The sequence below is a fragment of the Burkholderia sp. AU39826 genome (assembly GCF_020419965.1).
GTDB classification, from domain to species: domain Bacteria; phylum Pseudomonadota; class Gammaproteobacteria; order Burkholderiales; family Burkholderiaceae; genus Burkholderia; species Burkholderia semiarida.
The window spans coordinates 1-180302 of the sequence record NZ_JAIZQG010000014.1 but is presented as its reverse complement, the minus strand read 5'-3'; the positions used below and the strand labels follow the sequence as shown (position 1 = coordinate 180302).

Genomic DNA, 180302 nt, shown 5'->3' with positions numbered 1-180302 from the left:
CCTGCGAGATGCCGACGCGGCCGCTGATCGGCGACACGACATCCGTATAGCCGAGGTTGATCTGCGCGGTGTCGACCGCCGCCTTGCCGGCCGCGACGTCCGCCGCGGCCTGGCCTTGCGTGGCCACCGCGTTGTCGTAGTCCTGCTTGCTGACCGCGTTCGCGGCGACCAGCACCTTGTAGCGCGCGACCAGCGCGTTCTGCGTGACGAGGTTCGCCTGCGCCTTCGCGAGCGTCGCCTTCGCGCTGTTCAGCGCCGCGATGTACGGCGCCGGATCGATCTTGTAGAGGCGCTGACCGGCCTTGACGTCGGTGCCTTCGGTGAATTCACGGCGCAGCACGATGCCGTCGACCCGTGCACGCACTTGCGCGACGAGGAATGCGCTGGTGCGGCCCGGCAGGTCGGTGAAGACCGGTACGGCTTGCGGCTGGACGGTGACGACGCCGACTTCCGGTGTTTGCGGCGGCGGTGCCGATTCTTTTTTTCCGCAGGCAGCCAGGAAAACGGCAGCCATTGCGGCAGTGATTAAGCGGTATGGAACCCGTTCGACGCGCATGGAGCGACCTCTCACAATTAGACGACCTTCAATGGGAATCATCAGATCTCCTCATGGCCCTGACGCGCGGCGGACCTGCAGCTTCCTGCCCGCCGCGGATGCGGACGCGTGATGCGGGTGTGCGTTGCACCCTGCGGAGCGTTCGTGTGCCGAACTGCTTCCGAAAAAGAACGGCGAGCCCGCGCCTCCGGCGGGATCGCGTTGCCATGGATTCGGCCAGACCGCTAGCGCGTGGGTCGAAATGCGGCGCCGGCGAATTCGATGAACGCGCGCGCGGCAGCCGGCAGACGCGCGGCACGCGCATGCGCGAGCTTCAGCGTGACGGGCGCGAGCGGGTGGACCGGGGCCACGCGCACCAGCGTGCCGGCCGCCAGATCGGCATCGACGAGATACGCGGGCAGCACCGCCGCGCCCATGCCGGCGACGGCGAGTCGCCGCACCATCTCGAGATGGCCGACGCCCGTATTGCCCGGTGCTACGCCGGATCGAATCCCGGCCGCGCGGTCGTCGTCGGCCGCCGCCCGCTCCAGCCGCACGGCCGCGATGTCCGGCCAGTCGCCCGACGCAGCCGCGCCGCCGTGCGCGGCGACGTAAGCCGGCGCCGCGACGCGCACGGATTCGTACGCAGCCAGCGTATGCAACGCGTGCGCGCCGGACACCGGCATGCCATCCGTCAGGAACGCGACGTCGATGTCCTCGGCGGTCAGGTCGACATGGGCATCGGTCAGCGTCACGGTCGGCCGCACGTCCGGAAACCGGTGCACGAAACGATCGAGCAACGCGCTCAACTGGCTGAGCCCGAACGCAACCGGTGCGGCCACGCGCAATACGCCTTCCGGCTTGCTGCCCATCGCGACGAAACGGCCGTCGATCTCGTCGATCGCACCGAGGATCCGCTCGACGCGCGCGAGATACAGCTTGCCGATTTCGGTCAGCGACTGATGGCTCGTGCTGCGTTGAAGCAAACGCGCGCCGAGGCGCGTCTCGAGCGCTTCGACGAGCCGGCTCGCCATCGCCGTCGACACGCGCAAGCGCGTCGCCGCCCGACGAAACCCGCCTTCCCTTGCCACCGTCACGAATGCCCGAATCGATTGAAGTTGGTCCATTTCTCCGGATTCCCCTGCGCGCACGACTGCCCGTATACCTGCACCGGACGCCGCGCCGCGCGCCGGCCCGCATCGAGCCGGCCAATGCGGCGGCCCCGACGCCGGCTCATCCGGATCGGTCGGCCCGTGCGCGACAGACGCGGTCCGGCTTGCAACGGACGCAAACCGGCCTCGGCAAGCCCGATGCACGATCATTCAATAGCAGTCCTGAGTCTTTCCCGGCGATTCGCCGCGGCGACGCACGCGACACGGCCGGCGGCGACCGCGCATCACGCGCACGGTATTGCCCGCGCCATCCGGGCACGCTGAATCGCATTTCTTCAGCAGGTGCAATGGTAGGGAAATCGCCGGGAAATGGCTTGCCCGATCCTGCGATTGTTTTGCCTTAATTTCCGAATTTGTGCGCCGCACACCGTGCAACGGCGCGTGACGCATCCGTCGAGCATGCAGGTCCGGATGATCGGGCTAATTTCGGACAGGTTTAGGCAATCCCGCGCACGCAACTTCACAGTACGATTGATCGCCGTGCCAGCACCTCGACAGGGGACGGCAGCCGCGCATCGCATCGCCCACTCCGTCAACCGCTCATGCAACATGGAAATCGACGCCCGAACGCCACCGCAACCGCGCACGCCGCCGGATCATGATGGTTGGTCGCCAGCCCGGTCGCCCGCGGCCCGGCTCGCGGCGCTGATCGCCGCGTACGCGCCGCACGACGGCATGTTCGACCTCCCGCTGCGCGGCATGCGCATCGCGCGTGCTTGCGCGCCGCCGGCGCAGTGGAGCCACGGCGTGCACCACGCGTGCCTGAGCATCGTCGGGCAAGGCGCGAAGTCGATGCGGGTCGGCGACGATACCTACACGATCGACGCATCGCGGATGCTGGTCGCAACCGCCGACCTGCCCGTGACCGGACGTGTGACACGCGCGAACCCGGCCGAGCCGTTCCTTTACGTGCAGCTCGCACTCGATCCGCATCGCATCGCGGCGCTCACGCCGCGCGTGTTTCCGCGCGGGCTGCCGAAAGCCGTCGACTGCCGGGCACTCGCGACGCACGACGCGACGCCGGAAATCGTCGACGCCGTGGCCCGGCTGATGCACCTGATCGCGCAACCGGACGACCTCGATCTGCTCGCGCCGCTGATCGTCGACGAAATCCTGATCCGGCTGCTGCGCGGCCCGTCGGGCGCGCGCGTCGCGCAGATCGGCGACGCCGGTTCGACCACCCAGCGCATTTCGCGCGCCGTCGCCTGGATTCGCGACCATTACCTCGACCCGATGGCGGTCGACTCGCTCGCGCGGCAGGTGGGGATGAGCCCGTCGACGTTCCACCATCACTTTCGTGCGGTCACGTCGATGAGCCCGTTGCAATGCCAGAAGGTGCTGCGGCTGCAGGAAGCGCGCCATCTGATGTGCCTCGCGGCAATGGACGCGCGGCAGGCGTGCCGAAGTGTCGGCTACGTGAGCGCGTCGCAGTTCAGTCGCGAATACGCGCGGCTGTTCGGCGACGCGCCAGGCCGCGACGTCGCGAGGCTGCGCGGCGAAGCGGTGCCGCTGTCGCGCGTCATACCGTGAATGGATATCGCGTGCGAGGCGGCGCTTCGTCATCTGCTCGATCGTCGGGCGGCTGCGCCCTCACGCGAATCAGGCATGACGGGACGCGCAGCAAGCATTCGATGCAGCCTCGTCGGCGGCCAGCATCTCCGGCACGCATTCCCGCAGGAAATCGACGAACGTGCGGATCTTCGCATCGAGATACTGACGCGATGCATATAACGTATAAACCGTCAGCTTCTGCAGCCGGTAATCGGGCAGCACGCGCACCAGTGCGCCGCTCGCGAGCGCGGGCAGCGCCGCGGACATCGGCAGCGAGCCGATCCCGAGCCCCGCGCGCAGCGCGGCGCCGAGCGCATCGGCGATATTCACTTCGAAATCCGGCACCGGCAGCTCGAACGTTTCGCGGCCGTTCGGGCCGTCGAGATGCCAGCGGTCGCGCGGAAAGAGCGGCGTGACGAGCCGCAGGCACGCATGCCCGGCGAGATCGCTGACCGTGCGCGGTGTGCCGCGCGCCTTCAGGTAGGCAGGCGACGCGCACAGCACGCTGCCCACGTCGCCGAGCCGCTGCGATACCAGCCCGGAATCGGGTAGCTCCGTCGTGCTCAACTGCAGCGACACGTCGTAGCCTTCGTCGATGATGTCGGGCACGTGCTGCGACAGCGTCAGCTCGACCGCGACGGACGGATAGCGCTCGCGGTAGCGCACGACCGCAGGCACCACGTAGGACTGGCCGAAACTCGTCGTCGCATGAACGCGCAGTCGTCCGGACGGCTTCGCCTGTGCATCGGCCGCCTCGGCTTCCGCTTCGTCGATATAGCCGAGGATGCGCTGGCAGCGGTCGAGATAGCGCTGCCCGGCGTCGGTCAGCGCGATGCGGCGCGTGCTGCGGTTGAGCAGGCGCGTGCGCAGATGCGTTTCGAGTTGCGCGACCGAGCGCGACGCGTAGGCCGTCGTGATGTCCAGACGCTGGGCCGCGCTCGTGAAGCTGCCCTCCTCCGCGACCCGGACGAAAATGCGCATCATCTGTAACGTGTCCATCGACCTGTTCCCGGGGATTGTCACGTCGCACCGCCGTGCAGCCACGGTGCCGACGACGCCGGCACACGCCGGTCAGGCGCGAATTGTGCGGAACAGTACAGCAGCGTCGCAGGCGTGTCCAGTTCGTCGTAGGCGGCGTGATCCGGCTGCCGAATCGTGCTGCCGGGCGGCTCGCCGGACGGCATCGGGACCGTGCATACACGCGTATCGGACGTACCGACGGGCCAACGGCATCGGCCGCCGAAAACGACCCGCAAACCGTCATGCCGCCAGCCGCTCGATTGACGCCGTTCGCATCTCGCGCGTTACGCAGCGCCCGCCGCATCGAACGGATTGCGCAACACGATCGTGTCGTCGCGCTCCGCGCCGGTCGTGATCATCGACACCGGCGCACCCGCCACGGCCTCGATGCGCGCGACGAAATCCCGCGCGGCCCGCGGCAGCGCCGCACGCTCGCGCACACCCTTCACGGAGCCTTGCCAGCCTTCGATCCGTTCGTAGAGCGGCTTCGCGCGCGACTGCGCATCGAGGCTCGCGGGCAGATGGTCGACGCGCGCGCCGTCGAATTCGTAACCGACGCACAGCTCGATCGATTCGAAACCGTCGAGCACGTCGAGCTTGGTGAGCGCCAGCGAATCGATGCCCGAAATCCTGACGGCCTGGCGCAGTTGCGCGGCGTCGAGCCATCCGCAGCGGCGCGGCCGACCCGTGTTGACGCCGAACTCCTGTCCACGCGCGCGCAGCGTTTCGCCGGTGGCGTCGGTCAGCTCGGTGAGGAACGGGCCGCCGCCGACCCGCGTCGCATACGCCTTCGTGACACCCAGCACGTGGCCGAGCTTCGCCGCACCGAGCCCGGTGCCCGCCGCCGCGGCCGACGCCACGGTGCCCGACGACGTCACGAACGGATACGTGCCCCAGTCGATGTCCAGCATCACGGCCTGCGAACCCTCGAACAGAATGCGCTCGCCGCGGTCAGTCGCGTCGTTGAGGTCGGCCCAGACCGGACGCACGAACGGCAAGATCTTCGGTGCGAGCGCAACGAGTGTCGCCAGCATCGCGTCGCGATCGTACTCGTCGAGCCCCAGGCCGCGGAACCACGCGTTGTGATGATCGACCAGCACGTCGAGCTTGGCGGCGAGCCCGTGCGGTTCCGCGAGATCGCCGACGCGCAGCCCGCGACGCCCGACCTTGTCCTCGTAGGCCGGCCCGATTCCGCGCAACGTGGTGCCGATGGGCGCGCGGCGCAGCCGCTCCTGCGCCTGGTCGATCGCGCGGTGAATCGGCAGCACCAGCGTCGCGTTCTCCGCGATCGACAGGTTCTCCGGCGTCACCGGCAGCCCGAGCGCGGCCATCCGCCCGATTTCCGCGAGCAGCGCTTCGGGGTCGAGCGCCACGCCGTTGCCGATCACGCCGCGCTTGCCGCGCACGATACCGCTCGGCAGCAGCGCGAGCTTGTACGTGTTGCCGTCGACGACGAGCGTGTGCCCCGCGTTGTGGCCGCCGTTGTAGCGTGCGACGAGATCGGCCTGTGCCGCCAACCAGTCCACGACGCGCCCCTTGCCTTCGTCACCCCATTGGGCGCCCACGACCACCACGTTCGGCATGCTCCGCACTCCATGTGAGAAATTCAGACACTCGTTCGGCCGAATCGGCCGGTTGTGTGCCATATTGACGGAGCAGGATCACACGATCAAACGATTAAACCTGAACCATCGTGTGAGTAAATCTCACACGAAACGATGCAATGGCCCGACGACTCCCTCCGTTGAATTCGCTGCGCGCGTTCGAGGCCGCCGCGCGGCTCGGCAGCTTCACCCAGGCTGCCGACGAGCTGTGCGTGACGCACGGCGCGATCAGCCGGCACGTGCAGCAACTTGAAGCGTGGCTCGGGCGGCCGCTGTTCGAACGCCACAACCGGCGCGTCGAACTGACTGCGTCCGGACGCGCGTACCTCGCCGAGGTCGGCGCATCGTTCGACCGGATCGCGCTCGCCACCGCGCAGCATTTCGGCCACGCGCAGCAGCGCGTGTTGCGCGTCAGCGCGCCTGCGACGTTCTCGCTGCGCTGGCTCGTCCCGAAGCTGTCGTCGTTCCAGGTCGCGCATCCGGCCATCGAGGTGCGGCTGTCGACGTCGAACGAGCCGATCGAAAAGTTGCGCGACAAGGTCGATCTGATCGTTCGCGGCGGCCCGCAGGCCGTCGACGGATACGTCGCGGAGGAATTCCTGTCCGAAGTCCGGCTGCCGGTGTGTGCACCGAAGCTGCTGGAGGGCCGGTCGCTGGATACGCCCGCCGATCTCGCCGGCTTCACGCTGCTGCACGCGGCGACCTATCCGGGCATGTGGCCGGAATGGTTCGCGGCCGCGGGGCATCCGAATCTCGTCCCGCGGCACTCGCTCACGCTCGAGCATTTCTACCTGACGTTGCAAGGCGCGCTCGACGGGCTCGGCGTCGCGATGGGACCGATCGCGCTCGTCGCCGACGACATCGCCGAAGGCCGGCTCGTGCAGCCGTTCAGCGAACCTGCGCTGCCGCCGTGGCGCTACTTCACGTATGTGGCGTCCGCGCGAGCGGATGACGACGCCGTACGCGCGTTCAAGGACTGGCTGAAGGTGGCGGGAAGCGCGACTGCGTCGGACGGGCAGGATTGATCGCACCCACCCGCGGGGCGTGCATCGTCACGACATACAGGATTCCGAATTAAATGGAATAAACCTGCCGAACGTTCTTGCCTTCACGCATCGCGTGATCGCGATGCACGCGGCAAGCCGCGGATCGAACCGCGGCTTGCCGCCGAACGACGCTTACTGGCTTGCCGCACCTGCGGCCTTCTTCTCCGCGTTCTGCAGGTTCTGCGGATAGTTCGGATCATTGGCCGCCGGCTTGTAGCCGGCGTCTTCGAGTTTCTTCAGTTCGGCGTTGTTCTTCGCACGCGCGGCCTTGCGCTCGGCTTTGCGTTTGGCCCTGGCCGCCTTGCGGGCTTCGCTCTTCGCTGCCTTCGCGTCCTGTGCAGCCGGCGCGCTGGCGGCATCGGTCTGCGCAAACGCAGGAACCGCCGAGCCGAACAGGAAAGCAGCTGTAGTAGCAGCCAACGTGAGTTTTCTGATCTGGATTCGCATCGCTGAACTCTCTTTTTTGATAACTATCACGGTTTGAAAGACCATCGAGATACCGCCCCCGCCCTGATCGATCGTCATGTCGCGATCAGGACCTGTGCATCATAACCGTGTCGCAAAAAATGTGGCGCGAACGTGACGACGGAATCGGGATACACGTATGGGAGACAACACGGTTTCCGCGGTCGGTGACGGGAGGAGTCGTATGCGATACGGCGCGACGCGCCGACGGCCGTTTCACCGGTGGTGATATCGATGCGCGCATGCGCGACGTGAAGATCGTCGTGCTTGCTCGATCACCGCAACAGCAGTCGATCCGTACGTCGCATCAGCGGGCGATGCGGCTCGAGCGGCGGTTTCTCCCATAAACGACCACGATTCGGTTCGTGGGCGATCGAGACGACTACATTGCGTCATTGTGGCGGGCGGCAATGGGTGCCGCACGCTTCGCGGCATCGTGATGCAGAAAGTACCTGTGGAGGTAAGACGCTTCGTCGATCGGCAGGTCTGACGGGAAAGGTGGGGTTGCGTGAACGGCGAAGACGTCGGTCCGACTGATATGAACGAGCTGCGCTGGTCGGCTAAATGCGCGCATGGCGGTGGAGACTTGTCCGTTCGGGCGACCGTGCGTGTCGACGCGTCGGGCGCAGCGCATGGATGTCGATCGTTTCTGATTGCTCCCATCAATGGTTCCTTATCTGCACGGAGCAGCGATCCGCACAGCCTGCTTATACCTGTGCTCCGCCCGATCGGTGAGCTTTTACGGGATTCCAGGTTCTTTGGAAGGTGAGCAGGTTCGGGAGCAGTGGGCCAATTCGATTGCGGTGAGCTTCCGCATCGATGAAGTGTTCACATTCGCTCGGGTGCTCTCGATGAATCCCGTCAAGATCGTCCCAGGCACGGGGAATCCGTGCGCGGCATTTTGGCGCCGGGCCCGGGTTCATGCCGTGGCACGAGTCTTTCCCTGCCCGTGACGGGTCCCGCACGGTGCCCGGCTCCAAAGGTAGAAAAACGGACGGGACGCACGGAAGAAAAGCGGTCCGGCGCCGGTCCCTCCCGCACAGTCCACAGGCTAAATTTGGCGAGTGATGTCCCATGCGCGCGACAAAAAACTTGTCCACGGACGAGGCAGCACGAGGACAAAAAACCACGCGCGTGGCGGTGCAGGATGATTTCGAACTGCTGTGGGGAAAAGTGACGGCATCCGTTCCGGCGGTCCAGCGCAGATGGCGGGCTGCCACGGGACAGGTTTCGGGGTCCCATAAACGGGAACCTCTCTGCCGAATCCGAGGACTTCTTCCCATAAGTTTCTACGTTTCGAGGTTTGTGAGTGGGCGCTTACCTCCTCGGAATGCATTGTCAGGCCTGGAGCCTCCCAGAAACGGCGCCTTGAACAGGACCGAGCGGCGTGGACCGAGTGGTTGAAGGGCCTCGCGTCCCACAGACGGCTCCCATTGGTAGCGGTTTATGGGGTTCGTTTTTTTGTGCAAGCACACGTGTGTTTACATCTTTGGTAAACCACGTTTACTTCTTTAACTACTTTTAGAGGGCTCACAGCCTTATCTGGCAAGGGTTTGAGCCGTGTTCGGTACCCATTTATGGGAGCACAGGTGGAAGGGTTTGGGGTTTCAGGTCTGTGGATTTGGGGTTTGGGGTACCGCGTTGTGGGGAATCAGGGTTGTGGATATGGGGCGAACGTATCCGGTTATGGGAAATCGACCATCCATCTCGTTGGGTAGCCGTCTATGGGAACACATGAAGGTAGCTTTTTATGGGGTTCTTTTCTCGGCCGGCAGTCGGATATGTGCACGGCGATTTCCTTTGGGTAGCCGGTTATGGGGAATCGCGAAGGTACCCGTTTATGGGAGCCCTTCGGAGTCAATTCGCTGTCTAGCGCCCGCAGGTTCCACGAAGCCTTCCCATAGACAGGACCGATACCGTACACAGGTTACCTTTTATGGGGAAACGGAATGGTTGCCATTTATGGGAGCGATTTCCACCTTCGGGACAAACAGCAAGACTATCGAGGATGCTGATAGGTACCCTCCTATGGGAATCGATGAAGGTAGCAAGTTATGGGAGAAAACAGCGGCGGTGCTGCGGGGCACCACGAATTCTCCCGACGATCTCGATTCCGCTCATTTGCCCCCATGGATGGCTACCTTCGTCGTGGCAAATCTTGTGCCGGGTTTGCCGGTGCCGACAGGAAAGGTAGCGGCTTTTGGGAGGAATTTTGATCAAAAGGTAGACGGGTATGGGGCTCTGCACAAGTCTATCAATTAAAATTTTTCCTTTGTTATCTGATGCTTAAGAAGGATAGTGAAAGTGATGCTGGAGCAAGGGCGTTGCTCCGTCGCGCGAAAAGGTATAAAGTCCGCTCTCAATAAGGCAACCTTAACCGGACACCACGATGCCGCGCAAGCCCGCAAGCAAAGGCTCAGACAAACAGGTTTCGCTGTTTCAGACACCCGAGCCACCCGACTTGCTGCGCAAGGCGGTCCAGGCGATTCATATCGCGCCGAAGTCGGGAAAGATCGGCCTGCAGCAGCGCAAGATGTTCAGCTCGCTGATCAAGAACGCGCTTCGGCAGGAGGCATTCGAGCCGGGCCGGACGAGTTTCTCGATCTCGATCGCGTCGCTGTCGCACGAGAGCGGGCTGAACAGCAACAACACCAAGTACGTGAAGGACACGGTCAACTCGCTGATCAGCACCGTCGTCAACTGGGACTACCTGGCCGCGGACCGTTCGACGGTCTGGAAAGCGTCAGGCCTGCTCGCCGGCGCCGAACTCGAGCAATCGGTGCTGAAGTACAGCTTCTCCGACCAGATTCGCAGCGAACTGCTCAACCCCGAGATCTACGCGCTGATCGATATGCGGATCGCTCGCGAGTTCCGGCGGTCGCACTCGCTTGCGCTATGGGAAAACACGGTGCGCTACGAAGGGATCGGCATCACCGCGAAGATCCCTCTGCCGAAATTCCGTGACCTGATTCTCGGCCAGGACAAGGCGTCTCAGTCGTACAAGGAGTACAAGCTGTTCAAGAGCAAGGTGCTGGTGCCGTGCATTCAGGAGGTGAACGAAGTATCGGATCACACGCTCGAGCTGATCGAACACAAATCCGGCCGCAGCGTGGAAGCCGTGCAGTTCAAGGTAACGCGCAAGCAGAGCACCGATACGGTCGAAGAAGGCGACGTCAAGAATGAAGCGCTGGTCGAGGAAGTCGCGAAGTTCGGCATTCCGCGCTCGGAAGCGCGCCGGCTGATCACGCAATACGGCGTGCAGCGCATCAAGGCGGCGATCGCCTATACGCTCAATCGAACCACGAAGAAGAATGCGGCGCCGGTCGACAACGTCGCCGCGTATTTCCGCAAGGCGCTGACGCACGGTTACACGCTGGCCGACGGGCAGGGAACCGAAGCGGCCGCACCGGCGAAGGAATCCGCGCAGAGCAAGCAGGAACAGATTCGCGACAAGTATCTGGCGGCGAAGGTCGAGGAAGCCGGCGCGTATTTCCGCGAGCTGGAGATCGACGACCAGACCAAGCTGATCGAGCGTTACAACGAGACGGTGGCGGGTTCGAAGGACCTGACGCTGTCGCCGAAGAAGAAGGCGAGCAAGCTCGCGCAGACGAGCTTCTTCCGATGGCTGGCGCTCGATACGTGGGGCGAGCCTACCTCGGACGACCTGCTGGAATTCCTGCTGAAAAGCAGCCTCGCGGGCAACTGAACGAGGCCCCGCCGTCGTGCGCGCCGTGCACCGGACCATGTTGCGGTCCGGCTTCGCGACGCAGCGCGCGGAGCGAGGCCTTTTGCCGGGGGCGCGTTACTTTGGCGTGGCCGCCGCCAGATCGGCGACGTACGCGTCGATGACGGTCTTGAGCTTGTCGGCGAGCGCTTCCTGGTGGGATGCGTCGACGCCCTTGAGCTGCAGATCCAGGCGCCCGTCCGGATAAGTCTTCAACTGGCCGATCGCGCGCGATTCGAGCGCAAAGTCATGACGAACGCTGTAGCGCGTGCGGCCGGCCTTCTTGGCGCCGTCGCTCTGCGCACGCAGGAAATTCTCGAGATCGCGGACGGATTTCTTCCGCTCGATCACGGCCGTCAGCAGCCGGTCGGCCGTCGCCTCGCCCAGGCGTTCGAAGATCAGCTTCAGGAAGTACGCGGCCTGCAGGCCGACCACGTCGTTGGCACTGGCCATCCGCTCCAGCAGCGTGTTCGGCAGCGCGTTCAGCGACAGCGTCTTGCTGATCGACGCCTTGTCCTTGCCGATTTTCTCCGCCAGCGTGTTCTGGTCGGCAAAGACCTTCTCGTCGAGGAGACGTTTCCACGCGACCGCATCGTCGAAGATCGTCTGGCGTTCGTGGTCGTGGTTCGCCCGATACGCGATCGTATAGAGCTGCTCGGGCGTGTGATCCGTGCGGAACGTCGCATTGATCGTCTCGTCGCCGTTGATGCTCGTCGCGCGCAGCCGGCGTTGCCCGTCGATCACGACGAGCTTGCCGGGAAACTCGGGGAGCCGAGTGACCTTGATCGGCTCGATCTGCCCTTCCCGTTTCAAGGTCAAGGCAAGCTCGTGCAGGCTCGATTCCGAGTAGAACACGCGCGGGTTGAACGGGTTCGGGATGCAGTCCTTCACCAGCACCTTCTGCGGCGCGCCCAGATCGGTCGTACCGGCGGGCGTGGTCGCGGCCGGGGTACCGGCGGGCGCGGCCTCGGCGACGGCAACCGGTGCGGCCGCCGGCTCGGGCAGCCGCGTCTCGAGCGCCGCATTTTCCTGCGCGAGTCCGCGCAACAGGCCGGCCGCCAGATGCAGGTTGCCGGTCGGCTTCTTGTCTTTCGAGGTGTCCTTAGCCATGGGCGGCTCCGGTAGCGCGCGTCGACGCGATGTATTGGGCCATTTCCGTGACCAGCTTTTCGATTTCCGCGCGGGCTTCCTTCAGGCCCTTCAGGTATCGATTGTGGTGATGGATCGTGGTGCCGAGCGCGAACGTCTGACGATAGACCTCGCGTTGCGCGATCTGGCTGTCGAGCAGATGCTCCCCTATTTCTTCTGCTCTTAAAATTTTTAAAATTTCTTCACGCATTTTAGTTTTTCCATTAACGCTATTCAGCATTAATGCGGAAGAAAGTTGAGGATTTCGAACGGCGCGCATCGACTCGATCATGCGGATCATCGCGACGGTGCTGTACAGATCGGCCGGTGACGGCGAAAGCGGCACCAGGCAGAAATCCGCCACTTCGAGGACGGAGGCGATACGAGGGTCTTCGAGGTTGCCGGGACAGTCGACGACGATCACGTCGAAGTTCGCGTCCTGCTTCTTGATCTCGCCGCCGATGCCGCGGCCGGCGGGGGCCAGCGAAAGCACCGTCATCGGCAGCGTGTTCTCGCCGCTCGTGACCCACCGGACGGAAGTGCCCTGAGGGTCGGCATCGATCAACGCAACCTTGTTGCCGCCGGCTTCGAACGCAGCCGCGATGTTGACGGAGATGGTCGTCTTTCCCGTCCCACCTTTTTGATTACTGACGGCGATCTTGAAAGCCATTAAATTCCTCCAAGGAGTTTTGCGTAATATATGCAGTTATTTGCAGAATGTCCAGAAATGCGTTCGATAGCATGAACGTTTTATTGATCGCTGTGGTTGTTACGTGACAAATAGGCCGAACGGCCAAGCGTTGGTAAACCATCGATTCGTAAAAAACACGCCATTACGGTTGCAAAAAAGAACGCCGAAGTGAAAAGCTGGATTTCTTTGGCGCCATAACGAACCCGGTTGAGCGAAGGCCGGGTGCCTCATCGTGCGTTGGTTTCACTCGAAACTTGATACGACTTCGTGCCGTTGATAGACGCTGACCGGCGCGGTCGCGCGGGCGTCGTCATCGGCATCGCGAAAACAGCCGGTTGTCACGTGACAAGTTGCCGGATATCGACCTTCTCGGCATGTACGGTGCGCGGAGGCCTTCGATGCGATTACGACGTTGGCCGCGACGAAATCACTTCAATACATCTACTGATGCGCAGCCTGTAGTTACGCATGCTTATGCGGTAGCGGGGTGAGTTGTCACGTGACAAACAGCGCAAAACGGCCTGAAGATACCTTGACATCGTCAAGGGACAGTTGACATTGGACGATGCTACGCGGCCTAAGAGACATATTGCTCGGGAAGACAGGCGTGGACCATAGATTTCGGTGCGTCAACGAAACCGTGAAGCGGAAGGTGAGTTGTCACGTGACAACCGGAAGCAGAGCCCGGAAGTTCGAGCCACAGGAAACCGTGGGAAGTAGAGAGTCCCGTTGCCATTTCAACGGGACAGTTGGAGGTGGCGCCCCCGACTTGATCGCCTAGCCTCCCGCCTCCTTATGTCGCCCACATGCGCACGTACTGGCACAATACCGGCGAGCGACTGCTGAGGCGTACCCAGATATCGTAGCGAGATTGATGTGTCCCCATTTATCAAGAGACATGCAGCTTTGCATGGCCTCTGGTAGTCGCCGATAGGGCGGGGCGTGCTTCGAGGCATGCGCCCCCACTGAAGGGCTCAACCCATCTGGAATCACCGGGCGTATGCACCGCAATTCATGCCGAATTCGTGCGTCGAATGCCTGGGACGAGTCCAAACGGGTCAGGCCGTGAAACATTTTGCGAAAATCGACGCTGGCTGGAAACCCTTACGTGGCAACGACTTGCGCTACCTTCTTCACGTTGTTTCACGAAAAATGAGTGCGTTGATCCTCGGAAATAGGGGCGCATACCTTTTTCGAGCACCCATCGCGAACGCAGCGAAGATCACCGTCAAATTCGTCATCATTTATACGTAATTTGTAGTGTTTGATACGAACCGAAATGAGCTATGCACCGTAGGTCCTCGCTATGCGGGCGAGTCCGCGCCTGCTGAGTCACGTGCCGCCCATTCGGCGCAAGGTACACCGACATTTTGCGTCAGTTGTCACGTGACAACGCATGTGTGGGGCGCCTATTTACGGAGTCACGGAGCATTACGAGAAGAAGCCGGCGTCGGAATGTGCTGGAGGAGTCCCGAGCATGGTCGGTGCAACGTAGTCTTCGGAACAGCGTGAGCCCAATCGACGTCGTGTGCGAGAACCTAATCCCGCACGTTATGAATGCCGTCAAAGTCGGCACATATCGACCGCCACCCCTCGCGCTCAGTAACTCGCGACGATAGACAAAGCGACATCCGCTCTACCTCGCAGGCTGTCGATATCCCTTCGGGGAGAATTACCGAACAGCCGACTATATTCGCGGTTGAATTGAGTCGGGCTCGCATACCCGACCCTGAATGCTGCCGACGCAGCATCGAGCCGCTCCGCCAGCATCAGCCGGCGAGCCTCGTTCAGCCGTATCCATTTCTGATACTGCAGCGGACTCATGCCGGTGAGTTGACGGAAGTGGTGATGGAAGGTCGAACTGCTCATCTGGACCTGTGCCGCGAGATCATCGACGCGCAACGACTCGTCATAGTGAGCACGCAACCACCGGATCGCGCGTGACACGCGGTTGCACTGGCTGCCGGTGGAGGCGATCTGGCGCAGGCGGGCGCCTTGGTCACTCGTCAGCAGCCGATAATAGATTTCCCGCTCGATATACGGTGCGAGAACGGCAATGGCGTTCGGGTCGTCCAGCAGCGCGACTAACCGGTTGAGCGCGTCGTACAGCGGTTCAGTCATGTCGCCGACGACGAGTCCGCGGCCTGCTGGTACATCGTCGTGAACCGGCGCGACTTGCATCATCAGTTCGGCCATCACGCGGAAATCCAGCTTCAGGCCGAGCCCCAGAAACGGTTTGCCGGGGCTGGCCTCGATGATTTGCGTCGAACCGGGCAGATCGAGAGATGTAATCAGAAAGCGATCGGCGTCGTAGAGGTACGCATCCCCGCACTGCATGACCCGCTTCGCGCCCTGAACGACGAGGCCGAAGCTCGGCTCGACCATGCACTCCATCGGCTGCGTCGGCGCTTCCCGTCGATGAAAGCTCAGATTGGGAATGGCCGTGTTGAGATGATCGACACCATCGGTCCATCTCGCGACGCGCTCCGCGAGCATCTGTCGCAGTTCGTTCTCGCGGCCGCGGCCGGTTGAACGGTGGCTTGCCTGGTCGAGCGCCGCGATGGTGGCGGCGTCGTCTCGTTGGGCGGGCAGGTATCGGAGGGGTACCGGATGCATCTTCTCTATTGAGGTAATCGGGTCGACGGGCTGGCAGTCGACGTGCAGGGGCGGCTGGCAACGAGTGCACCGCCCGGAATCGCGGATAGGTCCGACGGCCGGCTTCCGGAAGGCACGTGCCGGGACTGGCGAACTACTTCGTCGCCTCCGATGCGCAAAGCTGCCAGCGTCGAGATTTCGCCGCCGGCGCTGCCGCGCGCTCGTCGACCGTGCGCCACCAGCGTTCGCCACGATGCGGGGCATCGAGATCGACGCGTTCGCCCATCCTCGGTGTCGACAGCTCGATGCCGCGCACGAGCGCCAGCGCCGTGACGCGCTCGAACGGTTCCTGCCAGCGATGCATCGCGAGGTCGAACGTGCCGTTGTGGATCGGGATCAGCCAGCGTCCGCGCAAATCGATGTGCGCCTGCACGGTTTCTTCCGGTTGCATGTGCACGTACGGCCATTGCGCATCATAGGCGCCCGTTTCGATCAGCGTGACGTCGAACGGCCCCAGGCGCTCGCCGATCTCGCGGAAGCCGTCGAAATAGCCGGTATCGCCGCTGAAGAACAGGCGCAGATCGTCGTCGACGATCACCCACGACGCCCACAGCGTACTGTTGCCGTCGAACAGGCTGCGCCCGGAGAAGTGCTGGGCGGGGGCCGCCGTCAGCGTCAGCCCCGCTACGTCGATGCTTTGCCACCAGTCGAGCTGGCGGACCTTGGTCGCGTCGATACCCCATTCGATCAGCCGATCGCCGACACCGAGCGTCGTCACGAACACGCCGGTGGTTGCGGCTAGCGCGAGCACCGTGTCGCGGTCGAGGTGATCGTAGTGATCGTGCGACAGGATCACGCCGCGCAGCGGCGGAAGATCTTCCAGCGCGATCGGCGGCGCATGAAAGCGCTTGGGGCCGATGCGCCGGAACGGCGATGCGCGCTCCGCAAACACCGGATCGGTCAGCCAGAATTCGCCGCGCAGCTTCAGCAACAGCGTCGAATGGCCGAGGCGGTACAGGCTGCGATCGGGCGCCGCGTCGAGTTCCGCGCGGGTCAGCGAATCGACGGGCAGCGCGCCGGCGGGCACGGTGTGGCGCGGCTTGTTGACCAGCATGTTCCACGCGATCCCCAGCGTCTTGCCCAATCCTTCGGCAGGGCGCGGTGCGACATTGGCAAAGCGCTCGCCATCGTGCTGCGGCGAACCGCCGGACAGCGTCCGGCCACGCCGGGCGGCCGCGAAACCCAGCACGCGGTGAATCAAAACGAGAGGCGATGCCATGTCGGTTCATCCGGAGAATAAAGTACACCGAGCAGTGTAGTTTATTTTCGAGATAAGTAAACTGCCCGGTGTAAAATTTCCGTATGGATACCAGTACTCCTCCTCAGCGTCTGACCGACCGCAAGCGCGCGGCGATCGTCGATGCGGCAATCGAGGAATTTCTTGCGGCGGGCTACGATGCGACGAGCATGGATCGCATCGCTGCACGCGCGGGCGTGTCGAAACGCACCGTCTACAACCACTTTCCGGGCAAGGAGACGCTGTTCGCTGCGATCCTGAACAAGCTGTGGGATGCGACCCGGACCGGCAAGTCGCCGACCTATCGCGCCGACGTGCCGTTGCGCGCGCAACTGCTTGCGCTGCTCGACCGCAAATTGCGATTGATGAACGACGAGGCCTTTCTCGCGCTCGCGCGCGTCGCGATCGGCGCGGCCATCCATTCGCCGGAACGGGCCCGCGACATGGTCGAACGCCTCGGCGAGCGTGAGGAAGACGTCACGGTGTGGGTGCGGGCGGCGGCGGCGGCCGGCCGCCTGGCGGTGACCGATCCGGTGTTCGCCGCGCATCAGTTGCATGGCGCCGTGAAGGCGTTCGCGTTCTGGCCGCAGATCACGATGGGGCAGCCGCCGCTGACGGCGCAGGAGCAACAGAAAGTCGCGGAGTCGGCCGCCGACATGTTCCTCGCGCACTACGCGCGACCGGACGACGGCGCCGTGTCGCGTCGCACGCGAGACTGAACGCGCATCCGAAAGCATCCGCAGGCGCGGTCAAATCGACATCGTGGCCGATGCACGCGCCGACGGGGCGTCGGCCGACCCGCCGATCCGGGCAACCGACGCAACATGGCGCCCGCATGTGACGGCCGCGCGGCCGGCCGAAACAGCGATATCGTCGACGCATCCGAAGCCGAACGTGAGCATCTATCCATGAAGACGCTGTTGATCGTCTATCACACGATGACCGGGGGCACGCAGCAGATGGCCGAAGCGGCTGCCGATGCGGCTCGCGCTCAGCCTGGCGTCGACGTCAGGTTGCAGCGCGCGGACGCGACGAGCGCAGACGACGTGCTGGCCGCCGACGCGTACCTGTTCGCGACGCCCGAGAATCTTGCGGCGATGTCCGGGCTGATGAAGGACTTTTTCGATCGCTGCTATTACGCGGCGCTCGATCGCGTGAATGGCCGTCCGTATGCGGCGATGATCTGCGCCGGAAGCGATGGGCAGAACGCATTGCGCCAGATCGACCGGATCGCGACCGGGTGGCGGCTGAAGAGCGTCGCGCCCGGCCTGATCGTCTGCACGCATGCGCAGACGCCGGAGCGTATTCTCGCGATGAAGACGATCGGCGGCGACGAGCTTGCGCGCTGCGCCGAACTGGGTGCGGGGCTTGCCGCGGGGCTCGCGCTGGGTGTTTTCTGATGACGGATGCGACGGTGCCGATTTGCCGTATCGGCACAGGTCGGATCCGCTCCATTCGCGCAATACCGATTCCGCAAACAACGCCGAATCGGCCGAATGCCAAGGCTTCAACTGTCCTTTGTGGTTGCCGCGGATCGATGGTATTCGGGCCACAGACGTTTCACGAGATCGCGCGACGCGCCGTATGCGTAGCAACTGTCGATCTTGAGCGGCTTTCCTTCACTGTCACGGTAATCGAGCGACGAGCGCCGCATGCCGACCATCGTCTGATAGGCCGTCGTGGCGATCGGCCCGAGCAATTCCTTCAGGTGCGTGCACGTGTCGCAGGACGGCAGGCGCTTGCGCACCTCGCTGTTCCAGCCGGCGCCGATGTTCAACCCGATGAGCGCTTGCAGCGAGTCGCCGCCGCCCGGACACTGCGCATACGGATGCGAACGGATGAACGTCGATACGGCGCGTACGACCATGTCGATGTCGAAGACCAGTGTCACGCCCAGATCATGGAGCGGCGTCAGCGCCGCGACCGTCCGTGCGCCGCCGGGCGGCGTGAAATCGTTGGTCTTGCGGTCCGCGAGGCACGCCGTCACTTCGAACAGGCCATCGCTGCGCCGATATCCGCGCATGTCGATCTGCCGATGGTGAATCTCCTCGCGCGTGATGCCGTCGTGCGGCGTGTCGTCTTGGGAAACCATGCATTCGCTCCATCTCGTGTCACCGGGCCTTTTCGCAGGCGACGGGATCGCGCCCGGCCGATCGGGCGCGCGGTGAAAAGCACGCGCGCCCTGCCGCCAACGAAGTTGCCTTGGCCATACTACGCACTTTCCGATATCTTCGTCCGCGCCACGATCGATGCGGACGCAACGAGTCGTACAGCGATGCCGGCGCAAACGAGGCGCGGCGTGCGGCGCGATGTCCGAAGGCGACGCAACGCGCCGCGGTTCGACATCCGTCACGCGGAACACCGTTCATCGCATGTCGCCCCGGCCCCGATTTCCGGTAGTGGCCTCTAATGGCGTGACATCCGGAAACGTATCCATATAATGCGCAACACGACCGCGCGGACGCATTTCCGGCACCCTGGATCGGGCAAATGCGGACCGCCGAGTCAGCCGGCTGTCCCGCGTACCGGTATACTTCCACTCCTGCCTTGTCCGGCATCGAGGCCGGGTGCCTGAAAACAGAGTGACGTGCGCGATGCGGCCCCGTAGTGTTCCGCACCGGCGGCAGACCGGCCGCACGCATGGCGGCGAAGCTTGCAAGCCGCGCGGCAGGGCCGCACGAACCACACCTTATATTCCTGGTGGATTGAATTTATGGGTTTTGAACAACTTGCCGAATTGCGGGCGCAGCTCGCAGCGAAGGCCAAGCAGGAGCGCAACGCGAAGCGGCCGGCAGCGCCGACGGACGCCGGCGCGAAGCCGAAGTCCGGCGACCGGCCGTCTCGCGGCGCCAAGCCGGGCGCCGCCGCCCAGGCGCAGCATCGGGCGAAGCCTGCTTCGGCGAAGCCGTCGGCGCCGGTCGATCCGGTCATCGTCGCAATCGGCAAACTGCAGCGGAAGTTTCCGCGCGCATTCCCGAAGAATCCGGCCCCCAAAGTACCGCTCAAGGTCGGCATCTGGGACGATCTCGCACGCGAGGCGCAGGCCATCGGTCTCAACGAAGCCGAACTGCGCGAAGCGATGTCGACGTGGTGCCGCGGCAACCGCTACTGGTCGTGCCTTGTCGAGGACGCGGTGCGCGTCGACCTGCAGGGCAACGAAGCCGGGCGCGTGACGCACGACGACGCGGCGCGCGCGCGCCGGCTGAAGGCTCGCCGTCCGGGCAAGGGCGCGGCACAATCGGCCAAGGGTGCGCCGCAGCAGCCGAAGGCCGAGCAGCAGGCCGAGGGCGCTGCCGCGCCGCAGCCGGCGCAAGCCGAAGTGGAAGCGGAAGCGAAGGTGCAGAACGACGCCGCGCCGCAGGTCGAACAGCAAACGGCCAGCAACGACTAATCGGCATCGCGCCGCGGCTCGTTGCACCGCACATGCCAACATGCCCGTCGCATGCGGCGCATGACACGACAGACCGGCCTGCCTCGACCGAGGCAGGCCGGGACTCCCTCCTCCGGCGTCCGATCTGCCGGTACGCACTCCCTCTCACGTTGAACGAGCCACACGACCGGACAACGAACGTCCGTCGAACGTCGCCGCATGCGCGATGCTCCGCTTTTTTCATATCCTCGCGTAGACGGTTTGCATAGCCGAGCAAATTGCAGCTTCAGTTATATATTTCGGCTTCCGAATTGATCGGCGGGAATCGCCGATTTCCGTGCGTGCGATCCCATCCGGCCGTCGTGACATGATGGCGCGCGATAATTGCGATTGGATCGTCCGCTTACGGCCGCTCGGCGCGTGCATGCGGCTTGCATGCCGAACGATAACCGATGCCGGCGGATGCCAAGCCGGGCTCTTCAACGTCAATTCAAACCGGATCATGAACCCGAGACATTCCGCGATTTTCGTCGCGCTCGCCGCCGCCACGCTGTTCGGCGCCGCGACTCCGCTCGCCAAGGCGCTGATCGGCGCGATGTCGCCGTTCATGGTCGCAGGCCTTTTCTATCTGGGCAGTGGCGTCGGGCTCGGCATCGGGATCCTGTTGCGCGGCTGGTACGGCCGTCGCGCGCCAACCGCGGATGCCGCACCGCTGCAGCGCGCGGACCTGCATTGGCTGGCCGGGGCGATCGCGGCGGGCGGCGTGGCCGGCCCGGCTTTGCTGATGCTCGGGCTGTCGACCACGCCGGCGGCGACGAGCGCGTTGCTGCTCAATCTCGAAGGCGTGCTGACGGCTGTGATCGCCTGGGTCGTGTTCCGCGAGAACGTGGATACGCAGGTGTTCGTCGGCATGGTGGCGATCGTCGCCGGCGGTGCGCTGTTGTCGTGGACACCGGGCCGCGCCGGTGTGCCGGTCGGTGCGCTGCTGATCGTCGGCGCATGCCTGTGCTGGGCGATCGACAACAACCTGACCCGCAAGGTGGCCGCGAACGACGCGATGGTGATCGCGTGCCTGAAAGGGCTGATCGCGGGGCCGGTGAACATCGGCATCGCGCTGGCGACCGGCGCGACGCTGCCCGCGATACCGGTCACGGCCGCGGCGATGCTGACGGGGCTCGGCGGCTACGGGATCAGCCTCGGGCTATTCGTCGTCGCGCTGCGTCATCTCGGCAGCGCGCGCACCGGCGCGTACTTTTCGATCGCACCGCTGTTCGGGGTCGTGCTGTCGCTGCTGATCTGGCCGGCACTGCCGCCCGCGACGTTCTGGATCGCGGCCGCGCTGATGGCGCTCGGCATCTGGCTGCATGTGCGCGAACGGCACGAACACACGCATGCGCACGAGCGGCTCGAGCATACGCATCGGCATCGGCACGACGACCATCACCAACACGCGCACGACTTCCCGTATGACGGCGACGAACCGCACACACGTCCGCACGTGCATCTGCCGATCACGCACAGCCACGCGCATTTTCCGGACATTCATCACCGGCATCGGCATTGACCGTGTCGTGAGCGACGCGCGCCGGGGGGCGCAAGGTGACCGTTTATGGGAGACGCGGAAAGCCGGTCATTGGTCCGGCCATGGCGGTTGCCGACATGTTGCAGAAGGATGCGCCGGCATGCGCGAGCCGCGTGCCGTGCGCGGCCGGATCAGGTTGGAAGCGCGGAACGCGCGCCGGCAACCCGCCCGCGGTTTGACGGGCATGCGCGGCGCACAATGAATCGCCATCGCGATCGTCACGCGATCACTCGACGCCGACGATCACGCTCGATGCCTTGAAGATCGCGGATGCGGCGGCGCCGCTCGCGAGGCCGAGACGATCGACGCTGTCGTTGGTGACGATCGCGATGATCTCCGCGCCGCTCGCGGCCTTGATCACGACCTCCGAATTGACCGCGCCCTTCGCGACCGACGCGACGGTGCCCGCGACGCAATTGCGGGCCGACACCTTGCTGCTGTCGACGCCGACCATCACGATGACCGACGACGCCTTGACGAGTGCGAACGCGTTCGTGCCGACCGCGAGGCCCAGCGACGCCGCGCTGCCGTGGGTGATCACGGCGACGATCTCGAGGCCGTCCTGCGTGCGCAGCGTGATTTCGTCGTTGACGGCGCCGGGTTTGACGGCGCCGATCTGGCCGGCGAATTGGTTGCGGGCGCTGGTTCGCATGATGACTCTCCGGGTGGGTGCCGCGGCCGGGCCGGCAGCGGCGGCAGATGAATGGAAGTGCATCGGCGAGTGTACCGTCAACGCCGGTGCGCGGCGCGCTGTGGATACCACGGCGCGAACCGGCGAAAATTCGCCGCCACCGCGTGTTCCGTCATACCTGCGTGATGGGGCCGACGGCGCTGGCGCTACGGCGCTGACGGGCCGCTCGCAGGTGTCGCGGCGCGGGAGCCGGTGCCTGTCGCGCCGTCGCTCTCCCAACCTCCGCCGAGCGCGAGGAAGAGCCGCACCTGGTCGGCCGCGACCTGACCTTCGGCCGCCGCGACCTGCGCCCGCACGCTCGTCAACGTGCGCGTCGCGTCGAGATCGGAGAGGAACGACTCGCGGCCCGCCGCATAGAGACGATGGGTTTCGTCGGCGGAATTGCGGGCCGATTCGTACGCTGTGCGCAGCGCATCGGTGCGCTGCACGTCGGCCGCGTAGGTCGCGAGGCTCGACTGCGTTTCGCGCAGCGCATTCAGCACGACGCCGTCGAAGTGCGCGAGCGCGCCGCCCGTCGCGGCTTCGGCTTCGCGCACGCGCGCACGCTGGCCGTTGACGGGGAACGACCAGCTGATCAGCGGTCCGAACGACCAGCGATTCGTGGTGGACGAAAACAGGTCGGCGGCGACGCCGACCGAGCCGGCCGATGCACCGATGCTGACCGACGGGTACAGTGCGGCGGTCGCCACGCCGATCCGCGCGGTCGCGGCGGCGAGTTGCCGCTCGGCTTCGCGTACGTCGGGGCGGCGGCGCAGCAACGCGGCGCCGTCGCCGATCGGAATCGGCTGACGCAGCTTCGGCAGGCGCTCGCATTCGGTGACGGCTTTCGGCAGGTCGGCCGGCGCGCGCGCGAGCAGCGCGGCGAGCTGGTACTGCGCGATCTTGCGGCGGCCTTCGAAGCGCGGGATGTCGGCGGCGAGCGTGCGTACCTGCGTCACGCCGCGCGTCACGTCGGTCTGGTTGCCGCGTCCTGCATCTCGCAGCCGCTGCGACAGCGCGACGCGTTGCTGCTGCAGCGCGAGCGACCGCTTCGCGATCGCCAGTTCGTCGCCGGCCGAGCATGCTTCGACGTAGGCGCGCACGACGTCGGCCACGACCGTGATGCGCGCGAGGTCGCCGGCCGCCTTGACGGCCTCGCTGTCCGCGCGCGCGGCTTCGACACCGCGCCGCAGCTTGCCGAACAGGTCGAGCTCGTACGACACGTTGATGCCGACCGTGCCTTCGTTGACGACCGGCAGCTTGTTTTCGAGCAGGTACTGCTCGGCCGATTCCTGCGCGCGCTGCACGGCCGCTTCCGCCCCGCCCGAGAATCCGCCCTGTTCATTCGCGGCCACCAGGGCCGCGCGCGAGCGCGCGAGGTTCGCGGCGGCGACGCGCAGGTCGGTGTTCGACTTCAGCGCATCGCGCACGAGCCCGTCGAGCACCGGGTCGTCGTACAGTTGCCACCAGTTGCCGGGCACCGCGTCGCGCGACACCAGCGCGCCGTTCGCGTCGTCGAGCGCGTGATTCGCGAGCGGCGCATTGACGTACGCCTGCTGCGGCAGCGTGTAGTCGGGGCCGACCGACTTGCATGCACCGAGTGCAAGCGCCAGGGGCGCGAGCGTCGCCGCGACGCGCAGGGCATGCCGCTTCATTGCGATGCTCCCGCCGCGCCGGATGCCGCCGGCGCCGTGCCGGCACCGACCACCGGCTTCGCGTCGGCGTTGCGGCGCGCGTCGGCGCCGCGCATCGACACGGTCGCGGTGCGGCCCGCGATCATCCGGAAATCGTCCGGCACCTCGTCGAGCACGACGCGCACCGGCACGCGCTGCGCGAGCCGCACCCAGCTGAATGCCGGGTTCACGTTCGGCAGCAGGTTCGCGCCCTGCGTGCGGTCGCGATCCTCGATCGCGGCGACGATGCTCTGCACGTGGCCGCGCAGCGCATGCGGCTCGCCCATCACGATGATGTCGACCGGCTGGCCGATATGGATGCCGCGCAGCTTGGTTTCCTCGAAGTAGCCGTCGACGCGGAACGAATGGCGATCGACGACCGACAGCACCGCGCGGCCGGCCGGCACGTATTCGCCGACGCGCGGCGCGCGGTCGTTCAGGTAGCCGTCCACGGGACTGACGATCGTCGTGCGCTGCAGGTTCAGCTTCGCGGTGTCGAGCGACACCTGCGCATCGGCGACGCCGGCTTCGCCCTGCTCGACGCGCGTGCGGCTTTCCTCGACCTGTTCGCTCGCGACCAGGTTGCCGAGCTGCAGGTTGCGCGCGTATTCGCGCTTCGCCTGCGCCAGCGTCGCGCGGCGCTGCGCGAGCGTCGCTTCGGCGAGCCGCTCCGCGAGCGCGTAGCGCGCCTGGTCGATCACGAACAGCACCTGGCCGCGCTTGACCTCCTGGTTGTCGGCAACCTGCACCGACGTGATGAGGCCGGACACGTCCGGCGCGACCTGGATCACGTCGGCGCGCACGTGCCCGTCGCGCGTCCACGGCGAGAACATGTAGTAGTTGATGATGCGCCACAGCACGAGGCCGGCCACGACGACGACGATCAGGGTGAGCAGGACTTGCCCTGCCGAGAGCCAGGATTTTTTCACGTTAGGTAGCCACGAGTTGGTGGGACACGATCACGACGGCGGCCAGCACGAACACGTAGATGCCGAGGTCGAAGATCGAACGATGCCAGACGAGGCGGTAGAAGCCGACGCGCTCGAGCACCGCGCGCACGACGATGTTGATCAGGTAGGCGATCAGCATCAGCACGAGCGGGGCCGGCACGAACACGCCGAAGATGTCGATTTCGCCGATCATGATCGCGCTCGGAAGGACAAGGTGGAAAGCCGGTTCATGCGCGCGCTCCGTCCGGCGCCTGCGGCGGTTGTGCGGCCGCGGCCGGATACAGCGACAGGCGCAGCCCGACGAGCGCGTGCAGCGTGTCGCGCAGCCGGCGGTGCGCGGCTGGTACGGCGGGCGAGGCGGCGCCGTCGGCCGGCGCGGCGCCCGGCAGGGTGCTGCCGGCCACGCGCCGCAGCGCGTCGTCGATCGTCGCGAGCAGCGCGGGCGGCACGGGCTGGCGCGCGTTCGCGGCCGCGCAGCGCGCGTAGTGATCGGTGACGCCGGCCAGCACGCGATCGATCGCGTCGGGTACGTCGCCCGACAGCCGGCGGCGCGAGCGGCGCAGGTCGAGCGCGTTCAGCGCGATGCGCAGGTCGCGGAAGCTTTCGATCGACGGGTGGCGGTGATCGTCGGACGCGCCGAGGCGCGGCAGCAGTTGCGTGACGCGATCGAGCATCCGCGACGCGTGGTTGCGCTGGTCGTCGAGCGGTTGCGTCGACGCGGAGCGCGCGACGTCCTCCCAGCCCGAGCGCAGCAGGCGCCGCACCGCGAGTTCCGCGCCGAACGGGCGCGTCGCGCGCGTCCACACGTACGCGAACAGCAGCCCGGCGACGCCCGCGAGGTTGCTGTTCAGGAACACGAAGAAATCGGCTTCGTACGCGCTCTGGATGCTGATGAAGGTAGCCGTGTTCACCGCGACGAGCATCGTCACCATGTTGAACTGCGGGCGCGGCAGTAGCGTGCCGATCAGGATGAACGGGCCCGCGAACATCAGCACGAGCATCGCGAAATCGTGCACGTGCGGCAGCACGACGAACAGGTACAGGCCGGCGAACACGACGCTCGCGGCGGTCGACAGGAAGAACTTGAACACCAGCGGCGCCGGCTCGTCGAGCGCGGCGAAGAAACTGCACGACACGGCCACGAGCGTGACGGCGGCCGCGCCGTCGTGCCAGCCGGACGAGATCCACAGCCAGCACGCGAACACGATCGCGAACACGACGGTCAGCGTCGAGAACAGCATCATCCCGCGATCGAAGAAGCGCTCGGTGCCGCCGAGCCGCCAGTGCCGGTAGCGCGGCTGCCACACGCCCGACTCGTTCGCGATCAGCGCGCGCAGCGAGCGGCAGTCCTGCCAGATGTCGATGACCTGGCGCAGCCGCCACAGCGCATTCGACAGCAGCGCGCCGTCCCAGCTCGCGAGCGCGCTGGCGGGCGGCTGCAGCGCGGCGATGCGCGCGCGCAGGTCGTCCGCGACCGGATCGTGCGCCATGTCGCCGTCGGTGCCGGTCTTCACGGCCGGCAGCGGCGCGTCGAACCACTTCGCGGCGTCGGCCAGCAGCGCGTCGAGCGCGGGCGGGCGCACGTGCAGGTCGCGCATCAGCGCAACCAGCGGATCGGCGAGCGACGACATCAGCGGCAGGAACAGCTGCATCCGGCCCGCGAGCGCCTGCGCCCGCGCGAGCAGGCGCGGATGCGCATGGTCGTAGCCCAGCTGGCTCAGCAGGAACTCGAGGCCGGTGATGGTCGCGGCGAGCCGCTGCCGGCACGCGGACAGCGCCTTGCCGGCCAGATGGCCGGACAGCGTTTCGCGGCCGTAGAACGCGGCGTCCTTGAACCACGCGTCGGTGCGCTCGATCAGCGTCGGCGCGAGCCGGTTCGGAAACACGGTGCTGCCGACCACGCTCGCGCAGACGATGCCGAGCACGATTTCCTCGGTGCGCGCGATCGCGACGTCGAATATCGTGGACGGGTCGGTGACGGTCGGCAGCGCGACCAGCGGCATCGTATAGCCGGCGAGCATGAAGACGTAGCTGCGCGCGGTGCGATCGGAGATCGCGAGGTACAGCAGCGTGCCGCACCAGGTCGCGACGATGACGCTGAACAGGAGCGGCGTCTCGACGAACGGCGGCACGAAGAAAATCGCGGCGGCCGCGCCGAGCGCGGTGCCGAGCGCGCGGTACAGCGCTTTCGAGCGCGTCGCGCCGACGAACGGGTTCGACACGATGTACACGCTCGCCATCGCCCAGTACGGGCGCGGCAACTGGAAATACAGGCCGAGGTACAGCGCCAGCATCGATGCGGCGAACGTCTTGCCCGAGAACAGCCAGTCGCGGAGGCTCGGATAGGTCATGACGCGGAATCGGCGGAGTGGGACGGGGGCGAAGCCGCAGGGGGCGCGTCGGCTGCGTTGAATGCGTTCAGTACGCGCAGCGTGGCTTCGAGATCGGCGCGCGACACGCCCTTGAGCACTTGTGCGCGCAGCGCGCGCAGGTCTTCCTCCATCTTCGCGGTGACCGCGCGGCCGGCGGCCGTCAGCGAGATCGTCTTCGCGCGGCGGTCGTGCGGATCCTCGTCGCGGCGCGCGAGGCCGGCCGCGCACAGCTGGTCGAGCAGGCGCACGAGCGACGGCCCTTCGATGCCGACGTGTTCGGCGAGCGTGCCCTGCCGCACGCCTTCGCCGAGGCGCCCGGCGATCAGGAGCGGCGTCGCGCAGGCCTCGGACACGTTGTACGCGGTCAGCACGCCGTCGCTGGTGCGGCGCCACTTGCGCGCGGTGAGCACGAGCAGGCTGCTGACGGCGAGGCGGAGGTCGTGCAGATTGGTCATGGGCGAGATGATAGGGGCAAAAAGATTCGATAGCAAACTATCGTTTTTGCCGACCGGATGACACATCTCAGGCGGCACGGCCGGCCCTTGTGAAGCAATCCAGACGGCGTGCCGGCCGTGGTCAAGCTGCAAGGCTGGCGCCCGCGAACCGCGCATGTCGGGCGCGGCGACCATATCGAATAGTCGGAACGAGAACTGTCCGGCAACGCGAAGTACGCCCGCGCGTGCCGCATTCCGCGCAGCCGACCCGACATTCGTCCGATCAATTGAAGAGCCGGGCGCGTACGCATGCCGGGCACGTCGCTTGCGCGACCCGCTTCGACCCGCAACGTCCTGCTTTCGCGCGCGATTGCACTAGGACAATATTTTCAGGGTGTCTTTCTGAGCGACCATGCGGAAGCCATGACGGAGACATCGAGATGGGACGGACCGAGGTATCGGCAGGCTGGCGCGACGCGATCGGCGCCGTGCACGGCATCGAGTCGAAATACAAGCGGCTCGTGAAGGCGATCGCCAGCGACATCGAAACCGGCGCGCTCGCGCCGGGCGCACGGCTCGCGCCGCAGCGCGACGTCGCGTCGAGCCTCGGCGTCAGCGTGCAGACCGTCACCAACGCGTACAAGGAGCTGGAGCGCCAGGGGCTGATCCGCTGCGAGGTCGGCCGCGGCAGCTTCGTGGCCGCGCGCGTGACCGAATCGATGTCGAACTACATCCTCGATACGACCGAGCGCGAACTGGTCGACTTCTCGATCGCCCGCATCGTCCACACGCCGGAGCACGATGCCGCGTGGCGCAGCGTGTGCGCGGCGCTGGCGGGCACCGACGATCAGCCGTGGATCCGCTCGTTCCGGCCGATCGCCGGCCTCGATGCGCATCGCGACGCCGGCGCCGCGTGGCTCGCGTCGCTGAACATGCCCGTGCACCGCGAATCGCTGCTGGTCACGAACGGCGCGGCGCACGGGATCTTTCTCGCGCTCGCGTCGATCGTCGGGCCGGGCGATACCGTGTTGTGCGAGAGCCTGACCGATCACGGCGTGATCGGCTCCGCGAACGTGCTCGGCTTTACGCTGAAAGGGCTCGAGATGGACGAGCACGGCATCCGTCCCGAACATTTCGAGGAGATGTGCGACGGCGAGCGTATCAGCGCGCTCGTCTGCACGCCGACCCTCAATAACCCGACCGTGTCGATGATGACCGAGTCGCGGCGGCGGTCGATCGCGCGCATCGCGACGCGCTACGGCGTGTACGTGATCGAGGACGACGTGTATGGTCCGCTGCCCGAGAAGACGGCCACGCCGATCGCCAGCCTGATTCCGGAGCTCGGCTTCTACTGCACGAGCATGACGAAATCGGTGCTGACGGGCTTGCGCACCGGCTATCTCGCGATGCCGCGGCGGCTCGCGTTGCGCGTCGAGAGCGTGCTGCGCGTGAGCAGCTGGATGGCGACGTCGCCGATCGCGGAAATCGCGACGCGCTGGATCGCCGACGGCACCGCGCGGCGGCTCGTCGAACTGCAGCGCCAGCGGCTCGCCGTGCGTCAGGCGATGGTGAGGGCCGCGCTGGGGCCGTATGTGCTGGGCGCGCATCCCAATGCGGTTTCGGCATGGCTGCGCGTGCCCGACTACTGGCAGGCCGAGCGGATCGTGCGCGAATTGCGCACGCGCAAGATCGCGGTGACGTCGCCCGATCCGTTTCTGGTTGGCGGCACGGAGCGGCCGAACGCGGTGCGCGTGTGCATCGGCGCCGAAACCACCGATGCCGCGTGCAACGCTGCGCTCGAGACGATCGCGGGCGTGTTCGAGCAGTATCCGCACCTGAACGATTTCCACTGAACCGGCGGCGCCGCCGCAACGTCGCGCGCAATGTATCAGGACATTCGAAAGCGCGATTTGGAACATTAGACTGGATCGCATCACATTCGTCGCGAGGCGTGCGTTCCATGTCCTTCCTGTCGCTGTCCGACGTCTACCGCGCGCGCCGCCGCCTCGCCGGGCGCGCAGATGGTACGCCGCTCGTTGCATCCGCCGCGCTGTCCGCGCGCGTTGGCGCACCGGTCTACCTGAAGCTCGAAACGCTGCAGCCGACCGGCAGCTTCAAGCTGCGCGGCGCGACCAACGCGCTCGCGGAACTCGCGGCGCAGCGCGTGACGCGCGTGGTCACCGCGTCGACGGGCAATCACGGTCGCGCGCTCGCGTACGCGGCGCGCGCGCTCGGCATCGACGCGGCCGTCTGCATGTCGTCGCGCGTGCCGGCCAACAAGGTCGAAGCGGTCGCGGCGCTCGGCGCGCGCGTGGTGATCGTCGGCGACAGCCAGGACGACGCGCAGGCGGAAGCAAGGCGCCTGGTATGCGACGAAGGCTATGCGTACATGCCGCCGTTCGACGATCCGCGCATCATCGCGGGCCAGGCGACGATCGGCGTCGAGATTCTCGAGGCGCTGCCCGATACGGCGACGCTCGTCGTGCCGCTGTCGGGCGGCGGCCTGTTCAGCGGCGTCGCGTTTGCCGCGAAGGCGATCCGGCCGGCGGTCGAGGCGATCGGCGTATCGATGGCGCGCGGCGCCGCGATGCATGCGAGCCTCGCGGCCGGCCGCCCGGTCGACGTCGCCGAGCAGCCGACGCTGGCCGATTCGCTCGGCGGCGGCATCGGCCTCGACAACCGCTACACGTTCGACCTGACGCGCGCGCTGGCCGACGACGTCGTGCTGCTCGACGAGCCGTCGATCGCGCGCGGCATCGCGCATGCGTATCGGGAAGAACGGCTCGTCGTCGAAGGCGCCGGCGCGGTCGGCCTCGCCGCGTTGCTGGATGAACGGATCGCGCGCCGCGATCGCGGCGGCCCGATCGTGGTCGTCGTGAGCGGCGCGAACATCGACATGGCCGCCCATCGCCGGCTCGTTTCGGAGAACTGACATGACCCGTCCCGTCACGTTGCTTGGCCAGGCGCAACTGCGTGCGCTGGTGCCGCTCGATCTCGCCGCGATCGACCAGATCGAGGCCGCGTTCGCGTCGCTGGCGACGGACGCCGTCGTGATGCCGCCGATCCTGAATCTCGCGCTGCCGGAGCGCCACGCCGAAGTGGACGTCAAGACCGCTTACCTGCCACGCTTCGACAGCTTCGCGATCAAGGTCAGCCCCGGCTTCTTCGACAACCCGTCGATCGGGCTGCCGAGCCTGAACGGGCTGATGCTCGTGCTGTCCGCGCGCACCGGCCTGACCGAGGCCGTGCTGCTCGACAACGGCTACCTGACGGCCGTGCGCACCGCGGCGGCCGGCGCCGTGGCCGCGCGCCGGCTCGCGCGCGCCGATGCGCGCCGCGCGGCGATCGTCGGCGCGGGCGAGCAGGCCCGGTTGCAGCTCGACGCGCTGATGCTCGTGCGCGACATCACGCACGTGACGGTGTGGGCGCGCGATGCCGAGCGTGCCACGCGATTCGCGGCCGACGTGCGCGCCGCATACGGGATCGACGCGATCGTCGCGCGCTCGGTGCACGCGGCGCTCGCCGACGCCGACATCGCGGTGACGACCACGCCGAGCCGCGCGCCGCTCGTGCACGCGGAGGATCTGCATCCCGGGCTGCACGTGACGGCGATGGGTTCGGACGCCGACTACAAGACCGAACTCGCGCCGTCGGTGTTCGGCGCCGCGCACTACTTCTGCGACCGGTTGCAGCAGACCCGCGTAGCCGGCGAGCTCGCGCATGCGATCGCGGCCGGCGTGGTGCCGGCCGATGCCGTGTTCCCCGAACTCGGCGAAGTGATCGCCGGCCGCCGCGACGGCCGCACGCATCGCGACGACATCACGATCTGCGATCTGACCGGCACCGGCGCGCAGGACACCGCCATTGCCGTGCTTGCGCTGGAGCGCGCCCGCGCGGCGGAAGTCGGCACGATTTTCCACAACGACCTCACGACCTGAGAGGAGACAGATGGCCGCAGTCATCGAAACCTACGAAGCCGCGCCGCGTCTCGCGTTCGATCGCAGCGAATATGCCGCGCGGATCGCGAAGACGCGCGCGGCGATGGAGCGGGCCGGCATCGACCTGCTGATCGTCACCGACCCGACCAACATGGGCTGGCTCACCGGCTATGACGGCTGGTCGTTCTACGTGCACCAGTGCGTGCTGCTGGCGCTGGACGGCGAACCCGTGTGGTTCGGCCGCGGCCAGGACGCGAACGGCGCGAAGCGCACCGCGTTCATGGCGCACGAAAACATCGTCGGGTATCCCGATCATTACGTGCAGTCGACGGCCCGTCATCCGATGGACTACCTTTCCGCCGAAGTGATCGCGGCGCGCGGCTGGAGCACGCTGCGCATCGGCGTCGAGCTCGACAACTACTACTTCAGCGCGGCGGCGTACGCGTCGCTGCAGCGGCATCTGCCGGCCGCGCGCTGGGTCGATGCGACCACGCTCGTGAACTGGCAGCGCGCGGTGAAGTCGCCGCGCGAGATCGAGTACATGCGCGTGGCCGCGCGCATCGTCGAGCGGATGCATGCGCACATCGTCGAGACGATCGAGCCCGGCATGAAGAAAAGCGACCTGGTCGCGCAGATCTATGCGACCGGCATCGGCGGCGCGGACGGCTTCGGCGGCGACTATCCGGCGATCGTGCCGCTGCTGCCGACCGGCGCGGATGCCGCCGCGCCGCACCTGACGTGGGACGATTCGACGTTCGCGCGCGGTGCCGGCACGTTCTTCGAGATCGCCGGTTGCTACCGCCGCTATCACTGCCCGCTGTCGCGCACGGTCTACCTCGGCAAGCCGCCCGCGCACTTCATCGAAGGCGAGCGCGCGGTGGTCGAAGGGATCGAGGCCGGGCTCGCGGCCGCGAAGCCGGGCAACGTGTGCGAGGACGTCGCGAATGCGTTCTTCGCGGTGCTGCGCCGTGCGGGCATCGAGAAGGACAGCCGCTGCGGCTACCCGATCGGCGCGAGCTATCCGCCCGACTGGGGCGAGCGCACGATGAGCCTGCGTCCGGGCGACCGGACGGTGCTCGAACCCGGCATGACGTTCCATTTCATGCCGGGGCTGTGGCTCGACGACTGGGGGCTCGAGATCACGGAAAGCATCCTGATCACCGAGACCGGCGTCGAGACGTTCTGCAACGTGCCGCGCAAGCTGTTCGTGAAGGAGTAGGGCGATGCGTGCTTCCCCGATTACGCCGACCGTCGATTTCGACGCGGACGGCGAACAGCACGGCTTCCTGAAGCTGCCGTACTCGCGCGACGATTCCGCGTGGGGCGCGATCATGATTCCGGTGACCGTCGTGAAGCGCGGCGACGGGCCGACGGTGTTGCTGACCGGCGGCAATCACGGCGACGAATACGAAGGGCCGGTCGCGCTGTCGAAGCTGGCCGGTTCGCTGAAGGCGGCCGACGTGGCCGGCCGCGTGATCGTCGTGCCGTTCATGAACTACCCGGCGTTTCGCGCCGGTTGCCGCACGTCGCCGATCGACGCGGGCAACCTGAACCGCAGCTTCCCGGGCCGGCCGGACGGCACCGTGACCGAGAAGATCGCCGATTACTTCCAGCGTCACCTGCTGCCGCTCGCGACGCACGTGCTCGACATTCACGCGGGCGGCCGCACACTCGACTTCGTGCCGTTTGCGGCGATTCACGTGCTGGCGGACCGCGACCAGGAAGCGCGCTGCGAGCGCGCGATGCGCGCGTTCGGCGCGCCGTATTCGATGCGCATGCTGGAACTCGACAGCGTCGGCCTCTACGACAGCGCGGCCGAGGAAGCCGGCAAGGTGTTCGTGTCGACCGAGCTGGGCGGCGGCGGCACGTCGACGGCCGCGAGCGTCGCGATCGCCGAGCGCGGCGTGTATGGATTCCTCGCGCATGCGGGCGTGATCACGAAGGACGTGATCGACGGCAACGCGCCGCGTACGACGACGCTGCTCGACATGCCGGACGGTTCGTGCTTCACGACGAGCGAGCATCACGGGCTGCTCGAGATGTGCCGCGATCTCGGCACCGAGGTCGACGCCGGCGACGTGCTCGCGCGCGTGCACGACATCGATCGCACGGGCGTCACGCCGATCGAATACGTCGCGCGGCGGCGCGGGCTGCTCGCGGCCCGGCACTTCCCCGGCATCGTGCAACCCGGCGACACGATCGCGGTGGTGGCCGACATCGTCGAGCGCAACATTCCGGTGGCCGTATGAGGACGCGCACGACGTGATCAAGCTCGACCGATACGACCTCGCGATCCTGCGCCTGCTCGAGCGCGACGGGCGCATCACGAAGTCGAAACTCGCGGAAGCCGTGAACCTGTCGATTTCGCCGGCATGGGAGCGCGTGCGCAAGCTCGAGGAAAGCGGCGTGATCCGCGGCTATCGCGCGGACGTCGACTGGATCGGCGCGTGCACCGGTAGCCGCATCGTCGTCGAGGTCACGCTGTCGCGGCATACCGCGCCCGACATGCGGCGCTTCGAGGATCGCGTGGCCGCGGCGCCCGAGGTCGCGCAGTGCTACGCGACGGGCGGCGGCGTCGATTACGTGCTGCACGTGGTCGCGCGCGACATCGACCATTACCAGCGCTTCATCGATGCGTTGCTGATGGAAGATCTCGGCATCGAGCGCTACTTCACGTACATCGTGACGAAGGTCGTGAAGTGCACCTCCGGCGGCGTGCCGGACTGGTTGTGAAAGTTCGCGCCGGCGCGCGGCAATACGGAAAAAACCGGCATTTCCAGCCGTGCAAACCGAAATTTCCGCATGCGCCGGCGCGACACAATGAAGTCCGTGCCCACCAACGAGGAGACGCAGCATGCTGCCCGGACACCCCGTTCTGTTCAAGTCGACCTGCTACGTCGACGGTCGCTGGATCCACAGCGACAGTGCCGCGACGGTCGCCGTCGTGAACCCGGCCGATCAGGCCGTGATCGGTCACGTGCCGATGCTCGATCGCGCGCAGATCGTCGCGGCCGTCGATGCCGCGCAGCGCGCGTACGGCACCTGGCGCTGGACATCGCAAGCGGCGCGCAGCGCGGCATTGCTGCGCTGGCATGCGTTGATCCTGCGTCACGTCGACGATCTGGCCGCGCTGCTGTCGCTGGAACAGGGCAAGCCGCTGGCCGAAGCGCGCGGCGAGATCCGCTATGCGGCGAGCTTCGTCGAATGGTTCGCGAACGAGGCCAAACGCGTCGCGGGCCGCACGATTCCGACGCATATCGACGGTGCGCATCTCGGCACCGTGATGGAGCCGGTCGGCGTCGCGGCGCTGATCACGCCGTGGAATTTCCCGGCCGCGATGATCACGCGCAAGGCGGCGGCCGCGATCGCGGTCGGTTGCACCGTGGTCGTGAAGCCCGCGCACGAAACGCCGTTCTCGGCGCTCGCGCTCGCGCAGCTCGCCGACGAGGCCGGCTTCCCGGCCGGCGTGTTCAACGTCGTGCTCGGCGAGCCGCAGATGGCGATGGAAACGCTGGTCGGCGACGCGCGCGTGCGTGCGGTGAGCTTCACCGGCTCGACGCGCGTCGGGCGGCTCGTGACCGAAGCCGCCGCGAAGGCCGGCATTCGCAAGATCGCGCTCGAACTGGGCGGCAACGCGCCGTTCATCGTGACCGAGGACGCGGATCTCGACCAGGCGGTGCCGATCGCCGTCGGCGCGAAGTTCCAGACGTCCGGCCAGGACTGCTGCGCGGCGAACCGGATTCTCGTCGCGCGCCCGCTGTACGACGCGTTCGTCGAACGGTATGCGAACGCGGTGCGCGCGCTGAAGACGGGGCCCGCGTTCGAGCAGTGCGTCGACGTCGGCCCGCTGATGCATCAGGCCGCGTTCGACGCGACCGTGGCGCGCGTCGAGGATGCGCGGGCGCGCGGTGCGCGCATCGTCGCGGGCGGCCGGCCGCATGCGCTCGGCGGCTGGTTCTACGAGCCGACCGTGATCGCGGATGCCGCACCCGGCATGCGCGTGGTCGACGAGGAAAACTTCGCGCCGATCTCGGCCGTCGGCGCGTTCGACACGCTCGACGAGGCAATCGAAACGGCCAACGACACCGAATACGGCCTCGCCGCCTACGTGTGCGCGACGCGCGTCGACACGATCTTCCAGCTCGTGCGGCGGCTCGATTTCGCGATGGTGTCGGTCAACGGCGTGAAATTCACCGGCGCGCCGATCCCGTTCGGCGGGATGAAGGCGTCGGGCCTCGGGCGCGAAGGCGGCGCCGAAGGCTTTGAGCCATTCACCGAAACCAAGTACTTCTGCCTCGGCAATCTCGGCCTGCCCGTCGCGGCGACGGCCTGACCCATTCAAAGGAGCACATCATGCAAAAATCGATCGACGCACTGCTGCGCGAGGACCGCGCCCACTTCATGCACCCGTCGACGCACGCGTACGACCACGAGACCGGCGCGCTGCCGGGCAAGATCGTGCGCGGCGGCGAAGGCATCCGCATCGAGGATCACCAGGGCAAGCGCTATATCGACGCGTTCGCCGGCCTCTACTGCGTGAACATCGGCTACGGCCGCACCGAAGTGGCCGACGCGATGCACGAACAGGCGAAGCAGCTCGCCTATTACCACACGTACGTCGGTCACGCGTCGGACGCGATCATCGAGCTGTCGTCGCGCATCATCGACTGGTCGCCGGCGGGGATGAAGAAGGTCTACTACGGGATGTCGGGTTCCGACGCGAACGAGACGCAGGTCAAGATCGTCTGGTATTACAACAACGTGCTCGGCCGCCCGAACAAGAAGAAGATCATCTCGCGCGAGCGCGGCTATCACGGCTCGGGCATCGTGACGGGCAGCCTCACGGGCCTGCCGAGCTTCCACCAGCATTTCGACCTGCCGATCGACCGCGTGAAGCATACGGTGTGTCCGCACTGGTACCGCAAGGCGCCGGCCGGCATGAATGAAGCGCAGTTCGTCGCGTACTGCGTCGACGAACTCGAGAAGCTGATCGCGCGCGAGGGCGCCGACACGGTCGCCGCGTTCATCGCGGAGCCGGTGATGGGCACGGGCGGCATCATCGAACCGCCGGCCGGCTACTGGCCCGCGATCCAGGCCGTGCTGCGCAAGCACGACATCCTGCTGATTTCCGATGAAGTCGTGTGCGGGTTCGGGCGTCTCGGCTCGAAGATGGGCGCGCAGCACTTCGGGATCGAGCCCGACCTGATTACCGTCGCGAAGGGGCTGACGAGCGCGTATGCGCCGCTGTCGGGCGTGATCGTCGGCGAGAAGGTGTGGGACGTGATCGCGCGCGGCTCGCAGGAACACGGGCCGATGGGGCACGGCTGGACGTATTCGGGCCATCCGGTATGCGCGGCCGCGGCGCTCGCGAACCTCGCGATTCTGGAGCGCGAGAACCTCGTTGGCAACGCGGCCGAGGTCGGCGCGTATTTCGGCGCGAAGCTGCGCGACGCATTCGACGCGCATCCGCTCGTCGGCGAAGTGCGCAGCGTCGGGATGCTGGCCGCGCTCGAGTTCATGGCCGACAAGGACGCACGTACGCCGTTCGATCCCGCGCTGAAGATCGGCGCGCAGGTGTCGGCTGCGGCGTTGCAGCGCGGCGTGATCGCGCGGGCGATGCCGCACGGCGACATTCTCGGCTTTGCGCCGCCGCTCGTGATGACGCGTGGGGAAGCCGACGAGATCGTCGCGATCGTGAAGGATGCGGTGGACGAGGTCGCGGAGCGGAATACTTCGGCCGTCGCGTGAGTTGTCAGCGGTCCTGATGCGCGTTCCGGCGCGCGAGGCGACGCCGCCGCATGCAAGTGCGGCGGCGTGTTTTTGGGGGCTGTTCGCGAGTTTGGCTAGCCGCCTGGCTATCAGCGTGCAAAGGAAGCAAGTCGGCGGATGTTTTCTTCACTATTGATCCCCGCCGGTCATCCAGCTCCTATCGGCATCACTATCCATGAATGCCAGTGCGGGCATTTTTTCTTGTGCGAACGCTTCGATGTTCCTTAGCGCTGAAGCGAGTCGAACAACTTGTTGAACGGATCAACCTGTGCCATCAGACCTTCGTTGAGGCCGTCGATTGCATGTTGAAGATCGCTTTCCAGCGATTCGATCGACGGATAGCTATATGGGTCGTTGGACTGCTTCCAACTGACATGTTGTCGGAGAATGGCATCGTATGTGTCGCTCTTGAACATGACAATGTCGCCGATCACTCTGCGCGTGTACGCGTGACGAGCGCCGGGCGTTACATAGCCTGTTCCGACACGAATGTACAGAACGGCATCGCTTCCTTGATAGGGCGAGCCGCTTGCCTGCCAGAGGCGGTGCTCGTCCGGTTTGACCGTGGGGAGGCCCGGTGATGACGCATCAACCTCCTTTACGGTGAAGCCATGGTTTCGCAGAACCGTTTCGATACTGTCGGTGAAGCGCCGGTTCAACCCAGTGTCGCCCAATTTGGCCGTCACGAGGTCGTTGAGTGACGTCGGCGAGTTGTTTTCGCTCTTGTTGAGCCCGGCGTTGACAGCGCCCGCGATGGCTCCCGTTGCGAGCGCTCCGACTACGCCGGCACCTGGAATTGGAATCGGGATGTGAATGGGACCAGACGGCCCGAATGCGATGTACACCGCTTTACCGGGATAGACGACCGTCACGGTCTTGACCGCACCCAGTTTTTCACTATCGATCTCGGGCGTCGCATCGCTAGCATGGCCTGAGATGGAAATCAGGAGCGCTAGGGCGGCGAAGCTTTTTTTGTTCAGTAACATGTGCGTCCGATCTCCATGGCTGTTCGTTGGCAAAATACTTGCTGGACGCACGGGTTATCGGATCTTTGGGGAAAAGCTTGAGCGTGGGCGAGCGGACCAAGTATGAGCCGGAAGACGGGCGCGCAGCACGTCGGGATCAAGCCCGATCTGATTACCGTCGCGAAGGGGCTGACGAGTGCGTATGCGCCGCCGTGGGGCGTGATCGTAGGCGAGAAGGTGTGGGATGTGATCGCGCGGGCGATGCCGCACGGCGACATTCTCGGCTTTGCGCCGCCGCTCGTGATGACGCGTGGGGAAGCCGACGAGATCGTCGCGATCGTGAAGGATGCGGTGGACGAGGTCGCGGAGCGGAATACTTCGGCCGTCGCGTGAGTTGTCAGCGGTCCTGATGCGCGTTCCGGCGCGCGAGGCGCCGCCGCCGCATGCAAGTGCGGCGGCGCTTTTTCTTGCCGGTACGGGCGCGAGTACGGTTCAGGAAAACCGTCGTCGCATCGCCTACGGCGCGCGTCGGCTATTGCCCGTCACTCAATAATCCCACACGACCGGGACGAACCGGAAACCGTCGCCGTCCCGGGCAACATGGCCGATGGACGGGAACGCGACGTGCGCGGCAGCCAGCATCGAGCCGGTGTCCGCGGCTTCGTTGAACAGCGCGAGACGCACGTCGACCGCCGCTTCGGGATCGTGTTCGAAGCCGTTTTGCCAGTCGGGATTGTCGAAGTTGACTTCGAAAATCGCATCGCCCGCGAACGTCAGCTTTTCTCCGTTCGATGCGATGTCGACCACGCAGTGCCCCGGCGTATGCCCGCCCGTCACCCGCGCCGACACGCCCGAGGCGACTTCCACGGTGCGATCGAACTGCACGACGTGTTCGCCGTAGAGTTCCATGAACCTCGCTGCCGCCTTGCGCAGCGCGGGCGGAACGGTTTCCGGCATCACCGTCTTGCTGAAGTCCGGATGCTTCCAGAACGCCACTTCCGCGGCCGACACGTGAATGCGTACGTCGGGGCGCAGCTTCGCCTTGACGCCGTCGACGTTCAGCCCGCCGACGTGATCCATGTGCATGTGCGTGATCACGATATCGGTGATCGCGGCCAGATCGATGCCGGCCGATTCCAGACGCATCACCGAGCGCCCGGCGCGCGTGAAGTATTCGAAACCGTCGCCCACGCCCGAATCGATCAGGATCAGGCGATCGCCGCTGCGCACGAGCGCGATGTTGAGCGCCCAGTCGAACATGTCGCGTTGCAGGAAACGGCCGTCGAACCACGCGTTGCGGTCCGCTTCGCTCACGTTGGTGGACATGGTGGAAGTCGGCAGCGGCAGCACGCCGTCGCTGATCAGCACGACATCGACGTCGCCGATGCGCACCGCGTAGCGGGACGAAACGAGCTCGCCCGAAGATTCGTTGCCCAGGCGGGCGGTAACCGGCCGGACGTTGCGGATGGGTGCGTTCATGTTCAGTAGTCCTGTTCGTCGAGAGAGGTAAGCCGCGCGGCACGGCGCGGCTCGCTGGCGCGATCGTGAAGGCCGCGCTTCGGTTCGCCCGGATTCCGGTCGAGCGTGTCAACGATTGTAGTGACGGCCGACACACGCCGACAGCGCCGCGCGGGGGCACATCGTGTTGTCAGGACGACAACAATCGGGCCGCGGCTTCGGTTGCCCGAAATGCACGTCGCCCGCCGTCCGTTGCCGGACGGCGGGCGATGCAATGGTTGCCGTTTATGGGAAGCCGGGCGCGGCCGGCGCGCGGGTCAGCCCGGCTGGCCGGGGAGCGTGTCGCCGCGCAGCGAACATCCGCGCGTCTCGATCACCGCCAGCAGCGCGATCAGCCCGACCGCGCAGGCGGCCATCATGTAGTACGCGGGAATCAGTGCGTTGCCGGTCTTGCCGATCAGCCAGTCGTTGACGATCGGCGCGGTGCCGCCGAACAGCGACGTCGACACGTTGTAGGCGATCGCCATGCCCGCATACCGGACGTGGGTCGGGAACATCGCCGGGAACATCGCGGAAATGGTGGCGAGCTGGGGCACGTAGAGCACCCCGAGCACCGCGAAGCCGACGAACGCGCCGAGCGGGCCGTGCGTCATCAGCGTGAACATCGGCACGGCCGCGACGAACAGCCCGACGAGCGAGATCCACCACATCGTCTTGCGGCCGACGCGATCCGACAGCCAGCCGGCGAACGGCAGCAGCACCATCATCGCGAGCATGCCGATCAGCGGAATCAGCAGCGACATGTTTTCGCTGACGCCGAGCTCCTTGTGCATGTAGGTCGGCATGTACGCGAGCAGCACGTAGTTGACGACGTTCAATGCGACGACGAGCCCGCCGAGCAGCAGCAGCGGCTTCGCATAGCGCACCAGCAGCAGCCGGATCGGCAGCGCGGCGGCGACGCTTTTCTCGCGGCGGTGCGCCTGCTCCTCGAGTTCGCGGAACACCGGCGTTTCCTCGAGGCGCGAGCGCAGGTAGAACCCGATCAGGCCGAGCGGCGCCGCGACGAGGAACGGCAGGCGCCAACCCCACGCATGCATCGCCGAATCGCCGAGCAGCAGCGCGAAGCCGAGCATCAGGAACGCGCCGAGCGAGAAGCCGGCGAGCGTCGCGAATTCGAGGAAGCTGCCGCACAGGCCGCGCCGCGAATCGGGCGCGTATTCGGCGATGAAGGTCGCCGCACCGCCGTATTCGCCGCCGGTCGAGAAGCCCTGCACCATGCGCAGCACGATCAGCGCGGCCGGCGCCAGCCAGCCGGCCGTCGCGTAGCTCGGCAGCAAGCCGACGAGCAAGGTTGCGCCCGACATCGTCAGGACCGTCAGCGCGAGCACGCGCTTGCGGCCGAGCCGGTCGCCGAGCGGCCCCCAGAACAGGCCGCCGAGCGGGCGGATCAAGAACGAGATCGCGAACGTGCCGAGCGCGAACAGCGTCGCGCTGGCCGTGTTGCCGGGAAACAGCGCGGCGGAAATGTACGCGAGGCCGTACGCGTAAATACCGTAATCGAACCATTCGGTCGCGTTGCCGAGGGCGGCGGCCGTGATCGCGACCCGCGGCAGGCTGTGCGGCTCGTCGCCGCGCTGGGTGGTTGTATCGTCGGGAATCGACGACGCGGCGGAAACGGAAGTCCACGATGGCACGTATCGCATGAGGGTCCTCGCTATCAGCATGCGCCCGGGCGGGCGCCGACGAGGATCAAAGTAATCCCGCCAATTAGCGATGCCCGATGTCATAGGACGATGTGGAGATCGGGGTTTTCCCGCGCCGTGGCGGGGGGCCGGCGGAGGCCGGGGCCGGCTCGCCGCGGCGCCGGCCGGCGAATGGCGGTAAGCTGCGCGCAGCCATGCGGGATTCGTCGGAGTGTGCGGCGCGTGGCGTCCCTTTTTTCACCCTTCATCAGGAGCGCATATCGTGGCGACCTACATCGTCTTTACACGGGAAAGCACGCAGGACCAGCATGAGCTCGACCTCTACTCGAGCCAGGTCGGTGCGACCCTCGCCGGCCATCCGGTGAAGGTGCTCGCCGCTTATGGGCCGCAGGAAACCCTCGAGGGCGAAGGCCCGGAAGGCGTCGTGATCGTCGAGTTCCCGTCGAAGGAGGCCGCGCACGCGTGGTATCACGGCCCCGAATACCAGAAGGTCGTCCAGCACCGGTTCAAGGGCGCGCGCTATCGCGCGGTGCTGGTCGAGGGCGTCTGAGCGCGGCCGCGCGCGCCGGTTACCGCACGTGCGGCAGCAGCGCGCGCAGCCAGTACGCGACGGCCACCGCGCCGCCATCCGGCGTACCGATCGCGCGTTCGCCGAGATAGCTGGCCCGTCCCGCGCGCGGCGTCATGCGTGCCGTTTCCCGCGCGCCTCGCTCGGCCGCGTCGACGGCCGCCGCCCATGCGCTCGCGGGATCGCGATCGCCGTCGAGCGCGCGGCCGAATGCTTCGACGGCCGGCACCAGCGCATCGAGCATCGTCCGGTCGCCGGCCTGCGCGCCGCCGAGTTCACTGATCGAATCCACCGCCGCGCGCAATGCCGCGGCCCAGTCGCGCGGCGACGGCTCGGCGATATCGGCCAGCCGGCGCGACGCGCGCAGCAGCGCGGTCGCATAGAACGGACCGGAGCTGCCGGCGATCGCGCGACGCAACGCGGCGCCGAGCGCCGCGAGCGCACCGGACGGCGTGCCGTACGCGGTGTCGGGTAGTTCGAGGATCGCCTGCGCGGCGCGCCGCATGCTCGCGCCGAGATCGCCGTCGCCGGCTGCCGCGTCGAGATCCGTCAACGTCTGCTCGTGCTCGATCAATGTTTGCGCCACCGCGTGCAGCGCCGGTTGCAGGCGCGCGGCCCACGCGCGGCCGGCTGTGTCGAGCGGCGGCAGCGGCGCGTCCTGCGACGCGGCCGCGGCCACGCGAATCCGCGTGTTCGCGATGCCGCCGCCCGGCCATGCGCGCGCCTGCGTCGGCGCATCGAGCAGCGCCGCGCGCTCGTCGTTCAGCCGCAGCACCGAGATCGAGCAGCCCGGCATGTTCAGCGCGGACAGGAACGTGCCGGCCCATGCGCGCGCGACGACGATGCCGCGCCGGCTCAGGTTGTCGAACGCGGCGCGCAGCACGATCGCGAGTTCCATGTCCGGCGTCGCGCCGAGGCCGTTGACGAACAGCGCGACGCGCTCGCCGCGCTCGAGCACGAGATCGGCGACGATGCTCGACAGCAGCGTGTCGGCCAGCGCGTCGGCCGGCAGCGGCGCACGGCGCTCGACGCCTTTCTCGCCGTGGATGCCGAGGCCCAGCTCGATCTCGTGATCGGCGAGGCTGAAGCCCGATTTGTCGGCGCCCGGGATCGTGCAGCCGTCGAGCGCGACACCCATCGTGCCGAGCTCGGCTGCCGCGTCGCGCGCGATGCTCGCGACGCGGGCAAGCGGCAGCCCGCGCGCGGCGGCGGCGCCCGCGAGCTTGTGGATCAGCACGGTGCCGGCGATCCCGCGCCGCTGGCCGCGCTCGACGCGGCCGCGCAGCGCGACGTCGTCGGCGACGATGACGGTCTCGACCGGAATGCCTTCCGCGCGTGCGAGTTCGGCGGCGAGCCCGAAATTGAGCCGGTCGCCGGTGTAGTTCTTCACGATCAGCAGCGCGCCGTTCGGGCCGGCGCTCGCGCGAATCGCGGCGAGCACGGCGTCGGTCGACGGCGACGTGAACACTTCGCCGCACACGGCCGCGCTCAGCATCCCTTCGCCGACATAGCCGCCGTGCGCGGGCTCGTGGCCGCTGCCGCCGCCGGACAGGATCGCGACCGGCCGCTGCGACGGCTCGGGCAGCGGCTGGCGGACGAGCACGTGCTCGTCGCCGAGGATCGCGAGATGCGGCGATTGCCGCGCGATGCCTTCCAGCATCTCTCGCACGACGTCGGACGGGCGGTTTACTAGCTTTTTCATGGCGACGGGTTCCGGACGGGTGAACAGGGCTCGGCCGGACGCGCACGGGCGCCGGACGGCTTTCGAGTTGCGGAGGATCGTGCGTGAGCGGTTGCCGGTCGCAGGCGATCGCATAACCGACGACCGGATGCGGGGCGGGCAACGAAGCGTACGCCTGGCGCCACGATACATCAGGTTCGGACGTCGCGACACGGATCGCGACGTGATCGCGCCGGGGCGGAACGGCGGCGCGCGCCGTATGCCGCTATTTCAGCGCGGCGATCGCCTTCGCGCGAATCAGCCGCGCACGCAGCACGTTGCGGCTGATGCCGAGCAACTGCGCGGCGCGGATCTGGTTGCGATGGCTGAATTCGAACGCGACGCGCATGACCGTGTCCTCGATGTGTTCGAAGAGATTGCCGTGCCCTTCGTCGAACAGGTCGCGCAGCGCGTGTTCGAGCGCCGCCTGTGCGTCGGCGGGCGAATCGGCTGCCGGCGCGGCAACGGTCGGGCGGCATGGCGGCGCGATGTGCAGGTCGGTGTCCTGCAGCGCGTCGTGGCGGCTCACGAGCAGCGCGTGATGGATCACGTTCTCCAGTTCGCGGATATTGCCCGGCCAGCCGTGCGCCTCAAGCCGACGCTCGGCGCGCGGATCGATGCGGCGCGGGCCGCTGCCGAGCCGGTCGCGGTACATGTCGAAGAAGTGCCGCGCGAGCGGCAGGATGTCGCCCGGGCGCTCGCGCAGCGGCGGGACCGCGAGCTGCACGACGTTGAGCCGGTAGAACAGGTCGCCGCGAAAATGTCCGGCCGCGACGGCCTGCTGCAAGTCGACGTTGGTCGCCGCGACCACGCGCACGTCGACCGGAATCCCCGTGCGCGAACCGAGCCGCACGACCTCGCGTTCCTGCAGCACGCGCAGCAGCTTGACCTGCATCGCGAGCGGCAGGTCGCCGATTTCGTCGAGAAAGAGGGTGCCGCCGTGCGCGGCTTCGAACCAGCCGGGCTTCGCGTTGATCGCACCCGTAAACGCGCCTTTCTCGTGGCCGAACAGTTCGCTGTCGACGAGCGTTTCGGAGAATGCGCCGCAGTTCACCGCGACGAACGGCCCGTCGCGACGGGCGCCGAGATCGTGCACGCGGCGCGCGATCAGTTCCTTGCCGGTGCCCGTCTCGCCGACGATCAGCACGTTCGCGTCGCTCGGCGCGACGCGGCGAACCTGTTCGAGCAGCGCGAGCGAACGCGGATCGGCGAACACCTGCGCTTGCGCACAGGGCTGCGCGTGACGTTCGGGCCGCGTGAGCACGGGCGCCTCGGCCTGAAGCTCGGCGAGGTCGCGGGAAGCGGTGACGACACGAAGATTGAGCGGGCGCGGCGATGCGGAAATGGAAGTCATGGCGATGAACCGTTGGATGGCCAGGCAATGCGGGGCGGCTGCTGCGTGATCAGCAGAGTGTTGACCGTTTCGCCGCGCGCGAAAAGCATCGATTTCTGATAACCAAAGCGCGATTGCTGCGGAACCTGCAATGGCGCGGAAGCGCGGCGGCGCCGTGACGCTCGAACGTCGAATCGGGTGCTATTGCGCGTGATGCGCTGCTGCCTGATCAGCGGCGCATCAGCAGGCCCGCTGCACCGGATTCATCTCGTTGCGGAATATCGATGTGACGCACGAACCGAAACGCTTGCCACTGTCGCGCATTTGGTCGAGCGCCAATTCTGACGGGCGATGTCGCAAAGTTTCGGGATGCAGACGACCTTGCCGACGCGCACCCGAACCGATGGCACGCTCCTTGCTGACCCGAACCGGTATCGCCGCACTGCACGCGGCTCCACCACGGGAACACATGGCATGAGCCACACCCTCAACGTCGTCGCGATATCGGGTAGCCTGCAGCGGCCGTCGCGCACGCTGGCGCTGACCGACGCGATCGTCACGGCGCTCGGCGCCGCGCTGCCGATCGATACGCGGCTGATCGAACTCGGCGAGATCGGCAGCCGGCTGGCCGGCGCGCTGACGCGTGCGCAGGTGCCGGCCGATCTCGATGCGCTGATCCGCGCGATCGAGACGGCAGACGCGCTCGTCGTCGCGAGCCCGGTGTACCGCGCGTCGTACACGGGCCTTTTCAAGCACCTGTTCGACCTCGTGCGCCACGACGCGCTCGTCGACGTGCCCGTGCTGCTCGCGGCCACCGGCGGCAGCGAGCAGCATGCGCTCGTGATCGACCATCAGCTGCGCCCGTTGTTCAGCTTCTTCCAGGCACGCACGCTGCCGATCGGCGTGTATGCGTCCGAAAGCGATTTCAACGCGTACCAGATCGCCAGCCCGGCGTTGCGCGAGCGCATCGCGCTCGCGGTGAATCGCGCGGTGCCGCAACTGCGCGCGCATGTGCTTTCCGCCGCGGCCGCGTAAGCCGATTTTTCATTTCCCCTTCGACCAGGACACCTTCATGAGCCTTCCCGACCCTTCCGCCGACGGCGTCAAATTCGCGTACTGGGTGCCGAACGTCAGCGGCGGCCTCGTCGTGAGCACGATCGAGCAGCGCACCGACTGGAGCCTCGAATACAACCAGAAGCTCGCGCGCACGGCCGAGGCAGCCGGCTTCGACTACGCGCTGAGCCAGATCCGCTTCACGGCCGGCTACGGCGCCGAATATCAGCACGAGTCGGTGTCGTTCAGCCAGGCGCTGCTGCATGCGACGACGAAGCTCAAGGTGCTCGCCGCGATCCTGCCGGGGCCGTGGCATCCGGCCGTGGTCGCGAAGCAGCTCGCGACGATCGACCACATCTCGAACGGGCGCATCGCGATCAACGTCGTGAGCGGCTGGTTCAAGGGCGAATTCACCGCGATCGGCGAGCCGTGGCTCGAGCACGACGAACGCTATCGGCGCTCGAAGGAATTCATCCAGGCGCTCAAGGGCATCTGGACACAGGACAATTTCACGTTCAAGGGCGACTTCTACCGCTTCAACGACTACACGCTGAGCCCGAAGCCGGTGCAGAAGCCGCATCCGGAAATCTTCCAGGGCGGCAGCTCGCGCGCGGCGCGCGACAACGCGGCGAGCGTGTCGGACTGGTATTTCACGAACGGCAATACGCCGGAGAACCTGAAGGCGCAGATCGACGACATCCGCGCGAAGGCGGCCGCGAACAACCATCGCGTGCGGATCGGCGTCAATGCGTTCGTGATCGCGCGCGACACCGAGGAAGAAGCGAAGGCCGTGCTCGACGACATCATCCGGCATGCGCACGTCGAGGCCGTGCACGCGTTCGGCGATGCGGTGAAGCAGGCCGGCAAGGCGTCGCCCGAGGGCGAGGGCAACTGGGCGAAATCGACGTTCGAGGATCTCGTGCAGTACAACGACGGCTTTCGCACGAACCTGATCGGCACGCCGCGGCAGATCGCCGAGCGGATCGTCGCGCTGAAGGCGATCGGCGTCGATCTCGTGCTGGCCGGGTTCCTGCATTTCATCGAGGAAGTGGAGTACTTCGGCAAGCGCGTGCTGCCGCTCGTGCGCGAGCTGGAGGCGCAGCGGCAGGCGATTGCCGCGTAATGCGGGGCGCCGTGCGCACGCGGCGCCGGCATCGATCGGGATTCCCAATCGGCGAGCCGCGTGAGCCGGCGCGCTCACGCGCCGCTTACTCGGTCAACTCGAAATCCTCTTCCCTGGCGTTGAGCATCGCGGTCAGCGTGCGCAGGCCGGCATCGAGCTGGTCCGTCGTCGGTGCCGCGAGCGCGAGCCTGACCGCGTTCGGCGCATGGCCGGCCGACACCGCGAAGGTGGTCGACGGCGTCAGGCCGATGTCACGGCGGCCCGCTGCCGCGACGAGCGCTTGCGAGCGCCAGTGTGGCGGGAGCGTCAGCCACAGGTGATAGCACTGGCCGTTGGTCCGCACGTCGAATCCTGACAGGCGATCGATCGCCAGCGCCTGGCGCGCGCGTGCGTCGATCCGTTTCAATCTCGCCAGCTCGGCCACGACGCCGTCGCGAATCAGGCGCTGCGCGGCCGCGAACGCGAATCCCGATGCAGTCCATCCGCCCGAGCGCACCGACGCCATCACGCTCTCGCGCAGCCGCGGCGGCGGCACGATGAAGCCCAGCGTCAGGCCGGGCGTGACCTTCTTGGACAGGCTGTCGATGACGATGCACGCATCGGGCGCGAGCGCGGCCAACGGCGGCGCGTCGCCGAGGAAGCCGTAGACGTTGTCCTCGATGACGGGAATGCCGAGCGTGTCGATCACGCGCAGCAGATCGGCGCGGCGCGCGGCATTCATCGTCGTGCCGAGCGGATTCTGGATGGCCGGCTGGATGTAGATCGCCGACAGCCGCGCTTCGCGATGCGCCCTTTGCACGGCGTCGGGCCGCACGCCGTCTTCGTCCATCGCCAGCGGCACCAGCGTGATCCCGAGCTTGGCGGCGATGCCCTTGATGAACGGATAGGTCAGCGCTTCCACGCCGCAGCGCCCGCCGGTCGGGACGACCGCGGCGACGGCCGCCGCGATGCTCTGCCGCCCGTTGCCGGTAAACACGAGCTGGTCGGGCGAAGGCGCCCAATCGGCGTGCGACAGGTACGTGGCGGCATCGCGGCGCATGGCCGGCGTACCGATGCTCGTCGCTTCCCGCAACGCCGTGTCGAGTTCCGCAGGTCGGTGCAATTCGCCGAGGCTGCGGGCAATCAGTGCGGTCTGGTCCGGCACGGTCGGGTAGTTGAACTCGAGATCGATCCGGATGCCGCGCGGCTCGCCCGGCGCCGCCGCGCCGCGCCGCGTGTCGCCGGACACGAACGTGCCGCGGCCGACCTCACCGACGACCAAACCGCGGCGCAACAGTTCCGCGTAGACGCGCCCGGCGGTCGATGAGGCGATCGCGTGCTGGTCCGCGAAGCGCCGCTGCGACGGCAGGCGCTCGCCGGGCCTGAGCGTGCCGTCCGCGATTTGCGCGGCGATCGCGTCGGCCAATTGCAGATAGTCGGATTGGGACATGATTGCACCGATAACAATGATTATTGCACCGAGATCAATCTATCAATTGCACTGAGATGGAGGGCGGTGCATTCTGCATGCATCGCGCCGATTGTACGGGCTCCGAGATGCCTGCGGGCTCGTGAAGCGGCAGCCCGTGCGCCGACGCGGCGGATCGTCCCTGCCCCCATCTGGAGCAACAGCATGTATGTCACCCGTTCACGCTCGACCGGCTGTCCAGCGACATCGTCCGTGCGGCCCGCGCCGCAGCCCGCACCCCCGAGCGCATCATGATGGCCGCGTCCGCCGCGATGGGCGTGCAACTGACGCCGATCACGATTCTCATCGCGTTCGCCGGCGTGTTCGTGATCGCGTTCATGCGCGGCGCGTTCGGCGGCGGTTTCGCCATCATCGGCATTCCGCTGCTGTCGCTCGTGATGGACCCGGTGACGGCGGGCGGCTTGCTCGCGCCGTTGTTCATCGCGATGGACCTGTTCGCGTTGCGCTACTGGAAGCCGTCCACATGGTCGAGGCCCGATCTCGCGCTGCTGCTGCCCGGGCTGGTATGCGGCATCGGGTTCGGCTATCTGGCATTCCGCTTCCTCGACCATCGTGCCATCGAGCTGCTGATGGCGGCGGTCACGTTGGTCTTCGTTGGGCTGTGGGTGAGAAGCGGCGCGCAGCCGACGACGCGTCCGCGCTCGGCGCCGAAGGCCGTCACGGCCGGCCTCGCGTCGGGCGTGACCACGATGGTCGCGCACTCGGGCGGGCCGCCGCTCGCGATGTATCTGCTGCCGCTCGGCCTGGGCAAGGAAATGTATGCGGGAACGACGAGCCTGTTCTTCACCGTCGGCAATGCGATCAAGGCGGTGCCCTGGCTGTTGATCGTGAGGCCGACCGGACACGTCTGGGCATTGATGGCCGTATGCCTGTTCGCGATTCCGGCCGGCGTCGTGTGCGGCTGGCGACTGCACGGCAGGCTGGACCAGCGCCTGATCTACCGGAGTTGTTATGGATTGCTCACGGTGACTGCGTTGAAACTGCTTTGGGATGGCGTTTCCGGCTATCTCGCATAAGGCAGATCGCTCGGGATCGACCTCGCTCGACGTCGGCACGACTGCGTGCGGGCTTCCGGACGCGGCGCCGAGCGGGCGTCTGCGTCGCAGCCCGCCTGCGTGCTACGCGCGCGCCGCGAGCCTTGCGGCGTCGATCACCATCTGCACGCCGAGCCCGCCCAGGACGAGCCCCATCGCCCAGCGCTGCGCGAGCAGCAGCATCGGGCGGCCGTGCAGGAACCTCGCGAGGCTGCTCGAGCAGATCGCCACCAGCCCGTTGGCCGACGCGAACGCGGCAATCAGCAGCGAGCCGAGAAACAGCGACTGGCCGAACACGCTGCCTCGCCCGTAGTCGATGAACTGCGGCAGCAGCGACACGAACAGCATCGCGAGCTTCGGGTTCAGCACACTGGTCGTCGCGCCCATCGCGAGCAGCCGCAACGGCTGCTCGTTCGGCAGCGTCTTCACCTCGAACGGCGAGCGGCCGCCCGGCCGCACCGCCTGCCATGCGAGATACAGCAGATAGGCCGCCCCGACCGCGCCCAGCACGCTGCCCGCATAGGGCACGCTCATGAACAGCGTCGTGATGCCGAACGCCGCGGCGAACATGTAGAACAGGTAGCCGATCATCACGCCGGCGAGCGAAACGAGGCCGGCCGCGCGCCCTTGCGCGATCGAGCGCGACATCACGTAGACCATGTTCGGCCCCGGCGTGACCGCGAGCATGCCGCCGATGACGAGAAACCCGTAGAGCGATCCGGACGTATGCATGTTTTCCGCTTCCTGCATCGAGTGAGTGCTGACGGAATTCATTGTCCGGCGCTGGGGGTGAACAGTAAAACGGGATAAACTGAATCGATTGATCAGTTTTTCTGAATCGACATGAAAAAGCTCGACCTCGATGTGCTCGCGATGGTGGTGGCCGTCGCGGATTCCGGATCGTTCGCGCAGGGCGCGCAGGCCGTGCATCGGTCGCCGTCGGCGGTGAGCATGCAGATCAGGACGCTGGAGGACGCGCTCGGCAAGCCGCTGTTCATCCGCGACACGCGCAACGTGACGGCGACCGACGACGGCAGGATGCTGGCCGACTACGGCCGCCGGATGCTCGCGATGCGCGACGAGGCGTGGGCGTCGGTCGTGCGTCCGGAGATTCGCGGCCGCGTGACGATCGGCGTGCCCGACGATTACATCTCGTCGCTGCTGCCGCAGGTGCTCGGCAAGTTCGCCGCGATGCATCCGCGCGTGGAAGTGCGCGTGATCGGCCAGCCGAGCAGCGCGCTCGTGCCGATGCTGAAGGACAACACGGTCGACCTCGCATGCCTCACGCGGATCAAGGGCGTGACGGGCGAGCTGATCCGGATGGAGCCGCTCGTCTGGGTCGGCTCGCCGAAGCGCAACGTGTGGGAAGAGCGGCCGCTGCCGGTGGCGTTTTTCCCGCATGGTGGCAGCATGGCGCGGGATCACGCGGTGAGGGCGCTGAATCGGCGGAAGATCCCGTACCGGATGTCGTACGAAAGCCCGAGCCACCTCGGGCTGCTGAGCATGGTGGAGGCCGGGCTCGCGGTCGCGCCGCTCGCGCGCTGTTGTATTCCCGATCATCTCGTGCAGCTGTCGGAAAGCCACGGGTTGCCGCCGCTCGGCGAAATGGAAGTCGTGCTCGCGCGCAGCGCGCAGTCCGCGCGCCCGCCGTGCGACTACCTCGCCGAGCAGATTCTCGGCGAATGGCGTGTCTGACCGGCACGTCGCCGGAAGCGTGTCAGCACGACGCCAGCAGCCATTCGCGGAAGGCTACGAGCGACGGCAGCGTTTCGTTGCCCGGCGGGTAGACGAGGTAATAGCTGCGCTGGCTGGTAATCGTGTCGCCGATCGACACGAGTTCGCCGCGGCTCAATTCATCCTCGACGAGCACCTTCGGCACCAGCCCGATCCCCATTCCCGCGCGCACGGCCTGAATCAGGTGCGACGTCAGCTCGAAGCTCGGGCCGACGCGCATCTGGCGATGGTCGAGTCGATAGTGCGAGAACCACTCGGCCCAGGCCTGCTGATTGCTCGTCACGCCCAGCAGCGTCTGCTTCGCGGCCCAGGCCGGCGTGCGCGTGTCGGTCTTGCGGCCGCGCCCCGTATCGGGCGGCGCGATCGCGATCAGGAACTCGTTGTACAGCCGGTGCGCGTGCAGGCCCGGCCAGTCGTCCGCGCCAACGGTGATCGCCGCGTCGAGGTCGTCGTTGAGAAAATCGATCGCGCCGATCCGTGAATGAAGGTGCACGGTCACACCCGGATGCGCGGCGTAGAAGCCGTGCAGGTGCGGCAGCAGCCATTTCGAGCCGAACGTCGGCAGGGTGGCCAGCCGCAGCGAGCCGGCGCCCGCCTGATGCGACATCGCCTGCAGCGTCGCGCCGCGAATGCGCCCGAGCGCGCCGCTCAGCTCGGCGAAGTAGCGGCTGCCGACTTCGGTCAGCTTGACCGAGCGGCCCTCGCGCCGGAACAGCGGTACGCCGAGCTGATCCTCGAGCGTCTGCACCTGCCGGCTGATCGCGCTCTGGCTCAGCGACAGCTCGTCGGCCGCGCGCGTGTAGCTTTCATGCCGCGCGGCGGCCTCGAATGCGAGCAGCAGCGACATCGACGGGGTGAGGCGACGGTAATTCATGAGTTTTTTGCAAGATTTTCCGCGTGAGAATTCGTTTGTTTCCGGCGGGATATACAAAGATACTGGAATTCCCGGTTGCGCGGAAACTTGCGAAAAATTCATGTTTCGGCGCACGCGAACCGGCCGGCTCAACCCACATTGCGTTTTGTCCCATGTCGATCGTTCCGTTGCCCCGTCCCGCGAGCCCGTCCGCGAACGTTTATCGCGATTTTCTCGCCGCGCTGCAGGCGGCCGGCTTCGCCGGGGAAATTCGTGCGGACCACGCGAACCGGACCGTGCAGGCCACCGACAACTCGATCTACCAGCGCCTGCCGCAGGCAGTGGTCTGCCCCGCGCATGCGGACGACGTCCAGTTGCTGGCCCGGCTGCTGGCCGAGTCCGCGCACCGCGACGTCGCCGTGGCCGCGCGCGGCGGCGGCACCGGCACCAACGGGCAGTCGCTGACCGACGGCATCGTCGTCGATCTGTCGCGGAACATGAACCGCATCCTCGAGATCAACGCGGAAGAACGCTGGGTGCGCGTGGAGGCCGGCGTCGTCAAGGATCAGCTCAATGCGGCGCTGAAGCCGCACGGCCTCTTCTTCGCGCCGGAACTGTCCACGTCGAACCGCGCGACCGTCGGCGGGATGATCAACACCGACGCGAGCGGGCAGGGCAGCTGCACGTACGGCAAGACGCGCGATCACGTGCTCGAACTCGATTTCGTGCTGATGGGCGGCGAGCGGCTGCACAGCGACGCGCTCGACAATGAAGAACTGGAGCGCCGCTGCGCGCGGCAGGACCGTGTCGGCAAGGTGTATCGCACCGCGCGGCGCATCCGCGACGGCAAGGCCGCGCTGATCGACGCGAAGTTTCCGAAGCTCAACCGCTGCCTGACCGGCTACGACCTCGCGCACCTGCGCGAACCCGACGGCCGCTTCAACCTGAACAGCGTGCTGTGCGGCGCGGAAGGCTCGCTCGGCTTCGTCGTCGAGGCGAAGCTCAACGTGCTGCCGATCCCGAAGTTTTCGGTGCTGGTCAACGTGCGTTATGCGGGCTTCATGGACGCGTTGCGCGACGCGCGCGCGCTGCTCGAACACCGGCCGCTGTCGATCGAGACGGTCGACTCGAAAGTGCTGATGCTCGCGATGAAGGACTTCGTGTGGAGCAGCGTGGCTGAGTATTTCCCGCAGGACGACGCGCGTCCGACGCTCGGCATCAACCTGATCGAATTCAGCGGCGACGATGAACACGACGTCGATGCGCGCGTGCGTGCGTTCGTCGAGCATCTGCGCACCGATACGAGCGTGGCGCGGCTCGGCCACACGCTGGCGGTCGGCGACGACGCGGTGAAGCGCGTGTATGCGATGCGCAAGCGCGCGGTCGGCCTGCTCGGCAACGTGCAGGGCGAGGCGCGTCCGCAGCCGTTCGTCGAGGACACCGCGGTGCCGCCCGAGAACCTCGCCGCGTACATCGCCGAATTCCGCGCGCTGCTGGACGGCCACGGGCTGCAGTACGGGATGTTCGGCCACGTCGATGCGGGCGTGCTGCACGTGCGCCCGGCGCTCGACATGAAGGACCCGAAGCAGGCGGCGCTGGTGCGGCCCGTGTCGGATGCGGTGGCCGAACTCACGCGGCGCCATGGTGGCCTTTTATGGGGCGAGCACGGCAAGGGCGTCCGCTCCGAATATGCGCCGGCGTTTTTCGGGGAGCTGTATCCGTCGTTGCAACAACTGAAGGCCGCGTTCGATCCGCACAACCAGTTCAACCCGGGCAAGATCGCGACGCCGCCGGACTCCGCGCTGCGGCTGCTGAAGATCGACGAGGTGCCGACGCGCGGCGACCACGACCGGCAGATCGACGAGCGCGTGTGGCAAAGCTACGGCACCGCGATGCATTGCAACGGCAATGGCGCGTGCTACAACTTCGATCCGGATGACGCGATGTGCCCGTCGTGGAAGGCGACGCGCGAACGCGTGCAGTCGCCGAAGGGGCGCGCGTCGCTGATGCGCGAATGGTTGCGCCTGCAAGGGCAGGCGGGCGTCGACGTCGTCGCGGCGGCGCGCACGCGGCAGCCGTTCCTGCGCGGTCTGGCCGCGCGCTGGCGCAACGGCCGCAACGCCCGCGATGGCGACGCGGATTTCTCGCACGAGGTGTACGACGCGATGGCCGGTTGCCTCGCGTGCAAGTCGTGCGCGGGACAGTGTCCGGTCAAGGTGAACGTGCCCGAGTTCCGCTCGCGCTTTCTCGAGCTGTATCACCAGCGGTACCTGCGGCCGCTGCGCGACTACCTGATCGGCTCGCTCGAATTCACGATGCCGTGGATGGCGCGCGTGCCGGCGCTGTACAACGGGCTGATGGGTGCCGGTTGGGTGCGGACGCTGCTTGAGCGCCGGGTCGGCATGGTCGACAGCCCGCTGCTGAGCCGCTTCGATCTCGCGGCCGTGATCCGCGCATGGCGCGTGAAGCCGGCCGATCCGCATGCGCTCGCCGCGCTGAGCGATGCGCAGCGCGCGCGCAGCGTCGTCATCGTGCAGGACACGTTCACGCGCTACTTCGATACCGAGCAACTGGCGACGCTGATCGAGCTGGCGGCGCGCCTGGGCTTTCAGGTGTGGCTCGCGCCGCTCGCGCCGAACGGCAAGGCGCTGCACGTGCAGGGGTTTCTTCACGCATTCGAAAAGGCCGCGATTCGCAACGCGACGCAACTGGCCGCGCTGGCGCGCTCGGGTGTCGCGCTGGTCGGTCTCGATCCGGCGATGACGCTGACGTATCGGCAGGAGTACCGGAAGGTGACGGGGCTCACCGACGTGCCGAAGGTCGCGCTGCCGCAGGAATGGCTGCTCGATGTGCTGCCGGAAGCCGGTGCGGGCGGGGCGACGGTTTCATATCGGCTGCTGCCGCACTGCACCGAGAAGACCAATGCGCCGGACAGCGGCAAGCAATGGGTGCAGGTGTTCGCGCGTCGCGGGCTGCGCTTGCAGGTTCAGGCGGCCGGGTGTTGCGGGATGTCGGGCACGTACGGGCACGAGGCGCGCAATCTCGCGACGTCGAAGACGATCTATGCGCAGTCTTGGGCCGCGCACGTTGACGGGCCGGAGCAGGAAGGCGAGGCGCTGGCGACCGGGTATTCGTGCCGCAGCCAGGTGAAACGCCTGTCGTCGAAGCAGGTGCGCCATCCGTTGCAGGCGCTGCTCGACCATGTGCGGGCCGTGGGGTGACAACAGGGCGGTGCGGGGCGCGGGCCGCCTAGGCGGCGTCGATCGCGCGTCGAGCGGCAACCCCGTGCCGCTGTCGACTGCCGCCGGCGCGGGTCAGGCGTCGGCTTTCGCCGCTTTACGCGCCCGCGGTTTTTCCGCCGCGGGAAGCACGCCGACGCCGCGCGGCCGTTTCGGCTCGATCCGCATTTGCCGGATCACGCGCCGGAAGTCGATCTCGTGCGCGGCCAGCGTGCCGATCAGTTTCGCGATGACCGCGAGGTGGGAAGGGACGGTGCCCTTGCTCGAATAGTTGGTGATCGAACTTTCGTTCATCCGGATCAGGCGGGCGAACTCGCGCGCCGTCAACTGCGCCTTCTTCAACTCCTGCTGGAATTCCGCATACGCCATTGCGCACATGATGCTTCGTCTCCGTGAATCGGCATTCGGCCCGCGCGGCGCCGGCGTCGACGGGTGGCGTTCCCGTCGTGCCGGCGCCGCGTGGGGTTACATCTTCACCTGGTCAAGGAAGGTCTTCTTGCCGCTCTTGTAGCCGTAGATCGAGATGATCCCGTGCGTCAGGTCGCCCTTCGAGTCGAACGTCGTCGTGCCGATCACGCCGTCGTACTTCGTCGCCGGCATCGCCGCGAGGATCTTCGCCGGATCGGTCGAGTTCGCGCGCTTCATCGCGTCGACCGCGATGTAGACCGCGTCATACGCGAACGGTGCATCGAACTTGATGCCCTGGTTGAAGCGCTTCTGGTACTTCGCGAGGAAGTCCGCGCCGCCCGGCATCTTCTCGAGCGCAGCGCCTGCCTGCGAGCACAGCACGTTGTCGGCCGCCGGGCCGGCCAGCTGCGCGAGCGAGTCCGTGCACACGCCGTCGCCGGACAGGATCTTCGCGCGCAGGCCGAGCTGCTTCGCCTGCTTCGCGAGCGGGCCGCCGGTGGCGTCCATGCCGCCGTACATGATCGCGTCGGGGTTCTCGCCCTTGATCTTGGTCAGGATCGCGCGGAAGTCCACCGCCTTGTCGTTGGTCGCGTCGTGCGACAGCACCTTCAGGCCGAGCGCCTTCGCCTTCTTCTCGAACTCGTTCGCGAGGCCCTGGCCGTACGCGGTCGAATCGTCGATCACCGCGACGCTCTTCACGCCCTTCGACTGTGCATAGCTCGCGAGCGCCGGGCCCTGCTGCGCATCGGTCGCAACGACGCGGTAGGTGGTCTTGAAGCCTTGCTGCGTGTAGGTCGGGTTCGTGGCAGACGGCGAGATCTGCACGATGCCCGCGTCGCTGTAGATCTTCGACGCCGGGATCGACGTGCCCGAGTTCAGGTGGCCGATGACGGCGACGACCTTGTCGTCGACGAGCTTCTGCGCCACCTGCGTCGCCTGGCGCGGGTCGGCCGCGTCATCCTGCGCGTCGAGCTGCAGCGTGATCTTCTTGCCGCCGATCGTCAGGCCCTTCGCGTTGATTTCCTCGACCGCGAGGCGCGCGCCGTTCTCGTTGTCCTTGCCGAGGTGCGAGATACCACCCGTCGTCGGTTCGACGCTGCCGATCTTCACCACTTGATCGGCCATCGCGCCCGAGGCGGCCGCGAACGCGGCGGCAGCCAATGCAACGGTGATCAGGGGTTTGCAGCGCATGCCGACAGTGCTTCGTTCCATCTGTCATCTCCGAATTGAATGTCTTTCTATTGACGTCTCGACCGGCCGGCCGCAGCCGGCGCGATCGGACGATTTTCACTACCCGTCACGGGCGCGCTTGCATGGCGTCCGGCCAGGTGACCCGCCGCCCGGGCGAGCGGGCGGACCGGCGCCTGACGCGATGCAATTCGTATGAATATATCGGAACCCGCTTCCGCGTGCCGCCGTGCCCCGTGTGGCGGGCCGTTGCGGCGCTTGCCGGCGCGCGGATGTCGAAGGTTCCGGATACCGGAAATCGTGCGCCGCGGCGGCCTGCGGATTGCGATTCGCTGTCGTCGGCCTTACGGCCGTATCCATTATTCGGCCGGTCGTCGCGGCGAAGCCATGGACACTGACGTGCGGTCAATCGGGAACTGTTTGGTCGATTTGTCTGCACAGTTTGGTCAATTGCGAATCGCGTATCCGGTTGCATGGTCATGCTTCGTCGAGTGCGATCGCTGTCGTTATGCAACTAACGGTCTAGTTCGCCAGCATCGACGAATAGGTGCCGATTGCACTGACTACGCCATTCGTCCAGTTCGGCAGAAACCGGGGCTTTTCACGACCGGCCCGCTTCGGTTTTCGGATCGTCGCGTCGGCCACGCAATCGCCGCCATCTTGCCTACGACCGTCCGCGCCATGTGACGACGGTCACGCCTGCAATCGCCAGCAGGCCGCCGCACGCCGTCGCGATGCCGGGCCGCTCGCCCGTCAGCGCCATCGACAGCAGTGTCGCAACCGCCGGCGTCAGGTAGAGAAAGTTGGCCGCGCGCGCGGCGCCGAAGTAGCCGAGCGCGAAGGTCCATGTCGCGTAACCGAGCGCGGCGGGAAAGACGCCGAGCACCACGACGGCCAGCGCCGTATCGCGCGACCCGCCGCCGAGCGACCCGAGCGCGCCGGGCAGCCACGGCGCGAGCAGCGCCGCGCCCGCCAGTAGCGTGTATGCGGTGCACGGCAGCGCGCCGTACACGGGAATCAGCCGCCGCTGCAACACGAAATAGCTGGCCGAACACAGCGCCGCGCCGAGAATCAGCGTGCTCCCCGAGCCGAGGACGAGGCCGCCGGGCTGCCCTTGCGCGATCACCGCGATGCCGGCCAGGCTGACCAGCGACCCGAGCCAGCCCCAGCAATTGAAGCGCTCGCGCAGAAACACGGCGGCCAGCAACGCGGTGAAGATCGGCAGCGTGTTCACGATGAAACTCGCCGCGCCGGCCGACACGGTCTGTTCGCCGGTATTGAGCAGCGCGTTATAGAGTGCGATGCCGAGCAGGCCGCACGCGAGAAAGCGCCACGCATCGCTTTTCGTCGGCAGCGGCGGCCGTCGCCACGCGAGCCACGCGATCACGAGCAACGCAGCGGTCGCGAAGCGCGCGGCCGCGAGCTGCAGCGGTGCGAGGCCGTGCAGGCCGATCCGGATGAACGGGAAGGCGGACGCCCACGAGACGATCGTGAACGCGACGGCCGCTGCCGCGACGAGCGGTTGTCGCGCGCCGCGCGACGTCGGTGACGAAAGCGTATTCATGCGGTAATGGTGCGGCATGGCGAGATGCTAAGCTAGCGCACAGATCAACACCCGGATATGAATATGGCTCACAGCTCGGCGGCGCGGCGGGCAGACGGTCCGGCGCATGCGCGCCCGGTGGCCGCCACCCCGATGCCGGGCCCGCGGCCGCCGCTCGCGAGCCTGGAGACGGTCTGCACGGTCGCGCGCGAGGGTTCGTTTCTCGCGGCCGCCGACGTCTCCGGCGTCACGCACGGCGCGATCAGCCGGCGGGTGGCCGCCGTGGAAAACTGGCTCGGGATGGCGTTGTTCGAGCGGCATGCGCGCGGCGTGCGCCTGACGCCGGACGGGCAGCGCTTCGTCGGCCGGATCGAGCAGGCGTTCGCGATCATCGACGGCGCGGCCGATCAGTGGCGCTCGCCGCGCACGCCGCGGCTGGTCCGGATGAGCGTGGTGCCCGCGTTCGCGCAGCTGTGGCTGCTGGAGCGGCAGCCTGCGCTCGAGCGTGAAGCGCCCGCGCTGCGCATCGAGCTCGGCATCGAGCTGCGCAACGTGGATATCGCCGGTGGCGAAGCCGATCTGTCGATCCGGTACGGGCGCGGCAACTGGCGTCAGCTTGAAACCCGCCCGTTCATGCCGGAACGGCTGTATCCGGTCGCCCATCCGCGGCTTGCCGCGCAACTGGCCAGGATGCGCCGCGCAACGGGCGATGCCGCGCTGCTCGACATGCCGTTGCTGCACGATTCCGACGTGACCGGCTGGCGCACGTGGTTCGATGCGCTCGGCATTCGATTCAAGCCGCGTGCGCAGGATCGCCGGTTCGAGGATTACAACCTCGTGCTGGCGGCGGCCGAAGCGGGGCTGGGCGTGGCGCTTGCGCGAACACCGCTTGCGGATGCGTATCTGCGGCGCAGCGCACTCGTGCGCGTGAGCCGCCACGAAGTCGATTCGCTGCTCAGCTATCACTTCGTGCATGCGAAGGGCGAGAATCGACCGGAAGTCCTCGCGTTGATGGAGCGGATGGTCAGGGCGCTGGGGTAGGGGGCGCGGCGGATTGCGTAGAATGGCGAGCGGGACGCATGCCTTTCACGGCCGAAGGTCGTCGTACATCGAGATTTTCGCACCCGCGGCATGGGCAAGCGCGAGTGCTTCGGCGAGGTCGTCTTGGCTGACGGCGAACGCCGTATAGGCGTCGTGTCCGGTGTCGAGATGAAGCAACGCGTACCCTTTATCGGCCAGCCAGGCGCCCAGCACGAGCAGCCCGGCCGGTACGTCGCCTTCGCCGTCCCAGGTCCAGCGCTCGGCGATGCCCAGCGTATCGAGCATCTGGTTTGCCTGCCATTCGATTTGGTCGGATGCGCGCCAGTCGACCGAAATGCACAGGCACCAGTTGGAAGGGTCGAGCGTTTCCGGGGCGCTCATGTCGCGTGTCAGTACCCAGTCGAGTATCGACGACGTGTCTTCTCCGGGTTCGGCATCGAGGACGTAGGCGACGAGACGGTGACGGGTCGCGGTGTCGAGCGGCTTTACGATGAGCTCGACCAGCTTCGCAAGCGCCGCCAACGCGTCTGGCGATGGCGAGAAGTGATCGCGCAGGATATCGGCATCGGAAACCGGCTCGGGCGCGTCCGGTGTGTCGTTCCGGTCGCTTGTCTTGTTGCCAAACCAGCGCGTGAAAAATTGGATCATGGTTTCTCCAGCATTGCCTCGTTTCGCGGCCACCAACGCGTGCGATCACGGCCGGCAGGGAAGCCGGCTTTCGGATGAAGCCCGGTGTCGATGTCGTCGAGCGTACCGTCGGACTTCCGACGCCACGAAAGGGGCGAGTGTATACGGCACGGACGGCTGGCTTGCCATGGAAACTCGCGTGGTCATGCCGCTTTATGTCGGCGACCGTTTCGCGACGAATGGAATGCGGCGGGGCGCATATGTCCGATCGTGTACGTTCGTTCGGTCGCGGCCGCAGCCGCCGAATCGTTACAATGCAGCCGCGGAAAACGGCGAGATCGCCGCGGTGAAGCGGAATCGAGCCTTTGCCCAACGGCAGGGCAATCACCAATTATTGCAATACGGGTTCAAATTTGCACAAAAGGGAACCGATGAATAGACCAGACAAATCGTCGAAAGCGCGTGCGGCGCTGGATCAACTTTTTTCCGGCCTGGCGCCCACGGACGCGAAGCGCGAATCGCCGCGTCCGGGCAATCCGTTCGCAACGGACGACGAGGTGTCGAGCGCATCCGGCGGTCGCGGCGTCGAAGTCACGTTGTCGACCCGCATCCAGTTGCGCGGTTATCCGAGCGCCGACGCGTTCATGAAGCGCATGGCCGAAGCGTGGGGCCTCGAGTGGGGCACGTACGACAGCGTCCGCGCGGTGGCGACGCTGCCTGCCGGATGGCGTTCGCGCCGGCTTCCGGAAGTCACGCAGATCGTCGACGAGCGCGACGTGCTGCGCGCCGAGAGCAGCCTGCAGGGCGGCGAAATGTCGTATTTGAAGGTGCATCCGCGCTACTACATCGATGCGCGCAAGCGTTTCGGCTGGAGCAAGTCGTCGAAGGCGTCCGACGATCCGGATCTCGACGGCCCCGACTGGAACTGCTTCGTGATCGATCGTGAAAAATCCGTCGAATTGCACGAACTGACGACGTCGTCGTTGAAGGCCGACATGGACAATGCGCGGGCGACGCTGCTGAAATGGCTGGACGAGCACTATCCGAAACATCGCGATCCGTTTGCGTACTGGTCGGACTGCGAAGGGGCGTAGCGGACCGGTTTGCACGGCGGCTTCGCTCGATGCATCGATTTCCCCGCCATAAGGACGAGCATTGAAACAAGCGCGCGTGGTGCCGGTTCTCTGGGCAGCGTTCGGCGCGGCGGTCGGATCGACCGTCATCGAGTTGCTGCTTTGGGCCATCGTCGGCGAAGACGCCGTCCGGAACCTGTTGCGCGATGCGCGGCTCACGGCCGCGATCGTGATGGGGCCAGGCGTGCTCGGCGCGTCCGGCGGCTTCGATCCGCTGGTCATGGGCGTGGCGACGCTCGTGCATGCGGCGCTTTCGCTCGTCTATGCGGCCGTGCTGGCACGGCTGATCCGCAGTTTGCCGCTCGTGGCCGCGCTGTTCGCGGGCGGCGCGTTCGGGTTCCTCCTGTATGGCGTGAACCTGTACGGGTTCACGGCGATCTTTCCGTGGTTCATCCCGGTTCGCGGCGCGATCACGCTGATCGCTCATCTGGTATTCGGGATCGCGGCAGCGGCTGTCCACTACCTCGCCCGGCGCGAACCGGTGTAATGGCTTCGAACCCGCCGCGGTATGCCTGGCCGCGGCGGGAAGCCGGCAAGCGGGGCGCGCGTGACGCGACGATGCTGCCGGTGTGTCGCCTGCTCAGGCAAGCTTGCCGCGCGGATCGTCGAACGGAATCACCACGCGCGTGCGATATGCGGGTCGCGCCTTCCATCGTTCGTACCACGCCGTGACATGCGGCACGTCGGGCCGCGCGATATCGCGTTCGAAATACCGGTACAGGTGCGTGCCGGCCGCGATGTCGGCGAGCGTCGTGCGACGGGACGATCAGAACTTGTGGCGAATGCCGACGATCGCGAGTTCCTGCGTATCGGTGCCCGAGTTCACGCCGTACGAGCCGACCGACGCGGCCGCTTTCACGGTCGCCCCGCTCGCGTTGAGCGTGTTGCCGCTCGCCTTCTGATAGCCGAACAGCGCATACAGATCGGTGCGCTTCGACAGTGCGTAATCCGCGCCGAGGTTGACCTGGTTGTAGTGCGCGGAAGCCGGCCCCGTCAGCGACGTGTAGTTGTAGCCGACGCCCGCGCGCAGCGCCGGCGAGAACTGCCAGTTGAAGAACGCCGAGCCGTTGTTGAACTTCGCGTTCTGGCTGAACGCCGACAGCGTGTCCGCGCCGTATTGCGTGTTCGAATACGCGAGGCCGAAGGTCGCCGGCCCGGCCACGTACTGGCCGGCCACGCGCACGATCTGGATCGACTTCGCGCTCGAGAAGCCCTGGTTGATCACGGTGTTGAACAGCGTGTCCGAGCTGCTCGACCACGTGCGGACGCCGTTCGCGACCGTCGTGCCGCCGTTCGCGTAGAAGTAGCCGGCGCCGAGCGACAGCGGCCCGTTCGCGTAGCTCGCGCCGAAGCTGTACGTGCGGCCGCTGCCGGTCGCGCCCGCGACGCCGCCGAAGCCGTACAGCGCCGCGAACTGGAAGCCGGAGATCAGCGGGCTCGTGTATTTCACCGAGTTGCTGACGCGCAGGCTGTTGTCGTAGTTGTCGAGATCGCCCGGCGTCGCGAACACGCCGCCGAAGTAGTTGTCCTGCGTGAGGCCCTGCACGAGATCGACGACCGGATCGTACTGGCGGCCGAGCGTCACGGTGCCGTACGTGCTGCTCGCGAGGCCGACGACGGCCTTGCGGCCGAATTCGCGCTGGCCCTGGCCGAGCGCGCCGGTGCCGATGTTGAAGCCGTTTTCGAGCTGGAACAGCGCGGACAGGCCGCTGCCGAGATCCTCGATGCCGCGCAGCCCCCAGCGGCTGCCCGACAGGTTGCCGCTGCTGAACTTCACGAGGCTTGACGCGTTGCTGCCGTTCGCGTTCTGCGCGTTGTGGACGTACGCGATGCCCGCGTCGGCGATGCCGTACAGCGTGACGCTGCTTTGTGCGTGGGCGCCGGCGGTGGCGAGCGCGGCCGGCAGTGCGAGCAGCGCGAATGACCGGATCTGTTTCATGGTTGGATTCCCCCGTTGGTCAATTGGTCTGACGAATCGGTGAACGATACGGACCGCGCATCGTCGAGGGAACCAATAAATTGTCGGATCGTTATGAGGCGCGCGGCGATGGATGCGTGCGCAACGGGTTGGCGCCCGGCGCGGCTTTCTGGGGCTGCGTCGGTCGGTACGAAACCGCGCGAGGGCGCCCGGCCGGCGGAAAAGCGATCGCGGCGACCTTCGCCGACGATCGACGGCCGCCATGTCGCCAGGGCGGCCGACCTACTGCGCGACGCTTTCCGCCTCGGCCGTCTCCCCGAGGAACCCGCCGCTCTGGTGCGCCCACAGCGCCGCATAAATGCCACCCGCCTGCAGCAACTGCTGGTGCGTGCCTTCCTCGACGATGCGCCCTTCGTCGAGCACGATCAGCCGGTCCATCGCGGCGATCGTCGACAGCCGGTGCGCGATCGCGATCACCGTCTTGCCGCTCATCAGGGTGTCGAGGCTGCGCTGGATCGCGACTTCGACCTCGGAGTCGAGTGCGCTGGTCGCTTCGTCGAGTACGAGGATCGGCGCGTCCTTGAGCATCACGCGCGCGATCGCGACGCGCTGCCGCTGGCCGCCCGACAGCTTCACGCCGCGCTCGCCGACTTCGACGTCGTAGCCGCTGCGTCCGTGCCGATCGCGCAGCCGCTCGATGAACTCGGACGCTTCGGCCCGCACGGCCGCGTCGTGCATCTCCTGCTCGGTCGCGTCGGGGCGCCCGTACAGCAGGTTTTCGCGCATCGTCCGGTGCAGCAGCGACGTATCCTGCGTGACCATCCCGATCGCGCCGCGCAGGCTGTCCTGCGTCACATGCGCGATGTCCTGCCCGTCGATCCGGATCGTGCCGCCGCTCACGTCGTAGAAGCGCAGCAGCAGGTTCACGAGCGTCGACTTGCCGGCGCCCGAGCGGCCGATCAGGCCGATCCGCTCACCCGGCCGAATCGTCAGGTTCAGCCCGTCGAATACCGGGCGATCGTTGTCCTCGTGCGCGAACTGCACGTTGTCGAACACGATCTCGCCGCGCTGTACCGTAAGCGGCTTCGCATCGGGCGCGTCGACCACGCTGCGCACCTTCGTTAGCGTGTTGATGCCGTCCTGGATCGTGCCGACGTTCTCGAACAGTTCGGTCATTTCCCACATGATCCAGTGCGAATAGCTCGACAGGCGCAGTGCCATCGCGATCACGGCCGCGACGACGCCCGCGCTCGCCTCGCCGTGCAGCCACAGATACAGCGCGAGCCCGGCCGAGCCGATCAGCAGCAGCGTCGACAGCAGGTGGTTGACGATCTCGAATGCGCTGACGAGCCGCATCTGCGCATCGCCGGTCGCCTTGAACGCTTCCATCGCGCGCCGCGCATGGTCGGCTTCGCGCCGCGTATGCGAGAACAGCTTCACGGTCGTGATGTTCGAATACGCGTCGGTGATGCGGCCCGTCATCAGCGCGCGCGCGTCGGCCTGCCGGCTGCCGACCGCACCGAGGCGTGGCACGAAATACGCGCACGCCGCGCCGTAGCCGAGCGCCCACAGCGCGAGCGGAATCATCAGCCGCCAGTCGAAGCTCGCGGCGAGCACGAGGATGCCGATCAGGTAGGCGGTGACGCCGATCACGACGTCGACCGACATGAACAGCGCGTCGCGCACCGCGAGTGCCGTCTGCATGATCTTGGTCGTCACGCGGCCCGCGAATTCGTTCGCGTAGAACGACAGGCTCTGGTCGAGCATCAGCCGGTGAAACAGCCAGCGCAGCCGCATCGGGAAGTTGATCGCGAGCACCTGGTGCTTGACCATCGTATGCAGTGCGATCAGCAGCGCGCTGCCGGCGAGGATCGCCGCGAAACCGGCGAGCGTGCCGAAGTGGCGGCCGCCGAAGTCGGCCGGTGTCGAGGACGACAGCCAGTCGACGACGTGCCCCATCATCGCGAACAGCGCGGCTTCGTACGCGGCCAATGCGGCCGACGTCAGCGCGATCAGCAGGATCCAGCCGCGCGCGCCTTTCGTGCACGCCCAGACGAACGAGAAGAATCCCTTCGGCGGCGTGACGGGATCCTCGAGCGGGAAAGTCGGCAGGCGCCGTTCGAACCACGAATACATCGACTTGTTCTCCTTGTGCGGCCCGACGCAGCGGGTGGGCCGATGATGGCGGGGCCGGATGCGATGCGGTCATCGTGCGCCGGCACGTCCGTCCCGGGGATGGACGTTGCGATCGCGGGGCCCGGTTTCAAGTGTCGCATCGATTCGCCCGTGCTGCAGGCCGGTTGTAAGCCGCGCCGGCCAGGCGAACGGCGCCGGACTTGCGCGTCGGGCTCGAAGGAGGGGCCATCACGCCCTTAAAAAAATGCTTGACTATCTATCTATGAGTAGATAAAGTTCGACCCATGGAAACGAAACCGACCGTCCGCGAACAGATTCTCGACCACGCGATCACGCTGATGATGCAGCGCGGTTACAACGGCTTCAGCTATCGAGACCTGTCCGACCTGGTGGGCGTGAAGACGTCGAGCATTCACTACTACTTCCCGTCGAAGGACGATCTCGTGCTGGAAGCGGTGGCGGCCTACAGCGACGAAGTCCTCGCGGCCGTGCGGGCGATCGATCCGGCATTGCCGGCCGACGTGAAGCTGAGCTTGTACACGAAGATGTTTGGTCGCACGCTCGGCGACGGCAACCTGATCTGCCTGTGCGGGATGCTCGCGTCCGACATCGAAACGTTGCCGGAGAACGTGCGGCAGGCTGTGCAGGCGTTCTTCACGGCCAACGAGCGCTGGCTCACGGCATTGTTGGCCCAAGGCGCGAAGGAAGGCACGCTGCAGTTCAGCGGCGAGCCAGAAACCGCGGCGCGCACGCTGTACGCGGCGTTCCAGGGCAGCGTGCTGGCCAGCCGGCTGTTTCACACGCGGGCGCGTCTCGAGGATGTCGAGGCCGTCTGGAAAACGCGGTCCTGACGGACGGCGCAAGCAGTCGGGCGGTTCGCCGCCTTTTATTGGATCACGTTATCTATCATGTAGTAGATAGATGATTGGCGCAGGTGGATCTTCCGCCTGCATTTTTTGGGGATGTTTATCTATCTATGAGTAGATAAATAAGCGCGATGCCGGCGGAGAAGCCGCCGGCACGCGGGACCCCCGGTTCGAAGGCTGTTTCATTCATTTATGGAAAAGGAGTCTGTCATGTCGATCGAAAAAGTGCTGTACCGCGCCCATGCAAAAGCCACCGGCGGCCGCGACGGCCGTGCGACGGTGCCCGAAAGCGGCCTCGACCTGAAGCTGACCACGCCGCGCGAGCTCGGCGGCGCGGGCGGTGCGGGCGCGAACCCGGAGCAACTGTTCGCCGCCGGCTACAGCGCGTGCTTCATCGGCGCGATGAAGTTCGTCGCGGCGCGCGACAAGATCGCGATCCCTGCGGACGCGTCGATCGAAGGCAGCGTCGGCATCGGCGCGATCCCGAACGGCTTCGGCATCGAAGTCGAACTGAAGATCTCGCTGCCGGGCCTCGATCGCGACGTCGCGCAGACGCTGATCGATCGCGCGCACGTCGTCTGCCCGTACTCGAACGCGACGCGCGGCAACATCGACGTCACGCTCACGCTCGTCTGATCAATCGCAGTGCCAGCCATCCATCGCCATTCGAAGATTCGACCAAGGAGTTGCACCATGAAGATCGTCAAGCCGCTGTTGATCGCTGCCGCCGTGGCAGCCGCACTGTCCGCCGCACCTGCCGCGTTCGCCGCGGGCGCCGATGCCGTCGGTCCTGATGCGAAGACGAGCGCGTTCCTCGCCGCGCTGAACGGCCAGAAGGGCCCGGGGCTCGAAACGCTGAGCCCCGCGAAGGCGCGCCAGGTGCTGGTCGACGCGCAGAACGGCGTGAAGGTCGATCTGTCCGGCATCGATGTGTCGAACCGCACGATCGAACAGGACGGCGTGTCGGTGCCCGTCACGATCGTGCGCCCGCAAGGCGTGACGGGCACGCCGCCGGTATTCGTGTTCATCCACGGCGGCGGCTGGGTGCTCGGCGATTTCCCGACGCACGAGCGCCTCGTCCGCGATCTCGTCGTGCAGTCGGGCGCCGTCGCGGTGTTCGTGAACTACACGCCGTCGCCGGAAGCGCGTTACCCGGTCGCGATCAACCAGGCGTATGCGGCGACGAAATGGGTGGCCGCGCACGGCGCGGAGATCGGCGTCGACGGCAGCCGCCTCGCGGTGGTCGGCAACAGCGTCGGCGGGAACATGTCGGCCGTCGTCGCGCTGATGGCGAAGGACAAGGGCGGCCCCGCGATCCGCTTCCAGGGGCTGATGTGGCCGGTCACGGACCACAACTTCAACACGGGCTCGTACAACGCGTACCAGCAGGGCCACTTCCTGACGCGGCCGATGATGAAGTGGTTCTGGGACGCCTATACGAAGAACGAAGCGCAACGCAACGAGATCTACGCGTCGCCGCTGCGCGCGAGCGTCGCGCAGTTGAAGGGGCTGCCGCCCGCGCTGATCCAGGTCGCGCAGTTCGACGTGTTGCGTGACGAAGGCGAGGCGTACGGCCGCAAGCTCGACGCGGCCGGCGTGGACGCGACGACCACGCGCTACGACGGCACGATTCACGATTTCGGTTTGCTGAACGCGCTGGCCGACGATGCGCCGACGAAAGCCGCGACGAAGGCGATGGCCAACGAAATCGCGACGCGGCTGAAGTAACGCGATCGGCAGGCGTTCGAAGCTGAGCGACAGGACGGCGGGCAGGTGCCCGCCGTTTTTTGCATGGGGGTGTGTCGTCCATACCGGCAGCGCGTCGTGCGAAACGGCTGCATGGCGAGCGCGCCATCGCACGACCGCGCCGGGCCGCCGGCATTGTTGGTACGATCGCGCGTATCGTTCATGCCGGCGTCGCAAGCCGCCGGCTCATCGGCCGCACGGCCACGTTCAGGAGAAGCGGTTCATGTTGCAGGCGTTCGCGGTCTTGCTGATCTTCCAGTGTCTCGGGGAAGGCGTGTCCTATCTGTTCGGCCTGCCAGTGCCGGGCCCCGTGATCGGCATGCTGCTGCTGTTCGGCTTCGTGATGCTGCGCCCGCAGGCGGCCGACGCGATCGAGCCGACCGCGCTCGAGCTGCTGCGTCACCTGTCGCTGCTGTTCGTGCCGGCCGGCGTCGGCATCATGGTGTCGGCCGAGCGCGTGCGCGGCGACGCGGTCGCGGTCGTCGTCGCGCTGGCCGTCAGCACCACGCTCGCGATCGCGGTGACGGCCCTCGTCACGCGCGCGCTGCTGCGGCGCCAGCGCCGCGCGGGCGGCACCGCGGAGGGCGCGCAATGACGGCCTTCCCGAAACTCGGCGCGATCTGGGTTTATCTCGCCGCGAGCCCGCTGCTCGGCCTGACCATCACGCTGGTCGCGTATCTGTTCGCGCAGGCCGTCTATGCGCGGGCGCGTTTCAATCCGCTCGCGAATCCGGTGCTGATCGCGGTCGCGATGATCGTCGTGCTGCTGACGCTCACGCATACGCCGTATTCCACGTATTTCGAAGGCGCGCAGTTCGTCCATTTCCTGCTCGGCCCCGCGACCGTCGCGCTCGCGTTGCCGCTGTACCGCCAGTGGTCGAAGCTGCGGCGCGCCGCGCTGCCGCTGCTCGTCGGCCTGCTCGCGGGCTCGCTGACCGCGATCGTGTCGGCGGTCGGCATCGCCGCGCTGTTCGGGGCGTCGCACCAGACGATCGCGTCGCTCGCGCCGAAATCGGCGACGACGCCGATCGCGATGGCCGTCGCCGCCGAGATCGGCGGCATTCCGTCGCTCACCGCCGTGCTCGTGATCTCGACCGGGATCTTCGGCGCGGTGTGCGCGCGCGGCATCCTCAATCTGCTGCGGGTCGACGAGCCGGCCGTGCGCGGTTTCGCGCTCGGCGTCGCGTCGCACGGGATCGGCACCGCGCGCGCGTTCCAGGTCAGCGAGGAAGCCGGCGCGTTCGCCGGGCTCGGGATGGGGCTGAACGGCGTGCTGACGGCATTCGTCGTGCCGATCCTGTTGCCGGTGCTGTCGCGCTGGATCTGAGCGCCGGCGGGCCACGGGCTATCGGTTTCCCTGATGGCGCGCACGACAGGCCGAACGCGCGGCGCATTCGGTACGCATGTATCGTTGACGTTATCAGGAGAATTCAGGAACGCACACGGACATTTGCGCGGCGATCGGCTAACGTTGCATCGGTGCCGTTGTCGCAGGCCGTCGCGTGCGCGCCGGTGTCCGACCCACACTCAACAATCGACAAGGAGATCGGTCATGAAGCAGTCTCGCGTGGTTTCGGTGGCAGTAGCAGCAGCGGCGTCGTTCGGTCTGTTGTTGACCGCCGCGCCGGCGGCATACGCGCAGGACGCTGCGCCCGCGCCGACGCAAAAGCAGCTCGACAAGGCGCAGAAGAAGGCGGCGCGCAAGGCGGCCCGCGCGCGGCACGCGTCGGACCTGAAGGCGATCGGCACCGGCAGCGGCTACCGGTTGACCGGCGACCAGAGCAACTATCCGCAGAACGCGGTGCAGAAGGCGCCCGCGGCGCCGGCCGCGCCGGCTTCGGGCCAGTAACGGTCGACAGCGTCGCACAGCACGAACGGCGCCGGTCGAACCGGCGCCGTTCGTTCGTGAGCGCGACTCGGTAGGCGCGAGCCCGCCGCGTTACGACGCGAGCTTGCTCGCGAGTTCCGCCACGTGCTTGCCCTGGTAGCGCGCGATGTCGAGTTCGTTCGCGCTCGGCTGGCGGCTGCCGTCCGCGCCGGCGAGCGTCGTCGCGCCGTACGGTGTGCCGCCGGTGATTTCGTTCATGTTGACGAGCCCGCTGCACGCATACGGCACGCCCACGATCACCATCCCGTGATGCAGCAGCGTCGTGTGGAACGACGTGATCGTCGTTTCCTGGCCGCCGTGCTGCGTGCCGGTCGACGCGAACACGCTGCCGATCTTGCCGACGAGCGCGCCTTTCATCCACAGGCCGCCCGTCTGGTCGAGGAACGTGCGCATCTGCCCGGCCATATTGCCGAAGCGGGTCGGCGTGCCGAAGATGATCGCGTCGTAGTCGGCGAGTTCGTCCACCGTGGCGACCGGCGCGGCCTGGTCGACCTTCACGCCGATCGCGCGGGCCTGGTCGGCCGGGATCGTTTCCGGCACGCGCTTGAGCGTGACCTCGACGCCGGGCACCGATTTCGCGCCCTCCACGACGTGCTGCGCCATCGTTTCGACGTGCCCGTAGGACGAGTAGTAAAGAACGAGAACCTTGGCCATGTTGCGAATCTCCGATTAAAAGGGCCCCGCGTTTCGGCGGGGCCCGGTTTCCCGAACGGGCGTCACGCCCATTCGGCCGTCACTTCGACCGGACGCAGGTCGAACACGAGCACTTCGGCGTCCTTGCCGTCGGCGATCGTCAGCGCGTGTTCGCCGCGGATGCGCGCGCCGTCGCCTTCGCCGAGCGTCACGCCGTTGACCGTCACGCTGCCGCGCGCCACGTGCACGTAAGCAAAGCGGTTCGGATCAAGTTCCAGCGTCGCGCTTTCGTCGCGGTCGAACAGGCCCGCGTAAATCCGCGTGTCCTGCCGGATCTTCAGCGAACCGGCGTCGCCGTTTGGCGACACGACGAGGGCGAGCTTGCCGCGCTTGTCGTCGGCCGCGACATTCGTCTGCTGATAGCGCGGCTCGGCGCCCTTTTCGGCCGGCCCGACCCAGATCTGCAGGAAGTGGACCGGTGTGTCCTGCGAGTGGTTGAACTCGCTGTGGCGCACGCCGGTGCCCGCGCTCATCAACTGCACGTCGCCCGGCACGATCACCGAGCCGGTGCCCATCGAGTCCTTGTGTTCGAGCGCGCCGTCGAGCACGTACGACACGATTTCCATGTCGCGGTGCGGGTGCGTGCCGAAGCCGCGGCCCGGGGCGACGCGGTCGTCGTTGATCACGAGCAGATCGGAGAAGCCGACTTGCTTCGGATCGTAGTAATTCGCGAACGAAAACGTATGACGGGAGCTGAGCCAGCCATGCTCCGCACGGCCACGTTGGTTTGCTGCACGGATGTCGATCATGATTTTTTGTCCTTGAAGTCGCCGGACCTCGGAAGTGGGCTCGGCTGTTCGTTGAGATGAATCTTAGGTCAATCGATTTGACAAATAAATCGCTGTAGAGATAATGACTGTCGCTATGGAGTGGACAATATGGAATTCAACGATCTGAGGATCTTCGTCGCGACGGTGGACGCAGGCAGCTTCACGGCGGCGGCCGATCAGTTGATGCTGTCCAAGCAGTTCGTCAGCCGGCGCACGATGGCGCTGGAGGCGTCGCTCGGCGTGCGGCTGCTGCATCGCAATACCCGCAATCTCGCGGTGACCGAATCGGGGCAGGAGTTCTACGCGCGCGCGCAGCGCATCCTCGCGGAGATCGCCGACGCCGAGCAGGCGATGTCGGTACGCAGCACCGAGCTGCACGGCTCGCTGAAGATCAGCGCGCCGCTGTCGTTCGGAATCACGCACGTGTCGCCGCTGATCGCCGAATTCCTGGCCGCGCACTCGGCCGTGCGGCTGAACATCGACCTGACCGACCGGCGCGTCGACCTGATCGGCGAGGGCTTCGACCTCGTGCTGCGGATCGGCTCGCTCGAGGATTCGACGCTGATCGCGCGTCCGCTCGGCGCGTGGCGGATGATCGCGTGCGCGAGCCCCGCCTACCTGAAGCGGCAGGGCACACCGCAGACGCCGGCCGATCTGGCGGGCCACACATGCGTGCTGTACGGGCGCGAGCGGCGGGTCGGCTGGGAATTCCGCGTCGACGGCGCGGCGCGCACATTCGACGTGCAGGGTCCGCTCGTCGCGAACAACGGCGAAGTGGTGCGCGACGCGGCGATCGCCGGGCTCGGCATCGCGCTGCTGCCGGATTTCATCGTCGGCGGGGCGCTCGACAGTGGTGCGCTGGTGCCGGTGCTCGACGCGTATGCGCCGTCGCCGATCACCCTCAATGCGGTGTTTCCGCAGCATCGGGAAGGGTTCGTCACGCTGCGCACGTTCATCGGGTTTCTCGCGGAACGGCTTGGGACGCCGGCGCCGACGGGAGCGAGCGGAGCGGGTCCGGTACGGTAGCCGGCCGCCTTGCGGTGAATAGGGCGATTAATCTCCGCATGATTTGCGGAGATTGTTGAGTCGTGCGGCCAATATTCGGGGCTGTCGCGGATCACGGTCGGCGGCTGGCGCCCGGATGCGAGCGGGCCGATGCAGGTGGTCTCCGGGCCGATCGGCCGGCAGCGCGTGCATTTCGAGGCGCCGCCTGCCGCACGCCTGCCGCACGAGACCGGGCGCTTTCTCGCGTGGCTCAATGCGCCGCCGGCCGAGCCATTGCTGATCCGGGCCGGCCTGGCCCACCTGTGGTTCGTCACGCTCCACCCGTTCGACGACGGCAACGGTCGTATCGCGCGCGCGCTCGGGGATCTGGTTCTGGCGCGCGCCGATCGAAGCCCGCAGCGTTTCTACAGCCTGTCCGCGCAGATCCAGCGCGAGCGCAACGCGTATTACGACGTGCTGGAGCGCACGCAGCGCGGCTCGCTCGACGTCACGGAGTGGCTCGCGTGGTTTCTGAACACGCTGGGCTGGGCCATCGATCATGCGCACACGACGCTCGATGCGGTGCTGATCAAGGCGCGCTTCTGGCAGCGATGCGCGGGCGTCGCGATGAACGAACGCCAGGTCAAGGTCATGAATCGCCTGCTCGACGGCTTCGAAGGCAAGCTGACGACCACCAAGTGGGCCGCCCTCGCGAAATGCTCGCAAGACACGGCGCTGCGCGATATCACGGAGCTCGTCGGGCAGCACATGCTGCGTCGCTCGGCGTCCGGCGGCCGGAGCACGAGTTACGAACTGGTGCCGTTCGACGGCTGACGTCATTACCGGCTCGTCTCGTCCTGCGCGCGAAAGGCATCGTGTGCGTGACCAATGCAGAAGGTGCGATTGCCACACGCGTGTGGCAAGTCGCGGCGCATCCGGTTCACGTCGATGGAAAACGAAGGGCCGACCAGGCGCGACGGCGATCGCGTGATCGTGTTCATCGGGATCACGCTCGCGCGACCCAAGCCGCGTTGCGCGAGGGCATCGTGCATTGCACCGCGGCACCGCCGCCGACATAGTTGCGGCGACATCGAACGTCGATTGATCGGCGTCGCGTATTCGGGTTACGCTTCGCCGGGCGGCGCCATGCGTCGCATGCCGGGCCAGGCGTTTTTACCTCGAATGTCGCGTGCACGTAGCTTCTACGGGTGCGCGACCCAGCGACGATCAAGCCGATGAGAACCCAGAACCGATCGAATGCGCGCGGGCATGCTGCACGTTGCGCAAGTGGCAAGCGCAGCACGTACCTGTCATCCGTCGCGGCGGCCGTGCTGCTGACGTTGCTGCCGCCCGTCGCGCATGCAGCCGGCTTCGACTGCGCGAAGGCTGCGTCACCGACCGAGAAGAAGATCTGTGCGGACGCCGCACTGTCGAAGCTCGACGGCGATCTGTCGACGGCGTGGAAGAGGGCGCTCGCGAAGGGCGGCGATACGGCCGCGCTGAAGGCGGCGCAATTGAAGTGGCTCAAGCAGCGCGACCAGTGCGGCAGCGATGCGTCGTGCCTGGGCGACCGCTACCGCGAACGGCTCGCGAGTTTGAACGGCACGCCGCTGGCCACCGATCGCTGGCAGCAGACGTGGTATCTCGACAGCGATAACCCATCGTTCGGTGGTGTGCTGACCTTCACCGGTACCGCGCCGCGTCTTCATTTCGAGGTGGGCGCCAACAACGGCGCGAATGATGGTGGGCTCGACGGCAACATCGTGCTGCACGGTGATACCGGCACCTATCGCAACGACAAATGCCGGCTGGATTTCGACCGGAAGGGCGGGCGCATCCGTGTCACACAGCAGGGTGCCGATTTCGATTGCGGCGCCGGTATGGGCGTCTCGTACGCAGGCGACTACCTGCCCGCCGCGCAGGCGCAGGCGAAACCGCAAGCCGACCTGCTGAGCCTCAAGGTCGTGACCGACGGGCAGCAGAACGCGACCGCGCACAAGCTGCTCGGCGCCGACTATCAAACGCTCGTCGACATGGTCAACTCCCGCACCGACGAGAAGGATCTCGACGGCCTCAACGCACACGTGACGTCGTACTGGGTGCGCGGCATCGCGACGACGAACGCGGCGATCGTGATGCGCCGCGGCACCGATCTGTGGATCGGGCTGCTCGTGTTCGATGCGAAGAACAACGTCCGGATGCGTTACTACTCGAACGTGCCGGCGTGGAAGAAAACCGTGCCGAAGACGATCACCGCGTGGCACGACAATCTCGACAAGACGCTGCCGATCGACGTGATGCCGTAAGCCGGCGCTGCCCGCTATTTCTTGCTTCGGCGCGCGGCACGCGCCGGCGCCGCCGCGGATTCTCGTATGCGCAGTTCGGGCTGGACGGCATGGCCGGGCCCCGTCGCGCCGTTCTCGAGCGCGTCGAGCAATGCACGCGCCGCCTGGCGCCCGATCGCGTCGGTATCCACCCACATCGTCGTCAGCGGCGGCTGGATCTCGCGCGCGAGCGCGACGTCGTCGAATCCGGTGATCGACAACTGCGCGGGCACGTCGATGCCGAGCGCCTGCGCCTCGAGCAACGCGCCGAGCGCGAGCGCGTCGTTGCCGCAGATCACGGCCGTCGGCCGCGTCGCCGCATCGCTGCCGGCAATGGCACGCAGGCTCGCCCGCCCGAACGCGATCGTGGCCGCGCCTTCGTGCTGATGCACGGGGCGCACCGCGAGCCCGTGCGCGGCCAGCGTGTCGTGAATGCCGCGCAGGCGGGCCTGGACACGGTCGTTGTCCGTCGACGGCTGCATGATGATCGCGAAATCGCGATGACCGAGATCGAGCAGGTGCGTGGTGAGCCGCGCGAATGCCGCGCGGTTGTCGAAGCCGATGCAGCAGTGCGGGCTGTCGTCACGGTACGCATACGTGACGACGTACGGCACGCGATGCATCGCAAGGAGTTCGAATAGTTCAGGCGGATACGCTTCGCCGACCAGCGACACGGCTTCCACGCCGCGCGACAGCATTGCGCGCACCTGCGCGAGTGCCTGCGCCGGGTCGTAGTTCGAGCAGCCGAGGAACAGCGTGATGCCGTGCTCGGCCATGACCGTCTGCATGCCGGCGACCTGCGACGCGAACACCTGGTCGTCGAGGGTCGGAATGATCGCGCCCGTGATGTGGGTGCGCGTGGACGCCAGTGCGCGGCCGGCCGCATTCGGGATCCAGTTCAGTGCGAGCGCCGCGTCGCGCACGCGTTGCTGCACGTCGGCCGATACCTTGCCGGGATCGTTGTACACGCGAGAGACGGTCGCGGTCGATACGCCGGCCAGTTTCGCGACGTCGCCGAGCACCGAGCGGCCGCTGCCGCGGCGTGCGCGGGGCGTGCTCATCGGTTGTCTCCGGGGAGGGCGGCCGTGCCGCTGCCGTGTGCCGTCAAAAGCGTCATTGTTTACCCTCGATTCGTGATGCTCCCGCTTGCATTCCCGACCAACCCTGCGAGAATGTAAGCGCTATCGTACTGCTGCTTCCCTATTATGTCAGACACTTGTTCGATCCGTATGGCGAAATTTTCCGAGACGATGACCATTCCGGTCATTTTGTCGACCGCAAATGTAAGCGATTACATTCAGCAATGAACGGCCGACGGACACCACGTATCGCCGTCGTCGGCAGCGTCAACATTGACCTCGTCACGCGCGCGCCGCGCCTGCCGGTGCCGGGCGAGACGCTGCTCGGCACGACGTTCGAGACCGTTCACGGCGGCAAGGGCGCGAACCAGGCGGTGGCGGCCGCGCGCTTGGGCGGATCGGTCGCGATGATCGGCTGCGTCGGCGACGACGCGTTCGGTGCGCGCCTGCACGGGGCGCTGGCGGCGGAGCGCATCGACGTGACGCACTTGCACCGGATCGCCGGCACGGCGACCGGCGTGGCGACGATCACCGTCGACGACGGCGGCGCGAACAGCATCGTCGTCGTGCCCGGTGCGAATGCGTGCGTCGATGCCGACCGGATCGACGCGGCGTGCGACGCGATCGCCGGGGCCGCGCTGCTCGTGTGCCAGCTCGAAGTGCCGGTCGCCACCGTGGCGCGCGCGATTGCCTGTGCCAGCGCGCATCACACGCCGGTGTTGCTCAATCCCGCGCCCGCGCAACCGCTTTTCGATGCGTTGCTGGCGCGGGTCGACTATCTCGTCGTCAACGAAACCGAGGCCGAGTCGCTGACCGGCATCGCGGTCGGCGACGACGCGTCGGCCGCGCGCGCCGCCGATGCGCTGCGCGCGAAGGGCGTCGGCAACGTGTTGGTCACGCTCGGCGCGCGCGGTGTCTGCTGGCGCGGCAGCGCAGGGAGCGGCCGCCATCGTGCGCTCGGGGTGGCGGCCGTCGACACGACCGCGGCCGGCGACACGTTCGTCGGCGGGTTCGCGGTCGCGCGGGCCGGCGGCGCATCGATGGACGACGCGATCGGCTTCGGCCAGCGTGCGGCCGCGATCAGCGTCACGCGCCGCGGCGCGCAGACATCGATTCCGACGCGCGACGAAGTCGACCGTATGGAGACCTGAATTCCGCATCCGACGGAATGGCCGAACCCGGCCGCTGACAGTGACATGGAGACAATCGACATGAACGACAATCAAGCTGTTCCGCACGCGCCGCCACGGATTCGGCGCGGTCAACGCATCGCGCTCGCGCTGTTGATGGCGAGCGGGATCGTCAACTATCTCGATCGCGGCACGCTGGCCGTCGCGAGTTCCGCGATCCGCGGCGATCTCGGCCTGTCGCTCGCGCAGATGGGGCTGCTGCTGTCGGCCTTCTCGTGGAGCTATGCGCTGTGCCAGTTCCCGGTCGGCGGGCTGGTCGACCGCATCGGCCCGCGCCGGCTGCTCGGCATCGGGCTGATCGTCTGGTCGTTCGCGCAGGCGGCGGGCGGTATCGTATCCACCTTCGGCTGGTTCATCGTCGCGCGCATCGTGCTCGGCATCGGCGAGGCGCCGCAATTCCCGTCGGCCGCGCGCGTGGTGAGCAACTGGTTTCCGCTGCGCGCGCGCGGCACGCCGACGGGCATTTTCAATGCCGCGTCGCCGCTCGGTACCGCGCTTGCGCCGTTGCTGCTGTCGGTGCTCGTTGCGTCGTTTCACTGGCGCTGGGCGTTCATCGTGACCGGCGCGCTCGGTCTCGTCGTCGCCGTCGTGTGGTTCGCGCTGTATCGCGATCCGGTGCGCGCGAAACTGTCCGCCGCCGAACGCGCTTATCTCGATGCCGATGCGCAGAGCGCGGTCGCCGCGCCGAAACTGACCTTCGTCGAATGGCGCAGCCTGTTCTCGCACGGCACGACGTGGGGGATGCTGATCGGCTTCTTCGGCTCCGTATACCTGAACTGGGTCTACCTGACCTGGCTGCCGGGCTACCTGACGATGGAGCGGCACATGAGCCTGATCCGCACGGGGTTTGCCGCGTCGGTGCCGTTCCTGTGCGGGTTCGTCGGTTCGCTGGTCGCCGGCTGGCTGTCGGATCTCGTCACGCGCCGCAGCCGGTCGCCGGTCGTGAGCCGGCGCAACGCGGTGGTGGCCGCGATGCTCGGGATGGTCGCGTTCACGATTCCGGCCGCGCTCGTGCAGAGCAATACGGTTGCGCTCGCATGCATTTCGGTGGTGATCTTTCTCGCCAACGCGGCGTCGGCGTGCTCGTGGGCGCTCGCGACGGCAGCCGCGCCGCCGAGCCGCATCGCGTCGCTCGGCGCGATCCAGAATTTCGGCGGCTTCATCGGCGGCGCGCTGGCCCCGATCCTGACCGGCGTCATCGCGCAGAAGTGGTCGTTCGTGCCCGCGCTGCTCACCGCGGCGGCGATCGCGTTCGCCGGCGCGATGGCGTACCTGCTGCTGGTGCGCAAGCCGATTCCCGAACAGGCCGCGAGCGCCGCGCCCGGACCGTTGCCGGCTTGAGCTTGCAGCCTGCATCCGCATTCATTGAAGCAAGGAGAAACAGATGCACTACCCGCAGCCATCGAACGTGACGATCGAGGGGATCGTGCCGGTGATGCTGACGCCATTCGACGACGCCGGCGCGATCGACTACGCCGGGCTCGAGCGGCTCATCGAATGGTATTTGGCGCACGGCTCGGATGCGTTGTTCGCGGTCGCGCAATCGAGCGAGATGCAGTTCCTGAGCCTGGCCGAACGCGCGGCGCTCGCGCGTTTCGTGGTCGATCGCGTGGCCGGGCGCGTGCCGGTCGTCGCGTCGGGCCACATCAGCGACGACCTCGACGCGCAGGTCGCCGAACTGTGCGCGGCGGCCGAATCGGGCGCGCAGGGCGTCGTGCTCGTGACCAACCGGCTCGATCCGCAACGCAACGGCAGCGCCGCGTTGCTCGACCATCTGCGCCGGCTGCTCGCGCGGCTGCCGTCGGATCTTCCGCTCGGCCTGTACGAATGTCCGGCGCCTTATCGGCGGCTTCTGTCGGATGACGAGTTGCGCGCGTGCATCGATACGGGCCGATTCGTGATGCTCAAGGACGTGAGCTGCGATCTCGCGACGGTGAAGCGGCGCGTCGCGCTGGCCGCGGGGTCGCCGCTGAAAATCCTGAACGCGAACGCCGCGATCGCGTGGGACGCGATGAAGGCCGGGTCGGCCGGTTTCAACGGCGTGTTCACGAACTTCCATCCCGATCTCTACCAGTGGCTGCGCACGCAAGGCGAATCGAATCCGGCGCTGGCCGACGAACTCTCGACGTTCCTGGTCGTCTCGGCGGTATCGGAGGCGCTGGGCTACCCGGCGCTCGCGAAGCTCTATCACCAGCGGATCGGCACGTTCGGGTCGATCAAATGCCGTGCGATCGACTACGACGTGCGCGAACGCTTCTGGGCGCTCGACGCGGTACTCGACAAGATCGTGGCCGGCACCGAACATTTCCGCCGGCGGATCGCGGCGTCATAACGCAGGACGCGCGCCGCCAGCAGCGCGGCGCGTGATCGCATCGCATGCCGTGCCGTGCCGTGCATGCGGCACATCCGCTGCGTGCCCGAACGACCCGTCTTGCGCGAGGCGTCGCAGTCGCGGCGCCATCATCGCGATTCCCTTCCCGTCGCTGGCGGCAATGCCTGCCGCTTCGCGATGCGGCTGCCATTCGCAGTCATTCGCGACGTCACGAACTGCCGGGTCAGTTGCGCGGCATAGTCGGACAGATTCGACTGCTGCTGCGCGACACGCTTCAGATCGTCGGCCAGTGCGGTCGTCCGCACGTCGATCATCCCGTTCTCCGGATTGAACAGGCCAAGCAGCAAGCGAATGTATCGCTCGGCGAGAGGTGTTCTTCCTTGCCGGTATCAGTTGGCAAGGCTGGTCTGGAGCGAATCGTCCGCCATCCGCGCTGGCCGGCCGTCACCGGATGGGCCGCTCTCCCGCGATTGTCCACTATTTCGAGACAGAAAATCGTGTTTCTGCGGATTGATGAATTTTTGCGGGACAGTAGACTGCACCCGTGCTTCGCCAGAACCGATCCGGCGCGCGCCGTCAGTCGCGGCGTCACCGGATGGATTCTTCGGCGGCGGGCCACCTGGCTTGCCGCGCGACTGCGCGAAGAGTGGTCCGTTGCCGGCATCGCGCGCCGATTCGACGCGCAGCGGCAGCGGATGCATCAAACCGTCAATTCAAGGGTGATTGCCATGCGTTACGTTTCACTGGAGTCGAAGAAGGACGAGCTGCTGCTGGCGGCTCGCGTGCTGATGATGATCCTGTTCGTGCTGTTCGGCTGGCAGAAGCTGCACGGCTTTTCGGGCACGGTCGCGTACATGGCGTCGACGGGGAATCCGGCGCCCGAACTCGCGGCCGCGATCGCGGTGGCGGTCGAACTGGTGGGCGGCGTGCTGATCGCGATCGGCTTCTATACGCGTCCGCTCGCGCTGGCATTCGCCGCCTATACGCTCGCGACCGCGCTGATCGGCCATCGTTACTGGGCGCTGCAGGGGATGGAGCAGTACATGGCGATGATCAACTTCTACAAGAACGTAAGCATCATCGGCGGGCTGCTGTTGCTCGCGTTGAGCGGGCCGGGCCGGTATTCGGTCGACCGGAAGTAAGGCACGACGAAGTTTCCGTTCGGTATCACAAGCCCGGTACGTGCAAGCGTGCCGGGCTTCGTTTTTGCGGGCGACGCTGGGGCGGCGCGCGTGCCGACGACGGAACCGGAGTCGTGCCCAGGCACCGCGGGCAGTGCATGCGCTCGCGGTCGGAATCCGCATCGCGGATCACGCATTGCACGAAGCCGTTGGCCGGCTGGAAATGGATGAAGAAAGAGGCGAAGAAGCGGGCGATCATGTTCCGACCGGATGCGAGCCGTTCATACTGTCCAATAGGCCCGATAATCCATTCGTTTCCGTGATCGAGCGCCACCCATGCCAAACCAGATTTCACCGATCGACCGTCCCACCATCCTCGTCATCGGCGCGTCCGGCCTGCTCGGCCGCGCGGTTGCCGCGTCCTTGTTCCGCGAACCGTCGCTGACGCTGCTCGCAACCATCCGGCACCCGCAAGGCGCCGGCGCAAAACTGCTCGCATTGCCGCCGGAAAACATCGCCGAACTCGACGTCCTCAACGAGCCGGCTCTCGAGCGCCTGTTCGAAACGTGCCGGCCCGCTGCCGTCGTCATTTGCGCCGCCGAACGCCGCCCCGACGTCTGCGAACGCGACCCGGCCGCGGCCCGCGCCATCAACGTCGCGGCGCCGGCCCGCATCGGCGCGCTCGCCGCGCGATTCGGCGCATGGACGCTCGGCATCTCGACCGACTACGTGTTCGACGGCAACGCCGCCCCGTACGGCGAGGACGCCACCCCGAACCCGCTGAACATCTACGGTCGCACCAAACTGGAAGGCGAGGCCGCGCTCCTCGCCGCCTCGCCACTGTCGTGCGTGCTGCGCCTGCCGTTGCTCTTCGGCCCGATCGCCGACTGGAGCGAATCGGCCGTCACGAGCCTCGTGCCGGCCGTCGTCGCGTCCGCGCGACCGGGCGCGGACGCGGTCGGCATGGACGCATGGGCGATCCGTTATCCGACCTGGACGCCCGACGTCGCGCAGGTCATCCGCGACCTGACGCTGCGCCATCTCGCGGGGAAATCCGTCACGGGCATCCGCCATTGGTCGAGCGAGGAGCCGATGACGAAGTACGACATCGCGCGGCGAATCGCGGCCGCGCTTGGCATCGACGCGTCGCTCGCGCCGATTACGCAGCCGACCGACGCAACGCCGCGCCCGTACGACTGCCATCTCGATGCGGCGCGCGTGCGCGCGCTCGGAATCGATTACGCGACGCCGTTCGATACGGCGTTGCGGGCCGTGCTGCGCGACGCGCCGCAGGCGCGGTAGGGTCGGCGTCCTTCGCGGCTCGCGGTACCCAGCCGACATATCAACCCCCAATCCGTCGTGGAGCGTACGGCCGTGCTTTCCCGGCGCGTCGCCAACGCATCCGGCAACGGGGCAGACAGCTGCGAGCCCCAATCCTCAGACGTGTTTCACGTCTGAGCGCACTCGCGATCGAATTCAGGATTTGTCTAGTCATCCTTGAGATTCGCTCGCTCGAATTGCACCAAACATGTGCCGGAATTCCCCGCGACGATGCACGCCAGAGCCCTGAAATTAGGGGATTTCCCGCGTTTCCCGCGTTTTTATTGATCACTGCTTGTCTCGCTGTTTTTCTTCTTGCATGCTTGTATAGACAAATTCCTGAGGCGGCTCGCTGCACCGAAGGGATGGCGAACTTCAACGCAAGGAGAATCTCGTGAACGGCAAGCGCATCAAGTGGGCAATCAGGACGATCGGCGTCATCGCGGCTGCGGCGGCCACGCTCGCGGCACCGGTGCAGGCGAAGGAATGGAAGACGGTGACGGTCGCGCTCGAAGGCGGCTACGCACCGTGGAACCTCACGCTGCCGGGCGGCAAGCTGGGCGGTTTCGAACCGGAACTGCTCGCCAACGTGTGCGAGCGGATCAAGGTGCAGTGCAACATGGTCGCGCAGGACTGGGACGGGATGATTCCCGGCCTGCAGGCCGGCAAGTTCGATGTCCTGATGGATGCGATTTCCATCACGCCGGAGCGCGAAAAGATCCTGCTGTTCTCGCGTCCGTACGCGGCGACGCCGGCGACGTTCGCCGTCACCGATACGAAGATCCTGCCGAAGGCCGCGCCCGGCGCGCCGATCGTCAAGCTGACGGGCGACGCCAACACGGACAAGCCTACCGTCGACACGCTGCGCAAGCAGTTGAAGGGCAAGACGATCGGTATCCAGTCGGGCACCGTCTACACGAAATTCATCAACGACAGCTTCAAGGACATTGCGTCGATTCGCGTGTACAAGACGTCGCCCGAACGCGATCTCGATCTGGTCGCCGGGCGCATCGACGCCTCGTTCGACGACGTCACGTACTACGCGGCGAACAACGCGAAGAAGGACAACGCATCGATCGTGCTCGCGGGGCCGAAGCTCGGCGGGCCGATCTGGGGGCCGGGCGAAGGGCTCGCGTTCCGCAAGCAGGATGCCGACCTGAAGACGAAGTTCGATACGGCGATCGGCGCGGCGCTCGCGGACGGCACCGTGAAGAAGCTCGCCGACAAGTGGTTCAAGACCGACGTCACCCCGTAAGCGCGTGTTCGGCCGCCGTCGCGTAAGTTCGTCGAACGGCGCGCGGCGGCACGCATCCAGCGGATCCACTCAACACATGCCGGGAGGCACGCATGGCGATTCTTGAAATGCTCGGCTTCGGCACCGAAGGCTGGGGCGGTGTGCTGCTGCTCGCCGCACTGATGACGGTCGCGCTGACGCTCGCCGCGCTGGCGGTTGGCGCCGTGATCGGCGCGGCGATCGCGGCGGCGAAGCTGTCGCGCTACCGCAGCCTCCGCCTGCTCGGCGATCTGTATACGACGGTATTTCGCGGCGTGCCCGAACTGCTCGTCATCTATCTGTTCTACTTCGGCGGCTCGACGCTCGTGACGGCCGTCGGCCAGTGGTTCGGCGCGGAAGGCTTCATCGGCGTGCCGCCGTTCGTGATCGGCGCGCTCGCGGTCGGGATGATCTCGGGCGCCTATCAGGCCGAGGTCTATCGCGCGGCGGTGCTCGCGGTGTCGAAAGGCGAGCTCGAAGCGGCGCGTTCGATCGGCATGCCGCGCGGCATGGTGCTGCGGCGCATTCTGGTTCCGCAGGTGCTGCGCTTCGCGCTGCCCGGTATCGGCAACGTGTGGCAACTGAGCCTGAAGGATTCCGCACTGATCTCGGTCACCGGGCTTGCCGAGTTGCTCCGCACGAGCCAGATCGCCGCCAATTCGACTCACCAGTACTTCGTGTTCTTCGTCGCGGGCGGTGCGCTGTATCTGCTGATGACGGGCTTGTCGAACCGCGTGTTCAACCGGGCCGAGGCGATCGTCGGCCGGTCGTTCCGCCGCAATTTCGCGCGCAACTGACGGAGAACGGGCATGTCCATCGATTTCGCTTTTCTCGTCGACACGCTGCGCCAGTTGCTGGCGGCCGTGCCGACCACGCTCGGCCTGTTCTTCGCATCGCTCGTGCTCGGCGGCCTGCTGTCGCTCGTGATCGTCACGATGCGCGTGTCGCCGCGCTGGCTGCCGAACCGCTTCGCGCGGGCCTATATCCTCGTGTTTCGCGGCTCGCCGCTGCTGATCCAGATGTTCCTCGTGTATTACGGGCTCGGCCAGTTCGGTGTGATTCGCGAGAGCTTCATGTGGCCGCTGCTGCGCGAGCCGTACGTCTGCGCGGTGCTGTCGCTCGCGCTGTGCACGGCAGGCTACACGGCCGAAATCCTGCGCGGCGGGTTGATGGCCGTACCGGTCGGGCAGATCGAGGCCGGCTATTCGATCGGCCTGTCGGGTTTCGCGCTGCTGCGGCGCGTGATCGGCCCGATCGCGCTGCGCCAGTGTCTGCCCGCGTATTCGACCGAAGCCGTGCTGCTCGTCAAGTCGACCGCGCTGGCGAGCCTCGTCACCGTGTGGGAAGTGACGGGCGTCGCGCAGCAGATCATTCAGCAGACCTACCGGACGACCGAAGTGTTCGTCTGCGCGGCCGTGATCTATCTGGGCCTGAACTTCATCGTCGTGCGCCTGCTCGGCGCGCTCGAATGGCGGCTCTCGGGGCACCTGCGTGCGCCGAAGCCGTCCGGTGCGCCAGCCGCGGCGACCCGCAATGCCCGGCGCGTCGCGTCCTGAGCGCGCCCATTCTTTCCAGGAGAATCCGATGAACACCGCCGCCCCCGTCGCGCTGTCGGTCAGAAACATCCACAAGTCGTTCGGCGATCATCATGTGCTGAAGGGCATTTCGCTCGACGCGCACGAGGGTGACGTCATCTCGATCCTCGGCGCGAGCGGGTCGGGCAAGAGCACGTTCCTGCGTTGCCTGAACCTGCTCGAGACACCCGACGACGGCTCCGTCGCGCTCGCGGGCGAGGAGTTGGCGATGAAGCGTGCGCGCGACGGCAAGCTGCATCCGAGCGACCGGCGCCAGGTCGACCGGATCCGCTCGCAGCTCGGGATGGTGTTCCAGAACTTCAACCTGTGGTCGCACATGACGGTGCTCGACAACCTCGTCGAGGGACCGCTGCGCGTGCAGAAGCGCAGTCGCGCGGAAGCGGTGGAGGAGGCCGAGGCGCTGCTCGCGCGCGTCGGCCTCGCGGACAAGCGCGGCTACTATCCCGCGCATCTGTCCGGCGGCCAGCAGCAGCGTGTCGCGATTGCCCGCGCGCTGGCGATGCATCCGAAGGTGATGCTGTTCGACGAACCGACGTCGGCGCTCGACCCGGAACTGGTCGGCGAGGTGCTGCGCGTGATGCGCTCGCTGGCGGAGGAGGGGCGCACGATGCTGGTCGTCACGCATGAAATGGGCTTTGCGCGCCACGTGTCGAATCGCGTGATGTTCCTGCATCAGGGCGAGGTCGACGCGGACGGGACGCCCGACGACGTCTTCGGCGGTCAGACCTCCGAGCGCTTCCGGCAATTCGTGTCGAGCCACCACGACCGCACGACGAACTGAGGCCGCCATGACCGTATTCCGTGCGGCGCAGCCGCTCGACTGGCGACAGGTGGCGGCCGTGGCGGCCGGCGAGCCGCTGGCGTTGGCCGACGAGACGCGCGCGCGTGTCGCGGCCGCCCGCGAACTCGTCGACGAGATCGTCGCGCGCGGGATTCGCGCGTACGGCGTCAATACCGGCGTCGGCGCGCTGTGCGACGTGATCGTGTCGCCGGCGCAGCAGAGCATGCTGTCGCACAACATCCTGATGAGTCACGCGGTGGGCGTCGGCATGCCGCTCGGCGCGGCCGAAACGCGCGCGATCATCGCGGCCGCGATCAACAACTATGCGCACGGGCATTCGGGCGTGCGTGCCGACATCGTCGACCAGCTCGTCGCGCTGCTCGAGCACGATTGCCTGCCCGAAGTGCCGGCGCACGGCTCGGTCGGGTACCTGACCCACATGGCGCACGTCGCGCTCGTCTGCGTCGGGCACGGCCATGCGCGCCATCGCGGCGAACGCCTGCGCGGCGCCGACGCGCTGCGGCGCATCGGCCGCGAACCGCTCGTGCTCGGCGCGAAGGAAGGGCTGAGCCTCGTCAACGGCACGCCGTGCGTGACGGGGCTGGCGGCGCTCGCGCTGGCTCGCGCCGAACGGTTGCTCGACTGGGCCGACTGGATCGCGGCGACGAGTTTCGAGAACCTCGGCGGGCAACTCGCCGCCTTCGATCCGGCTTCGCTCGCGCTGCGGATTTCGCCCGGTATCGGCCAGGTCGGCGCCCGCCTGCGTGCGCTGCTGGCGGACAGCGGCATGCTTGCCGCGGCGAGCGGCCGGCATACGCAGGATCCGCTCAGCCTGCGCACGATTCCGCACGTGCATGGCGCGGCGCGCGACGTGTTCGACGTCACGGCCGAGGTGGTCGATCGCGAACTCGCGTCCGTCACCGACAATCCGATCGTCGCCGGCACGCGCGAGACGCCGGCCGTGCATTCGCAAGCGCATGCGGTCGGCGCGGGCATCGCGCTCGCGATGGACAGCCTCGCGGCGGCGATGGCGCAGGTCGCGGCGATCGCCGAGCGGCGCCTCGACCGGCTCGTGAATCCGCTCGTCAGCGGGCTGCCGGCGTTTCTTGCCGCGCCGGGCGGCAGTTGTTCGGGGTTCATGATCGCGCAGTACACGGCGGTCGCGCTGGTCGCGCAGAACCAGCGGCTTGCCGCGCCGGCGAGCCTCGACGGCGGCATCACGTCGGGGCTGCAGGAAGATCACCTGTGTCATGCGACGCCGGCCGCGTTGAAGGCGCTCGACATCATCGAGAATACGACGCGCGTGCTCGCGATCGAATTGCTTGCGGCCGCGCAGGCGTACGATCTGCAGCCGGGCGAAACGGCGCGCGCCGCGTCGACCGACGCGCTGTGGCGGCATGTGCGCGAACGCGTGCCGGCGTATCGCGACGACCGGCCGCTCGCGGACGATATCGCGATCGCGGCCGGCATCGTCGCGGGTGTGCCGCCTTCGTTGCAGTGACGACGGCCAACGACGGGCCGATCACCCCACATTCATTCGGGCGAGGGCGCATGAGCGAAACGGAACGCAGACTTTCCGCACGGCAGGCGTCGGCATCGGCCGACACCGTGCCGGCGCGGACATTGCCGGCCTATCAGCAGATCAAGCGCTACGTCGTGGAGCGGATCGCGAAGGGCGACTGGAAGCCCGGCGGCGCGATCCCGACCGAGGCCGAACTGGTCAAGGAATTCGGCGTGGCGCGGATGACGGTGTCGCGCGCGCTGCGCGAACTGACGGCCGAGCGCGTGCTGACGCGCATCCAGGGGGCCGGCACGTTCGTCGAGCGCCGGCATTACGAGTCGACGGTGCTGGAAATCCGCAACATCGCGGACGAAATTGCCGAGCGCGGCCATCGGCACAGTGCGCGCGTGCTGCTGATCGAGCGCAGCGTCGATCCGGACGCGATCGAGGCGCTCGGGCTGCGCGCCGGGCCCGTGTTTCATTCGCGTATCGTGCATTACGAGGAGGACGAACCGATCCAGTTCGAGGATCGCTACGTCAATCCGGCCTTGTTTCCCGCGTATCTGGAGCAGGACTTCACGCTCGAGACGCCGAATCACTACATGGTGCGACTGGCGCCGATCCAGCGCGCGGAGTTCCAGATCTACGCGGAGAAGCCCAATGCGCAGGTGCGGCGGCATCTCGTGATGGAAATCGGTGAACCGTGTCTGCTGCTGCGACGCCGCACGTGGGTCGGCGAGCAGGTCGCCACGTCCGTGAGGCTGTGGCATCCGGCGTCGCGGTTTCATCTGGCGGGCAACATGTAGGGAAGCGGGGGCGGCGTCGCGCATCGTGCGTCGTCCGGCTCGATTTGACACCTGGCGTCGCCGCCCATTAAAGTCGCGACGCGGGGCGGCGGGTCAAGCACACGCCCGGAACAGGCAGCCGATGTTCCAGGACTACGGGGCTACCCCGTGGATCGGATCGAGACGCCGATGCGCCGCAAGGGAATCCGTTGCGCGTCGCGCAACATGACCCCTCGCAGCACCAGTCACGTTGACTCGTCGTCCCGCCCCTCTGCGTCCATGCACTCATCCCTGCGCGACACCACCCGAACGATTGCCGAGGCGATGCTCGCCGGTTCGCCCGAGCGCGACGGCGTCGTCGCGCGGATGGCCGCCGTGCTCGGCGAAGCGCCGCCGTGGGCGCACGAATGCGCGGGCCTCGCGCTCGTCCGCTTCGGCGCGGAGTGGGCCGATACCGACACCGACGCGCTCGCGGCGGTGCTGGCCGAGGCGCCCGCGTTCGTGCGTGCCTGGTATGGCGACCGTCGGCCAGCGGTGATCCGCATCGTGCGGCGGCCGCTGGTGCAGCGGCCGCTGCCGGCGCCGCTCGCCGGCTGCGACGTGCCGCACTGGCCGACGCCCGGCGATCTCGCCGGCTGGCTCGGCGTGAGCGTGCCGGAACTCGACTGGCTGTCCGATCACTGGCGCGTCGACGCGCGCGGCAGCGCCACGCCGCTGCATCACTACACGTACGTCGCGGTCGACAAGCGCAGCGGCGGGTGCCGGCTCGTCGAAATCCCGAAGGGGCGGCTGCGCGAAGCGCAGCGCCGCATCCTGCACGAGCTGCTCGATCGCGTTGCGCCGCACGGCGCGGTACACGGTTTTCGCAAGGGACACGGGATCGTGTCGTTCGCGGCGCCGCATGCGGATCGCGATGTCGTCGTGCGCTTCGATCTCGCGGATTTCTTCGTGTCGGTGCGCGCGGCGCGCGTTCACGCGCTGTTCGTGACGCTCGGGTATCCGGCCGAAGTCGCGCGGACGCTCACCGGGATGTGCACCAATCGCGTGCCGTCGGCGCGGCTGCTCGCGCCGGACCTGCGCGACCGGTTCGACTGGATCGGCCGCCAGCGCTATCGCGAACGGCATCTGCCGCAGGGTGCGCCGACGTCGCCGGCGCTCGCCAACCTCTGCGCGTTCCGGCTCGACATGCGGCTCGCCGCGCTCGCGCGTTCGCTCGATGCGACCTATACGCGCTATGCGGACGATCTCGCGTTTTCCGGCGGCGGCGCACTCGCGCGCGACATCGCGCGGCTGCAGATCCGGGTCGCCGCGATCGCACTCGAGGAAGGCTTCGCGCTGCAACTGCGCAAGACCCGCGTGATGCGGCGCGGCACGCGGCAGCAACTGGCCGGCGTGGTGGTCAATCGTCATCCGAACCTGGCGCGCGACGCGTTCGATCGCCTGAAGGCCATCCTGACCAATTGCGTCCGGCACGGCCCGGCGTCGCAGAATCGCGGCGCGCATCCGGATTTCCGTGCGCATCTGGCCGGGCGCGTCGCGCACGCGAGCGCGCTGAACGCGGCGCGCGGCGCGAAGCTGCGCGCGCTGTTCGACCGGATCGCATGGGAGGCCGGCGGCGAAGACTGCTGAACCGCCGGCTCGCATCTGCCGCGGCCCGCGACTTCTGCAACACGATCCCGCGCACTGCTATCATTCGCGCCATGCCGCGCCCGTGACAGGTGCGGCGAATCACTTGCGGCCGCCGTCCACTCGCGGCGCCGCCCGTTGCCGGCCGGTGCTGCCTGTCAGTGACGCACGACGTCGTTTCGTGCTCATCGCGCAAATCATGCCGGCTCAGGTGGACGATTCACCTATTTGACAGCCCCGATCGGCGGAACTTCGTGGTAGGTTCGGCCATCGGAGCTTTTTGCAAAAACATGCCCAAAGAGGATGAATACATGACCCAGGCCCTGCAGGAACTCGAAGCACAACTTCGGGACCTGAACATCAAGCTGTCGGAGGCGAAGCAGAAGGAGAAGCAAGCCGCGCTCGCGGCCTTCAAGGAACAGGTCGAGCTGCTGGGGATTTCGCAGCAGGAAGTGCTGAGCGCGCTCGGCTACATCGTCCAGCGCAAGCGCAAGGCGCCCGCGAAGTACTACGATCCGACGACCGGCCGCTCATGGTCGGGGCGCGGCCCGCGGCCGAAATGGCTCGAAGGCAAGGATCTCGAAACGCTTGCCGTCGACCGCGGAGCCAAAACCTGGTGGCCGGGGGACGATCAGGGCTGAAGCCCGCCGCGCCGCCGGGCCATCCGGCGTCGTCCGGTTCGCGCAGGCGGGCCGGACGGCGATATTCCGCCCGCCTGCCGTCTTTCATCCGGTGTCCGGCCTGATCGCGCATCGCCGGCCTCGCCGCCGCACCGGATCGACGTTTTCCCTTTCCCCTTCCTTTTTCCTTTCCCGTTCGTTGCCCGCCGTGGTCCGTCGTTTCCCGCCAGCCGTCCGGCCAGCGCGGGCCGGCGCGCATCCGCCCGCGTCGTTCGCGGGCACAGGCCTTAGAATGTCGCCGGACATTCGTGGCAGGACACCATGGCGGCAAACATGAAATCTTCGACGCTCGGCGGGCCGTCGGCCCCGGGCGTGGAGCGGGTCGGCGCATACGCGTGGAAGGCGCTGGCCGGATCGGCGATCGGCTATGCGATGGACGGCTTCGACCTGCTGATCCTCGGCTTCATGCTGCCGGCGATCACGGCGGCGCTGCACCTGACGCCCGGGCAGGGCGGCGCGCTGGTCACATGGACGCTGGTCGGCGCGGTCGCGGGCGGCATCGTGTTCGGCGCGCTGAGCGATCGCTACGGGCGCGTGCGCGTGCTGACCTGGACGATCCTGCTGTTCGCGATCTTCACCGGCCTGTGCGCATTCGCGCGCGGCTTCCAGGATCTGCTCGTCTATCGCACCATCGCGGGCATCGGCCTCGGCGGCGAGTTCGGGATCGGCATGGCGCTCGCGGCCGAAGCGTGGCCTGCAGCCAAGCGCGCCCGCGTGTCGTGCTACGTCGCGCTCGGCTGGCAGGCCGGCGTGCTGCTGGCCGCGCTCGTGACGCCTTTGCTGCTGCTCCACATCGGCTGGCGCGGTATGTTCGCGGTCGGCGTGCTGCCCGCGCTGCTCGCCTGGGTGATGCGCAACACGCTGCACGAGCCGCAAGCGTTCGTGCTGCGCGCGACGCAGCCGAAGTCCAACGCGTTCCGCATGCTCGTCGCCGACGGCCGCACCGCGCGCACGAGCGTCGGCATCGCGATCCTGTGTTCGGTCCAGAATTTCGGCTACTACGGAATCATGATCTGGCTGCCGACCTTCCTGTCGAAGCAGATGGGTTTCTCGCTGACGAAATCGGGCGTGTGGACGGCGGCGACCGTCCTCGGGATGATGATCGGCGTCTGGGTGTTCGGCCAACTGGCCGACCGCATCGGTCGCAAGCCGACGTTCCTGCTGTACCAGCTCGGCTCGGTCGTGACGGTCATCGCGTATGCGCGGCTGTCGGACCCGACGGCGATGCTGTGGGCCGGCGCGCTGATGGGGATGTTCGTCAACGGGATGGTCGGCGGCTACGGGACGCTGATGTCGGAAGGCTATCCGACGGCCGCACGCGCGACCGCGCAGAACGTGCTGTGGAACATCGGCCGCGCGGTCGGCGGCTTCGGCCCGGTCGCGGTCGGCGCGCTCGCCGCGCACTACTCGTTCCAGACGGCCATCGCGCTGCTCGCCGGCCTCTACGTGCTCGACATGGTCGCGACGGTGTTCCTGATTCCCGAGCTCAAGGGCGTCGAGCTCGAATGAGCGCGGGACGCGCGCATGCCGCCACGATTTCACCGGAAACCACGATGCAACGGAACAACAGGACGATCGGCGTGATGGGCTCGGGCAAGGAGCCGTGGCTCGCGTTTTCGGAACCGCTCGGCGCGTGGCTCGCGCAGGCCGGGTTCAACCTGCTGACGGGCGGCGGGCAGGGTGTGATGCTGGCGGTCGCGCGCGCGTTCGCCGGCGTGCCCGGTCGGGCCGGCCGATCGATCGGCATCCTGCCGACACGGGCCGATCCGGTCGCGGGCTTCGTGCCGCTCGACGGCTATCCGCATCCGTTCGTCGACGTTCCGATCCTCACGCCGCTGCCGCGGCGCGAACCGGGCGCGGCGCCGGACGCGATCAATCGCAACTACGTCAACGTGCTGAGCAGCGACCTGATCGTCGCGCTGCCGGGCGGGCACGGGACGGCCGAGGAGATCGCGCTCGCGCAGCGCTGGCGCAAGCCGCTCGTCTGCTTCGGGCCGGATGGCGCGTTTCGGTCGCTTGCCCCGGACGCCACGTGCACGTCGTCGCTCGACGACGTGATCCGGTTCATCGACGATGCGTTCGCGGCGGAGCACGCGCTGCGATAGGGCGATCGATCCATTCGGCGACCGTCGGCGGCAACGTACGTCGGCTCGAACCGCCGCAGGCACGGTTCAGCTCCGTCGCCCTCCGTTCGACGCGCTGTCTTCATCGCGCCGACAGCCGGTTCCGGTTGGCGAATCCCGGTCGGCATCGGCTTACAGCAGCATCACGTTGCTCGATGCCTCGCCGGATGGATACGCCGATGGACCGCGCGCGTTCGCCGTGTCGTGTCCCCGTTCTGTAGCGGGCGTCATGAAGCCCGCCGGATCGACGACGGTCCATTGAACCTCAGCCGCCCGCCGGCCCCGGCCGGCTGAAGCGCTGCTCGACCACCTCCGTCCCCCACTGCGTGCCCGCGGATTCGCTCGTCAGCGCGAAGCCGAACGACTCGTACAGATGGCGCGCGGCATCGAGCCCCTTGAACGTCCACAGGTACGTCTCGCGAAACCGGTGTGCGTCGACGAATTGCATCGCGAGCGTCATCAACCGGCGCCCGATGCCCGAGCCGCGCAACGCGTCGCTGACGATGAACCAGCGCAGGTGCGCGACGCCCGTCGCTGGGTCGCCGTCGATCGCGAGCGACGCGAGCGTGCGCCCGTCTTCCTGGCACAGCCACAGCGCCTTGCCGTCGGCAGGCAGCGCGCCCGCGAAGGCGGCCAGTTCGGTCGCCACGCGCTGTTCGAAGAAGGCGCCGAAACCCCAGTGTTCCGCGTAGAAGCGCGCATGCAGGCTCGCGATGTCGCCGATGCAGCCCGGCTGATAGCCGTCGCGAATCGAAGGCGCCTCGGCGGGTGCAACGGGCGCCCTGGCCGCATTGTCCTGGGCGAGCGCATCGGCATACAGCGCGAGCGAACGCAGCAGCGCCTGCTGGTCGGCCGGCATCATCCGGCGCAGCGCGTTCGACACCTGATCGGTCGCGAACGTGTCGATTCGTTTGCGGAGTTTCTCGCCTTCGGCGGTCAGGTACAGCTCGATCGCGCGCGCGTCCTCGCTCGACACGCGCCGCTCCACGACCCCGGCCGCTTCGAGCCGCGCGAGTTGCCGGCTCGTGTTCGACTTGTCGAGCCGGAGGATCGCGCCGAGATCCTTCGCGTTGATGCCGGGCGTCATCCCGATCTCGAGGATCGCGTGCACGGCCGACGGCGCCCAGTCGCTGTCGGCCAGCGTCGCACGCATGAAGCCGAGCTCGCGCACCAGCTTGCGCGAGAAGTCGCGCAGCTCGAGGATGGTTGCGTCGCGCGGCTTGGCCGGCACGTCGATGAGGTCCATGGTTTGTCCGTGGAAAGTTGCGGAGCGCAATCAACAATAGTTGCGAGTCGCAACTTATGCAAGGCGGATTTTTCACGTGGGTCGGTTGTTTCGCAGGCGCCGCCGCCGTGCGGCCCGGCGGTCAGGCGGATCGACGCGCGAGGACCAGCGCGGCACGGCGGGGTACCCAAGCCGATGGCCCGGCGTGCGGAAGTGGCCGCATACTGGCGGAGCGGGCCGACTTGCGAGCCGGAGCGTCGACCGACCCCCGATCGACGACCGCGGACCACGGAGATCACGATGAACAAGCTGTCGCCGATGACGATCGCGTTGCTTGCCGGCAGTGGCATCGGCGCGGCGCCGCTTCATGCCGCCGGCGCGATGGACGCGCCGCCGTGCAGCGCCGCGCATGCGGCGGATCGGGGCGGCGGAAACGCCGCGATGGCGGACGCGTCGGTCCGCAGCTTTTCGACGGCCGGTTGTTCGGGTGCGGTATTGCAGGGCGACAGCGCGGCCGCGACGGTCAACGGCGACCGGATCGAGTTGCACGACGGCGTCGTCTACGTCAACGGCCGATCCTATGGCGCGGTCGCGCCGGCGCAGACGGTCGAGTACGAGGTCGCGCGCGACCGGCGCACGTTGAAGGTCGACGGGAAAATCCGCACGCCGCCGCGCTGACGCGTGCCGCCCCGGTACGCCGCCGCGCCGCGGGCATGGGGTTCCCGATCAGCGTGCGGCGCGAACCGTTGCGCGCGACGGGCATTGCCGGCCGGTGTTCGTGCCGATTTCGTCCGCGCTGGTCGAATGCGACAGCCGCGGCGTGGCGGGCTCGGACTTCGGGCTGTTCCGCTACGAGCGGCTCGCGCGGTCGGTGTATCCGCTCGACGACGTCGTCGAGTGGCCGTCGGGCACGCGACGCACGGATTGACGGAACCGAACCGGGTGCGAGACGCCGGGCGCGCGCGCTTTCGGGCATCATCCGATGGCGCCGGCCCGTCGGGCAGCAGGGCCGGGCAATTCATTGCGTCCGCAACCGATCCGGAGAACCGACCGCCATGCATTCGAATCCTTTCCGCCCGCGCGGCGCGCGCCTGCTCGCCGCGCTGACCCTCGCCACGACGGCCGTCACCGTGCACGCCGCCGACTGGATCGTGTCCGGCAACGACGGCAAGTACCAGCGTGTCGAGGGCCGCGACACCTTTCTGCCGTCCCCGCCCGCCGACACGCTGACGCTGCTCGACGCCAGCACGTTCCCGCCGAAAGTCGCGGCGCAGATCGACGTCGAGAACGGCATCCAGGGGCCGCCGCAGGCCGTCGCGATCACGCCGGACGCGAAGCTCGCGCTCGTCGGCGCGCCGACGCGCTACGACACGGCCGCGAAGCAGCTCGTGTTCGACACGTTCCTGCAAGTCGTGAATCTCGACACCGCGCCGCCCGCGATCACGCGCGTCGAGCTCGGCACGCATCCGCAAGGGATCGCGATCGACCGCTCGGGCCGGCTCGCGCTCGTCGCCAACGTCGACGGCAGCGTGTCGATCCTGCGCATCGACGGCACGCAGGTGACGCTCGACGGCACCCTGAAAATCGGCAAGAAGCGGCTGGCCGGAATCAGCTTCACGCACGACGGCAAGCATGCGCTCGTGTCGCTGCGCGACGAGCAGGGCATCGCGGTGCTGAACGTCGACGACGGCAAGGTGACCGACAGCGGCACGCGGCTGAGCACGGGCGTCGCGCCGTACACGATCGACGTGTCGAGCGACAACCGCTGGGCCGTCGTCAGCAACGTCGGGCTCGCCGGGCTGCCCGGTTACACCGGCACGCTCGCGGGCGACGCCGATTCGGTCGCGCTGATCGACGTGTCGCGCGTGCCGTTTCGCACGGTGCAGTACCTGACGGTGCCGTCGCTGCCGGAAGGCGTCGCGATTTCGCCGAACGGGAGGTGGATCGCCGTGCAGGCGATGGACGGCTCGAACCTGACGGCCGACAACCCCGGCCGCCGCAAGCTCGGCAAGGTGCTGCTGTTCGAGATCCGCGACGGGCAGGCCGTGAAGGTGAGCGAGGTGCCGGGCGGCGAAGCCGCGCAGGGCATCGTGTTTACCGCCGACAGCCGGCACGTGATCGTGCAGTTCAACGTCGAACGGCAGCTTGCGCTGTATGCGGTCGAAGGCGGCAAGCTGCGCGATACGGGCAAACGGATCGCGCTGACGGGCGGGCCGTCTTCGTTGAGAACGCTGCCGCGCTGAACGGGCTTTGTTCACGGCTGGTGGCGACGGAACCTGCGCGGGCCGTTCGGCCGTGAACGGCACGCGCTTCTTCAACGGATGAAGGAGCGGGCGAACCGGCGACGCGCACGCGAGGATGCGCGCGGAAAGAAGCGCCCGATGCGCTTGCACCGGACGGTACGGCCGTGCCGTTACGGACGCAGCAGATCGAACCCGCCGAATACCACGACACCGCTGAGCACGATCATCGCGACCGAGTGCTGGCCGAAGTAGAGAATCGCGGCGGCGAGCCACGTCGTGATGCAGAAGGCGCCGATGCGGGCCATCGTGTGTTCCTCGAATGCGTGATGAAGTGAATGCGTGCCGCACGGCGTTCGCCGCTCGGGCGGTGAGCGGGGCACGCGTGCAGGCGGACGGAAAAGGCGACCCGGGAAGCCGCGAGGGCGTCGTCGGCGACGTTGCGTGCCGCGCCTCGACAGGCCGGAGTCGAAGCCGGCGGCATCGCGCGATCGGGCCCGAACGGGCGTCCGACGTGCGTATCCAGCCGGCGAAGCGGCGATTTTACCAGCGCCGCCATGCCGCGAATCTGGCCCTTTCGCCATCAATTTCGGTCATCGTGCAGTAATCCACCCGACCCTCGATATTCAAGTTTCGTGTGACGAATGCCGTAAACGAACTGGAAGGCGATTTCCGCCATGTCACTTCGTCAACCGACACACGGACCGACACGATGCAGATCGATTTCTCCACGACCGCGCGATCCCCGCTCGCGGACAGCGCCATGACCGCGAACCCGGCCGCCGCGAGATCGTTGACCGGCGGCGCGACGGATGCCGCGAGTACGACGGGCGCAACGGGCGCGACAGGTGCCGCCGCAGCGACTGACACGTCGAGCACCGCCGCCACGAAGGATGCCACCGGCGCCGCCGGCGAAACGCCCGGAGCGGCCGGTGCATCGTCGGAAGACCCGGCGGTCGCCCAGTTGAAGGCGCTGATCGAGCGGCTGCAGAAGCAACTCGCGACATTGGAGCGGCAGATGGCCGCCGCGGCGCAGCGGGCGAAGGACGACCCGTCCGCGGCCGTCGAACAGCAGTCGCTGAGCGCGGAAGCCAGCACGATCTCGGCCGCGCTCGCGACGGCGATCGCGCAACTTGCCGCGGCGCTCGCGAAATCCGGCGGCTCGCAGGCGGGCGGGCTGGTGTCGACGCAGGCCTGAGCGGCCACGGCGGCATCGGCCGCACGCATTACAATCGCAAGCGCGTCTCCTTCTCAAGGACGGCTGAACGATGAATGCGGAACTCGACGACGACGAACTCGTCCGCTTCGACGCGCACGGTGGCCCGCCGCTGCCGGCCGCCGATGCCGAAGGATGGCTCGACCACGACGGCGCGCGCATCTGGCACGCGTCGTACGGCCAGGGGCCGGCGGTCGTGCTGTTGCACGGCGGCCTCGGCCACGGCGGCAACTGGGGCAACCAGGTGCCGGCGCTGCTCGCGGCCGGCTACCGCGCGATCGTGATCGACAGCCGCGGCCACGGCCGCAGCACGCGCGACGACGGCCCCTATTCGTACGAACGCATGGCATCGGACGTGCTGGCCGTCCTCGACGCGCTGCACGTCGATCGTGCACGCTTCGTCGGCTGGAGCGACGGCGCATGCATCGCGCTCGTGCTGGCCGCCCGCGCGCCGGAACGGGCGGCCGGCGTGTTCTTCTTCGCGTGCAACATGGATCCGGGCGGCACGAAGGAGATGGCGCCGAGCCCGCTGATCGACCGCTGTTTCGCGCGGCATCGCAAGGACTACGCGCGACTGTCGGCGACACCGGATCAGTTCGACGCGTTCGTCGCCGCCGTCAGCGAAATGATGCGCACGCAACCGAATTACACCGCGCAGGATCTCGCGGCGATCGCCGTGCCGGTTGCGATCGTGCAGGGCGAGCACGACGAATTCATCCGGCCCGAGCATGCGGCGTACTTGGCGCACACGATCCCGGGCGCGACGCTGACGATCCTGCCCGGCGTTAGCCATTTCGCGCCGCTGCAGCGGCCCGCGCGGTTCAATGCGGCGATGCTCGCGTTTCTCGACCGGCTGCCGGGGTGATATGCAGGCGCGGCGCGCGGCCCGCTGCCGGGCGCGTTCTGACCATCAAGCTGTCGGCGGGATCCACGGCACGCGCTGCATGATGTGCCACTTGGGCAGGTCGGCCCGCAGGTCGAGTTCGACTTTCAATCCGGGCGGGTGAATCAATCGCGCGGCAGGCCAGCGCGCGTGGATCTGACGAGGCTTATCTCTTTTTCGTCGATTTTTTGACGCGGTGCCATTCGCCGTACCTCATAAGCTTTTCTTTCGCCTCGCGCAACATATCGTCGATTGTTGGCGGCCGGGCGATAGCGGATAGTCCTGCTTCGACAGGCCGGCGGCGCCGCCCTCTATGCGCGGCGCCGCCGTATCCGTTGCTCATGCAACCATCGGAAATCGAAAGGAACGCACTCATGCGATTCAACGCGACGCGCTTCGCCGCGACCCTGTTCGTCGCCGCATGCGCGACCGCCACCGCCGGTCGCGCGGCCGCCGTCACGCAGGACGACCTCCACGACACCGTCACCCGCCATATCGCGCCGCTGATGAAGCAGTACGCGATTCCCGGCATGGCGATCGGCGTCGTCGCCGACGGCAAGCCCTACGTGTTCGACTACGGCGTGATGTCGAAGCAGACCGGCAAGCCGGTGACGGGCGACACGCTGTTCGAGATCGGCTCGGTCAGCAAGACGCTGACCGCGACGCTCGCCGCGGACGCGCAGGAGGGCGGCGAACTGTCGCTCGCGGACCCCGCGGCCAAGTATCTGCCCGAGCTGCAGGGCAAGCCGTTTGGCGTCGTGACGCTGCTTCAGCTCGGCACGCACACGCCCGGCGGAACGCCGCTGCAGGTGCCGGACAGCATTCGCGACGACGCGGGCCTGATCCGCTATCTCCGCGCATGGCGGCCCGAGTATGCGCCGGGCACGCATCGCAAGTATTCGAACGTCGCGATCGGCATGCTCGGCTGGCTCACCGCGAAGGCGATGCACCAGGATTTCGCGACGCTGATGGAGCAGCGGCTCTTCCCCGCGCTCGGGATGACGCATACGTACATCGACGTGCCCGCCGCGCGGATGGCCGACTATGCGCAGGGCTACACGAAGGACGGCAAGCCCGTGCGGATGACGGAGGGCATGCTGTGGCAGCCGGCGTACGGCGTGCGGACCACGGCGGCCGACCTGCTGCGTTTCGTGCAGGCGAACATGGGAATGATCCAGACCGCGCCGCGCCTGCAGCGCGCGATCGAACGCACGCACACCGGCTATTTCCGCGCGGGGCCGCTGACGCAGGATCTGATCTGGGAACAGTATCCGTACCCGGTCACGCTGCCGACGCTGCTCGCGGGCAATGCGCCGAAGATGCTGTTCGACGCGGTGCCGGCCAGCGCGATCCAGCCGCCGCTCGCCCCGAGCGCCGCGACGTGGATCAACAAGACGGGCTCGACCGCCGGCTTCAGCACGTACGTCGCGTTCGTTCCCGCGAAGCGGATCGCGATCGTGATGCTCGCGAACGGGAACGTGCCGATCGAGGATCGCGTGAAGGTTGCCTACCGGATCCTCGGGGCGCTCGGCGACAGGCGGTAACCCTCCCGCTTCACGCCGATTGTCCGGGCACTATTCGGCGGGAATTATTGAATCGAAATCAACTGTCATTCGCGCGTGCGCCCGCTTATCAAACGGGTGCGTGGGCACTATCGTGACGGTCCCTGATACCGCTGACGAGTGCCGACCATGAAGACGACCCTCGACGAGATGCTCGCGTTCGTGACCATCGCCGATACCGGTTCGTTGACGGGGGCGGCCGACAAACTGCACCAGCCGACCTCGGTGATGAGCCGGATCCTGCGGCGCCTCGAGGAAAAACTCGACACCACGCTGATTCGCCGCACGACGCGCCGCCTCGAACTGACCGAGGAGGGCAAGCTCTTTCTCGACTACGTGCGCGAGATCATCGCGTCGGTCGAATTCGCCGAGGAACAGATCGTCAGCCAGCGCGAGGCACCGGCCGGGCGGTTGCGGATCAATGCAGCGATGCCGTTCATGCAGCACGTGATCGCGCCGATGATGCCGGGCTTTCGCGAAGCGTATCCGGCGATCGCGGTCGAACTCCATACGAGCGATGAAATCATCGACCTGCTCGAACAGCGCACCGACGTCGCGATCCGGATCGGCGAGCTGCGCGATTCGACGCTGCATGCGCGCCGGCTCGGCAGCAGCCGGCTGCGCATTCTGGCGAGCCCGGCCTATCTGGAGAAAGCCGGCGTGCCGGCGAGCGTCGCCGATCTCGCGAACCATGTGCTGCTCGGTTTCGCGCAGCCGGAAACGCTGAACCAATGGCCGCTGCGCGCCGCGGACGGTAGCGTGTACCGCATTCATCCGGCGCTGCAGGCGTCGAGCGGCGAGACGCTGCTGACGCTCGCGCTCGCTGGCGCGGGCATCGTGTGCCTCGCCGACTACATGACGGGCACGCATCGCCGCGACGGCAGCCTCGTCGAACTGCTCGTCGACGACACGGTCGAGTTCCGCCAGCCGATTCACGCGGTGTTCTATCGCAATGCGACGCTGTCGTCGCGCATCGTCAGCTTTCTCGACTATGTGGGCGCGCAGTTGAAGGCAGGCGGCGGCATCGACTGAACCGGCACGGCACGTCACCGGCCACGCAGTAAAAAGGGCGACGGGTTCGAATGACATCGAACCCGTCGCCCTTCGCGCATCGGTCGAACCCGAACCGCGCGCCTACTCCCCCAGCGCGCTCATCAGCCTGACCTGGCTCAGCATTTCATCGGTGCGTGCCTGCGCGAGCGAATCCTCGGCCGCGAGTAGCGCACGCTGCACTTCGAGCGTATCGATGAACGCCGATTCGCCGCTGCGCCACGACCGGTTGATCTGCGTATAGGCGCCGCGCGCATTCGACACCGCGCGCTCGAGGCGCTCGGTCCGGCCGTGATTGCGGGCGGCGGCGGCCACCGATGTCTCGACGTCGCCGACGGCCGTCAGCACCGCCGTCCGATAGGCGGCGAGCGCCTGGTCGGCCTGCGCGCGACGCAGCGCGACGACGCTGCGTCGCCGTCCACCGTCGAACAGCGGCGCGCTCGCGCCGGCGCCGGCCATCCACGCGAGCGAACGCGCGAGCGACGCGCCCGAGAAGCCGTCGATCGCCGCGCCGATCACGCCGATCAATTGCAGGTGCGGTTTCAGGTCGGCCTCGGCCACGCCGATGCGCGCATAGGCCGCGACGACGCGTGCCTCTGCCGCGCGCACGTCGGGCCGCCGGCGCAGCAGGTCGGCCGGCGTGCCGATACCCGGTGCGGCGGCGGTCCACACCGGCGCGGGCGCGGGCGGGTCGAGCCGCGCATAGACCTCCTGCGGCGTCGACGCGGTGATGATCGACAGCCGATGGATCGCGGCCTGCCGCTGCAGTTGCAGCGCGGGCAGCTCGGCCAGCGTCGTTTCCGTCTGCGCTGCGGCGCGGTCCACGTCGGCTACCGGCACGACGCCCGCGTCGAACAGGCGCCGTGTCGATTCCTCGGTGCCGCGCTGGCTCAACGCGTTGGCCTCGACCAGCGCGAGCCGCTGTTCGAGGCCGCGCACCGTCACGTAGGTGCGCACGGTCTCGTCGATCGTCGCGATCCGCACGGCCGCCGCATCGTTTTGCGCCGATGCGATATCCGCGTCGGCCGCCGACACGCCTTGACGGATGCGGCCGAAGATGTCGATTTCCCATGCGAGGCTCGCATTCAGGTCGAACGCGTTGCCGGTCGTCGGCGTATCGGTCGGGAACGCCTGCGAGGCGGACAGCCGCCGACGGCTGGCACCGGCATTCAGGTCGAGAGACGGGAACCATTGCGACGCCGCGCCGATCCGCACCGCGCGGGCCGCGTCGATGCGTGCGACGGCCGCCTGCAGGTCGAGGTTGTTCGCGAGCGCGGTGTCGACCAGCCGGTCGAGGATCGGATCGTGGAAGCCATGCCACCACGCACCGGTGTCGGCGGCCGGGCCGCCGGCCGCGAGATCCGCGTTCGCATAGGTCGCCGCCAGAGGCGGCGGCGTGACGGTGGCGACCGGCGCGCTCGTGCACGCGGCCAGGACGGCCGCGGCGGACAGCGCGGCCACGAGTCGAACGAACTTCATTGCACTCCCTCCGTCGCGACGGCTGCGACAGCGGTCTTGCGCATCGCGAGCCGGCGAACCATCACATAGAACACGGGCGTGAACAGCAGCCCGAAGAACGTCACGCCGATCATTCCGAAGAACACCGCGGCGCCGACCGCCTGGCGCATTTCCGCGCCCGCGCCTTCGGAGATCACGAGCGGCAGCACGCCGAGGATGAACGCGAGCGACGTCATCACGATCGGGCGCAGCCGCTGCACGCATGCCTCGACGACGGCCTCGACGAGCGCGGCGCCACTGGCCTCCAGCTGCCTCGCGACCTCGACGATCAGGATCGCGTTCTTCGCGGCGAGCCCGACCAGCACGATGAAGCCGATCTGCGTGAGGATGTTCACGTCCTGGCCGAGCGCGCGCACGCCGAGCGATGCGGCAAGCAGGCACATCGGCACGATCAGCAGGATCGATACGGGCAGGCTCCAGCTGCCGTACTGCGCGGCGAGCACCAGATAGACGAGCAGCACGCACAGCGGGAACACGAGCAGCCCCGTGTTGCCGGCCGTGGTCTGCTGGTACGACAGATCGGTCCATTCGAACGAAATGCCGGGCGGCAGCACCTGTTTCGCGAGCGTTTCCATCGTCTTGATCGCGAAGCCCGAGCCGAGGCCCGGCGCGGTATCGCCGTTGATTTCGGTGGCCGGATACAGGTTGTAGCGCGGTGCGCGATCGACGCCGAGCATGTCGTCGATACGCGTCACGCTGCCGATCGGCACCATCTCGCCGTCGCGGTTGCGTACCTTCAGCCGCGCGAGATCGGACGCGCCGACGCGGAACGGCAGGTCCGCCTGCGCGGTCACGCGGTAGGTGCGCCCGACGATGTTGAAGTCGTTGATGTAGGCCGAACCGAAATACGTCTCGACCGCGTCGTTGATCGCCTGGCTCGGCACGCCGAGCATCTCGGCCTTCTCGCGGTCGAGCTCGACGTGCACCTGCGGGCTCGTCGCGGAGTACGGCGTGTAGACGCCGACCATGCCGGGCGTGCGGTTGGCGGCCGCGACGAGATCCTGCGTCGCCTTCGCGAGCGCGGCCGTGCCGAGGCCGTTGCGATCTTCGAGCCGCATCGCGAAGCCGCCCGTGCTGCCGAGGCCCTGCACCGGCGGCGGCATCGCGACGACGATCGACGCTTCGGTGATGCTCGCCAGCCGTCGGCGCATCTCGGCCGCGATCTTCTCGATCGTCAGGCCCTGCTTGCTGCGTTCCGGCCAGGGCTGGAATACCGGAAACAGGCCGGCGCTGTTCGCCGAGTTCGTGCCGGTCGCCGCGTTGACGCCGGAGAACACCGGCACGCGCGCGACACCGGGCACCGACAGCGCGATGTCCTCGATCTTGCGCGCGACCGCGCTGGTGCGCTCCAGCGTCGCGCCGTCGGGCGTGCGCACGAGCACGACGAGGTAGCCGCGATCCTGCGCGGGAATGAAACCCTTCGGGCTCGACACGAGCAGATAGCCGGTCGCGGCGATCAGCACCGCGTACAGGGCGACCATCGCGGGGACGATCCGGACGATCTTGCGGACCAGCCGGCCATACGCATCGGACAGGCGCTGGAACACGCGGTTGAACGCGTTCGAGAAACGCCGTGCGGCGCGCATCGCCGGCGCGAACGGTGCGGCGATGCGGGATGCCGGCGCCGGTGCGTCATGGTCGCCGGCGTGCGCTTTCAGCATCATCGCGGACAGCGCGGGCGCGAGCGTCACCGACGTGAAGAACGAGATCGCGGTCGACACGGCGATCGTCACGCCGAACTGGCGGAAGAACTGGCCCGAGATGCCGGGAATGAACGAGGTCGGCACGAACACCGCGCACAGCACGAGCGTGATCGCGAACAGCGCGCCGCCGACTTCCTTCATCGTCAGCAGCGTCGCATCGCGTGGCCGGGCGCCGGCCGACAGGTGCCGCTCGACGTTCTCGACCACGACGATCGCGTTGTCGACGACGATCCCCACCGCGAGCACGAGGCCGAACAGCGTCAGGTTGTTGATCGAATAGCCGAGCACGGCCATCGCCGCGAACGTGCCGACGAGCGACACCGGAATCGACAGGATCGGGATGATCGACGGCCGCCAGCCCTGCAGGAACAGCAGCACGACGAACACGACGAGTACGACGGCTTCGTAGATCGTCTTGACGAGTTCGTGGATGCTGTCGCCGATGAACGCGGTCGGGTTGTAGCCGATGTTGTAGACGATACCCTTCGGGAAGTCCGTGGCCAGTTCGGCCATCTTCTTCTCGACCGCGGCCATCGTCGCGACCGCGTTCGCGCCGGGCTGCTGCAGCACCTGCAGCGCGATCGTCGGGTGGCGCAGCATGTAGCTGTCGGTCGCATACGCGAGTGCGCCCACTTCGACGCGTGCCACGTCCTTCAGCCGCACGAGCCTGCCGTCCTTGCCCTGCTTGACGACGATGTCGCTGAAATCCTCGGGGCGCTTGAGCCGCCCTTCGAAGATCAGGTTCGGCTGGAACGCCTGGTTCGTGATCGGCGCCTGCGCGACCACGCCGCCCGCGAGCTGCGTGTTCTGCGACCGTACCGCGGCGATCAGGTCGGCCGGGCTCAGGCCGAACGACGCGACGCGCTCGGGGTCGAGCCAGATGCGCATCGAGTATTCGCGCGCGCCGAGCGGGTTGATGTCGCCGACGCCCTCGATCCGCTTGAGCACGTCCGCGACGTTGCGGATCGCGTAGTTCGACACGTACAGCGGATCGTAGCGCTGGTCCGGCGAGTACAGGAAGATCGTGCCGAGCTGCGTCGGCGACGATTTGCGCACCGACACGCCGCTGCGCTGCACGGGCTCGGGCAGGCGCGGCGTCGCGAGCGCGACGCGGTTCTGCACGAGCACCTGCGCCTTGTCGACGTCGGTGCCGGGCTTGAACGTCACGGTGATGTTCAGGCTGCCGTCCGACGTCGCCTGGCTGTACATGTACAGCATGTCTTCCACGCCGTTCACTTCCAGTTCGATCGGCGTCGACACCGTTTGCGAGACCGTTTCCGCGGAGGCGCCCGGATAGGTCGCCTGGATCACGACGGTCGGCGGCGCGATGTCCGGATACTCGGAGACCGCGAGCGAGAAATAGGCCAGCGCGCCGGCGATCGTCAGCACGATCGACAAGACGATCGCGAGCACCGGCTGCTGCACGGACAGGCGGCCGAGATTCATTGCGCGCTCCCGGCCGTGCCGTTCGCCGCGCGGGCCGCCGTGGCCGCTTCGATCGCGCGCGGCACGGCCTTGACCTTGTCGCCGGCCTGCACGCGCTGGAAGCCGTCGACGATCACGCGATCGCTCGCGTTCAGCCCCGCGGCGATTTCGCGCAGGTTGCCGTACAGGCGGCCCGGCGTCACCGGACGGATCGCGACGGTGCCGTTCGCGTCGACGAAGTACAGCACGCGGCGCGTCGCATCGGTCGCGACGGCCGTATCCGGCACGAGCAGCGCGCGGTGCGCGACGCGGCTCGACAGGTACACGCGGCCGAACTGGCCGGGGCTCAGACGCCGGTCCGGATTCGCGACGCGGGCGCGCTGGCGCAGCGTGCCGGTCGAGTCGTCGAGGCGGTTGTCGACGAAATCCATCGTCCCCGTCAGCGACGGCTGCGCATCGCCCGGCAGCGCGATCGCGACCTGCCGCGACGACGCGTTGCCGCCGCTTTTTCGTGCTTCGCGCGTATAGCGCAGGTAGCTTTCCTCGTCGACGTCGAAATAGATGTCGATCGGATCCTGCGACACGATCGTCGTCAGCACGGTCGCGTCGCTGTCGCCGCCTTTCACGAGATTGCCCTCGCTCACGAGCTTGCGGCTGATGCGGCCGGCCATCGGCGCGACGATGCGCGTGAACGACAGGTCGAGCCGCGCGCGCTCCAGTGCGCCTTGCGCGCTCGTCACTTCGGCCTGCGCGCTTTGCACCGCCTGCCTGCGCTGGTCGTAAAGGCTCTGCGCGATCGTATCGGTCTTGATCAGGATGCTCGCGCGCTCGAAATCCTGCCGGCTCAGCTTCAGTTGCGACTGCGCGCGTTCGAGCGCGCCCTGCGCGGCCGTGACGGCCGCCTGGTACGGACGCGGGTCGATGACGAACAGCAGGTCGCCCTTGCGGACGAGCGCGCCGTCCTGGAACGCGACCTTGTCGAGATAGCCGCTCACGCGCGGGCGCACGTCGACGGTGTCGACCGCTTCGAAGCGGCCGGTGTAGACGTCGACGTCGTTGACGTCGCGCGCGACGGGCGCGCTGACGATCACGCCTGGCGTCGCGGCCGGCGCCTTGTCGTCCGACTGGCAGCCGGACAACGCGAACAGCGCGGCCAGCGGAACGGCGGCCAGCACGGCCGGCCGCGCGATGCGCTTCAATCCTGGATATCGGTTCATGTGCGTGCGAAATGTCGAGTGGGGCGCGTGGCGCCGGACCGTGCGAAGTATCGTGCGCGGCGCGCGGCGGATAAACGGATGAAGCGGCATAAGAACTTGTACTGCGCAGTCACGAATCGCTGCCTGCAGCGGCGACGGGCCAGCCTGTTTCGAGGAGCAGGGCGAGGGAGCTGAAGTGCAGTGACGACGCGCGGCCCGAATGCCTGTTCAGGCGATCCGGGCCGGCCATGCGGAGGGGGGGGGAAGGGCGAGCGGTTGCGCGTATCGAAAGGCGTGCTCTCTTGCACGCCGACGGGACTCAATGACCGCGATAGATCGAGTCGCGACCGTTGACCATCATCGCGCGGCCGGATTCGTCGGTGGTGCGGGCTTCGTTGCCGTAGCCGGTTTTGTCCGCGGCCGAGGCGGCATTCGGCGCGCCTTGTGCGACGGCGTTTTCACGCACACGCTTTTCGGCGGCGAGGATCGCGGCCGGATACTGGTTGTGATCCATCGCCGGGGTGTAACCGACGGCCACGAGGCGCGCCATTTCGGCCTTCACTTCGGCGCGGGTCAGTTGATGGTCGGCCTGGTGCGCGAACGACAGCGCCGGTGCGGAAAGGATCAGTGCGGCAAGGGTGGAAGAAACGAGCGTTTTCATCATGGGTATCTGTCTGGTCGAGTGAACCGCAACCAACGTCGACGACGTCGATGTCGTTGCGTGTGCAGCCAATATAGGTACGGCGGCGTCGGGGAAAAACGACTGTCCGGCTAAATCATTTTTGATCCCGAGTCACGAATCGAACGTGAATTCGGTCGGCAGCGTTGCCGGCCGGGCGTCTCGCCCGAACGGGCGCCGCGGCTCGCGATCGAAACGGGCCGCGAATCGGCCTATCAGACCTTGCGGGACTCAACTGTGTCGAATTCCGTCTTGGACAGACTTAACCCGCTTCCCTAGACTGAACCCGCTTTCCCTCGTTCCCTGGAGAAAATCATGAGTCTCGCGCTGCCCGGCCACAAGATCCTCGGTTTCGGTACCGCCCCGCTCGGCAACATGTTCCGCAACATCCCCGACGCGGAAGCGGCGGCCACCGTCGAAGCCGCGTGGCAACACGGCATCCGCTATTTCGATTCGGCTCCGTTCTACGGCGCCGGCCTCGCGGAAATCCGCCTCGGCGACGCGCTGGCGAACCATCCGCGCGACGAATACGTGCTGAGCACGAAGGTCGGCCGCGTGATTCTCGACGAAATCGAAGACGTGTCGGCGCGCGATCTCGGCGAAAAGGGCGGCCTGTTCGAACACGGCAGGCCGAACCGCATCGTCAACGACTACTCGGCCGACGCGACGCTGCGCTCGATCGAGGACAGCCTGAAACGCCTGCGCACCGACCGCCTCGATATCGTGTGGGTGCACGACATCGCGCAGGACTTTTACGGCGACGAATGGCTCGCGCAATTCGAAGTGGCGCGCAAGGGCGCATTCCGCGTGCTGAGCAAGCTGCGCGAAGAAGGCGTGATCAACGCATGGGGCCTCGGCGTGAACCGCGTCGAACCGATCGAGCTGGTGCTCGACCTCGCCGAGCCGCAACCGGACGGCATGCTGCTGGCCGGCCGCTACACGCTGCTCGATCACGAGCGCGCGCTGCAGCGCGTGATGCCGGCGGCGGCCGCGCGCGACGTCGGGATCGTCGTCGGCGGCCCGTACAGCTCGGGCGTGCTCGCGGGCGGCACGCACTTCGAATACCAGAAGGCTTCGCCCGAAATCCTCGCGAAGGTGGAGCGGATCAAGGCGATCGCCGCGCGCTACGACGTACCGATCAAGGCCGCCGCGCTGCAGTTCTCGATGTCGCATCCGGCCACCGTCGCGGTGATCCCGGGCGCGAGCCGTCCGGAGCGGATCGCGGAAGACCAGGCGGCGCTGAACGCGGCGATTCCGGCCGACTTCTGGCGCGAGATGCGCGAACAAGGTCTGATCGCGGCCAATGCGCCGCTGCCGGCCGATCATCGATCCTGAAAGGCGATGACCGGAAGCGGAAGCCGCGAGGCGCGAGGAAGGTCAGGGTCGCGAAGCGATCGCGACACTCGCGACAGGCGCGTAAGGCGCCGTGATGCAACGACGCCCCGCGCGTTCGCGCATTTATTTCGCCGCTGTCTCGACGACTTCCTCGCCGGTCAGGATCTCGCGGAAGATTCCGACCAGCGGCCGCAGATTGACCTTGTGCCATGCGGCCCACAGCGGCGTGCGGTAGCTGAACCACGGCAGCTCGCGCAGCACGACGCCTTCCGGCACCTGGTGACGCAGGCTCTGCTGGATCATCGTCACGCCGAGCCCGGCCGCGACGAGGCCGAGCGCGGCGAGCGGCTCGGTCGCTTCCACTGAAATGTCCGGCGAAAAGCCGGCCTTCGCACAGGCCGCGACGAACGCGCCGTGACGCGGCGCGCTGTCCTGCTGCGTGACGCCGATCCACGCCTGCGCGGCGAGATCGTCGGCGACGAGCGTCTTCTTCTTCGCGAGCGGATGCCCGTCGGGCATCGCGAGCAGCATCGGATCGTCCAGCACCTTCGTCGAATCGAGTTCGGGATCGTCCGGCGCGGGCGGCTCGGTGACGAGCGCGATGTCGAGGCTGCGCTCGCGCAAGCCTTCGAGCTGCGCGGCCGATTGATAGTTATACAAAGCGATGTGAACGGACGGGCGCCCGGCGCGCAGCGTTTTCAACGCGCGCGGCAGCACGCCCGAGTGCGTGGCCGTTTCGAGGTAGCCGATGCAGAGGCCGCCTTCGTCGCCGCGACCGAGCCGGCGCGCGAGCGATTCGAGCCGGTTCGCGTGGCGCAGGAACGCGCGCGTTTCGCCGAGAAACGTGCGCCCGTCGCGCGTCAGACGAATGCGCTGCTGACTGCGTTCGAACAGCGTGAGACCGAGCTTTTCCTCCAACTGCGCGATCTGGCGGCTGAGCGGCGATTGCGAGATGTGCAGGCGCTCGGCGGCGCGGCCGACGTGTTCCTCTTCCGCGACCGCGATGAAATATTGAAGCTGGCGGATGTCGAGCATGTCAGACCTTATCGGACTCAAGATTGGAAGATTGTGTCCCAAAGGGACTTTCTCATGCAATCCGGACCGGATCCACTTGCCTGCCCCGACGCGGCGCGCGCACGCGTGTCGTCAATTCCCGTACATGTCGAAGTCGAAATACTTCGACTGGATCGTGTCGTAGGTGCCGTCGCCGCGAATCTGCGCGATGGCGCGGTTCAGCGCGTCGCGCAGGTCGGTGTCGGCCTTGCGCACGCCGGCCGCGTCGCCGTTGCCCATGATCTTCGCGTCGTACACCACGCCGCCCGCGAACGAGAAGCCCTTGCCGCGCGGCGTCGCCAGGAATCCGAGCTGGCCTTGCACGGCGTCCATCAGCACGCCGTCGACGCGCCCGGTGACGAGATCCGCGTACGCCTGGTCGTAGCTCGGATACGGCACCACCTCGACCTTCGCGGCCGCCCATTTCTCACGCGCATAGGTTTCCTGCACCGTGCCCTGTTCGACCGCGACGCGCTTGCCGGCGAGCTTCGCCGCGTCCGGCAGCAGCCCCGACCCGGTACGCGCGATCAGTCGCGTCTGGTTGCGGTACAGGCGATCGGTGAAGTCGATCTGCCGGCGCCGCTGTTCGGTCGCGGCCATCGACGACAGGATCACGTCGAACTTGCGCGCTTGCAGCCCCGGAATCAGCCCGTCGAAACTGCTCGACACCCACACGCATTTTGCCTTCAGCTTCGCGCACAGCGCGTTGCCGAGATCGATGTCGAAGCCCTTCACGCTGCCGTCGGCCGCGGTCGATTCGAACGGCGGGTAGGTTGGATCGACGCCGATGCGGATGGTCGTCCATTCCTTCGCCGATGCCGGCGACGCGACGGCCATCGCGGCGGCGGCAAGGAGAATCGTGATGCGCGTCTTCATGGTCAGGCTCCGTTCGTGTGGGGAAGAGTGGGCATGCGCGTCAGCTCGGGAATTCGCCGCGCTGAAAATCGTTCGACAGTTCGAGGGCGTCGGCCATCTCGCCGACGGTGACGGGCTTGATCGGCGCGCGGATCCGGTAGTGCCCGACGTCGCCGACGCCGCGTTGCTGCACGTCGGCGATCAGCTCGCCGACCGTCGTGCCGCACCAGCGCCCCTGGCACGGGCCCATCCCGCAGCGCGTGAACGCCTTCATCTGGTTCGGCCCCTGGCAGCCGAGCGCCGCGAGCTGGCGGATCTCGCCGGCCGTGACTTCCTCGCAGCGGCACACGATCGTGTCGTCGTCGGGGCGGCGCAGCGCGGCGGGCGGCGTGTACAGCGCATCGAGCAGCGGGCGCACCGCGAGATGGCGGCGCAATGCGTGCAACGCCGGGCGTTCGCGTGCGGCCTGCCGTTGCGCATCGAGCGCACCGAGTTGCACGGCGATGTCGAGCGCTGATATTTCGCCGGCCAGTGCCGCCGCCCGCGCGCCGCCGATGCCCGCGCCGTCGCCCGCGATCCACACGTGCGGCACGCTGCTACGGCCGCGCGCGTCGCACCGCGGCCGCCAGCATGCCGACGACTCGTCCCATTCATGGGCACAGCCGAGCGAGCGCGCGAGTTGCATCGACGGAACGACGCCCTGATGCAGCAGCACGAGCGACGTGTCGAGCGCATGCGCGACGCCATCGTCGTCGCGAAAGCGAATGCGTTCGGCGCGGCCGTCGCCGTCGATGCGGATATCGGTCGCGCCGCGATACACCGGAATGCCGGCGTGGCGCACCGCGCGCAACATGCGCCAGCCCTTGAGCAGATAGTCGGCGCCGCGCAGCGCCGGCAGCGCATGCGGGAGCGCGCGGCGCCACACGTTACGCGGTGTCGTATCGACCAGCGCGCGCACGCGCCGGCCGGCATTCAGCAATTGCGCGGCGAACAACCACAGCAGCGGGCCGCTGCCCGCGAGCACGGCGTCGGCCGACGGCGCGAGGCCCGATGCTTTCAGCAGCGTCTGCGCGGCGCCGACGCCCATCACGCCGGGCAAAGTCCAGCCGGGTACCGGCCACGGCCGCTCCTGCGCGCCGGTCGCGATCAGCACCGCGCGCGCGCCGATGTCGAGCGTGCCGCGCGACGGGCCGCCTTGCGTGAGCATCGCGACGGGTTCCGGCTCGAACGCGATTTGCCACACGACGCTGCGCGGCAGGTAATGCGCGCCGCTGGCGAGCAGGCTGTCGACGAGCGGGCGGCCGGCCGTGTAGTCGGCGCCGAGCCATTGCGCGAGCGGCGCCGGCGCATCGGCCACGTTGCGGTAGATCTGGCCGCCGGGCGCGCGGCCCTCGTCCGCGACGACCACCGACAAGCCGGCCGCGCGCGCGGCGGTTGCCGCCGCCATTCCGGCCGGCCCGGCGCCGACGATCAGCAGGTCGCACTGGCGGCGCGTCATGCGAGCCTCGCCTTGCCGTGCATCGTGCGCACCTGCATGCCGTCGGCGACGAGCGTCATGCAGCCTTGCACGTTCGGCACGCCGTCGATTTCGACGAGGCAGTCGAAGCACACGCCCATCATGCAGAACGGGCCGCGTGGCGCGCCGCTCACGGGGCTCGTGCGGCACGCGGCCGAACCGGCGGCGAGCATCGCGGCCGCGACGCTGTCGTGCGCGGGCACGTCGTGCGGCGTGCCGTCGATATGGATGCGCACGCGGTCGAGCATCGCGGCGGCGGGAATGAGGGATTCAAACATGCCGGGCTTCCGTGGGCGCGGCGAAGCGCGCGGTGGTAAAGGCGGACAGGTCGGCCGGCGCGGCGCCGCCGGCGATCCACGGCGCGACGAGATCGGCGTGGGCCGCCGCGAGCGTCACGCCGCTGTGGCAGATCGCGATGAATGCGCCGGGATACGTGGCCGACGCTTCGTAGACGGGCAAGCCGTCGGGCGTCATGATGCGCAGCGCACCCCACGCGCGCACGATGCGCGCATGGGCCAGCGCCGGGAACGCGGTGCGGGCGCGGCGCGCGATGTCGACCATCGCCGGGCGCGTCTGGCCGTCGTCGAAGCCGACGTCTTCGGCGGAGTCGCCGAGCATCACCGACCCTTCCGAGGTCTGCCGGACGACGAGCGTCGGATAGTCGAGAAACGGCGCGACGCGCTCGGTGACCATGATCTGGCCGCGCAACGGCGAGATCGGCGCGCGCAGATCGACCATCGGCGCGAGCCGCGCGTTGTCGAGGCCGGCCGCGAGCACCACGCGCGCGGCTTCGAGCCGCGCATCGCGTGTGTCGATCTCGAAGCGCCCGGCGCGCGGGCGGATCTCGGCGACTTCGCTGCGCGGCAGATAGATGCCGCCGCACTGCTGGAACGCCTGCAGCATCGCGCGCAGCGTGGCGAGCGGATTCGCGTGACCATCGTTCGGCGACCATAGCGCGCCGGCCAGCGACGGCGACGCCGCGGGAATGAGCCGCCGCAGCGCCGCCGGATCGAGCACCTCGTACGACAGCGCGGCTTCCTGCCGACGCAGCGATTCGAGCAGGTCGGTCGCGCCGTCGAGTTCCGCGCGATGCTCGAACAGCTCGATGCCGCCCGGGCGTTCGAACGCGCAGTCCACGCCCGTTTCGCGCTGCAACTGCGCGGCGAACGCACGCCAGCGCTCGGACGATTCGCGCGACCAGCGCGCATACGGCAGGCAGCGGCCGCCTTTGCCCTGCACCCACACGAGCCCGAAATTGCCGCGCGCCGCGCGAAACGCGATGTCGTCGCCGTCGCACACCGCGACGCGTTGGCCGAGACGCGCGAGTCCCCACGCGATGGCCATGCCGACGAGGCCGCCGCCGGCCACGACGACGTCGAAGCGGCGCGCGGTCATGCGCGGCTCCGGTGTCGCGGGTGAGGCGGTTGCGTGTTATATCCCATGGCGGCGCGGCTCCTTGCTTTCAGTACGTTGCGGAACCGATGTTCGGACAGGCAAAATGGGCTGTCCAATACAGCTTGATCAACGATCCATAATCCAATGTTATGACCACACCCTCGCTCAGGATTCGCCAGATCGAAGCGTTTCGTGCGGTGATGCAGCGTCATACCGTCACGCGCGCGGCGCGCGAGCTCCATATCTCGCAGCCGGCCGTGAGCCGGCTGATCGCCGATCTCGAGGCGCGGATCGGCTTCGTGCTGTTCGAGCGGCAGCAGGGCCGCTTCACGCCGACCGCGCAGGCGCGCGTGCTGTACGAGGAAGTCGAGCGCGCGTTCGTCGGCCTCGATCGCGTCGCGCAGGCCGCCGAGCAGATCCGCGCGATGCGGCGCGGCACGCTGCGCGTGGCCGGCTCGCCCGCCGTCGCGCTCGACCTGCTGCCGGAGCTCGTCACGCGGTTTTCGCACGCGCATCCGGGCGTCGACATCACGCTGCTCGCGCACAGTGCGTCGACCGTCGTCGACAAGGTCGCGTCGGGGCAGTGCGATGTCGGGCTGATCGCCGAGCCCGTTCCGCATCCGGCCGTGCGCGGCGAGCGGCTCGCGGAAAGCGCGATGCGCTGCATCGTGCCGCGCGGGCACCGGCTCGCGCGCAAGCGCGTCGTGCGGCCGGCCGATCTGCGCGGCGAACCGTTCATCTCGTTTCCGCCGAGTTTCGAGGCGCGCAGTGCGATCGACCGCGTTTTCGTGGAAGCCGGCGTGGCGCGCGTGCTGTCGATCGAGGCGCAACTGTCACGGACGATCGTCGCGTTCGTCGCGAACGGCGCGGGCGTCGCGCTGATCGATCCGGTGACGGCCGCGTATGCGGGCGAGCGCGTGGCCGTCAAGCCGTTCGAGCCGGCCGTGCCCGATCACTTCTACGTGGTGACGTCCGCGTCGCAGCCGCTGTCGATGATCGGCGATGCGTTCTGCGCGGATTTGCGCGACGCGTTCGCGCGGATGCGGACGCCGCGCGACGCGTGAGCGAGAAGGGGGAGGAAACGTGTGTCGAGCACGCCGGACGCCGGCGGGCGTGCCGGCGTGTTGCCGTGTCGGCCGGGGTTCCGGCTCAGGCGAGCGCGCTGTCCGTTGCGCGTGGGGCGGGCGCGCCGGACGCGGACGACGTGGTTGCGCCCGCATCCTTCGCGCCCGCAAGCCGCCGATAACGCGCGAGTGCCCACAGCGGGAAGTACGCGGTATAGCCGTGATACTTCAGGTAGAAGATGCGCGGAAAGCCCGGCGCATTGTGCGAACGGTGCCACCAGAAGCCGTCTTCCTGCTGCACCGACAGCAGATACGCGATGCCGCGCCGCACCGAATCGGATTCGCAGTCGCCGAACGCCATCTGCGCGAGCAGCGCCCACGCGGTGCAGTTCGACGTGCTCTCGCCGCCATTCGTGCCGGCCAGTGTCGGGTCGACGTAGCTGTCGTTCGTCTCGCCCCAGCCGCCGTCCGCATGCTGTCGCGCGCGCAGCCAGTCGAGCGCGCGGGCGATATAGGGCTGTGACTTGTCCTCGCCGGCGAGCGCGAGGCCGGCCAGCACGCTCCACGTGCCGTACAGGTAGTTCGTGCCCCAGCGGCCCCACCAGCTGCCGTCGGGCTGCTGCGTGCGCTTCACGTAGTCGATGCAGCGCGCGAGCGACGCGCGGTCTGCCGCGCGTTTCGTCACGCCGAAGCACAGCAGCACGCGGCCCGATACGTCTTCCGTGGGCGGATCGAGCAGCGCGCCGTGATCGGCGAACGGGATCGCGTTCAGATACATGCGGTCGCAGTCGGCGTCGAACGCCGCGAAGCCGCCGTTGCGCGATTGCAGCCCGCGCATCCAGTCGAGCGCGCGCGCGACGCGCGATGCGTACGGATTCGTGCCGTCCGCGTGGCGATGCGTGCGGCCGCGGCGATCGAGCATCGCGGTGACGACCGCCGTGTCGTCGATGTCCGGGTAGTACGGGTTCGCGTACTGGAACGCCCATCCGCCCGGTTCGACGCCGGCCGGTACGTTCTCGATCCAGTCGCCGCGCAGGTCGTTCACCTGCCGCCCGGCGAGCCAGTCGTACGCGCGAGCGATGCGTGCATCGAGCTCGCGCAGCGCGCCGGCCGACTCGCCGGCTTCCGGCGCCGCGACGCCGCGCGCCTGTTCGAGCGCCATCGTGCTCCACGCGGTGTCCCACACCGGCGACAGGCACGGCTGGCAATACATGCTGCCGTCCGGCCGCGTGACCAGCAGCTTCTCCAGTGCGTTCTCGCAGTCGCGCCGCAGCGGATGATCGTCCGGGTAGCCGAGCACCTGCATCATCTGATAGCTGTAGACGATCGGCGGGAAGATGCCGCCGAGCCCGTCCTCGCCGTTCATCCGTTGCGCGCACCACGCTTCCGCGTGCCGGATCGCGCGCTGCCGCAAGCGTTTCGGCAGCAGCGGCTCGATAGGGCGGACGGCGCGGTCGAGCGCGAGGAACAACCGGCGCATGCCGCGCGCGGGCGGGAAGTACTGGCGCTCTTGCTCCGGCGGCGTGACGAACAGCTCGCGGATCGACACGTTGCGCGGATTGCGCGCACGCGCCTTCAGCGAGCACAGCACCAGCAGCGGCACCATCGTCGTGCGCGCCCAGTACGCGACCTTGTACATCGAGATCGGCACCCACTTCGGGAACAGCACGAATTCGACCGGCATGAACGGCGCCGCGCGCCACGGCACCTGGCCGAACGTCGCGAGCAGGATGCGCGTGAACACGTTCGCGCGCGCCGCGCCGCCGAGCGTCAGGATCGCGTCGCGCGCGCGGATCATGTGCGGCGCCCGTTCGCTGTCGCCGGCCGCCTTCAGCGCGAAGTACGCCTTCACGCTGCACGACACGTCCGGCGCGCCGTCGACGTACAGATCCCATGCGCCATGCGTGTCGAGCCGCTGGTTCGCGCGCAGGTAGCGCGCCATCTTCTCCTGGCGCACGTCGTCGATCTTGTCCATGAAATGCATCATCAGGATGTATTCCGCGGTGATCGTCGCGTCGGATTCGAGTTCGAAACACCAGCTGCCGTCGGGCTGCTGAAGGCGCACGAGTGCGTCGCGTCCGCGGGCGATGGCCGTGTCGAGCGCGGACCAGGGGGAGGGGGCCGATTTGTTCATGCGGCGGATCATACCATCCAGCAGGAATGTTTATATCGAGACGCGCGGTGCTACCATCCGCGTCATGAAAAAACGCCTCGAACCCACGCCGCGCGACGTGTCCGCGCCTGTCGAACCGGCTGGAACGCCCGGTGCACGCGCGCCTGTAGGATCATCGGCGCCGCCGGCTACCGCTGTGGCGGGCGTGCGGCGAAAAAAAGCGCCGGACCAGGTGCGCGCGCAATTGCTGGCGGCTGCGTCGGAGATCGCGACGCATCACGGCGTGGCCGCATTGACGCTCGATGCGGTGGCCGAGCGTGCCGGCGTGACGAAAGGCGCGCTGCAATATCACTTCGCGAACAAGCAGGGGCTGCTGGATGCGCTGTTCGGGCAGGCGACCGAACGGTTCGGCGCGCAACTGGCCGCGCGGATGGAGGCCGATTCCCGCGGCGACGGCGCGGCGGCGCGCGCGTATCTGCACGCGGTGCTCGATGCCGCCAATCCGGCTGCGAGTATCGACGTGCTGCGCGTGCTGGTCGCGTCGATGATCACCGAGCAGGACACACGCGCTCGCTGGTCGGTGCCGATGCGCAAATGGACGCGACCCGACCCGGTGCCGCTCGAGCGGGCCGCGACGCTGATGATCTGCCGGCTCGCCGCCGACGGGTTGTGGATTTCCGAACTGCTCGACAGCGTCGAGCTGTCGGCCGAATTGCGCGCGGAGATCGTTCGGCAGCTCGATGCGATGAGCAAGGGCGTGTTTCCGAAGTGATGCGCGGCGCGGGAATCGATCGTCGAATTCGGAGAAGCCTGGCGCGGGAAAGCCGGGGAACGGAAGCAGCGTCTGGCGGGCGCGCATCACGCGCGACGTGATGGTGATACGCGGATAGGCTGAGGAATCCGTTTCAATCGGTTTCGGCGAAAATCCTTCCGACCGGTGGAAGGAAGAAGTCTATCGTCCGGATATCGATGTGCGTTCTCGCACGCCGCACAAGAAACCGGGCTATCGGATGTAAGCGCGCATCGCCGGCGCACGCGCTTCGGCACAGGCAGCCTCGCAACCGCCCTTGCCGAAGCGGCGATGGAGCACCGCCGGTCCTATTTCGACGCGGCGCGCGTGAACGGCCGGAGCAGCCTGCCCGCCGCCTGACGCGCGATCATCCAGCCGGGATAGCAGGGCGGCAGCGCGCTCGCGGCATCGAGACGCGCAAGCAGAGTCGGCCGGACACAATGCGGGGCGTCGGTCGGTGGCGCCCCGCACGCACGTCGGAATGTCAGTGGCCGCGTGACTGGCCGGTACGAAGCTGGCCGGCAATCATCGCGGCGCGTGCGTCATAGCGGCGGGCCGTTTCGAGATCGCGCGGCAATTTCCGGATCGCGCGTCAGGTATTCGACGCTTACGGCGACGCGCTCCGGGTCTTCGATGCAGGCGAGGTGCTGCCGGGGATCGCGGCACCCGCGCGACCCGTCGGCCGACGAGATCCGTTCGAGGTCCGGCGACGGCCGGTAGCAGTGCTGCATCCGCCTCTCTCTGTCGCAATCGTCCAGATTCGCGTCGCGTGCGGATAAAAGCCGTCCGTTTCCCGCGCCGTTAACGTGTTCGCAGCCCCGCGCCGCGCATTGCGCGATGGCGCGCGTCGTTCGTGTTCCGGAATTCACCTCCGCCGCTGGCCGTGCCGGGCCGGCTCAAGGGAACGTCATGCGAAAACAACTCACTATCCGTGGTGGCCTCCTCGCGACCATCGCCGGCTATACCGTGCTGCTCGTGCTGGTGGTCGGCGCCTGCATCGCGGCCCTCTACATGGGCAACGGCTCGCTCGAGGCGATGTATCGCGACGATACCGCGTCGCTGCTGCACCTGAAGACCAGCTCCGAGCGCATGCTCGTGCTGCGCGAACGCATGAGCGACGTCGCGCAGATCATCAGCGCCGGCCAGCCCGCGAAGGCGGAAGTCGCGCAACTCCACACGCTGCTCAGGCAGAGCAACGACGAACTGGACGCGTACGCGCGTCTGCACGCGCGCGACGCCGGCGAACAGGCGCTGTTCGACACGCTGCAGACCCATCGTCGCGCGCTGCTCGACCGCGTGTTCCTGAAGGCGCTGTCGCAGCTCGACGGCGACGACGCATTCAACTTTCTCGACACGCAGCGCACCGCGCCGCCCGCGCTGTTCGCGGCCTACCAGGCGGCGATCGACGCGCTCGAATCGTTCCAGGTCACGCGCCAGAAGGCGCGCTACGATGCGGCCGGCGTCAATTTCCACCGAATCGTGTGGGGGATGGGCGCGGTCGCGGTGCTGGCGCTCGTCGTCGGCTTCGTTGCGCAGCGCGTGCTTGCGAAAGCGATCATCGAGCCGATCAACCTCGCGGTCGACCAGTTCGAGAAAATCTCGAAAGGCGACCTGACCGGCGCGGTCGTCGTGCCGGGCGAGAACGAGATGGCGTATCTGCTGAACGCGCTGAAGCGGATGCAGGACGGCCTCGTCGATACCGTGAGCCAGGTGCGCGCGAGCACCGAGACGATCGTCGGCGACGTGCGCACGATCGCGAGCGGCAACGTCGACCTGTCCGCGCGCACCGAGCAGCAGGCCGTATCGCTGCAGCAGGCGGCCGCGAGCGTCGAGCAACTGACGGCGGCCGTGCGCCAGAACGCGGACAACGCGCGCGATGCACGCACGTACGTCGAGGGCGCGGCCGGCATCGCGTCGCGCGGCGGCGAAGCGATGCAGCGCGTCGTCGAGACGATGTCGGAAATCTCGCAGAGCTCCACGCGCATCTCCGGCATCGTCGGCGTGATCGAGAGCATTGCGTTTCAGACGAACATTCTCGCGTTGAACGCCGCCGTCGAAGCCGCGCGCGCGGGCGAGCAGGGGCGCGGGTTCGCGGTCGTCGCGACCGAGGTGCGCGGGCTCGCGCAGCGCTGTGCCGCCGCGGCGAAGGAAATTCGCGAGCTGATCGGCCATTCCGCGCGACGCGTCGAAGACGGCAGCGGCCTCGTCGCGCTGGCCGGCTCGGCGATGGCCGAGCTCGTCGCGGCGGTCGAGCGCGTCAACGCGATCATGGGCGAAACCAGCCAGGCATTCGACGAGCAGTCGTCGGGCATCGAGCAGGTGAACGCCGCTGTGATCCAGATGGAGCAGACGATGCAGCGCAATGCCGCGCTGGTCGAGGAGGCGGCGGCCGCGGCGCTGTCGCTCGACGAACAGGGCGCGCGGCTGAGCGCGGCGGTCGCGCAGTTCCGTCTGCACGAAGCGGCGCTCGCGTGACGGGCCGCCCGGGACTCAAAGCGACCGGGCCTTCGTCTCCGGCAGCAGCAGCACCGCCAGCAGCACCACGCCATAGGCCGCGCCGGCGAAGATCGCGATCGCCGACGCGAGCCCCAGCGAATGGCTCAGCATGCCGACGAGGCTCGGAAACAGCGCGCCGATGCCGCGGCCGAAGTTGTACGTGAAGCTCTGCGCATTGCCGCGTACGGTCGATGGATACAGTTCCGTCAGGTATGCGCCGACCCCGCTGAAGATCCCGCAGGACGAGAAGCCCAGCGGAAAGCCAAGCCACAGCATCTGCGCATTCGAAAGCGGAAGCGTCAGGTACAGGCACACCGACGCGAGCGACAGCACCGAGAACAACATGAAGTTGCGTCGGCGCCCCCACCAGTCGGACAGATACGCGCCGACGACATAGCCGCAGAACGACCCGACGACGATCACGAACAGATACGCGCCGGTGTCGAGCACGGACAGGTGCCGCTCGATCTTCAGGAAGGCCGGCAGCCACGTGGACATCGCATAGAAACCACCCTGGATGCCGGTGCACAGCAGCGCGGCCAGCACGGTGCGGCGCGCATGCGAACGCGAGAAGATCGTCCACACCGACGGCTGGCCCGCGCCTTGCCGGCGCGCGGCGTCGGCCTGCACGAACGCTTCCGGTTCCGCCACGTGCTTGCGCACATACAGCACGAGCAGCGCCGGCACGATGCCGACCCAGAACAGGCTGCGCCACGCGAGCGACTCGGGCAGCACCGAGAACGCGATGCCGTAGAGCACCGCCGCGCAGCCCCAGCCGACGGCCCAGCCGCTCTGCACGAGGCCGACCGCCTTGCCGCGATGGGCCGGTGCGACGGTTTCGCCGATCAGCACGGCGCCTACCGCCCATTCGCCGCCGAAGCCGAGTCCTTGCAGCGCGCGCAGCACGAAAATCTGTTCGAAGTCCTGCGCGAAGCCGATCGCGAGCGTGCAGACCGAGAACCACAGGATCGTGCCTTGCAATACCTTGACGCGCCCGTAGCGGTCCGCGAGGATGCCGGCGATCCACCCGCCCACCGACGAGAAGATCAGCGTCACGGTGCTCAACAGCCCGGCCTTGCCGCGATCGAGGCCCCACAGGTCGATCAGCGAGGCCAGCACGAAACTGAACACCATGAAATCGAACGCATCGGTCGCCCAGCCGGCGAATGCGGCCTTGAAGGCGCGCTTGCCGGCCGGATCGAGTTCCGCGTACCAGGACGAGCGCCGTGCGGCGCCCAGCGATGCTTGATCGGCTTGTCTCGTTGTCGTCATCGTTCTTGTTCGCCAGGTAGGAACGCCGCTATCGAAGCGCGGCAACCGAGGTGCGGGCGGCGAGCGCGCGCAGCACGACGTCCGGCGTGGCGGGGGCTTCGCGGATGCGCACGCCGGTTGCATGATGAATCGCATTCAGGATGGCCGCCGCCGTCGGAACCAGCGCCGGCTCGCCGATGCCTTTCGCGCCGTACGGGCCGATGGCCGTCGGCGCCTCGATGAAGATCGACTGCACGTCGGGCATGTCGTGCACCGTCGGAATCACGTAGTCGTGCAGATTGTTGCCCTCGCCGGGGCGGTACTTCTCCATCAGCGCCATGCCGATGCCTTGCGCGACCGCGCCTTCGATCTGGCCTTCGAGCAGTGTCGGATTCACCATCCTGCCGACGTCGTGCGCGGCCACGACCTTCACCACGCGCACGCGCCCGCTGTCGCAATCAACCGCGACTTCCGCCATTTGCGCGCCGAACGCGTAGGTCGCGTACGGCGTGCCTTGCCCCGCCGCATCGAGCGACGTGGTGGGCGGATCGAAGCTTTCCTCGGCCGCGATCGCGTAGCCATGCGCGTCGACCGGCAGCGCACGCAGATCGAGCGGACGGCCGTCGACGGCGATGCCGCACGCATCGGCCGAAATGCGCGCATCGGAAGCCGCGCCGGCGAACGCGAGCAGCCGGCGGCGCAGCATCGTGCCGGCGAGAAAGGCGGCGCGACCGGTGACGAGGGTCTGGCGCGACGCCGACGTGCGGCCGCAATCCGGCGACAGCGCGGTGTCCGGCCCGATGAAGTGCAGGCGGTCGACCGGCACGCCGAGTGCATCGGCGGCGATTTGCGGAATGACGGTGTTCGCGCCCTGGCCGGCGTCCACCGCGCCCTGGTGCAGGACGATCGTGCCGTCGGACCGGATGCCGAAGCGCACGGTCGACGGGTTCGGCAACGCGGTGTTGCCGCAGCCGTAGAAGAAGGCGGCCACGCCGACGCCGTGGCGCAGATGCCCCGGCGACGCCGCATTGAGCGTCGCGAGCCGCGCGTGTGCGTCGCGCCACGCGGGGCGCAGCGCATCGAGGCACGCGACGAGCCCCACGCTGTCGTCGAGCACCTGGCCCGTCGGCAGCGCGTCGCCGGGCCGCAGCGCGTTCATCGCGCGGAATTCGAGCGGATCGATGCCGGTCGCGAACGCGAGCTCGTCGATCAGCTGCTCCTGCGACATCGTCGTCTGCGGCACGCCGAAGCCGCGAAAGGCGCCGGCTGGCGTGACGTGGGTATGAATCGCGCGCGAGCGCGCCGTGTAGTGGGGAATCACGTACGGCCCGCCGGCATGCACGGGCACGCGGTTCGCGACGGCCGTTCCCCACGACGCGAACGCGCCGGTGTTGTAGTCGCCGTCGAACGTCACCGCGCGCAGCCGGCCGTCGGCATCGGCCGCCATGCTGGACGTGATGCGCGCCGGATGGCGCTTGGTCGACGTGGCCATCGATTCCTCGCGCGAGAACACCATCGCGACGGGCCGCCCGAGATGCCACGCCGCGATCGCGAGCAGCGGCTGGACCGTCATGTCCAGCTTGCCGCCGAAGCCGCCGCCGACCGCGGTCGCGACGACGCGCACCTGTTCGGGCGGGATCGCGAGAATGCGCGCGAGATCGGCGCGATGCGGATGCGGCGCTTGCGTCGACGAATGAATCTCGACGGTGTCGCCCACGCGCCTCGCCCAGCCGGCCTCCGGTTCGAGATACGCATGCTCGACGAAACTCGATGCGAACGTGGCCGTGACGACGTGGCGGGCGTCCCGTAACGCGCGCTCGGCATCGCCGCGGCGCACGAGCCCCTCGATCAGCACGTTGCCGGGGCGATCGGCGTGCAGTTGCGGGCTGTCGTCACGCCTCGCATCGTCGACCGCGAGAACCGGCTGCAGCGGTTCCCACCGCACCGGAAAGCGATCGAGGTCGAGCGCGGCGATCGCCGCGCGCTCGCCGACCACCAGCGCGACCGCTTCGAGATGGTGGCGCGCCTCGTGCTCCGCCAGCACGGGCTGGTCCGCATACGGGGTCGCGACGCCGTGCACGTTGAGGCCGGGCACGTCGGCGTGCGTGAGGATGCGATGCACGCCCGGATGCGCGTCGACGAATGCGGCGAGGTCGCCGAACGTGAAACGCGCGCGGTGATGCGGGCAACGCACGGCGCGCAGGAACAGGCTGTCGGCCGGATACGCATCCGCGCCGAAGCGCTGGCTGCCGTCGACTTTCCCGGGGCCGTCGAGGCGCGTGAGCGGGACGCCGACGGACGGCCCTTCGGCCGGCGCGGGCGTCCGGCCGCGCGCGGCCGCCCCGCAGCCGACCTCGGTCACGGCATCGACGATCTTCTGGTAACCCGTGCAGCGGCACAGCACGCCGTCGATCGCGGCCCGCGCGCTCGCACGGTCGGTGACTTCGCCGGCGTCGATCGCGGCCGCCGCCGCGGTGAGCATGCCCGGCGTGCAAAAACCGCATTGCACCGCCTGATGGGCGAGCAACGCGTCCTGCAGGCGGCTGCCGCACCGCGTGCCGTCGGCCAGGCCTTCGACCGTGACGATGCGGCGCCCCGCGACCTGCGCGACGGGAATCAGGCACGCGTAGCGCGCCTCGCCGTCGACGATCACCGTGCAACTGCCGCAATCGCCCTGACGGCACCCTTCCTTGGTGCCGAACTGGCGCAGGTCGGCGCGCAGGTGGTCGATCAGCCGCTGCGCGCGGTCTGCCGGCAGGCCGCGCCGCGTACCGTTGAGTTCGAACCAGTCCGGCTCGGGGCGAGCCGGAGCGCTGTCGTCCGCTGTCGTATCGCGTACGTCGGCAAGCGGGTCAGGCGGGGAGTGGGCCACGGGCGTTCTCCTCGATGCAGCATGTGAAGGCGCGCGACACGGCCAGCCGCGCGAGATGAAGGCGATGCACTGCCGTCGCGCGGCAGTCGTCGACCGGCGTCAGCTCCGCGAGCGGCGCCGCTGCGATCGTGTCGGCCAGGTCGTCGCACCGGCGGCCGGCCAGCGCGGCCTCGAGCGCCCGCATCCGGCGCGCGACGCCGGATGCGCCGCCCACGGCGACGGCCGCTGCCGCTATCGTGCCGGCGGCATCGATGCGCAGCCGCGCGGCGGCCGATACGACGGCGATCGCCGGGCCGTCGCGATTCGTGTATTTGATGAACGACGTGCGATCGTGCGCGGGCGGTTGTACGAACAGCACGGCAACCAGCAGTTCGTCCGCATCGCGCGCGACCACGCGGTTGCCGAGCAGGAATTCGGCCAACGGCAAGCGGCGCACGCCGCGCACGCTCGCCAGTTCGACGTGCGCGTCGAGCGCGAGCAGCGCGGGGATGCCGTCCGCGACCGGCGACGCGTGGCACACGTTTCCGCCGATCGTTCCCTGCGCCCGAATCTGCCGCGGCCCGATGGTCGCGGCGGCTTCCGTGAGCGCCGTCGGCAGCCATGCCGTGCGCGCGATCGCGGCCCACGTGCTGGCCGCGCCGATCCGGACGACACCGTCGCGCAGCGCGATGCCGTGCAGCGCGTCGATGCGGCTGATGTCCAGCCATGACGACCGGGCAGGCACGAGCGCGAGCTCCGCGAAGAGGTCCGTGGCCCCGCACACGATGCGCGGCCGCGGTTCGGCGGCGAGCGCGCCGAATACTTCGTCGAGGGTGTGGGCGCGAAGATAGTTCATCACGACGGTGTGGGAATCTTCATGATTACGCGCGCCGATCTCGGCACGCAACGCATTCAATCGCCGGTCGATGCATCCTTGCGGACGACCCGCAGCACGCTGTCGATCACGAACGCTTCCCAGCGGCGCATGGCATCCGGCGCATTCAGTTCCTCGCCGAGGAATGCGGACAGCGTATAACGGTTCGACGTATAAAAATACGCGGCCGAAATGATCAGCAGGAATACGTCGCGCGCGTTCAACCCGCTGCGGAACAACCCCTGTTCGACACCGCTGTCGAGAATCCGTGTGACGATCTGCACCGCGTGCGACGAATATTCGCCGCGCCGCTCGAGCTTCGACAAGTGCTTGCCCTGGTGCAGGTTCTCGGTATTGAGCAGCGTGATGAAATCGGGATTGCGCCAATAGTAGTCCAGTTTGAAGCGGATCACGGACTTCAGCGCTTCGACGGGATCCGAAGGATCGGGCGCCATCCTGAGCTCCGCCTCGTCCATCCGCCGGTAGATGCCCTCGAGCACCGCGACGAACAGCCCCTCCTTGCTCCCGTAGTAGTAGTAGATCATCCGGTCATAGGACTTCGCCAGCCTGGAAATCCGCTCCACGCTGCCGCCTTCGTAGCCGTAGCGCGCGAACACCTTGGTCGCCGCGCGCAGGATCTTGTCGCGGGTTTCCTGTGCCGCTGCCTCCCGGACACCGGTTCCGCGCACCGCCTTGCCTTTTGCTGCCTGAGTCATACCGTTCCTACGCCGGCACGGCCGCATGGCCATGCCGCATGAAAATACCCGAGATGGCGGCATTCCTTGAATTTGATACAGGGAACGCTACATGAATGTGAGGATTCTACTGATCTCGCGGGCGGTGCGCAACAAAAGATAAATATCGATATGAATCAACAATTTATGGTGGTGATTTGGGGGTGGTCGGCCGCCGGATAACGCGCTGGAAACGTATCTTCACATTTTTATTTCGAGAAAGTGCTGCTAACATTCGTTTGTGGAGTACTCACTACATGAAACGTAGAATTCAGGTCGGACGAGGCCGAAATCCGGTACGCGGGAGATAGACGCATGAACAACGAACTCGACGATTCCTGCAGCGCTTTCGCTGCGCGGACGGTGTGGAAATCGGCCGCCGACGCGGCCGGTCCCGACATGAGCCCGGTCCTCGACGAACTGATGGGTCGATCGCTGCTCGCGCCGGACATGCACGTGTTGCGTCACGTGTCGCGCGCGATGGCCGGCGAGGTGCCGCCGGCGGCGCGCATCGGCGCGCTGCTCGATGCCGCGATGCACGGCGTGGCGGCCACGTGGGGGGCGATCGCGGTCCTGCGCGAAGGCGGCTGGGAGCGGGCCGCCGACGCGACCGCGCCGAATGCGCCGCGCCGGGAGCGACCGCCGGCCGATCGACTGCCGGTTCCGATCGTCGCCGCCGCCGTGCACCTGCGCAACGGACTCGTGCTGCGCGACGCCTGCGCGGCCGACCAATGGCGCACCGACGACTACGTGCGCCGGCGCAAGCCGCGCGCGGTGATCTGCGTGCCGATCCGATGCAACGGCGCATTGCTCGGTGCGCTGTATCTCGAACACGGCGACTTGCCGGGCATCTTCACGCCGGCGAAGGTCGCGCTCGTGGAGATGATCGCGCTGCACGCGGGGTTCGTTCTGGAGAACCTGCGGTTGCGCGACGAGCTTGCCGCGCAGCACGCGCGGCTGTCCACGATGGAAGCGGCGATGCGCGACGCACAGTCCGAGATGGATCGCGTCGGCCGGCTCACCGCGTACGGCGAGCTGGCGGCGTCGATCGTGCACGAGGTCGCGCAGCCGGTCACGGCGATCGACACGTCGGCGCGCGCCGGGCTGAACTGGCTCGATCGCGGCGTGCCGAATATCGACGCGGCCCGCGAGATGCTCGCGCACATCTGCGCATGCGCGGTGCGTGCGCGGACCATCATCAGCGCGTTGCGCGCGAAGGCGCGGCAGGCGGCGCCGGTGTTCGCCGAGTTCGATCTCGCGGATGCACTGCGCGAGACGGCCGACATCCTGGAAAGCACGCTCGACGCGATGAAGGTGCGTTTGCGGATCGACGGATGCGCGGCGCCGCTGCCGATGCGCGGCGAACGCACGCAGTTGCAGCAGGCGATCATCAGCCTGCTGATGAACGGCGCCGAGTCCATGCTTCGCACGCCCGAGCACGAGCGTGTCATCGTACTGACGTGCGAGTCGGACCGGAACCGGGTGTGCATCCGGATCGACGATCGCGGCGACGGCTTCGATCCGCAGCTGGCCGCGCGTCTCTTCGAGCCGCTGTTCACCACGAAGCCGCACGGAATGGGCATGGGATTGTCGATCTGCAAATCCATCGTCGACGCGCATCACGGTCAGCTCGCGCTGACGCCGCGGCCGGACGGCGGAACGCGGGCGACGGTGACGCTTCCGCTGTTTCCGATGTGAGCGGGCCAGGCTCGATCGCGAGCGGATGCGCATGAACGGACCGGATGCCTATACCAACGTATGCGATACCTCATGCCGATGCATCACCCCGAACACCTGCAGATGCTATGGAGCGCGTCGACACATCCCCTTATGCTGGTTCCACCGGTACACGGATCGCAACGACGACGGTTTCGCGGCATGCGTCGCGCCTGATGCGCGAAGCTGCGCACGCGCGATCCGTTCGCATCGTGACGATGCAGGTCACCGGCACATGCGTAGTGGTCGACTCGATACCAGACATCCAAGGAATCCATCATGAAACTCCGACACATCGTCGTAACCGGCGGCCTGGCCGTCGTCCTGATCGCAGGCGTCAACCTGCGCGCGTTCGCCGACGAGCGGCTCGATACCGCCGGCGCGAACGCCGCGGTCACGTCCACGCCGGCGGCCGGCACGTCGAAGAAGGCGGTGCGGGCAGCCAACCGCACGTTCTCGCGCACGGTCGAGAAGGCGTTGTACCGGACGAAGGGGCTGGAAGGCATGCCGATCGCGGTGTTCGGCAACGCGGCGACCGGACGCGTCACGCTGTCGGGCCAGATCACGAGTGAAGACCAGGATCGTCTGGCGGTCGAGGCGGCGCGCAAGGTGCGCGGCGTCACGTCGGTCAACAGCCGGCTCACGCTGCGCGAGGAAGGCGGCGCCTGAGCGACGCGCGGGCGCATCGCCGGCGGCATGCGTGCGCCCGCTTTCATACGACTGACCCGATCGGTGGGAGAAAGGGTGATGGCGACACTGCCTGAAGCAGACATCATGATTCGCACGTTGATCAATGTCCTCCATCCTTCGCTGGAGCAACGCGACGTGTGCCTGCAGGCGCAGCGCACGCGATACAAGTCGCGTCGCCTCGGCTTGCGCCTGGACGACGACGATCGCGCATTCGCGCGAGACGAGCCGCTTTCCGCGATCGCGGTGATCGAGCGCCTTTCGTCGTCGTTGATCAGCGTGTCATGGAGCGATGCGCGTTCGGGGCGATACACCGAGCAGATCTGGTGCAGGAGCCGCGCGCGCGCGCCGGCGGTCTGCGCGTTGACGGGGCGCGCGATCGAGCGCGGTGACCGCGTGTTTCGTCCGCGCGCGAGCGATGTCTGCCTGAGTGCCAATCGGCAGCGCATGATCCTCGCCGCGACCATTGCGCCATGCAGCGACGCACCGGTGCACGACGCGGTCGAGCGGGTCGAGGCGGCCGCGTGACGGGCCTACGCCGCATCGACCGTCACGACGATCAGGGACACGCCGCGAAGGCGCTCGGCCAGATCGAAATGGACGGGGCGCCCGCGCCACCAGCGCGCGATTCCGCTGCGGGCCCGGTGCCCGACGACGACCAGGTCGGCGCGCGTCGTCATCGCATGCGCGGCGACGGCATCGGCCGCACGTCCGAAGCGCACGAAGCCGCGCGCGACGATGCCGTCGTCGGCGAGCGTGCCGAGCGCGCGTTGCAGTTCGTCCCGGGCGAACTCCTCGAGACGACGGTGCGCGAGATCGCTGAGCAGCCCGGCCGACTGCGCGTTCGCGGTTGCCGGGTCGACCACGGCCACGACGTCGACCGCCGCGGACAGCGCGCGCGACAGCGCCGAACATCGCGCAAGCGCGGCCTGAGCCTCATCGGTTCCGTCATAGACGAGTAGCATCCTGGAAAGCGCTGACATGTGGGTTTCGAGTCGTGAAGGGCCGGGTGCCTCCGTCGTCGCGGAAGCGCTTGCCTACACTGAACACGCGACGCGCGCGGTTTATTCCGCGGCCGGTCGTGCAAGCCGCGCGTGCGCCGTGCCGGATGCATCGAGCGCGACGCGAATCGCTTTGCGCGCCCGCGATATCCGGCTCATGATGGTGCCGACCGGGACGTCCAGTGCGGCGGCGGCTTGCCGATAGCTGAGTCCGTCGATGCTGACGAGCAGCAGCGCACTGCGCTGCGATGCCGGCAACCGCTCGACGGCGGCGAGGATCTGGCCGACGGCGACGCGCGTCTCGGATGCGGCGCGCGGATCGGCGACCGTCTCCGCCGCTGCGTGGCTCCATTCGAGCAGCAGGCGATCGCGATGATTGCGCCGGCGCAGTTCGTTGAGCCAGATCGAATGGATGATCGAGAAGACCCAGCTGACGGGCGATGTGCCGGCCCGCAACTGATGGGCGCGTTCGAGGGCGCGAAGGCAGGCGCGCTGCACGAGCTCGTCCGCGTCGTGTCGATTCGCGGTCAACCGCATCGCGAACGACCGCAGGCGCGGCAGCAGGTCGGGAAGCATCGTTGCAAGTTCGGTTCGCTTCATGGGAAGGCGGCGTGCCCGAAGTCGCGGGGGCAACGCGGTGACGGCGCGGATGCCGGCGGTGCGCGCCGGTACCCGGCCGGTTGGCAGGACGGGCGATCAATGCCCGGAATAGAGCTTCCTGAGCGCGTCGAGCTCGCCGTTCCGACGCGCGAGCGCGAGCTCGTGGCGGACTTCCGAGCGGGTCTTCGGCATCGCGGCGACGGGCGCCCATTGCGTGGCAGCCGGTGCGTCGTAACCGGCGGCGGCCGATTCGGCGGGGGACGCCGCGTACACCGATGCGGTGGTTGCAAGGGCGGCGAGCACGAAGGTGATTTTCGAGGCATTCATGTGAATCTCCTGGAGCGGGATGGATCGGAACGGAGTCGCGGCACCCGATGGCGACGCCCGCATGGGGCCGCCGCGTCGTGGTTGGCGTCAGGTGCCGCCGTGTGTGTATTGAGCGCCTGGCAGGTATCTCGCATGTGTCCGGTGCGCGCCGTTTTGCAAGGTCATGTATCGATGCGAAAACCCGATACATGCGGATACAGATGCGCGCGACGGCGGGCGCAAGCGGAGCGGGTCGGGCAAGCGACGTTCGCGTTCGTCTGCGCGCCGGTGCCGCCGTACGCGCGAGTGCCGCGCGCGTGACGAAGTCGAGGCGGGGCATGAACCGCGGGTGCGCGGCCCGCGGTTGCCGCGGCGGAGGGCGGCTGGAATAATCCGCGGGGGTGCGTGTTTTCAAGGGTGCCGCGCGCCGCGCGGCGTGCGTCGCGATGCCGTCGAACCGACCGCGGCCGCTCCAGCACATTCACAAGCGAAGAATTGCAATGCCCGAGATCAGAATGCCAAACGTGGCGCCTTCATCCGAAGACCAAAGCGGCCGTGTCGTCTACGTCGTCGACGACGACGAATTCGTGCGGGCCGCGTTGACCGGCCTGCTGCGCTCGATCGACCTGGAGGTGCACGCATTTGCGTCGACCGAAGCATTTCTCGCGGCGCCGAAGGGCAGCGGCCCGTCGTGCCTCGTGCTCGACGTGCGGTTGCGCGGGCAAAGCGGGATCGCGTTCCAGAAGTCGCTGGTCGAGAACGGCGGTCCGCAGATGCCGATCATCTTCATGACGGGGCACGGCGACATCGCGATGACGGTGAAGGCGATGAAGGCGGGCGCGGTGGATTTCCTGACCAAGCCGTTTCACGACCAGGAAATGATCGATGCAGTGGTGGCGGCGCTTGAGCGCGACGCGAAGCGCCTGGAGGCCAGCCAGTCGCTGCTCGACCTGCGCGCATGCTGGGAATCGCTGACGCCGCGCGAACGCGAGGTGCTGCAACACGTCGCGACGGGGCTGATGAACAAGCAGGTGGCAGGGAACATGGGCATTGCGGAGATCACGGCGAAGATCCATCGCGGCCAGGCGATGCGAAAGATGAAATGCCGTTCGGTCGCCGAACTGGTGCGCAAGATGAGTGCGCTCGGCATCGAGCTGCCCGCGGGCGATTAGCGTGAACCGGCCCGGGCCGAGCGCGGTCGGCGCAAGGCCGACCCATACGTAGATATGGTGGCGGCGCGGCAGCGCGCGGGTATGCTGGCGATCTGGATCGCAGTATGTGGGACGGGCCGGTCCGTTCCCCTCGCCATCAGCACGGATGCCTCTTTCACTCTCAGCCACCGATCTCGTAGCGATTGTCGACGACGACCCGTTCGTGCGCGCCGCCGTGAGAAGCCTCGTGCGGTCGCTGGGCGGGAACGCGTGCGAGTTCGCGTCGGGAGCGGCATTCCTCGCGTCGGACGTGTCGCGCCGCGCGGGTTGCCTGATCTGCGACGTCCAGATGCCGGCGATGGACGGCATCGACCTGCTGGCGCGGATCGACGCGCTGGGCCTGCGCATTCCCACGCTGTTCGTCACGGCGTTCGCGACGGCGCGCGAACGCGAGCGCGTGCGCGCGAGCACCGCGCTGTGCCTGCTGGAAAAGCCGCTCGATGCGCGGGAGCTCGAAACGTGGCTCGCGCGTGCGCTCGGTTACGTCTGATCGGCGGCCGTGCCGCGCTGCCAACCTAAACCTTCGTAGGGGATGAATGGCCGCTTGTTTGATGGTGCGCGGCCCCGCTGCGTGTTTTCATCTGTCTCGTACCGTCCGCGGCGACGGCGACAGGAGAACCAAGATGGCGAACTTTCCGACTTTATCGTCAGAAGCCTTGTTTGAGTCCAGGCTCACGCGCGCGCTGCGCGCCCTCGTCCGCACGATCTTCGCGCATGCGCGCGAGTTCGTCGTCTGGCCGGTGCGCTTCATGCTCGCAGCCGGTGTGCTGCTGGTCGCGGCGGCGATGTACGACGTGCGCGCGATGCTCGCGCGCGCGTGGCAGACGGCGGCGACGCACGAGCTGCTGATCGCCGCTGCATTCGCGGCCCTGGTGGCACTGGTCGCGGCGGTACTGGGGCTGAAGCTGCTCCGCCTGATGAGACTGGACGCGACCGTCGGCCGCCTGGCCGATGCGATCGGGGACAACGGCATCGAATCGCTGCCCGACACGTTGAGCCAGCGCGGTGCGCCGTCGGTGGCGAAACTCGCGCGCGCGATCGACGGCGCGCACCGCCAGCACGCCGAGCGCATGACGGAATTGCTGCACGTGCTGGCCGCCTATGCGCATGACCTGCGTACGCCGCTCACGCGGTTGATGCTGCGCAGCGGGATGCTGGAGGACGGCGCGTTGCGCGACGCGATCGAGCGCGATCTGGCGGAGATGAATGAGCTCGTCGAGGCGAGCCTTGTGTGCGCACGGCTGCAATGCAGCGTGCCGGAGCCGCCGCGCCGCGTCGACGCCGATGCGCTGCTCGGTGCGCTGGTCGGCAACTATCGCGACGCCGGCCAGCGCATCGGCCTCGACGGACGCGTGGGCCTTCCGCTCGTGACCTTCCCGCATGCGCTGCGCCGTGTGCTCGTCAACCTGATCGACAACGCATTGCGTTATGGGGACGACGTTCGCGTATGCGTGCGGGTCGACGCGCGGCGCGTGATGCTGACGGTCGTGGATTCCGGGCCGGGCATCGTGCCGGCTGAGCTCGAGGCGGTGTTCAAGCCGTGGTACCGCGCGCCGCAGACGGCCGCGCGTGCGCCGGGCTCGGGGCTCGGGCTCGCGATCGCGCGTCGGTTGACGCAGGCGATGCAGGGCGAACTGCAATTGAACAACCGCAGCACCGGCGGCCTCGAGGCGACAGTGACGCTGCCGCTTGCGGTCGCGTGAGCCGATACGGCATGTCGAAACGAACAGGGGGCGTGATGGCCGGTGCGGATGCGATGTCCCCGCGCGTTGCGTCGTTCGTGCTGCTCGGCGCGCTGCTGACCGCGTGCGGATACGGCGCGACGTTCCTGCTGTCGATGCATTTCCGTTCGGCGGGCGGGGGCGAGATCGATACCGGCATCGCGCTCGTCCAGGCGCTGGTCGGTGCGCTGCTCGGCCTGCCGCTCGTCGCGTGGCTGGCCCGCTGGATCGGCACGGCTCGCACCACCGCGCTGGCCGCGCTCATCGTCGGCGCGGGCGTCGTCGGCTTCGCGCTGATCGGGCGCACCGGCTCGTTGAGCGCCGTGCCCGGGCTGCTCGTCGGAGTCGGCTGGGGCGGCTTCTATCTGGCCGCGCCGATGATGCTCGCCGAGCGCACCACCGATCACGAGCGCGAGCGCTGGTTCCTGCGGTTCGGGTCGTTCCAGATGGCCGGCGTCGGCGGCGGGCCGGCGGTTGCGGCGCTCGCGATACGCAACTGGCACTGGACGACCGGCACCGTGTTTTGCACCGTCGGCGGCTTGTGCGCGATGGCCGCGCTGATGCTCGAGTATTTCGGCCGCCTGTCGCCGGCGTCGCCGCCGGCCGCACGGCCGGCGCGCGACCGGTGGGTTCGCGAGATGGCGGCGATCGCCCGCACGAACGCGATCTATCCGATCGCCATCATCGCGCTCGGCTCGAGCGTGTTCTCGGGGCTGATGACGTTCCAGATGTCGATGGCGACGGAAACCGGCGTGAAGGCCGGAACGTTCTTCGGCCTGTATTCGGCGACAGTCGTCATCATTCGCTGGCTGCTCGGCGCGCTCGTGATCCGGATGCGCGTCGACGCGACCACGCAGATCCTCCTCGGCTTCATGATCCTGAGCGTCGCGGTGACGTTCGCGGTGCCGCACAACGCGCTGCTTCACTCGGCCAGCGCCGTGCTGCTCGGCACCGGCTACGGCCTGATCTATCCGATCGTGCAGGCGCAAGCCGTCAACAGCGCGCACACGCGGCACCGGCACGCGGTGCTCACGTGGTTCGTCGCGTCCTATTTCGTCGGCGTGTTCGGCTTCCCGGCGCTCGGCAGCCTGGTGCTGGTCAACCTGGGCCGGACGATGCTGCTCACGCTCATCGCCGCATGCGGATTGGCGGCGCTGGTACTTTCCATCGTCGAACACCGGAAGCGGATGGCGCCGGCGGCGTGCTGAGCCCCGTGCGCTATCGCGCCGCTGCCGGAGGTTGCGAGGCGGAGGGGGCGGGTCTCGCGTCGTCGGGGTTGTACGTCGCGTAGAGCTTGGTATAGCCGGGCGTGTCGAAATGCCCGGTCCATCCCTTCGGCAGCGTGACCGCTTCGCCGGTCTTCACGACCATCACCGAACCGTCGGACGACGTCAGTTTCACGCTGCCGGACAGGAAGTACAGGAATTCGTTGTACGGCAGCCCCTGCGGACCGGCGATTTCCTCGTGCGAGGGCCCGGATCGGTACACGCCGGTCTGGAAGGCCGTGTCGGTGGACGTGAACGTCACGGCATCCGCGCCGTGCCCGGGAGCGGCATCCTGCTTCGCCGCGTCGCCGCGTCGCCGCGCGCGAAGATGGCGCCGGCCAGGTCGGAGGCCGACGCCTTGATCGGCTTGATGGTCTGCGCGCACGCTGCATTCGAGATCGCGATGCCGGTGAAGACCAGCGTGGCGAGTGCATGTCGGTACATCGGTAGTCTCTCCGTGGAAGTTGTCCTGGACGATCACGCGAAAGGGTGCTCGCCGTTGCAGCGCCATTCTCCTGGAAAAACCCGCGCGTGGGCGCGCCCATGTCGGCCGCGTGCCGACCGATTTGTATCGTATTGCGTACGTGCGCGGCATGGATACATCGCGATGCAGATGGAATATCCGGGCCGTCCAGCTGTTTACGGGCTGGAGGGCCGCTGCCCGGTCAATTTCGCCAACACCCATGCACACACGTCAGATACTGCAGTCGATCAACGCCGGCCCGGCGCAACAGCGGGGGGCTCGACGTCGATGACCGCCGCCGAACTGTCCGCGATGCTCCCCGCAATGCTGCCGCGTCTATGGATTTTCGCGCTGCGCCTCGCCGGCGATCGGCACGATGCCGAGGATCTCGTGCAGTGTGCGTGCGTGCGCGCACTCGAACGCGCCCATCAGTTGCAGCCGGAAACCGCGCCGCTCAGCTGGATGTTCTCGATCGTCCAGTCCACGTGGCTCAACGAGCTTCGCGCGCGCAGCGTGCGGCGGCGCGCGGGCATGGACTGGGACGATGAACTGCTGGAAACCGTGGCCGATCCCGCGGCGTCAACCTTCGAGCAGCAGGCGCTCGATGCACAGATCGTCCGGGCGGTGCAGCAGTTGCCGGAAGCGCAGCGCGTCGTCATGTTGCTGGTCGGCGTCGAGGGTTTCACGTACAGGGAAGCGGCCAACGTACTCGACGTACCGCTCGGCACGATCATGAGCCGGTTGTCACGTGCACGCCAGGCGATCGGTGCGCTGTTCGGCGAGCAAGGCGCACCGCGTGCAACGCGCGCGGCGAATGCCGAAGACCAGGGGGCATGAAAATGGACGACATCCTGCTCATGGCATACGTGGATGGCGAACTTGCGCCGCATGAAAGCGCCGAAGTCGACAGGGCGATCGAAACGTCGGCAGAGATCGCCGCGCGCGTTGCGTTGTTCGAAGCGTCGGTGTTGCCGTATCGGCGTGCGTTCGGGCGACAGCCGGTGCCGCCCGTGCCGCCGCGCCTCGTCCGCGAGGTCGACGGGCTCGCGCACGCGCATGCCGCGCCGGCGGCGCCGTTCGCGAACGCAGACGATCGGCGCGCCGCGGTGCCGGCCCCGCCGCCCGGGCGCCGCGGGCCGTCGCCGCGGCCCGGGCGCTCACGAGTGCGCGCGATGGTGCCGTGGCTCGCGGTGGCCTTCGTCGCCGGCGCGTTCAGTTGCGGCGCCATCCTGCGCTATGCCCCGGACACGGCTGTGCGAGATGTCGCGGCACAGCGCGAATCCGTGACCGCGCAGGCGACGATGTCGCCATGGATCACGGCGGCCGTGAACTACCAGCAGCTTTACACGCGCGATACGGTGGCGTCCGACGCATCGAATCTCGCTGCCGTCGCGCGTACGGTCGACAGCGTTCACCGTGTCGACGGGCTGCCGATCCGGATTCCGGACTTGCGCGCGGCCGGTTTGACGTTCAAGCGCATCCAGCGCCTGAACTTCAACCGCAAGCCGCTCGTGCAGATCGTCTATCTGCCCGAGAAAGGCCTGCCCGTCGCGCTGTGCGTGATGAAGGACGAACGACCCGATACCGCGCCCGGCCGTCGGCAGATCGGCAACATGGATGTCGTGACCTGGCGCCGGGCCAGCCTGGCCTATGCGCTGATCGCGGCGTCCGGCGAGACGGACCTCGGCGCGCTCGGCGAGCGGATCGCCGCCGATGAACGATCGTAAGCAACACGAATGGGCACGCCGAGGTTGCCGGCACCGCGATGTCGCGATGAGGCGATCCCGTGCGGCGCGCGACGATGCCGCTACGGCTTCACCCCATTGCGGGTGCATGCCGGCATGGTCCGAACAGGCCTGACGGCGCGGCGCGTACAAACGGATACACGCCAGACAAATCCCGGATACATCGCCCGTTTCTAATCGATGCATGGATCGGCCGACGGCCGTCCTCACGACGCGCGATACCTGAACCCGTGGCGGGATGCGCGCGACCGACGAATCGAAACCGCAGACGGTTGGGGGAAACTGGACATGTCAGAGAATCGGGTTCCGCGCGAACTTGCGCATGCGAACGGCGCACCAGTCAGCAACAACGTGAACATCCAGACGGCCGGCCCGCGCGGCCCCGCGTTGCTGCAGGACGTCTGGCTGATCGAGAAGCTCGCGCACTTCGATCGCGAAGTGATCCCGGAGCGCCGGATGCATGCGAAGGGCGCCGGCGCATACGGCACCTTCACCGTGACGCACGACATTTCGCGGTATACGAAGGCGAAACTGTTCTCCGGGATCGGCAAGCAGACGCCGATGTTCGTCCGCTTCTCGACGGTGGCCGGCGAGCGCGGCGCGGCCGATGCGGAGCGCGACATCCGCGGCTTCGCGCTGAAGTTCTACACCGAGGAAGGGAATTGGGATATCGTCGGCAACAATACGCCGGTGTTCTTCTTTCGCGATCCGCTGCGCTTTCCCGATCTCAATCATGCCGTCAAGCGCGACCCGCGCACGGGCATGCGCAGCGCGGAAAACAACTGGGATTTCTGGACGTTGCTTCCCGAGGCGCTGCACCAGGTGACGATCGTCATGAGCGAGCGCGGCATTCCGCGCTCGTACCGGCACATGCACGGCTTCGGCAGCCATACCTACAGCATGATCAATGCGTCGAACGAACGGACGTGGGTGAAATTCCACTACCGCTCGCAGCAAGGCATCGAGAACCTGACTGATGCGCAGGCCGAGGCGCTGATCGCGAAGGACCGCGAAACCCATCAGCGCGATCTGTACGACAGCATCGAGGCCGGCAATTTCCCGCGCTGGACGCTGTACATTCAGGTGATGACCGATGCGCAGGCGAAAGCGTTCCGGTTCAACCCGTTCGACCTGACCAAGGTATGGCCGAAGGCCGAATTTCCGCTGATCGAGGTCGGCGAATTCGAACTGAACCGCAATCCGGACAATTTCTTCGCCGAGACGGAGCAGGCCGCGTTCTCGCCCGCGAACGTCGTGCCGGGCATCGGCTATTCGCCCGACCGGATGTTGCAGGCGCGCCTCTTTTCCTACGGCGATGCGCAGCGATACCGGCTCGGCGTGAACTTCGCGCATATTCCGGTGAATGCGCCGAAGTGCCCGTTCCACAGCTATCACCGCGACGGCGCGATGCGCACCGACGGTAATCTCGGCGGCGCGCCCGCGTACTGGCCCAACAGCAGCGGCGCCTGGTCGGACCGGCCGCAACTGGACGAACCGCCGCTCGAACTCGACGGCGCGGCCGCGCACTGGGATCATCGCGTCGATGACGACCATTACCAGCAGCCCGGCGATTTGTTCCGGCTGATGGACGCACGGCAGCGGCAGCGTTTGTTCGACACCACCGCGCGGCAGATTGCCGGCGTGTCGCCGGCGGTGCGGCAGCGTCACATCGACAACTGCTCGCGGGCGGACCCGGCGTACGGTGCAGGCATCGCCGCCGCGCTCGAGCGATTGTTCGCCGAACGGGAATGACCGGCGGTATCCGGCGCTGCGCAACGGCAAACGCCGCGACCCGGTGACGAAGCGGGCGGACCGGGGAGCGGTGCGGCGAACCTGCACGGCGCAAGCGCGTTTGCATCGACCGCCGCCCGTCACGCGCGGGCGGCGGCCTTCGCTTCGAGCATCTTCACGAGCAGATGGAGCGTCCGGTTGACCGGCGTATCGATGCCCGCGGCCAGCCCGCGCCGCACGATCGCGCCATTCAGGTGGTCGATCTCGCACGGTTTGCCACGCGCGAGATCCTGCGCGGTGGACGAATACTGGCCGGCGGGAATCGTCGCTTCGATTTGCGCGACGATCTCCGCCGGCCCCTCGGTGAAATGGACGCCTTCGGCGGCCGCCACGGCGAGACACTCGGCGACGGTCGCGCGCATCGTCGCGCGCAGCGCGTCGCGATGCGGCATCTCGCCGAGCGGCAGATGCACGATCGCGGAAATTGCGTTGTACGCGCAATTCAGCATGAACTTGCGCCAAAGCGTCGCGCGCACGTCGTCGTCGATCCGGGTCGGAATGCCCGCTTCGCGCAGCACGTGCGCGAGCCGCTCGCTGGACGGCGACGCCTCGATCGCGAGATCGCCGCGGCCATGGTGCAGCAAATAGCCCGGGCCGGCCATCTCGCTCGCCACGTAGACGGCAGCCGAAATGACGGGGCGGTCGAGCTCGGCGCGCAGCAGCGCGGCGTTGTCCACGCCGTTCTGCAGACTGACCACGATCGCGTGCGGGGCCAGCACGTCGCGCAACGCGCGTGCCACGTCGGCCGTATCGCCGGACTTCACGCAGACGAGGACGACCTCGGCCGATCGGGCCGCGTCGGTCTGGATCGATGCGTCGACCGGCACGCGCTGGTCGAACGTGCGCGTATGCAGGCGCAGGCCGTGGGCGCGGATCGCGTCGACGTGAAGCGGCCGGCCAATGAACACGACATCGTGGCCGTGCAGCGCGAGCATGCCGCCGAAGTAGCAACCGACCGCGCCGGCGCCGAGAACCGCAAACCGCATGATTGCTCCAGAGGGGAAACCGTAGACGTGCCATGCATGCGGTATCCGCATGTGACGGGCCGGGCCAACGGGCCCACCCATTGGTATAGAACACGCGAGTCGCGCCAACTATTCCCGATGGGGCGGCGATCGGTCTCGAACGGTGCGCCGAATCATCGCCACGCAATGGAATGACCGCTACCGCTCAGGTGTTGTTAGCCAGTAGCACGCCGTCGGCGTCAACCGCTTCCCCTTCCTCCGGACCTTTTCAGAAGATGAATTCCACCCATCCGCTTTCGCTTCCGGCCGTACCGAACCGCCCGCTGACCGGCAGCGATCACCGAACGCTCGTGCTCGCGGCGCTGGGCGGCGCGCTCGAGTTCTACGACTTCGTGATTTACGTGTTCTTCGCGGCCGTCATCGGCCAGCTGTTCTTTCCGCCGGCGATTCCCGACTGGCTGCGCCAGCTGCAGACCTTCGGCATTTTTGCCGCCGGCTATCTCGCGCGGCCGCTCGGCGGCGTGGTGCTGGCTCACTTCGGCGATCTCGTCGGCCGCAAGCGGATGTTCACGCTGAGCGTGATGCTGATGGCGCTGCCGACGCTCGCGATGGGCCTGCTGCCGACCTACGCGTCCCTCGGGATCGCCGCGCCCGTGCTGCTGCTGGTGTGCCGGCTGTTGCAGGGGGCGGCGGTGGGCGGCGAAGTGCCTGGCGCGTGGGTGTTCGTGGCCGAGCACGTGCCGCCGCGCCATGTCGGCTACGCGTGCGGGCTGCTCACGGGCGGCCTGACGCTCGGCATCCTGCTCGGCTCGCTGATCGCGTCCGCGATCAACCATCACTATTCGCCGGCCGCGATCGACGCGTATGCGTGGCGGCTGCCGTTCGTCGTCGGCGGGTTGTTCGGCGTGCTGTCGGCGCTGTTGCGGCGCTGGCTCGACGAAACGCCCGTATTCGTCGAAATGAAGCGGAACCGGGCGCTCGTCGCCGAGGCGCCGTTGAAGACGGTACTGCGCGACCACGGCCGCGCGGTGGTCGCGTCGATGATCCTCACCTGGACGCTCACCGCGGCGATCGTCGTCGTGATCCTGATGACGCCGACGCTCGTCGCCAAGCGCTTCCATATCACGCCCGCGCTCGCGCTGCAGGCCAATTCGGCCGCGACGTGCTGCCTGACGATCGGATGCGTCGTCGCCGGGTCGATCGCGGGGCGAATCGGCGCGGCGCGCACGATCTTCGTCGGCTGCCTGTTGCTGGGTGCATCGTTCTGGTTGATGGCCGCGCGGCTCGCCGTCGATGCGTCGCTGCTGCTGCCGCTTTACGCGGCGTGCGGCTTCTTCGTCGGTGCGGTGGCGGCCATTCCGGTCGCGATGGTGCGCGCGTTTCCGCCGGCCGTACGCTTTTCCGGCATCTCGTTTTCGTACAACGTCGCGTATGCGCTGTTTGGCGGCCTCACGCCGGTGTTCGTGTCGTTGATGCTGAAAACGAATCCGCACGCGCCGGAACTGTACGTAGGCGTGCTCTGTGTCGCCGGCGCGCTGACGGGTTTCGCGTTGCGTCCCGCGCGGTAGCACCGCGGCCGCGCCACGCACGACGCGCGGCCTTCCGCATGTGCCGGCGCCGCGGCCCGTGGGCGTTCATGCAGGCGTGACACCGTGACGATGGCGGCGCTTGCCGGCGCCCGTACGGGCCGCCGTCTCGTCCAGAATCGTCGCGGCGAATTCGACGGCCGCCGGCATCCGCGGGTCGTGCATCATCACGAATTCCATATCGGGCAGCCGCGGCAAGCCCTCGGGCGGCCCCAGTTCCCGCAGCGAGTCGTCGATCGCGCTGCGCGGAATCGGCGCGATCGCGATGCCGGCCCGTGCGAACGCCAGCACGCCGGCCACGCTCGGGCTTTCGCACGCGATCCGGTAGCGCATGCCGGCCAGCGCGAGCGCCTTGATCGCGGCGCCGCGGTATGGGCACGGATCGGGGAAGCACGCGAGCGGCACGTCGCCTTCCGGAAGCGGCTCGTGGCGCGCGAATGCCCAGGCGAGCGGCTCTTGCCACAACGTCGTGCCGTGGCCCGCGTGCGAGCAGCGGCTCCCGATCACGACATCGAATTCTCCGCGTGCGTGCCGGCGAAACAGGCTGTCGCCGATATCGACGGCGAGATCCAGCCGCAGGCCGCGCCGCGCGGCGCCATGGCGGCGCATCAGGTCGGGCAGCCAGCCGCCCGCGAAGTCCTCCGATACGCCGATCCTCAGCTTGACGTCGGCCGCTCGATCCGTTCCGAGCCTTGCCCGCGCTTCCTCGCTCAGGTTGAGAATCGCGCGCGCGTAGCCGAGCAGCGTTTCGCCATGCCCGGTCAGCGTGACGCTGCGCGTATTGCGCACGAGCAGCGCCTGGCCGACCTGTTCTTCGAGGCGAACGATCTGCGCGCTGACCGCGGACTGGCTGAGATTCAGCCGGCGCCCGGCGCCGGTGAAGCTGCGCACGTCGGCGACCGCGACGAACGTATGAAGGAGCGCCGTATCGAGGGGAGGATTCATTCATCACCCGTTTGGGTTAATTCGATCAATTAATATCGTTTCCAGATTATAGGCTCACCCGCTAGGCTGCGAAGCACGGTGGGCGAGCGCGCATGGGGCGCGCCGCCGTCACTCCTGACAAGGACCGGCTCCATGACACGCGTGCTCTATATCGAAGGCTCACCCAACAAGGCCTATTCGGCATCCATCGAGGTGTGCGATGCATTTCTCGACACCTACCGGCAGGCTCATCCCGATCACGAGATCCGGAAGCTCGACATCTGGGATCTGCCGATGCCCGAATTCGACGGGGCCGCGCTCGCCGCGAAATATGCGGGATTGAGCGGCACGGCGTTGACGCCGGAGCAGGCGGCCGCGTGGCGGCAGATCGAACGGCTCGCGGCGCCGTTCCACGAAGCGGACAGGTTTTTGTTCGGCGTGCCGCTGTGGAATTTCAGCATTCCGTACAAGCTCAAGCATCTGATCGACGTGATCTCGCAGAAGGACGTGTTGTTCACGTTCGACGAAACGGGTTTTACCGGCAAGCTGGCCGGAAAAAAGGCGGCGGTGGTCTACGCGCGCGGGCTTGCCTATCAGTCGCCGGGGTCGTTTACGCCGGCCGCCGAGTTCGATCTGCAGCGCCCTTACATGGAAACGTGGCTCAAGTTCGTGGGCGTGACGGACATCACCGGGATTGTCGTCGAACGCACGCTGTTCGGCCCGGACGGGAAGGTCGATCGGAGCCGGGCGATCGACGAAGCACGGGCGATCGCGCGTACGTTCTGAGGTTGCCGGCGCCGTGCATACGGGCGCCGTGCATACGGGTGCCGTGCACACGGGCGCCGTGCATACGCGCGTCGGGCAATCGGCGCCGCGTATGCGCCGAGGGTCGAGCGTCAGCGCGCGCCACGTGCGATGGCGAGCGCGACGCCGAAGCCCACCAGCAGGCATCCGAACGTGCGGTCGATCCAGTGCCGCAGCGACAGCAGGCGATCGCGAACACGCGCGGCCGAGAAACAGATCGCCACGAGGCTGAACCAGCCGGCGTGTGCGCCCGCGATGAATGCGCCGTAGCCGATCTGCACGATCAACGGCGTGTCGGGCCGGACGGCTTGCATGAACAGGCTGACGACGAATACCGTGGTTTTGGGGTTCAGCGCATTGGTCAGGAAGCCCGTGCGCAGCGCCGCGAGATCGGACAGCGGCGCGACGGCGGCGTCGGCTTGCGCATCGCCGGCTTTCGCCATGAGCATTCTTGCGCCGAGGTAGATCAGATAGATCGCGCCGATCAGCTTGACGGCATTGAAGAGCCACAGCGACTGACGGATCAGGAGCCCGACGCCCAGCAGCGTGTAGCTCACGTGGACGATCACGCCGAGCCCGATCCCGCATGCCGTGAGCACGCCGGCGCGACGCGACAGCATCAGGCTGTTACGCGTGACCATCGCGAAGTCCGGGCCGGGGCTGATGACGGCCAGCAGCGTAATGGTGACTACGACTATCAATTCGGTCATGGCGTCGCTCCCGCGATCGATGTCTTGGTGGCACAATCGTACCCACCATGATTCATCGGGAAAAACGATGATTTCTGACCGGAATGGTGAGTCTGAATCACAATCGATCCGTACCAGCCTGCCGTCGCTGATGGCGCTGCGTTGTTTCGAGGCGGCGGCGCGCCACGAGAATTTCACCCGCGCGGCCGACGAGCTGTGCCTGACCCACGGCGCGGTCAGCCGCGCGGTGCGTCTGCTCGAGGACGATCTGGGCGTGGCGCTGTTCGAGCGGCGCAGTCGTCGCGTGTTCCTGACCGAGGCAGGCCGCACGCTCGCCCAGGCCGTCCACGATGGCCTGGGCCTGATGCGTCACGCCGCCCACACGTTGCGCGCCGAGGCCGCCCGTACGCGGCGGTCGGTCCTGTCATGCGAGCCGACGCTGCTGATGCGCTGGCTGATTCCGCGCTGGCCGGATTTCCAGGCGCGGCATGCAGGCGTCGACATCCATCTGGCCGCCGCGGGCGGGCCGTTCTCGTTCGACGGCGGTATCGACATGGCGATTCGTCGCAACGATTTCGCGTGGCCGGCGGCGTATCACGCCGAGCATCTGTTCGCCGAACGGGTGGGGCCGGTTTGCCGGCCGGACAAGGTCGGCGCGTGGTTTGCGTCGCGTCGCGGCGCCCGTGCGCTGAAGCACGACGCAGTGCTGCTGCATGCGCGGACGCGGCCGGACGCGTGGAATGCATGGGCGATGGCCGCGAATCAGCCGGCCGCGGGCCGGCGCGGGCAGCGGTTCGATCACTTCTACTTCAGTTTGCAGGCGGCCGTCGCGGGGCTCGGGGTGGCGATCGGGCCGTGGCACCTGGTGCGCGACGATATCGAAAGCGGTGTACTGGTTGCCCCGATGGGATTTGTCGAGGATGGATCGGATTACTACCTGTTGACGCCGGCGCCGGTGGCGGACGGGAGTGCGCAGGCGGCGTTGCTGGGGTGGTTGAGGGGGATGGTCTGACGCGAGCCGCCGGGCGGGATTTCAAACGACCGGCGAAGACGCGTGCCCGGATGCGCGACGCGCCAATCGATGCCGGGCGCCGCGAGGGCCGGCACTTCGTTGGCGCCCGTATCGATATCGACGGCCCGGACAATATCGTCGCTGATCGAACAAACGCAACCGCGAATCGAAATAAAGAATGATGTGGGGCCGATGCTTGCTCATGCCGGGCAGCGAACGGAAAATGCGTCGATCGACACACGTTCGCAAGCCCGTTATTCGCGTGAACAGCCCAGGCCCGACGCTGCGCAGGCCGGCCGGATGTCGGCCCGCTTTAACCGAAATGGCCCGTGGTGACGTGCGCGTCGCTAAAAGAATGCCGGTGCGAGCTTTATCGCTGCAACGAATGAGCGCCAGTGAAATCGCCGTCATTCTTCATCTTTTTGACGCGGCTTTTAACGGCACTCGTGCAAACCCGGGCGACGTCAGCGTGCAGCGGACATTTCCGGTCGCCTTTAAACCCGCATCCTTTACCCGACAGTCAACGACGAGACGAAGCCATGCCACTTCAAACCGGTAATTTATTCAGCGTCGAAGGGCGGCGCGGCGGCGACGAGCGAATCGACATGCTCGTGACGGGCGCGCGCGTGAATGTCGAGCGAATCGTATCGATGGGGCAAGCGAGCCCGGACGGATTCTGGTATGACGACGCGCGGCCGAATGGGTCGTGCTGCTGTCCGGTGCGGCCGTGCTCGAATTCGAAGAAAATGCAACGCGGCTCGACATGCACGCCGGAGATTACGTGCTGATCGAGCCGCATTGCCGCCATCGTGTCGCGTGGACGCATGACGAAGTGCCAACCGTCTGGCTTGCCGTCTATTACGAACGCTGAAGAAAAGGATTGGCGTGCGGCACGCGCGGTCGATAGACCGGTGCGCGACACGCCGATCGGGCAAAACCTCGTCTACCGGTGCGGCCTTGGAATACCGCCGGTATCGATGCCCCAATCAATGCCGCAATCGCCGGACAGCGCGTGGAATCGCGCGCCGGCACAGGGCGGGAATCTTATTCCTGGATCAGGAATCGATTGCGATTCTTCGCATCCTTGATCCATGCGGGCGCGCGACCGCGGCCCGACCAGGTCGCCCCGGTCTTCGGATCGCGATACTTCGCCTGCACGGGGGCGCCCGCCTGTTTGGACGGCCGACCGCGGCGCGTGCCGAAAATGTCTTTTTCGGTAATGCCGTATTCCGCGACTTTGGTGCGGATGTCGTCGACGATCGCCTGGAATTCCGCGACGCGCGCCGCTTCGGCTTTTTCGGCCAAAGCATCCATTTGGGCTTTCAGTTCCTTGTAAGTTGCCATATATCACTCTTCAGGTTGTGTCCATACATGATAGCGGTTTCAGCCCGAATGATGAAGAAAATTGCGCCGACTACGAATTCCATTGTCGATATGGCAATGCGCGACTGCTTCGAACACCTGAGAAGTGGTTCGATTGGATCGTTTGCGTCCGATCCTCTCATGCGGGACAAGCTTCGGAGACTCAATTATTCTTTATCTCTTTTCAGAAGGATTGGGGAATTCACTGATGAACAGGGATGACAGACTGAAACAGGTCGCCGCCGATTTCGGATTCGATCCGGACGAAACGATCCGCATTGGCGGAAAGTACACGCCGGTTCTGGTCGATGGCAGGACGGCCTACATTGCCGGCCAGATTCCGCGAATCGGGGAGGTCGTGCATTTCGTCGGTATCGTGGGCGAATCCGTTTCGCTGGACGACGGCCGCCGCGCGGCCGGTATCTCGGCGCTGCGTGCGCTGTCGCTGATCCGCAACCAGTGCGGCACGCTCGATGCGATCGCGACGGTGCCGCGCATGACCGTGTACGTGCGAAGCGCACCGGGCTTCACGATGCAAAGCGAAGTGGCCGACGGCGCGTCGGACGTGTTGTACGCGGTGCTCGGCGACGCCGGTGTCCATACGCGCTCGTCGGTCGGCGTGCTGCAATTGCCGAAGGGCGCGGCGGTCGAAGCCGATTTCATTTTCGGGCTGAATCGCGGCACCGCTGCCGGTTGATCCGGAGTGGCCGGGCCGACGGAACGAGCCGCTTTACGGTGATCATCCACCCTTCGCGCTCGGCAACCGTCTTCGAATACGAACAGGGTTGACGGGTCAGCGACGAACCGGTGTTCCCAGGTTGCTTCGGTGAACACACCATCGGACGTCGCCGCGAGATCGGCGTTGTCGCCGGAGATCGCGGCGCAACTGCTGGTCGGCACTTGCCGGCGCTCCATTCGTCAGATGTGAAACCCGCGCGACTCGCCGCAACGCGCGCCATCGTGTTGCCGGGAAACGATCCGTCGCGCCGTGACGCACGCGCCGTCTTCCGCCGTTTTCCCACCCCGTCCTTTCCCGGAAGCCGTTCCCGGCCCATATCGGCCGGCATCCCCACTTTTGGGGATGCCGGCGCCGAGCGGTACGCCTACGATGGTCAACAAGGCACCGGAGACCGGATATCACCAGAACAATCGAGCAGGCCTGCCGTTTCGCGTCGATCGCCGTGAGCGTCCGCACGGTCGATCGACACGGTTGCCGCGTACGCCGATGCGCGACGTGTTTCGTGCGTGGTTGGCGCCGCGGGCGATCTCGCGTGGATGGCGGTAGGCCTGATGTCGCATTTCGGGGAATTTCAATCACTATGCTCGCACGAGACTATGTGGAACGAGAGCTCTCTCACATCCAGAGAATGGTGGCGCTGCTGGACAGCGAGCCGAACGTCGGCGACGTGTCGATGTCGGGCCCGGGTCGCGTCAGGCATCCGCGCTATTGGCGCGGGCGTATCGAGGAACTGCTGTCGACGCCCAACGTGCCGCGTCACGTCAGAAAGCTGAGCGAAGCCGTGCTCGCGAAGATCGACGCGATGGAAGCACGCTTCGCGGCGATGAAGTAAGTACATGGTCGGGCCGGGCGGCGAAACGCGTTCCATCGCGTGGGCTGCGTCGTTTCACCCGGGCGCCGCCCGCCATCCCGCGCCGCGCGGGCCGCCTGCGTCAACACGGATTTTCGCGCCCTGTCGAAAAATAACGATTTCGTTTGACAAGAAGCAGTAACCAGCGTGGTATTTCGACCAAACCCGCATCGGCGATTTGAACAATCAGACCGATTGAGTAAGATTCGCGAACGGCGTTCGACATAAACGCACGGCGCGGGGTGGTCAGATGCAGACGAACGGGTTGATTCCATCGGCATGGATCGATGACGTCTACGCCGCGGCGTTGGGCGATCAACGATGGGAAGCGGTGCTGGACGGGCTGCGTTTGTCGGTCGGCGTACGCATGGCGACGCTGCTGTCGTTCGACGATGCGGCGCGGGTGCCCGCGATCGAGCGGGCGGCCGGCGACGATGCGTCATGGGTGGCCGCGTGCCATCGCAGCTACAACACCGAGTTCTACCTGTACGACCCGGTCGTGCCGGTTGCCGCCGACTGGCCGGCAGGGCGCTGGTTCGAGGACGTCAAGCACCTGTCGGTGCGGCAGCGCACACATGGCGTGTTCTATCGGGAATTCCTGCAACCGTTCGGGCTCGGCAGCATCTCGGGCCTGTACATCCACCGCGGCGAGGGTGCCGGCGCGTTCCTCAGCGTACAGAGCGGGCCCGACGCGCAGGGGCTGTCCGACGACCAGCGCTGCACCATCGAAATCATGGGCGCGCACATCAGCCGCGCGCTGCGGATCCACGCACGCATCGGCGAGCTCGAGGCGCGCGTGGCCGCCGCGGAATCGGCGCTCGACGCGGTGCCGGTGCCGGTGTTCCTGCTCGGCGCGCGACGCGAGTTGCGTTATACGAACCGCGCGGCCGATCAGCTGATCGCCGCGGAACCGGCGCTGCGGATCGTGAACGGGCGCTTTGCGCCGGAAGGCTGCGTCGACGATGCGCAATGGCGGCATGCGTTCGCGCGCGGCGGGCTGTTGCTGCGGCGCGCGACCGGCGAGCCGCTGCCGCTCGCGCTGATTCCCGTTCCCGAACAGTCGCGCCTCGCGCGTGAACGGCCCGGGGTCGCGGCGCTGATGACGGCCGCCGACCTGCGCTCGCCGGCGGCGCGCGCGCAGCGCTTGCGGGTGTTCTACGGGCTGTCGTCCGCCGAGGCCGATCTCGCCGTGCTGCTGTGCTGCGACGGGCGCTCGCCGCAGGAATGCGCGGCGCTGCGCGGCGTGTCGATCGGCACGGTCCGCGCGCAGATCAAGTCGATCTACACGAAAACCGACGTGGCCCGCGCCGCGCAGCTGACGTCGCTGGTCATGCAGACCTGAGCGACCGATGCGCGCCGGCGCGGCCGCGTCGTGCTCTATCCGCCGCCGATTCCCTGCAGTATCTTGCCGGTCCCGCCGCAGACGGTGCACGGCTGGCCCTCCATCCGGCCGGTGCCGCGGCACACGCGGCACGTGTCCTCGCCGACGCCCGGCGCGTCCGCCGGGCCTTCGTCGCCGGCGTGTGGCGGGATAGCCGGGTCGGGTATCGCTGATGGCTTCGTGGTCGACATCACAGGCTCCTTTCGCGTGGCACGCTGTCCGGGCGAGCATCGCGCATACCTGCCTGCCGGGCCGCGCGCGACGGCGACGGATCGCTCGCGTGTCATAGCGCCGCTCCCGCGTCGATCCCGTGCGGCTTCGGCCGATCCATTCCAGGTAGCCCCACGAGCGCCGCGCTGCACCAGGCACGCCGGCCGGATCGATCGAACGCGGCGTGTGATCAGTCATCCTATGACATTGGGAGCGAAGCGAAAGAAGACCGTCAGATGCGGGGAAGCTGCGGCGCAGGCGTCCGACCGCCTGCTCATTGGCTCCCGGAAAACGTTTCTCGAAACAATTGAGATACTGGGAATACAGTTCCCCGATTTCTGGAAAAGACCCGTGATGGTAAAGGTTATAGGGGTATGCACCGAGTGAGTTAAACGATTAACCGACGTACATTCGCTCAACACATCATACGACGTATGACTCCGCGGTCCGACGAAGCGCCCCGGCGACGCAGGTGCGTGCCGACGGATCGCCGCACAACAACGATCGACCATCAAGGAGACTCACCATGAAGCACCGATTCACCGGCTCCCGTACCGCCCTGGCCGTTGCGCTGATGGCCGGCTTCGCGATGTCCGCGCACGCGCGCGTGTTCCGCTCGGCGGACGTGCACGGCGACAACTTCCCGACCAACATGGCCGTGAAGTTCATGGGCGAGGCATTGTCGAAGCAGACGGGCGGCAAGGATTCGATCAAGGTGTTCGGCAACAGCGCGCTCGGTTCGGAGAAGGACACGGTCGACCAGGTGCGGATCGGCGCGATCGACATGGCGCGCGTGAACGGCGCGTCGTTCAACGAGATCGTGCCGGAATCGCTGATCCCGTCGTTTCCGTTCCTGTTCCGCGACGTCGACCATTTCCGCAAGGCGATGTACGGCCCGGCCGGCCAGAAGATCCTCGACGCGTTCACCGCGAAGGGGATGATCGCGCTGACGTTCTACGAGAGCGGCGCGCGCTCGATCTACGCGAAGCGCCCGGTGCGCACGCCGGCCGACATGAAGGGGCTGAAGGTGCGCGTGCAACCGTCCGACCTGATGGTCGACGAGATCAAGGCGATGGGCGGCACGCCGACGCCGATGCCGTTCGCCGAGGTGTACACGGGGCTGAAGACGGGCCTCGTCGACGCGGCGGAAAACAACCTGCCGTCGTACGAGGAAACCAAGCACTACGAAGTGGCGCCCGATTACTCGGAGACGCAGCACGCGATGACGCCCGAAGTGCTGGTGTTCTCGAAGAAAGTGTGGGACACGCTGTCGCCGCAGGAGCAGGCGGCGATCAGGAAGGCGGCGGCCGATTCGGTACCGTACTACCAGAAGCTGTGGACCGCGCGCGAGGCGTCCGCGCAGCAACTGGTGACGAAAGGCGGCGCGAAGATCCTGCCGGCCGCGCAGGTCGACCGCGCGGCGTTCGTGAAGGCGATGCAGCCGTTGTGGACCAAGTATGAGAAGACGCCGCAGATGAAGCAGATCGTCGACGAGATCGAGGCCACCAAGTGACGCGTCGCACTTCCCTGAACGGCGCGGCGGCCGCGGGGTCGCCGGCCGCCGCCCCGGACGGCGCGGGGCCCGCGCGGCCGCACGCCGCGCCGCTGTTGCGCTGCGTGAACGACGTGCTGTTCCGCGTGCTGGCGGGAATCGCGTCGGCGTGTCTCGCGGTGCTCACGGTGCTGGTGTTCTACGCGGTCGTGATGCGCTACGTGTTCGACAACGCGCCCGATTTCGTCGAGCCGATCGCGCTGTTGCTCGTGATCGTGATCGCGATGTTCGGCGCGGCGATGAAGGTGCGCGACGGCGGGCATATCGGCCTCGATTCGCTGGTGCGCCGGCTGTCGCCGAAGGCCCGCACGGTCGTCATCGCGATCCAGCACCTGAGCCTGATCGCGTTCGCGATCATGATCGTGATCGGCTGCGGAAGCATGGCCGCCGAGACGATGGGCGACCGCATCCCGATCATCGGGCTGCCCGAAGGCGTGCGCTACCTGATCACGATGCCCGCGGCGGTTGCGATCATCCTCTTCTCGCTCGAGCACCTGCTCGCGCTTCGTCGTTCTTCGTCGGGACAATAACGCCATGGAACTCGCGATCCTGTCCGTCAGTTTTCTGATTTTTCTCGTCCTCGGCGTGCCCGTGTCGTTCGCGCTCGGCATTGCGTGCGTACTGACCTACATGGTCGAAGGCCTGCCGATCGCGACCGCGATGCAGGCGATGATCTCGGGGATGAACGCGTTCTCGTTCCTCGCGGTGCCGTTCTTCATCTTCTCCGGCGAACTGATGCTGCACGGCGGCATCGCGGACCGGATCCTGCGCTTCGCGCAGGCGACCGTCGGCCACTTCCGCGGCGGCCTCGGGATGGCGAACGTCGTCGCGTGCACGCTGTTCGGCGGCGTGTCGGGCTCGCCGACCGCCGATACGTCGGCGATGGGTGGCGTGGTGATTCCGCTGATGAAGCGCGAAGGCTACAGCGCCGCGTACGCGGTCAACGTGACGACGCATGCGTCGCTCGCCGGCGCGCTGATGCCGACGTCGACCAACATGATCATCTACGCGTTCGCCGCGCAGGGCATCACCGGGATGCTGCACGGCCAGCCGGTGAGCGGCGTGTCGATCGGCGACCTGCTGTTCTCGGGCCTGTTGCCGGTGTTGTGGGTGATGGGCTTCGTGCTCGCCGCCGCATACTGGCAGGCCGTGCGTCACGGCTATCCACGCCGCGAGGACGGCGCGTCCGCGCTGCCGCGGTTTCCCGGCTGGTATGCGGTGCTGCGCAGCTTCGTCGGCGCGGTGCCCGGGCTGATGGTGATCGCGATCATCCTCGTGTGCGTCGCGAAGGGCATCGCCACCGCGACCGAAGCGGCCGCGATCGCTGTCGTGTATTCGCTCGTGCTGACCGCGGTGGTCTACCGCACGCTGACCGCCGAGAAGCTGCGCCGCGCGCTGTCGCATGCGGCGCGCACGACGGGCGTCGTGCTGCTGCTGATCGCGGTGTCCAACATGCTGCGCTTCCAGATGTCGTACCTGGAGATTCCGGATGCGATCGAAGGGCTGCTGAAGCAGTCGACCGCCGCGCCCTGGCTGATGCTGCTGTACATCAACATCATCCAGGTGTTCCTCGGCACGTTCGTCGACATGGCCGCGCACATCCTGATCACGACGCCGCTGTTCCTGCCGATCGCGATGGCGTGCGGGGTCGGGCCGGTGCAGTTCGGCATCATGCTGCTGCTGAACTGCTCGCTCGGCCTCGTGCACCCGCCGATCGGCTCGGTGCAGTTCGTCGGCTGCGCGATCGGCAACGTGTCGATCGGCGAGACGACGAAGATGGCGTGGCCGTACTACCTCGCGATCTTCAGTGCGATCAATATCGTCACGTACATGCCGTTCTTCTCGACGTGGCTGCCGAGCGTGATCAGCGGGCACGCCGTGTTCTGATCGCACGCTTCGCCCGTCGCGGCGCCGGACGACCGAGGTGGTCCGGCGCCGCGGTTGCATCCGCGGTTCACTTTCTTCACTTCACGTCACTTCCATGAAAACGACTCTCCTGCGGCGCGCCGTGGCGGCGGCCGCGTTGACGATGGTGGCTTCGTTGGCACACGCGGCGACGTATGCGTACGTGTCGAACAGCGACAGCCGCGACATCTCGGTGTTCGGCGTCGATACGGCGACCGGTGCGCTGACCGCGATCGAAACCGTGCCGGTCGGCGGCGCCGTGATGCCGATGGCGCTGTCGCCCGATCATCGGCGCCTGTACGCGGCATTGCGTTCGACACCGTATCGCGTCGTCAGCTTCGCGATCAATCCGCTCGACGGGCAGCTGAGCGAGCTGGGCCGCGCGCCGCTCGCGGACAGCATGGCGTACGTGTCGACCGATGCGTCGGGCCGTTACCTGTTCTCGGCGTCGTATGGCGGCAACCTGCTCGCGGTGAACCGGATCGGCGCGGACGGCGTGGCCGGCGACGTGCAGCAGACGGTGAAGACCGGCCCGATGGCGCATGCGATCCGCCCGTCGCCGGACGGCCGCTATGCGTTCGCGTCGGTGCTCGGCGCCGACGCGTGGCTGCGCTTGCCGTTCGATGCGTCGACCGGCACGCTGACCGACACGGGCGAGCCTGCGTATCGGCTGCCGGAGAAATCCGGTCCACGCCATTTCGTGTTCTCGTCGAACGGGCGGTTCGCCTACCTGATCGACGAACTCGACGGCAAGCTGCACGTGCTCGCGCTGTCGCACGGCGGCGCCGATGCGCGGGCGATCCAGACCGTGTCGATCCTGCCGCCCGATTTTCACGGCGACAAGCCGTGGGGCGCCGACCTGCATCTGACGCCGGACGGGCGCTTCCTGTACGCATCGGAGCGCACGTCGAGCACGCTCGCCGCGTATCGCGTCGATGCGAAGTCGGGCACACTCGCGCGGATCGGCACGTTCGCGACCGAACCGCAGCCGCGCGGCTTTGCGATCGATCCGTCGGGCAGGTATCTGCTCGCGGCCGGGCAACTGTCGCCGACGTTGGCCGTGTACCGAATCGATCGCGTTACCGGGCATCTCGACGCAATCGGCAAGTATCCGGTCGGCAAGGGCGCAAACTGGGTCGAGATCGTCACGTACGACGGGACGAACTGATTCGGTGTGCGGCGCAACGGGCGGCATCGATCGCGTGCCGCCCGTTGCGCGAACGGAATGCAACCGCACTCGCGCACTCGCCCGCGCCGCGAACTACCGGTCGATCGACTCAAGTTGGAGCAGCCGCCGTCGTTAACCGATAAGGGATAACTTCGGGAGTCGATTCGCCATGCGTGATCTGAAAGTGAAAAGCAGTCTGCTTGCCGTGCTCGCCGCGTTCGCCGCGATGATCGTCGTCGGCGGCATCGTCGGGATCGTCGCGCTCGGCAGCGCGAACACGAACGCGAAGCGCCTGCACGAAATCGCGACGCAGACGTCGCTCGTCAACGACGCTTACAAGGACAGCACGCGTACCCGCTCGGCGCTCGTCCGTGCGTATTCGGCGCTGAAGGAGCACGACGATCCGGCGCAGCGCGACTCGGCGCTGCAAAGCGCGCAACGCACGTTCGATCTTTCCGCGAAGGAAACGCAGGCGTTCAAGGATGCCGCACCGGTCGGCAACCTCGGCGCGGACCTGAAGCAGGCGCTCGTCGAGTCGTCGACGCATCTCGCGAGCGTGCTCGCGCGTGCGGCCGACGCGCTACGCAACGGCGACACCGCCGCGTATGCGGCGATCAACGACAAGGAGATCACGCTCGCCGGTCAGGTGTATTCGGCGAACGTCGAGAAATTCCAGCGCATCGCCAACCAGCTCGCGCAAGACTCGATCGACGCCGACAACGCCGCCTATACGCGCATCATCGCGATGGTCGGGATCGGCGTCGCGCTGGCGCTCGCGCTGATCGTCACGACGCACTTCGCGCTGCGCGCGATCGTGTCGCGGCCGCTCGCGAACGCGGCCGCGCTGCTCGACCGCATCGCGTCGAACGACCTGACCGTGACGGTGCCCGATGCCGGCCGAAACGAAATCGGCCAGCTGTTCGCGGCGATGAAGCGGATGCAGGCGGGGCTCGCGGCGACCGTCACCGGCATGCGCGACAGCAGCGATGCGATCCATACGGCCGCACGCGAGATCGCGGCCGGCAACCTCGACCTGTCGAGCCGTACCGAGCAGCAGTCGGCGTCGCTCGAGGAAACGGCCGCGAGCATGGAGCAGTTGACGTCGACGGTGCGCCAGAACGCGGACAATGCGCAGCAGGCGAGCACGCTCGCGGCAAGCGCGGCGGACCTCGCGCAGCACGGCGGCGAACTGGTCGGCCGCGCGGTCGACATGATGGGCGTGATCAACGCGAACTCGCAGAAGATCGCGGAGATCACCGGGATGATCGACGGGATCGCCTTCCAGACCAATATCCTCGCGCTCAACGCGGCGGTCGAGTCGGCTCGCGCGGGCGAACACGGGCGCGGCTTCGCGGTCGTCGCGGGCGAGGTGCGCACGCTGGCGCAACGCAGCGCGAGCGCCGCGCGGGAGATCCGGCAGTTGATCGGCGCGTCGATCGACGACGTGCGCGACGGCAACGCGCTCGTGACGCAGGCAGGGCGCGCGATGGACGAGATCGTGTCGTCGGTGCGACGCGTGGCGACGATCATGACCGAGATCACGACGGCCACCGTCGAGCAGAGCGCGGGCATCGACCAGGTCGGCCAGGCCGTCACGCAGATGGATCAGATGACGCAGCAGAACGCGGCGCTGGTCGAACAGGCCAGTGCCGCCGCGACGGCGCTTGAGCAGCAGGCCGGGTCGATGCAGGTCGCGATGTCGGTCTTCCGGGTGGCGCGGGCGGGGTGAGCCGCCTGCCGACGCGGCCGTGTTCGGCGCGCCGCGTGAAGCGGTGTGGGTCATCGGCATCGGCGCCGGTAGCAGCAGTCCCGCTTGTATCGACATCGACGACGACCGTGTGCGGCCGCTCGTCACGACCGCACGGAGCGACGCGAACGCTCACCTAACCCGGTGGTGCATCGCGCTCGGCATCGCCGTCCGATGCGTCATCGCCCGACCGATCGTTGCGCCAGTGCGCAAGCTCGCGCCACAGCGCCGGCCGCGCATGGTCACGCGGCGGCAATTCAATGACATACGCGACGCCACGTACGTTGACCACCGCACCCGAGTCGGGCAGCGCGAGAATGCCCGCGGACGACGGATCGTCGTCCGGCTCGGCGGCGACGGTTGGGCAGGGCGGGCATGGCGACATCATGCGAATTCTCCGTGGGGTGTCGAAGCGGTGCATCAGTAACGGACCCGCCCGACCAGGCCGAGCGGATCGATCGCGTGCTGGACGGCGCCGGCGAGTTGCCGTTGCGCGGCCGGCACGTGCTTGCGGTAGTACGCGATATTGACCGGCCCGACGCCATGCTCGGCGCTGAAGCAGCCGCCTGCCTGCACGACGCGGTCGTACAGCGCGCCGCGCAGCGCCACCTGCTGCAGCGGCCCGTAGCGATGCGCGTCGGCATGCGGGATCGACACGACGAGATGGCAGCCGCCGTCGCCGAAATGGCCGAATGCATGACAGCGCAGCGACGGATGCGCGGCGGCGAGCCACCGCTCGGCGTCGGCGACGAATCCGGCCAGCGCGCCGCGCGGAAACGACACGTCGAACGACAGCGGCACGCCGTCCTGCGCGACCGCGGCCGGCAGCGCGTCGCGAATCCGCCAGAACCGCTCCGCCGGCGCGCACGCCGCGTCGAGCACCGCGCGATCGCTTGCGAGCGCGTCGAGCGTCGCGACGGCGCGCTCCTCCAGCAGCGCATCGAGCCCCGGCATGCCGGTCGCGATCTCGACGAGCGCGTAGCAGGCGGTCGTGCCGGCCTCGAACGGCGCGCGCAATGCGGGAAACGCGGCGGCGACGCAACCGACCGCCGCCGCCGACATGAATTCGAACGCCGACAGCGTCTCGCCGAATGCGCGTTCGAATGCGAGCAGGCCGGCGAGCGCGGCGTCGTACGACGCGAACGCGACGAACACCGCGCACGACGACCGTTCGAGCGGCGCGAGCGCGAACGACACGGCGGTGACGAGCCCGTTCGCGCCATTCGCGCCGATGAAGCATTGCGCGACGTCGAAGCCCGCGTTGCGCTTGCGCAGCGGCGCGAGCGCGTCGATCACGGTGCAGGCTTCGTCCGCCAGCACGACTTCGACGCCGAGCACGTGACGGCGCACGTCGCCGTACTTGATCAGGCGGCTGCCGCCCGCGTTCGCGCCGACGAGGCCGCCGGCCGCCGGATCGCTGCCGAGATCGATCGGCACGCAGAGCCCGGCGTCGCCCGCGACGCGATTGATGTCGGACAGCCGCACGCCGGCCTCGACCGTGATGCTGCGATTGGCCGGATCGAACGCGCGAACGGCGCGCATCCGCTCGAACGACACCACGCATTGCGTGCCGCTGCGATCGGGCACGGCCGCGCCGACGAGGCCCGTGCGCGCACCTTGGGCGACGAGCGCGATCCGGTGCGCGACGGCGGCGCGAACGAGCGCGCACACGTCGGCGGTCGATGCCGGCCGCGCGACGCCGAGCGGCACGCCGCCGTGATGCAGGACGTCGGTCGCATACGGCTCGCATGCGGCGCCTTCGAGCCAGCCGTCGCCGAGCGCCGCGGCGAGCGCGTGCCGCGGCGCGGCGTGTGCCGCGTGTGCGGGCAGCGCGTTCATCGTCAGCTTGCCCGCGCGAGCTGCTTGCGCAGCCGGCCGCGTACGACGACCAGCGCGATCAGCGGCACGACGCCGCCCCACAGCGGGCTGTGGCGCATCGCGATCGACACCGCGAGCGCGACGATGGTGACGGCGAGCAGCACGAGCGACAGCGAACGCGCCCGCGCGCGATCGACGAGCGTGCCGTCGACGAAGCCGCCGTCCGACCACGCGGTATGCACGATGCCGACCACCAGCACGCAGACGAGCATCGCGGCCGGCCCGAGTTCCTCGCCCCACAGACGGCTACCTGTCGGCGAGACGAGCGCGAGCACCGCGCCGATCACGAGGAACAGGTCGACGCCGAGCGCGATGCTGTTGCGCTCCGCGCGGCGCATCAGCCACGCGCCGTGCACGAGCGCGAGCACGCCGCCGATCAGGAACGCGTGGGTCCAGCGCAGGTCCGGCTGTTCGGGGCCGAGCCGGCCGTAGAACAGGAAGACGATCGCCGGCAGGAAGTTGCTCGCGTGCAGCAGGTAGCCGGTTATGGGATGGGTCGATTTCATCTGTGTCTCTCCTTCGTCGAAACAGCGGGGCGACGCGTCACGCGTCGTGCCACCGGAACAGCCGCGCGGCGGCGAACAGGAACAGCGCGGTGCACGCGGTCATGCCGAGCAGTTGCGGCGCGAGCTGCGCGTACGGCGCGCCGTCGACCAGCGCGCCGCGCAGCGCGACCGCGAACTGGTTGGTCGGCAGGAACGCGAGCCCGGCCTTCAGCCACGCGGGCGCGTCGTGCATCGGAATCGTCAGGTCGCTGAAGAACAGCAGCGGGTAGTAGGTGACGTTGCACGCGAGCTCGGCGGCCGCGAGCGAGCGCGTGCGGCTGGCGAGCAGCACGCCGATGCTCAGCACCATCGCCGCGCCGAGCAGCACGATCGGCAACGCGCGCAGCCCGTCCGGCGTCGCGATCGGCAGCGCGATGCCGAACGCGACGCGCGCGACCGTCAGCAGCACGAGCGCCGACAGCGCCATCATCGCCATCCGCGCGACGATCAGCGCGGCGAGGAACACGCCGCGCGACACCGGGAAGCACACGTACAGCTTGAACGTATTGCGCTCGCGCAGCGCGGCGATCGCGGTGGTCGTCGAGTTCAGGCCGATCGCCATGAACGCCATCACCAGGATGCCGGTCGCGAAGAACGCGCCGTAGTCGAACGGGCGGCGCGTGGGCGCGGCATTCTCGAAGCGTGCCTGCGCGGCTGGCAGCCCGAGCCGCTGCGCGGCGCAGCGCGCGAGCGCGATCTCGACGACTCTCGATGCCGCCTTGACCGCGAGCGAGCCGTTGAAGTCGTAGCGGATCGTCGCCGGCGCGCGCTCGTCGGCGCCGAGCACGACGGTCACGCGCTCGGCCGGCGCGCCGTGGCCGCCGAAGGTTGCCTTCACCGTGTCGCTGTGCGACAGGCTGGCGACGATCTGCGCCTGGCACGCCTGGTTGTACGGCGTCGCGCCGCCGGGCAACTCGAACGCGATGTCGGCCGTGCCGAGCGAACCGGAGCCGCCGAACGCGAACAGCATCACGCTCAGCAGGAACACGGGGAACACGAGCGTCCAGAACAGCGACGAGCGGCTGCGCAGATAGCCGAGCAGCTCGTTGCGCACGAGGATCAGGAACACCTTAGTCATGGCTCGGGCCCTCGGTGCACAGGCGCAGCAGGTCGCCCGGCGTGCTCGGCGCGAGCGCGAGATGCTGGATGCCCCGTTCGCCGACGATCCGGTGCACGTTCGGATGCAGCGTCGCATCGCCGAACGCCTCGACCACGTGCGCGGCCGACACGCGCACGCCGGTCACGCCGGGCAGCGCCGCGAGCCGCTTGCGCAGCGCGCGCGCATCGGCCTCGTCGCGGCAATGCAGGACCGCGCGCGCATCGCCGACGAGCTCGGCGCGCAGCGTGTCCTGGTCGCCCTGGTAGCGCACGCCGCCGTCGCGCACCCACACGAGATCGTCGACCACGCTCAGTTCTTCCTCGGAATGGCAGATCATCGCGATGCTCGTGCCGCTTGCGCGGTGGCGCAGCAGGTCGACCACGACGCCCGCGTAGCGGCGGTCGAGGCCCGTGAACGGTTCGTCGAGCACGGCCAGCTCGGGCCGGTGCGCGAGCGCGACGTAGAGGTCCACGCGCTGGCGCTGCCCCTTCGACAGCGCGCGGCACGGCTTGTCGAGCAGTTCGGCGATGCCGAGCGCGTCGGCGATCGCCGCATCGATGTGCGCGTACATCGCGCGGTGCAGCGCGACGATCTCCGACACGCGCAGGTGATCGGGATACTCGACCTTCTGCAATTGCGCGCCGATCCGCTGCAGCGAGCGCGAATCGCGCATGAAGCGTTCGGCCGGCACGTCGAGCACGCGTACGTCGCTGCCGCCGCGCCGGAAGCCGAGCAGCGTTTCGAGCAGCGTGGTCTTGCCGGAGCCGTTCGGCCCGACGATCGCGGTGATCGCGCCGAGCCGGAACCGCACGTGGCGCGCGGAGAAGCGGAAATCGCCGGCCGCGACGTCGATCGCGCGCGCGCCGAGCGCCGCGCCCGGCGCATGCGCGTCGGGCAGCGGCGGCGTGCCCGCGCGCCGCGGCCGGTCGAACGCGGCGGGCGGGCCGAACATCGCGCGCACGGACGCAAGAAACGAAACGCTCATCGTCGGCATCCTCAGTCGAACAGCATGACCTGCGTGTCGCGCACGCCGCGGTACGGGTTGCGGCCGTGCGCGACCAGCATGTTGTCGACGACGAGCACGTCGCCGGCCTGCCACGGGAACGCCCGTTCCTCTTCGTCGAGCGCGTCGTAGATCGCCACCAGATCGTCGAACGGCATCGGCGAGCCGTCGCCGTAGCGGATCTCGTACGGGAACGCGGCGCGCGTGCCGTACATGCGCTGCAGGTAGCGATAGCTGAGCGCGCCCATCGAGCGCGGGTTCGGGTGCTGCGCGCTCGCCTGGTTGAACCACACCGTCTCGCCGGTGCGCGGATGCGTGCGCAGCGCGCTGCCGACGTGCGACACGGTCACGCTGCCGTCGTCGAGCCAGCGGCAGCCGACGCCGCGTTCCGCGCACAGCCGTTCCACTTCGTCGCGCGCCGTCGTGCCGAATGCGTCGTCCCACGGCCGGTGGTACGCGGCGAACGGCAGGTTCGGGTTCGCGGCGAGGCCGTCCGCGCGGTCGCCCGGCGCCGCGAAATTGCGCAGGTACATCACGCCGCGTTCCGCGAACCGCGCGCGCAGCGCGGCCGGCACGCGCGCGGTCACGCGGCGCATGTCGCAGATCGGCGTTTCGCCGCCCGCGTCGGCCGGCTGCCGGCAGTAGAACGCGACGAGGCGCGGGAACGCGGGCATGTAGGCCATTTCCTGGTGCAGCCCGATCTTGAACGGCGGCGGCATGCGGGTCGACTCGTAGACCTGGCCGTCGATCTGCCGGCGCGGCGCGGCGCCGGCCGTGTAGCCGTTCGCGTGCGCCGGGTAGAGCGCGCCGAGGCGGCCGAACGCGGCGGTGTCGGGTACCGCGAAGCCGCGCCACAGCAGCGCGCCGCATGCATCGAGCAGCGTGTCGATCGTGTCGAGCCGCGAGCGGTACCACGCGACGAACGTCTCCGGCGACGTCGCGAGTTCGGCGCTGCGCGGGCTCACGCACAGCGGCAGCGTCGCGCCGGGCGCGACCGGCGCGCAGTGCACGTCGTCGGCGCTGAGCCGCACGGCGGCATGTGCGGCGAGGAAGGCGAGATCGGTCATCGCTCAGGCCAGCGCCGGTTTCTTCAGCAGGATTTCGAAGCCGAGCGCGCCGAGCCCCGCGCTCGGGCTGTAGATCGACGCAACCTGCGTCAGACCGGCTTCGGCCACCAGCGCGTGCGCTTCGTCGAGCGTGATCTTTTCCTCGACGTGGGTCGGCGGATAGTCGGCGGCCGCGCGCATCTCGGTGAAGCGGTCGAGCAGGTGCTGCGGCGCGTCGCGGCGCATGTCGTGCACGAGCGCGATTCCGCCCGGCTCCAGCACGCGGTACATCTCGGTGAGGCTCAACGCCTTGTCGGGCAGATGGTGCAGCGTCGCGCGGCCGACCGCCATCGTCAGCGTGCCGGCGTCGAACGGCAGCGCGAGCGCGTCGCCGACGCGCATCTCGATCGTGTCGTCGAGCCCGAGTTCGCGAATGCGCGGGCGGCCTTCGTCGAGCATTGCCGGATCGAGGTCGATGCCGACGTAGCGCCAGCCGCGCATCGCCGGATCGGTCGCGAGCCGCACCGGCACGACGCCGGTGGCCGTGCCGATGTCGGCGATCGTGCCGGGCGTCATCCCGCGCGCGAGCTGGCGGATGCGGCTGATGAACAGCAGGTCCCACGGTTCGAGCGTTTCGGTGGCGAAGCGATCGTAGTCGTTCGCCGGGCGCAGGTTCTTGAGCAGCATGACGTTCCTTGTGCGAAAGGGTGAGGGTTCACAGCCAGCCGACCGGCACGGCGGCCAGCAGCCGTCGCGCGGTCGCGCTGTTGACGCCGAACGCCGGGCGGCGGCGCCGTTCCACCGCATGCGCGGCCATCGCCGCGATGCGCGCGCCGAGCCCGACGCCGACGCCCCACGACGGCGCGGAGACGCCGAGTTCGAGCAGCGTCGCGGCAGTCAGGAAATCGATGTTCGGCCGCAGCGCGCGGCGTGCGTCGGCCTGCGCGCAGCACGCGTCGAACAGCGTCACGTAGCCGCCGCCGAAGCCGCAGGCCGCGAACCGGCCGCGCATGTGCGGCGGACGCGGATCGGCGACGAACAGCGGATGGCCGAAGCCGTACAGCGTGCGTTTCGCGTCGAGCGCCGCGTCGATCGCCGCGCGCCCGGCTGCGTCGAGCGCGGCCGACGGTGCGCCGGCGCCGCCGGGCACCGATCGCGCGAGCGCCGCGAGCCACTGCATCGCTTCGAGCGCGGCGCCGACGTGCGACGGCCCGCTCGCGAGGAAGCCGGACGCGATCGCCTGCGTCAGCGTGACGCCGGTGCCGATCGCGACGCGCGGCGCGAGCACGGTCGGCGTGATGTAGCCGAAGCCGGCGTGCCACGCGACGAGCAGCATGTCCATCGCGGCTTGCGCCGGCGCGTCGTGGCGCGTCGCGCCGGTCAGCGCGAGCATGCGTTGCGCTTGCGTCCGCGCGGCATCGAGCGCCGTGACGCCGCCGGCGCGCGGGCCGGCGGCGAACGGCCGGCCCTCGATCGCCGCGTGCAGCAGGAACGGCGCGGCGGCCGCGCACAGCAGCATCGTGTCGAGATCGGCATCGTCCGGCGCCGGGCCGCGCATGCGTTCGAGCACGTCGTCGAGGCCGCGCAGCAGGCCGGACGCGGCCGCGAACACCGGCGCGACGCCCGCCGCACCGAGGTCGGCTGAAACCGACTGGGCGACCGAGCCGGGCGCCAGCGCGTCGGAGAACGCCGCGAGCCGCGCGGCGATCGCGGCCTCGTGCGCGCGATGGTCGGCGCGGCCGGGCGCGACGTCGAACCACAGATGCGCGAGCGCGCCTTCGAACGTCGTCGCGCCGATCAGCGCGTTCAGGTCGAGATCGCGCACGCGCAGCGCTTCGGGGTCGAGCGTCGCGCCGTCGATGTCGGTGCCGCGATGGCGCGTCGTCGGGCGGCCGAGCAGGTTGCGCGGCGCATCGGTGGTCGGGGCGGCGGGGATGCCGGAATCGAGTGTCGTGTCCATGTCATTCCGCCGCGGCGAGTTCGTCGCTGCTGACGCTGATCGCCGCGTGCGCCATCGCGGCGATCACGGCCGCGTGCTGGTCGACGACGGGCAGCACGTTCGCGAAGTAGTAGCGCGCGCTTTTCAGCTTGCCGCGATAGAACGCGAGCTCGGCCGGCATGTCGGCCGTTTCCGGCGCATCGAGCCGGCGCGCGGCGATCGTCGCCGATTCGAGCAGCACCCACGCCGACGTGACCACGCCGAACATCTCCAGAAAGCGCGTGTAGAACTGGCTGCTGCGATGCGTGTGGCCGTCCTGCACGTCGCGCGCGATGTCGTCGAGCGCGGCGGCGATCCGGTCGGCGCCCGCGCGCAGCGCGTCGAACAGCGGCCGTAGCTCCGCTTGCGTGCCGGCGTGGTGCTGCTGGGCGAGGAATGCGTCGAGTTCGTCGCGGTAGTACTGGATCAGCCGCGAATGGCGGCCGAAGCCGAGCTTGTCGCGCACGAGGTCCTGCGCCTGGATGTAGTTCGTGCCTTCCCAGATCGACAGGATCTTCACGTCGCGCGCGTTCTGCTCGACGGGGCTCGCGTCGGTATAGCCGAGCCCGCCATGCACCTGGATCGCCGTCTCGCAGATGCGCCATGCCTGGTCGGAGATGAACGCCTTGCAGATCGGCGTCAGCAGCAGTTGCAGCTTGCGGTGGCGCTCGATCTCGGCCGGGTCGGCGTCGGGCGTCGCTTCGAGCATCGCCGCGCGCGTCGCGGTCGCGGCGAGCTTGCCGAGCAGGCCGCGGCAACCGTCGACGCGGCTTTTCATGTCGACCAGCATGCGCTGAACGTCCGCGTGCTCGACGATCGCGACGCGCGCGGCGTTCGTGTTCGACGCGCGCTCGATCGGCCGCCCCTGCAGCCGGCGGCCCGCATACTCGACCGCGTGCAGGTACGCGCTCGACGCGACGCCGACGCCGAACATCCCGGTGCTCATCCGCGCCTGGTTCATCAGCGGCATCAACTGCAGCAGGCCGACGTTGCGCCGGCCGCCGAGCAGCCAGCCTTTCGTCGTGCCGTTCGCGCCGAACACGAGATGCGTGTTCGCGCAGCCCTTGAGCCCCATCTTGCGCGGCAGGCCGATGCAGTCGACATGGTTCGGCCGCAGCTCGCCGGTCTCTTCGTCCGGCCAGAAGCGCGGCACGACGAGGCACGACAGCGAGAATGAATCCGGCGATGCGGTATCGATGCGCCCGAGCACGAAATACAGCGTGTTTTCCGTCAGCTCGTGCATGCCGGCCGAGATGTAGACCTTTTCGCCGTCGATCGCGTAGATATCGCGTTCGAGCGGCGTCGCGCGCAGCGCGACCGCGGTGAGGTCGGTGCCGGCCTGCGGTTCGGTCGCGCAGAAGCACGCGTCCCAGCGGTACGCTTCGAGCGGCGCGATCAGCGCCTTCTGATGCGGCGTGCCGTGCATCTGCAGCAGCTTGACCGCCGGGCGCGTGAAGCCGCCGTACGTCATGAACGACGGATTCGCGCCCATGAACATCTCGTAGATCATCTGCGTGACGATCGGCGGCAGCCCGTGCGCGGTGCCGAACAGCGTGTTCGACCACTCGTCGCGAAAACGCGCCCACAGCGCATGGAAATGCGAAGGAATCCGTACCTGGCCGTCGTCGAGCAGCGTGCAGCCCTCGACGTCCGCCTGCTGGTAGCTGCGCCCGAGGTCGAGCGCGAAGTCGCGCGCGCGTTCGAGCAGCGCGTCGACGGACGCACGATCGTGCGCGCTGTACGGCCCGTGTTCGAGAAAGTGCCGATCGGCCTCGAACAGTTCCCACAGAAAGAAGCGCAACTCGCGCAGGCTGACTTTGTATGCGCTCATCATGCGTCTCCTTCGATATCGAGCGCGGCGTCGAGGCCGCCGGCCAGATCGACGACGGCCGCCGCCGCCGCGCCATGCAGCGCCGTGTCCCAGACGAGCACCGTGCGGCGTTCGCCTTCATCGAGCGCGCCCGCGAGCCGGATCAGCGCGGCGGCCGACTCGGCCGACGACAGATGGCCGGCCCCGTCGTGCTGGATGCGCGCGCCGACCGGGATCGACGCGGCGTCGGCCACGCGCGCCGCGAAGCCGGGATCGAAGCCGGGCGGCACGCACCAGTCGAGCTGGTTCGCGCGCAGGTTGGCCTGGTCGAGCGCGCGGCGGATCGCGCGGGCGGCGACCGGCGCGAGCGTGTCGCGCAGCGCGGCCGGCGCATCGGCCCACGGATCGGCGACCGATGGCCCGAACTCCATCGCGACGGCGCGCACGCCGCCCCACGCGGCCGGTTCCGGCGCCGGCCCCGCGCGCGACACGAGCAGCGCGGCGGCCGCGTCGCCGTAACCGACCAGATCGCCGAACTGGCGGAAGAACGGGTAGAGCCACTTGTCACTGAGGATCACGAGCGCCTGGTCGCCTTCGTCGAGCAGTAGCCCGTCGAGCAGCATCAGCGCCGAATACCAGCCGAGCGTGCCGTTCTGGCCGAGCGCGAACGGCGTCACGCGCTGCAGCCCGAGTTCGTACTGCATGCGGCCGACGACCGAGTCGCCAATGCCTTCGTTGAGCGCGCAACTGGCGACGATCAGATGCGTCGTGCGCGCGAGCGCGCCGGAGCCGAGCTGGTCGCGCAGGTCGAGCGCCGCATCGGCGGCGAGATCGGCGAGGCTGCGCCCCGGCGGCGCGACGCGCAGCGCGGGCCGGCCGCCCGGCGCGAGGCGCGTGCCTTCGTCGGGCGTCAGCGCGCCCATGCCGCGCGGCCGCGCAAAGCGCGCCTGCGGCAGCAGCAGGTGCCGGTAGCCGGGATGGCGCTCCTGCGCCTGGATCGCGCTGAACACGACGGCGGGCGGCAGCACCACGACGCCGCCGGACAACGCGAGCGTGCCGGGCGCGGCGACGCGCGGCGCGCCGACACAGGGTTCATCGAGCGTCGACGAGGTCATGCGGCGGTCTCCTCGAGGTTCGGGCGCGCGAACGCGTCGCGATACTGCGCTTTCAGCGCCGGTCGGTCGATCTTGCCGTTCGGGTTGCGCGGCAACACCGGCAGCGGCTCGACGACGAGCGGGTTCATGTAGGTGGGCAACGCGTCGCGGCACGCGCGGGCGATGTCGATGCGGCACGCGTCGGCATCGAGCGTCGACACGACGCACGCGGCGATCGCCTCGCCGAGCGCCGGATGCGGAACGCCGAATACCGCGGCCTCGCGGATGTGCGGCAGCGCGAACAGCACGTCCTCGACCTCCGTGGGGCTCACGCGATAGCCGGACGTCTTGATCATGTCGTCGCCGCGCGCGACGAAGTACAGGTAGCCGTCCGCGTCGCGCCGCACGATGTCGCCGGACCATACGGCGACGTCCGGGCGCGGAATCTCGCCGTGCCGGCGCGGCAGCGGCCGAAAGCGCTGCGCGGTCAGCTCGGGCCGGTTCCAGTAGCCGAGCGTGACGAATGCGCCGCGATGCACGAGTTCGCCGGGCTCGTCGGCCGCGCATTCGCTGCCGTCCGCGCGCAGCACGAGGATTTCCGCGTTCGGCACGGCCTTGCCGATCGACGTCGGGCGCAGCGCCGCATCCGCGGGCGGCAGGTAGGTCGAGCGGAATGCTTCGGTCAGCCCGTACATCAGGTACGGCGACGCGTGCGTGAACAGCGCCTGCAGACGGTGCAGCAGCGGCGTCGCGAGATGGCCGCCGGTGTTCGCGAAGCGGCGGATCCGCGTGCGCGCGGCGTCGCTCCAGCCGGCCGACGCGAGCTGCATCCACAGCGGCGGCACGCCGGTGATCGACGTGACGCCGAACGCGTCGCAATGGCGCGGCACTTCGGCCGGCTGCAGGAAGTCGAGCGGCGTGTAGCACGCGCCGGACGCCAGCGCGGTCGTCAGCTGGCTCAGGCCCGCATCGAAGCTGAGCGGCAACACGCCGAGCACGACGTCGTCGTCGGCGAGCTGCTGGTACGCGGCGACGCTGAACGCGCCCGACACCAGGTTGCGGTGCGATACGACGACGCCTTTCGGCTTGCCGGTCGAGCCGGACGTGTAGAGCAGCGCGGCCGGATCGTCGTCGACCGGGCGGCCGGCGGGGGCCGCTGCCGACGCCGGCGTGTCGGTGCCGGGCGCATCGATCGCATCGATCGCATCGGCCAGTTCCTCGATCAGCAGCGTGCGCGTGCCGACGAGCGCGGCGAGCGCCGGCAGGCGCTTGAGCCGCTGCGCACCGGTCACGAACAGCGCGGCGCCGCTGTCGGCGACGATGTGTTCGATCTGCGCTTCCTTCAACTGCGGGTTGACCGGCACGAAGATCGCGCCCAGCGCGTTGGCCGCGAGCATCGCGACCACGGTTTCGATGCGCTTCGGCGCGTAGATCGCGACGCGCTCGCCCGGCTGCACGCCGCGCGCCGCGAGTACGGCGGCGGCGCGCCGGACCGCGCGGGCGAGCTGGTCGTAAGTCAGCGTGCAGCCGCCGTCGGCATACGCCGGACGATGCGGCCAGCGCGCGGCACCATGTTCGAGCAGGTCGGCGATGCTGATCAATGCGTTCATGATCGGCTCCTCTGGTTCAGGCAGGCCGCACGTACACGTGCGCGGCTTCGTGGGACAGGAAATGCGCCATCGAGTACGTGCGGTGATACGCGCCGCAGCGTGCGAACACCGCGATGTCGCCGACTTGCGGCGGCGCGCCCGTGTCGTCGCGGCCGATCACGTCCGCGCGGCTGCAGGTGCTGCCGACGTAGAGCGTCGGCACACCGCGCGACGGCGGCGCGGGTGAGCGGCGCACGAGCGACGGCGCGGCCAGGCGGCGCATCACCGATTCGGTCTGCGCGAGCAGGAACGCATGGGACAGCCCGCCGTCGCAGACGGCGATCGTGCGGTCCTGCCACGCCTTCACCGCGACGACGCGCGTCGCGAACACGCCCGCATCGGCGAAGATCGCGCGGCCGGATTCGTGGGCGAGCGAATACTGGCCGGCCAGCGGCGCGAGCGCTGCGGCATAGCGCTCGAAAGCGGCATCGCCCGGATGATCGTCGGCGAAGCCGCCGCCGAGGCTCAACGAGCCGAGCCGCGCGCCGTTGGCCGGCGCGAGATCGCGGGCGAGCGCCGCGAGCAGTTCGGGCAGCACGAGCGTGTCGGGCTGCGCCGGGTCCTGGCGGATGAACGAATGCGGGCCGGAGAACACGTGCAGCCCGGCCACGGGCAAGCCGGCGGCCGCGAGCGTGCGCACCGCGTCGTGCGCCTCGTTCGGCGTCATCCCGAAGTGGTCGTGCCACTGCGCCCGCGCATGAACGCCGGCCAGCGCGCCGGCGTTCACGCGCAGCAGCACGGCGCCCGGCGTGCTGCCGCCGGCCGCCGCTTCGCGCGCGAGCGGCACGAAACGCGCGACCGCGTCCGGGTTGTCGAGCACGAAATGGCAGCGCGACGCGAGCCCCGCACGCATGAACATCTCGTCCATCGACGGATTGTTCAGGTAGCGCGGCGTCCTGATCCGGCCGATTACCGCATCGAGTTCGCCGCGGCTCGCGAGTTCGACGCCGTCCTCGTACGCATGCGCGCAGCGCGCGAGCATGTCCTGGTTCGGGTTCGCCTTCAGCGACACGATCAGCCGCGTGCCGAGCCGCGCCTTCAGCGACCGGTAGCGGGCGATCGCGACCTCCGGCTCGTACACGTAGCACGGCGTACGCAGGTCGGCGATCCACGCGTGATCGGCGGCGGGCGGAAGCGGGCGTTCAGGCGTCATGGCGGCCCACCGGATGAAGCGTGGCGGCCGCATACGCGCCGCAGTTCGACTGCATCACGCCGAGCACGCGCTTGCCGTGCGCGAGCGCATCGAGCCCGACGTCGGCCAGGTTGATCGGGAAATCCGAACAGCACGCGTGGCCGCGCGCATGGATGTTGTCCGCATAGAGCCGCTCGGCCGGCACGCGCATCGCGCGGCATAGCGCGTTCCAGCCGGGCAGGTCGGCGTTGTGCGGCAGCACGAGGTCGTACGCGTCGAGCGCATGCGGCTCGAGCGCGACGGCCGCGTCGATCGCCCGGCGTGTGTACGGCCACTCCATCATGATCAGGTCGGCCTCGTTCGCGGCGACCGTGTCCGACCCGCGATGCCATTTCGCGTGCGTTTCGATCGCGATGCCGCCGAGCCGGTTCTTCGTGCTGTTGCGCGCGATCAGCATCGCGGCCGCGCCGTCGCACTGCACGCCCGTCATCTGCCGCATCCGGTAGTCCTCGCCGTACACGCGGTCGGACGACACGACGAGCGCCGCGTCGAGCCGCGGATGGCGGCGCATCAGCGCGCGCACGGTTTCGATGCCGGCCGCGACCGACACGCAGTTCAGTTGCGCGACGGAGCCGAGCCACAGCGGCTCGATGCCGAACTGCGCGGCCACTTCGTGCGGCAGGCTGCGCGGCGCCGGCGGCACGCTGAATTGCTGCGTATGCACGTGCACGATCGCACCGACGTCGGACGGATGCACGCGCGCGGTGTCGAGCAGCCGGCCGACCGCCGCGATCGCGAGATCGGTCTCGCTCGTGTCGAGCGCCATGTGGAAATAGCGGCTGCCCGACAGCGCGATCGCGGCCGCCCGCTGGGCCGGATAGTCGCGCTCGGCGGCCCAGGCCTCGATGTCGACGGGCGGGCCCGGCAGCTCGTAGGCCACCGCGTCGATGCCGATCCAGAAGCCGGCGTCGCGGGATGCGTGGGAAGAGGGCATCGTCATGTCAGTTGAGCGGCATCGCCGCGTAGTCGAGGACGTCGAGCTTTTCGAAGGTCGCCTGCACGGTCGGCGTGAGCAGGCCCATTTCGCGGATCGTCGGTACGAGGCGCCGGAAGATCGAGCGGCGGATCGAGCTCGACACCGGCGATTCGCGCACCATCGCGCTGCATTCGCGCTTGGACAGCCCCATCGGTTCCCAGATGTCGTCCGCGCACAGGTGCTCGTAAAGCACGGCCGCGCCTTCGCAGATGAACTCCTCGCGCTCGCGCAGTTCGTGCGAACTCATTTCCGCGTACACGCGGCACAGCGTGATCCGGCCGACCGCGAAGTGGCGCGCTTCGTCGCGCTGGATCCGCAGGAACAAGTCCTTGATGAACGGGTCGGTGCTGTACGCGACGACGCTCTGGAAGATCGACAGCGCGATGCCCTCGACGAGCACCTGCATCCCGAGGTTCGTCATGTCGAGCGCGCTGCTGGTGATCGTGTCGTGCAGCAGCCCCTTCAGCGAGCGGCTCATCGGGTAGCTGACGTCGAGCTTCTCGTTGACGAGCTTCGCGTACGCCTCGACGTGGCGTGCTTCGTCCATCATCTGCGCGGCCGCGCACAGCCGCGCGCTCAGGCCGCTCTCGGCCGACGCGAGCTTCGACGCGCAGATCAGCGCGGCCTGCTCGCCGTGCAGAATCTGCGACAGCAGCCAGCCCTGCGCGTGATGGCGCACCTCGCGCTTGTCGGCGTCGGCGAGCTTGCCCCACAGCTCGGTGCCGTAGATCAGGAGCGTCGGGTCGGGCATGCCGAGCGGGTTGGCCGGATCGAGGTCGTGGCGCCAGTCGACGTCGGTCGCGACGTCCCACTGCGCGGCCTTCGCCTTCTCGTACAGCCGGTTCAGCGCCTCTTCGCGCAGTGCGTAGTCGTTCGACATCAGCGCGTCGACGGGCATCGACCAGCGGATATCGGCCGTGTCCTGCATCACGGTAAGCGTGTCATTCATGTCAGGGTCTCCCCGGCCGCGCGGCGGCGCCGGAATGATGGGCGGAATCGGTGAGCGGGGCGGCGGCGCGCGACGCGCCCGGATGCGGTTCGAGCCGGATCGCGAACGACGGCCACGCGCCGCGCAGTTGCGCGTCGAACGCGTCGGCGAGCCGCGCGGGCCAGATCGCGCAGCACACGCGGTTGTCGCCGGCGAATTCCGCATCGCGCAGAATGCGGTCGCCGATCCACACGACCGGTGCGCCGCGCGCGGCGTCGCGCAACGCTTCGTCGTACAGGTGCACGCCGAGCAGCACGTGCGGCGCGAGCAGTTCGGCCGGCAGCGCGCCGAAATACGGCGCGCACACTTCGATGAACACGCGGGCGTCCGGATGCACGGCGTCGCGGATCCGCGCGGTGATTTCCGCGAGGAATCCGAAATACTGCACGTGGTCGAGCAGCACGCGGCGCTCGCCGCCGGCCGCGTCGTACGCATTGCCCGCGTCGTACGCGTCGCCGGCCGCTTCCGCGAGCGCGGCGCGCGCATAGTCGGCCGGCGTGTCGAGCGGCATCCGGTACGCGCTGGCCGCGACCGCGACCGCGACCGGGCGCCGTGCGTCGCGCTCGATCCGGTAGGTGAAGTGAACGGGACGCACCATGTCATGCCTCGCCGTCGAGAGAGAACGTCGCGTCCGGCGCGAACGCGACGTCGGCGATCGCGTAATAGCCGTTCAGCGCGAGCGAGCAGACGGCCGCGCGGCGCGGCGTGTCGCCGTCGCGGTGCGCGAGCAGCACCGACAGCCACGGGTCGCTGCCGAACGCATGCCCGAACACGCCGTGGCCGTCCGGCAGCAGCGGCGTCTTGCCGACCGACGCGAGCAGCGCGCGGCGCGACGTGGCCGGGAAGAACGGCAGCGCCGCGCGCAGCCCGGGGCGCGCCGCGCAGAACGTGCGGATGTCGCGGCCGAGCCGCACGACCGCGCTGGCCGGCGGCGCGGCGTCGGCGATCACCGACACCGCCGGTTCGCGGCCGACGTCGACGAGCAGCGTGCAGATGCCGAAGCCCGAGCGTCCCCACGCGGGATTGCCGTGCCAGTACGTATAGCCGTGCACGTCGACGTCGACGATCTGCAGCAGCAACGTGCGCGGCCCCGTCTCGGCCGCGGTCGCGAGCGTGCGGCGCAGCACGTAGCCCCAGCCCGCGCATTCGTACGAGCAGGTCATCCAGTCGGGCGCGTAGTCGTTCGCGCCGGCCAGCGCCTGCGCGAACCCGCGATGCTGCGGCGAATCGTTCATCAGCAGCATCGACAGGATCGTCGAGCTGACCACGTAGTCGTCCGCGCCGACCGCGCCGCACAGCCGCTCGCGTTCGGCGCACGCGAGCGTGCCGATCGCGCGGGCCGTGTCGTCGAGCGGCGCGGCCACGCCGTCGCGCGACGGCGCGACGCGCCGGTACGCGAGCGCCTGCACGGTCAGCGCAGTGGCCGGGGCCGGCTGGACGGCGGCGGCCGCCATGGGGGCGAGGGGCGCGAGCATCGCCGTGTCAGGCCGCGTGCTGCTGGCTGCGCAGTTGCGCGTCGAGCTGCTGCAGCGTCGTGTACTGCGTGATGTTCAGCGCTTCCGGATCGATCGAACCGTAAAGCTGTTCGCAGAACACGATCAGCTCGACGATGTTCAGCGAATCGATGCCGAGTTCGCCGATGCCGGCGTCCGTGTCGACGGTTTCGACGTTGAGGATCTTCGCGACTTCGCGGGACAGGATGTCGAGCGCGTCGGCCGGAACGTTCTGGGTCGTCATGAGAGGAGCTCCTGGAGTTGAGTGGGTTCGATCGGGATCGATCGGCCTGTCGCGTGGGTCAACTGCCGGCTTCGCAGCGCAGGCTCTTGCGAAGCTCGTGATAACAACGGTACGAACTGCCTTCCATCTTCGAAAACGCCAGCAGGTCGCGCTGGTCGTCGAACAGCTGCACCTTGCCGTCGCGCACGAGCGCGGTCAGGAACTCGTTCGACAGCAGCTTGATCGCGAGCACGCGCTGCACCTTGCCGAAGCTGTAGTGCGCGTCGTCGGTCTGGCTGCGCGCGGCGTCCGCGATGAAGCGGTGCACGGCGCGCGCGTCGGCGTCGAGCTCGATGCGGCCGGTCCGTTCGAGCCAGCCGACGTGCGCCATCAGCGCGCGAACGAAGTACGGCCGCACGACGGTCAGGTATTTGTTGAACACGGTCGGGCCGCCGATGCGCAGGCGATCCTCGGCGGCGACGCGTACCTGGCCGCCGACGTTCGCGAGCTGCAGGTTGCCCGCGAGGAACGGCGCGCCGCACGTTGTGCGTTTCAGTTTTCGATACTCGTCGGGCCACACGAGATAGGCGGCCGGGAACATCACGCCCGGCACGCGTGCCGCGACGACGGCCATGCAGTCGCGGTGCGCCTCGATGCCCCACACCTTGTCGACGGTCAGCGCGAGCCCGTTGTCGTCGCTGCGCACGACCGTGCGCCAGGCGGCGAGCGTCGGGCCGCCGCCGTCGCTCATCAGGAACGCGAAGTGATGGCCGGCGTCGATGCACTCGCATGCGCGGCGGTTCTGGTCGTCGGAGAAGAATAGTCCGAACATGATGCGGATGAACGCGCGCATGAACGGCTTGAACAGGTGATGAAATCCTTCGCGGCCGATCTGTTCGAGCAGCGCTTCGGTGAGCGGCGCCTCGTCGTGCCGCAGCGGTGTCGACGCGGACGCATCCGGCAGTACGTCCGGTACGGCGGTGCGCAGCGCGATCACCATCTCGCTGTCGAGCAGCCGCACGGCGGCGGCTTCGACGAGCCGGGCCGCCGCGTGCGGCGGCGTGCCGATCGCGTCGAGGTGGCGCAGCACCGGATACGCGGCCTGGTCGGCCACGCGCAGGCGCAGCGGCGGTGCGATCGGGGTGGGGGCGGAAAGCGTGGACATGGCAGGGTTCCAGTCAGAAACGCACGCGCACGGCGGCGTCGATGCGGGTGCCGAGACCGACCATCCGGTACTCGGAATTGCTGTCGGAAAACGCGTGCGACACGGCGACATCGACACTCACGCGTTTGTTCACGTCGGCGACGACCTGCGCGATCGCGAGCAGGCCCTTGTCCTGCGGCGAATAGACGCCGCGCAGCGAATACTCGACGCGGCCGATCTTCTTGCCGAGCCGCGCGAACAGGTAGTCGCGCAGGTTGCCGTCGACGCTCACGAAGTTGGCCGTGCCGCCGAGGCCGGCCAGCGCGGCGCCGGGCGCGACGGGCAGCAGCGCGTTGTTCGCCTGCGCCGCGCCGACCATCCGGCGCCACTGGCTTGCGTCGTAACGCGCTTCGTCGTGCGACCACTCGACGATCAGCGACAGGTTGCCGGGCAGCGCGCTCTGCATGCCGACCGCGCTGCGCCACATGTACTGGCGGTCGTTGCGGCGATCGACGGCGTCGTAGGCCGCCGCCGAATCGAGCGGCGTGCCGTTCGCGATGAAGGCCGGCAGCGGCCGCGTCGTGCCGCGTTCGACCCACGCGCTCGCGTAGACGGTGTTCGAGCGCGCGACGTCGAACGACAGCGTCGCGCCGGCGCCGCCGCGGCCCGCGTGACGGCCGGCGAGCAGCGCGGCCGAGCCGCCCGACCCGTTGTAGGCGCCGCGCACGAGCTGCGTCGCGCCTGCTACGTCGCGGTTGTCGACGTCGTTGCGCAGCGTGCGGTTCTCGCCGGCGATGAACTGCAGCGTGGTCTGCTCGCCCGCCCATTTCGCTTCGACGAGCGGCGTGCCTTCGACGTCGCCGTAGCGATCGTAGATGTCGGCCGTCGCGGCCCGTTTCTGGAAGAAGCCGAGCGGAAAGAACGCCTGAGACGTGTCGAGCGCGTCGATCCGCTTGCCGGCCGTGAGCGTGATGCCGTTGTCGAACGCGTAGCGCACGCCGGCTTCGTTGAAGCGGCTTGCCTGCGCGCCGAGCGAATGGTTGCTCGCGACGACGCGCGCATTCGCGAACAGGTTCTCGCCGTCGATGCGCGCGAGCAGCCCGGCTTCCTGCTGGTCGCGCGGCGAGTCGCCGATCAGGCGGCCGAGCAATGCGCGGCCGTCCATGCTGTCGACGGAGCGCGCGTAGCCGATGCCGTTGAGCGTGCCGAGCTGGTCCATCAGCGATTCTCCATGCGCGAGCGCGCAGCCGAGCGCGAGCGGGATCGCGAGCGCGACACCGGGCCAGCCGCGGCGGGCGCGATCGGGTGATGAGCGGAGGCGGTCACGATGAGCATCGGCATCGGCGTCGTACTCACTGGCCATCGGCGAGCGTGTCGGGGTTGAACCAGCCCGACGGAATCTTGCGCGGCTGACCGTCGAGGATGTCGACGACGCTCGCGCGCTGCTTCTCGACCTCGTTGCGATAGGTGATCTTGCGGATCACCTTGCGGCCGTTCGCGTCGACCGGCGCGGAGAAATCGGCGCTGCGAAACAGCAGGCCGCTCGCGAGGAAGAACTGCGCGCGCACCGGCACGTCGGTGTCGGGCGTGACCCACAGCTTGATCGTCGGATAGACGTTGTCGGGATCGGTCGCGCTCAGGTCGAGCTCGGTGGCCGGCTTGCCGGCGATCGTGGTCGTGCCGGGGGCGGCCGTCGCGCGATAGCTGTCCGCCCAGTGCGTGCGCGTGATGTCGCTGATCACGACTTCGCCCTGCAGCCGCTGCATCCCGTTGATGCGCACCGCGCTGCGCGTGTTCGGCACGTAGAACCAGTGCCCGCGCGTCGTCGCGAGGTACTTCTGGCCGTCATTCTCGCCGCTGCGCGTCAGCGCGAGCGTGTCGCCGTTGCCGCGCGTGTAGACGAGATAGCGCGTCGCGTCGCCGGACTGTCCGCCGACCTCGTTGGTGATCTCGATGTCGGTCTGCGTATCGGCGGCCGTGCTGCGGTACGCGTCGGCACGGGCGAGCATGGTCTGGGCCGTCGGCGTGTCGGCCGCCTGCGCGGCGAGCGGCGCGCACGCGACGAGCGCGGCGAACGTCAGGCGAATGCGATTCATGGGGCGAGTCCTTCGAGGATGTTGCGTTTCGCGAGACCGAGCGTCGCGAGCAGCGCCGCGGCCACGCCGAGCACGACGAACGCGGCTTCGACGGCGGCCACGGCGGCGGGCGACACCGTGAATTCGAGCAGGATCGGCTTCACGCGGCCGGGCGGCGCGGGCAGGTGGATCTGCGCGTGATTGAGCGCGACCATCGTCAGCAGCGCGAGCGCGATGCCGGCGGCCGCGCCGAGCAGGCCGAGCAGCGCGGTTTCCTGGATCAGCACGCCGCGCACCGTCGCGGCCGGCACGCCGAGCGCGCGAAGCGTCGAGATCTCGCGGCGGCGCTCGACGATGCTCATCAAGATCCAGTTGCTCATCGACAGCAGGATCGTCACGCACAGGATCGCGCCGAACACCGAGAACTGGTTCTTGTACAGCGCGACGACCTGGTGATAGAGCGACACGAGCTGGTCCCAGGTCTTCACGTCGAGCGTCGGCAGCGCGGCGCGCAGCGTCGCGGCGGCGGCCGGCGTGCCGGCGGTGTCGTCGAGGAACACCGCGATGCGCGACGCGCGGTCGGTGCGCAGCAGCGCCTGCGCGGCCGTGAACGTCACGTCGACGATCCGTTCGTCGACGTCCTTGTTGCCGGTGCTCATCACGCCGACGATCTGCGCGTCGGTCGCGTTGATGCCGCCGTGCGCGGTCGACGCCATCAACTGCACGACCGAGCCGACGTGCACACCGAGCTTGCGCGCGAGTTCCGCGCCGACGACGACTTCGGTGCCGGCATTCGTCGGCGACAGGTAGCGGCCCGACAGCACCGTGTGATAGTCGAAGAAGCCGGGCGGCTCGCGGTTCGGCTCGATGCCTTCGCCGACGAAGCCGTAGCTGAGGTCGCCGTTCGACACGAGGCCGTCGAAGTCGATGCCGCGCGCGGTCGTCGCGACGCCGCGCAGCTTTGCAATCGCCTGCGTGGCGGCGGCCTGCTCGTCGGCGGTCAGCCCGTACTGCAGCGGCCGCTCGCCGATCAGGTCGAGATAGCCGTGGTGCAGCACCTGCACATGGCCGACGCCGCTGTCGATCGACCCTTCGCGCACCGCGTCGAAGGTCGCGATCACGTAGCCGAGCGCGAGGCTCGACGCGAACGCGGCGACACCGATCATCGCCATCGTCAGCACGGTGCGGCGCTTGTTGCGCCAGAGGTTACGCCACGCAAACGTCGACCAGTTCACGATTCACTCCCGGTACGCCGTCGCGCATCTCGATGCGGCGCGGCAGGTGCGCGCACAGACGATCGTCGTGCGACGCAATCAGAAAGGCGGTGCCCAGCGTGCGGTTGGTGTCGAGGATCAATTCGGCGACCGCCCGCGCGTTGGCGCTGTCGAGGCTCGCGGTCGGCTCGTCCGCGATCACGATCGCCGGCTCCTTGGCGAGCGCGCGAGCCAGCGCGACGCGCTGCTGCTCGCCGCCGGACAGCTCGCCGGGGCGATGCCGTTCGCGTGCGGCGAGCCCCACCGCGTCGAGCATCGCGCGCGCGCGTTCGCGCCGCGTGCGCGGCGTGCCCCACGCGAAGCAGCCGAGCTCGACGTTCTCGAGCGCCGACATCACCGGAATCAGGTTGAATTGCTGGAACACGAAGCCGATGCGTTCGCGGCGAATCCGTTCGAGCGTGTCCGGCGCGTCGTCGATCCGGCGGCCTTCGAGCCAGCGTTCGCCGCTGCTCGGCACGTCGAGAAAGCCTGCGAGGTTCAGCAGCGTGCTCTTGCCGCTGCCCGACGGGCCGACGAGCGCGACGACGTCGCGCGGGGCGATCGAGATCGTCGCGCCGCGCACCGCGACGACGTGGCCCGCACCTTCGTACACGCGCGTGACGTCGCGCAGTTCGAGCACCGGCGGAAGCGACGCGGGCGTCATGCGAACGCTCCCTGGCCGGCTTCGGCGACGACGGCCGATGCGGCGATCACGGGCAACGCGCCGTTCGCATAGAGATCGCGGCATTTCAGGCGCTGCAGCTTGCCGCTCGTCGTGCGCGGCAGCGAGCCGGGTTCGACGAAGCACAGATCCTGCGCGGCGAAGCCGATGCGCGACGCGAGCAACTGCTGGCACTCGGTGCGCGTTTGCGGCGTCGCGTCGACGGGCCGTGCCTCGATCGCGACGACCAGCCGCTCGGTGCCGGTTTCGGGGTCGGGCAGGCCGAACGCGATGCACGTGCTCTTGCGCAGCGTGCTGTGCGACGCGAGCGCTTCCTCGATCTCGTGCGGGAAATAGTTGCTGCCGCGAATGATGATGACTTCCTTCTTGCGGCCGAGGATATGCAGCTGGCCGTCCGCGACGTAGCCGATGTCGCCGGTGCGGAACCAGCCGTCGGCCGTCAGCGGCGCGGCGATCGTGCCGTCGTCGGGATCCAGGTAGCCGAGCATCACCGACGTGCCGCGGATCGCGACTTCGCCGACCGCGCGGTTGCCCAGCGCATGGTCGCCGTCGTCGAGGATGCAGAACGCCATCCCGTCGATCGGCGTGCCCATCGCGAGCACCGTTTCGGTCTCCGTCTCGCGGCCGTCGTTCGCGGCGGCCGGCTGCGCGTCGCGGCGCTCGATCAGCGCGCGCCGGTCGAGCGTGTCGGCGATCACGTACGGTGCGCCTTCAACCGCGCCTTCGTGCCATGCACGATGCATCGATACCGCGAGCGTCGATTCGGCCATCCCGTAGCACGGCTGCAGCGCCGACGCCGCCAGCCCGTACGGCGCGAATGTCGCGGCGAAATCACGCAGCGTCGCGTCGTCCACGCGTTCGCCGCCGATGAAGATGTTGCGGCACGCGGACAGATCGACGCCGTCCATCGCGGCGGCATTGAAGCGGCGCACGCAGTAGCGCAGCGCGAAGGTCGGCACGGACGTCGTCGTCGCGCGTGCCGATGCGATTCGCTTCAGCCAGCCGAGCGGATTCCGGATGAAGCTGTTCGGCTGCATCATCAGCAGCGGCGCACGGTAATGCAGGTTGGACAGTAGCGTGAGCAGCCCCATGTCGTGATAGAGCGGCAGCCACGACGCAGTGCCGTCGCCGGCCGCGATATCGAAGCGCACCGACCCGCCGATGCCGAGCACGTTCGCGATCACGTTCTCGTGACTCAGCACCGCGGCTTTCGGATGCGACGTCGACCCCGACGTGAGCTGGACATGATGCGGATCGTGGCCGCTCTTCGCGCTGATCGGGGCGCGCGCGCCGGCATCCGCGGCGCTCGACAGCGTCGCGAGATCGACGACGCGCGTGGCGGCCGCCGGAAACGCGTCGTCTCGCCACGCCGCGGCCTGCGCATCCGCGGCGATGACGAGGCGCGGCCGATACAGCTCGCACGCGACGTCCGCCACCTGCCGCGCGGCCGTCGGCCGCCGCACGGGAACCGGCACGGTGCAGGGCAGTGCGCCCGTCATCACGCAGGCCATCATCGCGGCCGCATGCTCGACCGACGCGGGCAGCGCGAGCATCACCAGATCGTTCTCGCGCACGCCGAGCTCGTGCAGCGCGCCGGCCTGGCGAAACACCTCTTGCGCGAAGTGCCGGTACGTGATGCCCGCTTCGCGGCCCGCATCGTCGACGAACGTCATGCGATGCATGGCGCCCGCGACGTCCTCGAGCGATTCGATCAGGCGATGAATGGTGGATGCGTACTTCGTCACGAGGGTTCTCCCCTTGAGGAACACGGCCGCTCGCGCCACGGTGCCGGCGGCGCCGTTCGTCGAGTGAGGAGGATTCTTGCCGGATCGATCGGCGGCGACAAACGGAATCTATGCAGGCTATGCATGAGCGGTACGCATCCACGAGGTGACTGGTCGGTCTCATTCGACCGGTCGTCTAGTTCACGATGTGGTGCGCTCATGCGCGGGCGTCATGCAATGCGTTCGGAAAATTCGTTTGTCCGAAACATCGACTCACAGAAGAATGGCAACCCAGCAGCGCGCCAGCGTCGCCGCGTCATCGTGCCGGGCAGCCCGGCCCAAGGAGAGCGTCTTGTCCGTCACCTCATCGCTTGTCGCCCGGCCGAAACCGGTTACAGACATGAAGAGCCGCCCGAGCGGCGTGGTCTTCTCGCTGAAGCTGGTTGTATACGTTGCGCTCGTCGCGCACGGGATGATGTTCGCGCTGTCGGCGCTCGTGATCCTGAAGGCGGTCGGCATCCTGCTGATCGGTGCGATGTATGCGCACGGCGTCGAGCTGCAGCACCAGGCGCTGCATTACCAGGGATTCCGCAGCAAGCGCCTGAACATGGTGTTCGGCGTGCTGCTCGGCATGCCGATGCTCGTGTCGTTCCACGCATACCAGGACAGCCACCTGCGCCACCACCGGCTGCTCGGCACGCTGGAGAACAAGGAGTTCTTCGACTACGGCGACCAGTACGGCGCGAGCCCCGTCGTCAATGTCGGGCTGTGGATGTGGCGGCTGTCGATGGCCGCGCACTATATCCAGTTCGCGAGGAACGTCGTGAAGCTCGTCGTGCCGGGTGCGCGCTTCGGCGACAATGCGCTCGTGTCGCGCGCGATCCGCCGCGACTACCTGCTGATGGCGGCCGCGATCGCGCTGCTCGCGGCGCTGTCGTTCGTGCTGCACACGTGGTTCGTCGTCTGGGTGTGGGTCGTCCCGCTCGTGTTCGTCGCGGCGCCCGTGCACGCGCTGGTCGAGATGCCCGAGCACTACCGCTGCGACCTGACGAGCACCGACCCGTTCCGCAACACGCGGACGATCGAGAGCAACGCGTTCATGACGTGGTTCACGAACGGCAACAACTATCACGTCGAGCATCACATGATGCCGAACCTGCCGATCGAGCGGTTGCACGACCTGCATGGCGCGATCGCGCCGCGCATCCGCTATTACCACCGCTCGTATCGGCAGTTCTACCATGCGCTGCTGCGCGGCCGGCTCGCGCCGCGTTCGGTGGACGACGATCGGGACGATCGCGAGCCCGATGCGGAAGCCGCCGCGCCGGCGTCGACGCAGTCGGCATGAGCGCCGGTGCGGATTGCATGGCGACGACGGTGACGACGATGCTCTATCCGGAACTTTACAGGTCGCTCGAAGCTGTCCGCTGGGACATGGAGAAGGACATTCCGTGGGACAAGTTCGACGCTTCGCTGCTCACCGACGAGCAGGCGAAGACGATCAAGATGAACGCGATCA

Annotated in this window: 165 protein-coding genes and 7 pseudogenes; 84 read left to right on the top strand and 88 right to left on the bottom strand. The window is 67.9% G+C overall.

Translation table 11 applies throughout. From position 1 onward, the window contains the following. On the bottom strand, positions 1-556 hold a 556-nt coding region (locus LGM42_RS22710; RefSeq protein WP_226233245.1), incomplete at its 3' end, for an efflux RND transporter periplasmic adaptor subunit. Between the two features lie 224 nt (positions 557-780). Beyond that, a complete protein-coding gene (locus tag LGM42_RS22705; protein ID WP_226233244.1) occupies positions 781-1662 on the bottom strand; it encodes a LysR family transcriptional regulator in 882 nt (293 codons plus the stop codon). Positions 1663-2256: 594 nt separating this feature from the next. On the opposite strand from LGM42_RS22705, the gene LGM42_RS22700 reads away from it, so the two are divergent. Continuing rightward, positions 2257-3237 (top strand): AraC family transcriptional regulator, encoded by a 981-nt coding sequence (locus tag LGM42_RS22700; RefSeq protein WP_181035513.1) that lies wholly within the window; start codon positions 2257-2259, stop codon positions 3235-3237. Between the two features lie 69 nt (positions 3238-3306). Here the strand turns inward: LGM42_RS22700 and LGM42_RS22695 are convergent, their stop codons facing one another. Together LGM42_RS22695 and LGM42_RS22690 are read right to left on the bottom strand one after the other, a co-directional pair. Further along, a complete protein-coding gene (locus LGM42_RS22695; protein ID WP_059579558.1) occupies positions 3307-4257 on the bottom strand; it encodes a LysR family transcriptional regulator in 951 nt (316 codons plus the stop codon). Positions 4258-4562: 305 nt separating this feature from the next. Beyond that, positions 4563-5861: an adenylosuccinate synthase gene (locus LGM42_RS22690; protein WP_226233243.1), complete on the bottom strand. Its 1299-nt coding sequence runs from the start codon at positions 5859-5861 to the stop codon at positions 4563-4565. A gap of 140 nt (positions 5862-6001) precedes the next feature. On the opposite strand from LGM42_RS22690, the gene gcvA reads away from it, so the two are divergent. Continuing rightward, entirely contained in the window at positions 6002-6907 is a 906-nt protein-coding gene (gene gcvA / locus LGM42_RS22685; protein ID WP_060310042.1) for a transcriptional regulator GcvA, read from the top strand. 153 nt (positions 6908-7060) lie between these two features. Here gcvA and LGM42_RS22680 read toward each other — a convergent pair whose 3' ends face one another. Then, complete coding sequence (locus LGM42_RS22680; protein WP_226233248.1) at positions 7061-7375, bottom strand: DUF4148 domain-containing protein; 315 nt, start codon at positions 7373-7375, stop codon at positions 7061-7063. 2407 nt (positions 7376-9782) lie between these two features. Here LGM42_RS22680 and LGM42_RS22675 point away from each other — a divergent pair. Further along, entirely contained in the window at positions 9783-11099 is a 1317-nt protein-coding gene (locus tag LGM42_RS22675; RefSeq protein WP_059579547.1) for a replication initiation protein, read from the top strand. A gap of 96 nt (positions 11100-11195) precedes the next feature. On the opposite strand, the gene LGM42_RS22670 is transcribed toward LGM42_RS22675, so the two are convergent. The 4 genes from LGM42_RS22670 to LGM42_RS22655 all read right to left on the bottom strand — a co-directional run bounded on the left by LGM42_RS22670 (position 11196) and on the right by LGM42_RS22655 (position 16810). Continuing rightward, entirely contained in the window at positions 11196-12227 is a 1032-nt protein-coding gene (locus LGM42_RS22670; protein WP_226224473.1) for a ParB/RepB/Spo0J family partition protein, read from the bottom strand. Then, complete coding sequence (locus tag LGM42_RS22665; RefSeq protein ID WP_006497839.1) at positions 12220-12915, bottom strand: ParA family protein; 696 nt, start codon at positions 12913-12915, stop codon at positions 12220-12222. The genes LGM42_RS22670 and LGM42_RS22665 overlap by 8 nt, the downstream gene beginning before the upstream one ends. Before the next feature lie 1620 nt (positions 12916-14535). Beyond that, positions 14536-15552: an AraC family transcriptional regulator gene (locus tag LGM42_RS22660; protein ID WP_226233242.1), complete on the bottom strand. Its 1017-nt coding sequence runs from the start codon at positions 15550-15552 to the stop codon at positions 14536-14538. A 133-nt stretch (positions 15553-15685) separates the two neighbouring features. Continuing rightward, complete coding sequence (locus tag LGM42_RS22655) at positions 15686-16810, bottom strand: MBL fold metallo-hydrolase (RefSeq protein ID WP_060310038.1); 1125 nt, start codon at positions 16808-16810, stop codon at positions 15686-15688. An 83-nt stretch (positions 16811-16893) separates the two neighbouring features. On the opposite strand from LGM42_RS22655, the gene LGM42_RS22650 reads away from it, so the two are divergent. Continuing rightward, complete coding sequence (locus tag LGM42_RS22650) at positions 16894-17547, top strand: TetR/AcrR family transcriptional regulator (RefSeq protein WP_226233241.1); 654 nt, start codon at positions 16894-16896, stop codon at positions 17545-17547. A 189-nt stretch (positions 17548-17736) separates the two neighbouring features. Next, positions 17737-18228 carry an NAD(P)H-dependent oxidoreductase gene (locus LGM42_RS22645; protein ID WP_226233240.1) on the top strand — a complete coding sequence of 164 codons (492 nt, stop codon included), beginning with the start codon at positions 17737-17739 and terminating at the stop codon, positions 18226-18228. Positions 18229-18335: 107 nt separating this feature from the next. Here the strand turns inward: LGM42_RS22645 and LGM42_RS22640 are convergent, their stop codons facing one another. Beyond that, positions 18336-18920 (bottom strand): DUF2889 domain-containing protein, encoded by a 585-nt coding sequence (locus tag LGM42_RS22640; RefSeq protein ID WP_226233239.1) that lies wholly within the window; start codon positions 18918-18920, stop codon positions 18336-18338. Positions 18921-19541: 621 nt separating this feature from the next. On the opposite strand from LGM42_RS22640, the gene LGM42_RS22635 reads away from it, so the two are divergent. Both LGM42_RS22635 and LGM42_RS22630 read left to right on the top strand, forming a co-directional pair. Then, entirely contained in the window at positions 19542-20219 is a 678-nt protein-coding gene (locus LGM42_RS22635; protein ID WP_059641113.1) for a ProQ/FinO family protein, read from the top strand. 481 nt (positions 20220-20700) lie between these two features. Then, positions 20701-21762, top strand: coding sequence for a DMT family transporter (locus LGM42_RS22630; RefSeq protein WP_226233238.1), 1062 nt, complete (start codon positions 20701-20703; stop codon positions 21760-21762). Positions 21763-22006: 244 nt separating this feature from the next. On the opposite strand, the gene LGM42_RS22625 is transcribed toward LGM42_RS22630, so the two are convergent. From LGM42_RS22625 to LGM42_RS22600, 6 genes are all read right to left on the bottom strand, one after another. Further along, entirely contained in the window at positions 22007-22432 is a 426-nt protein-coding gene (locus tag LGM42_RS22625) for a TOBE domain-containing protein (RefSeq protein WP_060310033.1), read from the bottom strand. Positions 22433-22617: 185 nt separating this feature from the next. Beyond that, positions 22618-24105, bottom strand: coding sequence for an efflux transporter outer membrane subunit (locus LGM42_RS22620; RefSeq protein ID WP_226233237.1), 1488 nt, complete (start codon positions 24103-24105; stop codon positions 22618-22620). Continuing rightward, positions 24102-25052: an efflux RND transporter periplasmic adaptor subunit gene (locus LGM42_RS22615; protein WP_226233236.1), complete on the bottom strand. Its 951-nt coding sequence runs from the start codon at positions 25050-25052 to the stop codon at positions 24102-24104. The genes LGM42_RS22620 and LGM42_RS22615 overlap by 4 nt, the downstream gene beginning before the upstream one ends. A gap of 1 nt (position 25053) precedes the next feature. Next, positions 25054-25266 carry a DUF1656 domain-containing protein gene (locus LGM42_RS22610; protein WP_006481008.1) on the bottom strand — a complete coding sequence of 71 codons (213 nt, stop codon included), beginning with the start codon at positions 25264-25266 and terminating at the stop codon, positions 25054-25056. Between the two features lie 34 nt (positions 25267-25300). After that, the gene (locus LGM42_RS22605) at positions 25301-27424 is read right to left on the bottom strand and encodes an FUSC family protein (RefSeq protein WP_226233235.1); all 2124 of its coding nucleotides are present in this window, start codon (positions 27422-27424) and stop codon (positions 25301-25303) included. Then, complete coding sequence (locus LGM42_RS22600) at positions 27421-27900, bottom strand: MarR family winged helix-turn-helix transcriptional regulator (RefSeq protein ID WP_060310029.1); 480 nt, start codon at positions 27898-27900, stop codon at positions 27421-27423. Before LGM42_RS22600 ends, LGM42_RS22605 begins: the two co-directional genes overlap by 4 nt. A 419-nt stretch (positions 27901-28319) precedes the next feature. Here LGM42_RS22600 and LGM42_RS22595 point away from each other — a divergent pair, with 419 nt between their 5' ends. The 8 genes from LGM42_RS22595 to LGM42_RS22560 all read left to right on the top strand — a co-directional run bounded on the left by LGM42_RS22595 (position 28320) and on the right by LGM42_RS22560 (position 37565). Beyond that, entirely contained in the window at positions 28320-29732 is a 1413-nt protein-coding gene (locus LGM42_RS22595; protein WP_226233234.1) for a PLP-dependent aminotransferase family protein, read from the top strand. Positions 29733-29839: 107 nt separating this feature from the next. After that, entirely contained in the window at positions 29840-30811 is a 972-nt protein-coding gene (gene eutB / locus LGM42_RS22590; RefSeq protein ID WP_226233233.1) for a hydroxyectoine utilization dehydratase EutB, read from the top strand. A gap of 1 nt (position 30812) precedes the next feature. Next, on the top strand, positions 30813-31817 hold the full coding sequence (locus LGM42_RS22585; RefSeq protein WP_060310026.1) for a cyclodeaminase: 1005 nt from the start codon (positions 30813-30815) through the stop codon (positions 31815-31817). A gap of 10 nt (positions 31818-31827) precedes the next feature. Next, positions 31828-33036 (top strand): ectoine hydrolase DoeA, encoded by a 1209-nt coding sequence (doeA, locus tag LGM42_RS22580; RefSeq protein ID WP_060310025.1) that lies wholly within the window; start codon positions 31828-31830, stop codon positions 33034-33036. Positions 33037-33040: 4 nt separating this feature from the next. Beyond that, the gene (doeB, locus tag LGM42_RS22575; RefSeq protein ID WP_060310056.1) at positions 33041-34066 is read left to right on the top strand and encodes a N(2)-acetyl-L-2,4-diaminobutanoate deacetylase DoeB; all 1026 of its coding nucleotides are present in this window, start codon (positions 33041-33043) and stop codon (positions 34064-34066) included. Positions 34067-34079: 13 nt separating this feature from the next. Next, positions 34080-34550: an Lrp/AsnC family transcriptional regulator gene (locus LGM42_RS22570; protein ID WP_060310024.1), complete on the top strand. Its 471-nt coding sequence runs from the start codon at positions 34080-34082 to the stop codon at positions 34548-34550. A gap of 121 nt (positions 34551-34671) precedes the next feature. Further along, positions 34672-36150 carry an NAD-dependent succinate-semialdehyde dehydrogenase gene (locus tag LGM42_RS22565; RefSeq protein ID WP_226233232.1) on the top strand — a complete coding sequence of 493 codons (1479 nt, stop codon included), beginning with the start codon at positions 34672-34674 and terminating at the stop codon, positions 36148-36150. A gap of 20 nt (positions 36151-36170) precedes the next feature. Next, complete coding sequence (locus LGM42_RS22560; RefSeq protein ID WP_226233231.1) at positions 36171-37565, top strand: aspartate aminotransferase family protein; 1395 nt, start codon at positions 36171-36173, stop codon at positions 37563-37565. Between the two features lie 245 nt (positions 37566-37810). Here LGM42_RS22560 and LGM42_RS22555 read toward each other — a convergent pair whose 3' ends face one another. Beyond that, positions 37811-38572, bottom strand: a complete 762-nt coding sequence (locus tag LGM42_RS22555) for a hypothetical protein (protein ID WP_226233230.1) — start codon at positions 38570-38572, stop codon at positions 37811-37813. 102 nt (positions 38573-38674) lie between these two features. On the opposite strand from LGM42_RS22555, the pseudogene LGM42_RS22550 reads away from it, so the two are divergent. Then, positions 38675-38944 (top strand): annotated as a pseudogene (locus LGM42_RS22550) (hypothetical protein); the annotation flags it as partial. A 153-nt stretch (positions 38945-39097) separates the two neighbouring features. On the opposite strand, the gene LGM42_RS22545 reads toward LGM42_RS22550, so the two are convergent. Together LGM42_RS22545 and LGM42_RS22540 are read right to left on the bottom strand one after the other, a co-directional pair. Further along, positions 39098-40030 (bottom strand): MBL fold metallo-hydrolase, encoded by a 933-nt coding sequence (locus LGM42_RS22545; RefSeq protein ID WP_226233229.1) that lies wholly within the window; start codon positions 40028-40030, stop codon positions 39098-39100. A 296-nt stretch (positions 40031-40326) separates the two neighbouring features. Continuing rightward, positions 40327-41712 (bottom strand): MFS transporter, encoded by a 1386-nt coding sequence (locus tag LGM42_RS22540; protein ID WP_059641089.1) that lies wholly within the window; start codon positions 41710-41712, stop codon positions 40327-40329. Positions 41713-41974: 262 nt separating this feature from the next. On the opposite strand from LGM42_RS22540, the gene LGM42_RS22535 reads away from it, so the two are divergent. Next, a complete protein-coding gene (locus LGM42_RS22535; protein ID WP_059579480.1) occupies positions 41975-42262 on the top strand; it encodes a DUF1330 domain-containing protein in 288 nt (95 codons plus the stop codon). Between the two features lie 19 nt (positions 42263-42281). On the opposite strand, the gene dhaL is transcribed toward LGM42_RS22535, so the two are convergent. Next, the gene (gene dhaL, locus LGM42_RS22530) at positions 42282-43982 is read right to left on the bottom strand and encodes a dihydroxyacetone kinase subunit DhaL (protein ID WP_226233228.1); all 1701 of its coding nucleotides are present in this window, start codon (positions 43980-43982) and stop codon (positions 42282-42284) included. A 244-nt stretch (positions 43983-44226) separates the two neighbouring features. After that, positions 44227-45354, bottom strand: coding sequence for a sigma-54 interaction domain-containing protein (locus tag LGM42_RS22525; protein ID WP_226233227.1), 1128 nt, complete (start codon positions 45352-45354; stop codon positions 44227-44229). Between the two features lie 453 nt (positions 45355-45807). Here LGM42_RS22525 and msuE point away from each other — a divergent pair, with 453 nt between their 5' ends. After that, positions 45808-46368 carry an FMN reductase gene (gene msuE, locus LGM42_RS22520; RefSeq protein ID WP_226233226.1) on the top strand — a complete coding sequence of 187 codons (561 nt, stop codon included), beginning with the start codon at positions 45808-45810 and terminating at the stop codon, positions 46366-46368. A 37-nt stretch (positions 46369-46405) separates the two neighbouring features. Further along, positions 46406-47509: a dimethylsulfone monooxygenase SfnG gene (gene sfnG / locus LGM42_RS22515; RefSeq protein WP_060310018.1), complete on the top strand. Its 1104-nt coding sequence runs from the start codon at positions 46406-46408 to the stop codon at positions 47507-47509. Between the two features lie 85 nt (positions 47510-47594). Here the strand turns inward: sfnG and LGM42_RS22510 are convergent, their stop codons facing one another. Continuing rightward, entirely contained in the window at positions 47595-48938 is a 1344-nt protein-coding gene (locus tag LGM42_RS22510) for a PLP-dependent aminotransferase family protein (protein WP_226233225.1), read from the bottom strand. A gap of 269 nt (positions 48939-49207) precedes the next feature. Here LGM42_RS22510 and LGM42_RS22505 point away from each other — a divergent pair, with 269 nt between their 5' ends. Then, complete coding sequence (locus LGM42_RS22505) at positions 49208-49993, top strand: sulfite exporter TauE/SafE family protein (RefSeq protein ID WP_226233224.1); 786 nt, start codon at positions 49208-49210, stop codon at positions 49991-49993. A 102-nt stretch (positions 49994-50095) separates the two neighbouring features. On the opposite strand, the gene LGM42_RS22500 is transcribed toward LGM42_RS22505, so the two are convergent. Next, positions 50096-50743: a LysE family translocator gene (locus LGM42_RS22500; RefSeq protein ID WP_060310054.1), complete on the bottom strand. Its 648-nt coding sequence runs from the start codon at positions 50741-50743 to the stop codon at positions 50096-50098. 111 nt (positions 50744-50854) lie between these two features. Here LGM42_RS22500 and LGM42_RS22495 point away from each other — a divergent pair, with 111 nt between their 5' ends. Further along, positions 50855-51706 carry a LysR substrate-binding domain-containing protein gene (locus LGM42_RS22495; protein ID WP_059638943.1) on the top strand — a complete coding sequence of 284 codons (852 nt, stop codon included), beginning with the start codon at positions 50855-50857 and terminating at the stop codon, positions 51704-51706. 22 nt (positions 51707-51728) lie between these two features. Here LGM42_RS22495 and LGM42_RS22490 read toward each other — a convergent pair whose 3' ends face one another. After that, on the bottom strand, positions 51729-52619 hold the full coding sequence (locus LGM42_RS22490) for a LysR substrate-binding domain-containing protein (protein WP_226233223.1): 891 nt from the start codon (positions 52617-52619) through the stop codon (positions 51729-51731). 152 nt (positions 52620-52771) lie between these two features. On the opposite strand from LGM42_RS22490, the gene LGM42_RS22485 reads away from it, so the two are divergent. Next, positions 52772-55819, top strand: coding sequence for an FAD-binding and (Fe-S)-binding domain-containing protein (locus LGM42_RS22485; protein ID WP_226233222.1), 3048 nt, complete (start codon positions 52772-52774; stop codon positions 55817-55819). A 93-nt stretch (positions 55820-55912) separates the two neighbouring features. Here the strand turns inward: LGM42_RS22485 and LGM42_RS22480 are convergent, their stop codons facing one another. From LGM42_RS22480 to LGM42_RS22470, 3 genes are all read right to left on the bottom strand, one after another. Next, positions 55913-56215: a hypothetical protein gene (locus LGM42_RS22480; RefSeq protein ID WP_059579460.1), complete on the bottom strand. Its 303-nt coding sequence runs from the start codon at positions 56213-56215 to the stop codon at positions 55913-55915. A gap of 87 nt (positions 56216-56302) precedes the next feature. Next, positions 56303-57457, bottom strand: a complete 1155-nt coding sequence (locus LGM42_RS22475) for a branched-chain amino acid ABC transporter substrate-binding protein (RefSeq protein ID WP_059579457.1) — start codon at positions 57455-57457, stop codon at positions 56303-56305. A gap of 640 nt (positions 57458-58097) precedes the next feature. Then, positions 58098-58997, bottom strand: a complete 900-nt coding sequence (locus LGM42_RS22470; RefSeq protein ID WP_226233221.1) for a DMT family transporter — start codon at positions 58995-58997, stop codon at positions 58098-58100. Positions 58998-59054: 57 nt separating this feature from the next. On the opposite strand from LGM42_RS22470, the gene LGM42_RS22465 reads away from it, so the two are divergent. Next, positions 59055-60017 carry a LysR substrate-binding domain-containing protein gene (locus LGM42_RS22465; protein WP_226233220.1) on the top strand — a complete coding sequence of 321 codons (963 nt, stop codon included), beginning with the start codon at positions 59055-59057 and terminating at the stop codon, positions 60015-60017. Between the two features lie 45 nt (positions 60018-60062). Here LGM42_RS22465 and LGM42_RS22460 read toward each other — a convergent pair whose 3' ends face one another. Further along, the gene (locus LGM42_RS22460) at positions 60063-60665 is read right to left on the bottom strand and encodes a hypothetical protein (RefSeq protein ID WP_226233219.1); all 603 of its coding nucleotides are present in this window, start codon (positions 60663-60665) and stop codon (positions 60063-60065) included. Positions 60666-61075: 410 nt separating this feature from the next. Here LGM42_RS22460 and LGM42_RS22455 point away from each other — a divergent pair, with 410 nt between their 5' ends. Both LGM42_RS22455 and LGM42_RS22450 read left to right on the top strand, forming a co-directional pair. Continuing rightward, entirely contained in the window at positions 61076-61738 is a 663-nt protein-coding gene (locus tag LGM42_RS22455) for a hypothetical protein (protein ID WP_059579449.1), read from the top strand. 61 nt (positions 61739-61799) lie between these two features. After that, positions 61800-62264, top strand: a complete 465-nt coding sequence (locus LGM42_RS22450; protein ID WP_226233218.1) for a sodium:proline symporter — start codon at positions 61800-61802, stop codon at positions 62262-62264. Positions 62265-62357: 93 nt separating this feature from the next. Here LGM42_RS22450 and LGM42_RS33375 read toward each other — a convergent pair. The 3 genes and pseudogenes from LGM42_RS33375 to LGM42_RS22440 all read right to left on the bottom strand — a co-directional run. Next, a pseudogene (locus LGM42_RS33375) lies at positions 62358-62522 on the bottom strand (glutathione S-transferase); the annotation flags it as partial. A 21-nt stretch (positions 62523-62543) separates the two neighbouring features. After that, the gene (locus LGM42_RS22445) at positions 62544-63716 is read right to left on the bottom strand and encodes a porin (RefSeq protein WP_060310010.1); all 1173 of its coding nucleotides are present in this window, start codon (positions 63714-63716) and stop codon (positions 62544-62546) included. 261 nt (positions 63717-63977) lie between these two features. After that, positions 63978-65831 (bottom strand): ABC transporter ATP-binding protein, encoded by a 1854-nt coding sequence (locus LGM42_RS22440; protein WP_226233217.1) that lies wholly within the window; start codon positions 65829-65831, stop codon positions 63978-63980. A 284-nt stretch (positions 65832-66115) separates the two neighbouring features. Between LGM42_RS22440 and LGM42_RS22435 the strand changes: the two genes are divergently transcribed. From LGM42_RS22435 to LGM42_RS22410, 6 genes are all read left to right on the top strand, one after another. Next, on the top strand, positions 66116-66682 hold the full coding sequence (locus LGM42_RS22435) for a TetR/AcrR family transcriptional regulator (RefSeq protein WP_104013067.1): 567 nt from the start codon (positions 66116-66118) through the stop codon (positions 66680-66682). 225 nt (positions 66683-66907) lie between these two features. Continuing rightward, positions 66908-67333, top strand: coding sequence for an organic hydroperoxide resistance protein (locus LGM42_RS22430; protein WP_059579400.1), 426 nt, complete (start codon positions 66908-66910; stop codon positions 67331-67333). 57 nt (positions 67334-67390) lie between these two features. After that, positions 67391-68425, top strand: coding sequence for an alpha/beta hydrolase (locus LGM42_RS22425; RefSeq protein WP_226233216.1), 1035 nt, complete (start codon positions 67391-67393; stop codon positions 68423-68425). 241 nt (positions 68426-68666) lie between these two features. Next, a complete protein-coding gene (locus LGM42_RS22420; RefSeq protein ID WP_226233215.1) occupies positions 68667-69038 on the top strand; it encodes a CidA/LrgA family protein in 372 nt (123 codons plus the stop codon). Beyond that, positions 69035-69769: an LrgB family protein gene (locus LGM42_RS22415; RefSeq protein WP_059638954.1), complete on the top strand. Its 735-nt coding sequence runs from the start codon at positions 69035-69037 to the stop codon at positions 69767-69769. Before LGM42_RS22420 ends, LGM42_RS22415 begins: the two co-directional genes overlap by 4 nt. 225 nt (positions 69770-69994) lie before the next feature. Then, positions 69995-70291, top strand: coding sequence for a hypothetical protein (locus LGM42_RS22410; RefSeq protein ID WP_059579389.1), 297 nt, complete (start codon positions 69995-69997; stop codon positions 70289-70291). A 90-nt stretch (positions 70292-70381) separates the two neighbouring features. Here LGM42_RS22410 and wrbA read toward each other — a convergent pair whose 3' ends face one another. Together wrbA and LGM42_RS22400 are read right to left on the bottom strand one after the other, a co-directional pair. Further along, positions 70382-70984: an NAD(P)H:quinone oxidoreductase gene (gene wrbA, locus LGM42_RS22405; RefSeq protein ID WP_059579387.1), complete on the bottom strand. Its 603-nt coding sequence runs from the start codon at positions 70982-70984 to the stop codon at positions 70382-70384. 62 nt (positions 70985-71046) lie between these two features. After that, positions 71047-71772 carry a pirin family protein gene (locus LGM42_RS22400; protein ID WP_226233214.1) on the bottom strand — a complete coding sequence of 242 codons (726 nt, stop codon included), beginning with the start codon at positions 71770-71772 and terminating at the stop codon, positions 71047-71049. 129 nt (positions 71773-71901) lie between these two features. Here LGM42_RS22400 and LGM42_RS22395 point away from each other — a divergent pair, with 129 nt between their 5' ends. Next, positions 71902-72819, top strand: coding sequence for a LysR family transcriptional regulator (locus tag LGM42_RS22395; protein WP_226233213.1), 918 nt, complete (start codon positions 71902-71904; stop codon positions 72817-72819). Positions 72820-72891: 72 nt separating this feature from the next. Then, positions 72892-73611: pseudogene (locus LGM42_RS22390) on the top strand (Fic family protein); the annotation flags it as partial. A 5-nt stretch (positions 73612-73616) separates the two neighbouring features. On the opposite strand, the gene LGM42_RS22385 reads toward LGM42_RS22390, so the two are convergent. Next, on the bottom strand, positions 73617-73778 hold the full coding sequence (locus LGM42_RS22385; protein WP_226233212.1) for a hypothetical protein: 162 nt from the start codon (positions 73776-73778) through the stop codon (positions 73617-73619). 234 nt (positions 73779-74012) lie between these two features. On the opposite strand from LGM42_RS22385, the gene LGM42_RS22380 reads away from it, so the two are divergent. Continuing rightward, positions 74013-75083, top strand: coding sequence for a lysozyme inhibitor LprI family protein (locus tag LGM42_RS22380; RefSeq protein WP_226233211.1), 1071 nt, complete (start codon positions 74013-74015; stop codon positions 75081-75083). A 14-nt stretch (positions 75084-75097) separates the two neighbouring features. On the opposite strand, the gene LGM42_RS22375 is transcribed toward LGM42_RS22380, so the two are convergent. Continuing rightward, on the bottom strand, positions 75098-76162 hold the full coding sequence (locus LGM42_RS22375) for a LacI family DNA-binding transcriptional regulator (protein ID WP_059579374.1): 1065 nt from the start codon (positions 76160-76162) through the stop codon (positions 75098-75100). Between the two features lie 242 nt (positions 76163-76404). Here LGM42_RS22375 and rbsK point away from each other — a divergent pair, with 242 nt between their 5' ends. From rbsK to LGM42_RS22360, 3 genes are read left to right on the top strand one after another with little or no spacing between them, the layout of a single operon-like run. After that, the gene (gene rbsK, locus LGM42_RS22370) at positions 76405-77331 is read left to right on the top strand and encodes a ribokinase (RefSeq protein ID WP_226233210.1); all 927 of its coding nucleotides are present in this window, start codon (positions 76405-76407) and stop codon (positions 77329-77331) included. Positions 77332-77391: 60 nt separating this feature from the next. Then, complete coding sequence (locus LGM42_RS22365; protein WP_226233209.1) at positions 77392-78711, top strand: MFS transporter; 1320 nt, start codon at positions 77392-77394, stop codon at positions 78709-78711. A gap of 43 nt (positions 78712-78754) precedes the next feature. After that, positions 78755-79702, top strand: a complete 948-nt coding sequence (locus LGM42_RS22360; RefSeq protein WP_226233208.1) for a dihydrodipicolinate synthase family protein — start codon at positions 78755-78757, stop codon at positions 79700-79702. Between the two features lie 128 nt (positions 79703-79830). Here LGM42_RS22360 and LGM42_RS22355 read toward each other — a convergent pair whose 3' ends face one another. Both LGM42_RS22355 and LGM42_RS22350 read right to left on the bottom strand, forming a co-directional pair. Next, positions 79831-80049 carry a hypothetical protein gene (locus LGM42_RS22355; RefSeq protein ID WP_226233250.1) on the bottom strand — a complete coding sequence of 73 codons (219 nt, stop codon included), beginning with the start codon at positions 80047-80049 and terminating at the stop codon, positions 79831-79833. 42 nt (positions 80050-80091) lie between these two features. Next, positions 80092-80406 carry a hypothetical protein gene (locus LGM42_RS22350; protein WP_226233207.1) on the bottom strand — a complete coding sequence of 105 codons (315 nt, stop codon included), beginning with the start codon at positions 80404-80406 and terminating at the stop codon, positions 80092-80094. 24 nt (positions 80407-80430) lie between these two features. On the opposite strand from LGM42_RS22350, the gene LGM42_RS22345 reads away from it, so the two are divergent. Next, positions 80431-80844 carry a DoxX family protein gene (locus LGM42_RS22345; RefSeq protein WP_060309990.1) on the top strand — a complete coding sequence of 138 codons (414 nt, stop codon included), beginning with the start codon at positions 80431-80433 and terminating at the stop codon, positions 80842-80844. Between the two features lie 25 nt (positions 80845-80869). On the opposite strand, the gene LGM42_RS22340 is transcribed toward LGM42_RS22345, so the two are convergent. Further along, entirely contained in the window at positions 80870-81082 is a 213-nt protein-coding gene (locus LGM42_RS22340) for a hypothetical protein (protein ID WP_226233206.1), read from the bottom strand. A 77-nt stretch (positions 81083-81159) separates the two neighbouring features. Here LGM42_RS22340 and LGM42_RS22335 point away from each other — a divergent pair, with 77 nt between their 5' ends. From LGM42_RS22335 to LGM42_RS22285, 11 genes are all read left to right on the top strand, one after another. Then, positions 81160-82125, top strand: coding sequence for a dTDP-4-dehydrorhamnose reductase family protein (locus LGM42_RS22335; RefSeq protein ID WP_226233205.1), 966 nt, complete (start codon positions 81160-81162; stop codon positions 82123-82125). Between the two features lie 412 nt (positions 82126-82537). Continuing rightward, positions 82538-83398 carry a transporter substrate-binding domain-containing protein gene (locus tag LGM42_RS22330; protein WP_059579363.1) on the top strand — a complete coding sequence of 287 codons (861 nt, stop codon included), beginning with the start codon at positions 82538-82540 and terminating at the stop codon, positions 83396-83398. 92 nt (positions 83399-83490) lie between these two features. Further along, positions 83491-84213 (top strand): ABC transporter permease, encoded by a 723-nt coding sequence (locus tag LGM42_RS22325; protein ID WP_059579360.1) that lies wholly within the window; start codon positions 83491-83493, stop codon positions 84211-84213. 12 nt (positions 84214-84225) lie between these two features. After that, complete coding sequence (locus LGM42_RS22320) at positions 84226-84972, top strand: ABC transporter permease (RefSeq protein ID WP_059579357.1); 747 nt, start codon at positions 84226-84228, stop codon at positions 84970-84972. 28 nt (positions 84973-85000) lie between these two features. Continuing rightward, positions 85001-85792, top strand: a complete 792-nt coding sequence (locus LGM42_RS22315; protein WP_060309986.1) for an ABC transporter ATP-binding protein — start codon at positions 85001-85003, stop codon at positions 85790-85792. A gap of 7 nt (positions 85793-85799) precedes the next feature. Beyond that, the gene (locus LGM42_RS22310; protein ID WP_226233204.1) at positions 85800-87293 is read left to right on the top strand and encodes an HAL/PAL/TAL family ammonia-lyase; all 1494 of its coding nucleotides are present in this window, start codon (positions 85800-85802) and stop codon (positions 87291-87293) included. A gap of 50 nt (positions 87294-87343) precedes the next feature. Then, positions 87344-88099 carry a histidine utilization repressor gene (gene hutC, locus LGM42_RS22305; RefSeq protein WP_226224433.1) on the top strand — a complete coding sequence of 252 codons (756 nt, stop codon included), beginning with the start codon at positions 87344-87346 and terminating at the stop codon, positions 88097-88099. A 258-nt stretch (positions 88100-88357) separates the two neighbouring features. Beyond that, positions 88358-89707, top strand: a complete 1350-nt coding sequence (locus tag LGM42_RS22300; protein ID WP_226233203.1) for a reverse transcriptase family protein — start codon at positions 88358-88360, stop codon at positions 89705-89707. A gap of 308 nt (positions 89708-90015) precedes the next feature. Next, entirely contained in the window at positions 90016-90345 is a 330-nt protein-coding gene (locus LGM42_RS22295) for an H-NS family nucleoid-associated regulatory protein (protein WP_059579344.1), read from the top strand. A gap of 300 nt (positions 90346-90645) precedes the next feature. Further along, positions 90646-91893, top strand: a complete 1248-nt coding sequence (locus LGM42_RS22290) for an MFS transporter (RefSeq protein WP_226233202.1) — start codon at positions 90646-90648, stop codon at positions 91891-91893. A 44-nt stretch (positions 91894-91937) separates the two neighbouring features. After that, positions 91938-92489: a DNA-binding protein gene (locus tag LGM42_RS22285; protein ID WP_413227149.1), complete on the top strand. Its 552-nt coding sequence runs from the start codon at positions 91938-91940 to the stop codon at positions 92487-92489. Between the two features lie 283 nt (positions 92490-92772). Here LGM42_RS22285 and LGM42_RS22280 read toward each other — a convergent pair whose 3' ends face one another. Beyond that, complete coding sequence (locus LGM42_RS22280) at positions 92773-93753, bottom strand: helix-turn-helix domain-containing GNAT family N-acetyltransferase (protein WP_226233201.1); 981 nt, start codon at positions 93751-93753, stop codon at positions 92773-92775. Positions 93754-94032: 279 nt separating this feature from the next. Here LGM42_RS22280 and LGM42_RS22275 point away from each other — a divergent pair, with 279 nt between their 5' ends. From LGM42_RS22275 to LGM42_RS22265, 3 genes and pseudogenes are all read left to right on the top strand, one after another. Then, positions 94033-94410: a S26 family signal peptidase gene (locus LGM42_RS22275; RefSeq protein WP_226233200.1), complete on the top strand. Its 378-nt coding sequence runs from the start codon at positions 94033-94035 to the stop codon at positions 94408-94410. 82 nt (positions 94411-94492) lie between these two features. After that, positions 94493-94660: pseudogene (locus tag LGM42_RS22270) on the top strand (microcystinase MlrC family protease); the annotation flags it as partial. A 127-nt stretch (positions 94661-94787) separates the two neighbouring features. Then, on the top strand, positions 94788-95975 hold the full coding sequence (locus tag LGM42_RS22265) for a beta-propeller fold lactonase family protein (RefSeq protein ID WP_226233199.1): 1188 nt from the start codon (positions 94788-94790) through the stop codon (positions 95973-95975). A 170-nt stretch (positions 95976-96145) separates the two neighbouring features. Here the strand turns inward: LGM42_RS22265 and LGM42_RS33060 are convergent, their stop codons facing one another. Continuing rightward, the gene (locus tag LGM42_RS33060) at positions 96146-96280 is read right to left on the bottom strand and encodes a hypothetical protein (RefSeq protein WP_006767081.1); all 135 of its coding nucleotides are present in this window, start codon (positions 96278-96280) and stop codon (positions 96146-96148) included. Positions 96281-96684: 404 nt separating this feature from the next. Between LGM42_RS33060 and LGM42_RS22255 the strand changes: the two genes are divergently transcribed. From LGM42_RS22255 to LGM42_RS22240, 4 genes are all read left to right on the top strand, one after another. Beyond that, complete coding sequence (locus tag LGM42_RS22255; RefSeq protein WP_264168331.1) at positions 96685-97170, top strand: hypothetical protein; 486 nt, start codon at positions 96685-96687, stop codon at positions 97168-97170. Between the two features lie 70 nt (positions 97171-97240). Next, positions 97241-98053: an alpha/beta fold hydrolase gene (locus LGM42_RS22250; protein ID WP_226233198.1), complete on the top strand. Its 813-nt coding sequence runs from the start codon at positions 97241-97243 to the stop codon at positions 98051-98053. 392 nt (positions 98054-98445) lie between these two features. Beyond that, positions 98446-99615 carry a class C beta-lactamase gene (gene ampC / locus LGM42_RS22245; RefSeq protein WP_226233197.1) on the top strand — a complete coding sequence of 390 codons (1170 nt, stop codon included), beginning with the start codon at positions 98446-98448 and terminating at the stop codon, positions 99613-99615. A 147-nt stretch (positions 99616-99762) separates the two neighbouring features. Then, positions 99763-100665, top strand: a complete 903-nt coding sequence (locus tag LGM42_RS22240; protein WP_226233196.1) for a LysR substrate-binding domain-containing protein — start codon at positions 99763-99765, stop codon at positions 100663-100665. A gap of 102 nt (positions 100666-100767) precedes the next feature. Here LGM42_RS22240 and LGM42_RS22235 read toward each other — a convergent pair whose 3' ends face one another. From LGM42_RS22235 to LGM42_RS22220, 4 genes are all read right to left on the bottom strand, one after another. Further along, positions 100768-102162: an efflux transporter outer membrane subunit gene (locus LGM42_RS22235; protein WP_060309975.1), complete on the bottom strand. Its 1395-nt coding sequence runs from the start codon at positions 102160-102162 to the stop codon at positions 100768-100770. Then, positions 102159-105350 (bottom strand): efflux RND transporter permease subunit, encoded by a 3192-nt coding sequence (locus LGM42_RS22230; RefSeq protein WP_226233195.1) that lies wholly within the window; start codon positions 105348-105350, stop codon positions 102159-102161. Before LGM42_RS22230 ends, LGM42_RS22235 begins: the two co-directional genes overlap by 4 nt. Then, complete coding sequence (locus LGM42_RS22225; protein ID WP_226233194.1) at positions 105347-106546, bottom strand: efflux RND transporter periplasmic adaptor subunit; 1200 nt, start codon at positions 106544-106546, stop codon at positions 105347-105349. The genes LGM42_RS22230 and LGM42_RS22225 overlap by 4 nt, the downstream gene beginning before the upstream one ends. A gap of 298 nt (positions 106547-106844) precedes the next feature. Beyond that, positions 106845-107189 carry a DUF4148 domain-containing protein gene (locus tag LGM42_RS22220; RefSeq protein WP_319001458.1) on the bottom strand — a complete coding sequence of 115 codons (345 nt, stop codon included), beginning with the start codon at positions 107187-107189 and terminating at the stop codon, positions 106845-106847. A gap of 330 nt (positions 107190-107519) precedes the next feature. Here LGM42_RS22220 and LGM42_RS22215 point away from each other — a divergent pair, with 330 nt between their 5' ends. Beyond that, positions 107520-108539 carry an aldo/keto reductase gene (locus LGM42_RS22215; RefSeq protein WP_226233192.1) on the top strand — a complete coding sequence of 340 codons (1020 nt, stop codon included), beginning with the start codon at positions 107520-107522 and terminating at the stop codon, positions 108537-108539. A 123-nt stretch (positions 108540-108662) separates the two neighbouring features. On the opposite strand, the gene LGM42_RS22210 is transcribed toward LGM42_RS22215, so the two are convergent. The 5 genes from LGM42_RS22210 to LGM42_RS22190 all read right to left on the bottom strand — a co-directional run bounded on the left by LGM42_RS22210 (position 108663) and on the right by LGM42_RS22190 (position 113358). Next, positions 108663-109574 carry a LysR family transcriptional regulator gene (locus LGM42_RS22210; protein WP_060009152.1) on the bottom strand — a complete coding sequence of 304 codons (912 nt, stop codon included), beginning with the start codon at positions 109572-109574 and terminating at the stop codon, positions 108663-108665. Positions 109575-109685: 111 nt separating this feature from the next. Continuing rightward, positions 109686-110468 carry an ABC transporter substrate-binding protein gene (locus tag LGM42_RS22205; protein WP_226233191.1) on the bottom strand — a complete coding sequence of 261 codons (783 nt, stop codon included), beginning with the start codon at positions 110466-110468 and terminating at the stop codon, positions 109686-109688. A gap of 40 nt (positions 110469-110508) precedes the next feature. After that, positions 110509-111945 carry an NAD(P)/FAD-dependent oxidoreductase gene (locus tag LGM42_RS22200; protein WP_226233190.1) on the bottom strand — a complete coding sequence of 479 codons (1437 nt, stop codon included), beginning with the start codon at positions 111943-111945 and terminating at the stop codon, positions 110509-110511. After that, the gene (locus LGM42_RS22195; protein WP_124658565.1) at positions 111942-112241 is read right to left on the bottom strand and encodes a (2Fe-2S)-binding protein; all 300 of its coding nucleotides are present in this window, start codon (positions 112239-112241) and stop codon (positions 111942-111944) included. Before LGM42_RS22195 ends, LGM42_RS22200 begins: the two co-directional genes overlap by 4 nt. After that, positions 112234-113358: an NAD(P)/FAD-dependent oxidoreductase gene (locus tag LGM42_RS22190; protein WP_226233189.1), complete on the bottom strand. Its 1125-nt coding sequence runs from the start codon at positions 113356-113358 to the stop codon at positions 112234-112236. Before LGM42_RS22190 ends, LGM42_RS22195 begins: the two co-directional genes overlap by 8 nt. 149 nt (positions 113359-113507) lie before the next feature. Between LGM42_RS22190 and LGM42_RS22185 the strand changes: the two genes are divergently transcribed. Next, positions 113508-114422, top strand: a complete 915-nt coding sequence (locus LGM42_RS22185) for a LysR substrate-binding domain-containing protein (protein WP_226233188.1) — start codon at positions 113508-113510, stop codon at positions 114420-114422. Between the two features lie 85 nt (positions 114423-114507). On the opposite strand, the gene shc is transcribed toward LGM42_RS22185, so the two are convergent. Then, positions 114508-116568 carry a squalene--hopene cyclase gene (gene shc, locus LGM42_RS22180; protein ID WP_226233187.1) on the bottom strand — a complete coding sequence of 687 codons (2061 nt, stop codon included), beginning with the start codon at positions 116566-116568 and terminating at the stop codon, positions 114508-114510. 52 nt (positions 116569-116620) lie between these two features. Here shc and LGM42_RS22175 point away from each other — a divergent pair, with 52 nt between their 5' ends. Both LGM42_RS22175 and LGM42_RS22160 read left to right on the top strand, forming a co-directional pair. Continuing rightward, on the top strand, positions 116621-117307 hold the full coding sequence (locus tag LGM42_RS22175) for a TetR/AcrR family transcriptional regulator (protein ID WP_226233186.1): 687 nt from the start codon (positions 116621-116623) through the stop codon (positions 117305-117307). A gap of 927 nt (positions 117308-118234) precedes the next feature. Further along, positions 118235-119800 carry a methyl-accepting chemotaxis protein gene (locus LGM42_RS22160; RefSeq protein ID WP_226233185.1) on the top strand — a complete coding sequence of 522 codons (1566 nt, stop codon included), beginning with the start codon at positions 118235-118237 and terminating at the stop codon, positions 119798-119800. Between the two features lie 15 nt (positions 119801-119815). Here the strand turns inward: LGM42_RS22160 and LGM42_RS22155 are convergent, their stop codons facing one another. Genes LGM42_RS22155 through LGM42_RS22140 form a run of 4 tightly spaced genes read right to left on the bottom strand, consistent with a single transcriptional unit; the run spans position 119816 to position 125513 of the window. Beyond that, positions 119816-121093 (bottom strand): MFS transporter, encoded by a 1278-nt coding sequence (locus LGM42_RS22155; protein ID WP_099318246.1) that lies wholly within the window; start codon positions 121091-121093, stop codon positions 119816-119818. 28 nt (positions 121094-121121) lie between these two features. Continuing rightward, positions 121122-123944 carry a molybdopterin-dependent oxidoreductase gene (locus LGM42_RS33250; protein ID WP_226233184.1) on the bottom strand — a complete coding sequence of 941 codons (2823 nt, stop codon included), beginning with the start codon at positions 123942-123944 and terminating at the stop codon, positions 121122-121124. After that, positions 123925-124779 carry an FAD binding domain-containing protein gene (locus LGM42_RS22145; RefSeq protein WP_226233183.1) on the bottom strand — a complete coding sequence of 285 codons (855 nt, stop codon included), beginning with the start codon at positions 124777-124779 and terminating at the stop codon, positions 123925-123927. Before LGM42_RS22145 ends, LGM42_RS33250 begins: the two co-directional genes overlap by 20 nt. 56 nt (positions 124780-124835) lie before the next feature. Beyond that, positions 124836-125513 (bottom strand): TetR family transcriptional regulator, encoded by a 678-nt coding sequence (locus LGM42_RS22140; protein WP_059579268.1) that lies wholly within the window; start codon positions 125511-125513, stop codon positions 124836-124838. Between the two features lie 333 nt (positions 125514-125846). On the opposite strand from LGM42_RS22140, the gene LGM42_RS22135 reads away from it, so the two are divergent. The 3 genes from LGM42_RS22135 to LGM42_RS22125 all read left to right on the top strand — a co-directional run bounded on the left by LGM42_RS22135 (position 125847) and on the right by LGM42_RS22125 (position 128462). Then, positions 125847-127229 carry a sensor histidine kinase gene (locus LGM42_RS22135; RefSeq protein ID WP_226233182.1) on the top strand — a complete coding sequence of 461 codons (1383 nt, stop codon included), beginning with the start codon at positions 125847-125849 and terminating at the stop codon, positions 127227-127229. Positions 127230-127526: 297 nt separating this feature from the next. Beyond that, on the top strand, positions 127527-127916 hold the full coding sequence (locus LGM42_RS22130) for a BON domain-containing protein (RefSeq protein WP_059579260.1): 390 nt from the start codon (positions 127527-127529) through the stop codon (positions 127914-127916). A 27-nt stretch (positions 127917-127943) separates the two neighbouring features. Continuing rightward, positions 127944-128462 carry a DUF3331 domain-containing protein gene (locus LGM42_RS22125; protein WP_226094161.1) on the top strand — a complete coding sequence of 173 codons (519 nt, stop codon included), beginning with the start codon at positions 127944-127946 and terminating at the stop codon, positions 128460-128462. Between the two features lie 5 nt (positions 128463-128467). Here LGM42_RS22125 and LGM42_RS22120 read toward each other — a convergent pair whose 3' ends face one another. The 3 genes from LGM42_RS22120 to LGM42_RS22110 form a co-directional block, all read right to left on the bottom strand. Beyond that, complete coding sequence (locus LGM42_RS22120) at positions 128468-128917, bottom strand: universal stress protein (RefSeq protein WP_226094162.1); 450 nt, start codon at positions 128915-128917, stop codon at positions 128468-128470. A gap of 81 nt (positions 128918-128998) precedes the next feature. Next, entirely contained in the window at positions 128999-129535 is a 537-nt protein-coding gene (locus LGM42_RS22115; protein WP_059579252.1) for an RNA polymerase sigma factor, read from the bottom strand. 96 nt (positions 129536-129631) lie between these two features. Beyond that, positions 129632-129862 (bottom strand): DUF4148 domain-containing protein, encoded by a 231-nt coding sequence (locus LGM42_RS22110; protein ID WP_059638997.1) that lies wholly within the window; start codon positions 129860-129862, stop codon positions 129632-129634. 479 nt (positions 129863-130341) lie between these two features. On the opposite strand from LGM42_RS22110, the gene LGM42_RS22105 reads away from it, so the two are divergent. The 4 genes from LGM42_RS22105 to LGM42_RS22090 all read left to right on the top strand — a co-directional run bounded on the left by LGM42_RS22105 (position 130342) and on the right by LGM42_RS22090 (position 133981). After that, positions 130342-131013 carry a response regulator transcription factor gene (locus LGM42_RS22105; protein ID WP_059638998.1) on the top strand — a complete coding sequence of 224 codons (672 nt, stop codon included), beginning with the start codon at positions 130342-130344 and terminating at the stop codon, positions 131011-131013. Positions 131014-131158: 145 nt separating this feature from the next. Beyond that, positions 131159-131542 (top strand): response regulator transcription factor, encoded by a 384-nt coding sequence (locus LGM42_RS22100; RefSeq protein WP_059579247.1) that lies wholly within the window; start codon positions 131159-131161, stop codon positions 131540-131542. A gap of 133 nt (positions 131543-131675) precedes the next feature. After that, a complete protein-coding gene (locus LGM42_RS22095; RefSeq protein WP_060309958.1) occupies positions 131676-132755 on the top strand; it encodes a sensor histidine kinase in 1080 nt (359 codons plus the stop codon). Between the two features lie 11 nt (positions 132756-132766). Beyond that, positions 132767-133981, top strand: coding sequence for an MFS transporter (locus tag LGM42_RS22090; protein ID WP_226233181.1), 1215 nt, complete (start codon positions 132767-132769; stop codon positions 133979-133981). A 10-nt stretch (positions 133982-133991) separates the two neighbouring features. Here LGM42_RS22090 and LGM42_RS33245 read toward each other — a convergent pair whose 3' ends face one another. Both LGM42_RS33245 and LGM42_RS22080 read right to left on the bottom strand, forming a co-directional pair. Beyond that, entirely contained in the window at positions 133992-134300 is a 309-nt protein-coding gene (locus LGM42_RS33245; RefSeq protein WP_226233180.1) for a cupin domain-containing protein, read from the bottom strand. Further along, positions 134297-134482: a hypothetical protein gene (locus LGM42_RS22080; RefSeq protein WP_226233179.1), complete on the bottom strand. Its 186-nt coding sequence runs from the start codon at positions 134480-134482 to the stop codon at positions 134297-134299. Before LGM42_RS22080 ends, LGM42_RS33245 begins: the two co-directional genes overlap by 4 nt. Before the next feature lie 307 nt (positions 134483-134789). On the opposite strand from LGM42_RS22080, the gene LGM42_RS22075 reads away from it, so the two are divergent. The 3 genes from LGM42_RS22075 to LGM42_RS22065 all read left to right on the top strand — a co-directional run bounded on the left by LGM42_RS22075 (position 134790) and on the right by LGM42_RS22065 (position 137998). Then, positions 134790-135338, top strand: coding sequence for an RNA polymerase sigma factor (locus tag LGM42_RS22075; RefSeq protein WP_226233178.1), 549 nt, complete (start codon positions 134790-134792; stop codon positions 135336-135338). Positions 135339-135358: 20 nt separating this feature from the next. After that, positions 135359-136228 carry an anti-sigma factor gene (locus LGM42_RS22070; RefSeq protein WP_226233177.1) on the top strand — a complete coding sequence of 290 codons (870 nt, stop codon included), beginning with the start codon at positions 135359-135361 and terminating at the stop codon, positions 136226-136228. Positions 136229-136534: 306 nt separating this feature from the next. Beyond that, entirely contained in the window at positions 136535-137998 is a 1464-nt protein-coding gene (locus LGM42_RS22065; RefSeq protein ID WP_059639003.1) for a catalase, read from the top strand. A 119-nt stretch (positions 137999-138117) separates the two neighbouring features. Here LGM42_RS22065 and LGM42_RS22060 read toward each other — a convergent pair whose 3' ends face one another. Then, positions 138118-139023 (bottom strand): ketopantoate reductase family protein, encoded by a 906-nt coding sequence (locus LGM42_RS22060; protein WP_226233176.1) that lies wholly within the window; start codon positions 139021-139023, stop codon positions 138118-138120. A gap of 254 nt (positions 139024-139277) precedes the next feature. On the opposite strand from LGM42_RS22060, the gene LGM42_RS22055 reads away from it, so the two are divergent. Next, the gene (locus LGM42_RS22055) at positions 139278-140570 is read left to right on the top strand and encodes an MFS transporter (RefSeq protein WP_226233175.1); all 1293 of its coding nucleotides are present in this window, start codon (positions 139278-139280) and stop codon (positions 140568-140570) included. A gap of 66 nt (positions 140571-140636) precedes the next feature. Here LGM42_RS22055 and LGM42_RS22050 read toward each other — a convergent pair whose 3' ends face one another. Beyond that, entirely contained in the window at positions 140637-141533 is an 897-nt protein-coding gene (locus LGM42_RS22050) for a LysR substrate-binding domain-containing protein (RefSeq protein ID WP_226233174.1), read from the bottom strand. A gap of 132 nt (positions 141534-141665) precedes the next feature. Between LGM42_RS22050 and LGM42_RS22045 the strand changes: the two genes are divergently transcribed. After that, the gene (locus tag LGM42_RS22045) at positions 141666-142298 is read left to right on the top strand and encodes an FMN-dependent NADH-azoreductase (protein ID WP_060309953.1); all 633 of its coding nucleotides are present in this window, start codon (positions 141666-141668) and stop codon (positions 142296-142298) included. Positions 142299-142408: 110 nt separating this feature from the next. Here LGM42_RS22045 and LGM42_RS22040 read toward each other — a convergent pair whose 3' ends face one another. Next, entirely contained in the window at positions 142409-143026 is a 618-nt protein-coding gene (locus LGM42_RS22040) for a LysE family translocator (protein ID WP_226233173.1), read from the bottom strand. A 67-nt stretch (positions 143027-143093) separates the two neighbouring features. Between LGM42_RS22040 and LGM42_RS22035 the strand changes: the two genes are divergently transcribed. Both LGM42_RS22035 and LGM42_RS22030 read left to right on the top strand, forming a co-directional pair. Continuing rightward, on the top strand, positions 143094-144017 hold the full coding sequence (locus LGM42_RS22035; RefSeq protein WP_060309951.1) for a LysR family transcriptional regulator: 924 nt from the start codon (positions 143094-143096) through the stop codon (positions 144015-144017). 539 nt (positions 144018-144556) lie between these two features. Further along, positions 144557-144888, top strand: a pseudogene (locus LGM42_RS22030) (cupin domain-containing protein). 173 nt (positions 144889-145061) lie between these two features. Here the strand turns inward: LGM42_RS22030 and LGM42_RS22025 are convergent. After that, entirely contained in the window at positions 145062-145361 is a 300-nt protein-coding gene (locus tag LGM42_RS22025) for an H-NS family nucleoid-associated regulatory protein (RefSeq protein ID WP_059579211.1), read from the bottom strand. Positions 145362-145587: 226 nt separating this feature from the next. Here LGM42_RS22025 and LGM42_RS22020 point away from each other — a divergent pair, with 226 nt between their 5' ends. Continuing rightward, complete coding sequence (locus LGM42_RS22020) at positions 145588-146076, top strand: RidA family protein (RefSeq protein ID WP_226233246.1); 489 nt, start codon at positions 145588-145590, stop codon at positions 146074-146076. Between the two features lie 40 nt (positions 146077-146116). Here LGM42_RS22020 and LGM42_RS33240 read toward each other — a convergent pair. Then, a pseudogene (locus tag LGM42_RS33240) lies at positions 146117-146288 on the bottom strand (diaminohydroxyphosphoribosylaminopyrimidine deaminase); the annotation flags it as partial. 410 nt (positions 146289-146698) lie between these two features. Between LGM42_RS33240 and LGM42_RS22015 the strand changes: the two are divergent. Together LGM42_RS22015 and LGM42_RS22010 are read left to right on the top strand one after the other, a co-directional pair. Continuing rightward, positions 146699-146950, top strand: a complete 252-nt coding sequence (locus tag LGM42_RS22015; protein ID WP_059579205.1) for a hypothetical protein — start codon at positions 146699-146701, stop codon at positions 146948-146950. Between the two features lie 268 nt (positions 146951-147218). Next, positions 147219-148310: a helix-turn-helix transcriptional regulator gene (locus tag LGM42_RS22010; RefSeq protein WP_226233172.1), complete on the top strand. Its 1092-nt coding sequence runs from the start codon at positions 147219-147221 to the stop codon at positions 148308-148310. A 35-nt stretch (positions 148311-148345) separates the two neighbouring features. Here the strand turns inward: LGM42_RS22010 and LGM42_RS22005 are convergent, their stop codons facing one another. Further along, positions 148346-148540, bottom strand: a complete 195-nt coding sequence (locus LGM42_RS22005; RefSeq protein ID WP_081083105.1) for a hypothetical protein — start codon at positions 148538-148540, stop codon at positions 148346-148348. 545 nt (positions 148541-149085) lie between these two features. Here LGM42_RS22005 and LGM42_RS22000 point away from each other — a divergent pair. The 5 genes from LGM42_RS22000 (at position 149086) to LGM42_RS21980 (ending at position 154913) form a co-directional block, all read left to right on the top strand. Continuing rightward, positions 149086-150072 (top strand): TRAP transporter substrate-binding protein, encoded by a 987-nt coding sequence (locus LGM42_RS22000; RefSeq protein ID WP_060309946.1) that lies wholly within the window; start codon positions 149086-149088, stop codon positions 150070-150072. After that, complete coding sequence (locus LGM42_RS21995; RefSeq protein ID WP_059579196.1) at positions 150069-150641, top strand: TRAP transporter small permease; 573 nt, start codon at positions 150069-150071, stop codon at positions 150639-150641. Before LGM42_RS22000 ends, LGM42_RS21995 begins: the two co-directional genes overlap by 4 nt. Positions 150642-150645: 4 nt before the next feature. Then, positions 150646-151998, top strand: a complete 1353-nt coding sequence (locus tag LGM42_RS21990) for a TRAP transporter large permease (protein ID WP_060309945.1) — start codon at positions 150646-150648, stop codon at positions 151996-151998. 94 nt (positions 151999-152092) lie between these two features. Next, positions 152093-153184: a lactonase family protein gene (locus tag LGM42_RS21985; RefSeq protein WP_059639015.1), complete on the top strand. Its 1092-nt coding sequence runs from the start codon at positions 152093-152095 to the stop codon at positions 153182-153184. A 169-nt stretch (positions 153185-153353) separates the two neighbouring features. Next, positions 153354-154913, top strand: coding sequence for a methyl-accepting chemotaxis protein (locus tag LGM42_RS21980; protein ID WP_226233171.1), 1560 nt, complete (start codon positions 153354-153356; stop codon positions 154911-154913). A 154-nt stretch (positions 154914-155067) separates the two neighbouring features. Here LGM42_RS21980 and LGM42_RS21975 read toward each other — a convergent pair whose 3' ends face one another. From LGM42_RS21975 to LGM42_RS21865, 23 genes are read right to left on the bottom strand one after another with little or no spacing between them, the layout of a single operon-like run. After that, on the bottom strand, positions 155068-155319 hold the full coding sequence (locus LGM42_RS21975; RefSeq protein WP_226233170.1) for a hypothetical protein: 252 nt from the start codon (positions 155317-155319) through the stop codon (positions 155068-155070). Between the two features lie 32 nt (positions 155320-155351). Continuing rightward, positions 155352-156770, bottom strand: coding sequence for an FAD-binding oxidoreductase (locus tag LGM42_RS21970; protein WP_226233169.1), 1419 nt, complete (start codon positions 156768-156770; stop codon positions 155352-155354). A gap of 2 nt (positions 156771-156772) precedes the next feature. Further along, on the bottom strand, positions 156773-157315 hold the full coding sequence (locus LGM42_RS21965) for a permease (protein ID WP_226233168.1): 543 nt from the start codon (positions 157313-157315) through the stop codon (positions 156773-156775). Between the two features lie 37 nt (positions 157316-157352). Further along, positions 157353-158432, bottom strand: a complete 1080-nt coding sequence (locus LGM42_RS21960; protein WP_060009074.1) for an ABC transporter permease — start codon at positions 158430-158432, stop codon at positions 157353-157355. Further along, complete coding sequence (locus LGM42_RS21955) at positions 158425-159438, bottom strand: ATP-binding cassette domain-containing protein (RefSeq protein ID WP_226233167.1); 1014 nt, start codon at positions 159436-159438, stop codon at positions 158425-158427. Before LGM42_RS21955 ends, LGM42_RS21960 begins: the two co-directional genes overlap by 8 nt. Positions 159439-159449: 11 nt before the next feature. Continuing rightward, positions 159450-160523, bottom strand: coding sequence for a TauD/TfdA family dioxygenase (locus LGM42_RS21950; RefSeq protein ID WP_226233166.1), 1074 nt, complete (start codon positions 160521-160523; stop codon positions 159450-159452). Positions 160524-160526: 3 nt separating this feature from the next. Further along, positions 160527-161189 carry a class I SAM-dependent methyltransferase gene (locus LGM42_RS21945; RefSeq protein WP_059579171.1) on the bottom strand — a complete coding sequence of 221 codons (663 nt, stop codon included), beginning with the start codon at positions 161187-161189 and terminating at the stop codon, positions 160527-160529. 28 nt (positions 161190-161217) lie between these two features. Next, positions 161218-162462 (bottom strand): citrate/2-methylcitrate synthase, encoded by a 1245-nt coding sequence (locus tag LGM42_RS21940; protein WP_226233165.1) that lies wholly within the window; start codon positions 162460-162462, stop codon positions 161218-161220. A gap of 1 nt (position 162463) precedes the next feature. Next, a complete protein-coding gene (locus tag LGM42_RS21935; RefSeq protein WP_059579165.1) occupies positions 162464-164311 on the bottom strand; it encodes an acyl-CoA dehydrogenase in 1848 nt (615 codons plus the stop codon). Then, a complete protein-coding gene (locus LGM42_RS21930; RefSeq protein WP_226233164.1) occupies positions 164311-165405 on the bottom strand; it encodes a hypothetical protein in 1095 nt (364 codons plus the stop codon). The genes LGM42_RS21935 and LGM42_RS21930 overlap by 1 nt, the downstream gene beginning before the upstream one ends. After that, positions 165402-166994 (bottom strand): acyl-CoA ligase (AMP-forming), exosortase A system-associated, encoded by a 1593-nt coding sequence (locus LGM42_RS21925; RefSeq protein ID WP_226233163.1) that lies wholly within the window; start codon positions 166992-166994, stop codon positions 165402-165404. The genes LGM42_RS21930 and LGM42_RS21925 overlap by 4 nt, the downstream gene beginning before the upstream one ends. A 16-nt stretch (positions 166995-167010) precedes the next feature. Continuing rightward, positions 167011-168186 (bottom strand): PLP-dependent decarboxylase, encoded by a 1176-nt coding sequence (locus tag LGM42_RS21920; protein WP_226233162.1) that lies wholly within the window; start codon positions 168184-168186, stop codon positions 167011-167013. Continuing rightward, a complete protein-coding gene (locus tag LGM42_RS21915; protein ID WP_226233161.1) occupies positions 168176-169165 on the bottom strand; it encodes a 3-oxoacyl-ACP synthase in 990 nt (329 codons plus the stop codon). The genes LGM42_RS21920 and LGM42_RS21915 overlap by 11 nt, the downstream gene beginning before the upstream one ends. Position 169166: 1 nt before the next feature. Beyond that, entirely contained in the window at positions 169167-170150 is a 984-nt protein-coding gene (locus LGM42_RS21910; protein WP_059579151.1) for a ferritin-like domain-containing protein, read from the bottom strand. A 1-nt stretch (position 170151) separates the two neighbouring features. Beyond that, a complete protein-coding gene (locus tag LGM42_RS21905; protein WP_060309934.1) occupies positions 170152-170787 on the bottom strand; it encodes a hypothetical protein in 636 nt (211 codons plus the stop codon). 1 nt (position 170788) lies between these two features. Further along, the gene (locus LGM42_RS21900) at positions 170789-171664 is read right to left on the bottom strand and encodes a hypothetical protein (protein ID WP_226233160.1); all 876 of its coding nucleotides are present in this window, start codon (positions 171662-171664) and stop codon (positions 170789-170791) included. Between the two features lie 7 nt (positions 171665-171671). Then, positions 171672-171926, bottom strand: coding sequence for an acyl carrier protein (locus LGM42_RS21895; RefSeq protein WP_006481176.1), 255 nt, complete (start codon positions 171924-171926; stop codon positions 171672-171674). A gap of 58 nt (positions 171927-171984) precedes the next feature. Then, positions 171985-173070, bottom strand: coding sequence for a hypothetical protein (locus tag LGM42_RS21890; RefSeq protein WP_060309932.1), 1086 nt, complete (start codon positions 173068-173070; stop codon positions 171985-171987). 13 nt (positions 173071-173083) lie between these two features. Beyond that, a complete protein-coding gene (locus LGM42_RS21885; protein ID WP_226233159.1) occupies positions 173084-174412 on the bottom strand; it encodes a hypothetical protein in 1329 nt (442 codons plus the stop codon). Continuing rightward, positions 174402-175145, bottom strand: coding sequence for an outer membrane lipoprotein-sorting protein (locus LGM42_RS21880; protein WP_226233158.1), 744 nt, complete (start codon positions 175143-175145; stop codon positions 174402-174404). The genes LGM42_RS21885 and LGM42_RS21880 overlap by 11 nt, the downstream gene beginning before the upstream one ends. Further along, positions 175142-176359, bottom strand: a complete 1218-nt coding sequence (locus LGM42_RS21875; protein ID WP_060309929.1) for an ABC transporter permease — start codon at positions 176357-176359, stop codon at positions 175142-175144. Before LGM42_RS21875 ends, LGM42_RS21880 begins: the two co-directional genes overlap by 4 nt. Beyond that, complete coding sequence (locus LGM42_RS21870) at positions 176331-177041, bottom strand: ABC transporter ATP-binding protein (RefSeq protein ID WP_059639033.1); 711 nt, start codon at positions 177039-177041, stop codon at positions 176331-176333. The genes LGM42_RS21875 and LGM42_RS21870 overlap by 29 nt, the downstream gene beginning before the upstream one ends. After that, positions 177038-178804 (bottom strand): fatty acyl-AMP ligase, encoded by a 1767-nt coding sequence (locus LGM42_RS21865; RefSeq protein ID WP_226233157.1) that lies wholly within the window; start codon positions 178802-178804, stop codon positions 177038-177040. The genes LGM42_RS21870 and LGM42_RS21865 overlap by 4 nt, the downstream gene beginning before the upstream one ends. Positions 178805-179183: 379 nt before the next feature. Between LGM42_RS21865 and LGM42_RS21860 the strand changes: the two genes are divergently transcribed. Together LGM42_RS21860 and LGM42_RS21855 are read left to right on the top strand one after the other, a co-directional pair. Next, complete coding sequence (locus tag LGM42_RS21860; protein WP_226233156.1) at positions 179184-180131, top strand: fatty acid desaturase family protein; 948 nt, start codon at positions 179184-179186, stop codon at positions 180129-180131. Positions 180132-180160: 29 nt separating this feature from the next. Then, positions 180161-180302 (top strand): annotated as a pseudogene (locus LGM42_RS21855) (ferritin-like domain-containing protein); the annotation flags it as partial.

Coding starts and splice junctions, on each gene's coding strand:
- LGM42_RS22705 (WP_226233244.1), bottom strand. CDS start 1,662: ATGGACCAACTTCAATCGATTCGGGCATTCGTGACGGTGGCAAGGGAA.
- LGM42_RS22700 (WP_181035513.1), top strand. CDS start 2,257: ATGGAAATCGACGCCCGAACGCCACCGCAACCGCGCACGCCGCCGGAT.
- LGM42_RS22695 (WP_059579558.1), bottom strand. CDS start 4,257: ATGGACACGTTACAGATGATGCGCATTTTCGTCCGGGTCGCGGAGGAG.
- LGM42_RS22690 (WP_226233243.1), bottom strand. CDS start 5,861: ATGCCGAACGTGGTGGTCGTGGGCGCCCAATGGGGTGACGAAGGCAAG.
- gcvA (WP_060310042.1), top strand. CDS start 6,002: ATGGCCCGACGACTCCCTCCGTTGAATTCGCTGCGCGCGTTCGAGGCC.
- LGM42_RS22680 (WP_226233248.1), bottom strand. CDS start 7,375: ATGCGAATCCAGATCAGAAAACTCACGTTGGCTGCTACTACAGCTGCT.
- LGM42_RS22675 (WP_059579547.1), top strand. CDS start 9,783: ATGCCGCGCAAGCCCGCAAGCAAAGGCTCAGACAAACAGGTTTCGCTG.
- LGM42_RS22670 (WP_226224473.1), bottom strand. CDS start 12,227: ATGGCTAAGGACACCTCGAAAGACAAGAAGCCGACCGGCAACCTGCAT.
- LGM42_RS22665 (WP_006497839.1), bottom strand. CDS start 12,915: ATGGCTTTCAAGATCGCCGTCAGTAATCAAAAAGGTGGGACGGGAAAG.
- LGM42_RS22660 (WP_226233242.1), bottom strand. CDS start 15,552: ATGCATCCGGTACCCCTCCGATACCTGCCCGCCCAACGAGACGACGCC.
- LGM42_RS22655 (WP_060310038.1), bottom strand. CDS start 16,810: ATGGCATCGCCTCTCGTTTTGATTCACCGCGTGCTGGGTTTCGCGGCC.
- LGM42_RS22650 (WP_226233241.1), top strand. CDS start 16,894: ATGGATACCAGTACTCCTCCTCAGCGTCTGACCGACCGCAAGCGCGCG.
- LGM42_RS22645 (WP_226233240.1), top strand. CDS start 17,737: ATGAAGACGCTGTTGATCGTCTATCACACGATGACCGGGGGCACGCAG.
- LGM42_RS22640 (WP_226233239.1), bottom strand. CDS start 18,920: ATGGTTTCCCAAGACGACACGCCGCACGACGGCATCACGCGCGAGGAG.
- LGM42_RS22635 (WP_059641113.1), top strand. CDS start 19,542: ATGGGTTTTGAACAACTTGCCGAATTGCGGGCGCAGCTCGCAGCGAAG.
- LGM42_RS22630 (WP_226233238.1), top strand. CDS start 20,701: ATGAACCCGAGACATTCCGCGATTTTCGTCGCGCTCGCCGCCGCCACG.
- LGM42_RS22625 (WP_060310033.1), bottom strand. CDS start 22,432: ATGCGAACCAGCGCCCGCAACCAATTCGCCGGCCAGATCGGCGCCGTC.
- LGM42_RS22620 (WP_226233237.1), bottom strand. CDS start 24,105: ATGAAGCGGCATGCCCTGCGCGTCGCGGCGACGCTCGCGCCCCTGGCG.
- LGM42_RS22610 (WP_006481008.1), bottom strand. CDS start 25,266: ATGATCGGCGAAATCGACATCTTCGGCGTGTTCGTGCCGGCCCCGCTC.
- LGM42_RS22605 (WP_226233235.1), bottom strand. CDS start 27,424: ATGACCTATCCGAGCCTCCGCGACTGGCTGTTCTCGGGCAAGACGTTC.
- LGM42_RS22600 (WP_060310029.1), bottom strand. CDS start 27,900: ATGACCAATCTGCACGACCTCCGCCTCGCCGTCAGCAGCCTGCTCGTG.
- LGM42_RS22595 (WP_226233234.1), top strand. CDS start 28,320: ATGGGACGGACCGAGGTATCGGCAGGCTGGCGCGACGCGATCGGCGCC.
- eutB (WP_226233233.1), top strand. CDS start 29,840: ATGTCCTTCCTGTCGCTGTCCGACGTCTACCGCGCGCGCCGCCGCCTC.
- LGM42_RS22585 (WP_060310026.1), top strand. CDS start 30,813: ATGACCCGTCCCGTCACGTTGCTTGGCCAGGCGCAACTGCGTGCGCTG.
- doeA (WP_060310025.1), top strand. CDS start 31,828: ATGGCCGCAGTCATCGAAACCTACGAAGCCGCGCCGCGTCTCGCGTTC.
- doeB (WP_060310056.1), top strand. CDS start 33,041: ATGCGTGCTTCCCCGATTACGCCGACCGTCGATTTCGACGCGGACGGC.
- LGM42_RS22565 (WP_226233232.1), top strand. CDS start 34,672: ATGCTGCCCGGACACCCCGTTCTGTTCAAGTCGACCTGCTACGTCGAC.
- LGM42_RS22560 (WP_226233231.1), top strand. CDS start 36,171: ATGCAAAAATCGATCGACGCACTGCTGCGCGAGGACCGCGCCCACTTC.
- LGM42_RS22555 (WP_226233230.1), bottom strand. CDS start 38,572: ATGTTACTGAACAAAAAAAGCTTCGCCGCCCTAGCGCTCCTGATTTCC.
- LGM42_RS22545 (WP_226233229.1), bottom strand. CDS start 40,030: ATGAACGCACCCATCCGCAACGTCCGGCCGGTTACCGCCCGCCTGGGC.
- LGM42_RS22540 (WP_059641089.1), bottom strand. CDS start 41,712: ATGCGATACGTGCCATCGTGGACTTCCGTTTCCGCCGCGTCGTCGATT.
- dhaL (WP_226233228.1), bottom strand. CDS start 43,982: ATGAAAAAGCTAGTAAACCGCCCGTCCGACGTCGTGCGAGAGATGCTG.
- LGM42_RS22525 (WP_226233227.1), bottom strand. CDS start 45,354: ATGACTTCCATTTCCGCATCGCCGCGCCCGCTCAATCTTCGTGTCGTC.
- msuE (WP_226233226.1), top strand. CDS start 45,808: ATGAGCCACACCCTCAACGTCGTCGCGATATCGGGTAGCCTGCAGCGG.
- sfnG (WP_060310018.1), top strand. CDS start 46,406: ATGAGCCTTCCCGACCCTTCCGCCGACGGCGTCAAATTCGCGTACTGG.
- LGM42_RS22510 (WP_226233225.1), bottom strand. CDS start 48,938: ATGTCCCAATCCGACTATCTGCAATTGGCCGACGCGATCGCCGCGCAA.
- LGM42_RS22505 (WP_226233224.1), top strand. CDS start 49,208: ATGATGGCCGCGTCCGCCGCGATGGGCGTGCAACTGACGCCGATCACG.
- LGM42_RS22500 (WP_060310054.1), bottom strand. CDS start 50,743: ATGCATACGTCCGGATCGCTCTACGGGTTTCTCGTCATCGGCGGCATG.
- LGM42_RS22495 (WP_059638943.1), top strand. CDS start 50,855: ATGAAAAAGCTCGACCTCGATGTGCTCGCGATGGTGGTGGCCGTCGCG.
- LGM42_RS22490 (WP_226233223.1), bottom strand. CDS start 52,619: ATGAATTACCGTCGCCTCACCCCGTCGATGTCGCTGCTGCTCGCATTC.
- LGM42_RS22485 (WP_226233222.1), top strand. CDS start 52,772: ATGTCGATCGTTCCGTTGCCCCGTCCCGCGAGCCCGTCCGCGAACGTT.
- LGM42_RS22480 (WP_059579460.1), bottom strand. CDS start 56,215: ATGTGCGCAATGGCGTATGCGGAATTCCAGCAGGAGTTGAAGAAGGCG.
- LGM42_RS22475 (WP_059579457.1), bottom strand. CDS start 57,457: ATGGAACGAAGCACTGTCGGCATGCGCTGCAAACCCCTGATCACCGTT.
- LGM42_RS22470 (WP_226233221.1), bottom strand. CDS start 58,997: ATGAATACGCTTTCGTCACCGACGTCGCGCGGCGCGCGACAACCGCTC.
- LGM42_RS22465 (WP_226233220.1), top strand. CDS start 59,055: ATGAATATGGCTCACAGCTCGGCGGCGCGGCGGGCAGACGGTCCGGCG.
- LGM42_RS22460 (WP_226233219.1), bottom strand. CDS start 60,665: ATGATCCAATTTTTCACGCGCTGGTTTGGCAACAAGACAAGCGACCGG.
- LGM42_RS22455 (WP_059579449.1), top strand. CDS start 61,076: ATGAATAGACCAGACAAATCGTCGAAAGCGCGTGCGGCGCTGGATCAA.
- LGM42_RS22445 (WP_060310010.1), bottom strand. CDS start 63,716: ATGAAACAGATCCGGTCATTCGCGCTGCTCGCACTGCCGGCCGCGCTC.
- LGM42_RS22440 (WP_226233217.1), bottom strand. CDS start 65,831: ATGTATTCGTGGTTCGAACGGCGCCTGCCGACTTTCCCGCTCGAGGAT.
- LGM42_RS22435 (WP_104013067.1), top strand. CDS start 66,116: ATGGAAACGAAACCGACCGTCCGCGAACAGATTCTCGACCACGCGATC.
- LGM42_RS22430 (WP_059579400.1), top strand. CDS start 66,908: ATGTCGATCGAAAAAGTGCTGTACCGCGCCCATGCAAAAGCCACCGGC.
- LGM42_RS22425 (WP_226233216.1), top strand. CDS start 67,391: ATGAAGATCGTCAAGCCGCTGTTGATCGCTGCCGCCGTGGCAGCCGCA.
- LGM42_RS22420 (WP_226233215.1), top strand. CDS start 68,667: ATGTTGCAGGCGTTCGCGGTCTTGCTGATCTTCCAGTGTCTCGGGGAA.
- LGM42_RS22415 (WP_059638954.1), top strand. CDS start 69,035: ATGACGGCCTTCCCGAAACTCGGCGCGATCTGGGTTTATCTCGCCGCG.
- LGM42_RS22410 (WP_059579389.1), top strand. CDS start 69,995: ATGAAGCAGTCTCGCGTGGTTTCGGTGGCAGTAGCAGCAGCGGCGTCG.
- wrbA (WP_059579387.1), bottom strand. CDS start 70,984: ATGGCCAAGGTTCTCGTTCTTTACTACTCGTCCTACGGGCACGTCGAA.
- LGM42_RS22400 (WP_226233214.1), bottom strand. CDS start 71,772: ATGATCGACATCCGTGCAGCAAACCAACGTGGCCGTGCGGAGCATGGC.
- LGM42_RS22395 (WP_226233213.1), top strand. CDS start 71,902: ATGGAATTCAACGATCTGAGGATCTTCGTCGCGACGGTGGACGCAGGC.
- LGM42_RS22385 (WP_226233212.1), bottom strand. CDS start 73,778: ATGAACACGATCACGCGATCGCCGTCGCGCCTGGTCGGCCCTTCGTTT.
- LGM42_RS22380 (WP_226233211.1), top strand. CDS start 74,013: ATGAGAACCCAGAACCGATCGAATGCGCGCGGGCATGCTGCACGTTGC.
- LGM42_RS22375 (WP_059579374.1), bottom strand. CDS start 76,162: ATGAGCACGCCCCGCGCACGCCGCGGCAGCGGCCGCTCGGTGCTCGGC.
- rbsK (WP_226233210.1), top strand. CDS start 76,405: ATGAACGGCCGACGGACACCACGTATCGCCGTCGTCGGCAGCGTCAAC.
- LGM42_RS22365 (WP_226233209.1), top strand. CDS start 77,392: ATGAACGACAATCAAGCTGTTCCGCACGCGCCGCCACGGATTCGGCGC.
- LGM42_RS22360 (WP_226233208.1), top strand. CDS start 78,755: ATGCACTACCCGCAGCCATCGAACGTGACGATCGAGGGGATCGTGCCG.
- LGM42_RS22345 (WP_060309990.1), top strand. CDS start 80,431: ATGCGTTACGTTTCACTGGAGTCGAAGAAGGACGAGCTGCTGCTGGCG.
- LGM42_RS22340 (WP_226233206.1), bottom strand. CDS start 81,082: ATGATCGCCCGCTTCTTCGCCTCTTTCTTCATCCATTTCCAGCCGGCC.
- LGM42_RS22335 (WP_226233205.1), top strand. CDS start 81,160: ATGCCAAACCAGATTTCACCGATCGACCGTCCCACCATCCTCGTCATC.
- LGM42_RS22325 (WP_059579360.1), top strand. CDS start 83,491: ATGGCGATTCTTGAAATGCTCGGCTTCGGCACCGAAGGCTGGGGCGGT.
- LGM42_RS22320 (WP_059579357.1), top strand. CDS start 84,226: ATGTCCATCGATTTCGCTTTTCTCGTCGACACGCTGCGCCAGTTGCTG.
- LGM42_RS22315 (WP_060309986.1), top strand. CDS start 85,001: ATGAACACCGCCGCCCCCGTCGCGCTGTCGGTCAGAAACATCCACAAG.
- LGM42_RS22310 (WP_226233204.1), top strand. CDS start 85,800: ATGACCGTATTCCGTGCGGCGCAGCCGCTCGACTGGCGACAGGTGGCG.
- hutC (WP_226224433.1), top strand. CDS start 87,344: ATGAGCGAAACGGAACGCAGACTTTCCGCACGGCAGGCGTCGGCATCG.
- LGM42_RS22300 (WP_226233203.1), top strand. CDS start 88,358: ATGCACTCATCCCTGCGCGACACCACCCGAACGATTGCCGAGGCGATG.
- LGM42_RS22295 (WP_059579344.1), top strand. CDS start 90,016: ATGACCCAGGCCCTGCAGGAACTCGAAGCACAACTTCGGGACCTGAAC.
- LGM42_RS22290 (WP_226233202.1), top strand. CDS start 90,646: ATGGCGGCAAACATGAAATCTTCGACGCTCGGCGGGCCGTCGGCCCCG.
- LGM42_RS22285 (WP_413227149.1), top strand. CDS start 91,938: ATGCAACGGAACAACAGGACGATCGGCGTGATGGGCTCGGGCAAGGAG.
- LGM42_RS22280 (WP_226233201.1), bottom strand. CDS start 93,753: ATGGACCTCATCGACGTGCCGGCCAAGCCGCGCGACGCAACCATCCTC.
- LGM42_RS22275 (WP_226233200.1), top strand. CDS start 94,033: ATGAACAAGCTGTCGCCGATGACGATCGCGTTGCTTGCCGGCAGTGGC.
- LGM42_RS22265 (WP_226233199.1), top strand. CDS start 94,788: ATGCATTCGAATCCTTTCCGCCCGCGCGGCGCGCGCCTGCTCGCCGCG.
- LGM42_RS33060 (WP_006767081.1), bottom strand. CDS start 96,280: ATGGCCCGCATCGGCGCCTTCTGCATCACGACGTGGCTCGCCGCCGCG.
- LGM42_RS22255 (WP_264168331.1), top strand. CDS start 96,685: ATGCAGATCGATTTCTCCACGACCGCGCGATCCCCGCTCGCGGACAGC.
- LGM42_RS22250 (WP_226233198.1), top strand. CDS start 97,241: ATGAATGCGGAACTCGACGACGACGAACTCGTCCGCTTCGACGCGCAC.
- ampC (WP_226233197.1), top strand. CDS start 98,446: ATGCGATTCAACGCGACGCGCTTCGCCGCGACCCTGTTCGTCGCCGCA.
- LGM42_RS22240 (WP_226233196.1), top strand. CDS start 99,763: ATGAAGACGACCCTCGACGAGATGCTCGCGTTCGTGACCATCGCCGAT.
- LGM42_RS22235 (WP_060309975.1), bottom strand. CDS start 102,162: ATGAAGTTCGTTCGACTCGTGGCCGCGCTGTCCGCCGCGGCCGTCCTG.
- LGM42_RS22230 (WP_226233195.1), bottom strand. CDS start 105,350: ATGAATCTCGGCCGCCTGTCCGTGCAGCAGCCGGTGCTCGCGATCGTC.
- LGM42_RS22225 (WP_226233194.1), bottom strand. CDS start 106,546: ATGAACCGATATCCAGGATTGAAGCGCATCGCGCGGCCGGCCGTGCTG.
- LGM42_RS22220 (WP_319001458.1), bottom strand. CDS start 107,189: ATGATGAAAACGCTCGTTTCTTCCACCCTTGCCGCACTGATCCTTTCC.
- LGM42_RS22215 (WP_226233192.1), top strand. CDS start 107,520: ATGAGTCTCGCGCTGCCCGGCCACAAGATCCTCGGTTTCGGTACCGCC.
- LGM42_RS22210 (WP_060009152.1), bottom strand. CDS start 109,574: ATGCTCGACATCCGCCAGCTTCAATATTTCATCGCGGTCGCGGAAGAG.
- LGM42_RS22205 (WP_226233191.1), bottom strand. CDS start 110,468: ATGAAGACGCGCATCACGATTCTCCTTGCCGCCGCCGCGATGGCCGTC.
- LGM42_RS22200 (WP_226233190.1), bottom strand. CDS start 111,945: ATGACGCGCCGCCAGTGCGACCTGCTGATCGTCGGCGCCGGGCCGGCC.
- LGM42_RS22195 (WP_124658565.1), bottom strand. CDS start 112,241: ATGTTTGAATCCCTCATTCCCGCCGCCGCGATGCTCGACCGCGTGCGC.
- LGM42_RS22190 (WP_226233189.1), bottom strand. CDS start 113,358: ATGACCGCGCGCCGCTTCGACGTCGTCGTGGCCGGCGGCGGCCTCGTC.
- LGM42_RS22185 (WP_226233188.1), top strand. CDS start 113,508: ATGACCACACCCTCGCTCAGGATTCGCCAGATCGAAGCGTTTCGTGCG.
- shc (WP_226233187.1), bottom strand. CDS start 116,568: ATGATCCGCCGCATGAACAAATCGGCCCCCTCCCCCTGGTCCGCGCTC.
- LGM42_RS22175 (WP_226233186.1), top strand. CDS start 116,621: ATGAAAAAACGCCTCGAACCCACGCCGCGCGACGTGTCCGCGCCTGTC.
- LGM42_RS22160 (WP_226233185.1), top strand. CDS start 118,235: ATGCGAAAACAACTCACTATCCGTGGTGGCCTCCTCGCGACCATCGCC.
- LGM42_RS22155 (WP_099318246.1), bottom strand. CDS start 121,093: ATGACGACAACGAGACAAGCCGATCAAGCATCGCTGGGCGCCGCACGG.
- LGM42_RS22145 (WP_226233183.1), bottom strand. CDS start 124,779: ATGAACTATCTTCGCGCCCACACCCTCGACGAAGTATTCGGCGCGCTC.
- LGM42_RS22140 (WP_059579268.1), bottom strand. CDS start 125,513: ATGACTCAGGCAGCAAAAGGCAAGGCGGTGCGCGGAACCGGTGTCCGG.
- LGM42_RS22135 (WP_226233182.1), top strand. CDS start 125,847: ATGAACAACGAACTCGACGATTCCTGCAGCGCTTTCGCTGCGCGGACG.
- LGM42_RS22130 (WP_059579260.1), top strand. CDS start 127,527: ATGAAACTCCGACACATCGTCGTAACCGGCGGCCTGGCCGTCGTCCTG.
- LGM42_RS22125 (WP_226094161.1), top strand. CDS start 127,944: ATGCGTGCGCCCGCTTTCATACGACTGACCCGATCGGTGGGAGAAAGG.
- LGM42_RS22120 (WP_226094162.1), bottom strand. CDS start 128,917: ATGTCAGCGCTTTCCAGGATGCTACTCGTCTATGACGGAACCGATGAG.
- LGM42_RS22115 (WP_059579252.1), bottom strand. CDS start 129,535: ATGAAGCGAACCGAACTTGCAACGATGCTTCCCGACCTGCTGCCGCGC.
- LGM42_RS22110 (WP_059638997.1), bottom strand. CDS start 129,862: ATGAATGCCTCGAAAATCACCTTCGTGCTCGCCGCCCTTGCAACCACC.
- LGM42_RS22105 (WP_059638998.1), top strand. CDS start 130,342: ATGCCCGAGATCAGAATGCCAAACGTGGCGCCTTCATCCGAAGACCAA.
- LGM42_RS22100 (WP_059579247.1), top strand. CDS start 131,159: ATGCCTCTTTCACTCTCAGCCACCGATCTCGTAGCGATTGTCGACGAC.
- LGM42_RS22095 (WP_060309958.1), top strand. CDS start 131,676: ATGGCGAACTTTCCGACTTTATCGTCAGAAGCCTTGTTTGAGTCCAGG.
- LGM42_RS22090 (WP_226233181.1), top strand. CDS start 132,767: ATGTCGAAACGAACAGGGGGCGTGATGGCCGGTGCGGATGCGATGTCC.
- LGM42_RS22080 (WP_226233179.1), bottom strand. CDS start 134,482: ATGTACCGACATGCACTCGCCACGCTGGTCTTCACCGGCATCGCGATC.
- LGM42_RS22075 (WP_226233178.1), top strand. CDS start 134,790: ATGACCGCCGCCGAACTGTCCGCGATGCTCCCCGCAATGCTGCCGCGT.
- LGM42_RS22070 (WP_226233177.1), top strand. CDS start 135,359: ATGGCATACGTGGATGGCGAACTTGCGCCGCATGAAAGCGCCGAAGTC.
- LGM42_RS22065 (WP_059639003.1), top strand. CDS start 136,535: ATGTCAGAGAATCGGGTTCCGCGCGAACTTGCGCATGCGAACGGCGCA.
- LGM42_RS22060 (WP_226233176.1), bottom strand. CDS start 139,023: ATGCGGTTTGCGGTTCTCGGCGCCGGCGCGGTCGGTTGCTACTTCGGC.
- LGM42_RS22055 (WP_226233175.1), top strand. CDS start 139,278: ATGAATTCCACCCATCCGCTTTCGCTTCCGGCCGTACCGAACCGCCCG.
- LGM42_RS22050 (WP_226233174.1), bottom strand. CDS start 141,533: ATGAATCCTCCCCTCGATACGGCGCTCCTTCATACGTTCGTCGCGGTC.
- LGM42_RS22045 (WP_060309953.1), top strand. CDS start 141,666: ATGACACGCGTGCTCTATATCGAAGGCTCACCCAACAAGGCCTATTCG.
- LGM42_RS22040 (WP_226233173.1), bottom strand. CDS start 143,026: ATGACCGAATTGATAGTCGTAGTCACCATTACGCTGCTGGCCGTCATC.
- LGM42_RS22035 (WP_060309951.1), top strand. CDS start 143,094: ATGATTTCTGACCGGAATGGTGAGTCTGAATCACAATCGATCCGTACC.
- LGM42_RS22025 (WP_059579211.1), bottom strand. CDS start 145,361: ATGGCAACTTACAAGGAACTGAAAGCCCAAATGGATGCTTTGGCCGAA.
- LGM42_RS22020 (WP_226233246.1), top strand. CDS start 145,588: ATGAACAGGGATGACAGACTGAAACAGGTCGCCGCCGATTTCGGATTC.
- LGM42_RS22015 (WP_059579205.1), top strand. CDS start 146,699: ATGCTCGCACGAGACTATGTGGAACGAGAGCTCTCTCACATCCAGAGA.
- LGM42_RS22010 (WP_226233172.1), top strand. CDS start 147,219: ATGCAGACGAACGGGTTGATTCCATCGGCATGGATCGATGACGTCTAC.
- LGM42_RS22005 (WP_081083105.1), bottom strand. CDS start 148,540: ATGTCGACCACGAAGCCATCAGCGATACCCGACCCGGCTATCCCGCCA.
- LGM42_RS22000 (WP_060309946.1), top strand. CDS start 149,086: ATGAAGCACCGATTCACCGGCTCCCGTACCGCCCTGGCCGTTGCGCTG.
- LGM42_RS21990 (WP_060309945.1), top strand. CDS start 150,646: ATGGAACTCGCGATCCTGTCCGTCAGTTTTCTGATTTTTCTCGTCCTC.
- LGM42_RS21985 (WP_059639015.1), top strand. CDS start 152,093: ATGAAAACGACTCTCCTGCGGCGCGCCGTGGCGGCGGCCGCGTTGACG.
- LGM42_RS21980 (WP_226233171.1), top strand. CDS start 153,354: ATGCGTGATCTGAAAGTGAAAAGCAGTCTGCTTGCCGTGCTCGCCGCG.
- LGM42_RS21975 (WP_226233170.1), bottom strand. CDS start 155,319: ATGATGTCGCCATGCCCGCCCTGCCCAACCGTCGCCGCCGAGCCGGAC.
- LGM42_RS21970 (WP_226233169.1), bottom strand. CDS start 156,770: ATGAACGCGCTGCCCGCACACGCGGCACACGCCGCGCCGCGGCACGCG.
- LGM42_RS21965 (WP_226233168.1), bottom strand. CDS start 157,315: ATGAAATCGACCCATCCCATAACCGGCTACCTGCTGCACGCGAGCAAC.
- LGM42_RS21960 (WP_060009074.1), bottom strand. CDS start 158,432: ATGACTAAGGTGTTCCTGATCCTCGTGCGCAACGAGCTGCTCGGCTAT.
- LGM42_RS21955 (WP_226233167.1), bottom strand. CDS start 159,438: ATGAGCGTTTCGTTTCTTGCGTCCGTGCGCGCGATGTTCGGCCCGCCC.
- LGM42_RS21950 (WP_226233166.1), bottom strand. CDS start 160,523: ATGACCGATCTCGCCTTCCTCGCCGCACATGCCGCCGTGCGGCTCAGC.
- LGM42_RS21945 (WP_059579171.1), bottom strand. CDS start 161,189: ATGCTGCTCAAGAACCTGCGCCCGGCGAACGACTACGATCGCTTCGCC.
- LGM42_RS21940 (WP_226233165.1), bottom strand. CDS start 162,462: ATGGACACGACACTCGATTCCGGCATCCCCGCCGCCCCGACCACCGAT.
- LGM42_RS21935 (WP_059579165.1), bottom strand. CDS start 164,311: ATGAGCGCATACAAAGTCAGCCTGCGCGAGTTGCGCTTCTTTCTGTGG.
- LGM42_RS21930 (WP_226233164.1), bottom strand. CDS start 165,405: ATGACCTCGTCGACGCTCGATGAACCCTGTGTCGGCGCGCCGCGCGTC.
- LGM42_RS21925 (WP_226233163.1), bottom strand. CDS start 166,994: ATGAACGCATTGATCAGCATCGCCGACCTGCTCGAACATGGTGCCGCG.
- LGM42_RS21920 (WP_226233162.1), bottom strand. CDS start 168,186: ATGACGCCTGAACGCCCGCTTCCGCCCGCCGCCGATCACGCGTGGATC.
- LGM42_RS21915 (WP_226233161.1), bottom strand. CDS start 169,165: ATGACGATGCCCTCTTCCCACGCATCCCGCGACGCCGGCTTCTGGATC.
- LGM42_RS21910 (WP_059579151.1), bottom strand. CDS start 170,150: ATGAATGACACGCTTACCGTGATGCAGGACACGGCCGATATCCGCTGG.
- LGM42_RS21905 (WP_060309934.1), bottom strand. CDS start 170,787: ATGGTGCGTCCCGTTCACTTCACCTACCGGATCGAGCGCGACGCACGG.
- LGM42_RS21900 (WP_226233160.1), bottom strand. CDS start 171,664: ATGCTCGCGCCCCTCGCCCCCATGGCGGCCGCCGCCGTCCAGCCGGCC.
- LGM42_RS21895 (WP_006481176.1), bottom strand. CDS start 171,926: ATGACGACCCAGAACGTTCCGGCCGACGCGCTCGACATCCTGTCCCGC.
- LGM42_RS21890 (WP_060309932.1), bottom strand. CDS start 173,070: ATGTCCACGCTTTCCGCCCCCACCCCGATCGCACCGCCGCTGCGCCTG.
- LGM42_RS21885 (WP_226233159.1), bottom strand. CDS start 174,412: ATGGCCAGTGAGTACGACGCCGATGCCGATGCTCATCGTGACCGCCTC.
- LGM42_RS21880 (WP_226233158.1), bottom strand. CDS start 175,145: ATGAATCGCATTCGCCTGACGTTCGCCGCGCTCGTCGCGTGCGCGCCG.
- LGM42_RS21870 (WP_059639033.1), bottom strand. CDS start 177,041: ATGACGCCCGCGTCGCTTCCGCCGGTGCTCGAACTGCGCGACGTCACG.
- LGM42_RS21860 (WP_226233156.1), top strand. CDS start 179,184: ATGAAGAGCCGCCCGAGCGGCGTGGTCTTCTCGCTGAAGCTGGTTGTA.